The following is a 229,094-nucleotide window of genomic DNA, read 5'->3' as shown; positions in this document are numbered from 1 at the left end:
TCGCCGAGAACCGGCTCACCGGTCTGCGCGCCGACCTCGACGTCTACGTGACGTTCGAGGGCGACAACACGATCCTACTGCAGCTCGTCGGCAAGCGCCTGCTCACGGACTTCCGCGCGAAGGCCCCGCGGGACGCGGCCTCGACCGCGAGGTTCGTCGCAGCACAGGCGGCCACCAAGCTCGCCGACGCGTCGGGACTCCGTCGCCTCGGTCAGGCGGTCGCCGACCGCGGGTCCCTCGCTGCGAGCGTCACCGACCTGCAGGACCCGCGCACCCAACGCGACCTGCTCGCCGGCCGTGTCGACACCATGGTGACCGAGATCGGCATGCGGCTCGCCTCCGCCGGGAAGGACCGCGCCCGCGCCGCCCGGCTGCTCAACCGCTCCCAGCACGAGCTCATCGAGGCCGCGAAGGCGCACGCCGAGCTCATGCAGTGGGACGCCTTCACGGATGCGATCGAGGCCGTCGCTCCCGGTGACACACGTCGCGTGCTCGTCTGGCTGCGCGACCTGTTCGCCCTCGGGCTGCTCGAGCAGCACCTCGACTGGTACCTGGTGCACGGGCGGCTGACGGCGCAGCGCGCTCGAGCGGTGTCGGCGTACGTCGACCGGCTCGTGGCGCGCATCCGTCCGGTCGTGCCGCAGCTGCTCGAGTCGTTCGGGTACGCGCCGGAGCACGTCCGCGCCCCGATCGCCCTCGGGGAGGAACAGGCCCGTCAGGAGGAGGCAGCCGCGTGGTTCGCCGCCGAGGCGGCTGCGGGGCGTCTGCCCGAGCAGGAGAAGAAGCCGAAGCCGTGACCGACCCCGCAGGGTCGGTGTCCGCGGTGTCGCCGTCGTGGGGGTGACGGTCGGTTCCTGCTGGTCCAGACCCTGCGGGCCCGGCAGCGGCGGCGTCGACCTCCGGGGCATCGCCGCGTGGGCCGCGTCCGGACTACCCCGGTGACCACGAGCGGCGGTCGGACGGTCAGCCCTGGTCGGACGCGCGCCCGCCGTCGCGGTGGCCGAGCGCAGCACGCAGCCGCGCCTCGGCGTCGTCGGTGCCCTCGGTCCCCGCTGCGGCTGCGGCCTCGGCGTTCGCCTCGATCACGGCGCGCACGACCTCTTCACGCTGGATCTTCACACCGCGCGGCGCGTCGATGCCGATCCGGACGCCGTCGCCGCGGCTGTCGAGCACCGTGATGACGACGTCGTCACCGACGAGGATCCGCTCGCCGACCTTCCGCGTGAGTACCAGCACCCCGTCAGCCTAGCGACACCACCGGCAGCCCCAGCTGGTGGACCGACTCCGGCGTGGCGGTCTCGCCGACCCCGATCGCCACCAGCCCGGCGACGGACACCCGTCCGGCGACCGCGACGACCATGGCACGGACGTCCTCGGTCTTCCGCCCGACGTCCACCACGACCCACACCTGGTCGGCGGCGAGCCCCTCGGCCGTCGCGGCGTCGTCCCAGGCCGCGACCCCGAGCAACGCGTACCCGTTCCGGACACCCTCGGCGCGCGCGAGGATGCCCGACCGACGGTCGGCGGCGTCGGTCGGCCGCAAGGCGTACCGGCCCGCGAACACGCCCGCGGCTGCGTCCACGTCCGTCGGACGTCCGACCAGCAGCACGAGGTCGCCGTCGGCCGACCGCACGGCGGGAGGCGTCGGCAGCACGGGGACAGCAGCCGCGGGAGCGGCGGCCAGCACGGGTGCGGGAGGGAGCGAGGTGACCAGCGGTACGACGGGGGCCGGTCCGGTCACGGGCTCCGTGCCTCCCGTCCGGTCCGGCTCGTCCTGGAGGCGCGACCCACCGCCGTCCACGCGACCCGCGTCCGTCACGGGCCGGCCAGGAGGCGGAGCGCTCGTCGCGATCCCGTCCGCCACGAAGCCGTCCAGCACCGACGCGAACGCGTCGGCTCGCGTCGACGCGGTGCCGTCGCCAGCGGCGATCCGCGCCTCGACCGCCTCGGCGTCGGCGAGCAGCGCCGCGATGCCGACCCGGGTGACGGGACCGTCGGCGATCGCGACCCGGGCGGTCGGGGGGTCGGAGGGGTCCGGCACCTCGACGACCGCCTCGACGTGTGCGCGGCGGAACAACCCGCCGACGCCCGGTGAGGTCACGCGCTCGGCGGAGACGATGCGCGCACCGGTCCCGAACTCGGCTCGCACGGCATCGCGGACCGCCTCGAGCGTGGGCCCCTTACGCAGCGATCGGGTCGGCGGCACGGACCACTCCCACGGTCTCGATGGTGGAGCCCGCGGCGGTGGCCTCCTGGTAGGACAGCACGGGCAGGCCGTTCGCCTGCGCGGACACCATGCGGTGCACGGCCGGCCGGAGCTGCGGGGCGCAGACGAGCACCGCGGAGAGGCCCTGCTCCTCGACGCTGCGCACGGCGTCGCGCAGGGATCCGAGGACCTGCTCGATGCGGTGCGCGTCGAGCACGATCTGGGTGCCCTGCTCGGACGGCCGGAGTCCCTCGAGCATCGACTGCTCGAGCAGCGGGTCGATCATGATGACGCGGAGCGTACCGGCCTCGGCGTACCGGGCGGGCAGCGCCGGCCCCAGTGCGGCACGCGCGGCCTCGACGAGTCCCTCGGGGTCCGTCGACACCTTCGCGCGGAGCGTGAGTGCCTCGCAGATGCGGCCGAGGTCGTTGATCGGCACACGCTCGGCGAGCAGCCCCTGGAGCACGCGCTGCACCTCGGCCAGGGACAGCATGCCGGGCACGAGTTCCTCGACCGCGGCGGGGTTGACCTGCTTGACCCCCTCGGTGAGCACCTTGACGTCCTCGCGCGTGAGCAGCCGGGCGGCGTTGTCGCCGATGACGGCCTGCAGGTGGGTCACGAGCACCGAGACGCGATCGATGACGGTCGCGCCGGTCATCTCGGCGGCGTGCCGGAGCTCGGCGGGCACCCACTTGCCGGCCAGGCCGAAGACCGGCTCGACCGTCACGGCGCCGGGCAGCCCGTCGAGCTGGTCGCCGAGGGCCAGCACGCTCCGGGACGGTGCCGTCCCGCGACCGGCCTCGACACCGGCGATGCGGATCGCGTACGTCGACGGCGGGAGCTCGATGCTGTCCCGCGTCCGGACCGGCGGCACGACGATGCCCATGTCGACGGCGACCTTCCGTCGGAGCGCGCGGACCCGTCCGAGCAGGTCGTCGGAGGAGCCGGAGACCATGTCGACCAGGTCCGGGGCGAGCAGGATCTCGAGGGCGTGGACGCGCATCTGCTCGAGCAGGTCCTCCGGCGTGTCCGCCGTCGTGGCCGATGCCTCGAGTGCCTGCTGCTGGGCCGCGGCGGCCTCCTGCTCCTTGGCCTGCCGCGCGAGCCGCCAGCCGGCGAACAGGAGCCCGGCGCCGATGAGCAGGAACGGCACGATCGGCATGTCCGGGATGAAGCCCATCGCGACGGCCGCGGCCCCCGCGATCATCAGCGCGTTCCGCGACTGCGTCAGCTGCTGCGTGGCGGAGGCACCGATCTCGGTCTCCGCGCCGGACCGCGTCACGATCATGCCCGTGGAGACCGCCATGAGCAGCGCGGGGATCTGGGACACGAGCCCGTCGCCGATCGTCAGGATGCCGTACTTCGACAGCGCGTCGGTGACCGACAACCCGTTCTGCAGCATCCCGATCGCGACGCCGCCGACCAGGTTGATGACGAGGATCAGGATGCCCGCGATGGCGTCGCCCTTGACGAACTTCGAGGCACCGTCCATCGCGCCGTAGAAGTCGGCCTCGGCGGAGACGGCGGCGCGGCGCTCCTTGGCCTCGGCGTCGGTGATGAGCCCGGCGTTGAGGTCGGCGTCGATCGCCATCTGCTTGCCGGGCATGGCGTCGAGGGTGAACCGCGCCCCGACCTCGGCGACGCGCTCGGCGCCCTTCGTCACCACGACGAACTGGATGACGACCAGGATGAGGAACACGACGGAGCCGATGATGATCGACCCGGAGACGGCGACGTGGCCGAACGCCTGGATGACGTCGCCGGCGAAGCCCTCGCCGAGCACCAGGCGGGTCGACGCCACGTTGAGGCCGAGGCGGAACAGCGTCGCGACGAGGAGCAGCGACGGGAACACCGAGAAGTCGAGCGGCTTCTTCACGAACAGCGTCGTGAGCAGGATCACCAGCGCCAGCAGGATGTTGCAGATGATGAGCACGTCGAGCAGGAACGACGGCACCGGCAGGATCAGCAGCAGGACGATGCCGACGATGAAGACGGGGACGGCGAGCTTGGGGAGGTCCTTGCGGTTCATGCTGGTGCCCCTTCGGTGGGCGGGTCGGTGGGGCGCGGGGTCCGGAGCCGCCGTGGTCGGGCGTCCCCGGTGAGGGTGGTGGGGTCGAGGACGGTCGCGACCTCGGCGGGGGTGGTCGGGCTGGGCGCCGCGTGCGTGCCGGCCGCCGCGCCACGGGCCTTGAGCGCCATGACGAACGACAGCACGCGGGCGACCGGCGTGTAGAGGTCGACCGGGACCTCCTGCCCGAGCTCGCACGCGGCGTGCAGCGCGCGGGTGAGCGGGACGTCGCGGACGATCGGAACCCGGGTCTCCTCGGCCTTCGCGCGGATCGCGTCGGCGACGGGGCCGGCGCCCTTCGCCACCACGCGGGGCGCGGACTTCCCCGGCTCGTACCGGAGCGCGACCGCGTAGTGGGTCGGGTTCGTCATGACGACGTCGGCGTCCCCGATCGCGGCGATCATCCGGTTGCGGCTCATCGCGAGCTGGCGGGAGCGGCGCTGGGACTTCACGAGCGGATCGCCCTCGCTGTGCTTCGACTCGTCCTTGACCTCCTGCTTCGTCATCATGGTGCGCTTGCGGTTGCGGCGCACGACGACGAGCACGTCGACCGCGGCGAGCAGCAGGCCGGCGGCGACCGCCGCGCGGAGGAGGGTGCCGGTTCCCTCCTGGGCCGCGTCGAGCACGGAGGAGAGCGGGAGCGACCCGCTCGTCATGAGGACGGGCACGAGGGACTGCACGGCGAACCAGAGCACGAGCCCGACGACGGCCGTCTTGAGCAGTGCTTTCACGCCGTTCCACAGGGCCTGCACGCCGAACACCCGCTTGAAGCCGGCGACGGGGTCGAAGTGGTCGGGCTGCGGTGCCATCCGGCGGAAGTGCACGCCGCCCTGCGCGACGGACACCGCAGCGACGGCGACCGCGACGACGGCGAGCATCGGGCCGACGGTCGCTCCGATCGAGCCGAGTGCGTCCGTCAGGGCCTGCCGTGCGGCGGGGACCGTCGGGTCCGCGATGACCCGCTGCACGACGTGGAGTTGCTGCTCCCCGGCACCCGCGGCGCTGCCGATCGCCGCGGGCATCACGAGCGCGGCCATGGCGATGCCGATCCAGGCGCCGAGGTCCTGCGACCGGCCGAGCTGCCCCTTGCGGTGCACCTCCTGCATGCGCTTCTGTGTGGCCTTCTCGGACCGCTCGCCGCTCCCTCCGTCGGACACGTCGCGTCACCCCCGCCCGGTGATCGCGGCGACGGCGTCGCCCGTGAGCGACGACACGACGGCCGGCAGGGCCATGAAGAGCGCGCCGGCGAACACGACGGTCAGCCCGATCTTGATCGGGAACCCCATCTGGAACGCGTTGAGCGCCGGGGCGACGCGGGTGAGCAGCCCGAGGCCGACGTCGGCGAGGAAGAGCACGACGACGAGCGGCCCGGCGATCTGCAGGGCGGCGAGGAACATCTGCCCGGCTGCGGCGACGAGGACCGAGGCGAAGCCCCCGATCGCGAACGTGCCCGGCGACCCGTCGGCCGCGACGAGCGGTACCGCGTCGAACGAGCGCACCAGGCCGGCGACGATGAGCTGGTAGCCACCGCTGGCGAAGAGGAGCGCGAGCGACGCCATCTGGAACAGCCGGGTGAACTGCGCGCCGTTCACCTGCGACTGCGGGTCGTAGGCCTGGGCGAGGGTGAAGCCGCCGAACAGGTCGATGAGCGCACCGGCGGACTGCACGGCCGCGAAGACCAGGTACACGAGGAACCCGAGCCCGAGCCCGACGACGAGCTGGGTGAGCAGGGCGAGCAGGAACCCGCCCGTGTCGAGCGAGGTGTACCCGAGTCCGACCCGCGGCGCGACGCCGATCGCCAGGCCGAGCCCGAGGATCACCTTCACCGTTCCCGGGAACGCCCGGTAGGCGAACGGTGGTGCGATCACGAAGAACGCGACGAGCCGCACCCCGGCGAGCATCGTGGCCTCGAGGCGGTCGGCGTCGATGACGAGGTCCACGGGTTACGTCCCGAGGAGCTTCGGGATCATGTCGAACGCGACGTGGGTGAACGCGACCATCTCGGCGATCATCCAGTTGCCGCAGACGACCAGGGCGATCGCGACGGCGACGGCCTTCGGCACGAACGAGAGCGTGACCTCCTGGATCTGCGTGACCGACTGGAACAGCGAGATCGCGAACCCGACGACGAGCGACGTGACGAGCACCGGCGCGGCGAGCTTCGCCGACACCAGGAGCGCCTGGAGCGTGAGGTCGATGACCGCCTGCTGGTTCATCAGCGCACCACCTGGTAGCTCTCGATGAGGGACGTGATGATGAGCCCCCACCCGTCGACGAGGACGAACAGCAGGATCTTGAACGGCAGCGAGATCATCACCGGCGGGAGCATCATCATGCCCATCGACATGAGCGCCGCCGAGACGACGAGGTCGATGACGAGGAACGGGATGAAGATGACGAACCCGATGATGAACGCGCTCCGCAGCTCGGAGATGACGAACGCCGGGATGACGGTGGTCATCGGGACGGCGTCGAGGTCCTCCGGGTTCGCCTGCCCGGCCGCGCGGGTGATGAGCGCGACGTCCTCCTCGCGCGTCTGGTGCAGCATGAAGGTCCGCAGCGGTTTCGTGCCGATCTCGACCGCCTTCGCGAAGTCGATCTGGCCGGCGAGGTAGGGCTGCAGTGCGTCGTCGTTGATGTGGCCGAGGACCGGCGCCATCACGAACAGCGACAGGAACAGCGCGAGTCCGGCGAGCACCTGGTTCGGCGGGATGCCCTGCAGGCCGAGCGCGTTCCGCGTCATCGCGAGCACCACGAAGATCTTCGTGAACGACGTCATCATGAGCAGGAGCGCCGGCGCGACGCTGAGCAGCGTGATGCCGAGCAGCGTGACGATCGCCGACGACGGCGTGCCGTCGGGCCCGTTCACGCTCACGCTGAAGTCACCGCTGGCCGGCGGCGTCGGGCTCGCCGGCGCGGTGGGCTCGGTGACGCCGGCCGCGTGCGCACCGCCGGAGGTGAGGAGCAGGAACCCGGCGACCATCGCCAGCCCCAGGACGACGAGGGTGACGGTGCGGCCGGTCCGCAGCGCGGCCGTCACCCGGCCCGCCTGCTGCGGAGCGCGGCGGCGGCCTGCCGCCACGTGTCCACGGAGAGGACGGAGCCCTGCAGCTGCTGCGCGGTCGGCACGACGGTGCGCTCCGGGCGACGGGCGCGCCCGCGGGGGCGCATCGGGAGCGGCGTCGCGGTGCCCGCCGTGGTGTCGGTCGGGAGGGCCGTGGCCGCGTGGTCCTGCCGCTCCAGCTCCGCGCGGAACCGGTCGGCGCTCGTGGTCGGCGCCGACGTCCGCGGCTCGGTCGGCAGGACGACGGGTCCGGTGACGATGCTCAGTTCGGGAACCGGGGTCGGTCCGCTGCGGAGCAACGACACGCTCTGCTCGGAGACCCCCAGCACCAGGCGCTCCCCCTCGACGTCGACGACGACCACGCTCGCCTTGCCGCCGATGCCCTGACGGCCGACGACCTCCACCGTGGCGGACCGGCGACCGCGGCCCTTCGCCGCGGCACCGAGTCCGCCCTTCGTCGCACGGCGGTGCAGCACCCACATGAGCGCGAGCACGACGCCGAGCGACACGGCGACCCGGAGGGCCATCCAGAGGGTGTCCACCCGTCAGACCGCTTCGGCGACGTCGAGGATCTTCGTGATGCGCACCGCGTAGTCCTGGTCGACGACGACGACCTCGCCGTGGGCGATGAGCCGACCGTTGAGCAGCACGTCGGCCGGCGAGCCGGCGCTGCGGTCGAGCTCGACGACGGCGCCCGGCTCCATGCCGAGCACGTCGCGCACCGACATCCGGGTCCGACCGATCTCGACGGTGAGGGTCATCTCGACGTTGTTGATGCGGCCGAGGTTCCCCGTGGGCACGGACCCGGCGGTGACCGGAGCGGAGACGGTGCCGTTCTCACGGACCCGGATGCCGAACCAGCCCCCGGCCACACCGCCCGCGGTCAGCTCGAAGACCACGGTCTCGGGATCGGCGAGGAGCGACGCGGCGGACTCGCGTCGGGCGTCCCCGAGCACGCCGACGCCGAGCACCGTGGCGGCCGCCTCGAGCGACGGACGGAGCACGTCGGTGACGTCGACCAGGCCCGCGTCTGCCCCGCCCGCGGCGACGACGGCGCCGAGGTCGGTCAGGACCAGCGCGAGGTCCGCGGAGAGACCGCCGACGAACGAGGCGACCACACCGTCGACGGCGGCTGCGAGGACGTCGGGGGTCGCGCCTCCCGGCAGCGGGACGGCGGTCAGGGGCGCGGCCGTCGGCAGCTGCGCCGCGAGCGACTCGGCCGCGGTGGCGTGGAGGGTGGTGGTGGCGCTCATGCGTGCTGCTCCGGGTCGGTGGTGGTGACGACGATGCCGGCGAGGCGCGAACCGTTCGCGCCGACGGCCGCGGTGCCGACGGGTTCGCCGTCGACCGCGATGGTGAGGGGACGGTGCTGCGGGTGGGGCAGCGGCAGGACGTCACCGACGGCGAGCCGCAGGACCTGCGTCGGCAGGACCGCGGCTGGTGCGAAGTGCAGGCTCACGCCGACCGGCACGTTGGCCAGCTGTGCGTCGAGGAGGGCCTTGGCGTCGGCGGCACTCACGCTGCTGGCGTCCTCCCCGAGCTGCGGGAGGACGGCCTCGGCGGGGAGCGCGAGCGTGCCCGGCGCGACGCGGTCGCCGACCCGGATCGAGAACGAGGCGACGATCATCAGGTCGCCCTTCTGCGCGGCCTGGGCGAACTGGCTGTTGAACTGGAACCCGCCGGTCGTGACCTCGTGCGCGAGCAACCCGCCGAACGAGTAGCGGAGGTCGTCGAGTGCGTCCTCGACGATCTTCCGGACGAGCGCCTGCTCGATGGGCGTGAACGTCCGCTCCGGCGTGGGGAGCGGCTTCGACGCCCCGAGGGCGTGCGAGACCCACGTCAGGGCGGCGTCGAGCGGGACCTGCAGCACGCCCTTCGGCGCGAGGTCCCCGATCGGGAGCAGCACCATGCCGGTCAGGGCGGGCAGGGACGCGGCGTACTCGTCGTACGTCGTCATCTGCACCTGCTCGCAGGTGACCTGGCTCACGGCACGCACCTTGGCGGTGAGCTGCGTGCCCCACTGCCGCGCGAACGTCTCGAAGGCGAGTTCGAGCACCCGGGCGTGCTCGCGGGCGAGCGTCGACGGGCGCGCGAAGTCGTACACCTCGGGCGCGGGCAGGGTCTCGGTCACGGCTGCGTCTATCGGTCCGCTGGGTGTCCGCCGTCAGCGCTGTACCCCGTTCTGGGGCGACGGGCCACCGTCCGGGCGCGGGGTGCTGCGGGCCCTGCCCGCGTCGGTCTAGCCCTGGCGAGCTCCGTCCTGCGCCTTCGCCAGCGCCGGCATCAGGGCGCTGACGTCCTGGTCCTGGTTCGACAGCACCACGATGTCGACCCGCCGGTTCAGCGTGTTGTCCGCGTCCGTCGCCCCCTTCGCGAGCGGGCGGCTCGACCCGAAGCCGACGCTCTGGACGTGGTCCGCCGGCATCCCGCCACGCTCGACCAGGTCACGGAGCACCCCGGTGGCACGCGCCGCGCTCAGCTCCCAGTTCGTCGCGTACGGCGCGGTCGAGTTCCGTTGGTCGGCGTGGCCCTCGACGCTGACGTCGTGCGCGCTGGTCCGCAGGACCGGTGCGATGGCGTCCATGATCCGGCGGGCCTGGTCGGACAGGTCGGCGCTGTTCGTCGCGAAGTACGTCTCGCTGCCGACGAGCCGCACGGTCAGACCGCGGTCGTCCACGGCGAACTGCACCTTGGACGTCTCCCCCGCCTTCCGCAGGTTGCCCTGGATCGCCGCCTCGATGGCCCTGAGGTCGTCGAGCTCGCGTCGCGCAGCGGCGAGGTCGGCCTTCGTCGTCACCGGGGGGACGTCCGTGGAGGCCGGGTCGACGTTCGTGTCCTCCGCTCCGGAGGCCGCGGTCGAGTGGTCGGCGTCGGTCTCGTCGGTCGCGTACCCCTCGCCGTCCTCGGTGACCTCCGCCTTGGACACGACGGTGCCGGAGGCGGTGTCGATCTTGCCCGACTCCACCTCCCCGAAGCCGGTCGCGAGCGACTCCTTCAACGCCATGTACTTCTCCTGGTCGACCGACGACATCGCGAACAGCACCAGGAACATGCACATGAGGACCGTGATCATGTCCATGTACGACGCCATCCAGCGCTCGTCCGGGTGCTCGGCCTCGTCGTGGCCGCCCCGCTTCCGACCGCGTCCACGCCCACGGGGGTTCGCGCTCACGGTCAGGCCGCCAGCTGCTGGTCGTCGACGGCCGTCCCCGCGCCCTTGCCGCTCTTCCCGGTGACCCCACGGGCCGCGGGCGGGACCATCGCGGTGAGCCGCTCGCCGAGGAGTCGGGGCTGGCTGCCGGCCTGCACGGCGAGCAGGCCCTCCATGAGGAGTGTCTGGCGGTCGGCCTCGAGCTGCGCGAGCTTCCGGAGCTTGCCGCCGAACGGCAGCCAGAGGAAGTTCGCGGTGAGCAGGCCCCACAGGGTGGCGACGAAGGCGCTGGCGATGAGCGGGCCGAGCTCGTCCGGCTTGCCGAGGTTCGCGAGCACGTGGGTGAGCGAGACGACGGTCCCGATGATGCCGATCGTCGGGGCGAAGCCGCCGAGGCCCATGAAGAACGCGCTCGCGCTGCGCATCGGGGCGGCGTTCGACTCGATCTCGTCCTCGAGCAGGATCCGGAGCTCGTCGCCGTCGGTGCCGTCGGCGATGTTCTGCAGCGCCTTCTTCATGAACGGGTCGTCGTGCTTGTCGGCCTCCTGCTCGAGGGCGAGCAGGCCGTTCGCCCGGGCCGTCTCGGCGAGGGCGACGACGTCGTCGATGACGGTCTGCGGCGGGGTGACCTTGCCCGTGAACGCCTTCGGCACGGTCCGGAAGGCCGCGATGGCGTCCTTCATGGTGGTGCTCGCGACGCCGCAGCCGATGGTGGCGACGAACACGAGCAGCATCGGCGCGGGGAGGAACAGGCCCGCGATCTCGACGTGCTCCATCTGCGCCATGCCGAACAGGGCGCCGAAGGCGAGCAGGATCCCGATGATCGTCGCGATGTCCACGGTCAGCGCCCCCCGTCCTGGGTCCGGACCGGGTCACGGCGGCCGCTCGTGACCAGCGGGGCAACGGGAGCGAGGGTCGGCTGCGGGCCGGTGCTGTTCGTCGCGACGTCGGTGCCGTAGGCCATGCCGACGATCCGTGCGCGGTACGCGGCGACGGCGTCGATGACCTCGGCCATGGACTCGCGGACGATGTACTTCGCGCCGTCGACCATGATGAGCGTCGTGTCCGGCGTCTCCTGGATGCGCTCCACGAGGTCGGGGTTGACAGCGAAAGCGCTGCCGTTGAGTCGTGTGACGACGATCATGGCCCGTCCTGGTTCTCGATCGTCCCGCCACCGTCCGTGGGGCGGGATGCAGACCCGTCCGTGGGGCTGCACCGGTGCCTATCGGCCCTGGTGGCACCCCCGTTAGCCTGGTGGCGTGCCCATCGCCGAGGACCTGCTCGCCGGACCGCGGGGTCGGCGCTTCTGCTGGGAGCTCGTGCGGGCCACCGTCCGGGAGCAGCCCGACGACGACACCCTGTTCTGGGCGTCCTACTGGACCTCCGTCCGTCGAGGCGAGGGCGTGTCGCTCTTCGGACCCGGGGCGTCGGAACCGCGACCGGCGCCATCGGACGACCGCGTGGTGGCCGCGTACGAGGCACTGCTCGACGCTGCGGACCCCGGGTCGGCCACGCTCGACCAGGCGCTCGCGGCGCTCGGCCGGACGGCCGGATCGGCGATGTGGTGGCAGGCGCCGGACACCGAGGACGCCCTGCTCGACACGGTCGTGCCGACATCGCTGCTCGAGCGCACGGCGGCCAGCGTCGCGGCAGCGTCCGGTGTCGAGCGGCTCCTCACGGCGGACGGGCCGGACCGACAGTGGTGCGTGACGCCGGAAGCGCCCGGGTACGGCGGCCCCGCACGCCCCGCTCCGGAACTGCTCGCGGAGTGGCGACGGGAGACGGTGGCGGAGCGGTCCCACGGTCGCCGTGCCGCCGTGACCGCGCCGATCAGTGGCACGTGGTGGACCACCCCGCCCGGCGGACTCCTCGAGACGACCCCGGAACGCGGCGGTCGCGGGCCGCTCGGTCTCTGGGCGGTGGAGGACCACACCGGATGGGAGCGCGCCGAGGTCGCACCCGCGCTGGTCGGTCCGTCCGCCAACACCGCCGTCGTCGACGACGCCGGCGACTGGGCGGCGCTCTGCCGCAGGTTCCCCCTCGACGTCACGGCCACGGCCCGACGCCACGACTGGTACCGGGCGACTGGACGCGACGGCGACTGGGTCGTGCCGGACTGGGCCGCGGTCGCTCAGCTGTACGACGCGGTCCGCCTGACCCTGCGGGGGTGGCTCCGAGCCTCCGGCACCGCGATCCCCGTCGACGGCTCCACGGCGAGCGTCATCGCTGGGTGGACCCCAGGCACGACCGCCTGGCTGCGTGACCCGCGACCCGCGCTCGGCCCGGCCGAGACGTGGCGGTGGAGCGACGACCGCGAAAGCTGGTTCCGGGACTGACTTCTCATGGACGAGTTATTCCCGATCTGATCCTGCGAGATCGCCGGAGATCGTGCCCTGTTTTATCTCACGAGCGTGTTAGCGTGGCGCCCATGTCCGACACCACCACCGTCGTCACGCCCGCCGATCCGGCAACCGCCGCACCGGCCGCCGCGCCCCTGCGCGAGGTCGGCGCCCTCATCCGGGGTGCCCGCAAGGGCCGCAGCATGACCCAGTCCCAGCTCGCCGAACGCGTCGGCACCAGCCAGAGCGCGATCAACCGCATCGAGCAGGGCGGACAGAACCTCTCCCTTGAGATGCTCACCCGCATCAGCGATGCACTCGACCAGCAGATCGTCTCGATCGGCGGCGCGCCGCAGCGTTCGCACCTGCGGGTGCAGGGCGGTCGGAAGCTCAGCGGCTCCATCGCGGTGAACTCGAGCAAGAACGCCGCCGTCGCGCTGCTGTGCGCCTCGCTGCTCAACCGCGGCGTGACCCGCCTGCACAAGGTGGCCCGGATCGTCGAGGTCGACCGCATCATCGACGTGCTCCGCAGCCTCGGCGCCACCGTCACGTGGTCCGAGGACGGCGAGGTGCTCGAGATCGTCGCACCGTCCGATCTGCGCCTCGACGCGATCGACGCCGACGCCGCCCGTCGCACCCGCAGCGTCCTCATGTTCCTCGGTCCGCTGAGCGGTCGGTACGGCTCGTTCCGCCTCCCCTACGCAGGCGGCTGTGACCTCGGCACCCGCACCGTCGAGCCGCACCTCATCGCGCTGCGCCCGTTCGGCGTCGACGTCGAGGCGACGTCCGGCTGGTACGAGGTCGACGTGGCGAACACCGAGGTGCCGACGAAGTCCGTCGTGCTCACCGAACGCGGAGACACCGTCACCGAGAACGCCATCCTCGCCGCGGCCGCACGCGACGGCGTGACGACCATCCGGAACGCCAGCCCGAACTACATGGTGCAGGACCTCTGCTTCTTCCTCGAGCTGCTCGGGGTGCAGGTCGAGGGCATCGGGACGACGACGCTCCGCATCACCGGCAAGAGCCGCATCGACGAGGTCGTCGACTACTGGCCGAGCGAGGACCCGGTTGAGGCGATGAGTCTGCTGACCGCCGGCATCGTCACGGAGTCGACGCTCACGGTGACCCGGGCCCCGATCGAGTTCCTCGAGATCGAGCTCGCCACCCTCGCCGAGATGGGCCTGCGCTTCGACGTCAGCGAGGAGTACGCCGCCGCGAACGGCCGCACCCGACTGGTCGACATCACCGTCCACCCGTCCGAGCTGCACGCACCGATCGACAAGATCCACGCGATGCCGTTCCCCGGGCTGAACATCGACAACCTGCCGTTCTTCGTCGTCATCGCGGCGATGGCCGAGGGCACCACGCTCGTGCACGACTGGGTCTACGAGGGTCGCGCCATCCACCTGCTCGACCTCACCCGACTCGGCGCGAGCGTCACCCTGCGCGACCCGCACCGACTCGACGTCACCGGTCCGACGCACTTCTCCGGCGCCGAGGTCAGCTGCCCGCCGGCCCTGCGCCCCGCGGTCGTCATCCTGCTGGCGATGCTCGCCGCGAAGGGCGAGAGCGTCCTCCGCAACGTCGGCATCATCGCCCGTGGCTACGAGCAGCTGCAGGAGCGCCTCAACTCGCTCGGCGCATCGATCGAGACGTTCCACGACTGAGCCTTCCTTCCCGCAACACACGACGTGGGCGGCTCCTGGTAGCGGTACTCCGCTGCGAGGAGCCGCCCGTGTCGTGTTCCGCGAGGGCAGGACACAGGACGCGGATCGGGAAGGACTCGCAGTACCCGCGGCGTTGACTGACGCGTCCGACGAACCCTGAGGAGACACGTGCTCGGTCCTGAACTGGTGGTCGCGCTCGGCCTCGCCATCGCCGTGACGGCTGCCGTCGCCGACCGCATCCGCGTCGCGCCGCCCGTGCTCCTGCTCGTCATCGGTGCGCTGCTCGCCCTCATCCCGACCTTCGGACGCGTCGAGCTCCCCGCCGAGGCCGTCCTGCTGCTGTTCCTGCCGGCGCTGCTCTACTGGGAGAGCCTGACCACCTCCCTGCGCGAGATCCGGAAGAACCTCCGCGGCATCGTCCTCATGGGCACCCTGCTCGTCGTCGTGACCGCGGGGGTCGTCGCCACGCTCCTGCACCTGCTCGGCATGCCGTGGGGTCCGGCGTGGGTGCTCGGAGCGGCGGTCGCACCGACGGACGCCACCGCGGTCGGGGTGCTGACGAAGATGCTGCCGCGCCGCAACGTCACGGTGCTCCGCGCGGAGAGCCTCGTGAACGACGGCACGACCCTGGTGGTCTACGGCATCGCGGTCGCCGTCACCGTCGGGACGCAGGAGCTCACGTTCTGGAGCGTGTCCGGCATGCTCGTCCTGTCCTACGTCGGCGGTGTGGCAGCCGGTCTCCTCGCCGCGTGGCTCGGCACGCTCGTGCTCCGGCGGGTCGACACCGTCGTGCTCGAGAACCTCGTGACGCTGCTCGTGCCGTTCGCGGCCTTCCTCGGCGCCGAGGCGATCGGGGCGTCCGGCGTGCTCGCCGTCGTCGCCGCGGGCATCGTCGTGAGCCAGGTGGCGCCGAAGCTGGACCGGGCGGAGACCCGGCAGCAGGTGCGGGCGTTCTGGTCCTTCCTGACCTACCTGCTCAACGGCGCGCTCTTCGTGCTCGTCGGCATCGAGGCGATGGTCGCGGCGCGCGAGCTCGACGCCGGTGAACTGTGGAGCGGGGTCGGGCTCGTCCTCGCCGTGTCCGTCGTGCTCGTCCTCGTCCGGTTCGCCTTCGAGGGGACGATCGGGGGGACCGTCTGGCTCGTCACCCGGCGCTTCGGCGGCGAGCCGCGCGAGGGGCGCCGAGACCGGCTCGTCAGCGGCTTCGCCGGGTTCCGCGGCGCGGTGTCCCTGGCGATGGCCGTGGCGGTCCCCCGCACGCTGGAGTCCGGCGGGGCGTTCCCGGACCGCGACCTCATCGTGTTCGTCACCGCCGGCGTCGTCGTCGTGACCATCGTCGGCCAGGCGCTCGTGCTCCCCGCCGTCCTGCGCCGGGCCGCACTCCCCGAGGACGAGTCGGTCGGCGAGGAACGCCGGTTCGCCGAGCGGACGGCGGTCGAGGAAGCGCTCGACGCGCTCCCCCGCCTGGCGCGCAAGGCCGGGGCCGACCGTGCGACGGTCGACCGGGTGCGGAAGGACCTCGAGGCCCACCTCGACGTCATCGAGGCGCGTGCGGAGGACGACGAGGACCACCCGGCACTGCAGCGGCACGACGCGACGGTCGCCCTCGAGCTCGCCCTGGTGCGGCACAAGGCGGCGACCCTCCTGCGGCTCCGCGACGAGGACGAGATCGACGACCTCGTCCTCCGCCAGGTCCGTGCCGGCTACGACGCCGAGGAGGCGCGGCTCGAGGGCTCGACGCCGGCCTGACCTCGCCCGTGGCCGGGTGCGTCCGCCCGCGCTCAGGCGGTCGGCACCTGCCCGGCCCGCAGCATCGCCTGCTCGAGCAGTTCGAGGTCGATGCCCACGTGCCGCCGGGCGAGCACCCCGGCGTCGACCGCTCGGCCCTCGCACACCGCCTCGACGAGTGCCTCGTGCTCGCGCAGCGCCCGCGCCTCCATCTCCGCCATGCCCTCGGCGGTGCCCCAGAGGTGCGCCGGTGCCGCGATGGACACCTGGGACTCGAGCCCGGCCAGCGTGGCGGCGAGCACGTCGTTGCCCGCCGCGGCGATGATCGTCCGGTGCAGGACCGCATCCGCCTGCTGCTTCTCGAGGCCTGACCCCGCGGCACGGAAGTCCTCGAGCCGCTCGCGCAGCACTGCCCGCTCGTCGTCGCCGATGCGCTCGGCGGCCGCGGTCGCGAGCGCCCCGTGCAGCAGGGCGATCGCGTCGGCGGTGTCGCGGATGCCGGCCCACCGGGCGAGGAGCGTGCGGCCGACCGCGTCGGAGGACGAGTCCGGCCACTGCGCGCGGACGAAGGTCCCGCCGCCGCGTCCGCGACGGGTCTCGAGCAGCCCGCGCTCGACGAGCCGGGCGAGGGCCGCGCGCACCGTGACCCGCCCCACCCCGAGGAGCACGGCGAGCTCACGCTCCGGGGGCAACCGCGACGCGGGCAGGTACTCACCCACGGCCACGGCCGTGACGAGGCGGTCCTCGACCTCGTCGACCCGGGTCTCCGTCGCGCGATCTGGCACTCGTGCCCCTCCCCTGCGTTTCGTCCACGTTAAAGGACGAGAAAAGGTATTGCAGGGAACCTTTGCTGGGTCCATGCTGTGCGTCATGTCCCGCATCACCGAAGGCACCATGCCGTTCCAGGACGGCGAGACCTGGTACCGCGTCACCGAACCCGACGCCCCGACGCCCGGAGCACTCCCGCTCGTGGTCCTGCACGGCGGCCCCGGCATGGCGCACGACTACCTCCGGAACCTCGCGGCGCTCGCCGACGAGACCGGGCGCACCGTCCTGCACCACGACCAGTTCGGGTGCGGTCGGAGCTCCCACCGCCCGGACGCCCCGTCCGAGTACTGGACCCCGCAACTGTTCGTCGACGAGTACACCGCGCTGGTGGCGCACCTCGACCTCGGCGACCACCACGTGCTCGGGCAGTCGTGGGGCGGGATGCTCGGGTCCGAGATCGCCGTCCGGCAGCCGAGGGGGCTCCGCTCCCTGGCGATCTGCAACTCGCCCGCGTCGATGCAGCTCTGGGTCGACGGGGCCGCCGAGCTCCGCGCGCAGCTGCCGCAGGACGTGCAGGACGCGCTCTCCCGGCACGAGGACGCCGGCACCGTCGACGATCCCGAGTACGTCGCCGCCACACAGGTCTTCTACGAGCGTCACGTCTGCCGCGTGGTGCCCAGCCCTGCGGACTTCGTCGACTCCGAGACCCAGATGGAACAGGAGCCGACGGTCTACCACACGATGAACGGGCCGAACGAGTTCCACGTCATCGGCACGATGCGCGACTGGACCATCATCGACCGGCTCGACCGCGTCGCCGTCCCGACGCTCGTCGTCGCCGGTGAGCACGACGAGGCGACCCCCGCCACCTGGCAGCCCTTCGTCGAGCGCATCGCCGACGTCCGCCAGCACGTCTTCCCCGGGGCGAGCCACTGCTCGCACCTGGAGCAGCCCGAGGAGTTCCGCCGCGTGGTCGCGGCGTTCCTCGCCGAGCACGACGACCCCGCGCACGACGACCAGCCCACGGGCTGACCCCGCCGCACCGGCCCACAGGCCGACCACCCGTCGGTCGGGAGGCGCACGCCCACCCCGCCACGTGCCTCCCGTCCGTCGCCACCGGACCCGACCAGCGCACCCACCCCGCCGTGCGCCCGGCGTCCGTTCCCCTCCCACGCACCGTCTCCCCGAACGGAACCCCATGTCGCAGCAGCACAGCGAGCTCTCCGCACAGCAGCAGCTCGAGGCCTACGGCTACAAGCAGGAGCTCAAGCGCTCCGTGTCCACCACCGACCTGCTCGTCTACGGGCTCGTCTTCATGGTGCCCATCGCCCCGTGGGCGATCTTCGGCACCGTCTACAACGCCTCGAGCGGCATGGTGCCGCTCGTCTACCTGGTCGGCCTCGTCGCGATGATCTTCACCGCGCTCGCGTACGCGCAGATGGCGAAGTCGATCCCCCTCGCCGGCAGCGTGTTCTCCTACGTCGGTCGCGGCATCCACCCGACCGCCGGGTTCTTCGCGGGCTGGGCGATCCTGCTCGACTACCTGCTCGTCCCGACGCTGCTCTACGTGTTCGCGGCGGAGAGCATGGTCGGCATCTTCCCCGGCACGCCCCGCTGGCTGTGGGCGCTCGTGTTCGTCGCGATCAACACCGTCATCAACCTGCTCGGCGTGTCGTCGCTCAAGCTCGCGAACCGCGTCTTCCTGCTCATCGAGCTCGTGTTCGTGGCGGTCTTCGTCGTCATCGCGATCGTCGCGCTCACCGGCGGGACCGTCCCCGGCGCCTCGTTCAGCACCGATCAGGTGTGGGACCCGTCGAAGGTGTCCGCTCCGCTCATCGCCTCGGCGCTGTCGATCGCGGTGCTGAGCTTCCTCGGCTTCGACGGCATCTCCACCCTGTCCGAGGAGTCCACCGGCCGCCGTGGCGGCGCCGGGCTCGCGATGGTGCTCGCGCTCGTCATCGTCGCGTTCCTGTTCGTGCTGCAGACCTGGCTCGCCTCGGCGCTCGCCGCCGGTCGGGACGCCTTCCCGGACGACGAGGTGGGCAACGCCTTCTTCTCGATCGTCGAGCAGGCGTCGTCGAGCGGCTGGGCGACCGCGTTCTTCGCCGTCAACGTCCTCGCCGTCGGCATCGCGAACGCGATGGCGGCGCAGGCCGCGACCAGCCGCCTGCTCTTCTCGATGAGCCGCGACCGCCAGCTGCCGGCGTTCCTGCACAAGCTGAACGGCCGGCAGGTCCCGCAGAACGCGATCATCGTCGTCTCGGTGCTCTCGGCGATCCTCGTGCTGTTCTTCGTCGGGCAGATCGACACGATCTCGTCCCTCGTGAACTTCGGCGCACTGTTCGGCTTCATGCTCCTGCACGTGTCGGTGTTCGTGCACCACGTCGTCAAGGGGAGGTCGCGGAACTGGCTGCTGCACCTCGTCGTGCCGCTCGTCGGGTTCCTCATCATCGGGTACGTCCTGCTCAACGCCGCCGTCGAGGCGAAGGTCGGCGGCATCGTCTGGCTCCTCGTCGGCGCCGCGGTCTTCCTGTACTACCGGTCGACCGGCCGCTCGACCGAGGTCGGGTCGGAGGAGCCCGGCACACTGGGCGAGGGGTCCGTCGGCGGCCCCACCACGACCCCGACGACCAGCAGCTCGACGACCAGCACCTCGACGACCAGCACCGAGAAGGGCCAGCGATGACCACCCCCGACCACCTCCTGCCGAACACCCTGGGGCGCCCCGGGTTCTCCGCCGACCGGGACCCCGTGCTCCGCATCACCCCGGGCACCGGCGAGACGATCGGCTTCGAGACGACCGACGCCGTCTACGCCGAGCTCGACGAGCACCACGACCTCGCGCAGCTGCAGGCACCGATCAACCCGGTCACCGGGCCGGTCTGGGTCGAGGGCGCGGAGCCCGGGGACACCCTCGCCGTGCACATCCACGACATCGAGCTCACGACCCACGGCTGGTCGGTGTCGCTCCCCGGGTCGGGCGCGCTCCAGCACGTCATGCCCGAGGGCGTCTTCGCCCGCCGCTGCCCGATCGAGGACGGCGTCGTGCACGTCACGGACCGGCACGCGTTCCCGGTGCGGCCCATGGTCGGATGCATCGGTGTCGCACCGGCGACGGGCACGAACTCGACGATCATGCCGGCACACGCCGAGGGCGGGAACATGGACGTGACCGAGGCCCGCCCCGGCTCGACGGTGTACCTGCCGGTCCGGGTACCGGGCGCCCTGCTGTCGATCGGGGACATCCACGCGATCATGGCCGAGGGCGAGTCGTCCTTCGTCGCGATCGAGGCGCAGGGCACGGCGATCGTGTCGGTGGACCTCGTGCGGGGCAGCCGCCCACTCCGAGCCCCGCGCATCGAGACCGCCGAGGAGTGGCTCTTCGTCGGCCTCGGCGACCCCGTGCAGGAGAGTGTGCGGCGCGGGTACGAGGACGCCTTCGCGTTCCTCGTCGACGAACACGGGTGGACGGCGGAGGACGCGTACGCGGTGCTCAGCGCGGTCGGCGACTCGAAGCTCGGCGGACCGACGGGTTCGGGCGACCCGGATCCGCTGCACCCGTTCGCCGCGGTCGGCGCCGTGACACTGCACCGGGTGCCGAAGGCGGTGCTGTAGCGGACGACGGACGGGAGGCCCGTGGCGGGACCGCCACGGGCCTCCCGTCCGTCACGCCTGGCGTCCGGTGGTCCCGGCGCATCGCCCGGGCCCGTGTGAACGGGACAGCACGCTCAGTCGTAGCCGAGCACGACCGACGGGTCGTCGCCCTCGGCGTCGGGCCGCGACGCCACCGCACTCGGCGCCGATGGCGCCGTCGGGCCGGTCACCGGTGCATCCCACGACGCTGCGCGCCCGCGCCGGACCGCGATCGGCCGACGGCCCGCACCGCAGGCTCGGGCATCGCCAGCCACACCTGACCCCAGACGTGCTCGTACTCGACGCGGGACACCCGCCCCCGTCGGACGGCGGCCTCGGCCAGGCACATCAGGTCGAGCGAGGCCTCGAGGAGCCGGACGTCGCCGTGCACCTCCGGCCGCCCGTTGCCGTGGAACACCGTGACCGTGAGGGTCCTGACCCCGGGTCGCACGCGGCGGGTCGCCCTGGCGAGCAGGACGAAGCCCGCGACGTACACCAGGACGCCGACCCCGACGCCGATCGCCGGCGCGTGGTGCAGGGCCAGGACGGCGCCCACCGCCACGAGTGCACCGCCGACACCCCACACCTGCAGCGTCCGGAGCAACAGGAGCTCACCGGCGGTCGTCCCCGGGGCGTGCACCTCGAGCGTGCGCCCGCTCCACAGCGCCCGGGTGACGGGCTGCACGGTGCACCGGCCCCAGGGGTGCCACCCGATGCGTCGGGTCCGGTGCGGGTGTCGGTCTCGGTGCGTGTCCACGTCGTCCAGCCTGGGACGGTCGAGCCGCGGTCGAGCCGGTCCTGACGGTGTCCTGACGCCTCGTACCGGATCCCGTACGCCGTCCTGATGCTGCAGCGTCGGTCCCGCGTCGAGCGGTCCTGCGCCCGCTAGCGTGGGCGGATGGACGACCACGCCCTCGCCGCCGCCCTCGTGACCGACGCCGCCCGGCTCGCGGCCGACATGCGACGGGACGGGACCGACGCGGAGCGGAAGACCTCGGCCGCCGACTGCGCTGCGTGGGACTGGCTCCCGGGACGGGCGCTCGTCGAGGGTGCCGGTGGCGTCGCGACCATCGTCCGGGCACACGGCCACGACTGGCACCTCGCCGGGGCCCCGACCGCAGTGCGGCAGGCGGCCGAGCTGCTCGGCGCAGGATGAGGGGACCGGAGCGCCGACGCGTCGTCACGGAGACCGCTGCGGCCGGCCCGTCCGCCAGACTGGAGCGGTGACCACTGCGCACCAGCCGCCCGCCCGTGGCCTCGCTCCCCTGTACCTGGCCGGCTTCACGACGGCGTTCGGCGCGCACGGGGTCGCCAGCGTCCTCGGCGCGGAGACGGACGACATCGGGCTCTCGCTCGTCACCCTCGGTGCCGTGCTCGCCCTGTACGACGTCGCCGAGGTCGTCCTCAAGCCGCTGTTCGGCGCGCTGAGCGACCGGATCGGCGCGAAGCCCGTGATAGTCGGCGGCCTGGTCGGGTTCGCCGTGGCATCGGTGCTGGCGATCGTCCACCCGAGCGTGCTCGTCCTCGCGTTCGCCCGGCTCGGCCAGGGGGCGGCCGCGTCCGCGTTCTCCCCCGCGTCGTCCGCGGCCGTCGCACGCCTCGCCGGCCGGGAACGTCTCGGCCGGTACTTCGGCCGCTACGGCGCATGGAAGAGCCTGGGCTACGTGCTCGGCCCGGTGCTCGGCATCCTGCTCGTCGAGGGCATCAACCTCCGCGCCCTCTACGTCGCACTGGCCGTCCTCGCCGTCGTCGCGGCCCTCTGGGTCGCGCTCGCGATGCCGCCACTGCCCGTGCAGCCCCGTCGTCGCACCACCCTGGCCGACCTGGTCCGGCAGACGACCGACCCGACCTTCCTCGTGCCGACGGCGCTCCTGGCGACCACGACCGGCGTGCTCGGCGTCGCGGTCGGTTTCCTCCCGCTCCTCGCCGTCCGCCTCGACCTGCCCGCCGTGGTGGGCGCGGTCGCCATCGCCGTCATCGCCCTCGTCTCGACGGTGGTGCAGCCGTCGGCGGGCCGGCTGCGCGACCAGGGGCGCCTCGACACCCGCGCCGGCAGCACCGGCGGGCTCGTCCTCGCGGCCGCCGGGCTCGGTCTCCTGGCAGCGGCTCCGGGGCCCGTCACCCTCTTCGTCGCCGCGGTGGCCGTCGGCAGCATGCTCGGCACGGTCACACCGCTCGCCTTCGCGCACCTCGCCGCGTCGACCCCGGACGACCGGATGGGCCGGACGATGGGCAACGCCGAGCTCGGGCGCGAGGTCGGTGACGCCGGCGGCCCGCTCCTGGTCGGCGCGGTGGCCGCGGCGTGGACCCTGCCCGGCGCGCTCGCACTCGTCGCCGTCGCGACGGCAGGGGCGGGCGTCCTGAGCTGGCGCGCACTCGGTGCCCGCGCGGCGCACGACGCGGCGCTCCGGACAGGGGACCACTGAGCCCTCGCGCCGCCCTCGGTGCGGTGCCGTCGTGGGCCGACGGGCACGTCGACATCGACTGGATCTCGATCTGGGACCGACCGCGGTGCCCTCGTGCCGGTGACGGCGGCACCCGCTGCTCGCCTGCGGGTCCCTCCGTCCCGGTACGATCGTGCTCACCTGCCCGTCCAGAGCGGCGCAGGAGCGTGTCGCGGTCGTGCGGGTGCACGGTGTGCAGGTCCGAGGGGTGGAGCACTGTGGTACGGAAGAAGTGGGATCTGCGTGGGCGGTCCGGAGTGACTGCGCCTGCGCCTGCACCTCGTCGCGTGCGGCGCGCCGTCGCCGTCGGTCTCGCGATCGCGACGTCCGCAGCGGCCCTGGTCGGTGTCGATGCGATCGCAGGACCAACGGGGTCGTCAGGACCGACCGTGTCCGCTGCCAGTGCCGCCGTCGGGCCGGGAGCGCCGGAGCTGACGGTCACCGGGGTCTCGGCGAGGAGCACCACGACGTCGACACGCACCGCCGTGCGCACCACGGTGCGGGTCAGGAACAGTTCCTCGGTGCGGAAGCCGGCATCCCACGCCTGGCTCTACCTGACCGCCGGCAGCAGGAGGTACGCCCTCGGTCACGTCTCGGTGAGGTCGCTCGCACCGGGTGCGAGCACGACGGTCCGCTCGACGTACACGGCACCTCGCCGCGCACCGGCCGGGAAGTACTCCGTCCGGGCCTGCGCGGGAGGGTACTCCGGGCAGCGGTGCCGCACGTCGTCCGGGGTCGTCGGGACCAAGGCGTGGACCCGCCCACGACCGGAGACCGGTGTGATGCTCGACGTCGCCCGCGCGTACTACCCGGTGGCGTTGATCGAGCGGTACATCGACCTCCTCGCCGACAACGGCGGCACCTTCCTGCACCTGCACCTCACCGACGACCAGAACGTCGGGATCGAGAGCGACGTCCTCGGCCAGACCCTCGCCGGTGCCGATCTCGAGGACGGCGTCTGGACGAGTCGCGTCACCGGGCGTCCGTTCCTGAGCGCCGCACAGGCCCGTCGGATCGCCCACCACGCGGCGCAGCGAGGCATCGCCATCGTGCCCGAGATGGACACCCCCGGCCACATGGCGGCCGCGTTCGACCTGCTCGAGGCGCGACACGGCGAGGAGTGGGTCGATCGCATCCGGGCGGGTGCGAGCGAACTCGACACCTCGGCGCCCGAGAGTGCCGCGCTGGCAGCCCGGCTCTCGGCGGAGGTGACGCGGACCTTCCCGTCCAGCCGCACCGTGCACATCGGCGGCGACGAGTGGGGAGGCGACGTCACCGCCCGCGGACGTGTCGCGTGGCTGAACGCGATCGCGGCCGCGCTCGGCGACCGCGAGGTGTGGGCCTGGAACGACGGGATCGACCGGGCCGCGGTCGGACGACTGGACCCGCGCATCCACGTCACGTACTGGAGCTTCGACGGCGACACGGAGGACGCCGCAGAGCGCCGCGAACGCCGGGCGCACCGGGCGGGGGCGGACGACCTGTACGCGGCGGGGGTCGACCTGCTCAACTACGACTCGTACTACCTCTACGAGGTCCCGACCGACCTCGACGAGGCCGACAGCGAGTACACCGTCGCCGACCTCCGCGAGAACTGGTCACTCCGCGCATGGGACGGCGACTCCGGTGCGCGCCTGGCAGGCCCGATGTCGGGCGCGGCCGTCGCGATCTGGGGCGAGGACCTGGAAGACCCGCCCGGGGACGCGCTCCTGCGCTGGAGCGCTCCGCACGTGGTCGCGATGATCGAGACCGCGACCTCGTGATTCCCGTGGAGCACGGTGTCCGCGCCGGGCTCCACGAGAGAGCACCCCGCGCCACGGACTCCCGTGGTGCGGGGTGCTCCCCGACCTGCGTGCGAGCGCGAGCGGTCGGCCCGGCGCCCGTCCCCTAGCGCTTCAGGTTCGTCAGCTCCTGCAGGACCTCGTCCGACGTCGTGATGATGCGTGCGTTCGCCTGGAAGCCCCGCTGCGCCACGATGAGGTTCGTGAACTCCTGCGACAGGTCCACGTTCGACATCTCGAGCGTGCCGGACGCGAGCTGCCCGACGCCCGGTTCACCCGGGGCGCCGACGGCCGCCTGACCGGAGTTCGCGGTGGCACGGTAGCCGGACGCACCGGTCTTCTCGAGACCCGCCGGGTTCGCGAAGGTCGCGAGGGCGATCCGGCCGATGGCGAGGGAGGCCCCGTTCGAGAACGTCCCGGTGACGGTGCCGTCCTTCGCGATCGAGTAGCCCTGCAGCGACCCGGCGGCGGACCCGTCCTGCGACGCGATCGAGGCGGTGTCGAGCGCGGCGAACCCGGTCAGCTGCGTCATGTCGACCGTGATGCCGTTGACCGTCATCGAACCACCCGCGGTGAGTCGACCACTGGCGTTGAAGGTCAGGGTGCCCGTACCGGTGCCACCCTGGCCGTCGTTCCCGGCGACGGTCCATCCGGTGGCGGTGCGGGTGTAGGTCAGGGTCAGCTCGTGCTCCGCGCCGGCGGCGTCGTACACCGTCGCCTCGCGGACGCGGGTGCCGCCCACGGCGGTCTCGGACGGCAGGTTCCCCGTGACGGTGGCCGACCGCGTGCGGACCGCGGGCGCCGCTGCGTCCAGGGGCAGGACGATGTCGCCGAGCTGCCCTCCCGCGTTGACGACGCCGTTCGTCGCGGAGTAGCCCTGCACGATCTTGCCGTCGGTGGTCACGAGCCGGCCGTCGGCGTCGAAGTCGAAGGCGCCGGCGCGCGAGTACACGGTGTCGTTGCCGAGTCGGGTGACGAAGAAGCCGTCGCCGGAGATCATGAGGTCGGTGGCCTTGCCGGTGGCCTGCGCGGAGCCCTGGGCGAAGTTCGTCGAGACCCCGGCGACCTGCACGCCCAGCCCGATCTGGGCGGGGTTCGTGCCGCCGATGCCGGTCTGCGGGCCACCGGCACCCTGGGTCATCTGCGACAGGGTGTCCTGGAAGACGGTGGACGACGACTTGAAGCCCACGGTGTTGACGTTGGCGATGTTGTTGCCGGTGACGTCGAGCATCTGCTGGTGCGAACGGAGACCGGAGATGCCGGAGTAGAGCGAGCGGAGCATGGTGCGTCCTTTCGTTGAAGGAAGACGGAGGGGAAGGAGGAGGGTCAGGCGGACTCGATACCGGAGATCACGTCGAGGTCCACCTCCTTCCCGTTCACGGTCACGGTCGGCACGCTCTGCGCGTACGACACGGCGGTGGCGGTCCCCGAGACCGCGGTCCCGGTGGCGGCGTCGGTGTAGCTGACCTGCTTCCCGACGAGGTTCGCGGCGGCGATGCGCATCTGCAGCGAGAAGTTCTCGTTCGCCGTCGTGGTCTGGTTGGTGACCTGCTCCATCATCGCGAGTTGCGTCTGCTGGCTGATCATCTGGTTGGTGTCCATGGGCGAGGACGGGTCCTGGTTGCGGAGCTGCGTCACGAGCAGCTTCATGAACACCTCGGAGTCCATCGTCTGGGACTTCTTCGTGCTGGCGTTCTGTGCGAGCGCGGCAGCCTGCGTCGCTGCGTCGACCGAGCCGGTGATGCCGTCGAGGGGCATGGTGTGGTCTCTCTCCTCAGGTCCGCGTCAGGCGAGGACGTCGAGTCCGACGGATCGGACGGTGGTGGGTCGGGTGGTGACCGGTGCGGTCAGGGCGGGACGCGCCTCCCGGGCGGTGTCCGGTCGCAGGGCGGACGTCGCCGGACGGCCGTCGCGTCCGGACTCGGCGCCCGGGTGGTTCTGGGACGACAGGTCGAGCGTCGTGCTGGTCCCGCTGCCGGCGGCGTCCCGCCGCAGGTCGGGCAGCACCTGCCGGACGGCGTCGCGTGCGGCGTCCGACGACGCGAACAACTCGACGTGCATGCCGTGCGCGGTGACGTGGGCGCGGACCGTGACGGGTCCGAGCGAGTCGGGCGTCACCTGGACGGTGACGACGTGCTCGCCGGGGCCGGCCTGGGCGAGCGAGAACAGTGGTCGGACGAGCTGGTGCGCGAGCGGCGCCGGGGTGTTCGCCGTCGCCGCACCGGCCGGTGCGGTCGAGGCGGTGGTCGTGGTGGTGACGAGGAACGGCGTCTCGCCACCGCGCCCGGCGGCGACGGGCGGGAGGCCCGACTCACCGTGACCGTCCGGCCTGCCGTCCGCAGCGTGCACGGCTCCACCGTCGGTGGCTCCGTCGGTGCGGACCACCGGCGCGGGGACCGCGCTGCCGGTGGTCGGGGTGCCCGTGGCCGTCGCGGCGCCCGCGTCCTGGGTACCGGGCAGCGCGGCAGCTGTGGTCCGGGCTGCGTCGGTGGTCGTCGCCGTCGCGCTGGTGCCCACTCCGGGGACGGCCGAGCTCGTGGTCGCGCCGGGTGCCGGCGGCGAACCGAGCGCGCTCACGCGGTGCGGGGCGACGGTGGCCACCGCTGCGGTGGCGTCGGGCGCGACGGCACCCGACGCCGCGCTCGTCGTGGAGGCCGTGGCGGATGCGGGCGCGACGCCGGTGGACGTCGTCGCCGGAGCGGCGCTCGCGGTGCCGAGCGTCTGGCCGACGTCGTGTTGTCGCTCGCCGGCCACCCCAGCAGCAGCGGTCGTCGTGGCGTCCCCCGGCGTCGTGGAGACCCGGGGCGTTGCTCCAGCGGTCAGGGCCACCGGCGTCTCCGCAGCCGTCTCCGCGGTCGTCTCCCCGGTCGTTCCCGCAGCCGCAACGGAGGGTGCGACGAGCGGTGCTCCGAGGTGCGGCACGGCGGTCGGTGCCGGGAGCACGCCGAGCAGGGCGGGATCGACGACCGTCGTCGTGGTCCCCGTGTCCGTCGCCGTCGTCGACCCGGACGGTGCGCTCGACGGCACCGTGGTCGTGGCCGTGCCCGCACCTGCCGCCCCGCCCGACGACTGCGGAGACCGGTCGCCGGTCCCGTCGCCGGAGCCGTCGCCTGCGCCGGGACGAGCGCCGTCCGCGCTGACGGCCGCGAGTGCTGCGCCGAACGGCACCGCCGAGGCGCCGGCGGTCGACGACCCGCCCGGAGCGGCCGCCCCGGCGCCCCCCGACGCTCGCGCCGACGCGACGGGAACGCCCGCCGTGGTCATGGTGCTCATGCCGCGCTCCCCACCCGCATCGCGGACAGCAGGGCCGCGGTCTGCAGGTCGGTCACGGACTGCGCCGACGCAGCGGAGGCCACGGTCGGGGTCGCGGCAGGGGCGGTGGCCTCGCTCGGAACGATGCGGCGGATCGTCGCGATGTCCGAGTCCTTGTACCAGTTGTCCACGATCCGGACGTCCTTGCCGGGACGCGGGGCGTGCAGGACCTTGCCCTCGCCGACGTAGATCACGATGTGCTGCTCACCCTTGGGGATGATCAGGTCGCCCGGCTTCGCGTCCTGGAGCGAGCCGACCGGCACGCCCATGTCGGCCTGGTCGGGCACGACGCGCGGCATCGTGACGCCGAGGTCCTTGAACACCGTCTGCACCAGTCCCGAGCAGTCCATGCCGGAGCGGCTCTCGCCGCCGAAGACGTACGGCACGCCGAGGTACTTCTCCGCCGCGGCGACGACGTCGGACCCGGTGGCACCGCTGCCGGTCGCCAGGGTGCCCCGTCCGGCGTCGACCGAGGTCGCGGGCGCCGCGGTCGCACCGGCCGTCGACGCGGCGCCGGCGGAGGTGGTGGTCGCCGCCGTACCGGTCCCGGTCGCCGTGGCGAGGGCGTCGGCGAAGGCTCCGGACGACGCCGCGCCCGAAGCGGTCGACCCGCTCGCGGCGGCGGTCGTCGGGGTGCCGCGCAGGGCGTCGATCTGCGTGCGGATCTCCGCGATCCGGGAGAGCACGGCGTCCACGCTCATCGGGCACCACCTTCCGTGCGGCGCCGGGCCGCGATCTCGTCGAGGGCGTTCTGTTCGGTCCGCAGGTCCTCGGCGGCCTGCTCCCGGTCGTGCTGGCCCTCGAGCTTCTCGAGCCCGAGTGCCGCGCGCCGTGCGGAGTCGTACGCGGCCTGCGCGCCGTCGACCTCGGCGCGACGGGACCGGGCGACGGCTTCGAGCTCCTCGAGCATCCCGCGGGTCGAGGCACGGGCGGCGGCGAGGGCGCTCAGCGTCGCCGCGTCCGTGACCGGCTGCGTGTCCTCGCGGTCCGCGAGGCTCCGCCGTGCGGCGATCCGGGCGTCTGCGACGTCACGGACCCGGTCGTTCGCGGCGGCCAGGGCGGCGGCGGCACGGTCCTGCTCGGCGTGCCGGAGGCGCAGCAGTCCGGCGAGGGGGAAGCGTCGGGCCATCAGGCAGCCACCCCCAGTCGTGCGACGAGGGCGTCGAGGGCACGCCACGAGGTGACGGCGTCCGCCCGGTCGTCCATGCCCTGGCGGAGGAACGCGTCGATGGCGTCCTGGTGGTCCACGGCGGCGTCGACGAGGGGGTTCGAGCCGCGCTGGTAGGCGCCGACGTCGAGCAGGTCCTGCGCGTTCCGCCGGGCCGCCATCACCTTGCGGAGCGCGGTCGCGGCGGCGCGCTGCCACGGCTCCGTGACCTTCGATGCGACGCGGGAGACGGACCCGAGCGCGTCGACGGACGGGAAGTGCCCGGTCACGGCCAGCCGCCGGTCGAGCACGACGTGTCCGTCGAGGATGCTGCGGGCGCTGTCGGCGACCGGCTCGTTGTGGTCGTCGCCGTCGACGAGCACCGTGTAGAGCCCGGTGATGCTCCCCACGCGGTCGGTCCCGGCCCGTTCGAGCAGCGCGGCGAGGACGGAGAACGTCGACGGCGGGTAGCCCCGGGTCGCGGGCGGCTCCCCCACGGACAACCCGATCTCGCGCTGTGCCATCGCGACGCGGGTCAGCGAGTCCATCATGAGCACGACGTCCTGTCCGGCGTCACGGAAGGACTCGGCGATGCGGGTGGCCACGAACGCGGCGCGCAGGCGCATGAGCGCGGGCTCGTCCGAGGTCGACACGACGACGATCGAACGGGCGAGTCCCTCGGGTCCGAGGTCGTCCTCGAGGAACTCCCGGACCTCGCGACCGCGCTCCCCCACGAGGGCGATGACGTTGACGGCGGCGTCACTGCCGCGGGCGATCATCGACAGCAGCGACGACTTGCCGACGCCGGACCCCGCGAACAGGCCCATGCGCTGCCCACGGCCGACCGTGGTCAGGGTGTCGAGCACCCGCACCCCGAGTTGCATCGGGGCGTCGATGCGGGTGCGGGCCATGGCGTTCGGCGTGGGGTGGTCGAGCGGCACCCACCCGTCGGAGTCGAGCGGCCCGCGGTCGTCGATCGGCCGTCCGAGTCCGTCGAGCACGCGCCCGAACAGTCCGGCGCCGGTCGGGACGCGCACGGGCCGGCCGGTGGGACGCACCGGCGTGCCCGCGGTCACGCCGACGAGACGCCCGAGCGGCATGCAGCGGACACCCGTGGCGTCGGTGGCGACGACCTCGACGGCGGTCTGCTGGCCGCCCTCCGCACCGACCGTGACCACGTCGCCGATCCGGGCGTCGAGTCCGGCGACGGTCAGCCCGAGGCCGACCGCACTCGTCACGACACCGACGCGCTGCGGCGCGGCCTGGGCGATCGCGTCGTCGAGCCCACGCGGACGGAGGAGCGTCGCCGTCACCGGGACACCCCGAGCGCGGTGCGGGCACGGCCGAGCGCGGCGTCGATGCGGGCGTCGAGCAGGCCGTCCGGCAGGTCGACCACGGCGTCGCCGTCGCGGAGCGACGGGTCGCCGACGACCGGGACCGCGAGGTCGAGGTCGGCGACGCGCGCCGCGTCGGCGGGGCTGACCCGGACCGCGAGCGCGACGGTGGGGTCGACCGAGGCGAGTGCGCGCCGGACCGTGGCCTCCGCGCCGGGGGCGGGCCGTGCCTCCCGGCCGCCCGTGGCGACACCGGCGGCACTGGCGGCACTGGCGGCACTGGCGACCGCATCGTCGTCGGACCGTGTGGTGCGGACCGAGTACCCGACGACGGCTTCCGCCAGCTCGAGGGAGGCCGCGACGAGCGACTCCTCGGCGTCCCGCAGGACGGGGACGAGCTGTGACAGCAGCGCGTTGGCGGCGGCGTCGAGCACCTGGACGCGGCGGACCGTGTCGGCCTGCAGCGACGCGAGCCGTGCGGTGTGCTCGGCTTCGAGCCGGGCGCGGAGCGCATCCGTCTCGGCCTGCGCCGCTCGCAGCCCGGCCGCGTACCCGGCGGCGTGGCCGCGGACGTCGGCAGCAGCGGCGAGGTCGCGCGTGGTCGCGCTCCCGAGCACCGGGAACGCGACGCGCTGTACGAGGGGCTCAGTCAACGAGCTCGTCCTCCTCGGCGCGGTGGACGGTGATCGTGCCCAGTGCCTCGAGCTCGCGGACGGACCGGACGACCTCGGCACGAGCCTCCTCGACCTGCGAGACGCGCACCGGTCCCATGGCCTGCAGCTCGTCGTCGAGGACCTCGCGGTTGCGCTCGGAGACGTTGGCACGGATGGTCTCGACGACGGGTCCCGGGGCGCCCTTCATCGCGGTTGCGAGGAGCTTCGAGTCGATGCCGCGGAGCACCTGCTGGATGTCCCGCGCCTCGAGCTTGACGATGTCCTCGAACGTGAGCATGCGGGAGCGGATGTCCTCGGCGAGCTCCGGGTCGCGGGCCTCGAGCCCGTCGAGCACCGCCTTCTCGGTGGCGACGTCCGAGCGGTTGATGATCTCGACCAGGGGCGCGATGCCACCGACGACCTCGACGCTCTCGCGCGGGGAGACCACGGCACCCGCGCGCTGGCGGAGCACCCCGGCGACGATCCCGACGGCCTCCGGCGTGGCGGTGCCCATCGTGGCGAAGGCCTGCGCGACGTCGGTGCGCACGCGCTCGTCGACACCGGCGAGCACGGCGCTCGCCTGACCCGGCCCGAGGTGCGCCAGCACGAGCGCGATCGTCTGCGGCAGCTCCCCCTCGAGCAGGCTGACGACCTGGCCGGGCTCGGCGTCGTCGAGGAAGTCGAAGGACTGGCCCGCGAGGTTCGAGGCGAGTCGGTCCATCACGCCAGCGGCGCGCTCGGAGCCGAACGAGGCCTCGAGCAGCCCGAGCGCGGCGTCCTTGCCGCCGCGCTTCTGCACCCGGCCGCGCTGCGTGATGCGGTGGAACTCGCTCATCGTGCGGTCCACGACGCTGTCGTCGACCCGGCGCATCCGGACGATCTCGGCGGAGATCTCCTCGGTCTCCAGCTCCGTGAACTGCTTCATCACCTCGGCCGCGCGCTCGGTGTCCATCTGCATGAGGATGAGCGCGACCTTCTGCGCACCGGTCAGGGCACGCTCGGTCACCCCGCCGCTCGCAGGGACCGGGACGACGCCGCTCACACCGGTGCCCGGTCGTCGAGGAGCCCTCGGAGGAGCTCGGCCGTGCGCTTCGGGTCGCGTTCGGCCAGGGCGGAGATCTCCTGACGGCGACGCTCGGCGCTGATCTCGTCCGTGGTCAGCACCTCGGTCGGGGCGTCGTCGTGCGGCAGGGTCGGCAGGGCGACGGTCTGCGGGTCGACGGCCGGCAGCGTGGTGAGCTCGTCGTCGACGCCGAGCGGGAGCTCGAAGGTCTCGCCGGCGAAGGCGTCGAGCTCGCCGACGTCGACCGCCTCGCGGGACTGCCGTCGCCCACGCCGGGCCAGCACGATCGCGAGCACGATCGCGGCGGCGAGCACCGCGACGACGATCCCCGCGGTGCGGATCACCGACCACATGGCCTGCTGCTGCTCGGCCTGCTGCTGCTCCTCGAGCGCCTTCGCGGCGTCCTTGGCGGCGGTGTCGTCGAAGTCCATCATCGCGACGCGGACCTGGTCGCCGCGCGCGTTGTCGGCACCGGCCGCAGCGGACACGAGGTCGTTGATGCTCTGCAGGTTCGCGTTCTGCACCGACACGGCTCGGGAGTTCAGCGCGACCGAGATGGTCTGGCGCTCGACGCCCCCCGCGGGGATCTGCGTCGTCTCGGTCGTCTTGTCGACGGCGTTGTTCTTCGTCGCCGACTCGTTCGTGTAGCCGTCGTCGCCGTTCGCGTCCGTGCCGTTCGGCACGGCGATGTTGTCCGGACCGAGGACACCGGTCGCTCCGGCGCCCGCGCCGGAACCTGCGCCGTACTCCTCGGTCGAACTCGACTCGTTGAGGGCGACCGGCCCGCTCTTCGGCTGCGCGAAGCTCTCGGACGTGCGGGTGCCCGACTCCTGGTTCATCGTGGCGGAGACGACGACGCTGGCGTTGCCCGGCCCGAGCGTGGTGTCGAGCAGGTCCTGGATCTTCTTCCGGGTCGTCGCGTCGTAGTCGGCCGCCTGGTCCGCACCGCTGCCGGTCGCGCCCGTGCCGACCGCCGAGAGCGTCTGGCCCTTCTGGTCGACGACCGAGACGTCGGTGGGCTGCATCCCCTCGACGGCCGCGCTCGTCAGGTGCACGATCGACTGCACCTGGTCGGTGGTGAGCTGCGCACCGTTCTCGGTCGAGACGAACACCGAAGCCGTCGGGTCCTTCTCCTCGGAGACGAACACGGTCTTCTCGGGGATCGCGAGCTGCACGGTCGCGGCCTTCACCCCGTCCATGGACGAGATGGTCTTCGCGAGCTCGCCCTCGATCGCGCGCTTGTACGTGACGTCCTGCTGGAACTCGGAGCTCGTCACGCCCATCTCGTCGAGCAGCGAGTACCCGCCCTCGTTCGACGACGGCAGGTTGTTCGACGCCGCCTTGAGCCGCTCGGAGTAGACCTTGTCCTGCGGCACGAGGATCGTCGCGCCGCCGTCGGTCAGCTGGTAGGGCACGCCGTCCGTCTGCAGCTGGTCGGTGATCGAGCTCGCGTCGGCCGCGGCCAGTCCGGTGAACAGCGGCGCGTAGGAGGCCTTGCCGAGCCAGCTCGCGAGTGCGATCCCGCCGAGCACGAGCGCGGCGATGCCGATCACGGCGATCGTGCGCTGCGCGGCGGAGAACCCCTGCACGTAGCCCGCGAGGCGCGCCCACGTGTTCTTCATCGCGGCGGGCATCAGGCCTGCATCCGCATGATCTCGTTGAACGCGTCGACGCCCTTGTTGCGGACCGCGGCGACGAGTTCGAGGGTGACCTGGGCACGGGTGGACGCGATGGTGGCGTCGTGGATGTCGTCGAGGTTGCCCGTGACGGCCTTGAGCGCGAGCGTCTTCGACGTGCTCTGCAGCTGCTGGAGCCCGTCGACGGCGTTCGTCAGGCTGCTCGCGAAGCCGTCACCGGACGCACCCGTGGTACCGGTGCCGGCCACGCCGGTGGTGGCGGCGGTACCGGTGACGTCGGTCGTCCCGCCGAAGGCGCGGGTCATCGCGTTGGTGGTCACACCGTTCAGGGCGTCGATGGGCATCAGTTCTTCCCGATCTGCAGTGCCGCCTCGTAGGCGGTCTTGGCGCGGTCGACGACGGCGGCGTTCGCCTGGTAGCCGCGCTGGGCCATGATGAGGTCCGCCATCTGCGTACCGAGGTCGATGTCCGGCATGCGGACGTAGCCCTCCGCGTTCGCGAGCGGGTGGTCCGGGTCGTAGGTCACACGGCCGGCAGCACTGCCGAACGCGGCCCCCTTGACGTAGGCGCCGGACGTCCCTGCACCCTCCTGGACCTCGACGTAGCGGGCCTGGAACGCGGTGTCGTCCATCGACCTGACGGTGTTCGCGTTCGCGAGGTTGTCCGAGATCGCGTCGAGCCACTTCCGGTGCACGGTGAGACCGGTGCTCGCGATGCCGATCGCGTCGAACGTCGTCACGAGGAGGTCCGCATCGCGGTGCGCATGCTCGTGGCCTCGCCGCCGACGGCCTGGGTCGCGAACTGGTAGCGCAGGACCGTGTCGACGTTCGACAGGGTCTCCTGGTCGAGGTTCACGTTGTTGCCGTTGGTGTTCGTCGGTTCGAGGCTGCGCGCGGTGGTCGCCGTGGCGTGGCCGTCGCCGTGCACGATCGAGTCCGCGAGCGCGTCCTCGAAGCGGACCTTCTCGGCGTGGTAGTCCGGCGTGTTGATGTTCGCGATGTTGTTCGCGATGGTGCGCTGTCGCAGCGACAGCCCGTCGAGCGCACTCTGCAGCGCGACGCTCGTCACGGAATCGAACACGGGTGGCCCGTCCCCTCGGTGTGCGACGTCGCGTGCGACGTCGCCGAATGGCGGTGGCCGATCCATGGCCGAACAGGTGAGCGATCCGTGCTCGTGGGGCGCTATCGACGCGGGAGGGTCGCCGCGTTAGCGCTCGCCCCGAACGGGGGGCGGGCCTCAGGCGGAGGCGTCGAGGTAGACCGATCCGCGCGGCTCGTCGGTCGCGGCGACCTGCCGCAGCGCACCGAGGTGCTCCAGCGTCTGGCGCCGCTCGGTCTCGAGCTCGGCCAGCCGGTCACGCTGCGCGGCCAACAGTCGGGAGGCGCGACCCACCAGCTCGCGCGGCACCGGCCCCAGCACGGTCGGCTGGGTCCACGTGGTGGCCGCCTCGGTCGCGGAGGTGACGGTCAGCTCGTGCTCGAGCGCGTCGAGCAGCGTCGTCCAGTCGTCGAGTGCACGGGTGTCGGCGGGACGCCCGGCGTCAGGCGACACCGAGCGCTCCCCCGGCACCCGTCTGCGGGGCCCGGGCCGCGGGCAGCGCCGCGGCGGCCTCGTGCCACGACTGCCGCAGGGGCTCGAGGATCCGGATGCAGTCCCGCGTCGCCTGCACGTCGCGGTGCACGTTCGCCGTGATGAGGGAGGTCGACGCGTAGTTGTAGATCGCGAGCAGGCCCTCGCCGCCGTCCCACACGTCGATCCGGAGCGTGCTCGACAGCTCCCCGACGATGGCCTGGGCGTGCAGCAGCTGCTCGCGGGCGGCGTCCCAGTCGGCGTTCGTCTGTGCAGCCTCGGCGCGGTGCAGGTCGAGGAGCAGCCGGTCGTAGAGCATCGTCACCAGCTGCGCCGGCGTGGCCGAGAGCACGGCCTCGTTCGTGTACTGGGCGCGGCGCTGGTCGGTCACGGTGCGCGGCTGCGCGGCTTGACGGAAGGCGGCGGACTGCAGGTCGAAGGCGTTCATGGTCGTTCCCGTCAACTCGTCGACGTCGATGCCAGCTGGCTGGAGAGCCACGCCGACTGGGACTGGAGCTTGCTGAGGCTGGTCTCGAGCGCGGAGTACTGCGCCTGCAGCGTTGCGCGGCGCTGCGTCAGCCGGTCGGTCCAGTTGTCGATCTGGGTCGTCAGGTCCTTCGCGACGGACTGCTGGCCGGTGATCGAGGTCGTGATCGACCCGGTGTACTTGTCCGACGCGGCCGTCGCGGCGGCGCCGACGTTCGTCGCGATGCCGGAGAGCATGGCCTGTGTGCCCTGCGGGTCGTCCGCCAGGGCCTTCTGGAACACCGCGGCGTCGAAGCTGAACGTGCCGTCCTTCTGGATGACGATGCCGATGGAGGACGGCGACTTCCCGTTCACCGGCGTCGACATCGTCGTGGTGAGCCGCTGCACCGCGTCGCGGGTCGTGCCGTCGCCGGTCAGGACCCCGGCCTTGGTCGACGTCGTGCCGGTGGTCGGGCTGGTGGTGCTCGTCACCGCTGTGTTGGTCGCGTAGTAGGACGTGATCGCGTTGAACGCGTCGACGAGGCCGGACGCAACCGCCTGGGCCTTCGTGGTGTCCTGGGCGACCGTGACGGTGATCGGGTCGGTCGTGGTCTGGCTGACGGTGACGTCGAGGCCCGGCAGCAGGTCGTCGAACGTGTTCGTGGCGCTCGTGACCGTCTGCGCGGCAGCGGTCCCCGCCCAGAGGGTGACGCTGGCGTCCCTGCCCTGGGTGACGACGGCGGCCCCTGGCTGGGTGAAGACGTTCGTCGCGGTGCCGGCGGTCACGTCGTCGGACGTGCCGCGGTGGAGCTCGAACGCCGCCGCAGCGCCGGTTTTCGTCGCGCTGAGCTGCAGGCGGTAGAGCTTGGTGCCGTCGGTGTCGGTCCCGGCGGCGACCTTCGTCGCGGTGACCCCGGCGCCGGCCTTGTTGATCGCGGTGACAGCGTCGTCGAGCGAGCCCGAGGCGGGCGTGACGGTGGTCTTCTTCCCGTCCGCGCCGACGAGGGTGAGCGGCTCCGCGGCGGCGGACCACGTGGACATCGCCGCGGTGACGCCGACGTGTGCGGCCGCGGTCGAGCCGACCTGGAAGCTGACGGAGCCGGCGGAGGCCGTCGAGTCGGTGGCGACGGTCACGCCGGACGACGAGCTCTTCGCGCCGTACACGTCGAGCGACGTGGCCTTGGCGGCGTCGCCGGCCTTCGTCGCGAGGGTCTGCACCAGCGAGTTGATCGTCTGCAGCGACGACACGAACGAGTTGGTGTCGGTGAGCTTGCTCTTGAGCAGGGTCTGCGGGACCTGCTCGATCGTCATCAGCGAGTTGATGAGGTCGGTGGTCTTGAGACCGCTGACCAGACCGTCGATCGCGAGACTGTTGCCCGACACGGACGACGTCGACATCGCGGGGCTCCCTGCCGTCGGAGGTGGTGGTGGTCGAGGATGTGGTGACGCCGCCGTCCGGAGGACTCGAACTCCTCCGGACGACGGCGTCGATGGTGCTAGCGGAGGAGCGAGAGCACGCCCTGGGTGCTCTGGTTCGCCTGCGCGAGCATCGAGGTGCCGGCCTGGCTCAGGATGTTGTCGCGGGTGTACTTGACCATCTCCTGCGCCATGTCGACGTCGGTGATGCGCGAACCAGCGGCGGTCAGGTTCTCCTTGGCCACGTTCGTCACGTTGATGGCGTGGTCGAGGCGGTTCTGCACCGCACCGATGTTCGAACGAGCGGCGGAGACGTACTTGATCTCCGTGTCGATCGCCGTGATCGCCGCCTGAGCGTTCGTGGCGGAGTCGAAGGTGAGGGCGCCGACGTTCGTCGCGACGGTGCCGACGTTCGCCTTCGACAGGTCGATCGAGATCTGGCTCGAGGCGTTGCCGTCCGCGCCGACCTGGAAGGTCAGCGAGCCGTTGCCGGTGCCGTCGGTGCTCGCGGTCCCCTCAAGCAGCTTGATGCCGTTGAAGTTGGTGGACTGCGAGATGCGGGTGAGCTCGTCCTTCAGCTGCCCGACCTCGGTGGAGATCGCCGTGCGCGACTCCGCGTTGTTCGAGTCGTTGCCGGCCTGGACGGCGAGGTCGCGCATGCGCTGGAGGATCGAGTGGGTCTCGGTGAGGCCACCTTCAGCGGTCTGCACGACGGAGATGCCGTCCTGTGCGTTGCGGGCGGCGACCGTGAGGCCACCTGCCTGCGACTTGAGTCCCTCGGAGATCGACAGACCGGCAGCGTCGTCGGCAGCACGGTTGATGCGGAGACCCGTCGAGAGCTTCTCGAGGGACTTCGACAGGTCGTTCTGCGTCGCGTTGAGGTTCCGGTACGTGTTGAGTGCCGAGAGGTTGGTGTTGATGGACATACCCATGGTGGTTTCCTCCGTGAATCCTTGGGTGGTGGTGCCTGCCCGTCCGTGGGCTGACATCCGTGACTCTCGGCAGGGACGCCGAGGTCGTTAGGTGTCGGCGAGGAAATCTCCTCGCCGAGGCGTTAGCCCGCCGCCACGGCGGTCGGCGCGGACGCGTCCTGCACGGCGCGCGCGACACCGGCGGCGGCGTTGGCGGCGACACGCGCCAGGTAGGCGCTGCGCCGCGCGGCGGTGGTCCGGGAGACCGGCTCGACCGCGGTGCCGTCGCCGTAGTGCTCCGCGAGGCCGTCGCGCAGCAGCCGCATCGCCTCGGACCGCTGCTGCGACACCGCGGAGTGCGTGATGCCGAGCTCGGCGGCGACGTCGGTCACCGAGCGGTCCCCGAAGTACACGTTCTCGACGACGAACCGCATGCGGTCGGGCAGCGCGGCGACGGCGGCGCGCAGGTACCGGCGCTTCTCGGCCTCGAGCAGGTCCTCGCCGGGGAGCGGCAGGTCGGCGGCGATCGCATCGTGCACGGTCTCGTCGATCGGGCCGACGGTCCGGCCGGCGTCGGCCATCGCGTCGGCCGCGGTCTGTCGGTCGACGCCCATCGCGTCGGCGATCTCCTGCACGCCCACCGAGCGGCCGAGCCGGGCGGACAGCGCCTCCTGCGTGGCCAGCGTCTCGCGGATCCGCTTCCGGGTGCCCCGCGACGCCCAGTCCGAGGAGCGCATGTCGTCGGCGATCGCCCCGGCGATGCGGGTACGGGCGTACGCCCCGAACGGCACGCCGAGGTCGGGGTCGAACGCCTCTGCGGCCGCGACGAGCGCGAGGGAACCGACGGCGGCCAGGTCGTCACGGTCGAGGTGGGTGGCACGAGCACGGACGTCCGCGACGATGTAGCCGACGAGCGGCAGGTGCTCCACGATCATCGCGTTGCGTGCGTTCCGGTCCATTGTCTTCCCCTGGTCGACGTGCTGGCTGACCCGTCCGTGGGCACGACGGACACCGGCCCTCGGCAGGCCGGTGCGTTCGTCGAAGAGACCCCCCGGGTCCGTCCGGGCGGTGCATCCGCGTCCCTGCGACGCGGTGCGGGGGCGTCCCCCGCGGTGCGTTCCGAATGTATCGGCTGACAAGGCCCTGGGTCAGGCTGTGAACGTCCCCAGTGCGGGGGGACGAAGCCAGTCCTGCGGTCGGCATTTGCGGGGACACCGGGTGGGGAACGCCCGTTCTTGTCCCCCGATCAGGGTGACAACGACCCTCGGTCGGGAGCCACGGTCCGACTCCGTCGCCAACCCCGGCCACGTCGGCCGCCCACGCTGACTCACGACGTCCACTTACGCCCTCCCACTCGGGGTCGATAGTCCCGGCTGTCCACCGGATGGCGGACCGGGACGACCCGAACGTCGCCGACCAGACCCACACCGGGAGGAGCCATGAGCGTGAACGACCTGTCCGCCGTCCTCTGGCGCGAGCGTGAACTGCTCGAACTGCTCACGTTCAAACTCGAGGAGGAGCAGCTCCTGCTCGCCGCCGGGCGCTCCCGCTGGGTGTCGCACGCCAGCCGCGAGGTCGAGCAGGTCCTCGAACGGCTCCGCAGCACCGGACTCGAGCGCGCCGCGTCGAGCGCCGCCGTCGCCGAGGAGTGGGGCGTCGACCCGGACGCACCGCTGCGCGACGTGGTCGCCGCCGCCCCGAGCGGTCCCTGGGGCGAGATCCTCGCCGCACACCTGACCGCCATGGTCGAGCTGACGACGCAGATCGGCGCACTCCGCGACGAGAACGACCGGTCTCTCCGCACCGCCGCGCAGGCGACCGAGGAGACGCTCGCCGGCAGCGTCACCGGCGCCGCGACCTACGACGCCTCGGGGAGCTCCGGCTCCGGCTCCGACGGCGCACGCCTCTTCGAAGGGACCCTGTAGCACCGTGGCGAGCACCTTCGGATCCCTCGCGACCGCCGCCTCCGGCCTGGCCGCGGCCCGCGCCGGCATCGACGTCACCGGGCAGAACATCGCGAACGCCGGCACGACGGGCTACACCCGACAGCGCGTCACGCAGTCGTCCGTGCCCGCCGTGCAGACCGGGTTCGTGCGCGGCACCGCGGCCCTCGCCGGACAGGGCGTCTCCGTCGACGGCATCGCCCGCCTCGGCTCGCTGACGCTCGACGCCGGCCTCCGCGCGGCGACGGGTGCCTCGTCCTGGGCGCAGACCCGCGCGACCGCACTGTCCACCCTCGAGGGAGGCCTGCAGGAGCCCGGGAAGAACGGCCTGTCCGCGAAGCTCGATGCCTTCTGGTCCTCGTGGGGCGACCTCGCCGCGCACCCCGACGACCCCGGTGCGGCGTCGTCCGTCATCGCCGCTGCGTCGACCGTCGCGAGCACCCTCGCCAGTGGGTCGAAGGCGGTCGACGACCAGTGGTTCACCGTGCGCGGCACCGCGGCGACGCAGGTCGGGCAGCTCAACGACGCCGCCGCGCAGGTCGCCGACCTGAACGGCCGCATCCGCTCGACCCTCGCCTCGGGTGGGAACGCCAACGAGCTCCTGGACCAGCGGGACCAGCTGACGCAACAGATCGCCGGACTCGCCGGCGGCACCGTGCGGACGAACGGCGACGGCACGGTCGACGTGCTCCTCGGCGGCAATCCGCTCGTGCAGGGCACGACCGCACGCAGCGTCGCCCTCGACGGCGGCGCCCGCCTGGCCGACGGGCAGCCGGTGACCCTGCGCTGGACGTCCGGCAGCGAGTCGACGGTGACGCTCGACGGCGGGTCCATCGGCGGTGCACTGTCGCTCCTCGCCCCGGCGTCCGGAGGTACCGGTGGTCCCCTCGCCGAGGCATCGGCCGCGTACGACCGGGTCGCGACCCGGCTCGCCGCGACCGTGAACGCCGAGCACGCGAAGGGCACGACGGCCTCGGGGACGACCGGCGCGCCGTTCTTCGCGGTCGGAGCCGGCGCCGGGGCCGCGCAGGCGCTGTCGGTCGTCCCGACCGACGGCAGCGGTCTCGCGACGCGGAACGCGACGGGCCAGCTCGACGACTCGTTCGCCGACGCGCTCTCGCGACTCGGCACGGTCGCCGGGGGTGCGGACAGCGCCTGGGCGACGTTCGTCGGCGGGGTGGGCAGTGCCTCCCGGACGGCCGCATCCGAGTCGACGCTCACCGGCCTGGCGCTCACCAGCGCACGGACGCAGCAGCAGTCCGGCGCGGGCGTCGACCTCGACGAGGAGAACGTCAACCTGCTGAGCTACCAGCACGCCTACCAGGGCGCGGCGCGCGTCCTCACCGCGGTCGACGAGATGCTCGACACGCTCATCAACCGCGTCGGACTCGTCGGGAGGGGCTGACCGTGATCACCCGTGTGACCACCCAGATGTCGATCGCGTCGGCGACGGAGCGGCTGCAGGCGAACGCCGCTCGCGTCGCCGAGGCCACGCAGCGCGCCACGACGCTGCAGGCGATCGCGAAGCCGTCCGACGACCCGGTCGGGACCGGCTCGTCCATGCAGGTCCGGAAGGAGCAGGCCGCAACGGCGCAGTACACGCGCAACGCGAACGATGCGGTGGGGTGGCTCGCGACGACCGACAGCACGCTCTCGAGCGCGTACTCGGTGCTCGGCAAGGTGCGCGACCTCACGGTGCAGGCGGCCAACTCGGGCACGATGGGCGACACCGACCGCGACGCGTTCATCACGCAGTTCCGCGCGCTCAAGGCGGACCTCGAAGCGGCGGCCAACGCGAAGTACGGCACGCGCTCGGTGTTCGCCGGGTCCGCCACCGATGCCGTGGCCTACGTGCCGGGCACCGGGTTCGTGACCGCCACCACCGCGGTCTCCCGACGCGTCGGCGACGGCCAGGTCCTGCGCGTCGACACCTCCGGCGCGGCGGTCTTCGGCACCGGCGCGGCCTCGGCCTTCGCCGTGATCGACGACATCGTCGCGGACCTGCAGAACGGCGTGAACGTGAACCCGAAGCTGAACGACGTCGACGCCGCGATCAACGCGGTCCGCTCCGCGCAGGCGGACGTCGGTGTGCGTCACGCCGAGGCCCTCACCGCCCAGGACGCCCTGACGAGCGCCGGCGTCGCGCTCGAGAACCGCCGCGCGGGCATCGAGGACCTCGACCTCGCCGGCGCCGTCCTCGACCTGCAGGTGCAGCAGACCACGTACCAGGCAGCCCTCGCCGTCACCGCGAAGGTCCTGCAGCCGACCCTGATGGACTACCTCCGATGAGCATCGACCTGACCTTCCCCGTGCCGCCGTTCGGACTCTCCCCGGCGCCCGTGTTCACGCTCGCCCCCGTCGACGGCGCCGACGGGCTCTTCGCGCTCAGCGGTGGCGACGCCCGGCTGTACCTGCTCGACGCGGCCGTGCACCTGCCCGACTACGCGCCGGAGCTCACCGACGAGCAGGCGGCGACGATCGGACTCACCGACCCCGCGGAGGCGATGCTGCTCGTCGTCGCGAACCCGGGCGATACCGGCACGACCGTGAACCTGCTCGCGCCCGTCGTCGTGCACGCCCGCACCGCCGTCGGTGCCCAGTTCATCCTCGAGGACCAGGACCTCCCGCTCCGCGCGGAGCTCGCGCGGCGCTAGCCGACCAGGGCGCGCGCAGCGTCCACACCCGGCGAGAGCTCCCACCACGCTGGCGTACGGTCACCGGTATGGCCCGACAGCACAACGACGGGGCGATCGTGCCGATGCCGAGCGCCCCGGTCCAGCCCGACACCCGCGACGACCAGACCCTCACGACCGACGGGCCCGGCGGGTGGACGAAGATCCTCGACCGTGTCATCGCCGTGCAGCGGCCCGTGGTCGTCGCCCACGTGAACGCCGTGCGCCGCCGCCACCCGGACGCGAGCCCGGCCGAGATCATCCAGATCCTCGAGCGGCAGTACCTCGCAGCCGTCACCACCGGTGGGGCGGCGGTCGGGGCGAGTGCCGTGGTCCCGGGCGTCGGCATGGTGGCGGCGCTCGGCCTGAGCGGCGCCGAGACCGTCGGGTTCCTCGAGGCGACGGCCCTGTTCGCGCAGTCGGTGACCGAGGTCCACGGCATCGCCCTCGAGGACCCGGAGCGCTCCCGCACGCTGGTGATGGCCCTCATCCTCGGCGCCCCCGGCACCCAACTCGTCAAGCAGCTCGCCGGACAGGCCGCAGGCGGACCGGGACGCTCGGCGTTCTGGGGCGAGATGGTCACGTCGTCGCTGCCGAAGCAGGTCGTGAGCGGGATCGGCGGCAAGGTGCGCGATCAGTTCATCAAGCGGTTCGCCGCGCGCCAGGGGGCCTCCGTGCTCGGCCGTGCGCTGCCGTTCGGCATCGGCGCCGCGGTCGGAGGACTCGGCAACCACGCGCTCGGCAGGAAGGTCGTCCAGGCGTCCCGCGAAGGGTTCGGCCTGCCGCCGCGTCACTTCACGGTCGTGCTCGAGGCGAAGCCGACGAAGGACCGCGGCCGGACCGCGAAGGCGGACACGGCGTCGCAGGAGCGCCGTGCGCTGCCCTGGCGGCGGGGGACCCGCGGCGACGAGGACCTGTGGGCCGACACACCGCGCCGCGAGGACCGCGGCTGACGGACCCTGCCCTGCGTGGGCGCGACCGGCTGTCGTCGCCCACGGACGGGAGGCACGGTGCCAGCCGGCACCGTGCCTCCCGTCCGTCAGTGGTCCACCACGTCAGGCGCGACGCTTCGGTGTCCGCACCACCTGCCCGGCGTGCGCGAACCCGCCGCCGAACCCGAAGAGCAGGGTGAGCGCGTCCTCCGGCAGCTCGCCCCGGTGCCACGCCTTCGACAGTCCGAGCGGCACGCTCGCGGCCGAGGTGTTCCCCGACTCGACGACGTCGCGCACGACGTACTTGTCCGCGCCACCGAGCGCCTCGGCCAACGGCTCGATGATCCGCAGGTTCGCCTGGTGGAAGGCGAACACCTCGATGTCGTCCAGCGTGAGCCCGGCGGCCTCGACGACGGCACGCGCGTGACCCTCGGCCTCGGTGATCGCCCACCGGTAGATCGATCGCCCCTGCTGCGTGAAGTACTCCGGGTCCCGTGTGACGAGGACGGCCTCGTTGAGGTGCGGCACGCTCCCCCACGACACCGGACCGATCTCCGGGGCCTCCGAGACGCCGAGCACGGCCGCTCCTGCGCCGTCACCGACGAGCACGCAGGTCGAACGGTCCGTCCAGTCGGCGATGCTCGTCAGCGTCTCCGAACCGATCACGAGCGCGGTGTCCGAGGCGCCGACCCGGATCGACTGGTCGGCGAGTGCCATCGCGTACTCGAAGCCGCTGCACGCGGTGTTGATGTCGATCGGCGCCGGGCCGTTCGTCATGCCGAGTGCCGCGGCGACCCGACCGGCGGTGTAGGGCGACCGCTCGCGGTGCGTCGTCGAGGCGACGATGACCAGGCCGATGTCCGACGCTTCGAGACCGGCGTCGGCGATCGCGTTGCGGCCGGCCTCGATCGCCATCGACACGACGCCGTCGTCCGGCCCCGCGATCCGGCGGGTCTTGATGCCGGTGCGGGTGGTGATCCACTCATCGTTCGTGTCGACCATCGTCGACAGTTCGTCGTTCGTCAGGACTCGGGAGGGCTGGTGGTGGCCGAACCCGAGGATCCGGCTGCCACGGAGTGCTGGGGTGTTCACCAGCGGCACGCTACTCCCCCGTCACCGCGGCCCATGCCGGACAGGGCATGAGCCGCGGCCACGCCCTCACTTCCGCGCTGCCGCCGTCGCCCGGTCGTTGGCGTGCTGGATCGCGCGGACGAGCTCGTCCTTGTCCATCTTCGAGCGCCCGCTGATGTCGAGTCGTTTCGCCACCTCCATCAGGTGCGCCTTCGACGCGTTCGCGTCGACGCCGCCCTGCGTCTCGCCGTCGCCGCGGCTGCCGGCGGCGCCCTCGTCGGACGGGCCGGAGGACTCCTTCTCCTCCCAGTGGTCGCCGACCTTCTCGTACTCGTGCTTCACGGCCGCGTAGGCCGTCCGGTGTGCCCGCTCCCCGGGGCCGTACGTCTCGTTCGCCGAGTCCAGGGTCTTCTCGAAGATCTCCTGGGCGTGCTCCGGCGACCGCTGCAGGGTGCTCGGGATCTCGTCCTTGGCCGGCATCGCGTCTCCTCTCGTCGGTCCGTCCCTTCTACCCGCCGATCGTGTCCGGCACCCGCAGGGTCTGGTGCACGCAGCGCGGGGCGCGTAGACCAGACGCATGGACTACACACACCTCGGACGGACAGGGCTGTCGGTGTCACGAGCGGTGCTCGGCACGATGAACTTCGGACCGGAGACCAGCGAGGGCGACTCCCACGCGATCATGGACCGGGCGCACGAGCTCGGAGTGAACTTCTTCGACACGGCCAACGGCTACGGCGGCTCGGTGGGCAAGGGGGCCACCGAGGAGATCATCGGCCGGTGGTTCGCCACGGGCGGTGGGCGGCGTGAGAAGACCGTCCTGGCGACGAAGGTCTACGGCGAGATGACGGACTGGCCGAACGGCGGCAGGCTCAGCGCGTTGAACATCCGGCAGTCGCTCGACGCCAGCCTCCGACGCCTGCAGACGGACCACGTCGACCTGTACCAGTTCCACCACGTCGACCGGGCGACCCCGTGGGACGAGATCTGGCAGGCGATCGACGTCGCCGTGCAGCAGGGCAAGGTGCTCTACGTCGGCTCGTCGAACTTCGCCGGGTGGCACATCGCCCAGGCGCAGGAGGCCGCGGCACGCCGGGGATCGCTCGGCCTGGTCAGCGAGCAGTCCATCTACAACCTGGTGGTCCGCGACGTCGAGCGCGAGGTCCTGCCGGCCGCCCGCGAGTACGGTCTCGGCGTCATCCCGTGGTCGCCGCTGCAGGGCGGGCTGCTCGGTGGCGTCATCGAGAAGACCGAGAACGGCTCCCGCCGGCTCTCGGGCCGGAGTGCGGAGTACGTCGAGGGACACCGTGACCAGCTCACCGCGTACGAGTCGTTCGCGAAGGAGCTCGGCCACACCCCGGGCGAACTCGCCCTGGCGTGGTTGCTGCACCAACCCGGTGTCACCGCGCCGATCACGGGCCCGCGCACGATGGAGCAGTGGGAGTCCGCCGTCCGCGCCGTCGACATCCGGCTCGACGGGGCGGCGTTGGCGCGCCTCGACGAGATCTTCCCGGGGCACGACACGGCTCCGGAGGACTACGCCTGGTGATCCGCTGACACGGCGACGGACGCCGACCCGGACGCGGGTCGCGACCGCGCGTCGCGACGACGAGCGACAGACGACCACCAGCAGACGACCACCAGCAGACGACGAGCAGCAGGAGGAGACATGGTGAACGACCACGGCGGCGGGGGCGGCAACACCGAACTCGGCGAGGAACTGCAGCACGAGGCGGCGACCACCGGCGACGACCAGCGTGCGCACCGGGCACCCCGGGCCGACGACGACCGATCCGGGCTCGACCTCGAGGACCGCGGCGACGAGGAGCGCACGGCCCTCGCCGACCTCGGCAACGACACCCGCGGCGGCGACGCGCTCGTCGGCGGGGGCGACGACGTCGGCGACACGGCCAGCGGGACGCAGACGGACGACCAGGCAGCACCGGGTGGCGACCGCGAGGACGGCGCCGACACGGTCTGACCGCGCACACGACGACGGGCCCCGCGCCTGCTGTGTGCGCGGGGCCCGTCGTGCGGGTGGAGTCGGTGCTAGCGGACCGAGACCGGGGTCTCGTCGGCCTGCTCGTAGAGGACGTAGCCCTCCTCGCCGTGGACCGCCGTGTCGATGCCGGCGACCTCGTCCTCGGTCTTCACGCGGAAGCCGATGGTCTTCTCGATGGCGAAGCCGATGACGAAGGCCAGGACGAAGGAGTAGACGCCGACGATGAGGGCCGCGGCGGCCTGCTTGCCGAGCTGCTCGAACGAGCCCGAGTAGATCAGGCCGGTGTCGTTGGCGAAGAAGCCGAGGAACAGCGTGCCGAAGATGCCGCCGACCAGGTGCACGCCGACCACGTCGAGGGAGTCGTCGAAGCCGAGGCGGTACTTCCAGTCAATCGCGAAGCAGCAGACCACGCCGGCGAGGAAGCCGAGGACGATGCCCCAGCCCGGGGTGAGCGCGGCGCACGCCGGGGTGATGGCGACGAGACCGCTGACCGCGCCCGAGGCGGCGCCGACCGAGGTGGCCTTGCCGTCCTTGAGCTTCTCGATGAGCAGCCAGCCGAGGATCGCGGCGGCCGGGGCGGCGAGGGTGTTCACCCAGGCGATCGCGGCGATGCCGTCGGCAGCACCCTCGGAGCCCGCGTTGAACCCGAACCACCCGAACCAGAGGATGGCCGCGCCGAGGAGGACGAAGGGCGGGTTGTGCGGCTTGTGCGCACCCTTGGCGAACCCGACGCGCTTGCCGAGGACGATCGCCAGGGCGAGACCCGCCGCACCGGCGTTGATGTGCACCGCGGTGCCACCGGCGAAGTCGATGACGCCCCAGGTCGCGGCCCAGCCCGAGGTGAGGTTGAACACCCACGAGGCGACCGGGAAGTACACGACGGTGACCCAGATGCCCGCGAAGAGCATCCACGCGCCGAACTTCGCGCGGTCGGCGATGGCGCCGGAGATCAGGGCGACGGTGATGATCGCGAACGTGGCCTGGAAGCCGACGAACGCCATCGACGGGTAGGCCGCGTCGATCGTGGAGGCCTGGGCCTCCTCGAACGCCTGGCCGAGGCCGAGCAGGTTCCAGTCGATGCTGAAGAACCCGACGACGCCCGTCACCGCGGTGTCGTCGCCGTGGTTGGCGAACGCGATCGCGTAGCCGTAGAGCACCCAGAGGACGCTCACCAGCGCGATCGCTCCGAAGGACATCATCATCATGCTGATGACGGACTTGGCCTTCACCAGACCGCCGTAGAAGAAGGCCAGGCCGGGTGTCATGAACAACACCAGCGCCGCCATGACCAACACGAACGTCGTGTTGCCCTGATCAAGCATCTGTTCACCTCTCGCGATTGCAGTGCGGCTCTCGGGTCCGCCCTCGGGTGATCAGAGTCTGGCGAGGTGACGTTTCGCGAGGGAGCACGAAGTGTTTCGCGGGTGTAACGCGGCGGGCGCGCATGTAAACGTCGTGTTTCGACGGCCCGGACGGCAGGTCCGGTACGGCTGACGGATCGCCGGGTGCGCCGGACGGGAGGCCCGTGGCGGGACCGCCACGGGCCTCCCGTCCGTCGGATGGTTCAGTCGGCGGCGCGCGACAGCGCGACGACGCGGGACGCGGCGCGCAGGTACTTCTTGCGGTAGCCGCCGTCGAGCATCGTCTGCGGGTACACCTGGTCGAGCGGCGTCCCCGAGGCGACGATGCGGACCTGTGCGTCGTAGAGCCGGTCGACCAGGGCGACCCACCGCAGCGCGTCGGTCTGGTCGGTGAAGGCCTGCACGTCGGTCAGCCCGACCGCGTCCAGCCCGTCGACCAGCGAGACGTACTTCGACGGGTGCACGCTCGCCAGGTGGGCAACGACCTCGCGGAAGTCGTCGACCGTCGTCGTCCCCTCCGGCAGGCCTCCGGCCACGTCGTCGACGGTGCGGGCTGACTCGTCCACGGCGCGACGGCGGTAGTCGAGCCCGTCGATGCGCATCGTCTCGAACCGGTCGGACATCGCCTGGATCTCACGCAGGAAGTCCTGTGCGGCGAAGCGCCCCTCGCCGAGCGCCCCCGGCGGGGTGTTCGACGTCGCCGCGAACCGCGTGCCGGTCTCGGACAGCTCCTTGATGAGCCGGGTCATCACCATGGTGTCGCCCGGGTCGTCGAGCTCGAACTCGTCGATGCACACGAGCGCCGTCCCACGGAGCAGGTCGACGGTGCCCTGGAACCCGAGCGCGCCGACGAGGGCGGTGTACTCGATGAACGTGCCGAAGGTCTTCCGCGACGGCTCCGCGTGGTACGCGGCGGCGAGCAGGTGGGTCTTGCCGACGCCGAACCCGCCGTCCAGGTAGACGCCGGAGCGCGCCGGGGCCTCGGCGGGCTTCCTGCGACCGAACAACCCGCGCTTCGCCGGTTCGGGCCGTGCCGCCACGAACGCCTCGACCGCGTCGCGCACCGCTGCCTGCGACGGGTACTCCGGGTCCGGCCGGTAGCTGACGAACGACGCATCGGCGAACTGCGGCGGCGGCACGAGGGCCGCGGCCATCTGCTGCGGCGTCACCTGCGGGTCACGATCGACGAGGTGTGCAGGCAATGGGGCCCCTCCGGGAAGCATGTCGTGCGGTGTCACGTTGCAGGTGGCGGTCGGTACGTCCGCGTACCGTTGCCCGCGGGCACCGAGGACCGATCCTATGCCTCGACCGCCCCGCTCGTCCCGCAGCCTGGAGGTACCCCGATGACCGCACCGGTCGACCCGTCCGAGAAGTTCGCCGCCTACGCCCACCCCGAGCGCCTGGTGTCGACCGAGTGGCTGCAGGAGCAGCTCGACGCCGGTGCCGGCTCCCCCGACCTGGTCGTCGTCGAGTCCGACGAGGACGTCCTGCTCTACGAGACCGGACACGTGCCCGGAGCGGTGAAGATCGACTGGCACACCGACCTCAACGACCCCGTGCAGCGCGACTACATCGACGGCGAGGCCTTCGCCGCACTCGTGGGCGGCAAGGGCATCGGGCGCGACACCACCGTGGTCGTCTACGGCGACAAGAACAACTGGTGGGCCGCCTACGCCCTCTGGGTCTTCACCCTGTTCGGGCACGAGGACGTCCGCCTGCTCGACGGTGGCCGGGGGAAGTGGATCGCCGAGGACCGCACGCTCACCACCGACCGCACCGAGGTCACGCCCGTCGAGTACCCCGTCGTCGCGCGCCGCGACGAACAGGTCCGCGCGTTCAAGGAGGACGTGCTCGACCACCTCGGCAAGCCGCTGATCGACGTCCGCAGCGCCCCGGAGTACTCGGGTGAGCGCACCACCGCGCCGGACTACCCGCAAGAGGGCGCTCTGCGCGCCGGACACGTCCCGACCGCCGTGAACATCCCGTGGGCCACCGCGGCCGCCGCCGACGGCACGTTCAAGAGCCGCGAGGAGCTCGACGCCGTCTACCGCGACGGCGCCGGGATCGGCGACGCCGACGAGGTCATCGCCTACTGCCGGATCGGCGAGCGGTCGAGCCACACGTGGTTCGTGCTCCAGCACCTGCTCGGTGTCGAGAACGTCCGCAACTACGACGGCTCGTGGACCGAGTGGGGCAGCGCGGTGCGCGTCCCGATCGCCACCGGCACCGAACCGGGTACGGTTCCCGGACGATGAGCGACGCACTCCCCCAGCCCCTCGCCGAGATCCGCGACGACTTCCTCGAGCTGTCCCAGCAGGACCGGCTCCAGCTGCTCCTCGAGTTCTCCGACGAGCTCCCCGCGCTGCCCGAGCGACTGCAGGGGCACGAGGACGAACTCGAGCGCGTCGAGGAGTGCCAGTCCCCCGTGTTCATCACCGTGACGGTGGGGGCCGACGGCGACGGCCCGGACGTGGTGCGGATGCACGCGACGGCGCCGCGCGAGGCGCCGACCACCCGTGGCTTCGCCTCGATCCTGGCGCAGGGACTGTCCGGGCTGACGGCTCCGGAGGTCCTGGCGGTCCCGGTGGACTACCCGCTGACACTCGGGCTCACCGAGGCGGTCAGCCCGCTGCGGATCCGGGGCATGGTCGGCATGCTCGGTCGGGTGCAGCGGCAGGTGCAGGCGGCGGTCGCGGCCACCTGATCTGCGTCGCCTGGTGGCTGTGTACGACACTTCTCCGCCTGGACGCTCCGCTTGACGCTGTGACAGGATCAAGGAGTCATCGCGGGGAGACATCATGGCGAAGGTCCACGGCAACGATCCGACGGGGTACTCGTACGGAGACGCCGACGCGCTGAAGTCGGCGGCGCAGAGTCTCGCGTCGGCGATCGACGGACAGACTGCGACGCGGTCCGCGGCGGCGTCGAACGCGGGGCGCGAGTTCCGCGGGTACTTCTCGCAGGTGTTCGCCGACAACGCCGGCATCGCTTCACGGAGCGCGGGCAAGCTCTCGGATGCGCTCTCCTCCCTCGTCGGGTTCGTCGACGAGCTGCGCGAGGCAGCGAAGCAAGAGGACCGACGACGGGTCCACCCGAATCCGCATTACCACACCTACGAGCCGAACGAGACCGGCGGCACTCGGAGGCGGGCCAAACCAGCTCGGCCGCTCCCCTGACGGGAGAAAGTCCAATGCTGCGATTGTTCACTCTCGACCTGAGCCGAGATGCGAGTTCAAACATCGAGTTCCGGGATGTTCTTGCTGCCCTCGTCCTCCCAGAGTTGTCGTGGACAGCCGAAGACATCTCCGTCGTCGTCGTCGGACACTCCGACCTACCGATTGCCGAGATCGAAGAAGCGTCGAGCACTCCTGGCGTTGCAAATCCCGTATTGGACAGCGAGACATTCGCGGCCTTCAATCGCGCGATCCTGCAACTGATCGACGGCGAGATGATCGGCTATGAGACCAAACATCTTCAGCAACTCGAGAAGGCTGCCATCCGGCTGGACGTCGTGGACGGGACGTTCTGGACCGTCATCCTTGATCCTGATCGCGTGGGGGTCCGGAGTGATTTCACGGCCATGTTCGGGGATGGGACACCAATCTCAGCCATGAGCAGCCGAGCTACTCAGTCGAGCAGATCAGACGACACGTGAGCGATGCCCTCCGAGGTCCAGCGAAGAACACCGATGACACCAGGAAGGTCTTCTTCCTCTCATCCATGGACGACACTCGATTTTCGGCCGTGTTCCGGTGCGAGGTCGAACGAACGATCGAGCTTCCGAACGGTCACCATGCGCTGATGGTCAGCTGCGATCCACCCGTGAACGGACAGGAACTCGGTCACCCGCTCGGTATCACTGAGCTGTTGCTGTGGAGTCGATTCGAAGACGAAGACCTGTGGGCGTTCCCCGCCTTCCCGCACTTCGTGCAGATCTGTCTGCCTGACGTCGATCTGCCTGCCCATGCCATGCCCGCGAGCATCGCATGGGGCGAGATCTACAAGACCGAGGCGGACGCGCACGCTCATGAAATGAGCGCTCGTCCTACCGCGGAAGCAGTGAGCGCTCGTCCGTTCACGGAAGCAGGTCGAGACGTCGGGTCGCCGCGAGGAGCGCGCACGATGAACGAACTGGCCGTCGAGGACGTCCCCCTGCTCCTCGTCGGAGAGACGGTCGACGCCGTCTGGGTCGACTACGCGCTCCGGCTCCTGTTCTCGAACGGCGCGCGCGTCATCCTGGAGTGCCTGTTCTCCCTCGGACGGTCACCCGACACCGCCACGACGATCGACCCGGAGGGTGACAAGTCGGGACTGGTACCGGCTCTCCGTCTGCACACGCTCGAGGTCACTGCCGCTCGGGTGACGGGGTCGACCTTGACGATGACGTTCTCGGACGGGTCTCGGCTCGTCGCCGGACCGCACCCGGAGTTCGAGTCGTGGCACTACTTCGGACCGGAGACCCCTCCGACGATCATCGTCATGATGCCAGGCGGGGGCGCTGCAATCTGGCTCCACCACGAGGAGACGGAGCAGGACTTCGTGTCCTTCCGGACGCAGCCGTCGGACGAAGTGCTGTCACCAGCCTTCCGAGACGCGCCCTCGATCGGCAGTCGAGACGCCGACCTCGCGGCGGAACGGGTCCGGTCGCTCCTGCTCGCATTCCTCGACACGCTCCCCGGGCAGGGAACGGCGGAGCTCCGACAGCAGGCCGAGGCGGTGCGTGCCGTCCACGAGACAGCTCCGCGGAACTGGGACGTCGTGCTCGCGGCGACACCTCGAGCGGACTTCGCCGACGGTCCCTTCCCGGGGTCACTGGCCTACCGCACCGACGAGTCGCCACTTGCGGGCGAGATCCTCGTCCGGATGCTCGACGGCCGGATCGACTCCGTCGAGCTCCCGTGGTTCACGACGGAGATGCCGGCCGGACTCCCACGACCGGAGCAACTCATCCGCACCGCGATCGAAGGCGACGGAGGCCACGGTGTTCGGTAGACGGAAGAACGCCGAGCGGTCGGCGCAGCAGCTCCATCAGGCCGACAGCCGCGAGCAGCTGTTCGCGGAGCTCTCCGCCGAGACCCGCGCCGACCCCGAGGCGTTGTTCACGATCGAGGTCGTCGACCACGCGCAGCCAGGGCCGGCCCTCGACGAGCGCGCGCAGCGACTGCGCCGGACCGGGGTGGCACCGACACCGTTGGCAACGCCGGACCCGACCGTAGCCCCTGCATCCGCCGCGACCGCCGACGCGTTCCACCCGCTGAGCCGACCGCCGTTCTCGGCGGCAGCCGGTGACGTCTTCCTGATCCCGGACAGGACCGGTGACGCCCTGCTCGGGCACGTGATCGCCGAGGTCTTCGACGCCGTCTACGTCACCGTCTTCCGGCGCCCGGAGGACGTCCCGCCGCCGGCGGACCCGCTCGTGGTGCTCGCCACACAGCCCGTCGTCGCCGGACTCACCCTGCCCGCTCGGTTCCGGCCGGGCATGTGGGAGATCGTCGGCACGGCCACGCCCGACGCGGGGCGACTGCTCCCCGCGTACTCGTGGGGCACCGCCGCCGACGGTGTGCAGGTCACGGACTTCTCGGGCAGCAGGTCACGGCCCGCGAGTGTGATCGAGGCCGAGACCGTTCCGCGACAGGTGGTCGTGTCCCCGTTCTTCGTCGACATCGCCGTCCGGGCGGTGGCCGGCATGGTCGACTGGCACCCGGACTTCGAGCACCTCCGCTACCGGGCGTCACCGCGATCCGCTGATCTCTTCCCCGAGGCCTGACGTGACGTCCTCCGGCACGAGCGTGCCACTGCTCTGTCTGACCCTCCCCAGACACCCCGACGTCCCCGACCGTGCCCACGAGATCCTGGCCGCTGTCCCGCTCGACGCCGAGGTGCTCGCGTACGACGCCCCCGCCGCCGCGCTCGCCCGGGCGCTCCGCCGGAGCAGAAGTGCGGGGCAGCCCGGCTACGGTGCCCTCGTGGCGTCACTCGATGCGCTCGGGGACGAACCGGTCCTGGTCCGGCAGGTCGACCTCGGCGACGAGCTCCTCACGGTCCTGCTCCGGGCGTCGGACGGAACGTTCCTGTCCGCCGCGGTCGTCGACCGTGCCGCCGGGGTCGAGACCATCAGCGCCGCTGAACTCACGGTGCTGCTCGGCGCCTCCGCGGCACCCGGTGCGGACCGGGCGCTCGAACTCGTCCGACTCCTCGCGCCCGACGACCGCATCAGGCTCTTCGAGCAGGGCGCCCGATCGACCGCGCGGACGTTCGCGACCAAGTACGGCCTCGCGGCCGAACGCGGGTTCACGGTCCACGACCTCGGGTCCTTCGTGGACGCGGTGTCCGCCTTCGGCGCAGTCGACCTCCCCTTCTGCGCCCTCGACGGACCAGGGGTGGTCGCCACCGTCGCGTTCACACCGGACCGCACTGCGGTCCTCGCGACGACGAGCGCGAGACGGACCGCGGACGTCTCCGACGAAGGTCGGACCTGACCTGCGTCGGACGGGAGGCGCGGTGCCCGCTGGCATCGTGCCTCCAGTCCGTCTGCCAGTCGCGTCTACTGGGCGCTGGTCGCGTCCGTCGGCTGCACCACCTCGGTCAGCCACGCGAGGATCCGCGCGTCGAACCAGTCCGCGTCGTGGTTCCAGAGCTTGGTGTGCCGCGCGGTCGTCTGCACCTCGAGCCGGACGATGTCCGGCCGTACCCGCGCCAGCTCGTGCGACGCCGATGACGGCACGAACCCGTCGTCGTCGCTGTGCAGGATGAGGATCGGCACGTCGAGCTCGTCGGCCCGGGCGACCATGTCGAGCTCCCGCAGGTCCACCGGGTGGCGCAGCCCGGCGACGTGGTGCAGGACGGGCGTGCGGAGGATGCGCTGGGCGATCTTCCTGACCGGCCGCGGGAGCTTGAGGACCCGGCTCTGTGACTTGAGCACGGCGTGCCAGTCCACGACCGGGGACTCGAGCACGATCCCGTCGACGAGCCCGGCGAACCGCGATCGGACGAGCGTCTGCAGGACGACCGCGCCGCCCATCGACCAGCCCATGAGCACGACGCTCCGGGCGTGCTGCGTGGTGAGCCAGCGGAGGACGCCGTCGACGTCCTCCCACTCGGTGCTGCCGAGGCCGTACCGACCGTCCTCGCTGCGCGGGGCGACACCGTCGTTCCGCCACGAGGCGAGGACCACGGAGTAGCCCGCGGCGCGGAAGACCGGGACGGCGCGGATCGTCTCGGCGCGCGTGACCCCGCGGCCGTGGACGAGCACGGCCCAGGGCGCGTCCGGGGCGTCGGCGCGCACGACCCAGGCCGGAGACGGGCCGTTCGGGGTCGGGATGTCGACGTCCTCGACGGGCACGTCGAGTTCGCCGGGGTTCAGGTAGAACCAGCCACCCCATCGCCCGCGCCGGGCGGCGGTGGGGTCGCCGGCGTCGATCGCGATGATCCGCCGGGTGACGGTGGTGTCGGTGGTGCCGAGCACCTCGCCGACCCGCATGTGCCCGGTGCCCGCTCCGAACCACAGGCTGTACCGGCCCTGGAGCTCGGTGTCGGCCGTCCGCTCGAGCGTCACGGTCATCCGCCCGGTGTCGACCGCGTGGATCGGGACGCGCTCGGTGCGCTTCCGGTCGGGTGTGACGACGGCCCGGGCGACCGCGGCGACGAAGCCGCCGACCACGGCGGTGGCGACGGCGGCCGCGGCGACACCCGCCCCGAGAGCGACGAACCCGACCGACCGAGCGGCCTCCTGGGCGACGTCCTCGGCGGGTCGCGCGGATCGGGACATGGTGCGGAGCCTAGTCTGCATGCGTGTCCGAATCCCGAGAGCCCGAGGCCTTCGAGCGCCTCCGTGCGTTCGTCGCGTCGGGCGGGACCCGCACCGAGACGACCGTCACCGAGATCCCCTCGCCCTCGCGGATCGCGCCCCACTCGATCGCGCTGGCCGCAGACGTCTCCGGCGCCGTGCACGGCATCGACTCCGACCTCGGGACCGGTCGGTTCATCGCCCTGTACGACCCCGCAGAACCCGAGGGGTGGGGCGGCGCGTTCCGCGTCGTGACCTTCGCCCAGGCGCCGCTCGAACCCGAGATCGGCGTCGACGAGTTCGTCGCGGACGTCACGTGGAGCTGGCTGGTGGACGCACTCGCCGCCCACGGAGCGACCTACGACCGAGCGTCGGGCACCGCGACCAAGATCATCTCGCGCGGCTACGGCGACCTCGCGGCCCAGGGCGACGGCGCGCAGCTCGAGCTCCGGGCGTCGTGGACCCCCCGCGACGAGGACCTGACCGCGCACGTCGAGGCCTGGGAGGAGATCGTCGCGATGCTCGCGGGACTCCCCCCGGCCTCCGACGGCGTGACCCTGCTGGCCCCGAGGAGGACCACGAAGTGACCGACCCCGCCGGCCCGGCCGACCCCGCCTTCGAGGACGCGCACGCCGCCGTCCACGTGATCGAGGACCGCGACGAGTACCTGCAGGCCGTCGCCGCGATCGCCGCCGGACACGGACCGGTCGCGGTCGACGCCGAACGCGCGAGCGGCTACCGGTACTCGCAGCGGGCCTACCTGATCCAGGTCTTCCGTCGCGGTGCCGGAGCCTTCCTGTTCGACCCGATCGCGATCGGCGACTTCACCGCGCTGCAGCAGGCGATCGTCGACGAGGAGTGGCTGTTCCACGCCGCGTCGCAGGACCTGCCGTGCCTGCAGGAGGTCGGTCTCGTCCCGACCCGGATCTTCGACACCGAGCTCGGCGCCCGCATCGCGGGGTTCCCCCGCGTCGGCCTCGGCGCGGTCGTCGAGCAGCTGCTCGGCATCACGCTCGCGAAGGCACACTCCGCCGCCGACTGGTCGACGCGTCCGCTGCCCCAGGCATGGCTCGTGTACGCGGCGCTCGACGTCGAACTCCTGCCGGACCTGCGCGACGCCCTGGCCGCCGTGCTCGACGCCGCAGGCAAGTCCCGGATCGCCGCCGAGGAGTTCGCCGCCGTCCTGACGCGGGCACCGAAACCGCCCAAGGCCGAGCCGTGGCGCCGCCTGTCCGGCATGCACGCGCTCCGCGGCGCCCGCGCACTGGCGATCGCACGGTCGCTCTGGCTCGCCCGCGACGCCTACGCCCGCGAGGTCGACACCGCACCCGGCCGCGTCATCCCGGACTCCGCGATCGTCGCCGCAGCGGCCGCCAACCCGACGTCGAAGGCCGAGCTGAGCGCGGTCAAGGCGTTCACCGGGCGGGCCAGCCGGTCCGAACTCGACCGGTGGTGGGCCGCCGTCGAGGAAGGCCGCACGACCGAGGACCTGCCGAGACTCCGCGGCACCGGCGAGGCCACGCTGCCGCCGCCCCGCGCCTGGGCGGACCGGAACCCGGAGGCCGACCGGCGCTACAAGGCCGCTCGGGCCGCCGTGGTCACCCGCGCCGAGGAGCTCGACCTGCCCGTCGAGAACCTGCTCACGCCGGACACCCTGCGGGTCGTCTCCTGGGAGCCGCCGACGCCGATCGCGACCGAGACCGTCGGTGCGGCGCTCGCCTCGCACGACGCCCGCCCGTGGCAGGTCGAGGAGACTGCGTCGATCATCGCGCACGCCTTTGTCGAGGCCGCACAGCAGCCTGCTGCCGAGAGCAACACCGGCTCGTAGGAACACCCCAACCGGCATGCGTCCGCCCAGGCTGCGGGCATAGCGTCGGTACCGTCGCCGGGCTCGGCCCGGCCGGTCGGGGCGGAACGTGCCCCGGCTCGATCGAAGAGGATCTGGAGGCCCGGATTGCCCAAGGCATCAGACGTCGTGTTCGTGGACGGGGTGCGCACCCCGTTCGGACGAGCCGGTGAGAAGGGGGTGTTCTGGAAGACCCGTGCGGACGACCTCGCGGTCCACGCCATGCGCGGCCTGCTCGACCGGAACAGCCAGCTCGACGGCGCGGCGGTCGACGACGTCGCCGTGGCCGCCACCACCCAGCAGGGCGACCAGGGCCTGACCCTCGGCCGCACGGTCGGCATGCTCGCCGGCCTGCCGAAGTCGGTCCCCGGCTACGCCATCGACCGCATGTGCGCCGGCGCGATGACGAGCGTCACGACCCTCGCAGGCGCCATCGCCTTCGGCGCCGCTGACGTCGCGATCGCCGGTGGTGTCGAGCACATGGGGCGCCACCCGATGGGCTTCAACGCCGACCCGAACCCGCGGTTCATCGCCGAGCGCATGGTCTCGAGCGACGCACTCGTCATGGGCAGCACGGCCGAGCGCCTGCACGACCGCTTCCCGGCGATCACGAAGGACCGCACCGACGCCTTCGCCGTCCAGTCGCAGCAGCGCTACGCCGCCGCGTGGGCGGCAGGCAAGCTGCAGCCAGACGTCATCCCCGTCGAGGTGAACACCGGGGAGGGCTGGGACATCGTCACGAAGGACGAGCCGCCGCGTCCGGGCACCACCCTGGAGGCGCTGGCCGCGTTGAAGACGCCGTTCCGGCCCCACGGCCGGGTCACCGCCGGCAACGCCGCCGGCCTGAACGACGGCGCGACGATGAGCCTCATCGCGTCCGAGGAGGGCGCGAAGCAGCACGGGCTGACGACGAAGATGCGCATGGTCTCGTTCGCCTTCGCGGGCGTCGAGCCCGAGGTGATGGGGGTCGGCCCCGTCCCGGCCACCGACAAGGCCCTCCGCAAGGCGGGGCTGTCGATCGACGACATCGGCCTGTTCGAGATCAACGAGGCGTTCGCCGTGCAGGTGCTCGCGTTCCTCGACAACTACGGCATCGCGCAGGACTCCCCGAACGTCAACGCCTGGGGTGGCGCGATCGCCGTCGGGCACCCCCTCGCGTCGAGCGGTGTCCGACTGATGAACCAGCTCGCGACGCAGTTCGCCGAGCGCCCGGACGTCCGGTACGGAATCACCACGATGTGCATCGGCCTCGGCCAGGGTGGCACCGTCATCTGGGAGAACCCGAACTTCAGCAAGAGCGCGGCACGGAAGGCGGCCTGACGATGACCACCACCCCGATCGACCAGCTGACGGAGCTCAGCGCCGACGAGGTCGTCACCCACTCGTACGTCAAGCACGTCGGGCTGCCGTCCGGTGGCACGCTCGCACTCGTCACGCTCGACAACGGCAAGGACTACAAGCGCCCGTCGACCCTCGGCCCGCGCAGCATGCGCGAGCTGTCCGACGTGCTCGACACCCTGCGTGCCGAGGCCGCCGCCGGCAGCATCCAGGCCGTGGCGATCACCGGCAAGGAGTACTGCTTCGCCGCCGGGGCGGACCTGTCGCAGGCGGCGGCGCTCCCCTCGCGCGAGGTCGCCCACGAGCTCGGCGTGCTCGGTCACGCGACGCTCCGCAAACTGTCCGACCTCGGCGTGCCGTCGTTCGCCTTCGTGAACGGCATCGCGCTCGGCGGCGGACTCGAGATCGCACTGCACTGCACCTACCGCGTCTTCTCGTCGGCAGCGCAGGGCATCGGGCTGCCCGAGGTCTTCCTCGGCATCATCCCCGGCTGGGGTGGTGCCACGCTGCTCCCCCGCCTGATCGGCCCGGAGAAGGCGCTCCGCGTCATCGTGGAGAACCCGCTCAAGAACAACCGGCTCATGGACGGGAAGGCCGCCGTCGAACTCGGCATCGGCGACGCGCTCATCCCGTCGGTGACGTTCCTGCCCTCTGCCGTCGCCTGGGCCGACGGCGTCGTCGCCGGCCGCACCAAGGTCCTCCGCAAGAACGAGCCGGGCATGCTCGAGAAGGCCGCGTGGGGCACGGTCGTCAAGGTGGCCCGTCAGCAGGTCGCGTCGAAGATCGGCACCGTCCCGAAGTCGCCCTTCCGGGCACTCGACCTGGTGGCCGCCGCGAAGTCGGGTTCGCTCGACGAGCGCTTCGCCGGCGAGGACGACGCCCTGGCCGACCTGCTCGCGGGCGACCAGTTCGCGGCGTCGATGTACGCGTTCGACCTGGTGCAGAAGCGCGCCAAGAAGCCCGTCGGTGCTCCCGAGGGCGTCGAGGCGAGGAAGATCACGAAGGTCGGCGTCCTCGGCGCCGGGCTCATGGCGTCGCAGTTCGCGCTGCTGTTCGCGCGACGCCTCGGCGTGCCGGTCGTGATCACCGACGTCGACCAGGCCCGGGTGGACGCCGGCGTCGCGCGCATCGCCGGCGAGGTCGAGAAGCTCCGCGAGAAGGGCCGGCTCTCCCCCGACGACGCCAACCGCATCACGGCGCTCGTCAGCGGATCCGTCTCCTACGACGCGTTCGCGGACGCCGACTGGGTGATCGAGGCCGTGTTCGAGGAGATGAGCGTCAAGCAGGACGTCCTCCGCAAGATCGAGCAGGTCATCGCCCCGGACGCGATCCTCGCGACGAACACGTCGTCGCTCTCCGTGACCGAGATGGGTTCCGTGCTGTCCGACCCGTCGCGCCTCGTCGGGTTCCACTTCTTCAACCCGGTCGCGGTGATGCCGCTGCTCGAGGTGGTCCGCACCGAGCAGACCTCGGACGAGACGGTCGCGACCGCCCTCGCCGTCGCGAAGACGCTGAAGAAGACCGCGATCGTCACCGCCGACCAGCCGGGCTTCGTCGTCAACCGCGTGCTCGCGCGGGTGCTCGGCGAGGCGATGCGCGGTGTCGAGCAGGGCACCTCGTTCGAGACGGTCGCCGAGGGCGCGGCACCGCTCGGCCTGCCGATGTCCCCGTTCGAGCTGCTCGAGCTCGTCGGTCTGCCGGTCGGTGCCCACGTCCTCGATTCGCACCACGCTGCGTGGCCGGAGCGCTTCTACCCCGGCGACGGGCTGAAGCGCCTCGCGGAGCACGGGAAGATCCTGACCCGCGACAAGAAGGGCAACGCGACCGGCTACGACCCGGCCGCCGTGAAGCTCGTCGCGCCGTCGAAGAAGGACGCCGCACCGGTGGACGCGGCGACGATGCAGCAGCGGTTCGAGGACGCACTGGCCGACGAGGTGCACCGGATGCTCGAGGACCGCGTGGTCGAGCACGTCGAGGAGATCGATCTCGGTCTGATCCTCGGCGCGGGGTACCCGTTCCAGGCCGGCGGCATCAGCCCGTACCTCGACCGCAGCGGCGCGTCCGAGCGCGTCTTCGGCCGCACCTTCCACGAGCCGAGGATCGTCGGCCCCGCCTCGCGCTAGGCGCGGCGATGCCGCCAGCGGCATCGCGCCCCGTAGCGAACAACGCACCCTGGTGTACCGGGGTGCGTTGTTCGCTACGGGGCGCGTCCCTCCGGGCCGCGGACGCGGCGGCGCGACCGCCCGCCGCGCACAGCAGGGGCGTGGAGCACCGGCCGCAGCACCAGCGTCAGCGGTCCACCGACTCCGACTCGCGGGCGCGGGCGGGCTTCGCCTGCGGCAGCTTCGTGCCGACGACCTGGTCGATGACGTCGCGCGCGATCGCTTGCGCCGTGAGCCCGACGTCGTCCAGGATCTCGGAGCGCGACGCGTGGTCGATGAACTGGTCGGGCAGCCCGAGCTCGTTCACGCCGGTGTCGACGCCCGCGGCGCGGAGGTCCTGCCGCAGCCGCGTCCCGACCCCGCCGACGCGCACGCCGTCCTCGATCGTGATGACGAGCCGGTGGTCGCGTGACAGGTCGATGAGCGAGGCCGGGATCGGGACGACCCACCGCGGGTCGACGACCGTGACGCCGATCCCCTGCGCCTCGAGCAGCGACGCCGCCTCCAGGGCGACCGGCACCATCGACCCGACGGCCACGAACAGGACGTCGGGCTCCTGGTCGGACGACGGGGAACGGAGGACGTCCACCCCGTCGACCAGTCGCCGCTCCGCCGCGATGTCCGGGCCCACCGACCCCTTCGACCACCGCAGCACGGTCGGCGCGTCGTCGACTGCCACGGCCTCGCGGAACTCCTCGCGCAGTGTGGACGCATCCCGCGGCGCGGCGATCCGGATGCCCGGCACGACCTGCAGCAGCGCGAGGTCCCACATGCCGTGGTGCGAGGGACCGTCGGGCCCGGTGATGCCCGCTCGGTCGAGGACGAACGTCACGCCCGCCCGGTGCAGCGCCACGTCCATGAGCACCTGGTCGAACGCGCGGTTGAGGAACGTGGCGTACAGGGCGACCACCGGGTGCAGCCCGCCGTACGCGAGCCCCGCTGCGGTCGTCACGGCGTGCTGCTCGGCGATCCCGACGTCGATCACCCGCTCGGGGTGCTGCTCCTGGAACAGGTGCAGCCCCGTCGGACGGAGCATCGCCGCCGTGATCGCCACGATCCGCTCGTCCTCGGAGCCCACCGACGCGAGCTCCGAGGCGAACACCGACGTCCACGACGGCCCCGCCGACACGTCGAGCGACTCCCCGGTCTCGGGGTCGATGTGCCCGACGGCGTGGAACTGGTCCGCCTGGTCCCGGAGCGCCGGCTCGAACCCGTGACCCTTCTCGGTGATCGCGTGCACGATCGTCGGAGCGCCGTAGGCCTTCGCCTGACGGAGCGCCGCCTCCATCGCCCGCTGGTCGTGCCCGTTGACCGGTCCGATGTACTTGATGTCGAGGTTCGAGTACAGCGCCTCGTTGTTCGTGAAGCGCGACAGGAACCCGTGCAACCCGCCCCGCACCCCGCGGTAGAAGGCGCGCCCCGGCGCTCCGAACCGCGACGCCACGGCCTGCGACTTCTCGAACAACGCACGGTACTCACGACGGGTCCGGACCGAGCTGAGGAAGCGTGCCATGCCCCCGATCGTCGGCGCGTACGAGCGACCGTTGTCGTTGACGACGATCACGAGCCGGCGGTCGTTGGTGTCCGAGATGTTGTTGAGCGCCTCCCACGTCATACCGCCGGTAAGGGCGCCGTCGCCCACCACGGCGACGACCGTGCGGTCGTCCTGCCCCGTCCGACGGAAGGCGCGGGAGATCCCGTCCGCCCAGGACAGCGACGAGGATGCGTGCGAGGACTCGACGATGTCGTGCTCCGACTCGCTCCGTTGCGGGTAGCCGGCGAGGCCCCCGCGCTCGCGCAGTCGCGAGAAGTCCTGCCGCCCCGTGACGAGCTTGTGCACGTAGGACTGGTGCCCCGTGTCGAACACGAACGGGTCGTGCGGGGAGTCGAAGACCCGGTGCATGGCGAGCGTCAGCTCGACGACACCGAGGTTGGGGCCCAGGTGCCCACCGGTCTTCGCGACCTCGGCGACCAGGAACCGACGGATCTCGGCGGCGAGGTCCGTCATCTGCGCGTCCGACAGACGCCTGAGGTCGCGCGGCGACGTGATGCTGCTGAGCAGGCTCACGGGCGCTCCTTTCGTGGGGCAGGCCCCCACACTATCCGCGCGACCGGACGACGGACTGGAGGCCCGTGGCGGTGTCGCCACGGGCCTCCAGTCCGTCAGGCGGTCGCGTCAGCGACCCGTGTCCACGTCGATCAGACGAGCGAACGGAGCACGTACTGCAGGATGCCGCCGTTGCGGTAGTAGTCGGCCTCCCCGGGGGTGTCGATGCGGACGACCGCGTCGAACTCGACCGTCTGCTTGCCCGCCGGCGAGTGCTCGCTCGGCTCGGCCGTGACGTGCACGGTCCTCGGCGTGCGGCCCTCGTTGAGCTCGGTCAGGCCGGAGATCGAGACGACCTCGGTACCGTCGAGCCCGAGCGACTCGACCGTCTCGCCCGCCGGGAACTGCAGGGGGACGACGCCCATGCCGATGAGGTTCGAGCGGTGGATGCGCTCGAAGCTCTCGGTGATGACCGCCTTGACGCCGAGCAGGTTCGTGCCCTTCGCCGCCCAGTCACGCGACGATCCGGAGCCGTACTCCTTGCCGCCGAAGATGACGAGCGGGATGCCCTGCTCCTGGTAGTGCTGCGACGCGTCGTAGATGAACGACTGCTCGCCGTCGGGCGTCGTGAAGTCACGGGTGTACCCGCCCTCGACGCCGTCGAGGAGCTGGTTGCGCAGGCGGATGTTCGCGAACGTGCCGCGGATCATGACCTCGTGGTTGCCGCGACGCGAGCCGTAGGAGTTGAAGTCCTTGCGGTCCACGCCGTGCTCGGCCAGGTAGCGGCCCGCGGGGCTGTCCGCCTTGATCGAACCGGCCGGCGAGATGTGGTCGGTGGTGACCGAGTCGCCGAGCTTCGCGAGGACACGAGCACCGGAGATGTCCGACACGGCGTCCGGCTGCATGGTCATGCCCTCGAAGTACGGGGGCTTCCGGACGTACGTCGACTCCTGGTCCCACTCGAAGGTGTCGCCCGTCGGGGTCGGCAGGTTCTTCCAGCGGTCGTCGCCCTCGAAAACGGAGCCGTACTCGTGGGTGAACATCTCGGTGTCGATCGACGAGTCGATGACGTCCTGCACCTCGGCTGCGTCGGGCCAGATGTCCTGCAGGAAGACGTCGTTCCCGTCCTGGTCCGTGCCCAGGGCGTCGGAGTCGAAGTCGAAGTGCATCGAGCCGGCGAGGGCGTACGCGATGACCAGCGGCGGGGACGCCAGGTAGTTCATCTTCACGTCGGGGTTGATGCGACCCTCGAAGTTGCGGTTGCCCGAGAGCACCGCGGTCACGGCGAGGTCGTTGTCCTGCACGGCCTGCGAGATCTCCTCGGGGAGCGGACCCGAGTTGCCGATGCAGGTGGTGCAGCCGTAGCCGACCGTGTAGAAGCCGAGGTCCTCGAGGTAGCTGGTCAGCCCGGCCTTCTCGTAGTAGTCGGTGACGACCTTCGAGCCCGGCGCGAGGGTGGTCTTGACCCACGGCTTGGCCTTGAGGCCCTTCTTCGCGGCGTTCCGCGCGAGGATGCCGGCGGCCATCATGACCGAGGGGTTCGACGTGTTCGTGCACGAGGTGATCGCGGCGATCGCGACGGCGCCGTGGTCGATGGTGAAGGTGTCGCCGTCGGCCACCGACACCGAGGTGGGCTTCGAGACCGTGCCGGGTGCGCTGGACGCGTGCACGGGGACCTCGGATCGCGGGGCGTCCTGCAGGTCGTCGACGGCGTGCTCGTCACCGGGTGCCGCGGCGACCGGGTCGGACGCGGGGAAGGTGTCCGCGACGGCCTTGTCCTCTTCCGAGTGGTCGATGCTCGCGTAGTTGGCGAGGTCCACCTCGAACTGGTCCTTGGCCTTGGACAGCTCGATGCGGTCCTGGGGACGCTTCGGGCCGGAGATCGACGGCACGACCGTGGACAGGTCGAGCTCCATGTACTCCGAGTAGGCGGGCTCCACCGACGGGTCGTGCCAGAGACCCTGGGCCTTCGAGTAGGCCTCGACCAGGGCGATCTGGTCCTCGGAACGACCGGTCAGGCGGAGGTAGTCGAGCGTGACGGCGTCGACCGGGAAGATCGCGGCCGTCGAACCGAACTCCGGCGACATGTTGCCGATCGTCGCGCGGTTCGCGAGCGGGACCTCGGAGACACCCTCGCCGTAGAACTCGACGAACTTGCCGACCACACCGTGCTTGCGGAGCTCCTGGGTGATGGTCAGGACGACGTCGGTGGCGGTGACGCCTGCCGGGATCGAACCGGACAGCTTGAACCCGACGACCTTCGGGATGAGCATCGACACCGGCTGGCCGAGCATCGCTGCCTCGGCCTCGATGCCGCCGACGCCCCATCCGAGCACGCCGAGACCGTTGACCATCGTCGTGTGCGAGTCGGTGCCGACCAGGGTGTCCGGGTACGCGTAGAGCTCGCCGTCGAACTCGCGCGTGTACGTGACCTTCGCCAGGTACTCGATGTTCACCTGGTGGACGATGCCGGTGCCCGGCGGGACGACCTTGAAGTCCTCGAACGCGGTCTGCCCCCACCGGAGGAACTGGTAACGCTCACCGTTGCGCTCGTACTCGAGGTCGGTGTTGCGCTGCAGCGCGTCCTCGCGGCCGAAGAGGTCGGCCACGACGGAGTGGTCGATGACCATCTCGGCCGGCGACAGCGGGTTGATCTTGTTCGGGTCGCCGCCGATCTGCGCCATCGCCTCGCGCATGGTGGCGAGGTCGACGATGCACGGCACGCCCGTGAAGTCCTGCATGACGACGCGAGCCGGCGAGAACTGGATCTCGGTGTCCGGCTCGGCCTCGGGCTTCCAGGAGCCCAGCGCACGGATCTGCTCCTCGGTGACGTTCGCACCGTCCTCGGTGCGGAGGAGGTTCTCGAGCAGCACCTTCAGGCTGTAGGGGAGCTTCTCGTGCCCGGGCACCGTGTCGATCCGGTGGAACGCGTAGTCGACACCCCCAACCGAGAGCGTGTCCTTCGAGCCGAAGCTGTTGACTGCAGCCACTGTGCCGCCTCCTGAGTTGATCGGTGTGCCCTCATCCTCGCGGGCCGTGGACCGTCCCACCAGCAAGGCAAACCTAAACCCGGAACGTCGGGGACGCGTCCGGGAAACTGTCTCGATGTCGAGACAACCCTACACCGCGGCGCCGTCCTCCCGGCGCACGAACACCGTGCGCACGAGCAGCCACGTGACCCAGAGCACGGCGGCGTAGAGCGGCACGCCGAGCACGAGCTTCACGGCGGCGAGCAGCTCGATCTGCGCGGTCAGGTACAGCGGGACCTCGACGGCCAGGCGGAGTGCGAAGAGCCCGACCCAGACCCACGTCGCGACCGTGAGCACGCGGCGCTTCGCCGGGTCGGCGCGCCAGTCGACGTGCGAGCCGTCGTCGTCCGGCGGGAGCAGGAAGCCCACGACGACACCGATGAGCGGCCAGCGGACCGCCAGGGTCACCAGGAGGCCGACGAGCCAGACGGAGTTGATGACGATGCCCGGGATGAAGTTCGTCTCGGCCCGACCGGTGAGCAGGGCGAGGGCGGCGGAGACGACGACCCCGGCGATGCCCGCGAAGGACATCGTGAGGGACTGCCGCTGCAGCAGGCGCAGCACGACGAACACCAGGCCGACGACGACCGGGATCACGACGCTCGGCACGAGCTCCTTCGTGATCGCGTAGACGACCAGGAAGGCGAACCCGGGCAGGACCGACTCGGACAGGCCACGGACCCCGCCCACCGCGCCGAGCAGGGCACGACCCGACGGCGTCTCCCCCGGCGCGACCCGGGCGATGCCGGCGTTCTGCACGGCGGCGCGGAACTGCGCGGAGAACGACGGAGCGGGGTCGTCCGGGCCCGCGGCCGCCGACGGACGCGAGGGCGTCCCGCCGGACTGCGCCGCGGTCTCCCCGTGCGGGTCCGCGGGACGCGGGGTGTCGTCGTGGTCCGGCACCGTGCCTCCAGGCCGTGTCGAGTGGGTGGTCGTCGGGCCTGTGTCAGACGGCGGACTGCGTCGACTTCGGCATGTGCAGCGGGATGAGGTCGCGCGGCGGCATCGGCGTGTTGCCGCGCACGACCACCACGCTGCGGAACAGCTCCTCGATCTCGGCGGCGTCGTCCGGGCGCTCGGCGGCCTTGCCGGCGATCACGCCGCGCAGGAACCAGCGCGGTCCGTCCACGCCGATGAAGCGCGCGGCGCGGGCGCCGTCGGTCGAACCGGAGCCGTCGGTGACGACCGGGACCAGCGCGCGGAGCTCGGGGCCGAAGGGCCCGTCGACCTCGTCCACCCGACCGCCCTGGCGCTCGATCTGGTCCGCGATCTGCGCACGGATCTCGTGCCAGAGGCCGGTCGAACGCGGTGCCGCGAACGGCTGGACCTGCAGCGTCGACTCGTCGTAGTCGAGCCCGACGGCGACGACGCGCTGCGAGCCCTCCTCGACCTCGAGGCGCAGGTGCAGGCCCTCACGGGGCAGGACCTTCACGCCGCCCAGGTCGACGTACGGCCGGACGAGGTTCGCCTCGGTCTCGTCGTGCGGGCCGTTGTCGGCGCGGTCGGCCGGTGCCGACTTGTCCGTGGGTGCGACCGCGTCCACCTCGTCGAGGTCGGCGTCGGCGTCGGTCGCGATGTCGACCTCCGGCGTCGTCTCCGCGACGACGGCGTCGTCGGCGACGGCGGCCGCCACCTCGACCTCGTCACGCTTGCGTCGACCGAACTTCATGCGTTCCGTCCTTCCTGGAAGTCGTCGGCAGCGCCGTACAGGGCGCTGCCCCGGTCACCGTAGCCCGAGGAGCCGAACCCGCCCTCACCGCGGACGCTCTCCGGCAGTGCGTCGACGCGGGTGTACGACACGCGCGGCACGGGCATGACGACCACCTGCGCGATGCGGTCGCCCACGTGGACCTCGTACGGCTCGGACGCGTCCGTGTTGAGCAGGGCGACCTTCACCTCGCCGCGGTAGCCCGAGTCGACGGTGCCGGGCGCGTTCACGATGGTGATGCCGTGCTTCGCCGCGAGACCGCTCCGCGGCACGACGAACGCCACGTGCCCCTCGGGGAGGGCGATCCGCAGGCCGGTGCCCACGAGGCGGCGTTCCCCGGGCTGCAGCACGAACGCCTCCGTCGAGACGAGGTCGGCACCGGCATCGCCGGGGTGGGCGTGGACGGGAGCGTTCTCCCCGGTCCAGAGCACGTCGACTGGTTCGGTCACGAGACGAGGGTAGTGCACGACCGTGACCGTTCCGTGACCTCTTCCGAATCGTGGTGGGATGGAGGGGTGACCGTGTACCGCGAACGACTCTGGGCTCCGCCCGCCCTCTACCTGGCGACGGCGCTCGTCATCCCCGCGAGCCTGCTCGTGTTCCTGCCGATCAGCGTCCTGGCCGGCGTGCTCGTGGCGATCGGCATGTACCTCGGTGTGGTCGTGCTGCTCTGGGCGCTCGCCCCGACGGTCGAGGTCACCGACACCGAGTTCCGCGCCGGCAAGGCGCACCTGCCCCGGTCGCTCGTCGGCGAGGTCGTGGCCTACCAGGGCGCCGAGGCGACGACGCAGCGCGGTCCGGCGCTCGACGCTCGCGCCTGGACGCTCTTCCGCGGGTACGTGCGCGGCGTCGTGCGCGTGGAGGTCGCCGACCCGGCGGACCCCACGCCCTACTGGCTCGTGAGCGCGCGGGACCCCCAGGCCGTGGTGGACGCCCTGCGCTCCTGACGCCGGGTCGCGTGGTCGCGGCTGCGCGGCCGGGAGGCGCGACTCGCCTCCCGGCCCCGCCGTTCCTTCCCAGAACGGCTGCGGTGCAAGGCACTTCCGGGCGTACCTGGTCGTCCTGGGACACCAGGTACGCCCGATCCCGCCGGGTACGCCCGATCCCGCCCGGCACGCGAGCACCCGCCGCACGCGCCGCACGCGTCGCGCACGAAGAACGGCCCGCCACCCGCGAGGGGTGACGGGCCGTTCGTGGCACGTGCTCAGAGCGCGGCGCACTCCGCGCACACGGGGCCGAGCTTCGACTCGTGGTCGAGCTGCGAGCGGTGCTTCACCAGGAAGCACTCGACGCAGGTGAACTCGTCGACCTGCGGCGGCAGCACGACGACGTCGAGGTCGACGTCGCTGAGGTCCTGTCCGGCGAGCTCGAAGCTGCCGGGGTTGTCGGAATCATCGTCGACGACCCCCGACATCTTGTCGGGCACGCGCTCCTTGAGGGCCTCGATCGACTCCGAGTCAGAGGAGTCGTCGGTCTTCCTGGGGGCGTCGTAATCGGTGGCCATGCCCATCCGTTTCTCGTGTCGAGAGGTCGTCGCCGGTGATCGGCGGCGACAGTTTGCACCACGACCCGCGAGAGCGCAAACCGAACGCCGTGCGGGATCGTCAGGCCCTGCAACCGGCCACCGGACCCGGACATTCCCGGGGTGCGGGAGTGCGCGGCACGCCCGTGTGCCTCCGCCGGTTCGGGCGCACACGGCTGCATACTCCTGAAGGTACGAGCACGACCGTACGCAACGCTCGGGAGGCGCAACCATGCAAGACGTGAGAGTCATCGGAGTCGAGTCCGGGGCGCTCCTGCTCGCGACCGACGGCGGCACCGAGTTCCGGTTGCCGGTCACCGCGTCGCTGTCGAGCCAGGTGCGCCAGGCCAACCCCGACGCCGGCCCGCAGAAGCGCGTGTCGCCGAAGGACGTCCAGGCGCGCATCCGCGGCGGTGCCGACGCCGCCGACGTGGCCGCCGCGCTCGACGTCGACGTCGAGTACGTCCGCCGCTTCGAGGGACCGGTGCTCGCCGAACGGGCGTTCGTCCTCGACGCCGCCCGCCGCGTCCCGGTGACCCCGACCGACGCCGAGGCCCCCGACACGTTCGGTGCGGCCATCGAGGCCAAGCTCGAGTCCGGCGAGGCCACCTCGGTCGCGTGGGCCTCGTGGAAGAACGCCGAGCAGGGCTGGCAGGTCCGCGTCCGCTACACGGCGTCGGAGGTCGAGCACGACGCCCAGTGGCTGTTCGACCCGAAGACGTCGACGCTGACGCCGGACAACGGCGATGCGCACCGGCTCTCCCACACCGACGACGAGGGCATCGCTCCTCGGCTTCGGGCGGTCGAGAACGACCACCAGGACACCGACGGCACCCGCTTCGACTCGGGGGCGTTCCGCGTCGAGCAGCCCGCCGAGGACGCGGAGGAGCCCGAGGTCCCGGAGCGCCCGCTCCGGGCACCGCTCCCCCGCATCGGCGCGGCACCGGTCGAGGAACGTGCCCCCGGCAACGAGACCGCGGACCTGCTCGAGGCCCTCCGCCGTCGCCGCGGTGAGCGCGAGGCCGCGTCCTTCACCGAGCAGCAGGACGAGCCACGCGGCACCTCGATCAGCGTCGTGGACGTCCCGCTGCAGGGCTACGACGCCTCGCCGGCCTCCGCCCCGGAGCGCGACGGCCGCCCGGCATCGGCACCCGAGTCCGAGGGGCGTGCGGACCGGAAGAAGCGCAACCGCCGGTCGATGCCGAGCTGGGACGAGATCGTCTTCGGCACGCGCCCGGAGGACCCCGCCTGACCCCTCCTCCACAACGGCTCCCCGTTCGGGAGGCCCGGTGCAGCCCCGCCACGCCCGTCGCGTCGCGGGGCTGCTCCCGTCGTGGCGGAGGTCAGCTCGCGAAGGCGCCGGCGAGCCGGAGTGGCACGAAGACCTCGTCGTCGGTCATGGCGCCGTGCTGGCCGATCATCCGCCGCGGCTCCTTGCGGGGGTCGAGGTCACGGTCGTCGTTGAACGCCCACGAACCCCGCGCCACGACGACGACGTCCCCGATGCGGGGCAGCACGCGCGCGTCGACGGCACCGAACCAGCCGGCCGCGACGGCCTCGTCGCGGCTGGCCACGTACGCCTTCTTGCCGTAGCGGGCGCGCCAGGCCTCGACGAGCGCCGGCACGTCCGTGCCCGGGCGGACGGCGAGCTGCCGGCAGCGCGGGTCACCGGCGATCCCCACGACGTCGACCAGCAACGCCGGGTCCATCGCGATGTTCGCATCGGCGGGCACGTCGAGCACGCCGTGGTCGGCGGTCACGAGGACCCCCACGTCCGGCGCGCTCCGGTCCGCGAGCCGTGCGAGCTCGCCGTCGAGCAGCTCGAGCGCCGCGGTCCAGCGGTCGGACTCCCACCCGTGCTTGTGCCCGATCGAGTCGAGCTCCGGGACGTAGAGGTAGACGAGCGAGCGGCCGGCGGCGGTCGCGGCCAGCGCCGCGTCGACCCGCTGCGGGATGGTGTCGGCGGAGGCGTACCGCGCACCGCCGAGCACGTTCGCGGTCATGCCCGACGACGCGTACCGCGCGGGGCCGACGACGACGGGGTCGACGCCGAGCGCGGTCGCCTCGGTGAACACGGTGCTCGCGAGCAGCCAGCCGGTGGGCACCTCGGAGTCCCACCCGCTCAGCAGGTTGACGACCCGCTCGCCGTCGGGCTCCCAACCGCTGTACCCGACCACGCCGTGCGTGCCCGGGGCACGGCCGGTCGTCAGGGTGCTCAGCGCGGCGGCGGTCGTCGTCGGGAAGCCGCTCCGCAGGCGCTTGAGCGTGCCGCCGCCCTTGGCGGCGGTGAGCCATCGCGCGTGCCCGGCCCGGGCGGCCAGCGCGGACGAGCCCAGGCCGTCGACCAGCACGACGACCACCGAGCGCGCGGGACGGAGGGTGATCCGCGCCTCCCGTCCGGTGGCGCGGAGCCACGTGTCGTCGGCGGCGCCGAGCGCGACGAGGCAACTGGGCAGCACGTCGGCGAGGTTCGCGGTGGCGTCGGGGGCGCTCGGTACGCTGGGGGGCACCCCACGATCCTCCCAGAAAGGTCCCATGGCACGCACGGAAGCAGTCGGCCTGCCCGACGGTGAGCGCATCGAGGACGTCGACGTCTCCGAGGAGATGCAGGGCTCGTTCCTCGAGTACGCCTACTCCGTCATCTACTCGCGGGCACTGCCGGACGCGCGCGACGGTCTCAAGCCGGTGCAGCGACGCATCCTGTACCAGATGGCCGAGATGGGGCTGCGGCCGGACCGCGGGCACGTGAAGAGCGCCCGCGTCACGGGCGAGGTCATGGGCAAGCTGCACCCGCACGGCGACGGGGCGATCTACGACGCCCTCGTGCGCATGGCGCAGCCGTTCACGATGCGTGTGCCGCTGGTCGACGGCCACGGGAACTTCGGCTCGCTCGACGACGGCCCCGCGGCCGCCCGGTACACCGAGGCCCGGCTCGCCGAGCCCTCGATGGCCATGACCGAGGGCCTGAACGAGGACGTCGTCGACTTCGTCCCGAACTACGACAACCAGATCATGCAGCCGGGCGTGCTGCCGGCGGCGTTCCCGAACCTGCTCGTCAACGGCGCGTCCGGCATCGCCGTCGGCATGGCGACGAACATGGCGCCGCATAACCTCGGCGAGGTCGTCGAGGCCGCGAAGCACCTGCTCCTCCACCCCGGGGCCTCGCTCGAGGAGCTCATGGAGTTCGTGCCGGGGCCGGACCTGCCGTCCGGCGGCACGATCGTCGGGCTCTCCGGCGTGCGCGACGCCTACGCCACCGGCCGCGGGTCGTTCCGCACGCGGGCGAAGGTGAGCGTCGAGAACCTCACGCCGCGCAAGGTCGGTCTCGTCGTCACCGAGCTGCCGTACCTGGTCGGACCCGAACGCGTGATCGAGAAGATCAAGGACGGCGTCCAGTCGAAGAAGCTCGTCGGCATCTCCGACGTCAACGACCTCACCGACCGGAACCACGGCCTGCGGCTCGTGATCGGCATCAAGTCCGGCTTCAACCCCACCGCCGTGCTCGAACAGCTCTACAAGCACACCCCGCTCGAGGACGGCTTCGGCATCAACAACGTCGCGCTCGTCGACGGCTCCCCGCGGACCCTCGGTCTGCGTGAGCTGCTCGACGTGTACGTGCGGCACCGTCTCTCCGTCGTCACCCGTCGGTCCGAGTACCGGCTCGCCCGCCGTCGTGAGCGGCTGCACCTGGTCGAGGGGCTGCTCATCGCCATCCTCGACATCGACGAGGTCATCGAGGTCATCCGGTCCTCCGACGACTCCGAAGCCGCGCGCACCCGCTTGCAGGACGTGTTCGACCTGTCCGAGGTGCAGGCCGAGTACATCCTCGAGCTGCGACTGCGCCGCCTGACGAAGTTCTCGCGCCTGGAGCTCGAGGGCGAGCGCGACCAGCTCCTCGCGGACATCGCCGCGCTCGAGGAGCTCCTGGCCTCCGACGCGCGGCTCCGCGCCCAGGTCGCGCAGGAGCTCACCGAGGTGTCCGACCGCTTCGCGACGCCGCGCCGCACGCTGCTCACCGAGGCCGATGCTCCTGTGCGCGGCGGCCGTAAGGCCGCGGTCGACCCCGAGTCGCTGCAGATCGCCGACGCCCCGTGCCGTGTGCTGCTGTCGACCACTGGACGGCTCGTGCGGGTGGACATCCCGGACACCGACCTCGGCATCGTCCGGGTGCCGAAGCGGTCCAAGCACGACGCCGTCCGCTCGACCGTCGTGTCGACCGTCCGGGGCCAGGTCGGGGCACTCACCTCGACCGGTCGGGTGCTGCGGTTCTCCCCCGTCGACGTGCCCGCCGTGCCGCCCGCGTCGGTGCGTCTCGACGCCGGTGTCCGTGTGTCGGACTACCTCGGCATCGCGCGGACGGAGAGCGTCGTGGCCCTCGTCGACCTGTCGCCGACCGCACCCGACTCGCTCGCGATCGGCACCGCCCAGGGCACCGTCAAGCGCGTGACCACCGGGGCGTGGCCCGACAAGGACGAGTTCGTCGCGATCGGGCTCAAGCCGAAGGACACCGTCGTCGGTGCGGCCCAGGCGCCCGAGTCGGACGACCTGGTGTTCATCACCTCGAACGCGCAGCTGCTGCGGTTCCCGGCGTCCGGCGTGCGCCCCCAGGGGCTTCCCGCCGGCGGCGTCGCGGGCGTCTCCCTGTCGTCGGGCTCGACCGTGATCTGGTTCGGGTCGGTCGCCCGGTCGGACGACGCCGTGGTCGCCACCGTGTCGACGTCCTCGGGCGCGCTGCCCGGGACGGACGCCGGGCGGGCCAAGGTGTCGGCACTGTCGGAGTTCCCGGCGAAGGGCCGGGCGACGCAGGGCGTCCGCGCGCACGCGTTCCTGAAGGGTGAGGACGGGCTGACCGTGGCGTGGGCCGGCATCGCGCCGCCGCACGCCGTCGGGTCCGACGGTGCCGCGAGGACGCTGCCGGACTGGCTGTCCAAGCGTGATGGGTCGGGTGCACCGCTCGAGGCCGTCATCGGCTCAATCGGCGGGAGCGCGGCAGCGCTGGACGGGACCGCGGGCGAGGCGTAGCGCAAAGCGTTCTCGCTGCTATAACTCGAGCGTTGGATAGACCGAAGCAGCAACGCGAAGACCGTGGAAGACGTCCGGCGAGCTTGACGCGTATGCGATAGCGAGCGGTGTTGCTATCCGAAGAGTTGTGATTTAATCGAGAACGTGACCGACGATGCGCTCGTTTCCCCGAATTCGATAGCAGCTAAGGGAGCAGAAGGGCCGCGTGAGGACCAACGTCCCATCGGCGCGGACAGCGTGCCCGCAATGCCTCAACGGCAATTCGCCGTTGGCTGCCTGCCGATTGAGTTCAGCACTCCTCGGCCAGCTACAGAGTGGCCGAAAGTGGTTGAACGCGAGTTGTACGCGATTTCGGCAGTATCGAACGTAAGCGTCACTGGGCAGTTCGATTGGCTGTCACCAGGCCAACCCCCATCGGCGCTCGCGGAAGAATTGAGCAAGCGCGACAACGAGAGAGAAGAGTTCTGGCCCGAGCCGATGTTTGGGCGCGTTGCCTTCGACGTGGTAGTACCGCTGAGGCTGCAATCCGATCTAACCTGGGATGGAACCACTGCGGAGCATGAGTCTTTCCGCGTGGTCACGATGTATGGCTATGAGGGCCCCTGCACCTTCATCAGCCTCTTGAATACAGATGGTGAAATAACGACGGCTGACTCGACAAATTCCGTCGCCGTCGTTCATTCGTTCATTTCAAAGGAGCTTGAGAAGAATAAATCAGGTCTCCGCATGGCCCGCGTGGGTCCGAGCCCGTTCCACATCGACGCCACGCTCACGGCGATGGAGCTCGATAAACCATTCCACGTAGAGGAACTCGGCCGTCGCGGTTACCGACGACTCGACTTCCGCTACGACCGCTCAACATTCGACTCCATCGATGATGCCGAGCGCGCCCTACAACGTAGCATTGCAGGCGAACTCGCGCTCTTCTACTTCCTGATCCGGGTTCGTAATCGACGAACGGATCGCGCTCATTCTCTGCTCGACGCAACCAACGAACTTGTCGCCGCACAACAGCGCACCGGCATCGTCGCTTGGCTCAAGCGGGTCTTCTTCAGTGCAAGTAAGACGCGGCGCCTTGGCCTCGAAGTGCTAAGCGCCAAACTCCTTGCAACATCTGAAGCAGACACCGCAGCCCGCCGAATTGAGCAGGAGCAGGCTCAGACCGTGAGTCTGAGTGCCTTTACTTCCGAGCTTGCGGAAGCGTCTGCGGACGACACCTCTCCGGTAGTTGAAAACGCTGAACAAGTTGTGGCATTTTCGGAGAAATTCCGCTCCGCAGAATTCGAGGTGTCAGTAGTGGCTACATCCACGATACTTGGCGCAGTTGCGGGGGCCATCGTAGCCCTGGTCGTCCCCAACTAGGGACGACGGACGGAGCCAGTACACCGCCCCGGACATCGACCTAGCTGTCACGACGCGCGATCTCTGTGTGAGAACAACGAGTCAGCCCACAATGCCAATGTAGGGGTGAAGGCGGCCCGGACAACAATAAGTGGCGCGCCGTGCCATGGTGTGCACGCGCCGCGCGGGGCGGCGGCTACGCGTCGATGCGGTCGCGGTCCAGGCCCTCGCCCGCCAGGATGAACTCCTTGCGCGGCGCGACGTCGTTGCCCATGAGCAGTTCGAACACCTTCGCGGCGCTCTCGGCGTCCGTGACGTTCACCCGCCGCAGTGTGCGGTGCGCCCGGTCCATCGTGGTCTCGGCGAGCTGGTCCGCGTCCATCTCCCCCAGGCCCTTGTACCGCTGGATCGGCTCCTGGTACTTCTTGCCCTGCTTCGCGAGCTTCTTCAGCACCGCCTGCAGTTCGGCCTCGGAGTAGGTGTAGAGCGTGTCGTTCGGTTTGCCGCGGTTCACCACGACGACGCGGTGCAGCGGCGGCACGGCGGCGAACACCCGGCCCTGCTCGATCATGGGTCGCATGTACCGGAAGAACAGCGTGAGCAGCAGCGTGCGGATGTGCGCGCCGTCGACGTCGGCGTCAGACATGATGATGACCTTGCCGTAGCGGGCCTGGTCGATCTCGAACGAGCGACCCGAGCCGGCGCCGATGACCTGGATGATCGAGGCGCACTCGGCGTTGGACAGCATGTCCGACACCGAGGCCTTCTGGACGTTGAGGATCTTGCCGCGGATCGGCAGCAGCGCCTGGTACTCGCTGTTCCGCGCGAGCTTCGCGGTGCCGAGCGCCGAGTCACCCTCGACGATGAAGAGTTCGGTGCCCTCGGCGTCCTGCTTGCGGCAGTCGGCGAGCTTCGTCGGGAGGGAGGAGTTCTCGAGCGCGTTCTTCCGGCGCTGGGTCTCCTTGTGCGCACGGGCCGAGATGCGCGTCTTCATCTCGGCGACGACCTTCTCGAGCAACGTCGCGGCCTGGGCCTTCTCGGTGCGCTGGGTCGACGTCAGGATCTCGGTGAGGCGCTTGGAGACCACCTGGTCGACGATCTTCCGGACGGCGGGCGTGCCCAGGACCTCCTTCGTCTGACCCTCGAACTGCGGCTCGGGCAGGCGGACGGTGAGCACGGCCGTCAGGCCGGCGAGCACGTCGTCCTTCTCGAGCTTGTCCTGCCCGACCTTGAGCTTGCGGGCGTTCGCCTCGACCTGGGTGCGGACGGCCTTCACGAGCCCGGCCTCGAAGCCGGTCAGGTGCGTTCCGCCCTTCGGCGTCGCGATGATGTTCACGAAGCTGCGCTCGACGGTCTCGTACCCGCTGCCCCAGCGGAGCGCGATGTCGACCTGGCACTCGCGCTCGACCGACGTGGACACCATGTGCCCCTTGTCGTCGAGCATCGGCACCGTCTCGGTGAACGTCCCCGTGCCCTCGATGCGCCAGACGTCGGTGACGGCGGTGTCGACCGCCAGGTGCTCGACGAACTCGCTGATGCCGCCCTCGTACCGGAAGCGCTCCACGACGGGACCGGTGGCGACGGTGGTGCCCGTCGCCTCGGCTCGCTGGGCCGCGGCCTCGATCGACGAGGGGCGGGCGTCGGTGATCGTGATGCCGAGCCCCGGCACCAGGAACGCGGTCTGCCGCGCACGACTCACCAGGTCGCTCGTGCTGAACTTCGCGTCCGAGGTGAAGATCTGCCGGTCCGCCCAGTACCGGATGCGCGAACCGGTCACGCCGCGCTTCACCTTGCCGACGACGCGGAGCTCGCTGCCGGACGTGAACGGCGTGAAGGGAGCGTCGGGGCCGTCTCCGGCGAACGTCCCCGGCTCGCCGCGGCGGAAGGACATGGCGTAGGTCTTGCCGCCGCGGTCGACCTCGACGTCGAGGCGCTCGGACAGCGCGTTGACCACCGAGGCGCCGACGCCGTGCAGTCCACCGGATGCCGCGTACGACCCGGAGCCGAACTTGCCGCCGGCGTGCAGCTTGGTGAAGACGACCTCGACCCCGGTCAGCCCGGTCTTCGGCTCGACGTCGACGGGGATGCCGCGGGCGGTGTCACGGACCTCGACGGAACCGTCCTCGTGCAGGACCACACCGATCTCGTCACCGTGTCCGGCCAGGGCTTCGTCGACGGAGTTGTCGATGATCTCCCACAGGCAGTGCATGAGCCCGCGGGAGTCCGTGGAGCCGATGTACATGCCCGGTCGCTTCCGGACCGCCTCGAGTCCCTCGAGGACGGAGAGATGGCGTGCGGAGTAGTCGGAGCTCACCTGCCGATGGTACCGACGGGCACCGACACCCCGACCCCGCAGGAGCGGCGCGCCTCGGACTGGGGACAGCCGCTCCGCGCTCAGCGAAACAGGCCGCCCGCGATGCACGACTCCCAGCCACCTCGTGTTCAAATGGGTGTCCACCCGCACCACCTGCGATCCGTGAGGAGCACAGCAATGACCCAGACCGTGCACGACCTCTCCATCGACGAAACCAGCAGCCACCAGCTCACCGCTGCTGACCGCTGCGACAGCTGCGGAGCGCAGGCGTACATCCGCGCCACCATGGCGAGCGGGGAGCTCTACTTCTGCGCCCACCACGGCGCCGAGTTCAAGGACAAGCTCGCCGCCACCGCGCTCGAGTGGCACGACGAGAGCAGCCGACTCCACGAGTCGAAGTAGTCGTCACCGACAGACGGACGGGAGGCGCGGTGCCAGCTGGTACCGCGCCTCCCGTCCGTCTGTCGCTTGCGCTAGGCGATGCGCTTGAACGCCTTGTCGACGTACCGGTCGATGGTCGCGCGCGCCTCGCGCGCGTACCGGTCGATGGTCGCCGTGCGCTCGGTGTCCGGCGCGTAGTCGCGGCCGAGCCGAGCGGTGGACGCTGCGAGCACCGCGTCCGTGAGCTGCGGGTTGAGGGGCAGGATCGGTCCCTGCGTGTGCGTCCCGAAGGACGTGCCGTCGACCGCGCCCTCGACCGGGGCGCCTGCCTGGTTGCCACCACCGGACACGACGTCGCCGAAGGGCTCGACGCCCGGGCCCAGCTCGATCCGGGTGGCGTGGTCCTCGAAACCGGCGACGCGTGTCGGCGCACCGGGGAGCAACGGGTAGCGGGTGTCGAGCACGAAGTAGTTGACCCGGCGCTCGGCACCGCGGACGGCCCGGGCGTCGAACACGCCGAAGCCCGCCACCGGCGACCCCTCGGTGGGCACGACCTCGTTCGTGGCGAGGTCGAAGCCGCCGCCGACCGCCAGCACCGGCACACCGGCGGTGGCGAGGTCACGGAGCGCCGACCCGACACGGGTGACGTCCGCACCGAGCGAGCGCATCGCGCTGAGCGGCCCGTTGCCGACGACGACCACGTCGGCCGTGGTGGGCAGGGGGTCGCCCGGGGCGTACTCGACCACCTCGGTCGCGATGTCCGCGGCCTCGGCGCGACGCACCAGGGCCACGACGTTGCCCCGGTCGCCCGAGACACCCATCTGACGCGGGTAGACGTGCAGGATGGTCAGCCGGTCGGCCGTCATGCGGTCTTCTCCATGTCCCCGTGGCCGAGGGCCTTGCGGGCGATCATCATGATCTCGTAGTTGACGATGAAGTTCTTCGTCCCCGACGTCGTCGCGCCGAGCTGCTCCATGTGCCTGATCGCGGCCTCGACGTCGGGCTCGACACGTCCGATGCGGACACCGGCGTGCTCAAGCGCGATCGCGATCTGCCACGCCTTGTCACCCGACACGACGTCCACGTGGTCGAGCTTGGAGAAGTCGATGTCGTACATCCACGAGATGTCCGGCGTGCCCTCGTCGATCGCCATGAGGACCTGCTCGGGGTGGTCCGGCAGGGCGTCGAGGTTGAGCTGCAGGCTGGCGGCGTTCTTGAACATCGTGAACTCCGCGGACTCGCCGGCGATGGGCAGTCGCTCACCGCGGCCGTACGCCGGCTTCATCGTGCCGAAGGCCTTCGTCACGGCGTCCGTGCGGAACTGGGCACCGAGCGCGGCGCTGGCCGTGGCCGTCGCAGCCGCGGCGTCGACGGCGTAGTGCAGGCCGCGCGCCGGCAGGCGCACGGGGACGTCCACGCCGTCGAAGCGGATCGTCGCACCGTCACCGGTGTTCGCGACGACCTCGGACTCGGCCGCGTTCGGTTCGCCGGCGCTCCGGTCGAAGTCGTCGGCGTTCTGCAGCCCGTTCGGCGCAGCGGCGACGACCTCGGCGCTCGCGCCGAAGCGGAGCACCCGCTGGCCCGGGCGGGCCGTGTACGCGTCGAGGAACTGGTCGTCACGGTTCGTGATGACGTTCGCCGTGGACAGCGCCGCGGTGTCGAGCATCATCGTCGCCACGCGCTCGGTCTCGAAGAACCGGTACAGCTGGTCGACCTGCACGTTGAGCATCGTCACCGTGGACGGCGACAGGATGCCGGCGAGCTCGACTGCGAAGGCCTCGTCGACCTCGAGGATGCCGATGTCCGCCTTGAGCTTGCCGGTCAGCGACACCTCGGACAGGAGCGCCGACGCGATGCCCTGCGGCAGGTTCGCACCGGAGGGGTTCGTGAAGACGCGGAGCCCGTGCGCCCGGACGATGTCCGAGATCATGTGCGTCGTCGTCGACTTGCCGTTCGAGCCGAGCACGAAGACGACACCGTTCGGGAACTGCTTCGTCACGTGCTGCAGGAAGTCCGGCACGAGCTTGAGGACGATGTAGCCCGGGTAGGCGGACCCACCGCCCCGCGCGCGGGCGAGGACGCGGAGGATCCGCCCGACCAGGATCGGGATGAGGAAGCGCATCGGCCTACTCGAGGTAGTCGCGGAGCGACTGCGACCGGGACGGGTGGCGGAGCTTCGCCATCGTCTTCGACTCGATCTGGCGGATGCGCTCACGCGTCACGCCGAACGTGTCACCGATCTGGTCGAGGGTCTTCGGCTGGCCGTCACCGAGACCGAACCGCATGCGGATCACGCCCGCCTCGCGCTCGGACAGGGAGTCGAGCAGGCTCTCGAGCTGCTTCTGCAGCATCGTGAAGCCCACCGCGTCGGCCGGCACGACCGCCTCGGTGTCCTCGATCAGGTCGCCGAACTCGGAGTCGCCGTCCTCGCCCAGGGGGGTGTGGAGGGAGATCGGCTCGCGACCGTACTTCTGCACCTCGACGACCTTCTCCGGCGTCATGTCGAGCTCGCGGGCGAGCTCTTCCGGAGTGGGCTCGCGCCCGAGGTCCTGCAGCATCTGCCGCTGCACGCGGGCCAGCTTGTTGATGACCTCGACCATGTGCACCGGGATGCGGATGGTGCGCGCCTGGTCGGCCATCGCGCGGGTGATCGCCTGACGGATCCACCACGTGGCGTACGTCGAGAACTTGAAGCCCTTGGTGTAGTCGAACTTCTCGACCGCACGGATGAGACCGAGGTTGCCCTCCTGGATCAGGTCCAGGAACTGCATGCCGCGGCCGGTGTAGCGCTTGGCGAGCGAGACGACGAGACGGAGGTTCGCGCCGAGCAGGTGCGACTTCGCGCGCTGACCGTCACGGGCCACCCAGCGGAGCTCGCGCTCCTCGGGCTTCGACAGGCCCGTCGAGTGCTGCAGCTTGTCCTCGGCGAACAGGCCGGCCTCGATCCGCATCGCGAGCTCGACCTCCTGCTCGGCGTTGAGGAGCGCGACCTTGCCGATCTGCTTCAGGTAGTCCTTGACCGGGTCGGCGGTGGCGCCGGTGATCGTCGTCGAGTAGACCGGCGCCTCGTCGTCGTCCGACTGCGAGATGACGAGCGCACCAGCGGCGACCGCAGCGGCGGCGGCGGGCTTGGCGTCCTTGTCCTCGGCCTCGGTCTCCTCGGCGTCGCCGTCGGCATCGTCGGCGGTGTCGACCGCGTCGTCCGTGGGCTCGACGACCTCGTCGTCTTCCTCGTCGTCGTCGGCGGCCTTCTTCTTCGCGCGCGTGGCCGTCTTCTTCGGTGCGGCCTTCGCAGCGGCCTTCTTCGTGGCGGTGGTCTTGGTGGCGCGCTTCTTCGGCGCGGCCTTCCCCTCGGCCGCGTCGGCGTCGTCCGCCGCGACGGCCTCGGGCTCGGTGTCCTTCGTGGGATCGATCGTCGTGCTCCGGGCAGCCATGCGATCACCTCTCTCGTCGTGCCACGTTCGTGGGGTCGTGGCCTCCCTCGCCGCCCAGGGCCAGCGCCGCAGTCCCCCGCGTCGTCAGGTCCTACCGTTCCGGGCAGCATGAGGACCCATGTCAAGTCCCCCGACTTCCGCGACGCATCGAGGCGACGTGGACGTGAGGGGCCCGAACGGGTCCGTCCTCCATTATTGCACGGCCTTCTTCCGCAGGCGCGCAACCAGTGCAACCCACAGCGGGCCCACCCGTATTCCGTCCTGCGTGTGCATCTCACGACGGGTCCGGCGGCGCGCGAGCAGCAGCATCACCACACCGAACCCGACCACCACGTACTGCACGGTGAGCGCGATGCGGAAGTTCTCCCATGCGAAGACCGTGCGTCCGGTCGCTCCGGAGACCGCGTCGAGCAGCGTGCCGATGAGGAACATCATCACGAAGGCGGCCAGGAACCCACCCACGTTCACCACGCCGTTCGCCGAGCCGAGCGATCCGACGGGGTTGAAGCTGCGGGCGAAGTCGAAGCCGATGAGCGAGCCCGGTCCGCCGACGCCCATCGCGAGCACGAGCAGGACGAGCAGCCACGTCGGCGGGTACCCCGGCCAGAGCAGCACCGCCGTCCAGACCACGCCGAGGGCGAGGACGATCCCGAGCACGAGGTTCGAGCGGCGGAGCGGGAAGCGCGCGCAGAGCACGCCGAGCACCGGACCGACCACGAAGCCGGTGACGACGATGACGGTGAGGAACGCGGCGGCCTCGGACGGGCTGTACCCGAGCCCGCGGAGCATCGGTACGCCCCAGAGGAGCGAGAACACGGTGCCGGAGGACTGGGTGACGTAGTGCGACCAGAAGCCCAGCTGGGTCCCCGGACGGCGCAGTGCGTGCCCGAAGGTGTGGAACGCGCCGCGCCACGAGTGCGGGAGCGGCAGCGGGATGGTGTCCGTGCGGACCGCGACCGGACCGTTCCGGACGAACACGACGGCGAGCACGAGGCCCACCAGGCTCGCGGCCGCTGCCGCACCGAAGGCCGGGGTCCACCCGGCGGTGTGCAGCAGCACGGCGAACGGGAAGGCCGAGAGGATCTGGCCGACCTGGCCGAGGTTGCCCGTCCACTGCGAGATCTGCGGCAGGATCCGCCCGCTGAACCACATGGGCACGAGGCGGATCACCGAGATGAAGGTCATCGCGTCGCCGGCTCCGACGAGCACCCGGCCCGCGATCGCCGGCCCGATCGTCGGCGAGGAGGCCACCACGGCCTGACCGACCACGAGCAGTGCGGCGCCGAGCAACACGAGCTTCCGCGGGCCGACGCGGTCGAGCGCGATCCCGACCGGGATCTGCAGCCCGGCGTAGACGGCGATCTGCACCACGGCGAGCGTCGACAGGACCGCCGCGGAGACCGCGAAGCGGTCCTGCGCGTCGACCCCGGAGACGCCGAGCGACGAGCGCTGCACCACGGCGAGGACGTAGGCGAGCACCGCGACGCCCCAGACGAGGAAGGCACGGCGGGAGTTCACCCGACCAGGCTAGCGACGCGCACCCCGTGCCCGTGGCGGGCCGTGGAGGACGCTCGGTCCGTGACGGCCTGTGGAGGAGCCTCCGAGCCGGTACCGGCTGCGGTCAGTCCGTCGGCGCGTCGCCGTCGGACCGGCGGTCCGCCAGGAAGCGCTCGAGCTCGGCGGCGATGGCGTCCGCGGTCGGGACCTCGCCGTCGACCCCGGTCAGCGGTGACGCGACCGGGTTGCCCTCCATGTACGTGTCGTGGCGTTCCTCGAGCACGGAGACCAGCCGCTGCAGCTCCGCGTTGCCCGCGACCTGCTCCTCGACCCGGGTGCGGAACTCGCGGTCCGACTCGCGCAGCACGTCGGTCGGGAAGATCAGTCCGGTCGCGGCCGAGATGCTCGAGAGCGCCGTGACCGCTGCGTCGGGGAACTCCGTGTCACCCAGGTAGTGCGGGACCAGCAGGACGAGCCCCGTGACCTGCTCGCCGAGCTGGGTCAGTCGGTGCTCGACCAGGTGCAGGACGTTCGCCGGGGCCTGCGTCTCGGGCTTCCACACGCTCATCTGCTCGACCAGGTCGGCGCGGGTCCCCGACACGGTGAGGCTGATCGGCCGCGTGTGCGGCACGGGCATCGGGATCGACTGCACCCAGGTCGTGTCGGCCACCCGCAGACGCGCGGCGAGCCCCGTGACGGCGTCGACGAACCGGTTCCACTGGAAGTCCGGCTCGTAGCCGGAGAGGAACAGGAACGGTTGGCCGAGCTCGTCGCGCACGAGGTGCAGGGCGAGGCGGGGCGGCTCGACGGCCGCGATGTGGTCGTGCTCGAACGTGATCACCGGACGGCGCGCACGCCAGTCCAGCAGGACGTCCGGGTCGAACTCGGCGACGAGCTCGTGGTCGAGACCGTCGAGGACCGACGTCGTCACCTGCGCGACTGCGGAGCCCGCGTCGACGAAGCCGGTCAGGCCCGCGACCAGGTGCAGCCCGGCCGGGACGGTCGGTGCGCCTTCGGCGACGGAGTACAGGTCCTCGGGGTGGTTCACCGTGCCCATGCTAGGCGGAACCCCGGCAGCCCCCCGCGACGTCCCGACGCTCTCGGCGAACACGCGCTGGATAGGCTTGGCGCATGGTCCGACCGACGCTCTCCACCACCACCTCGACCCCCTCCGACGTCGACGCCGACGTCCTCGTGCTCGGTGTCCGCTCCGGCACCGACGGCGGCGCCCCCACGATCGCGCCGAGCGCCGCCGGCCCGCTCGAGGCACTCGCAGACCTCGACCTCGGCACGATCGGCGTGACCGGCGCGAAGGACCAGCTCGTCCGACTGCCGGGGACCGGCACCGCCGCCGCGGGCATCGCGCTCGTCGGACTCGGCTCCGCCGTCGACGCCGCCTCGGTGCGCGCTGCGGCCGGCAGCGCCGTCCGTCAGCTCCCGCAGGTGTCGTCGATCGCCCTCGCGCTGCCGACCGACTCCGCCGAACTCGTCGACGCCGCGCTCGAGGGCGCAGCGCTCGGCGCGTACGCCTTCACCCGCCACAAGGGCACCGGCACGACCGCCCCGACCCGCGGCGACCAGCGCATCGAGGTGGTCGCCCCCGCCGAAACCGCCGCCGACGCCACGGTCCGCCCGGCGATCGTCGCCGACGCCGCCGCGCTCGTGCGCGACCTGGTCAACACCGCCGCCGGTGACCTCGGTCCCGCGGACGTCGCCGACGTCGCGGTCGCCCAGGCCGAAGGGCTGCCGCTCACCGTCGAGGTCCTCGACGAGCACCAGCTCCAGGAGCAGGGCTTCGGCGGCATCGTCGGCGTCGGCCGCGGTTCGGAGCGTCCGCCGCGCCTGGTCGTCGTCCGCTACGAGCCGTCGTCCGCGAGCAAGCACCTCGCGCTCGTCGGCAAGGGCATCACCTTCGACTCGGGGGGCCTCTCGCTGAAGCCCGCCGCGTCGATGCTCGGCATGAAGACGGACATGACCGGTGCCGCCACGGTCCTCGCCGCGACGATCGCCGCGGCGCGACTCGGCCTCGACACGCGCGTGACCGCGTGGCTCTGCCTCGCCGAGAACATGCCGTCCGGTTCCGCCACCCGTCCCGGCGACGTGCTCACGCTGAAGAACGGCAACACCGTCGAGGTCACGAACACCGACGCCGAGGGCCGACTCGTGCTCGGCGACGGCATGGCCGCGGCGTCGCTCGAACAGCCCGACGCGCTCGTCGACGTCGCGACCCTCACCGGCGCGCAGGTCGTCGCCCTCGGGGACCGGACCACGGGTCTGATGGGCAGCGACGACCTCGTCGCCCGGGTCCGCGCGGTCGCCGACGCCGCCGCGGAGCCGATCTGGCCGATGCCCCTCCCCGAGGAGCTCGACGCCCGGCTCGCCAGCGACGTCGCCGACATGGTCAACGCGACCGTCGGCAACCCGGCCGGCGGGATGCTCCTGGCCGGCAAGTTCCTCGAGCGCTTCGTCGGCGAGGGCGTCCCGTGGGCGCACCTCGACATCGCCGGTCCGTCCGAGCACAAGGGCGGCGGCTACGGCTGGCTCGGCAAGGGTGCGACCGGCGTGATGGTCCGAACGCTCATCGGGCTCGCAGAAGAGCTCCAGTCCAAGTAGTAGGTTGGGACCCGGCGGGCTGCGCACCGACGCGCGCCCGCCGGAACCAGCGGGACGGGACCGGAACCATGCGGTCCGACCGTCGGACGCCGCCGCCGCGGTGTCCAGTGGGGTCCGGACCGGGCCCCGACACGCACGAGGGAGTTGCACCAGGTGACGGAACAGACTTACGACGTCGTGGTCCTCGGTGGCGGCAGTGGTGGCTACGCCGCTGCGCTCCGGGCCGCTGAGCTCGGCATGAGCGTCGCGCTCGTCGAGGGAGACAAGCTCGGAGGGACCTGCCTGCACCGCGGCTGCATCCCGACCAAGGCGCTGCTCCACGCCGCCGAGGTCGCCGACGCCACGCGCGACGCGGAGAAGTACGGCGTCATCGCCGAGTACGCCGGCGTCGAGGTGCCCAAGGTCATCGACTACCAGCAGGGCGTCATCAACTCGAAGTACAAGGGCCTGCAGGGGCTCATCAAGGCCCGCGGCATCACCGTCGTCGAGGGCTGGGGCCGCCTGACCTCGCAGAACACCGTGCAGGTCGGCGACCAGACCGTCACCGGCAAGAACGTCGTGCTGGCCACCGGTTCCTACTCGAAGTCCCTGCCGGGCCTCGAGATCGGCGGCCGCGTGATCACGTCCGAGACCGCGCTGAAGATGGACTACGTGCCGAACAAGGTCGTCATCCTCGGTGGTGGCGTCATCGGCGTCGAGTTCGCCAGCGTCTGGAAGTCGTTCGGCGCCGAGGTCACGATCGTGGAGGGCCTGCCCCACCTGATCCCGGCCGAGGACGAGTCGATGTCGAAGCAGCTCGAGCGCGCGTTCCGCAAGCGCGGCATCGAGTTCTCGCTCGGCGTCCGCTTCCAGGGCGTCGAGCAACACGAGAACGGCGTCGTCGTCACCCTCGAGGACGGCAAGACCTACGACGGCGACGTCCTCCTCGTCGCGGTCGGCCGTGGCCCGCTGACGCAGAACATGGGCTTCGACGAGGTCGGCGTGGCGATGGACCGCGGGTTCGTCACCACGAACGAGCGCCTCGCCACGAACCTGCCGAACGTCTACGCCGTCGGCGACATCGTCCCCGGCCTGCAGCTCGCCCACCGCGGCTTCCAGCAGGGCATCTTCGTCGCCGAGGAGATCGCGGGCCTCAACCCCGTCGTCATCTCCGACACGAACATCCCGAAGGTCACCTACTCCGACCCGGAGGTCGCCTCCGTCGGGCTCTCGCAGGCCAAGGCCGAGGAGCAGTACGGCGCCGACAAGGTCGACACGTACGAGTACAACCTCGCGGGGAACGGCCGCAGCCACATCATCGGCACCTCGGGCGCCGTCAAGGTGGTCCGCGTCGTCGACGGCCCCGTGGTCGGCGTGAGCATGATCGGCGCGCGCGTCGGCGAGCTCATCGGCGAGGCGCAGCTCGCGGTCAACTGGGAAGCACACCCGGAGGACGTCGCGCCCCTCGTCCACGCCCACCCGACGCAGAACGAAGCGCTGGGCGAGGCCTTCCTCCACCTCGCGGGCAAGCCGCTCCACGCACTGTGACGACCACGTCCGCCGTGCGCACCGTGACAATGACAACCACCACCACAGCAACCCGCGAACAGGAGCCCACCCGATGAGCGAATCCGTCAACCTCCCGGCGCTCGGCGAGAGCGTCACCGAGGGCACGGTCACCCGATGGCTGAAGAACGTCGGTGACCGGGTCGAGGTCGACGAGCCGCTGCTCGAGGTCTCGACCGACAAGGTCGACACCGAGATCCCGTCGCCGATCGCCGGCGTCGTCGAGGAGATCCTCGTCCAGGAGGACGAGACGGTCGAGGTCGGCACCGCGCTGGTGAAGATCGGCGACGGCTCCGGTTCCGGTTCGGACTCCGGTTCCTCGGACGGCCAGAACGCGGACCAGGGCGCTGACGAGACCGCTGCCGACGCGACCGAGCCCGAGACGGCCCCGAGCACCGAGCAGGGCGAGGAGCAGAAGGCGCCGGAGCCCCAGCAGGCCGAGCCGGCGCCGGGCGGTCAGACGCAGCCCGCGGCCCCGCAGGCGCCCTCGGCTCCCCCGGTCCCGCAGGCCGCCCCGGTGCCGCCGCCCGCCGCCGTGCCCGCCGCGGTCCCCGCGCCGGCAGCTGCTCCCGCCGCTGCTCCGGCCCCCGCGGCAGCTCCTGCCCCTGCTGCGTCGGGCGCGACCGCCTCGGCGTCCGTCCCGAACCCGACGCAGGACGCCTCGGCCTCCGGCTACGTGACCCCGCTCGTGCGCAAGCTCGCGAACGAGCAGGGCGTGGACCTGTCGACCGTCACCGGCTCCGGTGTGGGTGGGCGCATCCGCAAGGAGGACGTCCTCGCCGCCGCCGAGCAGGCCAAGACCGCAGGTGCCCCGGCACAGGCAGCCGCTCCGACGGGCCCGTTCGTGGCCGAGACCTCGCCGCTCCGCGGCACCCGCGAGAAGATGTCGCGTCTCCGCAAGGTCGTCGCCGAGCGAGCCGTGCAGTCGATGACGTCGACGGCGCAGCTCACCAGTGTCGTCGAGGTCGACGTGACGAAGGTCGCGCAGTTCCGCGACGCGAACAAGGCCGAGTTCCTCGAGAAGACCGGTTCGAAGCTCAGCTTCATGCCGTTCTTCGCCCTCGCGGCGTCCGAGGCGCTCAAGGCTCACCCGAAGATCAACTCGACGGTCGAGGGCGACGAGATCGTCTACCCGGACCACGAGAACGTCTCGATCGCGGTCGACACCGAGCGCGGTCTGCTCACCCCGGTGATCAAGGACGCCTCGAGCCTGTCGCTGGCCGACTTCTCGAAGTCGATCGCGGACCTCGCCGAGCGCACGCGCAACAACCAGCTCAAGCCGGACGAGCTCGCCGGCGGGACCTTCACGCTGACGAACACCGGTTCGCGCGGGGCGCTGTTCGACACCCCCGTGGTGTTCCTGCCGCAGTCGGCGATCCTCGGCACGGGCATCGTGACGAAGCGTCCGGCGGTCGTGAAGGTCGACGGCCAGGAGGCCATCGCGATCCGTTCGTTCGTCTACCTCGCGCTGTCGTACGACCACCGGATCATCGACGGCGCCGACGCGTCGCGGTACCTCGTCGCGGTGAAGACCCGCCTCGAGGAAGGCAACTTCGGCCCGAACCTCGGCTACTGAGCCGACGGTCCGCTCCACACCGGACGGCCCCGGTCCCGCACAGGGACCGGGGCCGTCCGGCGTTCCGGCGCTGCACCGGGTGGCGGTCAGAGGACGCTCGTCGCCGCCGTCGCGAGTCCGCCGGCCAGGACCACCCCGACCACCGCGTGCCGGAGCGGCAGCCGACGTGCGGCTCCCAGCGGGATGCCCCGCTCGACGACGTCGCGCACCGAGCGCACGAGCAGGACGCCGACGTCACCGGGAGCGGGATCGCGGGGTGGCAGTCCGGCCGGACGTCCGTCGAACAGGTCCGACACCGGACGGGTCCAGCGCACCGGCCGGGGTGGTGCCGCCGCCGTGACGAGGTCGAGCGCCTCGGCCACCAGGGCCGCGTCGCCGTCCTTCGCGGCGTCGAGCACCGGGTCGAGGGCTCGCCGTGCCGGTGCTCGAGCGTCGACCCGGTCCCACACCATCCGGGCCGCCAGGACGAGCTGCCGTGGCCCGTCCGGGTCATCACGCAGCGGCGCCCGCACCGGCTGTCGGCCGGGTTCCGTGCAGGTGCGATCGGAGCGGGGACCCGTCGCGCAGGTGTCCTGACGCGGGAGGTCTGCGGCGCAGGCGCCGTCAGCGTGGATCGGGACGGCGCCGGGCGGCACGTCAGCGACCAGCACGGCACCGGACTCGTCGACCCCGACCCCGTCCTGCGGGACCGTGCCGACCTCGACCGCACCGGCGCGCGCTCGGACGGCGACCTGCAGGAGCGGCACGGTCAGGGTGACGGCGACGCCCTCGGTCGGGGCGCCGAGGACGTCGAGGGCCTCGCCGAGGGGCCGCACCGCCGGCCGCAGGACCTCGGCTGCCAGGTGCCCGTCCGGACACCGGCCGACACGGACCACCGGCACGAGGTGCGCGCCGCACCCCGCCGACCGGTCCGCCACCCACCGCGCGAAGGCGGAGGGGTCCAGCGCCCCGCACCACCGCTCGCGTCGTTCCGCCGTCGTCATGGTGACGAGCGTGGCGGAGGCGGGTCGGGCCTCCCGTCCGTCGAACCAGACCTGTGGACAGCGGCGTTCGCCCACAGCCTGGCCGACGACGGTCCGCGACCGGGAGCCGAGGCCGTATCCTGGTCGCATGGCACGCAGCACTCCCCAAGCATTGACGGCGAAGGAGCCGGGTCGTCTCAAGCAGATGTACCAGGTCTTCACCATGACCCGTCGGGCCGACCCGAAGTCCGTCTGGTGGTTCCTGCTGGCGTTCGTCGGCCCCGTCGTCGCTGGCGTCCTGCTCGCGCTGCTGCTCCCCGGGCAGAACTGGCTCGCGATCACGCTGTGGATCCTCGCCGGCGTTCTGCTCGGCGTACTGCTGTTCCTCATCGTCCTCGGTCGCCTCGCCGAGCGTGCCGCCTACTCGCAGATCGCCGGGCAGCCAGGCGCCGTCGGTGCGGTCCTGTCGAACTCGCTGCGCCGCCAGTGGCGCTCCAGCGAGATGCCCGTCGCGGTGCACGGGCGTTCGCAGGCTGCGGTCTACCGCGCGGTCGGCACGCCGGGCGTCGTCCTCATCACCGAGGGTCAGCGTGGCAACCTCAAGCGCCAGGTGGACGAGGAACGCCGGAAGGTCCAGCGCATCGTCCCGAACGTCCCGGTGCACGTGGTGCACGTGGACGACGACGAGGACGGCGTGACGCTGCACAGGCTCCCCCGCGCGATGAACAAGTACAAGAAGGCGCTCAACCGCAACGAGGTCCTCGCGGTCGCGAACCGTCTCGACTCCCTGACGCACAGCCCGGCCTCGGCGATCCCGAAGGGCATGGACCCGATGAGGGCTCGCGCCGGGCGTCCGCGCTGACCGTCGCCCTCCCTCGTCGCACCGACGCCCCCGACCGTGCCAGGTCGGGGGCGTCGTCGTCTGCGGCGACGCTGTTCCGCTGGCACCCCGGCGCGTTCGCGGAGCCGTGTCGCCGCTCGGCGAGGACGCTCCCGCTCGTCCGTGGTGCAGGAACCGTCGGGTGCTGGCTGTCCGCTCGACGTCTTCTGCTCCATGGATGGCAGACGCGGTCCCCAGCGCAGCGCGGGGCACGCGGCGCGCGTGCACCCGGGGCGCGCGTGCACGCGGAGCGCGGGGCGCGCGGGGCGCGGGCAGCGTCAGCGCCGGACGAGCACCGTCCCCGCGATGCGGTCGTGCGCACCACGGCTGTCCCGGTCGATGATCAGCGCCGGGACCACCAGGCAGAGCAGCACGGTGCGGACCACGGGCCGCCACACCCCGACGTAGCCGCCACGGATCGGCACGACGCGCAGACCGACACAGATGTGCCCGAACGAGCCGGACAGCGTGCAGATGAACAGGATCTGCAGGGCCGCGAAGATCGCGAGCTGGATCCACGTGTGGGTGATGTCGGCCGACCCCGCGAGCGGCGACCACACGCCGGTGACGAACGCGACGAGGTCGGCGAGGACGCCGTCGATGAGGAGCGCGACGACACGTCGTCCGATGTGCCCGACGCTCCGCGGCCCCGCTTCCGGCAGACCCAGGTCCTTGCCCGGCCACCCGTCCGGGTGCTCGCCGCCGGGGTGTGCTGGGGACGCGGAGGGCGGGGTGGTGCTGCGGGCCATGGCTCCAAGGGTAGGCGACCGTGCCGACGTAACACGCACGAAACAATGCAGTCATGTCCGGGAAACCCGGTGTGCATAGCCTCGTCGGAGGGTGCACCTGCGGCACCTCCGACTTCACCTACCCCCCAGGAGATCGACACACATGTTCAGCGATTCCTCCGAGGTGCTCGCCTTCATCAAGGACACGGACGTCAAGTTCCTCGACATCCGCTTCACGGACCTGCCCGGTGTCCAGCAGCACTTCAACATCCCGGCGTCGACGGTCGACGAGGACTTCTTCTCGGTCGGACAGCTCTTCGACGGCTCCTCGATCCGCGGCTTCGCGTCGATCCACGAGTCGGACATGCAGCTCATCCCGGACGTGACGACGGCCTACATCGACCAGTTCCGCGCCGAGCGCACGCTGATCATGATCTTCGACATCTACAACCCGCGGAACGGCGAGATCTACGGCCGCGACCCGCGCCAGGTGGCGAAGAAGGCGGAGAAGTACCTCGCCTCGACGGGCATCGCGGACACCGCGTTCTTCGCCCCGGAGGCCGAGTTCTACATCTTCGACGACGTCCGCTACTCGGTCACGCAGAACAAGTCGTTCTACTCGGTCGACTCGGAAGAGGGCGCCTGGAACACCGGCCGCGAGGAAGAGGGCGGCAACCTCGCCAACAAGACGCCGTACAAGGGTGGCTACTTCCCGGTCTCCCCCGTCGACAAGACGGCGGACCTCCGTGACGACATCACCCTCAAGCTGATCGAGGCGGGCTTCGAGCTCGAGCGCTCGCACCACGAGGTGGGCACCGGCGGCCAGCAGGAGATCAACTACAAGTTCGACACGATGGTCCACGCCGCGGACGACATCCTGAAGTTCAAGTACATCGTCAAGAACACGGCCGACCAGTGGGGCAAGGTCGCCACGTTCATGCCGAAGCCGCTGTTCGGTGACAACGGCTCGGGCATGCACACGCACCAGTCGCTCTGGTCCGACGGCAAGCCGCTGTTCTACGACGAGAACGGCTACGGCGGTCTGTCCGACGTCGCCCGTTGGTACATCGGCGGCATCCTCAAGCACGCTCCAGCGCTGCTCGCCTTCACGAACCCGTCGATCAACTCGTACCACCGTCTGGTGAAGGGCTTCGAGGCACCGGTCAACCTGGTCTACTCGGCCGGCAACCGCTCCGCCGCGATCCGCATCCCGATCACGGGCACGAACCCGAAGGCCAAGCGCATCGAGTTCCGCGCGCCGGATGCCTCGGGCAACCCGTACCTCGCCTTCGCCGCGCAGCTGATGGCGGGCCTCGACGGCATCCAGAACCGCATCGAGCCGCACGAGCCGGTCGACAAGGACCTCTACGAGCTCCCGCCGGAGGAGGCCAAGGGCATCCCGCAGGTGCCGGGCTCCCTCGACGAGGCCCTCGACGCGCTCGAGGCGGACCACGAGTTCCTCACGAAGGGCAACGTCTTCACCGAGGACCTCATCCAGACCTGGATCGACTACAAGCGCGAGAACGAGATCCTCCCGCTGGCCCAGCGCCCGCACCCGTTCGAGTACGAGCTGTACTTCGGCGTCTGATCACCGCTGACCACGCAGGCCCCCGCACCGGTTCCGGTGCGGGGGCCTGCTGCGTGTGGTGCGCGTGCGCGCCGTGGTGGTGACGGTCTGGAGGCCCGGTGCCGGTCCGGCGGGCCGGTACCGGGCCTCCAGTCGGTCGCGCCGGCACGCTCCTTCCGCGCACGACGGAGCGGGGCCCGTGCCGCCTCCCGGCACGGACCCCGCTCGGCGGGATGTGGGACTACCGGGCCGTGGCCAGCACGTCGTTCGTCCCCGCCGCCACGCTCACGGGTGCACCCGTGACCGGCGTGGGCCGTCCCAGGGAGCGGACGGACCACCCCGCCTCGACCCAGTCGGCGACCGGCAGGCAGTTGCGGGCGTCGATGACGGTGCGACGGCCGACGATCGCACCGAGCGACACCGGCGACGCCTGCACGATCTCGTCCCACTCCGTCAGGACGAGCACGACGTCGGCACCCTCGACCGCGTCCTCCTTCGTCGCCGCGTAGGACAGGGTCGGGAAGGACCGTCGTGCGGTCTCGTTCGCCTCCGGGTCCCACAGCGTCACCTGCGCCCCGCGGAGGTGCAGCGCCGCGGCGACGTTGAGCGCGGGCGAGTCGCGCACGTCGTCCGTGAGCGGCTTGAAGGCGGCACCGATCACGGCCACGCGGCGGTTGAGCACGGACCCGCCGAGCGCCTCGATCGTCATGTCGATGACCCGCTCGCGCTGCCCCATGTTGATCTCGTCGACCTGCTGCATGAGCCCGACGACCCGACCGGCCCCGATCTCGTTCGCACGGTGCATGAGCGCCCGGATGTCCTTCGGCAGGCAACCCCCGCCGAACCCGAGCCCGGCGTTCAGGAACTTCCGCCCGATGCGCACGTCGTGCCCGAGGGCGTCGGCGAGCGTGGTGACGTCGGCACCGGTGATGGCGCACATCTCGGAGATCGCGTTGATGAACGAGATCTTCGTGGCGAGGAAGGCGTTGGCGCTCACCTTGACGAGCTCGGCGGTCGCGAGGTCGGTGGTGATGACCAGCGTGCCCTCGGCGATGGGTGCGGCGTAGACCTCGCGGATGACGGCGTCGGCCACGGGGGACGCTCCACCCCAGACCAGGCGGTCCGGGTGCAGGGTGTCGTCGACGGCCTTGCCCTCGCGGAGGAACTCGGGGTTCCAGACGAGTTCGGCGTCGATCCCGATCGGGGTGAACTCGCGGACGATGCCGCGCAGCCGCGCGGCGGTTCCGACCGGCACGGTCGACTTGCCGATGATCAGGCCGGGGTGGGTGAGGTGCTCGGCGACCCCGCGGGTGGCGGCCTCGACGAAGGTGAGGTCCGCGGCGTGCGAGCCGGCCTTCTGCGGCGTCCCGACGCACACGAAGTGGACGTCCGCCGCGGCCACGGCCTCCGCGAGGTCGGCGGTGAAGCGCAGCTTGCCGGTGGCGACGTGCTTCGTGATGAGCTCCGGCAGGCCGGGCTCGTAGAACGGCACCTCGCCGGCGGACAGCGCGGCGAGCTTCGCCGGGTCGACGTCCACGCCGATGGTGTCGAAGCCCATCTCGGCCATCGCGGCCGCGTGCGTGGCGCCGAGGTAGCCGGTGCCGATGACGCTGATGACGGGTGCGGGGCGGGTGTCGGCCGCTGCGGCCGACTGCTTCGGTGCGGTCACTGCTGGACCTCCTGCAGGTCGTAGTCGGTGTCGTTGCGTGCGATGCCCTCGGCGAAGGTCGCCAGGCTGTCGGCACGGGAGTCGAGACGCCAGTCGTTGGTGGTCCGGGCGCCGTCGACGATGGTGGTGGCCACCTGGCTGAAGTACGCGAAGCCGATGACGTCACGGTTCGTCGGATCGGCCAGGGCGTCGAAGAGCGAGTCGATCCACTGCGACTTCTGGCTGTCCGAGACGGTGCCGCCGGTCTCGGTCGCACCGATCTCGTTGAGCAGGATGTGCTTGCCCGGGGCCACCTGCCGGAGCTGCGCGAGCGTGGCGCCGAACGTGTTCTGGAACGTGGGCTGCTCCGCGGCCGTGCGGTAGTACCCGCTCATGCCGACCCAGTCGACGTAGTCGGCGCCCGGGTAGTACTGCCGTAGGTAGTCGAGCGTCTGGTACTTCGGGTTGCCGAGCTTGTCGATGCGCGACGGCGACCAGTTCCAGATGACGTAGTCGTTCGCCCCGTTGGCCTGGAAGACGTCGTGCACGTGCTGCCACATCGCGACGTACGACCCCGGCGCGTTCTGCTGCTTCGACCCCTCGGACCAGTTGTACCACTGGCCGTTCATCTCGTGGTCGAGGCGGATGACGACGGGCATCCCGTTCGCCTTCAGCGCCTTGGCGTACGACGCCAGGTAGTCGTCGAACTTCCCGGAGACGACGTCCTGGTTCGTGTAGCCCGCCACGTAGGGCTGGTCGTTCCCGGTCTTCGCGGGGACGGTCTCCCACGTCATCATCGGCAGACGGCCGTTGGCCCACGACCGCTGGACGGCGCTGGCGTTGAAGTCCTGGTCGAAGCCCTGGAAGTAGCCGACCATGTTCGTGGCCCGACCGACCTCCTGCGAGACACGGTCGTACTCGGCCCAGTTGAACGGGGACTGCGTCGTGTAGAGCCCGTACCAGCGGGACTGCTGCCCGAGGATCTGTGCCTTGCTGGGCGTGCGGATCGGCTCAGTGCCGACCGGGTCCTTCGACGGGCCGGTATTCGGCCCGGTGCCGCCGGGAGCGGCGTCGCCGGACGAACCGTTTGCGGAGCCAGTCGACCCCGATCCGCCGGACGCCGAACCCCCGGAACCGCCGGAGGACGTTCCCGAGGCCGAGCCGCCGGAACCGGACGCTCCGGCCGCGGGACCGGAGTCCGCCGCGGACGACCCGCCGCCGCTCCTCGCCGCTCCCAGATCGGACTGCAGCGACGCGATCTGCGCCTTGAGCCGAGCGATCTCCTCGCCCCGCGAGCCGGCCTGGGCGCTCGACGAGTCGAGCTTGCCCTCGAGCTTCCAGATGGTCTCCTGCGCGGCGTCGAGCTTCGCGGTCAGCTCGGCGGCGCTGGGCTGCTTCGCCTTCGGCGGGGTGACCCCGAGGGCGGAGTGGACCGCGGTCGACACCGGACCCGCGGGCGACACCCAAACGGTCCAGGTGATGAGGCCGAGGACGAGGACGATGGCCGTCGTGCCGACGGCGGTGCGGCGGGCGTGCTTGCTGGACTGTGCCCACCACGTACTGGTGGACCGGATGAGGTCAGACAATGAGGAACGCCTCCAGGGCGAGGATCGCGACCCCGATGCCGTACGGGATCGCCGCGTAGGGGTTGACCCGGCGGGTCTTCGAGGGTGCCGGACGGCCGGTCGACGCAGCCGCAGCCGCGGTCGCGGCCGAGCGGCGGGTGGCGAGGACCGTCGCGGTCGAGTTGGTCGTGGCATCGGCCCCGAAGAGCTCGTCGAACGCTCGATCGGCCGCGGCCTGGTCGCCGACGTCCACCCGGGACTGCGCGAGGTCGGTACGGTCCACCGGCGGCAGACCGGCGTCGACGGGGCTGACGGGCGGGGTACCGAGCGCGGTCGGCTGGACGGCGTCCGCAGGGTCCTGCTCCACCGGACCGCCGGCGTACGCACCGGCGCGCGTCCCCCAACCGGACGCGTGCGCCAGGCGGAAGAACCCGACGAGCCGGATCGGCATGAGGAAGAACGTCGACACGATGATGAACATCGGCAGGCGGAAGAAGTCGCTCGGCTTCTCCGCCAGGTGCCGCATCTGCCGGATCGCCATGCTCAGCACGCTCGACACGACCATCAGGCCGGCGACGTAGACGAAGCCCGTCGAGAAGCCGTACTGCGACAGGATGCCCTGGTACAGGTTCTCGCCCTGCCCGGTGAGCGCCCGGTAGATCCAACCGGCGATCACGCCGAACAGCATGAACGGCAGGATGATGTCGGTGAGGAAGAACACGGCCAGGATCGGCGCGTGCCCGAGCATCCACGGGAGCATCCGCAGTGTGTTGTACTGCGAGCCGCGGGCCCAGCGGAGCTGCTGCTTGAACAGCTTCTTCACCTGCAGCGGGGCGTCCGTGTAGACCAGCGACGTGTACTGGTAGACGGTCCGGTACCCCTCCTTGAGCGTCAGGTTCGTCAGCGTCCGGTCGTCGGACACCTCGAGGAACACCCCCATGAACTCCTCGTGCATGAAGCGGTCCATGACACGCACCAGGATGCTGCGGCGGAACGCGATCGTCCGTCCGGGCAGGCACCCGATCTGCCCGAGCACGCTCTGTGCCGGCATCGAGTAGAGCGCGCGGGAGTTCTCGAGCCAGTCCGCCCAGCGGGTGATCCACGAGCGGGTCGGCTCGAGGATGCGCTGGCGGGTGGTGACGCCGCCGACGGACTCGTCGGCGAACGGCTTGAGCAGCTCGGAGAGCGTGCCGGGGGTCCAGACCGTGTCCGAGTCGACGAGCACCGTGATGTCACCGGTCGACATCTCGGTACCGACCTTGACGGCGTTGCGCTTGCCCGGGATGGTGGTGTGGGTCCAGCGGACGAGCGGGGCGAACTCGTCGCAGATCTGCTCGAGCGCCTCGTTCCGCGCGCCGTTGATGACGACGATGATCTCGCCGGGACCCTGTTCGACCATGCGGCCGATCACGTCACGGAAGAGGTCGATCGGCTCGTCGACGACGGGGACGACCACGCTGGTCGTCCCGACGAAGGTGCCGGTGTAGGGGCGGTAGCGGGCCGACAGGATGACCTTGAGCAGCCAGAGCAACCAGATCACCGCGGAGTACACGGCGAACAGGTAGAACTCGGGGTGCCCTTCGACCATCTGCCGGATCTGCAGAATGAAGGTGAACATCGATCCCTGCTTCAACGTTCGAGGTGGGGATTCCGCTTCATCGGGGAACCATGGCCGGTTCGGGTGAGGCCATTGATGCAGAACCGGCGCTGCCGCGCAACGCGACCCCCGTCCGGGGGCATTGCGAGCGTGTTACGGGGTACACACCTGTCCGCCTCGCGGCACACCTCCTGTGTCCGCAGTGCTGCTGACAGCACCACGGCGGACCGGGCGGGAGCGCTCACACTCCGTGCGCACCGGCACCGCCGACCGGGATGCTCGGCCCGCGCATCGGAGGAAAGCCCCGTTCACGGTTTGGTTCGCGCGCTCGGCGTGCCGCACCGCACGCGGGCAGGAACCGGGCGCTCGGAACCTGATCCCCAGCTGCGAGGAGTGGTTCCGGGGCGGACAGGACGGGGTACACCCCATGGGCAGTCGGGGGACACCCCTCGTCACGAGGAATTCACCCTTGACGACATGTCACCTTCACGCGAGATACGTTCATCCGGGCGTGTCGTCGCCCGACGGGCCCACCACCGGGCCTCGGTCAGGCGCCGTAGAACTCGCGCTCGAACACCTGCCGCGCTCGTCGGGTCACACCCAGGTAGTCGTCCTCGAGCTGCGACGCGGACCCCGGCGGGTACTCCATCAGGCGGGCGATGCCCTCGAGCTGCACGCGGTCGACCGGCAGCACGTCGGTCGTCTTCCCCGACCAGAGCACGAGCGCGCTTCGGGTCCGCGACGCGAACCGCCAGGCCGCCCCGAGCCGCTCGGCGTCCGCTGCGGCGACGAGCCCGGCCGCCGTCGCGGCGTCGAGGGCCTCGAGCGTCGAGGTCGTGCGGAGTCCCGGTACGTTCGTCGCGTGCTGCAGCTGTAGCAACTGCACGAACCACTCGACGTCGCTGAGCGACCCGCGGCCGAGCTTGAGGTGTCGGGCGGGGTCGGCGCCGCGCGGCAGCCGTTCGGACTCCACGCGCGCCTTGATGCGGCGCACCTCGCGGACCTCCCGGTCGTCGATCTGGTCCGGGTAGCGGGTCCGGTCGGCCAGGTGCTCGAAGTCACGGAGGAGCGCGTCGTCGCCGACCGCCCCCCGGGCCCGCAGCAGCGCCTGCGCCTCCCAGGTCAGCGACCAGCGGGCGTAGTACGCGCCGTAGGAGTCGAGCGTGCGCACCACCGGGCCGTTCTTGCCCTCGGGCCGCAGGTCGGTGTCGAGCTCGAACGGGTGGATGGCGTCGTCCGTCAGGCGCGAGAGCTCGCGGACGATCGTCTGTGCGGCGCGTGAGGCCCGCTCGGGCGCCAGGTCATCCGGGGCTCGGTAGACGTACAGCACGTCGGCGTCGGAGCCGAACCCGAGTTCCCGACCCCCGAACCGCCCCATCGCGACGATGCCGAATGCGAGCTCGGGCGGGGCGTCGCGGCGCGCGAGGGCGAGTGCGCCCGCGAGCGTCGCCTCGGTGACGTCGGACAGTGCCGGTCCGAGCGCGTCGACGTCGAGGTACCCGAGCACGGCGGCCATGCCGAGTCGGAGCGTCTCGCGTCGTCGGGCCGACCGCACGAGCGCGGCAGCACCGTCGACGTCCTGGCCGTGTCGCGCGGTCGTCGCGGCGTGCTCGGCGAGGAGCGACTCGAGCGGGCGGGGTCGGAGGAGGGCCTCGGGCTCGTCCAGCCAGGCGACTGCCTCGGGGAAGCGCTCGAGCAGCCCGGCGAGGAACGCCGACTCGGACAACACCGTCGTCAGCGAGTGCGCGGCCCCGGACGAGTCGCGGAGCATCCTGAGGAACCAGCTCGACTCCCCCAGCGTGTCGCTCAGCCGCCGGAACGCGAGCAGGGCCCGGTCCGGCGCCGGTCCCTCGGCCATCCACCTCAGGAGCACGGGCAACAGGTTCCGCTGGATCGCGGCTCGCCGGCTCGTGCCCTGCGTGAGCGCCCGGATGTGCCCGAGTGCGCCGGCCGGGTCCGCGAAGCCGATGGCGCCGAGGCGGTCGGCGGCCTGGTCGCTCGTGAGCACGATCTCGCCGTCGGTCGCCGCCACCGCCGACAGCAGCGGCCGGTAGAACAGGCGCTCGTGCAGCCCACGGACCTCGAGCTTCACGCCGCGCCAGCGCTGCTCCAGCGCGGCCGCCGAGGTGGCGAGTCCGGTCGAGCGGGCGAGCACCCGGAGCTCGTCCTCGTCACTCGGCATGAGGTGGGTGCGTTGCAGCCGCCGGAGCTGGATCCGGTGCTCGAGCAGGCGCAGCAGGGCGTAGTCGGGGCCGAAGCGAGCCGCCTCCGCACGACCGACGTAGCCCGCCGCCGCCAGGGCGTCCATGGCCTCGAGCGTCGACCGCACCCGGACGGTCTCGTCGTCACGCCCGTGCACGAGCTGGAGCAGCTGCACGGTGAACTCCACGTCGCGCAGGCCGCCCGGCCCGAGCTTGAGCTGCCGGTCGACCTCGTCGTCCGGGATGTGCTCGGTCACCCGCTCCCGCATCCGCTGCACGGACTCGACGAACCCGGGCCGCCCGGCCGAGGTCCACACGAACGGGGCCACCGCGGCCGCGTAGCGCTCCCCCAGGTCGCGGCTGCCGGCGATGGGCCGGGCCTTGAGCAGCGCCTGGAACTCCCACCCCTTGGCCCACCGCTCGTAGTACGCCACGTGCGAGTCGAGCGTCCGGACGAGCGCACCGTCCTTGCCCTCCGGCCGGAGGTTCGCGTCGACCTCCCAGAGCGCCGGCTCGGCGGCGAGGTCGGTGATCGCGTGCGTCGCGGCGATCGCCAAACGCGTGGCGACGAGCACGGCGCGGTCGGTGCCGACGCCGGTGTCCGCGTCGTCGTCCCGCGTGGGCTCGGTGACGAAGATGACGTCGACGTCGCTGACGTAGTTGAGCTCGCGGGCACCGGCCTTGCCCATCGCGATGACCGCGAGCGGGGTCGCGTCGACGTCGGCCGCGGGGAACGGGACCTCGCGCCGGGCGACGGCCACCGCGGCCTCGAGTGCGGCGCCCGCGAGGTCGGCGAGACCCGCGGCGACGACGGGGAACGCCTCGGTCGGTGCGGGGTGCAGCACGTCGAACAGCGCGATCTGTGCCAGGTGCCGGCGGTAGCGGACGCGGAGCCGCACGCGGGCATCCTCGCCCGAGGCGCCGTCGACGGCCTCGGCCAGGGACGCGCTGTACGCCTCCTGCGACCACGGCGGCGTGACCGGTTCGAGCAGCAGCGCGATCTCGGCCGGTCGGCGGTGCAGGAACTCCCCGAGCCCGACCGACGCGCCGAGCAGGCGGACGAGCCGCTCCGTGGCGTCCGCGTCCGCCAGCACCGGTCGCAGCTCGTCGGGTGCCCGTTCGAGCAGCCGCTCCAGCAGCCGCAGCGCGCCGTCCGGATCGGCCGTCGACTCCCACACGGCGGGGGCATCCGTGACCGGCACCCGCATCTCGGGGCCGAACCGTGCCTCCAGTCCGGCGATCCGCTCCAGGCTCTCCGACAGCTCCGCGAAGCCCAGGCGGGCCATCTCGGAACGGGACGTCCTCGTCCGACCGGTCATGCGTGGTTGCTCCGGGCGACTGCTAGAGCGCGCCGAGGTTCGTGCGGAGCTCGAACGGCGTGACCTGGTCGCGGTAGGCCTTCCACTCCTGCCGCTTGTTGAGCAGCACGTAGTTGAAGACCTGCTCGCCCAGCGTCTCGGCGACGAGTTCCGAGTCCTCCATCAGCCCGAGGGCGTGGTCGAGGCTCGCCGGGAGCTGCTTGTAGCCGAGGGCCTTGCGCTCGGCGTCCGACAGGCTCCAGACGTTGTCCTCGGCCTCCGGCGGGAGCTCGTAGCCCTCGTCGATGCCCTTGAGGCCCGCCGCGAGGAGCAGCGAGTACGCCAGGTACGGGTTGGCCGCCGAGTCGATGCCGCGGTACTCGACGCGCGCTGACTGGCCCTTGTTCGGCTTGTACAGCGGGACGCGCACGAGGGCCGAGCGGTTGTTGTGGCCCCAGGTCACGAAGGACGGGGCCTCGTCGCCGCCCCAGAGGCGCTTGTACGAGTTGACGAACTGGTTCGTGACGGCGGTGATCTCCGGCGCGTGGCGCAGCACGCCCGCGATGAAGTGCTTCGCGGTCTGCGACAGCTGGTACTCGCCGCCGGCCTCGTAGAAGGCGTTCTGGTCGCCCTCGAAGAGCGACACGTGCGTGTGCATGCCCGAGCCCGGCTGCCCGGACAGCGGCTTCGGCATGAACGTGGCGTAGACGCCCTGCTCGATCGCGACCTCCTTCACCACCGTGCGGAAGGTCATGATGTTGTCCGCCATCGTCAGCGCGTCCGCGTAGCGGAGGTCGATCTCGTTCTGACCGGGGCCGGCCTCGTGGTGGGAGAACTCCACCGAGATGCCGAGGTCCTCGAGCATCCGGACGGAGCGGCGGCGGAAGTCGTGGGCGCTGCCGCCGGGGACGTTGTCGAAGTAGCCGGCCTGGTCGACGGGCTGCGGCCCGCCGTCCGCCCAGTCGCGGCTCTTCAGCAGGTAGAACTCGATCTCGGGGTGCGTGTAGAAGGTGAAGCCCCGGTCGCTCGCCTTGGCCAGCGTCCGCTTCAGCACGTTGCGCGGGTCGGCCACGGCGGGCTGGCCGTCCGGCGTTGTGATGTCGCAGAACATGCGCGCGGTCGGGTCGACCTCGCCCCGCCACGGCAGGATCTGGAACGTCGAGGGGTCCGGGTGCGCCAGGACGTCGGCCTCGTAGCTGCGCGTCAGCCCCTCGATCGCGGAACCGTCGAACCCGATGCCCTCCGCGAAGGCGCCCTCGACCTCGGCCGGGGCGATCGCGACGGACTTCAGCGTGCCGATGACGTCGGTGAACCAGAGTCGGATGAACTTGATGCCCCGCTCCTCGATGGTGCGGAGCACGAAGTCCGTCTGCTTGTCCATGGACGCCCTTTCCGTGGTGCTGCTGGGGGCCCCAGCCTATTGGTCCTCGTCGTCCCAGCGCTCGTTGTTCGCCCTGATGCGGTCCAGGGCGTGTTGCGCCTCGTCACGGGTGGCGAAGGGGCCGATCCGGTCGCGCTGGGGCGACTGCGGCCCCTGCTCCACCTCGTGCGTCCTGTCGTTGAACCACCACTGGGACTCGATGCGTTCGTCGCTCATGGCGCCACCGTACCCACGTCACAGCCGGGAGGCCCGGTGCCGGCCCGGCAGACCGGCGACGGGCCTCCAGCGTGCGTGCGTGGGCGGTGCGCCGGACGGCTGGATCCCCTGGCTGTCGAAGGCACCGGTGGCGCCGACGTGCGCACGGGACGCCGGTGTCGCCGCGGGACCCCGCGCAGCCGGGCGACGGCGGGCCGCGGCACCCGGTTAGAGTGGACGGCATGCCCCGGGACGCACACGGACACCTGACCGCCGGCCGGATCTCTCCGCAGCGACCCGTCCCGAAGGACATCGAACGGCCCGAGTACGTCGGACGCGCCGAACCCGACGAGCACGGCCACGGCGACACCTACACCGCCGAGGAGGTCGAGCGGATCCGCACGGCCGGGCGCATCGCCTCGCAGGCGATCGACGCCGTCGGTGCGGCCATCCGCCCCGGCGTCACCACCGACGAGCTCGACCGGATCGGCCACGAGTTCGTCGTGTCCCACGGCGCGTACCCCTCGACGCTCGGGTACCGCGGGTACCCGAAGTCCCTCTGCTCGAGCCTGAACGAGGTCATCTGCCACGGCATCCCGGACGACACCGTGCTGCAGGAGGGCGACCTCGTCAACATCGACATCACCGCCTACAAGGACGGGATGCACGGGGACACGAACCGCACCTTCGTCGTGGGCGAGGCCGCCCCGGCGGTGCAGGACCTCGTCACCCGCACCGAGGAGGCGCTGCGTCGCGGCATCAAGGCCGTGGCTCCCGGCCGCCAGGTCAACGTCATCGGCCGCGCGATCGAGGCGTACGCGAAGCGCTTCGGCTACGGCGTCGTCCGCGACTACACCGGACACGGCGTCGGCCGGGCCTTCCACTCCGGGCTCATCATCCCCCACTACGACGCGCCCCAGTACGACACCGTCATCGAGCCCGGGATGGTGTTCACGATCGAGCCCATGCTCACGCTCGGCGGGATCGACGCGGACATCTGGTCGGACGACTGGACCGTCAGCACCCGCGACAAGTCGTGGACCGCGCAGTTCGAACACACCCTCGTCGTCACCGAGCGCGGCGCGGAACTCCTCACCGTCTCCTGACGGAACCCCTCCCCAGAAAGGCACACCCATGACCTCCCTCGCAGTCGGCGTCGACATCGGCGGTACGGGCATCAAGGGCGCGATCGTCGACGTCGACACCGGCGAACCGCAGACCGACCGGATCAAGAAGGCGACGCCGGAGGGCGGCAGGCCGAACGACATCGTCGCCGTCGCGAAGTCCATCCTCGACGAGCTGGCACCGGCTGCCGACGTGCCGGTGGGCGTGTGCTTCCCCGCGATCGTCCGCGGCGGCAAGACCATGTCCGCCGCCAACGTGTCGAAGAAGTGGATCGGGTTCGAGGCCGAGGCGCTGTTCGAGAAGGAGCTCGGCCGGTCCATCCACTTCGTCAACGACGCCGACGCCGCCGGGTTCGCCGAGCAGCAGTTCGGCGCCGCGAAGGGCAAGGAGGGGCTCGTCGTCGTCACGACGCTCGGCACCGGGATCGGCACCGCGCTCATCAACGACGGCGTGCTCATCGTCAACTCGGAGCTCGGGCACCTGGAGATCGACGGGCACGACGCCGAGACCCGCGCGTCCTTCGCTGCGAAGGAGCGGGACGAGCTGTCCTGGAAGCACTGGGCGAAGCGACTGCAGAAGTACTACTCGACGCTCGAGGCGCTGCTCTCCCCCGAGCTCTTCGTCGTGGGCGGCGGCGTGTCGAAGCACCACGAGGAGTTCCTGCCGCTGCTCGACCTGCAAGCGGCCATCATCCCCGCGACCCTCCGCAACAACGCCGGCATCATCGGTGCGGCGACGCTGGCGGCACGCTCGCGCTGAGCGGGGGTCTCCCCGGCCCGCCGAGCCGCGGTCGCACAACACGCCGCTCGCGTGCGTTCCGGTCGCGCGGCACGCCGCGGCGCCTCGACGCAGGCGGCGCGTCGTGCGACCGGAACGCGCCAGCCTGCGCGCGCCGGGCGCCGAAGCGGTGCCGCCCGAGGAAGCGCGGCGGACGGTGGTCGAGCGCGGCACCGGTAGACTCGGGCGTGCGAATGGGTCGGTGAGACGGTCGCGTCACTCCCCCGGGAGTGCCGAGGAACGTCCGGGCTCCACAGAGCAGGGCGGTGGGTAACACCCACCCGGAGCAATCCGCGAGACAGTGCCACAGAAAGCAGACCGCCGGCGGCGACGTCGGTAAGGGTGAAACGGCGGTGTAAGAGACCACCAGGGGTCCGGGTGACCGGACCTGCTCGGTAAACCTCGCCCGGAGCAAGGTCAGACAGAGGACGACGAGGCTGCTCGCTGAGTCCTCGGGTGGACCGCTGGAGGCCGGCGGCAACGTCGGTCCGAGAGAGATGGCCGTCACCGCGAGAGCGGGACAGAACCCGGCGTACGGCCGGCCCATTCGCACCACCGGCCCACGGAGCGCCGGGCACACGAGGCCCGGACGCACGGAGCGCCGGGCACACGGAGGCCCGGGCACACGGAGCGCGCGCACCGGCGGGACGCACCGAGCGCCGGACGGGAGGCGCGTCGCGTCGCCGCCCCGCGCCTCCCCTCCGGCGGTCCCTCCGACTACAGGCCGGACTCGGCGGTCCGCACCAGGATCGCGTCGCTGTCGGGGCAGAGCACGACGTCGTCGGGCGCAGCCTGGCGGATCCTCTGGAGGTCCGACGCAGTGAGCGTCACGCCCGACGCCGTGGAGACGCCGCCCTGCAGCAGCGACGCGCCGAAGCCGTACCGGGCCCGCTGCCGGTCGTAGAGGGCGAGCAGGTCGGCGGGCACCTTGGCCGCGACGGCGGCACGGCTCTGCACGGCGGACTCCCGATCGGCCTCGACACGGGCGATCTCGGCGTCACGCTCCCCCACCAGGGCCGCACGGTCGGCCTCGACCTGCGCCAGCTGCGCCTCGAGGTCACCGACCCGGCCGCGGTGGACGTCGAGCTGCTCCATGACCTCCAGCTCGGCGGTCTCGAGGTCGCCGACGCGCCGGTCGAGCGACTCCATCTCGCTCTGCAGCCCGGCGGCGTCCTTCGCGTTCGACACGTTCTGCAGCATGGTGGTGTCGCGCTGGATGCGGGCCTGCGCGGTCGCGATGTCGGACTCCAGGCGAGCGAGGTCGCGCTCGGCGTCCTCGGCCTTGCCGGTCGCGGCGACGAGCTCGGCGCGGAGTGACGCAGCAGTGGCGCCGAGTTCGGTGAGCCGGTCGCCCTTCTGCAGCGAGGTGATGCGGTGCGACAGACGGGTCACGTCGTTGTCGAGGCGCTGGAGGTCGAGGAGGACGACCTGGTCCTCGGGTGCTGCCTTCACGGTCGGTCTCCTTCGTGGGCGGGTTCGGGGGCGGGCTCGGCCGCCGGCAGGACGGCGAAGTCCCAGGGATCGGTGCGCAGGTCGCTCACGGTCACGCGGACACCGGCGGCACGGCGCAGCTGCTCCGCGGCGACGTCGAGCCACAGCCACTCGGTGGCCCAGTGCGACGTGTCGACGAGTGCGGGTCCGTCGCCGAGCGCCGCCTGCTCGCGGAACTCCGATGCCGGGTGGTGCCGCAGGTCGCTCGTCACGTAGACGTCGGCCGCGCGGACGGCGGCGTTCCCGAGGTAGGCGTCGCCGGCTCCGGCGCAGAGCGCGACGGTCCGGACCGGGCGGTCGGGGTCGCCGGAGACGCGGACACCGGTCGCGGTCGGGGGCAGGAGGTCGGCGAGGTGCCGGGCGAGCGTGATCAACGTGGTCGGCTCCGGCAGGACTCCGACGCGTCCGATGCCCGTCGCGGGGTCGGCACCGGTCTCGAGCGGCTGCTGCTCGGTGAGCCCCAACCGGTCGGCGAGCACGGCGGACGTGCCGGTGGTCACGACGTCGGCGTTCGTGTGGGCCGCGAGCAGCCCGACCCCGCCGCGGACGAGGGTCGCGAGCACGCGGCCCTTGTAGGTGGTCTCGTCGATGGTCGTCACGCCGCGCAGCAGGAGCGGGTGGTGGGTGAGCAGCAGGTCGGCGCCGAGCTCGACCGCCTCGTCCGCGGTGGCCGGGACGGCGTCGACGGCGAGGTGGACGTGGTCGACCCGCTGGTCGGGGTGGCCGGAGACGAGCCCCACGGCGTCCCAGGACTCGGCGCCGGCGGCGGGCCACAGGTCCTCGATGACGGCCTGGAGTTCGCGGAGCGTCGGCATCCCGTCAGTCTACCGAGCCGCCGGAGTCGGTCGTCGCCTCAGCGACGGCCGAACAGGGCACGGAGGCGGGTGACCAGCCGCGTCCACCAGCCGTCGTCGGCACCGCCCTCGACGGTCGTCGCGGACGTGGACGCGTCGTCGACGGTGCTCGGGACCGAGAGCGCTTCCGGCAGGACCACCGGCGTGCTCGCCGTGGTGCCGACGTGGGCGGTCAGCGCGGCGGCGAAGGCGGCACGGTCGATGACGGTCGGACCGGTCGCCGGCTGGACGAGCGGCGTCGGACGCGTGTTCGCCGAGACCGGGGTGCGGGCCTGGAGGGACAGGACCGGACGGACCGGCTCGTCGCGTCCGTCGGTGGTCGCCGTGGCGCCGGCGACGGTCACGCTCTCGACCGCCGGCATCGTGGCGACGTCGACGTGGCGGGAGCGGAGGGCGGGAGCAGGTCCCGCCGTGGTGCTCGCGGACCGCGGGGCAACGGCCTGCCGCACGGACGTGGGCACGGACGCGGTGGCCGCACGTCGTGCGGCGGCGCGGTCGCGTCGCTCGGCCTCGTCCGCGGCGTCGGCGAGCAGGTCGGCGAAGACGGCGCTGGCGAAGGCACGCGCTGCCTCGACCTCAGCGTCGTCGAGGTCGGCGACGGCGACCTCCCACGCGGCGAGACGGGCGAGGTCCTCGTCGCGACGACGGACCTCGTCCTCGAGCAGCTCGATGCGCTCGACGGTCGTGCGGCCGCTCGACGCGGACACCTCGACGGCGAGGTCCTCGATGCGGAGGGCGAGGCGTGCCGGGGGTTCCGGGAACGACGGGGCGCAGGCCGCGACGTGACGGGCACGGTCGCGACGGCGGAACGACGTGGGCGCCTCGGCCTGGTCGACGACGGGCTGCTCGGACACCTGCGGCACGGCGGGCGACTGCTCGGTCGCGGCGGGCGATTGCTCGGTTGCGGCGGGCGATTGCTCGGTCGCGGCGGGCACGGGCGTGGAGCGGACCGGGGCATCCGTCGCCGTGACCGGGCGCTGCACGGGACCCGTGACCGGCGGCACCACGAGGTCCGCCAGGTACGGGGTGCGCGGGACCGGGACGTCTCGGAGCCACTGCTCGAGCTCGCGACCGAACGGGTCGACGAGGGGGGTGCGTGCACCGGGCTTGGTCTCCATGTGACGCAGGATAGATATCACGGGTGACCGGAGCGGGGAGATCCGCGGAGTGTCGCGCATCCCGGCGCTGGACACGTGACGTGTCGGCGTGGACGTGAGCGGCGTGTCACGCTTCCGGGACCGCCCCCACGAAGGCGTCCAGCAGCCTCCGCCCCTCGTCCCAGGCACCGACCCCGCTCGCGACGTTGACGTGCTGGCGCGCACCCACCCGCAGCGTCCGGGCGCCGAGCACCGTGGCGAAGTGCTCGGCACGGTCCACCGAGCAGTACGGGTCGTCGTCGCTCACCACGAGGGCCGTCGGCGACGCCACCGGGCGGGACGGGGCGCGGAACCCCCGGGCCGCCTCCGGGAACGCCGGCGCATCGGGGTCCGGCGGCGCGACGAGGAAGGCGGCGACGACGCTGCTGCCGTCGTGGGCGGCGAGCCAGTGCGCGGCGGCCAGGACACCGAGGCTGTGCGCCACGAGCACCGGCGGGCGACCGCAGGCGGCGACGGCGTCGGAGATCGCGCGGTCCCAGTCGCCGGGCTCCGGCTCCGACCACGAGGTCGGCGCGATCCGGACGGCCGCGGCGCCCCGCGTGTCCTGCCAGCGGGACTGCCAGTGTTCGGGGTCGGACCCCCAGATGCCCGGCACGACGACCCACGGGTGCCGGTCGGCGGGCCGCGGGTGCTCGTTCATCCGGGCATCGTAGCGGGACCACCGGGCGTCACGCCCGCAGGGTGTCGCGGGGGTACTCGCCGAAGCGCTCGGCGTAGGCGGCGGAGAACCGCCCGAGGTGCGCGAACCCCCAGCGCACGGCGACCGACGCCACGGTGAGCTGCCCGGGCGCGGCACGACGGAGCTCGTCGCGCACCCGGTCCATGCGGATGCCGCGGAGCATCGCGTTCGGGGCGGTCCCGACCTGCCGTTGGAAGGCCTGCTGCAGACCGCGGACGCTCAGTCCGACGTGCTCGGCGACGTCGGTCGTCGTGATCGGCGTGTGGGCGTGTGCGTGCATGTACTCGAGCGCCGCGCGGACACGACTCGTGGCACCCTGCGGCACCGGGGACTCGGGTGCGACCTGTTCGTGCGGGAAGGTGTGCAGCATCGCCGACGCCGTCTCGTGCGCGGCCGTCGCGAGCGCCAGGGCCGACACGGGGGCCCTGGAGAAGAGGACCTCGGCCGCGCGGTGCACCTGGCGGTTCCACTCGGCCAGGTCCTCACGACGCGGACGCCGGGCCTGGTCGAAGACGAGCGGACGGCCGGTGGTGCCGTGCACCTCGGCGGCGACGCGCTCGAGGAAGCCCCGGTCGAAGTGGACGAGGCTCTGGCGCACGTCCCGCAGGTCGAACGCGAAGGGACCGTCCGTCGGGAACACCACGGGCGTCGCGGGACCGTAGTGCACCTGCGCCTCACCGGAGCCGACGGCGCCGGTGCCCTCCGAGGTCCACACGACGACGTACTCGTCACCGCTCGACGCGTGCCCCGTCGCCCGGGCGTCGAAGGACGTCGAGCGGAACGTCATCGCCTCGTCCCCGACCACACGGAACCGGTAGGAGAAGTCACGCTCGGTGCGGGCGCCGGCGAAACCTGCTCCCTCGTAGGCCTGCCCGAACATGTCGAGCGCCGCTCCGAGGTCCGTGCCGGCCGACTCGAAGCGCGTCCGGGCGTCCACGGGTGTCTCGGTGCTCACCGGACGGAGCGTCCCACCACGAGGGGTGGATCTCCCGCTCGGCACGACGGTCTGCGGGGACCGGCTGCGCACGTGCGCAGATCGGCCGACGCGTCACCCCCTGACGAGGGCCGCCGGCCCGGCGACCGCTCAGTGCCGCCCGCGGCGGACCACCCAGCGGTTCCGGTCGTCGACGCGGTCGTAGCGCAGGTCGTCCACGACCATCTGTACGAGGGCGAGCCCGCGACCTCCCTCGGCGAGGGCATCGGGCAGGTGTGCCGCCGATGGGTCGACGAGCACCGGGACGCCGTCGTCGGTCAGGGAGACGAGCACCTCGTCCGGGCCGACGCCGACCCGGAGCGAGCAGGTCACCCGGCGACCGTCTGCCCCGTGCTCGATGACGTTCGAGGCGAGTTCCACCAGCGCGAGCTCGAGCGCCATCCGGTCCTCGAGGGACAGCTCGGGCTCGTTGTCCCACACCGAGGACAGGAACGTGTGCACCGCCGTGACGTCGTCGGGCGGGCAGGCGAGGTCGAGGACGTGGTCGCCCATGGCCACGGTCATCCCCAGGTCGTCACTGCGGCGTCCCCGTCCGGGTACGTCCGCAGGATCTTGTCGATGTTCGAGAGCTTCAGCACCATCTGCACCTGCTCCGACGGTGCGGCGATCCGGAGGTCTCCCCCCGCCTGTCGCGCGGTCTTGAGGCAGCCGACGAGCGCACCGAGCCCGGACGAGTCCATGAACTCGACGCCCGACAGTTCGACGACCAGCCGGGCGCGGCCACCCTCGACGACCTTGGCCACGGTCTCGCGGAACGCGCCCGCGCTGACCATGTTCAGGCGTCCACTGCACTCGAGGACGGCGGTGTCGTCCGTTGCCTCGTGTACGACGATGTCCATGCAGGTGTCTCCTCGGTTCGGAACGGGTGCACCCTGCAACCTACCTGGTGCAGGCCGTCGAGCGGTACGGCCTCGCCGCTTCCGCGACCACCGGCACGACGACCGCGGCCGCCACGAACCACCGCGTGACCGTCCTCGGTCGCTGCGCCGTGCCGCCCTCGACGCCGGGGAGGTGCGTGCCGGGTCCGTCGCCCCGCCCGCGTGTGCGGGAGGACGGCAGGACGGACGGGAGGCGCGGCGCCCGCCGGCACCGCGCCTCCCGTCCGACGGGTCGACCGGTCCGTCACCCCGTGTTCTGCAGGCCTGCCGCGATCCCGTTGACGGTGAGCAGGAGCAGCCGGTGGTCGCCGTCCGTCGGATCCGTGCTGCCGGACGTGCGGATGGCGCGGAGGGCGCGGAGCTGCAGGTGCGAGAGCGCGTCGACGTACGGGCTGCGCAGACGGACGGCACGGGCGAGCACGGGACGGTCCTCGAGCACGTCGCTCCCGCCGGAGACGCGGAGCACCCAGTCGCGCGTCCGGAGCATCTCGTCGAGCACCTTCGCCGCGAGGTCGTCGCGGTCGGCCAGCTCGAGGTACCGGCGGGCGATCTGCTCGTCGGTCTTGGCGAGCGACATCTCGACGTTCTTGATCATCGCGCCGAACAGCGGCCACTCGGCGTACGCGGCACGGAGCACGTCGACGTCGCCGATCGCCTCGAGCGCGGAGCCGAGGCCGTACCAGCCGGCCAGGTTGATGCGCGCCTGCGTCCACGAGAACACCCAGGGGATCGCGCGGAGGTCCTCGAGCGACTCGACACTCAGACCGCGCCGGGCGGGGCGGGAGCCGAGCGGCAGGAGGCCGATCTCCTCCATCGGGGTGACCCGGGCGAACCACGGCGCGAACCCGTCCGCCTTCACCAGGTCGTAGAACGCCTGCCGGGAGACGTCGTCGAGCTGCTGGGCCAGGTCGGCGAAGCGCGTGGCGGCCGCGGCCGTCCGTTCCTCGTTCGACGGCGACGACGCGAACAGCGTGGCCGACGCCATCTGCTCGAGGTGGCGCGCGGCGATGTCCTGGTCGCCGTACTGGGCGAAGATGACCTCACCCTGCTCGGTGAGCTTGAGCCGGCCGTCGATCGAGCCCGGCGGCTGCGCGAGGACGGCCTCGTTCGCCGGTCCGCCGCCGCGGCCGAGCGAACCGCCGCGGCCGTGGAACAGCGTCAGTTCGACGTCGTTGTCCCGCGCCCAGTCGGCGATCCGGGCCTGGGCGTCGTACAGCGCGAGGTTCGCCGACACCGGACCGACGTCCTTCGACGAGTCGGAGTACCCGAGCATGACCTCGAGCCTGCGCCCGGTCGCCGCGAGCCGACGCTGGAACGGCTCGGTGCGCACGGCCTCGTCGAGGATGTCGACGCTCGCGTGCAGGTCCGCGAAGGTCTCGAACAGCGGGATGACGTCGAGCACCGGGGCGGCGTCACCGCAGGCGGCGACGGCGAGCTCGTGCACGTTCGCCAGGTCCGCGGCGGACTGCGTGAAGGAGACGATGTAGCGGTGCGCGGCGCGCACGCCGTACCGCTGCTGCAGGTCGGCGACGGTCCGGAAGACGGCGAGGACCTCCTCCGTGGTCTCGCTGAGCGCGCCACCCGCGCGGATCTCGGCCAGGGCGTTGCGGTGCACCTGGGAGTGCTGGCGCACCTCGAGCTCGGCGAGGTGGAACCCGAAGGTCTCGACCTGCCACACGAGGTTCTGGAGCTCTCCGTTAGCCGTGCGGACCGCCCCGGCGGCGACGAGCGACGACTGGATGACGCGGAGGTCGGCGAGGAGTTCCTCGGGACCGCCGTAGGCCAGGCCGTCCTGCCCGCGACGCGTGGCCCGGATCCTTGCCGCGACGAAGAGCAGCGCGCGCCGGTGGGTCTCGTTCGGGGCACGGACCCCGATGCGCTCGGCGATGCTCGGGTCGAGGGACTCCTGCGCGGCGACGAGCGCCTGCAGGCCGGGGTCGGCCGGGGTCTCGGCGGCGTCGAGCGTCAGCGCCGAGCCGATGCGGGTCGCGGCACGCGCGAGTCCGAGCAGGATGTGCTCCGCCGCGATGTCGGCCGCCTGCCGCGTGACCGCCGCGGTGACGTGCGGGTTGCCGTCGCGGTCACCGCCGATCCAGGTGCCGAAGCGCACGAACGCGGGCGCGGTCACGGGCACGCGACCCGCGTCGTCGCCGAGGAGCCGGTCGTCGAGCAGGCGGTAGACCTGCGGCACGATCTCGAACAGCGTCTGGTCGAACACGCTCATCGCGGTGCGGACCTCGTCGAGCGGGGTCGGGCGGGTGGTCCGCAGCGGCGATGTGCGGAGGAGCGTGGTGATCTCCTCGAGCAGGCGACGCTCGTTCTCGGCCCGGGCGGTGGCGTTGCGGGCACGGTCGCGCTCGTCGATGAGGTCGGTGATCCGCCGCACCGCCGTGGTGACCGCGCGTCGGCGGGCCTCGGTCGGGTGGGCGGTGAGCACCGGGTGGAACCGCAGGTCGGCGAGGCGCGACGCTGCTTCGTCGGCACCGACCTGCTCGACGAGCGAGGCGTAGGTCGCCGGGAACGAGTCGCCGGCCAGTCCACCGTCGTCACCACGGGCGCGGAGGACCCGCACGCGGTGGTGCTCCTCGGCCAGGTTCGTCAGGTGGAAGTAGGTCGTGAACGCCTGCGCCACGGCCTCGGCCCGCTCGGCGGACATGCCTGCCACGACGGCCTCGGCCCGGGCGGCGCCCTCGGCGTCGGAGCCCTCGTACGCGTCGATGACCGCGGCACGCAGGCTCTCGACGTCGTGGAGCAGGTCGTCGCCGCCGGTCTCCCGCAGCACCCGCCCGAGCAGGTTGCCGAGGTACCGGACGTCCGCGCGCAGGTCACTGTCGACCGCACCGCTGACGTCGTCCCGTGCGCGCCCGTGGCGCGTCGATCCGTCGATCGCCGTCATGGGTTCCTCTCACGTTGCGCCGGGACCGCGTCCCGGGTCCCCAGCACTGTACCGGCGCACGCACGCACGTGACGACGACCGTCCGGACGGACCGACCGCCTCGTCCGTGGTCACCGGGGCCACGACGCGGCGCGGGAGCACCCCTGCGCTCGCGTCGCACGTCGCCCCCGCCGGGTCGGTGCCCTGCTCAGGCGGGCACGGGGTGCACGGTGCGTCCGGCGGCGGTCGTGCCGACGGGCGCCGGGCCGCGCAGCGACGCCACGAGCGCCCGGTCCAGGCCTGCGGCGAGGTCGACCTCGGCGAGCACCGCCTCGCGCTCGGCGGCGGACCACGGCGCGGCGTCCAGCTGTGCCCGGTAGGTGTCCTCGAACGCAGCGGGGTCGGCGACCTGGTCGAAGATCGTGAACAGCACGCCGTTGGTGTCGAAACCGAAGCGTTCCTCGAGCAGCCGGGCGAGCGTGGGGCCGCCGGACAGGTCGCCGAGGTACCGCGTGTAGTGGTGCGCGACGAAGCCGCCCGGTGAGGTCGCCGCGACCTCGTTGAGCCGACGGACGTAGGCCGTGGTCGCCGCGGTCGGACAGCAGAGCTCGGACCAGTCCGGCCCGACCAGGTACTCGAGGTCGGCGCGGATCGCCGGCATCCGCGTCAGCTGCGCGGTGACGAACGGCGCGGCGACGGGGTGGTCCGCCATCCGCTCGGCGGCGCGTTCGAGCGCGTCGTACACGACCGCGTACTGTCCGAGCAGGTCGGCGTAGTCGGCGACGTCGCACTCGCCTGCCAGCAGGTCGTGCGCACCGCCCGTCCACGCGACGGTGCCGGCACCCACGTCCGTGCGGGACCGTCGGCGCAGCAGCTCGGAGAACGGCGTCACGGTCGGACTCATGAGGTAAGGCTAACCTCAGTGGCTGCAAGGTCAAGTACCGGAACAGCAGGAAGTCCCACCATGAGCCCGAACCCCAAGCGCACCCAGCACGTCTTCGTCGTCGACCGGACGGAGCGCCTCAGCCCGCACATGGTGCGCGTGCACCTGGGCGGCCCCGCCTTCCGGGACTTCGTCGACGGCGCCGACCCCGAGCGGCTCGCCGCCACCGACAAGTACGTCAAGCTCCTGCTCGCGCCGCCGTCGAGCGGCCTCACCCCGCCCTACGACCTCGAGGCGCTGCGCGAGACCCTGCCGAAGCACCTGCGCCCGGCGCGGCGCACGTACACCGTACGGTCCGTCGACCACGCTGCCGGAACGATCGCGATCGACTTCGTGGTGCACGGCGACGAGGGCCTCGCGGGGCCGTGGGCCTCCGCGGCACGACCGGGTGACCTGCTCGCCCTGTCCGGTCCCGGCGGCGGGTACTCCCCCTCGACGGACCCGGCCGTCACGCACGTCCTCCTCGGCGACGACAGCGCCCTGCCCGCGATCGGCGCGGCCCTGGGGGCGATGCCCGCCGACGCGACGGGCTTCGCGCTCGTGGAGGTCGCCGGCGCCGCGGACGAGCAGCGGCTCGCGCACCCGGCCGGTGTCGACCTGCGGTGGCTGCACCGCGACGCCGCCGGCGCCGAGCCGGGCACGCTCCTGGTCGAGGCGGCGCGTGCACTGCCCCGTGTCTCCCGGCCGGTGCAGGTCTTCGCGCACGGCGAGCGGACGGCGATGCAGGCGATCCGGCGGGTCCTGCAGGACGGGTGGGGGCTCGAGAAGGCGGACCTGTCACTCTCCGCCTACTGGGCGCTCGGCCGGGCGGAGGACCGCTTCCAGGAGGAGAAGCGCGAACCGGTCGGCGTCATCTTCGCGGAGTGACCACCGGGCGCCGGTCCGCCAGGCGCGTCGCGCGTCGGTGGTGCCCGGTAGCGTCCGCCGCGTGGTCTCCCCTCCCGCCGTCCCGGCCTGTTGCATCCCGGGCTGCGGTGTCGCCTCCGCCGCCGCCTTCGCGGCGGTGCTGCCCATCTGTCCCGGACACGTCGCCCTCGTCGCCGACACGGCGGCGGAGCACACCGGCGTCGAGGACGCGCTGCCCGGCCCCTGCCCCGTGTGCGGATCGAGGACGGGTGTCCGGTGGCCCCGCGCGACGCTCTGCGGGACCTGCGAATGGCCCTGGGGCGACGTGCCGGACGGTGACCTGCCGCCACCGCGCGTCGACGTCGTGTACTACCTGCGGCAGCGCGACGACTTCGGTGACCGGGTGAAGATCGGCACGACCGCGAACCCGCGCCAGCGGCTCGCCGCGGTGCCCCACCAGGAGCTCCTGGCGTTCGAACGCGGCGACCGGCGACTCGAGCGACGGCGGCACACCACCTTCGCCGCGGACCGCTACCCGGGTACGGAGTGGTTCCGGACGACCCCGGCGCTGCTCGACCACGTCGCGGCCGTCGCCGCCGGCGTCGACGATCCCTGGGCGCTGCACGCCCGTTGGACGAGCGAGGCACTGGCACTGCGCGGCTGAGTCCGCGGCGCCCGGCGTCACGCGGAGGCCGCCACCTGGGGCAGTCGGTCGGCAGCCGGGTCGTCGCGGAGGAACCGGTCGGCCGTCCGGAGCGACAACGCCATGATCGTGAGTGCCGGGTTGGCGATGACGGCGCTCGGGAACACCGAGTTGTCGCAGACCCAGAGGTTCGGGACGTCCCACGACCGGCCGGCGGGGTCGACGACCGACGAGCCGGCGTCCGAGCCCATCCGCGCGGTGCCGATGGTGTGCGCGGTGCGCTCGAGCACGCGCACGTCGGTGCCGCCGGCAGCCTCGACGATCGCGGTCATCGTGCGGACGGCGTGGGCACGGATCGCGTCCTCGTTGGCGCCGGTGGAGAACGTGACACGGGCCCGCGGAACCCCGTGCTCGTCGAGCTCGTCGGACAGCACGAGGCGGTTGTCGTCGTACGGCAGGCACTCGGCGTTGATGCCCACACCGGCCGTCCGCGGGTAGTCGCGCATCGCCCGGACGAGCTCCGCGCCGCGCAGTCCCCCGCCGCGCACGAGCGAGGTGGCGAAGGTCAGCGGCTGCACCCCGAGGCTCTGGACGAGGTAGCCGCCCGCGAAGTCGGCGTCGGCCGGACGCACGAAGTCCTCGGTGATGATCGAGGACGGGTACCCGCGGTACGAGCGCATCGACTCGTCGAACGTCGCCCACACCTGGGTCGCGCCGTGCGCGGTGAAGTTCCGGCCAACCTGCCCGCTGCTGTTCGCGAGGCCGGTGTGCAGCAGCAGGCGCGGCGTCTCCACCCCGCCCGCGGCGAGGACGAGCGATCGGCACCGCTGTCGGCGCTCGCGACCGTCGCGGGTGTAGAGGACCGCACAGACCGCGCCGGCCGCGTCGAGCTCGATGCCGTGCACGAAGGACTCCGGGCGGATCTCCGCGCCGAAGGCGACCGCTGCCGGCAGGTACGTGGTGTCCATGGACACCTTCGAACCGTTGCGGCAGCCCTGGTGGCACGAGCCGCACGAGACGCAGGCCTGGCGGAGACCGTGGTGCTCCTGCACCCGGTCCTCGGTGGTCAGTGCGACGGGTGCGTCGGTGGCGGTGATGCCGAGGGCAGCGGTGCCGCGCATCATCATGTCCGAGGAGGCGTTCCGCGCGGGCGGCGCCATCCGGTACCGGCGGTCCGGGTCCCACGGGTAGTGCTCGGGACCGGCGACGCCGACCTCGTGCTCGACGCGCTCGATGTACGCCGTCAGTTCGGCGTGGTCGACCGGCCAGTCCTCGCCCCGGCCGCTCTCGGTGCGCAGGCGCAGGTCGTGGACGCTCGGTCGCGGCGTGAACGCCCCCCAGTGCAGCGTCGAACCGCCGACGCCGGTGCCGCTGTTGTTCGGGCCGAACGCGGTCGGAGCCGAACCGCCGCTGATCCGCTCGTCCATCCAGTTGATGTCGGTCGGGGCCTCGACCTCGTCGGGCAGGTGGTCGCCGGGTCCGGTGTTCCGCCCGGCTTCGAAGGCCACCGCGCTGAGGCCCGCGCGGGCGAGGCGGGCGAGGAGCGGGGCGCCGCCGGCACCCGTCCCGACCACGACCACGTCGACGACCTCGTCGTCCTGGTACCGCCGCTGTCCGTCGAGTCTCATCGTCCTGCTCCCTCGGGTTCCCACGCTTCCCGTTGCCCGGCACCGAGCAGCTGGAAGCCCTGCTTCCGGACGCCGTCGCCGCCGTTGGCGAAGCCGTCGTAGTCGATCTCGGACATGGTCGCGGGGTGCGCGAGCCAGTGCTTCACCAGGTCCACGCTCGCGTCCTCGGACCAGGCACGGAGCTGGTCGGCGTCGAGCCGACCGTCCGCCCGGTACCGGCCCGCGGCGACGTCCTCGAGCACTGCGGGCAGGTCGGCGTCGGCCACCCGGCCGAGCACGTCGAGGGCACCGCGGTACGCCTCGAGGTCGGTCGGCATGCCGTCGGCGCGCCACCCGTCGCCCTGACCGGCCGCGAGCTGCGCGTCGACCCGCAGGGCGAGGTCGACCTCGTGCTCCCCGGGCTGGGGCACGACGATCCGGGCGACCGCCCGCAGGGTCTCGAGTTGGCGCTGGGTCAGGGCGTCCGGGGTGGCCGCGGGGTCGTCGGGCAGCGAGCGGACCGCGAGCACCCCGCGGGTCCTCGCGCTCACGCGCGGCGAGGCGATGACGCGGACGTTGTCGGCGGGCACGACGGGTGCGTGCGCGATGCGACGGGCCCAGAAGTCGCGGACGAGCGCGGCGACCTCGACCGGGCGCTCCCACGGCAGCAGGTGCGCGGCGCCCACGACCTCGTGCAGTTCGCCCGCCGGCCAGTGCGGCAGGGTGAGGCGTCGCTGCGCGTCCGCGGCGAGGTCGCCGTCCTCGGCACCGGCGAGCACCAGCGCGGGGACGGGGTTCGGCTCGGCCGTGGTGGACCAGTCCTCGCGGCTGCCGCGGAGCAGCCAGTCACGCCACGCGCGGGGGTCGGTGCGCCGCACGTCCTGCACGGCCTGCTCGTGACGGTCGGGCGGCAGCACGTCGGCGGTGTTCGCGTCGACGAACTCCGCAGCGTGGTCCGGCTCGACGGGCCCGTCCGCCGCCCAGGAGAGCATCGACCCGCGGCGCGCTTCGTCCATCGGCTCGGGAGCGAGGGGCGAAGCGGCGAGGAGGACGACCGCGCGGAGTCCGAACAGGCCGTTCGCGCCGGAGATCGTCCGGTCGGCGACGACGGTGGCCACCTTGCCCCCCATGGAGTGCCCGACGAGCGCCCACTCGGTGGCGCCGCTCGCGCCGATCGCGCGCTCGACGAGCACGACCATCTCCTCGACGGTCGTGCCGCCGGACGCGGGGCTCCGACCGAAGCCCGGCAGGTCGATGCCGACCAGGTCGAGGTCACCGGCGAGTTCCGAACGGAGCAGCGCGAACTCCTCCGAGCTCGAGCCGAGCGCGTGGAGGCAGAACGCGGTCGCTGTCATCCTTCGTTCCTACCGTCCGGATCGCGCGGGACCCAGGGTCGTGTACCCCACTCCTGTACCCCGGATGCTCATCGCCCGTAGGCGTCGACGAACAGCGCGCCACGCAGGTCCCGCAGGGTGTCGACGAGCCGCCCGATCGCCCGCCCGGACAGGCTCGCCACCTCGAGGTCGTACGGCCCGAGCGCCGGCAGGCGACCGGTCCGGATCCGGACGACCTCCCACCCGACCGCGCGCACCGCGCGGTCCTTACGGCGGTCGGTCTCCTGCCGGGGACCGACGTGCTCCAGCCCGTGTCGTCCGGTGCTGTCGTACTCGATCGCGACACGGAGCTCGGGGAGGACGACGTCCGGCCAGGCCTCGACGTGGTCGAAGAACGGACGATCGAGCCGGATCGCGGTGTGGTCGAACGTGAACGCGAACCGCTCCCGCAGCGCCTGGCGCAGGTCGGCCTCGACCGCCGACGCCGTCGCCGGTGCGCACGCACTCGTGAACGACTCCCCCGACGGCAGCCGTGGGGTCTTCGGGCAGATCGACCGCGCAACCGGCTGTCGGACGCGTCCGGTCCGCGGCCGACCCGACCCCGCACGGGACGACGCGACCGCACCGGTGGGCACCGTTCCGACCGTCACCGGGGCGACGGCACGGGCGGGCGCGGCCGGGAGCGTCTGCCGCCCGCGCACCCGTTCGACCCGCTGCGGCGGCGGGACCGCCGCAGGCCAGTCCCCGGGCAGCACCGGCCACCGCCGCGGCGTCGCCTGCAGCTGGCACTCCGGGCACCAGACGGACCGGCGCCGCTCGCGGCCCGGGCGCGAGCGCTGCTCCGCCGGGGTCGCGACGAACACGTGCCCCACGTCGCACTCCCACGTCAACAGGACCTCGGCCGCCGGCGGGACCTGGGTGAGCACGACGCCGTGGTTCCACTCCGGGTGGTACTGCCGGATCAGCACCGGGTACGACGCCCAGGCCGACCGGAACTCGCCGACGGCGTAGGGCACGGCCGAACCGCGCGACCACTGTCGCCGCCGCCACCACGCATCGACCGGTTCGACCACGCCGTCACGGTATGGACGACCACCGACACCGGCGTCAGTCGGTGGGCGGGCTCGCGAACGTGAAACGCTCGGGACCGGCCTCCGAACCGTCCTCGAGCACGCGGATGCCGGCCTCGCGGCACGCGGTGACACCGTCGCGGTGCACCCGCTCGGGACGGGGCCGTCGCGGGACGCCCGCCGTCCCGAAGACCGCCCAGGCGTTCGCGGCCGAGCCGCTCGTGAAGCGGGTGCTGTAGCGGACCCCGGCAAACCCGGCCGCGTCGAACGCTCGCGCCCACGCCTGCGGCACACGGTAGTCCCCCATGGTCTGGAGCTCGGCACCGATCCCCCACCGCACCGCTGCCGGGTGCGTGACGTCGGCGAACCGGCGGCCGCGGGACGCCCGTGCCGCGACGACGACCATCTCGCGGGCGCGTGCGGCGAACACCGTGTTCGTGGTCAGCACGTGGTGCGCCAGGCGTTCCCGCACGGCCACCTCGACCGCGTCGGCCCAGTAGCAGGTGCCACGGGGGACCGCGAGGTCGAAGCGCCCACCGTCCACCCCGTCCGCGTCGGGCGCCGTGCTCGCGAACCACCAAGCGCCGCGGTCGTGCCGCTTGGCGCGGTAGAAGGTCGTTCCACGCGACTCCTCGGCGGGGAAGTCGGTCAGGTCGAGGTCCTCGCGCGGGCGCTGCTGTGCGACGTCGTTCCGGCTCGGCGTCACGCGTCCGCCGCCCACGCGGTCGCCGCGCGCCGGGCCGCCGCGAGCACCTGTTCCTCGCGCCCGTCGCGGAGCGCCTGGGCCGCCGTGGTGCCGCCGAACTCCTCGGCCTCGGTGTTCAGCCAGAGCGCCGCACCCCAGGGGTCGATCCGGTCCGGGTCGACGAGCGCGAGGACCTGCCGCAGGTGTGGGAGCGGGCTGCCGGAGACCCCGAACTGGAACGACGGGAACACCAGGCTGCCGTCACCGATCTTCAGGCCGATGAGGTCGCGTTTCGCGGTCGCCTTGCTGAGCGCCTGCCGCGTCACCCCCCGCCAGGCGGCGAGCGTCGGGGTGTCGTAGAAGGGGCCGATCAGCGCGTCGGCCTCGTGCTTCACCGAGGGCAACGCGGCGACCATCCGGTCGGCCAGGAGCTCGACGTCCGCACCCGCGTCGAGGGCGCCCGCGGCGCGGCCGTCGAGGATCCGCCGACGGAGGGCGTCGAGGAGTGCTTCCTCGTCCGGGCTCGGCGTCGTCGCCGGCTCGCCGTGCCGAGCGTGGATCGTCGGTCCCATCGTGCGCCTCCTGTCAACCGCGTCAACCCGACAGTACGCGTTCGCCGACAACGCCGTCAACCGCTCCGGCGTTCTCGGCTCGCCGGGGTCCAGGGTCCGGGAGGGCCGCACACGTCTGCGACGGCTGCGGTGGCCCGGGGCGGGTCAGACGACCCGGGTCGCGCCGGTCACCGGGCCCGGGGTCGCGTCCTGGTCGTCGGCGACGTGCAGGACCTGCTCGGCCTGACCGAGGAGATGGTGCACGGCGAGGCCGATCGACCGGGCTCCGACGACGGCGACGAGGACGCTGAGCAGGGCCGTCACCGCGGCGACCGTGATCCGTGCCCCCGGCAGGTCGAGCACCCGGACCCACTCGACCGTGGCGGTGGCGGCCGCTGCGGCCGGGAACACGAACGACCAGAACCCGAGCGAGAACCGCAGCCGGACGTACCGCGGGAGCAGGGCGACCTGCACGAACACCATGAGTCCGCCGAGCCCGGCGACCGCCTGCACGGGCAGGGTGACCGCGTCATCGGTGAGGGCGAACAACGCGACGGTGGCCACGGCCGGGGGCGCGACCAGGATCGTCATGGTCGGCACGAGCGGTCCGGGCAACGCGGGCCGGAACGCGAGCCGGATGAGCAGGAGCCCGGTCATCACGCCCCAGAAGAACACCCCGACGCCGAAGCACGCCCAGGACAGCCACCCCGCTCCGACCTCGTGCGTCGAGACCGCGGCGACGAGTGCGGCGGCGACCGTCGGCAGGAGGTACCCGCCGTGCACCGACTCGAGCGCGAGCCGTCCCTCGAACCACGTGCTGAGGAGCCACCCGGCGAAGCCGGCCGCGACCGCCACGGCCGCGAGCACGACGACCTCTCCGGCGAGGGGCGCGTACCGAGCGAGGTCGACGCCGAGCAGCATCGCGCTGGCGGGGACGAGTGCGGCGAGGGGGCCCTGCGCGGGGTGCCGGAGCTGGTCGACGAGCCGCTCCCGCACGCGGACCCCGCGGACCACGTGTGCGCCGACGAGCCACAGCCAGGCCAGTGCGGCCACGGCCCAGAGAGCCTGCGGTACGGCTTGGGGCAGGCGCAGGACAGGGGCGGCGACGGTCCAGGCCTCGGCGAAGCCGGCGAGGCCGAACGGGACGGCGAGAGTGTTCAGCGGGACGCGCGAGGTGGGACGTGGCATGGCCCCCCATTGTCCCGCCCCGGTGACAGGACGACGGACGGGAGGCGCGGCGCCGACCAGCACCGCGCCTCCCGTCCGTCAGGTGGGTGCGTCAGCGACGCGGGCGGCCGAGCACGACCGTGCCGACGACCGCGACGATGCCCGCCCACACGAGCGGGCGCGTGACCCGGCGACGCTTCGCGACCCAGCCGCCGTCGGTGGCGTTGTGGGCGTCGGCGGGCTCGTACAGGTTGCCGTCGCTCGGGGCGCCCGTGCCGCGCAGCGCGAAGGTCTCGACCATCGGCTTCGTGATCTTGTGGAACAGCCCCGGGAACACGTACTGCAGGGGCACGAGCGACGCCTGGACGCGCCCCACGAACCGGTAGCGCTTCGGGTGCAGGGCCGCCCGCACGACGGCCCTGCCGGCGCGTTCGACCGAGACCGTGGGCGGCAGCGGGTGCGAGGTCTTGCCGGTGTAGTTGGCGCCGTTCTGGTAGATCGGCGTGTCGATCGTCGACGGCAGCAGGGCGGTGAAGTGGATGCCGGTGCCGGCGTACTCGTCGCCGAGCACGTCGACCAGGCCGAGCGCGGCGTGCTTGCTCGTCACGTAGGCCGACTGGTACGGCGCCGACAGCAGCGACTGGATCGACCCGACGAGCACGTAGGTGCCCTTCCCGCGTTGCTCCCAGTGCGGCAGCAGCGCGGTGACGGCGTTCACGTGCCCGTACAGGTTGGTGTCGACCACGCGCTTGAACGCCTTCGTGGGGGTCTGCTCGAAGAGTCCGTAGACGAACAGGGCCGCGTTGCCGACGAAGACGTCGATGCGGCCGAAGCGCGTGGTCGTGGTGGCGACGAGGTCCTTGACCGCGTGCTCGTCGGCAACGTCGGTCGGGATCGCGACGGCCTCGGCGCCGAGCTCCCGGCACTCGGCCGCCGCCGCCTCGAGCGACCCGTGCCCGCGTGCGGCGAGCACGAGGGTGGCTCCCTGACGGGCGAACTCGTGCGCCGCTGCCCTCCCGATGCCGCTCGATGCTCCGGTGACGACGACGATCTTCCCGCGGAACCGTTTGGTCATGCCTGTGTTCGTACCCGGGTGCCGCTGCGGCCCCGTCCAGGCCCATGTCCCCCTCAGCGCGCCCGGCGTGGCCACACCGTGTAGCTGATCGCCCAGAGCAACTCGATCCCGAGCAGGACGCCGAGCACCGGGAACCACCCGACCAGCGCCGCAGTGCGCGTCCCCGTGCCGAACGCCAGCAGGAACACGCCGACGACGGCTCCGGCGATCACGACGGCGAGGAGGGTCCGCACCACGTCCGCCCAGCAGGCCCGGGTGTGGGCCCACCCGGTCGGCCGGGGCGGGAGCGGCCGGCCCTGCCGCCAGTGCGCGAAGCGGGCGTCGGCCCAGGCGACCATCCGTCGCCCGTACGCGAGCGAGACGCCGATGTAGAGGGCGGCGAGGCCGTGCATCCAGTCGGCTCGACCGCCTCGGGCGAGGTCGAGGGCCGTGACGGCGAGCAGGACCGCGTCGATGACGGGTGCGAGCGCGAGCACGACGGCCCCGGCGCGTCGCTGCCCGGCGAGGTACCGGAGTGCCAGGCCCCCGGCCACGGCGACCCAGAACCCCACCTCGCAGGCGACGATGACGACGATCAGCACGGGAACCTCCGTTTGGGTACGAGTGTGTTCACAACGGCTATGGTAGTACGACTGTGTACGCTGAGGCGGTGCCCCGGCTCATCGACCACGACGAACGTGACCGCGAGATCGGCGAGGCCGCCTGGCGCGTCCTCACCCGTGACGGTCTCGCGGCGTTCTCCGTCCGGAACGTGGCGGAGGAGGCCGGGATCGCGACGGCCTCGCTGCGACGCGCCTACCCGACGCAGGACGCGCTGCGGGTGGCGTGCCTCCGACGGGTCTTCGAGCACGTGCAGCGCCGGCTCGACGCCCTGGACGCGGCTCGCACACCGGACGACGACCCCGCGGACTTCGCCGTCCGCTGCCTGCAGGAACTGCTCCCGCTCGACCACGAGCGTCGGACCGAGGCCGAGGTCTGGACCACGCTCGGCTCGCTCGCCCTGACCGACGACGGGGTCCGTGCGGCGCACGACGAGGCGCACGCACTGCTCCGGGACGCGTGTGGCGCCCTCGTCGGACTCGCGCGCGGTGCCGCCACCACCCGGGACGACGGCGACACCGCACGCCTGCACGCCCTGGTCGACGGTCTGGCGCTCCACCTCGTGCACCAGCCCGTCGACGCGGACACCTCGTGGGCGGTCGACGTCCTCACCGCCGAGGTCCGACGCCTCGCCGGGTCCCGGTCGGCGTGACGGAGCGCCCCACGCCCTTCCGGTGCGTGGGACCGAGGTGCGACGATGGACGCATGCCGAAGGACGACCTGACCGTCGAGGAAGCGACGGCGATCGCCGAGCACGCCCGCTCCGGGTCGCTGCCGCTCGAGGACCCCGAGGTCCGGAGGATGGTCGAGCAGGCGAACCGGACGCTCGTCCGGGCGCAGATGTGGGGCGAGGACCGCAGCCCGAAGCTCCGCCGTCGTCGTCGGTGGTTGGCCGCGGGAGCGCTCGTGATGGTGCTCGTCTGGGTGGCCGGCCTGCTCGTCCCGCTGGCGTTGCGCCTCGGACCCTGACCCCGGACCGGAACGGCGGGACGCGCATGCGTCGAGGAAGGACTCGCTGCGCCGCTGAGTGCTGCTCAACACGCCCGGCCCCCGGAGTGGGGTTGCCCGAGCGACCGCTCCGGGGTTGACTCGACACCGTGACGAGCACCGCCGACCGCCCGTCGTCGGCGAACACGTGGACGACCAGCGTCCGAGACGACACCGGACCGATCGTGCTCGCCGGGCTCCGCACCTCGTGGGCACCGCTCGCGAAGCAGACGATCATCGTAGGCCTGATCGTCGGGGCCGCCGTGGCCAGCACGTTCTCGCCGTGGCTGATCGTCAGCGATGCACCCGCGATGTGGACGGGCGTCGCGATCGCCGTGGTCTGCCTGGCCTTCGCGGCGGTCGCCGCCCGGTGGCCCGGTGCCATGCGCGTCGAGCTCCTCGTGCCGGCGCTCGACTTCTTCGCGGTCGGGTTCCTCCGCTTCGGCACCGGTGACGCGGCCTCGGTCTTCACCGCCATCGTCGTGCTCCCGGTGGTCTGGGTCGCCGCGAACCCCGGACGTCGACACGTGGTCTGGCCGATCCTCGGCACGACCGGCACCCTGTTGCTCTCGTACCTCATCGCACCCACTGAGCCGCGACCGAGCGAGCTCGTCCGACTGTTCATCGTCGTGTTCGTGTTCGGTGCGACCGCCGCCGTGACCAACGAGCTCGCGCGGCAGGCCGGCCTGCAGCTCGCCGACGTGCAGCGGCGCCGTCGGGTGGCCGAGAGCGAGATCGACCGCGCCGCCCTCGTGCAGCAGTCACTCCTGCCCGTGACCACGAACGGGCTCCCCCGGGAACTCCGGGCGGTGGGCGTCTGCATCCCTGCCCGGACCGTCGGCGGGGACTTCTACGACTGGTTCGCCACCCCCGACGGCGCCGGGTTCACCCTCGGCGACGTGATGGGCAAGGGCGTCGGTGCGGGCATGATCGCCGCGGCCGTGCGCTCCCTGATCCGAAGCGCGGTCGACGAGACCGACCCCGCCGTCGCGGTGCGCCGCGCTGCCACCGGCCTGGCCACGGGTGAGTCCGACCTGACGGGCGGACAGTTCACCACGTGCTTCCACCTGCGCGTGGACCGCGACGGTCGGGCCCGCTGGGTGGACGCCGGCCACGGCTTGACGGTCCTGCGGAGCACCGACGGCAGCGTCCGCCCCCTGCGGTCCGGGCATCTCCCGATCGGGGTCGGCACGAGCTGGACGGCGGAGGACACGGTCCTCGAGCCCGGTGACGTCGTCGTGGCGGTCAGCGACGGCGTGCTCGACCTGTTCGGCGGCGACCTCGACTCACTCGACCGGTTCGAGGCATGGGTCGCCGAGCGCCCCGACCCGCAGCAGCTCGTCGACGGGATCTCCGAGCTCGCGCACACCGACGAGCACCCCGACGACGTCACGGTGCTCTGCGTCGCCTACCTGCCCTGACCCCGGCCCTGACATCGGCCCTGACCGGCCGGTCCGCGACACCGGGGCTGCTGCTTGTCCCACGAACGGTGGACTGGTGGTGACGCCCCGCACGGGTGAAGATCGCTTGTCCCGTCCGTCGTCGGGACTCCCCCGCGCAGGAAGACCACCATGGCTCACCACCACGAAGCCCAGCACCCGCTCGACCGCCGCCGGTTCCTGACGCTCGGTGTCGGCGGTGCTGCCGCCGCCGCGGTCGCGGTCGGCAGCGCGCTGGACAGCACCGCGGCCAGCGCCGCCACGTCGGGTGCCGTGCTGCTCGCCGCCGACGAGTTCGACGGCGCCGCGGGCAGCGCGCCGAACCCCGGCATCTGGCGCTTCGACACGGGCGCCGGCGGGTGGGGCAACGCCGAGCTGCAGACGTACACGGACTCCCGCCGGAACAGCGCGCTGGACGGTGCCGGCAACCTCGTCATCACCGCACGACGTGAGGCCGACGGCTCGTACACGTCCGCCCGGCTGAAGACCGAGGGGACCTTCACCGCGCAGTACGGCCGCATCGAGGCGCGCATCCGGGTCCCCCGCGGCCAGGGGCTGTGGCCCGCCTTCTGGATGCTCGGCGCCGACATCGGGCAGGTGGGCTGGCCCGCGTGCGGCGAGATCGACGTCATGGAGAACGTCGGTCACGAACCGGGCATCGTGCACGGCACGGTGCACGGGCCGGGTTACTCCGGCGCTCAGGGGCTGTCCGCCGCGGCGTCCCTGCCGAACGGCGCCGCCTTCGCCGACGACTTCCACGTCTTCGGCGTCGACTGGCGACCCGGATCCGTCACCTGGTTCGTCGACGGCGTCGCGCAGCGGACCGTCACCCGTGCCGACATCGGTTCGTCACCGTGGGTCTTCGACAAGCCGTTCTTCGTGGTGCTCAACGTCGCGGTCGGCGGCACCTGGCCAGGGTCCCCGGACGCGACCACGCGGTTCCCGCAGCAGATGCTCGTCGACTGGGTGCGCGTCTGGCAGCAGGCCTGACGGCGGACGGGAGGCGCGTGGCGGCGCCGCGCTGCGCCTCCCGTCCGCATCGTGGCAGCCCGCCGTCCGCAGGGCGACCACGCAGCGAGGTGCGCGGGCGACGGCGCTCAGCGACGCGCGCGGGCGAGCAGCCACAGGTAGGTGGCGTGGCCGACCAGCGCCACCCCGAAGAAGACCGCGGCGACCGCGTAGACGCGGTCGAGCTCCCCCTGTCCGACGACGAGCATCACCACGCAGAACACCACCGCGGCGGCGAGCACGCCCACCTGGATCGTCGACCAGATGCGGCGGAATCGAGGCATGCCGGAGTCGTCCACGTTCCCATTCTGCCCGACGGCGGTCGACGTCACTCCGCTGCTGTCCGCTGCGGTCACTTCTCGGGGTCGTGGCCCCAGTTCATGAGGGAGTACCGCCACCTCGAGTCGTGCGAGTCGCCCTTCGGCTCCTGCTTCGAGTGCCGTGCGACGTAACCGACGACCTTCCGCATGTGTGCGTAGTCGTCCGCGGTGTACTCGCCCTGCTTCTTCCGCAGGATCGACACGATGTGCCGCCCGCTCTCGTGCCCGGTGGACTCGCCGCCGCCGTCCGGCTTCTGTCCGACCGCCTTCGACTCGTCCGTGTCGAGCCACCGCTCCAGTTCGGACGCGGTCATGTTGACGGCGTCCGCGAAGTCGTCGCGCGTCTGCTTGTCGTCGTGCTGGTCGTCACTCATGCGCGCCAGCGAACGCGTGCGACCTGGACGTCGCCGCAGGGCCGCACGTCCCCCGTTCCGGCGCGCACCGTGGATGCCACTGCACGGGCGTCCAGCGCCCGGCGGGTTGAGTGTCCCCCGAACACCCCACGACAGGAAGCGAGAGCGACATGCGCGCAGTGGTCTGGCACGGCATCGGGGACATCCGTCTCGACGAGGTCCCGGAGCCCACCATCCAGCACCCGGAGGACGCGATCGTCCGGGTCACCCGCAGTGCGATCTGCGGCACCGACCTGCACTTCGTGCGCGGCACGATGGCACCGATGCAGGAGGGCACGATCCTCGGGCACGAGGCCGTCGGCGTCGTCACCGAGGTCGGCGACGCCGTCCGTGGCTTCAGCCCCGGGGACCGCGTCGTCATCAACTCGACGATGTCGTGCGGCGCGTGCCGCTACTGCCGCATGGGCAAGACCGCCCAGTGCGACGTCGCGAACCCGAACGGTCCGCAGGCGGGCACGAGCTTCTTCGGCGGCCCGGAGTCGACGGGCCCGGTGAACGGGCTGCAGGCCGAGTACGTCCGGATCCCGTGGGCCCGCAACACCATGCACCCGCTGCCGGACAACGTCAGCGACGAACAGGCGATCCTGCTCTCCGACATCTTCCCCACCGGCTGGTTCGGTGCCGAGCTCGCCGGGGTCACCCGCGGCGACGTCGTGGTCGTGTTCGGTGCGGGCATCGTCGGTCAGTTCGCCGCCGCGTCCGCCTACAAGCTCGGCGCCGCCCGGGTCATCGTCGTCGACGGCGAGGAGACCCGGCTGGCCGCGGCACTCGCACAGCACTGCGAGGTCGTGGACTACAACCGCGAGGACCCGGTGGAGGCGATCATGGACCTGACGAACGGCATCGGCGCGGACGCCGTCATCGACGCCGTCGGCGTCGACGCCGAGCGCCCGAAGCAGGGCCCGGCCGCCGTCTCCGACGAGGAAGCCGCCGCGTTCGACGCCGAGGTGCAGCAGGTCGCCCCGGACGCCTCGCCCGACGGGTTCGGCGAGCAGCAGCAGTGGAAGCCCGGCGACGGCCCCTCGCAGGTCGCGCAGTGGGCGGTCGCATCGGTCGCGAAGTACGGACGGATCGGCATCATCGGCGTCTACGGCCCGACCGCCGAGCGCTACCCGATCGGCCAGGCGATGAACAAGAACCTGACGGTCCGGATGGGCAACTGCGACCACCACTCGGTGACGCCTCCGCTCATCGACCTCGTCGCGTCGGGCCAGTTCGACCCGACGGCGCTCATCACCGAGCACGAGCCGATCGGCTCCGCGATCGAAGCGTACGAGGCCTTCGACCGCCGCGAGCCCGGCTGGGTCAAGGTGGAGCTGGAGCCGGCGGAGTGAGCGTGCGGGACGACGCCGCTCCGGCCGACCAGTACACCTTCGGCGACCCGCGCAGCCGCTACCCGGACGTCTCCCCCGAACCGCAGACCCAGGACGAGCCGGGCCTGCAGTCGCGGATGACCCCGGTCCCGGACCTCGGCGAGTCGACCTACCGCGGCACCGGGCGCCTCGAGGGCCGGAGAGCCGTCGTCACCGGTGCCGACTCGGGCATCGGTGCAGCGGTCGCGATCGCCTTCGCCCGCGAGGGCGCCGACGTCGTGCTCGCCTACCTGCCCGAGGAGCAGTCCGACGCCGACCACGTCATCGAGCAGATCGAGGCGGCCGGGCGGAAGGCCGTCGCCGTCCCCGGAGACCTGCGCGACAGGGCGTACGCCGGGCAGCTCGTCGAGCGTGCAGTCGCCGATCTCGGCGGCATCGACGCGCTCGTCAGCGTCGCCGGCAAGCAGCACTGGCAGCCCGACCTGCTCGACATCACCGACGACCAGTTCGAGGCGACGTTCGACGTCAACGTGTTCGGGCTCTTCCGTCTCGTGAAGGCAGCCCTACCGCACCTGGAGCCGGGGGCCACGATCACCACCACCGCGTCGATGGAGGCCTACCAGCCGGCCCCGGACCGGCTCGACTACGCGGCCTCGAAGGGTGCGATCAACAACCTGTCGAAGGGGCTCTCGCAGCTCCTGGTCGAGCGCGGCATCCGCGTCAACGTGGTCGCTCCCGGGCCCACCTGGACCGTCCTGCAGCCGAGCGGCGGTGTCGATCCGGAGTCGCTGCCGGAGTTCGGCAGCAGCGAGTCACCCATGGGTCGCGCCGCCCAACCCGCGGAGCTCGCGCCCGCGTACGTCTTCCTGGCCTCGCAGGAGTCCAGCTACGTCGCCGGCGAGACGCTCAACGTGAACGGCGGCATGGTCACGCCCTGACCACCACCGTGCCGGAGCGCGGATCGGACACGCCGCGTCCCCGTCGGGAATGCCGGACCGCGCCCCGGTGTCGGAGCATCCACACACCTGCGAAGGAGCACACCATGAGCCTCGACCTCCACGAGGGGAACGGCGCCGACACCGAGCGTCGCTGCGTCCCGACCACCACCCTGCGCGCGCTGCACGACGACCAGCAGGAGCCCGGGTTCGGGCGCTGGCTGGGCCAGATCAACGGACAGCGCTGACCTGACAGCGCGCGTCACGTGGTCGGCGTGACGACGGACGGGAGGCGCGGTGCCGGCTGGCACCGCGCCTCCCGTCCGTCGCGGCTCAGGCGGGGGCGCCGCTGATGTCCACGAGCCAGGTGACGCCGAACCGATCGGTCAGCATCCCGAACGTGTCACCCCACGGAGCCCTGGTGAGCGGCTCGATCACGGTCGCCCCGTCGGCGAGCCCGTTCCAGTAGCCCGTCAGGAGCTCCTCGTCATCGCCGCTGAGCGAGACCGAGATGTTGCTCTCGGTCGGTGTCGGCATGGACGCCGGCGAGTCCGACGCCATGAGCAGCAACCCGCCCGGCGTCCGGACCTGCCCGTGCATGAGCTTGTCCGCGTCCGCCGGGTCGTGGGTCATGCCGCCCTCGGCGAAGGTCATCGTCGTGAGTTCACCCCCGAGCACCCCGTGGTAGAACTCCAACGCGTCACGCGCCTGGTCGCGGAAGCCGAGGTAGGGGTTGAGGAAGACGGACACGGTTGCTCCTTCGGGTCGCGCGGACTCCCGCCTCCGCGTCGGCACGATGATCGCAGACCCGCTCCGTCGGCGGAAGGGTCCGCTTGCGGACCGGCCTGTCCCGCCCGCACGCTGACCGTGCCCCGCAGCTGGGCGGTCTGGGCGCTCCTACTCGACACGATCGACCGCGCCAGTACGGGTCCGCTACATCGCTTCCTTGACACCGCGGCGGACGAGCCACCAGTTGACGGGGTACGAGCAGACGAACCCGGCAGCCATCGCGAGCTGCATGAGGACCCAGAACTCGGGGGTGAGGACCGACGCACGACCGCCGAGCAGCGCGGGGAGCACCGCGAACTGACCGATCGCCATCAGCCCGTACATGCCGACCTGCCACGCGGCGATCGACAGCGTGTCCGCCTTGAGCGCAGCCACGAGCCCCTCGCGGAGGTTCAACCCGCGCATCGGCGCGATCGAGAAGTACTGGAAGAGGATCCCGACGGCGAAGGCGATCACGAGATCGATGATCCACGCGGCGAACATCCGCTCCTGGTAGAGCGTGCCGAGGCCGACGACCGCTCCGAGTGTCGGGACCGCGACGAGCGTGAACTCACCGACGAGGTCACCGACCGCGCAGCCGGCGCCGCAGTGGCTCGTCCCGGTGGCGACGCTCGCCCACCGCCCGTGGTCCCGGCCGGAGGTGTCTGCGCCTCGGCGGGGTGCCCGACCGACGCGGAGGTAGAACACCAGCCACACGACGCTGCCGAACAGCATCGTCAGCGGCCACACCGCGTTCATGACCGCCATCCGCTGCGGCCGTCGGACCAGGTCACCGACGACGAACACGGCGCACGCGGCGGCGAGTGCCAGCAGCGCGACGCAGGTCGCCGTCAGTGCCGGCGGGAAGTCGCCGGCCGCGAGCTCTTCCGCGTGCATCAGTGCAGTCAACCAGCACCCTCGGGGCACGCTGCTCAGCGAGGACCGGGTGAGCGGCGGATGCGACCCGTGAGGGTCGGCAGGTGGTGCATCGCTCCGGTGGGCCCTGCCGGGATCGAACCGACGACATCCACGGTGTAAACGTGGCGCTCTACCAGCTGAGCTAAAGGCCCCTCGACTCGATCCTAGACGGTCAGCGCAGCGTTCCCCCGCCACCGAACCGGTCCACGAGCTCGCGCTTGAGGACCTTCCCGCTCGGGCCCAGGGGCAACGCGTCGACCACGTGCACGATGCGCGGGTACTTGTAGACCGCGATCTCGTCCGCCACGAAGCGGACCAGCTCGTCCGGCGTCACCTCGGCGCCCTGCCGCAGCACGACCGCCGCCGCGACCTCCTGCCCGTGCACGTCGTGCGGGACGCCGAAGACGGCCGCCATGGTCACGTCGGGGTGGGCGGCGAGGACCTCCTCGACCTGCCGGGGGTACACGTTGTAGCCGTTGCGGATGATCATGTCCTTCGTGCGGTCCACGATCCGCAGGTGACCGTCGTCGTCCTTCGTGCCGAGGTCCCCGGTACGGAACCAGCCGTCGACGATCGCCGCCGCGGTGGCGTCGGGTCGGTTGAGGTACCCGTTCATCAGGTTGTGACCGCGGATCACCAGCTCGCCGACCTCGCCTCGGGGCAGCAGCACGGTGCGGTCGGTGACCCCGGGGTCGGCGATCTCGATGTCCACGCCCCAGATCGGCGTGCCGACGGTGCCGGGCCGCGGTTCCGCGCCGACGTGGTTGAAGGACGCGACGGGCGAGGTCTCCGTGAGCCCGTAGCCCTCGTGCACGGGTGCGTCGAACTCCTGCTGGAAGCGTTCGAGCACGGCGAGCGGCAAGGAGGCTCCTCCGGAGATCGCGTACCGCAGGTGCGGGCGGGCGTCGGAGCGGCGGGCGGCGTCGAGGAGTGCGACGTACATCGTCGGCACGCCCATGAAGATCGCCGTGTCGTGCTCGACCATCGCTGCGAGGGCGGCGTCGCCGTCGAACTTCGGCAGCATGACGATGGTCGCGCCGGCGCGGAACCCGGTGTTCATGGTGCAGGTCTGCCCGAAGGTGTGGAACAGCGGCAGCGCGCCGAGCAGGACGTCACCGCGGCGCATGTCGAACGTGGTGAGCAGGCAGGTGTTGACCTGCTCGAGCAGGGCGAAGTGCGAGCCCTCGGCTCCCTTCGGCTGCCCGGTGGTGCCGCTGGTGTAGAGGATCGTCGCCGTGTCGAACGGGTGGCGCGGCACGTAGGTGTCGAGCGGCTCGTTGGTCGCGGACAGTGCCTCCAGGCGGTCGGGACCGTCGGCGCTGTCGGCGGGAGCCAGCACCGTGAGCACGTCCACGCCCGCGAGCTCGGCCCCGGCGGCCCCCTCGCCGAGGAGCGGGGCGGCGCAGACCAGGACGCGGGCGTCGCTGTCCTGCAGCACGAACTCGATCTCGCGGCGCTTGAGGAGCGCGTGCACGGGGACGACCACGGCACCGAGCGCGAGGATCGCGTAGTAGACGCGGGCGAAGTCGGTCACGTTCGGCACGAGCATGGCCACCCGGTCGCCGGCGCGGACGCCGCGTGCGCGCAGGGCACCGGCGTAGGCGAGCGTCTCGCGCCACAGCTCGGAGTAGGTGGTCCGCTGGTCCCCGACGACGACCGCGACGTCGTCGGGGAAGCGTGCGGCGGACTCGGCGAGGATCGCGGCGACCGATGCGGTGGCCTGTGTGGTCCTGGCGCCGTCGGCGGCGCCGGCTGCGGGGTGGCTGCTGGTGGTGGTGCTGGTCATGCCGGCCTTCCGTCTCCCGTGACGAGTTCTCCTCGAGGAGCCTACGGCGCGCGGCGGTGCGGGGTCCGGCAGGGACGCCGGACGGGCTCGACCGGGGCTACCCGGCTCCCCCACGCCCCCGTTCCACTGCGCCTCCCGCTGCTCTTCCGCCGCGCCTCCGGCTCGTCCGTCGCGCTCCCAGCGGGCTCGTGTTCAATCGGGAGCGTCGTGACGCGGGTCAGGCGTCACGACCCGGGCGGCCGGTCTGTGTTCGGGTCACGGATCGGCCGCCGACGGCCCCGTCCGGCGCGGGACCGGGTGGGGTGGGGTCGCCGTGACGCACGGCGCGCTGCGGGCCCGCACCGCGCCTCCCGTCCGGACGTGCCGTCGCGGGGAGCGCCACCTGTACCCCGGTCCGCCCCGTGCCGCGAGGGGTGGTCGGTACTGTCTGCCGCACAGCAGGAGGAGGTGTGCGATGACCGAGGACGACACGCACGGAGCGTCGGGGTACTGGTACCCCGACCGGCAGGAGAAGGCCGGCGTCGAACTGCTCACCCTGATGCGGCGGTACCGCGCGGCCGAGGTGGCGATGCGTGAACGGAAACGTCGCTCGATGCGGATGAACGCCACCGACATGGAGGCCGTGCGGTTCCTGCTGCGCGCCGGCGAGCAGGGGCAGCCGGTGCGGCCGGGCGACCTCGCCGCCCACCTCGGGATCACGTCCGCGTCGACGACCGCGGTGGTGAAGCGGTTGGTGGCGACCGGGCACGTCGAACGCCGGGCGGACCCCTCCGACGGCCGCGGTGCCCTGCTCGTGGCCACCGGTCACAGCGACGACGAGGTCCGCACCGAGCTCACCGACGTGCATGCCCGGATGATCGCGGCCGCCGACCGGCTCTCGCCGCAGACCGTCGCCGAGATGGGCGCGTTCTTCGCCGAGGTGATCGACGCCATGGGAGCGGACGCGCCCCTGGTCGAGGCGGACGGAGTCGGGCGGCCGGCGCTGATGTCCAAGATGCGTACGCCTCCAATTCGGTAGTTAGACAAACTAGAGAAACCGGAGCAAGCTGGTCCGTGTCACCGAGCGGTGACGATCACGCACGGGAAGGGCCGGCCATGAGCACGATCGACGCGACACAATCGCAGTTCTCCGAGGTCCGCGAAGCAGCCCGCGGCCGTGTGCTGGCAGCCGTCGCCACGAGCCTCGGCATCGTCGCCGTCACGGTCGCGACCGCAGCGGTCACCGTCGTCACCCTGGGGGCGTGACCACGATGGCGGACCACCGCGACCTGCGTGAGCTCCAGCGCCACCCGCACGAGTGGCACCGCCGCGGCATGCGGCACCCGGACGAGATCGACGCCCTCGTGCACCACCGCACGCACGGCGACGTCCCGCCCGAGCCGACCTACGGCGACTTCTTCCGTCTCACCTGACGGGCGCCTTCCGTCCCACCTGACCGGGCACCCGGTCCGTCCCGTGGGTCGCGCACGACCGGTGCCGGTCGTGGCCGTCGACGGGTAGGACCGAGCCCGACCGGCCGCGCTCAGTCCTGGCGGCCCGGACGTCGGCGGTCGTCGGCGCGACGTCCCACGGAACGGAGCTCCGGGAACTGCTCCTCGCGCCACTCCCCCTCCGCTGGCGCACCGGCGGCGGCTCGTTCCTCCCGCTCGCGGAGCTCGACCCGTCGGATCTTGCCCGAGATCGTCTTCGGGAGCGACCCGAACTCGACCCTCCGGACACGGGCGTAGGCGGGCAGCGCCACCCGGGCGTGCTCGAGCACGGTGCGTGCCGTCTCGGCCGTCGGTTCCCACCCGGCGGCCAGCGTCACGTACGCCTTCACGACGTTGAGCCGCGCCTCGTCGGGTGCCGGCACGACCGCGCTCTCCGCGACGGCGGCGTGCTGCAGCAGGGCGCTCTCGACCTCGAACGGCGACACCTTGTAGTCGGACGACTTGAAGACATCGTCGGTCCGGCCGATGAACGTCAGCTGGCCGTCGGCGTCACGGCTCGCGATGTCGCCGGTGTGGAAGAAGCCGTCGCGCATCGCGTCCGCCGTCCGGTCCGGGTCCCCGAGGTACCCGGCCATCAGGTTGGTCGGCCGCTCGGCCAGGTCGAGGCACACCTCGCCCTCGTCGCCGGGGCGACCGGTCAGCGGGTCGAGCAGGGTCACGGCGACCCCGGGCAACGGGCGCCCCATCGCGCCGGGCGTCACGGGGGCACCGGGGACGTTGCCGATGATCGCCGTCGTCTCGGTCTGGCCGTAGCCGTCGCGGATGGTGAGCCCCCAGGCCGCCTGGACGCGGGCGATGACCTCGGGGTTGAGCGGCTCCCCTGCCGACACGACCTCGCGCAGGGCCCGGGGCTTCGGACCGAGGTCCGACTGCAGCAGCATGCGCCACGCGGTCGGCGGCGCGCAGAACGTGTCCACACCCGCGTCCTCGAGCTGCGCGAGGAGGCCCGCCGGGTCGAAGCGGGGCGTGTCGTACACGAACACCGTCGCCTCGGCGATCCACGGCGCGAAGAAGCAGCTCCAGGCGTGCTTGCCCCAACCGGGTGAGCTGATGGCCAGGTGCACGTCGCCGGGGCGCAGGCCGAGCCAGTGCATCGTGCTCAGGTGACCGAGGGGGTACGACGCCTGCGTGTGCACGACCATCTTCGGCCGCGAGGTGGTGCCGGACGTGAAGTACACCAGGCACGGGTCGCTGGTGCTGGTGGTGACGGTCGGTCGGACCTCGCCGGCGGGGGCGGGCCGGCCGAGGTCGTCCGGGTACGGGGTCCAGCCGTCCGCCGCTCCCCCGACGACGATGCGCGAGGGCGCACCGGTCACCCCCTGGAACTTCGGCGTCTCGCCGTGGTTCGTCACGACGTGGGCCACGCCACCCCGGTCGATGCGGTCCTGGAGGTCCGCGGTGTCGAGCATCGTCGAGGTCGGCAGGATCACCGCACCGAGCTTCATCACCGCGAGCATGGTCTCCCAGAGCTCGAGCTGGTTGCCGAGCATGAGGAGCACGTGGTCGCCCTTCCGGACGCCGAGCCGGTCGAGGTGCACGGCGAGCCGGTCGGACCGGGCCGCCATCTCTGCGTACGTGGTGCGGGAGCCCCCGTCCTCGTCGACGATCCAGAGCGCGACGCGGTCGTTGTCGCGGGCGACGACGTCGAACCAGTCGGTCGCCCAGTTGAAGTCCGCACCGAGGTCCGGCCACCGGAAGGCGCGCCTGGCGGCCTCGGCGCGCTCGGTGTCGTGTTCGTCGAGGACCGCGAGCAGCTCGTCACGGGCGGCGCGGTAGGCCGTTGTCGGGTTCGAGGAGGGCACCGGTCGATCATGCCCCACCGCAGCCGAGCGTGCAGCGAGCGGTCGACCGGTGCGGGTAGCGTCCGGTCCCGTGGACGGTGTCGGCGTGGTGGACGAGGGCGGGCGCCTGCGACTGCTCGGCAGCGCGGGTGCCGGGGCGGCCTTCGGTGTGGTCCTCGTCGTGCTCGTCGCGTCGTCGTGGACCGCGACGACCACGGGCCTGCTCGTCGGGCTCGGCGTCCCGGCCGGACTCGTCGGTGCCGGCGCGGGGGTGTGGACGCAGCTGCGGTCCTGGCGCGCGGGAGGCGGTTACGAGCGATCGGTGGCCGTGCAGCGGTGGGTCGCCGAGGGCCACGTCCCGGCGACGGTCCCCGCCGAGGAGTGGGTGCCGGCACTGCAGGCCCAGGCGGACCGCGAGGGCGCCGGCTGGGGGAAGGTCGTGCTCTGCGTGCTGTGGACAGCGATGACCCTGTCGATGGCCGACCAGCACGGACCGCTCCTCACCGCCCTGCTCGTCGCGCTCTGGCTCGGCATCGGCCTGTGGTCGGTCCTGTGGGTCATCCCCCGTGCCCGCGCGGCCCGTGCGCTCCTCCGCCGCGGCGTGTCGACCGGTCCCCACCCGACCGGTCCCCACCCGGCCGGTCCCCACCCGCCCGGTCCCCACCCGCCCGGTCCCCACCCGCCCGGTCCCGACCCCGAGGAGCCGCACCCGACCGGCCCCTGACCGCCGTCGTGACGAGGCGCGCGACCAGGCCGACCCCGAGCACGACGACCCCGGCGAGCACCGACGCCGGCGGCAGGGTGACCACGAGCAGGACGCACCCGGCGACGCCCGCGACGGCGAGGGCCCTCGGGTACCGCCGGTGCTCGCGGTCCTGCGACCAGGCCGCGGCGTTCGCCACCGCGTAGTACAGCAGGACCCCGAACGCCGACGCGCCGATCGCGCCCCGCAGGTCCGTGACGAGCACCAGGACGCAGACCACGGCTCCGAGCAGCAGCTGTACCCGGTGCGGCACCCCGGTCCGCGGGTGCACCGCGGCGAGCGCGTGCGGCAGGTCTCGCTCCCGCGCCATCGCGAACGCGGTCCGGCCGATGCCGGTCACCACGGCGAGCAGCGCGCCGAGCGAGGCCGCCGCCGCGCCGGTGCGCACGACGACGGACCAGGGTCCCCCGGCCAGGTCTGCGACGGCGCTGAGCGGAGCCGGGGTGGCCGCGGTGCCGGCGGGACCGAGGGCGTGCAGCAGCACCAGGGCGACGACGGCGTAGACGACCAGCGCACCGGCGAGCGCCGTGGTGACGGCACGCGGGATCGTGCGGGCGGGGTCGACGACCTCCTCGCCGAGCGTGGCGATCCGGGCGTAGCCGGCGAACGCGAAGAACAGGAGCCCCGCCGACTGCAGGACCCCGAGCGGTGTCGCGACGGGCTCGGCGGTCACGGGCGTCGGCGCTCCCGCGGTGTGCGTCGCCCCGATCACCACGACCACGGCGAGCGCGAGCAGCGCGACGACGACGAGCACCCGGGTGACGAGCGCGGTCCTCGTGATGCCGGCGAGGGCGACAGCCGTCAGGGCGATCACCACCGCGACCGCGACGGGTTTCACCCAGGCCTCCGGCGCGACGGCGGTCGCGAAGGTCAGGGCCATGGCCGCCGCACTGGCGGTCTTGCCCACGACGAAGCACCACCCCGCGGCGAAACCGGCCCAGTGTCCGAGCCGCTCGCGGCCGTACACGTACGTCCCACCGGAGGTCGGGTACTGCGCGGCGAGCTGCGCCGAGGACGTCGCGTTGCAGAAGGCGACGGCTCCGGCGAGCGCCAGCCCGACGAGCAGCCACCCGCCGGCCGCCGCGGCCGCCGGGGCGAAGGCGGAGAAGACGCCGGCACCGATCATCGAGCCGAGGCCGATGACCACGGCGTCGCGGAGGGTCAGTCGTCGGAGGAGTGCGCCGCCGTGGTGCGGGCGGTCGGGTCCGGTCACGCCCGCCATCATGCACGACGGCGGGCGGCGGCGTGCGGACAGTCCGCCGGACGCCTGCGGGCACCGTGACTACGCTCGGCACCATGCAGAGTCGCTCCCTCGGCCGCACCGGCCGCTCCGTGTCCGTCGTCGGTCTCGGCACCTGGCAGTTCGGCGGTGACTGGGGTCCCGTCAGCGAGCAGGACGCCAACGCCGTGATGGACGCGTCGGTCGAGTCCGGCGTCACCCTCTTCGACACCGCCGACGTCTACGGCGACGGTCGCAGCGAGCAGCTCATCGGGGCGTGGCGGCAGGCCAACCCGGAGGTGCCGCTCACCGTGACGACGAAGATGGGCCGCCGCGTCGAGCAGGTCCCCGCCAACTACGTCGCGGCGAACTTCCGCGAGTGGGTCGACCGCTCCCGCCGCAACCTGCAGCAGGACACCCTCGACCTCGTGCAGCTGCACTGCCCGCCGACGCCCGTCTTCGCGGACGACGCGGTGTACGACGCACTCGACGCGCTCGTCGACGACGGTTCGATCGCCGCGTACGGCGTCTCGGTCGAGACCGCCGACCAGGCGCTCACCGCGATCGCCCGACCGCACGTCGCGAGCGTGCAGGTGATCCTGAACGCCTTCCGCCTCAAGCCCCTGGACCGCGTGCTGCCGGCCGCACGGGAGGCGGGGGTCGGCATCCTCGCGCGCGTCCCGCTGGCATCGGGGCTGCTCTCAGGCAAGTACACGACGGAGACGACGTTCAGCGAGGGCGACCACCGCAACTACAACCGGCACGGCGAGGCCTTCGACCAGGGCGAGACCTTCAGCGGCGTCGACTTCGAGGACGGTGTGCGGGCGGCGCAGGCCTTCGCGTCCGCGCTCCCCGAGGGCGTCTCGGTGCCGCAGGCAGCGCTGGCGTGGATCGTCGCCCAGGAGGGCGTCACCGCGGCCATCCCGGGAGCGCGCAACCCGGAGCAGGCGCGCTCGAACGCCGGCGCGGCGGACCTCGGCGAGGTCCCCGGTCTCGACGAGACCGTGCACGAGCTCTACGACCGGTGGTTCCGCGCGGCGGTGCACGACAGGTGGTGACGGTGGGCCGGGGCTGACCGGCCGGCGGCGCCCGCGGTCGAGCTCACCCGACGCTCCGCGGAACTCGCCGTCGCGGTCGGCTGCGGTGCCGTCGCGGTGTCCCTGGCACACGGACGGGGTCGGCTCCGGCCGGCGCGGTGGCCCCTGTCGGAGCGCTGATCCGCCCGTCCCGCGCTCCCCGCGGTGCACGTGCGGGATCACGCACCCGCACGGCGGTTTTCCGGGCCCCTGCGCTCCGTACGGTTGCGACATGCACCTGGACCCGACCTCCGCAGCGACCCCCGTCACACTCGCCGCGCCGACCCCCGAGCGGGCGGTCCGACGCGCCCTCGCCGCCCACGTCGACCGGTGACCACCCACCACGGCTGGGCCGGCAGCCCGGCGCTGCGCGTCGCGGTCCAGCTCCCGGAGGCGGCTCGCGCCGGCGTCGTCATCTGCCCGCCCCTCGGCCAGGAGGGCGCCGTCGCGTACCGGACGCTGCGCCTGCTCGCGGACCGCCTGGAGGCCCGTGGCGTGGCCGCGGTGCGCTACGACCCGTCCGGACGGGGGGACGCCGCCGACGACGACGGGCCCGACGCGCAGCTCCGGTCGGCACGGCACGCCGCGACGCTCCTGCGCCGTTCGGGCGTCCACCACGTCGCGTTCGTCGGGCTCGCCTCGGCCGCGCTCGTCGCCGCCGCCGCGGCCGGCGACGAGGACGCGCTCGTCGTCTGGGATCCGCCGGCATCGGGGCGGGCGTGGTTGCGGGGACAGCGGGCGCTCGCGTCCACCGCCACCGGCGCGCAGCGGGGCGTCGTCGGTGCCGAGACGCTGGTCGGCATCGACGTGTCCCCCGCCGAGTCCGCCGAGCTCGCGGCGCTCGCGCTGCTGCCCCGCACCGGCCCGACGGTCGTCTTCGTCCGCCCGGGTGCGGCGGCCCCGCGGACGCTCGGCGCGGTCGACACCGTGCAGGCCGCCGGCACCGCGGAGCTGCTCGACGGCACGAGCACGCACGCGCGCATCCCCGGCGCCACGGTCGACCGCCTGGTCGAGTGGCTCGACGGCTGGGCCCCGACGGCAGCGCGCGTCACGGTGCCACCCGTGCTCACCGAGGTGCTCGACGTCGACGAGCGGGTCTCCGAGCGGATCCTCCGCATCGGCTCGGAGGCGCTGTTCGCCGTCGAGACGGTGTCGTCCGCGCAGGACGAGGACGCCCCCGTCGTCGTGCTGCACGATGGTGCCGCGGAGCACCGGGTGGGCGCAGCGGACTACCAGGTCGGGCTCGCACGGGCGCTGGCCCGCGACGGTGCACGCGTGGTGCGCGTCGACCGGCGGGGCACGGGCGAGAGCACACCCGTGCGCGAGGACGAACGGTCCTTCCTGTTCGCGCAGGAGTGGATCGCCGACCAGCGCGCCGTCGTCGACGCCGTGCGTGCTCCGTCCGAGCGGCTCGTGCTCGTCGGGACGTGTGCGGGCGCTTGGCTGGCCGGCCGGTCCGCCGAGGAGCACCCCCGGCTCGTCGTGGAGATCGGGCCGAACGACCACCGGCGCCGTGCGGCCGCACCCGGCAGCGACGCCGACGGGCTCCGGCCGGTCGACGCACCGTCGCCCCTGCGGCGGTGGGTGCGTGCGTGCTGCGGCGCCGTCGTCCCCGAGCGGCTGCGCGGGTGGATAGCACGTCGCCACCGTGCCGGCGGTGTCGTCGGGCACGGCCGACCGCTCGTCGAGCACGGGACCGACGTCGTCGTGGTCGCGGCGCCCGAGGACGTCGCACTGTTCGAACGGCTCGGCGGTCGTCGTGCCGTGCGGCGCTGGGGCGCGCGGCTGTCGGTCGTCGAGGTCGCCGACGGGGACCACGCGCTGTTCTCACCGGTGATGCGCGAGGCGGTCGTCACCGAGGTGCGCACACGGGTCGCCGCGACCTTCCCGTCCCGGTCGGTCCGCGCCTAGCGGCACGACCGGGAGACGTCAGGCGAGTCCGAGCAGGGACGCGACGGCGTCGGGGTGCTCGACGTGCGCGAAGTGGCCGCAGTCCTCGAGCACCGCTGTGCGGACGTCGGGCAGCAGTCGTCGCAGGTCGTCGAGGTCGGACACGCGGGCGAACACGTCGGCGCGACCGACCACGGCGGTGACGGGGCAGGCGACCGCACGCCATCGGCCGACGTCGTACGTCGCCGCGGTCCGGGCCGCGGCGACGAACAGCTCCGGTCGGAACTCGTCGACGAAGGCGTCGAGCACGCTCCGGTCGAGTCGACGCACGTGCGTGAACACCGGTGCGGCCACGAGCGGCAGCAGTCCGGCGCGTGCGATCCCCCGGAGCAGCCCGCGGGCGGCGTCGCCGGTCACGAGGAGCCCCGCGCGGAGGAGCGTGAAGGCGGGCAGGGTTCCCAACGCGCGCCACGGGTGCCGCGCAGCGCGGGCGGTCGTCGTGGTCGTGCCCGACACCGACGCGAGCGACCGGACCCGGCCGGGCGCGACGACGGCCAGGTGCAGCGCGACGAACGCCCCCATCGAGTGGCCCACGACGTCGACCGCCGGGAGCCCGAGCGCGTCGAGGACGTCCACGAGGACCCGTGCGCCGTGGTCGACGTCGAACGGGCCCTCCGGCGCCGGGGACGCGCCCCAGCCGGGCAGGTCGACGAGGACCAGGCCGCGGTCGCCGGCGCCGTCCGCGGCGGCGAGCAACGGCGTCCACGTGGTCCACGAGCCGGCGACGCCGTGCACGAGGAGGACCGGGTCGGGCCCGGCGCGGTGGTGGACGACGACGGGGCCGGACCCCGTCGTGACCGTGCTGCGCTCCAGGGACCACGTGGCGGGCGCGTCCACGATCGGCCACGGCGCGTACGGGTCGTCCGTCACCACCCCCCGCCACCACGACCGCGGCGGTGGCGGTGTCAGCCGACGGAGACCGGCGCGGTGCACGCGGCGAGACGGTCCAGCGCCGCGCGGTACTCGGCGACGTCGCGCTGCAGCCCCGGCTCGGTGATGATCGACGCCTTGATCCGGCCCTGCACGTCGATGACGAAGGTCGCCCGGGTGGCGAAGCCCTTCTGCTCGAGGAACACGCCGTACTCCTTCGACACCGCGCCGTGCGGCCAGAAGTCCGCGAGCATCTCGAAGTCGTAGCCGTGCGCCTCGGCGAACGAGCGGAGCGTCGCCTTCGAGTCGACGGAGATGCCGATGAGCTCGACGCGCTGGTCCTCGAACATCGCGATGTTGTCCTGCAGCGTGCACAGCTCGTTCGTGCAGCCGGACGAGAACGCCAGCGGGAAGAAGACGAGGGCGACCGGGCGGACGCCGCGGAAATCGCTGAGGCGGACGTGCTCACCGAACTGGTTCGGGAGTTCGAAGTCCGGCGCGAGTGAACCGATCTCCAGGGCCATCGGTGCGTTGCTTCTTCCTCGGGCGTGGGGTGTGCCCGTGTCGCGTGCGCACGTGCGGGTCGCGCGTGCACGATCGGCAATCGTACGCCGACGTCACCAGGATGCAAGCACCCGTCCACGTGCACGTCACCATCAGCCAGTGGGTCGGTCGAGGGGCCTAAGGTGGTGTGGGCCCCATCCGGTCGTGACCCGACCACCGGTGGCCCCCATGTCCACCACCACGAGAACGAACGAGGTCAAGGGTGACGGTGAACGACCAGGACCCGCGCAGCACCGCAGGGACCGACCAGGACCCGGAGGAGACCGCAGAGTGGCGTGAGTCGCTCGACGGGCTCGTCGCGACGCACGGCCACCAGCGGGCCCGCGAGATCATGCAGAGCCTGCTGAAGCGCTCGAACGAGCTGCACCTCGGCGTGCCGATGGTCCCGACGACCGACTACGTCAACACGATCGCGCCCGAGGACGAGCCGGAGTTCCCCGGCGACGAGGAACTCGAGCGCCGGTACCGCCGGTGGATCCGGTGGAACGCCGCGATCACGGTGCACCGCGCCCAGCGTCCCGGCGTCGCGGTGGGCGGCCACATCTCGACGTACGCCTCGAGCGCCGCCATGTACGAGGTCGGCTACAACCACTTCTTCCGTGCGCAGGACCACCCGTCCGGCGGCGACCAGGTGTTCTTCCAGGGCCACGCCTCCCCCGGCATGTACGCGCGTGCCTACATGGAGGGTCGCCTCAGCGAGGACCAGCTCGACGGCTTCCGCCAGGAGAAGTCGCACGCCGGTGGCGGTCTGTCGTCGTACCCGCACCCGCGCCTCATGCCGCACTTCTGGCAGTTCCCGACCGTGTCGATGGGCATCGGCCCGATCAACGCGATCTACCAGGCGCAGCAGGCCAAGTACCTGTCGAACCGCGGGATCAAGGACGCCGCCGACCAGCAGGTCTGGGCGTTCCTGGGCGACGGCGAGATGGACGAGGTCGAGTCGCGCGGGCAGCTGCAGGTCGCGGCGAACGACGGGCTCGACAACCTGAACTTCGTCATCAACTGCAACCTGCAGCGCCTCGACGGACCGGTGCGCGGCAACGGCAAGATCATCCAGGAGCTCGAGGCGTTCTTCCGCGGAGCGGGCTGGAACGTCATCAAGGTCGTCTGGGGCCGCGAGTGGGACGACCTGCTCGCCCGCGACACCGAGGGCGCGCTCCTCAACCTGATGAACGCGACGCCGGACGGCGACTACCAGACGTACAAGGCCGAGAACGGCGCCTACGTCCGCGAGAACTTCTTCGGCCGCGACCCGAAGGCGCTCCAGCTGGTCGAGGGCTACTCGGACGACCAGATCTGGAACCTCAAGCGCGGTGGCCACGACTACCGCAAGGTCTACGCCGCGTTCAAGGCCGCGACCGAGCACAAGGGCCAGCCGACCGTCATCCTGGCGAAGACCGTCAAGGGCTACGGCCTCGGCCCGAGCTTCGAGGGCCGCAACGCGACCCACCAGATGAAGAAGCTCACGCTCGACAACCTCAAGCAGTTCCGCGACGAGATGCGCATCCCGATCTCGGACGCGCAGCTCGAGGAGAACCCCTACACGCCGCCGTACTACCACCCGGGCAACGACGACGAGGCGATCCAGTACATGCACGAGCGTCGTCGCGCGCTCGGCGGGTACGTGCCGGAGCGTCGGACGAAGTACACCCAGCTCACGCTGCCGGACGAGTCGAAGTACCAGGTCGTCAAGAAGGGCTCCGGCAAGCAGGAGGTCGCCACGACGATGGCGTTCGCCCGTCTGCTGAAGGACCTGCTCCGCTCGCCCGACTTCGGCGACCGCGTGGTCCCGATCATCCCGGACGAGGCGCGCACGTTCGGCATGGACGCGTACTTCCCGACGGCGAAGATCTACAACCCGAACGGCCAGCACTACACCTCGGTCGACCGCGAGCTGCTCCTGGCGTACAAGGAGAGCCCGCAGGGCCAGATCGTCCACGTCGGCATCAACGAGGCGGGCGCCCTCGCGGCGTTCACCGCGATCGGCACCTCGTACTCGACGCAGGGCGAGCCGCTCATCCCGGTCTACGTCTTCTACTCGATGTTCGGGTTCCAGCGCACCGGCGACGCGATCTGGGCCGCCGGCGACCAGATGGCACGTGGCTTCATGATCGGTGCCACCGCCGGTCGGACCACCCTGACCGGTGAGGGCCTGCAGCACGCCGACGGCCACTCGCCCCTCCTGGCGGCGACGAACCCGGCGGTCGTCTCCTACGACCCGGCCTACGGCTACGAGATCGGCCACATCGTCAAGTCCGGCCTCGACCGCATGTACGGCACGAACGAGGACGGCTCGCCGAAGCACGCCGACCCGAACGTCATGTACTACCTGACGGTCTACAACGAGCCGATCGTCCAGCCCGCCGAGCCCGAGGGCGTCGACGTCGACGGCATCGTCAAGGGCATGTACCTGCTCAAGCCGAGCGAGCACGACGGCCCGAAGGCCCAGCTGCTCGCGTCCGGTGTCGCGGTGCCGTGGATCCTCGAGGCGCAGCAGCTCCTCGCCGAGGACTGGGGCGTGTCCGCCGACGTCTGGAGCGTCACGAGCTGGGGCGAGCTCACCCGTGACGGTCTCGACGCCGAGCAGCAGGCGTTCCTGAACCCGAACGAGCAGCCGCGCACCCCGTACGTGACCGAGCGCCTGCTCGGCACCGAGGGCCCGGTCGTGGCGGTGAGCGACTTCATGCACGCCGTGCAGGAGCAGATCCGCCCGTTCGTCCCGACCGACTACGCCACGCTCGGCGCCGACGGCTTCGGCTTCTCGGACACGCGTCCCGCGGCCCGCCGCTTCTTCCACATCGACGGCCCCTCGGTCGTCGTGCGGACGCTGCAGCAGCTCGCGAAGCAGGGCAAGGTCGACCACGCACTCGTCCAGCAGGCGATCGACAAGTACCGCCTGCACGACGTGAACGCCGGCACCACCGGCAGCGCGGGCGGAGAGGCCTGATCCGCTGGTGAGCACACCCCGCACCGTCCCTGCCGTGGGCCGGGAGAACGACCGCGAACGCGCGCTCTCCTGGCTCCGGCAGGTGTCGGGCGAACTCTCCACCGCGACGATCAAGCGCCTGGAGGACACCCTCCCCTGGTACAGCGAGATGCCGCCGGGGCGCCGCTCGGCGGTGGGCCTCGTGGCCCAGGCGGGCATCACCTCGTTCATCTCGTGGCTCGAGGGCACCGCGTCGACGCCGTGGATCGCGGCAGCCGACGTGTTCGGCTCCGCGCCCCGTGAGCTCCTGCGCTCGGTGAGCCTGCAGCAGACGCTGCAGCTCATCCGGGTCGTCGTGACCGTCGTCGAGGAACGCGCGAAGGACGACGAGATGCTGCAGGAGGCGATCCTCAAGTACTCGCGGGACATCGCCTTCGCCGCCGCCGACGTGTACGCCCGTGCCGCCGAGGCCCGCGGGCTCTGGGACGCCCGGCTCGAGGCCCTCGTCGTCGACTCGATCCTGTCGGGCGAGTACGACGACGAGCTCCCCTCCCGCATCGCGGCGCTCGGGTGGCACGGCCACGGCGAGGTCGCGGTGCTCGTGGGCAACGCGCCGAAGCAGCTCGAGGTCGACCAGATCCGCCGCACCGCACGTCACATGGACGCCGACGTGCTCATCGGCGTCCAGGGCTCGCGGCTCGTGGTCGTCATCGGGCGGGCCACCCCGCGCGACGACGTGCCCGAGGGCGAGGAGCCCGTCTCCTTCACCGCGATCGCGCAGGCCCTCGAACCGTCGTTCGGCGAAGGACACCTGGTGCTCGGCAACGAGGTCCCCGGGGTGGTCGACGCGTCCACGAGCGCGAAGGGCGCCCTGGCCGGGTTCGCCGTCGCACGGGCCTGGCGCGGCGCTCCCCGACCGGCCCTCGCGGACGACCTGCTGCCCGAGCGCGCTCTGGCCGGCGACCCGCTCGCCCGCTCCGCCCTCGTGCAGCGGATCTACGTCCCGCTCAAGGACCAGTCGACCGAGTTGCTGCAGACCCTCTGGTGCTACCTCGACACCGGGCGGTCGCTCGAGGCGACGGCACGGGAGCTCTTCGTGCACCCGAACACCGTCCGCTACCGCCTCCGTCGTGTCGCCGACGTCATCGGGTGGGACGCCACGCACGCGCGTGACGCCCTGATCGTGCAGTCGGCGCTCATCCTCGGCGCGATGTCCGAGTCGAACGCCGGTCGCCGACGCCTCCCGCCGCGCCGCTGAGCGCGCCCGCTGGGACGGGCGGCGTACTGCCGGCCGCACTCCGGTGGGGTTCGCACAATGTCCCGGCCGGATCGCTGTCGGAAGTCCACACGGACCGATCCGACCGTGACGGCGAGGATTGACCGGTGATCGTCGTCGTCGCGCCCGGACAGGGCTCCCAGACCCCCGGCTTCCTCGCCCCCTGGCTCGAGGACGCCGCCGTCCGTGACCGCGTGGGAGCGTGGTCCGAGGCGATCGGTGTCGACCTCGCCCACCACGGCACCGAGTCGGACGCGGACACCATCAAGGACACCGCGCTCGCGCAACCGCTCATCGTCGCCGCAGGCCTCGTGACCGCCGACGCGCTCCTCGCCGACGGACGCCGCGACCTCGTGGGCGGCGTCGCCGGCCACTCGGTCGGCGAGTTCACCGCCGCAGCCGTCGCCGGCGTCCTCGCCCCCACCGACGCCGTCTCGCTCGTCGCCGAGCGCGGACGCGCCATGGCGGACGCCGCAGCGCTCGAGCCCACCTCCATGGCAGCCGTCCTGGGCGGCGACCCGGAGGCGGTCGCCGCGGCGCTGGAACAGCACGGGCTGGTCCCCGCGAACCACAACGGCGGCGGGCAGACCGTCGTCGCCGGTCCGGCCGACGGCATCGCCGCGCTGGCCGCCGAGCCGCCTGCGAAGGCCCGGGTCGTCCCGCTCGCCGTCGCCGGGGCGTTCCACACGCGGTACATGGCCCCCGCGGTCGACCGGGTCGCCCCGGTCGCGGCAGCCATCACCGTGCAGGACCCGACGCTGCCGATCTGGACGAACGCCGACGGCTCCCGCGTGGAGGACGGCCGCCGCTTCGTCGACCTCATGGTGCGGCAGATCGCGAGCCCCGTGCACTGGGACGCCGTCATGGAGTCGTTCTCCGCCGCCGGCGTCACCGGCATCATCGAGCTCGCTCCGGCCGGCGCCCTGACCGGACTCGCCAAGCGCGGGCTCCGCGGCACCCCGGCCGTCGCCGTCAAGACCCCCGACGACCTGCCCGCCGCGATCGAGCTCCTGCAGCGCGACGCCGAGGCGGCTGGCCAGGAAGCAGACGCAACCGCATGACCGACGCCACCACGCCGTCCCCCGCAGCCGACGGGACGGACGGCTCCCGCGCCTCCCGTCCGATACTGCAGCAGCGTCGCGGACACGAGTTCACCCGCATCCTGGCGTTCGGCGCCGCCCGTGGCGAGAACGTCGTGCCGAACGACGACCTCGTCGGTCCGATCGACTCGTCCGACGAGTGGATCCGCCAGCGCACCGGCATCGTCACGCGCAAGCGCGCCGGCGCCGACGTCGAAGCGGTCGACCTGGCCGAGACGGCCGCGCGCGAAGCGATCGAGAAGGCCGGCATCACGCCGGACCAGATCGGTGTGGTGCTCGTGAGCACCGTCACGCACACCGTCGCCACCCCGTCGATGGCCTCGCTCCTCGCCGAACGCATCGGCGCGACGCCCGCGGCCGCGTACGACGTCAGCGCGGCCTGCGCCGGCTACGCGTACGGCATCGCCCAGGCGGACTCGTTCATCAAGTCCGGCCTGGCCGACCACGTCCTGGTCGTCGGCGCCGAGAAGCTCAGCGACGTCGTCGACCCGACCGACCGCTCGATCTCGTTCCTGCTCGGCGACGGCGCGGGCGCCGCGGTGGTGGGCCCGAGCGACTTCCCCGGCATCGCCCCGACCATCTGGGGCTCGGACGGCTCGAAGTGGGACGCGATCGGCATGACCGCGACCTACAACGAGTGGGCCGCCGGCGCTCCCCGACCGACCATGCGCCAGGCCGGCCAGACGGTCTTCCGCTGGGCAGTGTGGGAGATGGTCAAGGTCGCCCGTGAAGCGCTCGAGACCGCCGGCGTCCGCCCCGAGGACCTCGCCGCCTTCGTGCCGCACCAGGCGAACATCCGCATCATCGACGAGTTCGCCAAGCAGCTCGGCCTGCCCGACACCGTGACGATCGCGCGCGACATCACCACGACGGGCAACACCTCCGCCGCGAGCATCCCGCTCGCCACACACCGCCTGCTCGAGGAGCACCCCGAACTGTCGGGCGGCCTCGCCCTGCAGATCGGGTTCGGCGCCGGACTCGTGTTCGGCGCGCAGGTGGTCGTCCTCCCCTAGCCCCACGCGCCTCCGCGCGCGGGCAGTGCCCGTGCCCTAGGCTGTCCCACGGTCAAACGACACCCCCCTCAAGGAGAACACCCATGGCCCTGTCCAACGAAGAAGTCCTCGCCGGCCTGGCCGAGCTGATCAACGACGAGACCGGCATCGCGACCGACACCGTCGCCGCCGACAAGTCGTTCACCGACGACCTCGACATCGACTCGATCTCGATGATGACCATCGTCGTGAACGCCGAGGAGAAGTTCGACGTGAAGATCCCGGACGAAGAGGTCAAGAACCTCAAGACCGTGGGCGACGCCGTCGACTACATCGTCAAGGCCCAGGCCTGACGCGAGCTTCCTGAGCGCCGCGGCCGCGGACACACCGCGGTCCGCGGCGCTCGACTCGTTCACCCAGCGGGCGAGCGCCCACCGGCGCCCGGCCACATCGGACGGGTGTCCACCGGCACCCGACCAGTCCACACGAAAGAACACGTCGTTCCATGACCAACAAGACCGTCGTCGTCACCGGGATCGGTGCGATCACACCCCTCGCCGCGACCGCCCCGGAGACGTGGGAGGCGCTGCTCGCCGGCAAGTCCGGCATCACCCGCATCGAGGACCCCCGCTACGCCGAGCTCGAGCTCCCCGTCGAGTTCGCCGGCCAGGCGCGCCGGTTCCTCACCGACCAGCTCACCCGCCCGGAGACGAAGCGCCTCGACCCGTCGTCGCAGCTGTCGCTCGTCGCCGCGCGCGAGGCCTGGGCCGACGCCGGCATCGACGCCGAGTCCGTCGTCCCCGAACGTCTCATCGTCGACTGGGCGACCGGCATCGGCGGCGTGAACACGCTGCTCGACGCCTGGGACACCCTGCGCGAGAAGGGGCCGCGTCGCGTCATGCCGATGACGGTCCCGATGCTCATGGCGAACGGTCCGGCCGCCGCCATCGAGATGGAGTTCGGTGCCCGTGGCGGTGCCCGCACGTACCTGTCCGCCTGCGCGTCCTCCACCGAGTCCCTGGCCGAGGCGTACCGCCACGTCGCCAGCGGCGAGGCGGACATCGTCATCACCGGTGGCGCCGAGGCCGCGCTGCACCCGCTGCCCCTGGCCGCGTTCGCGGCGATGCAGGCCCTGTCGCGCCGGAACGACTCCCCCGAGACCGCCTCGCGCCCGTACGACGTCACGCGTGACGGCTTCGTGCTCGGTGACGGCGCAGCAGCGCTCATCCTGGAGACCAAGGAGCACGCCGAGGCCCGCGGCGCGAGGATCTACGCCGAGGTCGCCGGCGCCGGCATCACCTCCGACGCCTTCCACATCACCGCACCGGACCCCGAGGGCAGCGCCGCCGCCCGGGCCGTCATCACCGCCCTCGAGCACGCGGGTGCCGCCCGCGAGGACGTGGTCCACGTCAACGCGCACGCCACCTCGACCCCGGTCGGCGACGTCGCCGAGTACCACGCCATGCGTCGCGTCTTCGGCGACCACCTCGACAGCATCGTCGTGTCCGCGACCAAGGCGTCGACCGGTCACCTCCTCGGTGGCGCGGGTGCGATCGAGGCCGCGTTCACGGTCAAGGCGCTGCACGAGCGTGTCGCGCCGCCGACGATCAACCTGACCGAGCAGGACCCGGAGATCGTGATGGACGTCGCGACCGCGCCCCGCGAGCTGCCGGCGGGCGACCTGGTCGCCGTCAGCAACTCGTTCGGCTTCGGCGGGCACAACGCCGTGGTCGCGTTCCGCTCGGCCTGACCCCGTCCTGCCGGCCCCGCGTCGGCCTGGAGGCCCGTCCTGCGTCCGCAGGGCGGGCCTCCCGTCGTTCCCGGGGCCGGTCCCGGCCGCACGCGCTTCGGGCCCCTTCTGGTCGCACGACCCGCCGCTCAGGTCCGGCATCGACGGCATGTCGTGCGACCGCAACGGTCGCCGACGGCGCGTCGTGCGACCGGAAAACCGAGAGAACGGGAGACCGGGAGACCGGGGACGTCGAACGCCGCCGGCTCCGGAGGGAGCGGGCGGCGTCCGAGGATGGCGCGAGGAGCGGAGGAGCTGAGGAGGTCAGCCGACGCGGTGGAGCCACACGACCGGGTTGCCCTCGGCGGCGTGGCGGAACGGCTCGAGCTCGTCGTCCCAGGCCTGGCCGAGGGCGAGACGCAGTTCGCGGTGCAGTTCGAGGGCGTTGCTGGCGGCGACCTCCATCGCGTAGCGCACCCGGTCCTCGGGCACGACCATGTTCCCCGACACGTCGGTCTGCGCGAAGAACACGCCGAGGTCGGGCGTGTGCATCCACCGACCGCCGTCGGACACGGCCGTCGGCTCCTCGGTGACCTCGTACCGCAGGTGCTCCCACCCGCGCAGGGCAGAGGCGATCGCCGCGCCGGTACCGACCTGCCCCGTCCAGGTGAACTCCGTCCGACGGGATCCGTCGAGCGCGGGCTGGTCGAGCCACGAGAAGTTCACGGCGCGGCTCATGGCGCGTCCTGCCGCCCATTCGACGTGCGGGCAGAGCGCGCGTGGTGAGGAGTGCACGTAGAGCACTCCTGTCGTCGTTCCGTTCACGATTCCTCCGCTTCGTCAGGTGCGACTTCCCCATCGACCTGTGGTGCGGAGTGTCCCGGTACCGGAACCATCGATATCCGATTGTGATGTCCTCGCGGACACGCCCATTATGCATGCGCTCGGCTGCGAACGCCACACCTCGGCGGACGGCGGTGCGGCCGACCTCGGTGCAGACCGTTCCCGGTGCACGCCGACCTCAGTGCAGCACGGCGCCGCCCGCGTCGACCGGGTGCCGCTCCCCCGCCGTGACCGCCACCGGGAGCCGGTTCTCCTCCGGTGGGATCGGACAGGCGAACTGGTACGAGAAGGCGCACGGCGGGAGCACGAGCCGCTCCCAGTCGAGGGTCACCTCCGCCGGCCCGTCCGGCTCGTCGAGGTACAGGAAGCGCCCCATCGCGTACGAGCTGCCCGGGTCGTCCTCCGGCAGGGCGCTCGTGGCGTCCTGCACGATGAGCTGCAGGCGGGGCCGACCGTGGAACGGCGCGGACCGGACCGCGGTCATCCGCACCGTGGCCCCGTCGACGGTGGTCTCGATCGTGCCGGCCACCGGGAGCGGATCGCCGGCGGCGTCGGTGAGGTGAGGTGGCGCCTCCCGGCCGGTCCGGGGTTCGTACCTGCCGGACGTGACCCAGCCCTCCGGGCGCGGGACGAAGCGATCGATGCGCGCGAAGCGGGCGATCGCGTCGGACGCGGGGTCCCAGACCCGCAGCGTGGCCCCGTGCACGCTGCCGGCGCGGCCGTCGGGGAAGCCGACCGTCGACGGGACGACGGCGGTGTCCCCCGCCACCAGTACCGTGCCGTCCACCGGGACGCCGTCGACCACGACGCCGTCCGCGCCCACGGCGGTGACGACGAGACCGCCGACCGCCGGTGCCCACTGCCCGGGCACCGGCCACACGGGCTGCGGCCGGTCGACGACCTGCGCGTTGACCAGGGCGAGCGGCCCCCGGGCGCTGCGGGCCCAGGCGTCACGAGCGGCGACGTGCTCGGCGAGGTCCGGGTCGGCGGTGGTCACGCCTGCTCCTGACGGGGGTAGATGACCTTCTGCACGATGATGATCACCGACGCGGCGGCGGGCACCGCGACGAGCGCGCCGAGCACCCCGCCGATGGTGCCGCCCGCGACGGCGGCGATGACCACCAGCGCGCCCGGCACCTGGACGGCCCGCGACATGATGCGCGGCGAGATGACGTACGCCTCGACCTGCATGTACACGAGGTAGTAGACCGCCGCCGCGAGGGCCGTCGCCGGCGAGGCGAACAGGCACAGCAGCGAGATCACCACGGCCGCCGCGAGGGTGCCGACGAGCGGGATGAGCGACCCGAGGAACGCGAAGGTCGCGAGCAGCACCGGCAGGGGTGCGCCGATGATGAGCAGGAACACCAGGCTGAGGACGCCGTTGATGAGCGCCTGACTGATCTGCCCGACGACGTAGCGGCCGACCGCCTGGGTGATCTGCTCGCTGACGTCGATGAAGTTCTCGCGCCGCGAGGCCGGCACGAACCGGTACGCCATCGACTTCAGGCCGCGCATCGAGGCGAGGAAGTACAGCATCAGGATGATGACGATGACCGCGCCGGTCAGCCCCGACAGGATGCCGCCGCCGACCGCCAGGATGCCGCCGCCGAGGCTGAGCAGGTTGCCCGGGTCCTCGACGAACGACTGCAGGGACTCGAGCGAGTGGTTGATGTCGAACGAGCCGGCGAACTGCTGCGACAGGTCCTGCACCCACTGCTGCTGCGCGATGTCCTGGACGATCTCCGGGAAGTTCTGGATGAGGTTGGTCGCCTGTCGGATGAGGATCGGGACGACGGCGAAGACCACACCCGCGAACGCGGACAGGACGCCCACGACGACGATGGTGATCGCGGCCCACCGCGGGATGAGCCGCTCGAGGAACGACACGAGCGGGTCGACGCCGAGGGCGAGGAACAGGGCCACGCCGATGTAGACGAGGACCGTGCTGAGCTGGTGGACGATCGAGCCGGCGAGCAGCGCGATGAGCACACCGAGCGCGCCCATGAACCCGATCCGGAACGCGTTGACGCGCACGCCGGTGCCGGCCCGCGTCGTCTCGAACGTGACGTTCGGGGTTGGGGCGTGGTCGTCGGGGGTGTCGCGTCGTCGGGGCAGGTGCACGGACGGGCCAGCCTTTCTGGACGGCTTGGTAGGGCGGGCGGGACTTGAACCCGCGATCGTTCGGTTATGAGCCGAGTGCCTTGACCAGCTTGGCTACCGCCCCTCGTCGGGGACCGTCAGGCCACCGGCTCCCCACGATACAGCGACTCGAACGTGGCGAGCGTGCGGTTGATGTCGTGTGCCTCGATCATGGCGAGGCTGCGCTCCCGCATCGCCCGGTAGTCCTGGTCGGGAGCCTGCATCACCTGCGTCAGCTTGGCGGCGAGGTCCTGGACGTCGCCCGGAGCGAACAGGTACCCGTTGCCGTCGATGAGGTGCGGCAGCGCCATCGAGTCCGCCGCGACCACGGGCAGCCCGGACGCCATCGCCTCGAGCGAGGAGATGCTCTGCAGCTCCGCCGTCGACGGCATCGCGAACACGGTGCCGTTCGTCAGCGCGGCGCGCTTCGCCTCGTCGGAGACGAAGCCTGCGAACCGCACGCGGTCCTCGAGGCCGAGCTCCTGCACCAGGGCGGTGAGCTTCGGGATCATCTCCCCGCCGCCGACGATCGTCAGCGTGGCGTGGAGTTCCGGCGGCAGCAGCGGGAGCGCCCGGACGAGCACGTCGAGGTTCTTCTCCGGCGCGACCCGGCCGACGAACACGATGTCGTTGTCCGCAGGTCGACCGCTGCCGGCCACGTACCGCGAGGCGTCGAGGCCGCAGGAGATCGCGAGCACGCGCTGCCCGGCGATCGCCTGCCGGAGGTAGTCCGCGGCGAGGACGGTCGGCGTCGTGATCGCGTCGGCCAGCCGGTAGGTCTTGGCGGCGTCGTTCCACGCGATCCGCAGCGCGATCGGCAGGGTCCGTCGTCCGAAGGGCACGTACTCGAGCAGGTTCTCGGGCATGAAGTGGTTCGTCGCGACGATGCGTATCCCGCGGTCGTGGGCCTCGTGCACGATGCCGCGACCGATGACGATGTGCGACTGGATGTGGACCACGTCCGGCTGCACGGCGTCGAGGATCGGCGCCGTCCACTTGCGGACGCTCCACGGCCACACGAAGCGGAGCCAGGCGTGCCACGGCCACCGGTACGACCTGAGCCGGTGCACCGTGAGCGTGACGCCGCAGTGCTCCTCGTCGAAGGTGCCGTGGTGGGAGCTCGTCGCCGGGGCGACGACGTGGACCTCGTGTCCGCGTTCGGCGAGCCCGACGGCCAGCTGCTCGGCGAACGTCGCGGCGCCGTTGACGTCCGGCGGGAACGTGTCGGCCGCGATCATGACGCGCAGCGGCCGGGACCCGCCCGTCGCACCCGTCGGCCCGGCGGTGGTGGCGTCCTCTGACACGGCTGGCGTCGTCCTCTCGTGGGCGATTGCTGGTCGGGCCTCGACGGTACCGCACCGTCGCGAGGGCCCGCGTCAGCCTCGCGGGTGATCCCCCGGCCCGACTCCCACGGCCCCCGGTCTGCTCAGCGCCGGGTCTCCGGGTGGTGCTTCGCGAGCAGGAACACCCCGGCGATGGCGACCACCGCTGCCACGAGGAACCCGACCACGGCGATCCACGGGGCCCCGGCGGCCTCGCCGAGCACGATGACGCCGATGCCCACCGCCACGATCGGGTCGATCACGGTCAGCCCCGCGATCACCAGGTCGGCGGACCCGCTCGAGTACGCGTTCTGCACGAAGTACCCGCCGAGTGCTGCCGCCACGACGACCCCGGCGATGGCGATCGCGGTCAGCCAGTCGACGGTGCCGTGCAGGAAGCGGTTGAGCACGACCTTCGCGAGCGTCGCCACGAACCCGTAGAGGACGCCGGCGCCGACGATGTAGTACAGCGCGCTCGCCCGCCTCGCCGCGAGCCGGAAGGAGACGAGGACGATCACGAGGACCACCGCCAGGACGAGCAGGATCGTGACGAGCTGCTCGCGGGTGATCGCGTTCTCGCGACCGACGAACGCCGCGATGGCGACGAAGATCCCGACGCCGATGATGCACGTCCACACCGCCCGTCGGGCCTGCTGCCCGAGCGGCACACCGCTGGAGCGGGACGAGAACCACGTCGTGATCACCAGGGCGACGGCGCCGAGGGGCTGCACGACGATGAGCGGGGCGTTCGTGATGCTGATGAGCTGCAGCACGACGGCCAACCCGAGCATGAGCGTGCCGAGCACCCACCAGCCGCTCGTGAGGAGCGCGACCACGTGCCGGACCGACAGCCCCTTCGACTGCCGTCCGAGTCGCGCCTCGACCCGCTGCACGCCGCGGCTCTGGTACTGCGCCCCGAGTGACAGGAAGACCGCGCCGACGAGTGCGACGGGGATCATCAGGGCTTGGAACGGGGTCAGGTTGACCGCTTCCGGGATCGGGAGGTCGGTCGTCACGGGTCGAGGCTACCGGTCTGCGCCGGATAACCTGGGTGAATGGCCGTGCTCCCGATCCGCATCACCGGCGAACCCGTCCTGCACGAGCGTGCATCGGAGGTCACCGCGTTCGACGACGACCTCCGTGCCCTGGTGCGGGACATGTACGAGACGATGGACCTGGCTCCCGGGGTCGGGCTCGCCGGCCCGCAGGTCGGGATCGGCAAGCGGCTCTTCGTCTACTCCTGGACGGACGACGAGGACGTGCTGCACCGCGGCGTCGCCGTGAACCCCGTGCTGTGGACGACCCCGCCCGTCCCCGAGTCCGTCGAGGAGCTCGACGAGGACGACGAGTCCGAGGGCTGCCTCTCGATCCCGGGTGAGCGTTTCCCGCTGCGCCGCGCCGAGGGCGTCCTGCTCCGTGCGGTGGACGAGCACGGCGATCCGTTCGAGGTCGAGGCCCACGGCTGGCTCGCCCGCATCTTCCAGCACGAGTACGACCACCTCGACGGCTACCTGTACGCCGACCGGCTCGCACACCCGTACGGCAAGCAGGTCGCCAAGGCGATCCGCAGGAGCAGCTGGGGCGGACCCGGCAAGTCCTGGCTGCCCGGACGCGACCACCCCGAGGGCTGACGGCCGGGAGGCCCGGCTCAGCCCCGGTGGGCCGCGAGCGCGTCCCGCAGGCGGTGGTGGTCCGGATGACCGGGGCAGTACTCGAGGAGTCCGGCGGCGAGGTCCGCCTGCGCGGTGGTCTCGACGGAGGACCGCCACGGCGCCACCCCGCGCTCCGCGCAGGTCGCGGCGAGCTCCTCGAGCGATGCGCGGCCGTCGGTCGCCCGCACGGCCGCGCGCTGCTGCGCGGACATCTCCGTCCCGGTGATGCGTTCGGCTCGGCAGTCGGTGTGATCCGCCTCCCACACGGCGGCGTACGTCGTGTACGTCTCGGACGCGTCCTCGCCGCCGCTGTCCACACCGCCGTCGTCGCAGACGAACGCGAAGACGATCGGCGCGCTGCCCGACGACGTCACCTCGGAGGTCGAGTCCTGGTCGACCGGGTCGTCCCGCTCCGGATCCGCGCCCGCCGTGCAGCCCACGAACCCGAGGGCACCCACGACGACGAGCGCCGCTGCGAGGGTCCGGCGCACGATGGTCACCTGTGAACGCTAACAGCTTCCGGTGGGTCGCCGCTGACCGGCATTGACGCGCACGCCGCGCTCGGCGTCCCTCCCCTGCCGTCCCCTGCCGTCCCCGGTCCGGCCGACGCACAGGCGCACGCGACGGTCACGGCCTGTCGCGCCCTCCTCGGCACCCACGGTCGTGCGCGCCGTGACTCAGCGGGACGACCCCGTGACGGTGATCGTCGCTCGCTGGTCGAGGCGGCCCTCGCGCGCCTCGGTGCTCATCCGGCACCTGACCTCGGTCGTGCCGACGTCGGCACGCACGACCTGCCCGACGCAGCTGCGTGACGACACGCCCCGCGGGAGCTCGAGTTGGATGCGCACGCTGACGCGCTCGCCGTCCGGGCTGCGGACCGTACGGTCGGCGAGCTCCATCGGCGTGCCGCGCACCGTCAGCCCGGCGATCTTCGCGTCCGTCAGGTCGACGCCGTCGATGTGGGCGTCGGTGATGTCGGCACCGACGAGGTTCGCGCCGACGAGACTCGCCTGCCGCAGGTCCGCCCCGGTGAGGTCGGCAGCGTACAGATCGACGCCTTGCAGGTCGGCACCGCGCAGATCGGCCCCGCGCAGGTCCGCACCGAAGAGCACCGCCTGCCGCAGGTCGGCGCCACGCAGGGAGGCTCCGTGGAGGTCGGCCAGTCGGAGGTCCTGGGTGGCGAGGTCGGCGTCCGTGAGGTCCAGGCGCGCGCACGTCGTGACCGACCCGGGCTGCGGGACCGTCTGCACCACACAGGAGCCGACCCGGCGCTCGCCGGCACCGGTGCCGCCCGTGCGGGCGAACGCGGCCACGCCGATGACCACGAAGAACAGGACCGTCAACACCACGACGAGGACGGTCCGGGTGCGCGGCGCCGCGGTCACGAGCGCACCCCGGTCACCCAGTGCGGCAGGACGCCCTGCGCCCAGCCGGAGTACCACGCCGGTGACGACGCGTAGGGGAAGAAGGCACTGACCGGGTTGTAGAGCGCGAACAGCACGACGCCGACGACGGCGACGACGACCCACGCGGTCGTCGCAGCCCGCCCCTGCAGTCGGTACAGCCACGAGGTCACGCCGAGCAGGACCACCGCGGCGATCATCGGCAGCACCGGCAGCAGGTATCGTCCGGAGAAGGCGAACTCCTGTCGCAGGTTGACCGCGGTCGCGGCGTTGAAGCACAGCACGGCGAGCGTGTAGGCGACCGGGACGGCCACCAGCCACCAGAGGGATGCGGAGCGCAGCACGCGCCGGAGCTGCGTGACCGTGACCACGACCGCGGCGACGAGCACGGTCCCGCCGAACAGGACCACGCCGGTGTTCGGCCGCCACGACAGCGTCGGACCCCAGAAGAAGAACAGCGACCGGAAGTAGGTCGTGACCCACGTCCAGAGGAACGCGATCGGGTGGAACGGCTCGAGGGTGCCGGCGGCGGCGGCCAGGTCGTGCGCCCGGGACGCGTTGTAGTTGCGCCGGAAGATGTCGAAGTCCATGCAGGCCGCACGGCTGTGGATCTCGGCGCAGTCCGGGTTCAGCGCCCGGTGGACGAGCAGGTTCACGCCGAACCGCTCGAGCACGAGGGCGAGGAGCACGGCGCCGACCACGACGAGCACGACGGACCGCCCCGGGCGCTCCCGGAAGCCCGTCACCGCGCGGCGCACCGGGTGCCGGAGCCACGAGAACCCGTCGACCCGGTACCGGAACAGGATCGCGAAGAACGCGCCGGCCAGGAGCAGCGGCACCTGCGAGTACTTCAGCATGACCGCCAGCATCGCGGTCACGACCAGCCAGGCCAGGGTCCGGAGTCCCCCACCGCGCGCGACCTTGACCGCCACCGCAGCGAACAGGAAGAAGGCCGCCATCGACGGGGCGTCGTAGCTGATCGTCGCGGCCTGCCAGACGTACCGCCCGGTGAAGGCGGTCGTCACGATGGCGAGCAGCCCGATCGCGGTCGGGACGCCGGCGTTCCGGAACATCACCCGGAGGGCGTACAGACCGGCACCGGCCGCGAGCACGTCGATCCCGCGCAGGACCATCACGGTGCGCTCCTGGTCGAGGCCGACCGCCAGGGCCGCCTTCGCCGGGAACGACATCACGTAGTAGTAGAGGTACGCCGGGAAGCGCGTCACCTCGCCGAGCCGGAGCGTCGACTCCGGGGCGTCGTGGACGAAGGGTCCGGCCGTCCAGGGGCGCGCCGCGTAGAACATGATGTTGCCGATGTGCCGGACCTCGTCCGGAGCGGCCGATGCCGGCACGTGGATCGTGATCGCGAAGAAGAACCCGAGGAGCAGGAACGCGACCAGCACCACGACGAACGCGGTGCGGGAGGACAGGGCACGGGCCACGTGTCCGAGGACCACATCACGTCGCGCACCGGTGGTGTGCCCGGTGACGGACTCCTGGGTCAACGACATCGAACGATGGCCTTCCGTGGATCTGGGTGCGCTGGCTCAGGCTAGCAGCGGGGAAGGACGGCCCCGGGGAGGCGGATGGACCTCGTGGAACGCAGAAGGTCCCCACCCAGAGGGTGAGGACCTGATGCTCCCCGAGTTGGACTCGAACCAACAACCTGCCGGTTAACAGCCGGCTGCTCTGCCAATTGAGCTATCGAGGATCACTGTCCGCTGGCGAATGTCTCGCGAACAACGGGTAACAGCATAGCAGCACCGGAGGCCCGGTCCGCGCATCGGCGCCGCATCCCGGGCGCGCCGCCCACGAGGACGGCGCCCGCCGCGGCGCTCAGTACCCCGCAGCGGGGTCGACGACGCCCACGAACCCCGAGCCCGAGCCGGCCAGGAACGCCTCGCTGTTCGCCCGGACCCGCTCGGCGAGCAGGGGCGCCACCATGTCCGGTGTGTCCGCCTGGTGGGGCGTGATGATCGCGCCCGGCTCGTCCCACAGCGGGTGCCCGTCCGGGAGCGGCTCCGGGTCGGTGACGTCGAGTGCCGCGGCCGCGATCGTGCCCTCGCGCAGCGCCGTGACGAGCGCGTCGGTGTCCACCAGTCCCCCGCGGGCGATGTTGACGAGACGGGCCGACGGTTTCATGAGCCCGATCCGACGGGCGTCGAACAGCTTCGCCGTACCCGAGGTCATCGCCGCCGCGACCACGACGACGTCGGCGTCCGGCAGGACCTCGTCGAGCGCGTCGGTCGTCACCGTGCGGTCGGCACCGGGCACGGGATCGGCCGATCGTCGCACCACCGTCACCGAGACCTCGAACGGCGCCACGAGCCGGATGTACTCCAACGCGATGCCGCCCGCACCGATCACGACGACGTTCCGCCCGTACAACGAGACGCCCTCGGGCTCGGTCGCCCACGACGTGGCACGGGCACGCTTCTGCAGCACCCGCAGCGTGGCGAGCGTCAGCGCGAGCGCGTGCTCGGCGACGGGTTCGGCGTAGGCACCCTTCGCCGAGGTGAAGAGCACGCGGTCGCCGTGCGACTCGATCAGGTGGGCGAAGGCGTCGACGCCGGCGAAGGGGAGCTGCACCCAACCGACGGCGGGGGCCTGCGCGAGCGCGGCCTCGAGCCCGTCGGGGTCGCGGGCGTCGAGCCACACGATGCCCCGCGTGTCGTCGCCGAGTTCCCCGACCGTGCCGCCGGCCTGACGCACGGCGTCGGCGTGCAGGTCCGCTGCCGACGGCAGGATCGCGACCGGTCCGGCCACGGGCGGGTCGACGGGCAGCGGTGCTCCGGCGTCCGTGACGACGGCGCGGTGCCCGCGGGCGCCGGCTGCGGTCGTGGTGCTCATGCGTTCTCCTGACGCTCGACGCGCGGCCCGGTCCCGGCGCCGACCGGACGGCGGGGCGCCGACGACCGACGGGGTGCCGTCGGGGTTCCCGGCCGGCGCTTCACCGGCCGTGCGGCGGTCGCGGCGAGGGTCCGCACGTAGGGGTCGACCGGGTTGTCGAGGACCTCGTCGAAGGTGCCGAGGCCGACCAGACGCCCCTCGGCCATGACGGCGACGCGGTCCGCGAGCGCTCGGGCCTCGCGGAGGTCGCTCGACACGACGACGGCGGAGAAACGGCGTCCGACCTGCAGGTTCGCGAGCGCTTCGAGGACCGACTGACGGACGAGGACGTCGACGCCGCGCGCCGGTTCGTCCGCGACGAGCAGCTGCGGCTCGAGCACCAGGGCGCGGGCGAGGGCCACCCGCTGCCGCTGACCGCTCGACAGCTCCCAGGTGTTCAGCCGCATCACCCCGAGCGGGAGGTGCACGGCGTCGACCAGGCGGGCGACGATGAGCCCGGCCTCCTTGCGGTCGAACCGCCGGTCGCGGACGTAGATGGGTTCGGCGATCGCCTCGCCGACGGTCAGGTCAGGGCTCAGCCGGTCCGCCGCGTCCTGCGGCAGGTAGCCGATGCGTCCGGTGAGGCGCTGCGCCTTCCGCGAGCTGGGGCGGAGTCCGCGCACCCGCTGTCCGAGCACCGTGAGCTCGCCGCCGGCGATGTGTCGCCGGTGCGCGCCCTCACCCTCGCCCGTGGCACCGAGCTGCCCGGCGACCGCGGCGGCGAAGGTGGACTTGCCGGACCCGGACTCGCCGAGCAGCGCGAGGATCTCGCCCTGCCGCACGGTGAGGCTGACGCCGTCCACCGCCCGGATGGGGGCCGCGCCGCGCACGCCCCGGTACTCGATCGAGACGTCGTCTGCGACGACCGCCGGGCCGTTCACCGCGATCATGGATCCCCTTCCGCGCCGCCCCCTGGCGGCGGTTCGCGACGGACCGGGGTGAGCGGCACCGTCGTGTGTGGTGCGGTGGAGGTGACGGCCTGGAGGCGCGGCGTGCGCCGACGACGCACGCCGCGCCTCCAGGCCGGTCACGTCGGGTCAGGACCCGGCGTTCTCCAGTTCCACCAGCGTACGCCGTCGCTCCGCCTGTTCCGCCGGGTCCGGCACCGGCAGCGACGCCAGGAGACGCTGCGTGTAAGGGTGCTGCGGCGCGCCGAGGACCTCGGCGGTCGTACCCGTCTCGACCAGGTCGCCGCGGTAGAGCACCGCGATCCGGTCGGACAGCGCGCCGACGACGGCGAGGTCGTGACTGATGAACAGCGACGCGAAGCCCAGGTCCTGCTGCAGCTCCAGGAAGAGCTCCAGGACGCGGGCCTGCACGGACACGTCGAGCGCACTCGTCGGCTCGTCCGCGATGAGCAGCTTCGGCCGGAGCGCGATCGACCGCGCGAGCGAGGCACGCTGCCGCTGCCCGCCGGAGAGCTCGTGCGGGTACCGGTCGCCGTACGACGCCGGCAGCTGCACCATCTCGAGCAGTTCCCCGACACGCTGCCGCGCGGCCCGCGGGTTCGCGACCTCGCCGTGCACGACGAGCGGCTCGGCGACGCACTCGGCGATGGTCAGCAGCGGGTTGAACGACGTCGCCGGGTCCTGGAAGACGAACCCGATGTCCTTCCGGTGGCGCTTGAAGTCACGCTCGCGGTACCCGAGCATCTCCGTGCCGAGGACCTCCAGCGAGCCGCCGGTGATCCTCGTCAGGCCGGCGATCGCCCGCCCGATGGTGGTCTTGCCGGAGCCGGACTCCCCCACCAGGCCGAGGACCTCGCCGGGACGGACGTCGAGGTCGACGCCCTTCACCGCCTTGAACGCCGGTGCGCCCAGGCGGCCCGGGTACTCGATCTCGAGTCCACGCGCCCGGACGAGCGGCTCGACGTCCGTGGCGATGGCGGCGCGCCGAGCGGCGCCCGTGGACGCCTCGAGGCGCGGCACCGCGGCGAGCAGGCGCTTCGTGTAGTCGGCCTTCGGGCTCGCGAAGAGCTCGCGGACCGGCGCCTCCTCGACGACCTCGCCCTGGTACATCACGGCGACGCGGTCGGCCAGGTCGGCGACGACGCCCATGTTGTGCGTGATGATGACGATCGCCGCGCCGAACTCGTCACGGCAGCGCCGGAGCAGGTCGAGGATCTCCGCCTGCACCGTGACGTCGAGGGCCGTGGTCGGCTCGTCGGCGATGATGACGCTCGGCTCGAGGGCGAGGGCGGACGCGATGACGACGCGCTGCTTCTGTCCGCCCGAGAACTGGTGCGGGTAGTGATCGACGCGCTCTTCCGGGTCGGGGATGCCGACGCGGCGCAGGTAGTCGATCGCCTTGGCGCGGGCTTCCTTCTTGGACACACCGCCGTGCGCCCGGAGGCCCTCGGCGATCTGCCAGCCGACCGTGAACACCGGGTTCAGGGCGGTCGACGGCTCCTGGAACACCATGGCACCGGCGGTGCCGCGGAGCTCGCGGAGCTTCTGCGCGCCGACACTGACCACGTCGGTGCCGTCGAGGTACACCGCGCCGCCGAGCGTCGCGGTCTCCGGCATGAGCCGGAGCATGCTCCGCGCCGTGACCGACTTGCCCGAGCCCGACTCGCCGACCAGGGCGAGGACCTCGCCGGGGCGGACGTCGAGGCTCACGCCCTTCACCGCGTCGACGGCGCCGTTGTCGGTGGCGAAGGTGACGGTCAGGTCGTCGACGACGGCGACCGGAGCGGTGGAGGTGTCGCCTGCCTGGAGGCGCGTCGATGCGCCCGGCTGGCCCGTTGCGTCCGTCATGCGGCCGCCCCTTCCGTGTTGCTCGCCCGGCGCTTCGTCGACACCAGCTGTGAGAGCCGGCGACGGGCGCGCAGACGCGGGTCGGAGATGTCGTTGAGGCTCTCGCCGATGAAGGTCACGCCGAGCACGAGCACGACGATCGCGACGCCCGGGAAGACACCGGTCCACCAGACGCCGGACGCGACGTCGGACAGCGCGCGGCTGAGGTCGTACCCCCACTCGGCACCGGCCGTCGGGCCGATGCCGAAGCCGAGGAAGCCGAGGCCGGCGAGCGTCAGGATCGCGTCGCTCGCGTTGAGCGTCAGGATCAGCGGCAGCGACCGGGTCGAGTTGCGGAGCACGTGACGGGTCATGATGCGCCACGGGTTCGTGCCGATCACCCGGGCGGACTCGACGAACGCCTCGTTCTTCAGGCGCACGGCCTCGGCGCGGACGACGCGGAAGTACTGCGGGACGTAGACCACGGTGATCGAGATGGCCGCTGCGACGATGCCGCCGGCGTAGCTCGAGTTGCCGCCCGAGATGACGATCGACACGACGATCGCCAGGAGCAGCGACGGGAACGCGTAGATCGCGTCGGCGACCACGACGAGGATCCGGTCGAGCCAGCCGCCGATGTAGCCGGAGACCATGCCGAGGACCACCCCGATGGTGATCGAGACGACGACCGCGACGATCACGACCAGGACCGCGGTGCGGGCGCCGAAGACGACGCGGCTGAACACGTCGAAGCCACCGACGGTCGTGCCCCAGACGTGCTCGGCGCTCGGGGCACCGGTGCGCGGGAAGCTCTGTCCGTCGGCGTCCTGGAGCTGACCGAACCCGTAGGGCGCGATGAGCGGGGCGGCGACCGCGATCACGAGGTACAGCGCGCAGATGACCACACCGGTGATGAGCATGCCGCGCTGCCAGCCGGTGCTCTTGCGGAGCTGGACCACCACGGGCAGCCGCTTCCAGAGCGGCTCGTGGCGGTCGACGAGCGAGGTGTCGGCCATCGCTAGAACCTCACTCTCGGGTCGATGAGCGCCGCGACGACGTCGACGACGAAGTTCGTCACCGCGACGATCACCGCGAGCATCGCGACGATGCCCTGGACGGCGACGAAGTCGCGAGCGGACAGGTACTGGTTGAGCTCGAAGCCGAGTCCCCGCCATCCGAAGGTGGTCTCGGTGAGCACCGAACCGCCCAGCAGCATGGCGATCTGCAGACCCATCACGGTGATGATCGGGACCAGGGCCGGACGGAACGCGTGGGTGCGGACGAGCCGCGCCTCCCGGACGCCGCGCGAGCGGGCCGCGTCGACGTACTCGGAGCCGAGCGAGCCGATCATGTTGGCGCGCACCAGGCGCAGGAAGATGCCGGCGGTGAGCAGCCCGAGCGTCAGGGCCGGCAGGACCGCGTGCGACAACACGTCGCCGATGATCTGCGCGTTCCCCGTGCGGAGCGCGTCGATGATGTAGATGCCCGACGCGCCGGGGATGTTGTCGAGGATGAGCGAGACCCGGGTCGACGCCCGGTCGCCCAGCGGGAGCCAGTCGAGCCAGACCGAGAAGACGAGCTTCAGCAGCAGGCCGCCGAAGAACACCGGCGTCGCGTAGGTGAGGATCGCCAGCGCCCGGAACAGCACGTCGGGCCACTTGTCGCGCACGTAGGCGGCGAACATGCCGAGCGGGATGCCGAGCAGCAGGGCGACGATCAGCGCGTAGAACACGAGCTCGGCGGTCGCACCGCCGTAGGTGACGATGATCTCGGTGATCGGCCGGTTGTCCGTCGACGTCGTGCCGAAGTCGCCGCGGACGATGTTGCCGAGGTACTCCAGGTACTGCACGAACACCGGACGGTCGTACCCCGCCGCGTGCAGACGCTCCTGCAGCTGGTCGGGCGTGAGCCGACCGCCGACCGACGCCGTGATCGGGTTCCCGATGACGCGCATCAGGAAGAAGACCAACGTCACCAGGATGAAGACGGTCGGGAAGATGAGGAGGAAGCGGACGAGGATGTACCGGCCGAGCCCGCCACCCTGCCCGCGGGCACGTCGCTGTGCCTGCGGTTTGGTGGGGTCTGTCGCCAGCTCCGAAGTCGCCTCGGGGGTGCTGAGGGTCACGGGGACGCGTGCCTTTCGGTGCCGTTCGGGACGCGGCCACGGGGGCGTTCCTCGTGGGAACGCCCCCGTGGGCCGACGCCGGTGTTACTTGGAGAGGGTGGCGTAGCGGAACTTGTACGAGGAGTCGAGGGTCAGGCCCTTGACGTCCTTCGACGCGACCGCGACGGACTTGCCCTGCAGGAGCGGCAGCGTCGAGATCTGCGTGGCCTCGCGCTCCTGCGCCTGCTCGATCAGGTCCGCGCGCTTCGACGGGTCGGACTCCTGCTGCTCCTGGGCGATGAGGTCCTGGATCTCGGCGTCGTCGTAGTGGTTCTGCACGAAGTTGTCCTTCGAGAAGAACGGCGACAGGTAGTTGTCCGCGTCCGAGAAGTCCGGGAACCAACCGAGCTGGTAGACCGGGTACGCGTCGTTCACGCGCTCCTGCGAGTACGTCGTCCAGACGGTCGACTGCAGGTTGACGGTGAAGAGGCCCGAGTTCTCGAGCTGGGTCTTGATCGCCGCGTACTCGTCGTCGGAGGTCGAGCCGTAGTGGTCGGGCGAGTACTGCAGGTCGATCTGCACCTTGCCCGTGACACCGGCCTCCTCGAGCGTCTCCTTGGCCTTGTCGACGTCCGGGCCGCCGTCGCCGTCGCCGTAGAGCTCCTCGAACGGCTTCGCCGCACCCGTCAGACCGTCCGGCACCATCGAGTACAGGGGCGAGTAGGTGTCGTTGTAGACCTCCTCGGCGATCGCCGCACGGTCGACGACGTCCGCCACGGCCTGCCGCACCGCGAGGGCCTTCGCCTCGTCCGCGTCGGACTGGTCGGCACCGAAGGGCTGGGTGTTGAGGTTGAAGACCATGTAGCGGATCTCCCCGCCGGGGCCGTCGGTGACCGTGAGCGAGTCGTCCTTGCGGAGGTCCGCGATGTCGGTCGGCGTCAGCGAGCGGTACGCCACGTCGACGTCGCCCTTCTCCACGGCGAGCTTGAGGTCGGTCTCCTTGGTGTAGTAGCTGGCGGTGACCTCGTCGGTCTTCGCCTTGCCGAGGAGCCCGTCGTACTCCGGGTTCGCCGTGTACTGGATCGTGTCGTTCTCCTTGTACGAGGAGATCTCGTACTGCCCGGCGAACGCCTTGCCCTCCACGATGTCGTCGGCGCTGGTCAGCTCGTCCGGCGAGAAGACCTCTTCGTCGACGATCGGGCCGGCGGGGCTGGAGAGCACCTGCGGCCACGTCTGGTCGGCGTGGTCGAGGGTGAAGACGACGGTGGTGTCGTCCGGGGTGTCGATGCTCTTGAGGTTGGCGAGCAGGGACTGCGGGCCGTTCTCGTTGTTGATCTTCAGCTCGCGCTCGAACGAGAACTTCACGTCGCTCGAGGTCAGTTCGTTCCCGTTCGCGAACGTCAGCCCGCTCTTGAGCTTCACCGTGTAGGTGGTGTCGTCCGTGAACTCCGCGCTCTCGGCGATGTCCGGCTCGACGTCGGGGCTACCGACCGGGGTGTTCATGAGGAACGGGAACACCTGGTTCTGCACGGCGAAGGAGCCGTTGTCGTAGGAACCGGCCGGGTCGAGGGACGTGATCTTGTCCGTCGTCCCGATGCTCAGGCCGTTCAGTTCGGTGTCGGAGACGCTGCTGCTCGCGCAGCCGGTCAGCACCAGCGCCGTCGCTGCTGCGCCGGCGCCGAGCGCGATGCCGCGCTTGCCCCACTTGGTCACGGATGCCATGTCCGCTCTCTCTCTTGGTGATGGTCCACAAGGGGTCCTCGGCGGGCGGTGGAACGACTGTGGAGCCCGCCGGGAACGCTCATTGGTACCACCCTGACACGGAACTCCACGATTCGAGGGACATTTGTTTACACCCTTGTAATGCACGAGCGTGCCGCCTGGCGCATGATGCGCGCGTGGTCACACGGCGTGTCACGCAGGAAAGTTGCGTCGTGCAACCGGGGCGCTCGCGCGCCGTCCTGGGCCTCGATCGCGCTCGCACCCGGTTCGCTCTTGGTTCGCCGAGCGGGCGACATCCATCACGCTCGACGTCGCCGGCCGACGCGGGACAGGGCTCGGGTTGTGGTCGCACGACATGCCGCTCAGTTCCGGTCGCTACGGCAAGTCCCGCGACCAGGTCGACCGCGCGCGGCAAGTCGTGCGACCGGAACGACCGCAGCGACCGGAAGGGCCGCGACACCCGGAAGGGCCGCAACGCCAGAGCGACCGGAAGGACCGGAAGGACCGGAACGGCCGCGGGAGGGCCTGCTCCGGGTCGACGGCCGGCCGGAGGGACTCAGCCCTGCGCAGCGGCCTCGGCGTCGGCGCGGAGCCGCATCCGCTGCGCGTCGATGTCGACGAGCTGGCGCTGGATCTCCGCGCGCCGGTCGGACTGCTCGTGCGGGTCCGCCCGCTGCAGCTGCCCGAGCAACGAGGCCTTGCGTGCGAGCAGGTCCCGCTCGACCAGCGCCACGACGATGCTGCGGGCGTAGAGCGCGAGGTCCTCGTCCGTCCGGGCGGGGATCGGCGCGAGCGCGAGCTCCTGCACGAGCGCACGGAACGGCGCCGGGACGTCCTGCAGCAACCGGTCGAGCCAGTCCCCCGCGCCGATGGACTCGACGTTGGCGACGACGGCGTCCCGCACGACCGACAGCATCGGCGCCGAGAACGTGGCACCGGCAGCGAGCCAGATGAGCGGCGCCCCGACGTACGCCGGCTGCTGCACCATCGCCATCACGGCGTCGCGCTCCATCCGGGTGATCGGGTCGTTCGGCAGCAGGCGCAACCCGGCCACGGGTTCCTCGGGCGGGGCGACCAGCTCGCCGCCGGGGCCCGCCTGACCGACCGGCACCGTGCCTCCCGTCCGGTCGTTCCGGGCGGCTGTCGCACGCTGTCGGGCCGAGTCGACGGCACGCCGCACCTCGGGGATGTCCATGCCGAGCCACCCGGCGAGCTCGCGGACGTAGCCCTGTGTCAGTGACCGGTCACGGATGCCCGCGAGGACGGGTGCGGCCGCCCGCAGGGCGCTCACGCGTCCCTCGACCGTCTCGAGGTCGTGGCCGTCGAGGGTCCGCCGGATCATGAACTCGAACATCGGACGCTTCGCACCGACCAGTCGGCGGATCGCGTCGTCGCCGCGCGCGAGGCGCAGGTCGCACGGATCGAGCCCACCGGGCGCCACCGCGACGAACGTCTGCGCAGCGAAGCGCTGCTCCTCGGCGAACGCCCGGGAAGCAGCGCGCTGACCGGCCTCGTCCGGGTCGAAGGTGAAGACGACCTCGCCGTTCGCGTTCGGGTCGGCACCGCTGACGTCGCCGAGCATCGGGCGGAGGACCTTGATGTGGTCGACGCCGAACGACGTCCCACACGTCGCGACGGCGGTCGTCACACCGGCGAGGTGGCACGCCATGACGTCCGTGTAGCCCTCGACGATGACGACCTGCTTGCCCTTGGAGATGTCCCGTCGCGCCAGGTCCAGCCCGTAGAGCACCTGGCTCTTGTGGTAGATCGGCGTCTCGGGGGTGTTGAGGTACTTCGGGCCCTTGTCGTCGTCGAGCAGGCGCCGGGCGCCGAAGCCGATCGTCGCGCCGGTGACGTCGCGGATCGGCCACATGAGCCGCCCGCGGAACCGGTCGTAGGGCGAGCGGTCGCCCTGCCCGGCGAGGCCCGCGGCGAGGATCTCGTCCATCGAGAAGCCGCGGCTGCGCAGGTGCTCACGCGTGGCGTCGTACGACTGCGGAGCGAACCCGACGCCGAAGTGCTGCGCCGCCGCCGGGTCGAACCCGCGCTCCCCGAGGAACCGCCGGGCCGGCTCGGCGGCCGCGGAGGTGAGCTGTGACTGGAAGAACTCGAGCGCCGCCTCGTTCGCGGCGATCAGCCGTGCGCGCTGGTTGTAGTCGGTGCGCGGGCCGTCACCCTCTTCGTAGTGGAGCGTGAAGCCGATCTTCGCGGCCATCCGCTCGACCGCTTCCTGGAACGTGGTGTGGTCCATCTTGATGATGAACTCGAAGACGTCGCCGTCCTCACCGCACCCGAAGCAGTGGTACCGCCCCACCTGCGGGCGCACGTGGAAGGACGGGGAACGCTCGTCGTGGAAGGGACAGAGACCCTTGAGCGAGCCGACACCCGCCGACTTCAGCGTCACGTGGTCGCCGACGACGTCGGCGATGTTGACACGCGAGCGGACCTCGTCGATGTCGTTCCGCGCGATCCTGCCAGCCACCCCTCGATCCTAGTTCGTGTGGACGATCGCGGCGGACGATCGCGGCGGCTGTGGACGGGCCGGACGGAATGATCGGGCCGGACGGAATGATCGGGCCGGACGGAATGATCGGGTCGATCCCCCAGACGGGAGGCGCGGTGCGGGTCGGGCGGGCGGCCGCCGCTCGCACCTGGTGGCGTCGAGACGCCGGCGTCGTGGCGAGACGCCCGCACGTCGCCGAGACGGCCCGAGATCCGGCGGCGTCCCGCCCGCACGGCGGCGTCTCGGCGGTCCCCCGGGTGTCGGGGCCGCACGGCGGCGTCTCAGCGGGACGGCGGCGTCTCAGCGGTACGGCGGCGTCTCGGCCGCATCGTGACGTCCTGCCGGGCCGGCGCTCGCGGGTGTCCTCAGACCGGGATGTGCGTCGTCTCACGGTCGCCGACGACCAGCCGCTTGTGCCACGCGAGCGCGCCCTGGTCGGTCAGGCTCGCGACCTGGTCCACCACCGCGCGCAGTCGCCCGGTGTCGTCCGGCGCCGCACGCCAGTCCGCCGCGAACCCCGGCTCGAGGTCCGCGCTGCCCGTCGCCGCCAGCGCGTCGAGGAGCTCGGTGAGCACCCGACGCTGGTCCTCGTACACCGGCTGTCGGTCGCCGTGGGTCATCACGAACGCCGCGACGATCCCCTTGAGCACCGCGATCTCGCCGATGATCTCCGGCGGCGTGACGACCGACGCCGCGAACCGCACCAGGGAGCCGGACGCGTAGGACTCCCGCGTCGCCGCGGTCGCCGTGCGCGCGAACCGGCCGATCAGCTGCGACGTCAGGTTCTTGAGCCGCGCCATGTCCCGGCGGGACCCGTCGTACGACGTCATCCAGAGCGGCATCGACCGCAGTCGGTCGAACGCCTCGAGCAGTTCGTCTCGGCTGAGGTCGGACCCGACCCAGGCGTGCATGGCGGTCACGATGTCGTTCTCGCCCACCCGGTCGCCGAGCGCCGCGACGTCGATGAAGCCCGCCACGACCGCGTCCTCGAAGTCGTGCACCGAGTACGCGATGTCGTCCGACAGGTCCATGACCTGCGCCTCGATGCACCGCTGCCGACGCGGAGCGCCCTTGCGGAGCCACGCGAACGCGTCGTGGTCGTCGTCGTAGAACCCGAACTTCGTCCGCCCCGAGGACGCCTCGGCCACGCCCTGCGCCGCCGGCCACGGGTACTTGCAGCTCGCGTCGAGCGACGCCCGGGTCAGGTTGAGCCCGTACGGCCGGTCGTCGTCCGGTCCGTCGCCGTAGACCTTCGGCTCGAGCCGGGTGAGCAGTCGCAACGTCTGCGCGTTCCCCTCGAAGCCGCCGATGTCGACCGCCCAGGCGTTCACGGCGGTCTCGCCGTTGTGGCCGAACGGCGGGTGCCCGATGTCGTGCGCCAGGCAGGCGGTGTCCACGACGTCCGGGTCGAGCCCCAGCGAGTCGGCGAGCTCACGCCCGACCTGCGCGACCTCGAGCGAGTGCGTCAGGCGGTTGCGGGCGAAGTCGAGTCCGGTGGTCGGGCTGAGCACCTGGGTCTTCGCAGCGAGGCGTCGGAGCGCGCTCGAGTGCAGCAGACGAGCACGGTCACGGGCGAAGTCGGAGCGGCGGTTGCCGTGGGTCTCGGGCAGCCAGCGCTCCGCGTCGGCTGGCCCGTACGAGGCGGTGGCGCTCATCCGCCGCTGTGGTGCAGCTCGGCGGCGGCGAGGACCTTGCGGAACTCGGCGTCGACGTCGCGCGACTCGAGCCAGCGGTCCGGCAGCGCCGTCCGCTTCGGGTGTCCGGCGCGGCCACGCGGTCCCTCGACGTCGGCACCCGGGTACGGAGCCGACCAGTCGAGCTGTCCGAGCAGGTCGTCGATCTCCTGCAGGCTCGAGGCCATCGAGAGCGCCGAGCGGACGTCGCCGCCGATCGGGTACCCCTTGAAGTACCAGGACACGTGCTTCCGGGCGTCGCGGCACCCGTGGTCCTCGGACCCGAAGAACTCGACGAGCAGCTCGGCGTGCCGACGGAACGCGGTCGCGACGTCGCCCAGGGACGGCATCGCCCGGACGTCCTCACCCCGGAACGCCGCCGCGAGGTCGCCGAACAGCCAGGGCCGCCCGAGACACCCGCGGCCGACCACGACGCCGTCGCAGCCGGTCTCGTCGACCATGCGGAGGGCGTCGGCAGCGGACCAGATGTCGCCGTTGCCGAGGACCGGGATGTCCGTGATCGCTTCCTTCAGCGTGGCGATCGCGGACCAGTCCGCGTGCCCCGAGTAGTGCTCGTTCGCGGTGCGGGCGTGCAGCGAGATCGCGGCGACACCGGCATCGCGGGCGATCCGCGCCGCATCGAGGTAGGTCAGGTGGTCGGCGTCGATCCCCTTGCGCATCTTCACCGTGACCGGGACGTCACCCGCGGCCTTGACCGTCTTCGTGACGAGGTCCTGGAACAGGTCGAGCTTCCACGGCAGGGCCGCTCCCCCGCCCTTCCGCGTGACCTTCGGCACCGGGCACCCGAAGTTGAGGTCGATGTGGTCGGCGCGGTCCTCGCCCACCAGGATCGTCGCGGCCTCGGCCACGGTGTTCGGCTCGACGCCGTACAGCTGGATGGACCGCGGCGTCTCCGACTCGTGGTGCTGGATGAGCTGCATCGACACCGGCGTGCGTTCGACCAGCGCGCGCGAGGTGATCATCTCGCAGACGTAGAGACCGGCGCCGTACTCGCGGCAGAGCCGGCGGTAGGCCATGTTCGTGATGCCCGCCATCGGTGCGAGCACGACCGGCGCTTCGACCTCGATGGGGCCGATGCGCAGGGGCTTCGCTGTGCGGGGCGCCGTGCTGGGCGCGTCGGTGATCGTCATACGTCCTTCATTCTCCCACGCGTGTCCGCGCCGGTAGCGTTCTCCACATGACCGACTCCGCCATCGCCCGGTTCGACGCCGACGCCGCCGCGCGAGGGCTCTCGGTGGACGTCGTCGAGCGTCCCGCCGCCGACTCGCTCGAGGGCGCCGCCAGCCTGCTCGGCATCGAGCCCGCCGACATCGTGAAGACCCTCGTCGTGAAGCGGCACGACGGCGGGTTCCTGCTCGCGCTCGTGCCGGGCGGCCGCAGCATCGCCTGGAAGAAGCTCCGCACCGTCGTCGGCGTGAACAAGCTCTCGATGCCCGACGCCGCCACCGCACTCGAGGCCTCGGGCTACGAGCGTGGCACCATCACCCCGATCGGTGCGACCGGCGGCCTGCCGGTCTACGCCGACGAGCGGGTGCTCGGCCGCCGCATCGCACTCGGTGCGGGTCGCCACGGCGCGAGCGCCTTCGTCGACGGTGACGCGCTCGTGGCGGCGTACGACGCGACCGTCGCGGACATCACCGACGAGGAGCCCGTCCGCTAGGACGGACGCCCTCAGTCGGGGACCTCGCTCCAGTCCCCCTCGGCACCCGGGACGAAGCAGCTGTCGCCCTCGCAGACGGGCGCCGCACCGGGCGTGACGAGCGTCAGGAGGGCGGGGCGCGCCTCCCGACCGTCGGCCTGGAGGCCCGGGTCGACCGGTCCGGTCGTCGCGCCCGTCACCGGGTCGCCTCCGCGTCCGCTGCCGCGTCGTCCGCGGCGCGCTGCTGCCGTTCCGCGAGCTCCTCGGGAGTGGTGTCGCGCAGCGCGACGACCTGGCGGAGCACCTGCTCGAAGGCCGTCGGGTCCTGCGCACCGGAGACGCCGTACTTGCCGTCGATGACGAAGAACGGCACCCCGTTGACACCGAACGCCTGCGCCTGCGCCTGGTCGGCACGGACGGCGGCGAGCTGCGCGTCGTCGCGCAGCGTCGCGAGGACTTCGTCGCGGTCCAACCCGACCGACGCGCCGAGGTCCGCCAGCGACTCGTCCTGCCCGACGTGCTCCCCACGCTCGAAGTAGGCGGTGAACAGCCGCTCGACCATCTCGAGCTGCTTGCCGTGCTGCTTGGCGAGGTGGATGACCTGGTGCGCCTTGACGGTGTTCGTGTGACGCAGGGCGTCGTAGTCGTAGCGCAGGCCCACGGTCGCGGCGATGCCGGCGACCAGGTCGATCATCTGCTGGGCTTGCTGCACGGGCAGTCCCTTGTGCTGCGAGAGGAACTCGGCCTCGGTGCCCTCGAAGTCGACGGGGGTGTCCGGGCTCAGCTCGAAGGAGTGGTACTCGACCTCCACCGGCTGCGCCTCGGGGGACGCCGCGAAGGCGGCGACGCCGGCCTCGAACTTCCGCTTGCCGATGTAGCACCAGGGACACGCGATGTCCGACCAGACATCGACCTTCACGGAATCGTTCATGTCGGGTGGAAGCCGGACCGCGCCGACCCTATTCCACGCCGCGCCGCAGCTGCGCGGCCCCGCGGTGGGACAGGTGACGAAGGCACCGGTGTCCACGTGTCGAACACCCGGATACGCGGGTGTCTCCCGTGAACACCGGTGTCTTCCGGGGACACCGGTGTTCGGCGCTTCTGGCCGAGCGGCGGGCGCGCTAGGCGCCGAGCAGCCGCTGTGCCAGGTAGCCCTGCAGCTGGTCGAGCGAGACGCGCTCCTGCGACATGGTGTCGCGCTCGCGCACCGTCACGGCCTTGTCGTCGAGGGTGTCGAAGTCGACCGTGATGCAGAACGGGGTGCCGATCTCGTCGTGGCGACGGTAGCGGCGCCCGATCGCACCGGCGTCGTCGAAGTCCACGTTCCAGTACTTCCGCAGGTCGTCGGCGAGGCCGCGGGCGACGGGCGACAGCTGCTCGTTGCGGGACAGCGGCAGCACCGCGGCCTTGACGGGCGCCAGACGCGGGTCGAGGCGCAGGACCGTGCGCTTGTCGACGCCGCCCTTCGCGTTCGGTGCCTCGTCCTCGTGGTACGCGTCGAGCAGGAACGCCATGAGCGCCCGGGTGAGACCGAACGACGGCTCGATGACGTACGGCACGTACTTCTCGTTGGCGGCCTGGTCGAAGAACCGCAGGTCCTTGCCGGACGCCTCGATGTGGTTCGACAGGTCGAAGTCGGTGCGGTTCGCGACGCCCATGAGCTCGCCCCACTCGGAGCCGGCGAAGCCGAAGCGGTACTCGATGTCGGCCGTGGCGTCGGAGTAGTGCGCGCGCTCGCCGTCGGGCACGTCGAAACGGCGCAGGTTCTCCGGGTCGATGCCGAGGTCGGTGAAGAACGCGACCGAGTCGGCGATCCACCGCTCGTAGTGCTCGTCGACGTCCGCCGGCGGCACGAAGTACTCGATCTCCATCTGCTCGAACTCGCGGGTCCGGAAGATGAAGTTGCCGGGCGTGATCTCGTTGCGGAACGCCTTGCCGACCTGACCGATGCCGAACGGGGGCTTCATGCGGCTCGTCGTCACGACCTGCGCGAAGTCGACGAAGATGCCCTGCGCCGTCTCGGGGCGGAGGAAGTTCAGGCCCTCTTCGGACTCGACCGGGCCGAGGTAGGTCTTGAGCATGCCGGAGAACTCACGGGGCTCGGTCCACTCACCGCGGGTACCGCAGTTCGGGCACGGGACCTCGGTCAGCCCACCCTCGGGCTTCCGGCCCTTCTTCGCCTCGAACGCCTCCTCCAGGTGGTCGGCACGGAAGCGGTGGTGGCAGTGGAGGCACTCGACGAGCGGGTCGGTGAAGGTCGCGACGTGCCCGGAGGCCTCCCACACCTTGCGCGGCAGGATGACGGCGGAGTCGAGGCCGACCATGTCGCCGCGGCCACGGACGAACCGCTGCCACCACTGGCGCTTGATGTTCTCCTTGAGCTCGACGCCCAGGGGCCCGTAGTCCCAGGCGGAGCGGGATCCACCGTAGATCTCCCCCGACTGGAAGACGAAGCCACGGCCCTTGGCCAGGGCGATGACGCTGTCGAGACGGGAGGACTGTGCCAAGGGGGACTCCTGTGGTCGCCGGACTGGGTGCCCGGTGCGGGAACGGTACCGGGCAAGCGTACCGGCCCGCCCGACGCGGTCGGCACGGGTGTCCGGACCTGTGAACGCCGGATCAGTCCACCGGTCGGAACGCGGTCGTGTCCCCCAGTACCTCGACCACCCGGTCCACGTCGGCGTCCTCGTTCCAGAGGTGGAACGCCAGCCGCAGCCGGCCGGCACGACCGCTCGCCGTCACCCCGGCTGCCGAGAGCGCGCGCAGCGCGGCACCGTCCGGGTCCGGGAAGGTCGTGATCGCCTGCCCGCTCCGCGCTGTACCGAGCGCATCGGCGAGCCGGTCCGTGAGTCGGGTGGCGTGCCTCCAGGCCGACCCCGCATCGACGGACGCCACGTGTCGCAGTGCGGCGACCGCCCCGGGCCACGCCTGCCAGGCCGGGGAGACGTCGAAGCGTCGGGCGTCGGCGGCGAGCCGCATGTCGGGGCCGTAGCAGGAGGACCAGACGTTCTCGCCCGCGTACCAGCCCGCCTGCACGGGGCGGAGCCGCTCGAGCGCCGCGTCGGAGAAGGTCGCGAAGGCGACCCCGCGTGGAGCGCACAGCCACTTGTACGCGTGGGTGACGGTCACGTCGAAGGGTGCCGCGGACACCGGGAGCACGCCCGCCGCCTGGGTGAGGTCGCAGAGGGTGGCGGCGCCGACCGCGCGGGCCGCGTCGAGGACGTCCGAGGGGTCGGTGACCACGCCCGTCGCGGACTGCACCGCCGACCAGGCGACGAGCGCGGTGCCGGGGCGGACCGCGTCGGCCAAGCGGTCGAGCGGGACGCTCCGCACGGTGACGCCCCGGTGGGCCTGGGCGAGGAAGGGGAAGACGACCGAGCTGAAGTCGCCGTCCGGCACGACGACCTCGGCGCCGTCCGGGAGCGAGGCGGCGACGACCGCCACCATCGCCGAGGTCTGCGACCCGGTGGCCACCCGCGCGGGATCGACGTCGACGATCCCGGCGAACAGGGACCGCCCCTCCTCGACCAGGGCGCCGTACGTCGCCGGTGAGCTCTCGGCACGCGACCACGCGTCGAGGTCTGCACGCTGCGCCGCGAGCGTGCGCTGCGTGGGGAGGCCGGCGGTGCACGCCGCGAGGTAGCCCGAGCCGTCGACGAAGGAGTCCATGCCCCCAGCGTCGGCTGCCAGCGGGCATCACACCAGGCCAGACTTCTTCTCGGTCCCATAACATCGCGTTGTGGAGACGATCGAACCGCAGCTGCTCCGGGTCCTGCTCGCCGTCCGGGACGGCGGGTCGATCAGCCGTGCGGCCGCGGCGCTCGGGTACAGCCAGCCCGCCGTCAGCCAGCTGCTGGCGCGGGCGGAGCAGCGGCTCGGGCACGACCTGGTGCTCCGCGGCGGCCGCGGTGCGACGCTGACGGAGTCGGGACGGGTGCTCGCGGACCACGCCCTGCACGTCGAGGCCGCCCTCGCCGCCGCGCGTGAGGACCTCGACGCCGTGGGCGGCCTCGCCCGCGGACGGGTGCGCCTCGCGGGGTTCCCGAGTGCGTCGTCGACGCTCGTCCCACCGGTGCTCGCCGCGATGGCGGAGAGCAGTCCGGGCGTCGTGACCTCCTACGTCGAGGCCGAACCACCCGAGGCGATCGACCTCGTCCGCCGCGGTGAGGCCGACGTGGCGCTGACGTTCTCGCACGCCTTCACGCAGGACGACTCGGCGGCCGACCAGACCCTGTCGATCCGGGTGCTGGGACGCGATCCGCTGGCGCTCGTGACGGCGTCGCGACCGGAGCTCCCCGGTGGCGTGGCCGACCTCGCCGCCTTCCGCGAGGCGCGGTGGATCGGCGGGTGTCCGCGCTGCCGGGGGCACCTCCTCGCGTCGTGCGCGGCCTCCGGGTTCACGCCCGAGATCGTGCTCGAGACGGACAACGCCGCGGCGGTCGTCGGGCTCGTGGCCGCCGGCCTCGGTGTCGCACTGCTCCCCCGGCTCGCGCTCACCGCCACCGTCATCCCGCCCGGGGTCGTGGTGACGCCCGCCGACGATGCGCTCGCACGGCGGGTCGAGGTGGTCGTCGCCCGTGGAGCGGACCGGGTACCGAGCGTGCGTGCAGCGCTCGACGCGGTGCGAGGGGTCTCCCACCTGCTCGGCTGACGGGTCGGTGCTGACGAGCCGGTCTGGAGGCGCGCCGGCCGCCCGGTACGCCCCCTCGCCTCAGGCGGTCGGCGCGTCCACCGCCCCGCCGTAGCGTCGGTCGCGGCGCGCGTACTCCTCGATCGCCGCCCACAGGTCGGTGCGCCGGAAGTCCGGCCAGAGCCGGTCGAGGAACACCATCTCGGCGTACGCCGACTGCCACAGCATGAAGTTCGACGTCCGCTGCTCCCCAGAACTGCGGAGGAACAGGTCGACGTCGGGCAGCTCGGGCACGTAGAGCCGCTTCGCGAGGGCCTTCTCCGTCACCTGGCTCGGCCTCAGGCGACCGGCCGCGACGTCCTCGGCCATCCCGCGCACGGCGTCGACGATCTCGTTCCGCCCGCCGTAGTTCACGCACATCGTCAGCGTGCAGACGTCGTTGTCCGCGGTCATCCGCTCCGCGGTCTGCAGCTCGTCGATCACGCTCCGCCAGAGCTTCGGCCGTCGACCGGCCCACCGCACCCGCACACCCCACTCGTGGAGCTGGTCCCGACGCCGGTGGATGACCTCGCGGTTGAAACCCATCAGGAAGCGGACCTCGTCCGGGGAGCGCTTCCAGTTCTCGGTCGAGAACGCGTACGCCGAGACGTGCTTGACGCCGATCTGGATCGCGCCCGCGACGACGTCGAGCAGCGAGGCCTCGCCGGCCTTGTGCCCCTCGACCCGGGTGAGACCGCGCTGGTTCGCCCACCGGCCGTTGCCGTCCATCACGATCGCGACGTGCTCCGGCACGAACTGCGCCGGGATCGCGGGCGGCTGCTCCCCCGTCCAGTCGACGGGCTTCAGCGCCTCGGACTCGGCGGACCGGCGTGGGCTCATGCAGGGGTTCCTTCGTGGTCGGACGGGACGGGCACCGCGGGTGCCGGGGTGGCGGCCACGGCTGCCGGCACCCCTCCCGGGGCCGGGGCGACCGGCGCGGGGTGTTCGCTGCGGTCGACGTGCGGCAGTGACCGGAGCGATCGTTCCAGGTGCCACTGGGCGTACGCCGCCACCACGCCGGACGCGCGCGACCGCGTCCGCTCGTCCGAGGCGTCGACCGTCGCCCAGTCGCCCGCGAGGAGCGCGCCGAGCAGCCCGAGCGTGTCGGTGTCGAGCCGCGGCGTGCCGGGAGGGGCCGCCCGGTCGGTCACCACCCCGCCGAGCTGCACGACGAAGGCGGTGTGCGGGCCGGGCTCACCCGTCACCGCGCAGTCGCCGAACGACGGCGCCCAGCCCGCGATGCTCATCGCCCGGAGCAGGTACGAGTCGAGGGTGGCGCTGACGACGTGCTCACGCCGGGACAGCGAGCGCAGGGCGCCGACGAGCAGCAGGTACTGCTGGAGCCCGGCGTCGGCCTCGCTCAGGCGGTCGGCGGTCTCGACCATCGCACTCGCCGCCGTGTACGCCCCGTAGTCGGTGACGATCTGGGCGCCGTACGACCCGAGGCTCTCGGCCTGCGTGACGATGTCGAGCGACCGGCCCTCGTAGAACTGGGCGTCGACGACCATGAAGGGCTCCAGCCGCGACCCGAACTTCGAGGCCGTGCGCCGGACCCCCTTGGCGACCGCCCGGATCTTGCCGTGCTGCCGGGAGAGCATCGTGACGATGCGGTCCGCCTCGCCGAGCTTGTGGGTGCGCAACACGACGCACTCGTCCCGGTACAGCGGCATGCCCTCAGTATCCCCCGCTCCGCCGACACCGCCCGTCGAGCGGCGGTCCTGTCGGCCGGACGGGCTCGTCCGCCCCGGCCCGGTGCCCGGCGCCCGGCGCCCGGGCTGGAGGTACCAGCCGGTGCGGAGGCGCACGACACGCCGCGTGTCGATCCTTCCGGTCGCACGGACGGTCGCTCTCGCCGTGCCCCGACGGCACGTCGCGCGACCCCAGCGGACATGAGCGGCAAGTCGCGCGACCAAGGCAAGCCGGACGGTGCACGCCACACGGGCCCACAACACGCCGCGCGCCGACCGTTCCAGTCGCACGAACGATCGCTCTCGCGGTGCCCCGACGGCACGTCGCGCGACCCCAGCGGACATGAGCGGCAAGTCGCGCGACCAAGGCAAGCCGGACGGTGCACGCCACACGGGCGCACGACACGCCGCGCGCCGACCGTTCCGGTCGCACGAACGATCGCTCTCGCGGTGCCCCGACGGCGCGTCGCGCAACCTCAACGGACATGAGCGGCAAGTCGCGCGACCAAGGCAAGACGGACGGGGCGCGCCACGAGTGCGCACAACACGCCGCGCGCCGGTCGTTCCGGTCGCACGAACGGTCGCTCTCGCGGTGTCCCGACGGCGCGTCGTGCGACCTCAGCGCACGTGAGCGGCGCGTCACGCGACCGCCGCGGACGCGATCGGCGCGTCGCGCGACCCGGCCGACGGGACGACGGGCGCGCGGAACGCACGCACGGACGGGAGGCGCGGTGCGGGTCGGACCCGCGCCGCGCCTCCCGTACGACGGTCGGCTCCTACGCCGTGACCAGCTCCGGCGCGCCGGACGCGGCCCCGGCACGCACCGCGCGGTTGACCGCGGAGACGATCGCCTTGAGCGACGCCGTCGCGATGTCGGCATCGATGCCGACGCCCCACAGGCGCGTGCCGTCGACGTCGAGCTCGACGTAGGCGGCCGCCTTGGCGTCCCCGGAGGCGCTCATCGTGTGCTCCGAGTAGTCGTACAGCGTGACCGCGACGCCCTGCTCCCGCATGATCGTGAGGAACGCGTCGACCGGGCCGGTGCCCACGGCGTCCGCGGTGACCGCGCCGTCGTCGACGCGCATCGCGACGCTGAGCTTCGTCGTGCCGCCGAAGTCGCTCGACGTCGCCGTCTTCGTGATCTCGTAGCGGCCCCACTTGTCCTCGTCCGACGACGCCGGCAGGTACTCGTCGCGGAACAGGTCCCAGATCCGCTCGGACGAGAACTCGCCGCCCTCGGTGTCGGTGCGCTGCTGCACGACGCCGGAGAACTCGATCTGCAGCTTGCGCGGCAGGTCGATGGCGTGGTCGGTCTTGAGCAGGTAGGCGACACCGCCCTTGCCGGACTGCGAGTTGACCCGGATGACGGCTTCGTACGAGCGGCCGATGTCCTTCGGGTCGACGGGCAGGTAGGGCACCGCCCAGGCGATCTCGTCAACGGGCTTCCCCGCCGCCTGCGCCTTGGCGTGCATGGCGTCGAAGCCCTTGTTGATGGCGTCCTGGTGGGAACCGCTGAACGCCGTGTAGACGAGGTCGCCGGCCCACGGCTGCCGCTCGGGCACCGGCAGCTGGTTGCAGTACTCGACGGTGCGCTTGACCTGGTCGATGTCGGAGAAGTCGATCTCGGGGTCGACGCCCTGGGTGAACAGGTTCATGCCGAGGGCGACGAGGTCGACGTTGCCCGTGCGCTCCCCGTTGCCGAACAGGCAGCCCTCGATGCGGTCGGCGCCGGCCATGTACCCGAGCTCGGCAGCGGCGACGGCGGTCCCGCGGTCGTTGTGCGGGTGCAGCGAGAGGATGACGTCCTCGCGGTGGTCGAGGTTGCGCGACATCCACTCGATCGAGTCGGCGTACACGTTCGGTGTCGCCATCTCGACGGTGGCGGGCAGGTTGATGATGACCTTGCGCTCGGGTGTCGGTTCGAAGACCTCGAGCACGGCGTTGCAGATGCGCGCCGCGACCTCGAGCTCGGTGCCCGTGTAGGACTCGGGCGAGTACTCGTAGTACACCTGCGTGCGGTGCTGCAGGCGCGCCTCGGCCGCCTTGCACATCTGCGCACCGGCGACGGCGATGTCGACGACGCCCTGGACGTCGGTACGGAAGACGACCTCGCGCTGGACGATCGACGTCGAGTTGTAGAGGTGCACGATGGCCTGCTTGGCGCCGTCGATCGCCTCGTACGTGCGGTCGATCAGGTGCTCGCGCGCCTGGGTCAGCACCTGGATCGTGACGTCGTCGGGGATCGCGCCGTCGTCGATGAGGGACCGCACGAAGTCGAAGTCGGTCTGCGACGCGCTCGGGAACCCGACCTCAATCTCCTTGTAGCCCATCCGGACGAGCAGGTCGAACATCGCGCGCTTGCGTTCGGAGTCCATCGGGTCGATCAGGGCCTGGTTGCCGTCGCGCAGGTCGACGGCGCACCAGCGCGGCGCGCGGTCGATGTGCTTCGTCGGCCAGGTCCGGTCCGGCAGGTCCACGCGGATCTGCTCGTGGAAGGGGACGTACTTGTGGATCGGCATCCCGGAGGGGCGCTGCGTGTTCTGCATGGTCGTCGCTTTCGTCGTCTCGCCGGCATCGGCGCTGGTGGGGGCCACGACGGACTCCGCGACGAGGTGGGCCGTGTGTCAGGCCTCGTCGCGGCAGCGAAGGAGGAGGAGCGCCGAGTACATCGCTGCCACCGTAGCACTGGTACACCAGCGTCGTGCAAGCAGATGACGCTCGGCGCCCATCCTGTCGGGAGGCGGTCAGTCGACGGCGAGCGCCTCGGTCGGGGGCACCCGCATCGCACGTCGGACCGGAGCCACCGTGGCCACGACCGCGAGCACGAGGGCCCCGACGACCACGATGCCGACGGTCGACAACGGCAGCACGGGCGTCACGACGGTGCCGAGCGACCCGAGCATGGTCTGCCCGCCGACCCAGCCGTAGACCGTGCCGAGGACCAGCCCGGTCACGACGGCCGCGACGACCATCTGCACGGCCTCGGTCACGATCATCCGACGGACCTGGGCCCCGGTCAGGCCGAGCACCCGCAGGAGTCCGAGTTCGCGCCGCCGCTGGAGCACTCCGAGGGCGAGGGCGTTGACCACGCCGACGGCCGCGATCACGGCGGAGAACCCGACGATGACGCTGATGACGGCGTTGACCTGCACGAAGAAGTCGCGCTGCGCCTCGATCATGTCCGGGGTCATCGAGCCGTCGCCCATCGCGGTGAGCTGCGTCTCGAGCACGTGCTGCATGATGCCGAGCGCCACCGCGAAGGTGACGAGGAGCGTCACGCCGATGACGAGACCGATCGTCGCTCGCGAGGACCGACCCGGCGCCCGCATCGCGTTCCGTCCGGCGAGGAGCACCACCGGGTCCCGTGCACCGAGACGACCGATGAGCTGCAGCACCGGGGGCATCACGATGGTCGCTCCGACGGCGACGCCGGCGAAGGAGACGAACCCCCCGAGGGCAGCGGGCAGCACCGCCACCGGCGAGGCCGGGCTGAGCACGAGGCCGAGCAGCATGAGCAGCGCGCCCGCGCCCATGAGCACGAGCGCCCAGACGCGACGGCCCCGGCCGGAGCGGAGGTCGTCGTGGCTCGGCTCGACCGTCGACGACAGCGCCTCGAGCGGCGTGACCGTGAGGACGCGGCGTGACCCGGCCGCGAACGCGCCCCACGTCGCGACGACGACGGCGACGAGCGGCAGGACGAGCTCCCACGGCACGAGCGTGTACGAGGTGTCGGGCAGGAACCCGGTGCTCCGCAGCACCGCGATGAACAGCGCGGACAGCGCCGTCCCGGCGATCGTGCCGAGCACGCCGCCCACGAGCCCGACGAGCAGACCGGTGCGGGTGATCCTCGACCGGAGGGTGGCGCCCGTGGCCCCGATCAAGCGCTGCAGGGCGATGATCCGGGTCTGTCCGGCGATGAGGGTGGCGCAGGTGTTGGCCGTGACGATCGCGCCCACGTAGAGCGCGATGCCGAGGAACAGCCAGCCGAGCACGGAGAGGATCGCCTTGATCGGCGCGAGGTCGTCGAGCCCGGCGGCGCCGAGGGCCTCGGCCACGATGCCGGGAGCGATGACGAGCGCCGAACCGAACGTGGTGCCGAGGGCGGCGACGAGCACGGTCGGGGCGAAGGCACGCAGGCCGTTCACGCTGCCGCCTCCATCCCCAGCATCGTCGCCGAGATGTCGGCTGCGATCATCGCCGGACGGTCGTCGACGATCCGACCGTCGGCGAGGAACAGGATGCGGTCCGCGTTCGCCGCGGCCGTCGGGTCGTGCGTCACCATCACGACGCTCTGCCCCCACTCCTGCACGGCGCCGCGCAGGATCGCGAGGACGTCGCGGCCGGTGCGGGAGTCGAGCGCACCGGTCGGCTCGTCGGCGACGACGACCGCGGGACGCGAGGCGAGGGCCCGGGCGATCGCGACCCGCTGCTGCTGCCCGCCCGAGAGCTGGTGCGGTCGGTGTGCCAGCCGGTCGCCGAGCCCGAGCATTCCGACGAGCCGGTCGATCCACTCGGACTCGTCGCTGGTGGGCTGCTTGCCACCGAGGAGGAACGGCAGCCGGATGTTCTCGCGGACGTCGAGCGTCGGCACCAGGTTGAACGACTGGAAGACGAACCCGAGCCGGCGACGGCGGAGTTCGGTGAGCTCGCGGTCCCCGAGCGCGGTCACCTCGACGCCGTCGATGCTGATCCGGCCGGAGCTGACCGCGTCGAGCCCGGCGGCGACGTGCATGAGCGTCGACTTGCCCGATCCGGACGGACCCATCACGGCGGTGAACTCCCCCGCCCCGATGTCGACGCTGACGTCGTCGAGGGCGGTGACACGACGGGCCGCGTCGCCGTAGTGCTTCGAGACGTGGTCGAGCCGGATGATCGGGGTCTGGTTGGTGGTCATGTGTCCACCCTGACGGCCGGGAGGCGCGCCTCGCGTCGGTCGCGCGGCTCGTGTGGATGGTCCGCCTGGCTCGGTCTCCTGTGCAGGGGTCATCCTGTCGGATGACCCGGGGTCAGCCCGCAAAAACGGCGTCCCTGCGGATGGCCCGGGGACGGCCCGCAGGAACCGCGGCGATGGGGGTCAGTCGGCCTTCTGGACGAGCCCGTGCTCGTGGGCGAACACGACGAGGCGGACCCGGTCGCGGAGGTCGAGCTTGGTGAGCACCCGTGAGATGTGCGTCTTCACGGTCGCCTCGCTGACGTACTCGTGCTGCGCGATCTCGCTGTTGCTGTACCCGCGGGCGGCCAGGTCGAAGATCTCCCGCTCACGCGGGGTCAGCTCGGCGAACGCCGGCGGCACCGCGGCGGCCTGTGCGGCGCCGTCGTCGTACCGGCGCAGCAGCTCGCGGGTGGCCGAGGCGGCGAAGACGGCGGTGCCGGCGTGCACCGTCCGGACGGCGGCGAGCAGGAACTCCGGGTCGGCGTCCTTGAGCACGAAGCCGCTCGCGCCCGCTCGGATCGCCTTCGCCGCGGCCTCGTCGAAGTCGAAGGTGGTGAGCACGAGGACCTTCGCCGCGTCCGCGCCGCCCTGCTCGACGATCCTGGCGGTCGCGGTGATCCCGTCCATCACCGGCATCCGGACGTCCATGAGCACCACGTCGGCCCGGGTGCGTCGCACGAGTTCGGCGCCCTCGGCCCCGTCGCCCGCCTCGCCGACGAACTGCAGGTCGGGCTGTGAGTCGATGAGCATGCGGATGCCGGTCCGGAACAGCGCCTGGTCGTCGACCAGGGCGACCCGGATCGGGCTGCCGGTCGGCTGGGTGGTGGTCATCGGGTGCGCTCCTGCTCCATCTGGGTGATGCGGCCTCGGGGGAACTGGCCGCTCGCGGCGACCGCCGGCATCCGCACGGCGACCGCGAAGTCGTCCCCGCGCGGTCCCGCCGTCATCGACCCCCCGGTCATCGTGACGCGCTCACGCATGCCCACGAGACCGTGACCGGTGCCCGGCCCCCGTGTCCCGTCGTCCGCGCGCCGGTTGACGACCGTGATCTCGACCGTGTCCGGGCGGTAGGTCAGCGACGCGTGCACCGGGGTGCCGGACTCACCGTGCTTCCACGCGTTCGTCAGGCTCTCCTGCACGATCCGGTAGACGGCGAGCTGCGTGGTGGTCGGCAGTCCGGACGGGTCGCCCTCGCGGTCCACACGGACGTCGAGCCCGACCTCCCGCATGTCGGCGACGAGCTCTTCGAGGTCGGCCGCCTCGGGCGTCGGTGCGGTCCCCTGCTCGTGCCGCAGGGCGCCGAGGAGCTCGCGGACGTCGCCGAGGGCGCTGCGGGCGGTGCTCGAGATCGTGGCGAGCGCCTGGTCGGCCACCGCCGGGTCGGCCTTCGCGGCGTAGCGGGCGCCGTCGGCCTGGGCGATCACGACCGCGAGCGAGTGCGCGACGATGTCGTGCATGTCCCGGGCGATGCGGACGCGCTCCTGCTCGACGGCGACCGCGCGGTCGGCGCGGGCCGCGTCGCGCTCCGCGACCAGCTGGGCCTCACGGCTCATGCTCGCGGAGCGTCGGGCCCGGCGGACGAGTCCCGCGAGCCACGGGAGGAGCAACAGGAGCAGGACGGCCGCGAAGGACCCCGCCATCGTCTGCAGCGTCTGTCCCTGCAACGCCGATGCACCGACCACGTCGACGCGGCGTTGGTAGTCGTACAGGCCGAGGTACCCCGCGGCGACCGCCGAGCCGCCGATGGCCGACACGAGCCCCGCGATGCGCACCCGCCGACTGCCGTAGGCGCTCGTCGTGAAGAGCACGCCCGCCAGCAGGACGTTCGACGTGTCCGGGGTCTGCCACGTCACCATCTGGAAGACGGCGATCACCCACGAGAGGGCGAGGGCCAGTCCGGGCGAGAGCCGCCGGATCGCGAGTGCAGCGCTGAGCCCGATCACGGTGACGAGCCACAGCAGCGAGTCGTCGACCGCCACGCGCAGCAGCACCAGGAGGCCACCGAGCAGCACGGCAGCCGTGACGTCGGTGACGATCTGCGCGCGCAGCATGGGACGGAACACCACCCCACGGTACGACCAGCGCGGCCGCCGCGCGTCCGTCGCGGGGATGACGCCCGTCAGAACCCGAGGCGACCGAGCTGCTTCGGGTCGCGCTGCCACTCCTTGGCCACCTTGACCCGGATGTTCAGGTAGACGTGGCGACCGCCGAGCAGGGACTCGATCTCCGCACGCGCCCGCGAACCGACGTCCTTGAGTCGTTCACCCCCGCGCCCGATCACGATCGCCTTCTGGCTGTCGCGCTCGACGAACAGGTTGGCGAAGATGCGCAGGGGCCCGTCGGGGTCGTCCTCGTCGTCGGGCTCGACGACGTCCTCGACGACCACCGCGAGCGAGTGCGGCAGCTCGTCGCGCACGCCCTCGAGCGCCGCTTCGCGGATGAGTTCGGCGATGCGGTCCTCGTCCGTCTCCTCGGTCACCGTGTCGGCGTCGTACAGCTGCGGCGACTCGGGCAGGAGCTTCGTGATCTCGCCGAGCAGTGCCTCGAGCTGCAGGCCCTTCGTGCCGGACGTCGGCACGATCGCGTCCCAGTCGCGCAGCTGCGACACCGCGAGGAGCTGCTCGCCGACCCGGTCCTTCGGGGTCCGGTCGATCTTCGTGACGATCGCGACCTTCCTGGCCCGCGGGTACTGGTCGAGCGACTCGTTGATGAACCTGTCGCCGGGACCGATCGGCTCGTTCGCCGGCACGCAGAAGCCGATCACGTCGACGTCCCCCAGCGTGGACTGCACGAGGTCGTTGAGCCGCTCGCCGAGCAGGGTGCGCGGACGGTGGACACCCGGGGTGTCCACGATGATGACCTGCCCGTCGGGGCGGTGGACGACGCCGCGGATCGCCCGACGCGTGGTCTGCGGCTTCGAGGAGGTGATCGCCACCTTCTCGCCGACGAGGGCGTTGGTCAGGGTCGACTTGCCGACGTTCGGACGGCCGACGAAGGAGACGAAACCGGCGCGGTACGGACCTCCTGTGGGGCCCGGTGCGTCAGGGGTCTGGTCGGTGTCGTGCTCGGTCATGCGTTCGGTGTTCCCGTCGTGCTCGGTGTCGTCTCGCCGAGGGCGTCCTCGGCGTCCTGCAGGGCGGCGCTCCGCTCGGCCAGGACGGTGATCAGGTGGCGGCGCTTGCCCTCGACGCGGTCGGCCGTCAGTTCCAGCCCGGACACGGTGACCTGCTCGCCGCGCACCGGGAGCCGGCCGAGCTCCTTCGTCAGCAGGCCGCCGGCGGTGTCGACGTCGTCGTCCTCGAGCTCGATGCCGAACAGGTCGCCGAGCTCGTCGATCGGCAGTCGTGCGGAGATGCGCCACACGCCCGGCGAGACCTCGGTCCGGTCGACGACGGTGCGGTCGTACTCGTCGGAGATGTCGCCGACGAGCTCCTCGATGAGGTCCTCCATGGTGACCAGACCGGCGACGCCGCCGTACTCGTCGACCACGAGCACCAGGTGGTTCTTGGCGACCTGCATGTGGCGCAGCGTGTCGTCGGCGTGCTTGGACTCAGGCACGAACTCGGCCGGCCGGAGCAACGTCGTGACCGGCTCCTGCGCACTGCCGGGCTGTTCGTAGAGCGCGCGCGAGACGTCCCGCAGGTAGAGCACGCCGAGCACGTCGTCGCTGTCCTTGCCCGTGACGGGCATGCGGGAGACGCCGGCGACCAGGAACCGCTCCATCCCTGCCGCCAGTGTCGCTTCGCCGTCGACGGTGAGCATGTCGGTGCGGGGCACCATGACTTCGCGCACCAGGGTGTCGCTGAACTCGAAGACCGAGTGGATGAGCTCGCGGTCGTCCTGCTCGAGCACGTTGCTCTCCGTCGCCTCGTCGACGAGCGACAGCAGCTGCTCCTCGCTCGACACCGTCGAGGCGCTGCGGCCGCGGCCCGGCGTCACACGGTCGCCGATCGCGACGAGGAGCCCGGCGAGCGGACCGAGGACGATGCGGACCGCGCGGACGAGCCCGCCGGTGGCGCCGATGAGACGCTCGGCGTGGGCACGACCGACGCTGCGCGGGCTGGAGCCGACGAGCACGAACGACACCGCGGTCATGATCGCCGCGGACACGACGAGCGCCACCCACCAGGTGTCGAACACCGTGACGAGCGCGATCGTGACGAGCACCGCGGCGGCCGTCTCGGCGAGCACGCGGAAGAAGTTGAGGGCGTTGACGTGCGCGCCGACGTCGTCGGCCACTGCCTCGATCGCGCGTCGCCGCGCGCTGCCCCGGGCGATCTCGTCGAGGTCGGCGCGGGACAGCACGGTCAGGGCGGCGTCCGAGGCGGCGAGCAGCCCGCCGAGGAGCACGAGCACGAACGCCGCCACGAGCAGGACGGCGACGAGCACCATCAGCTCACCGCCCGCGTCGCTGCGCGGCGAAGGCGGAGAGGATCTCCCCCTGCAGCCCGAACATCTCGGCCTTCTCCTCCGGTTCGGCGTGGTCGAACCCGAGCAGGTGCAGGATGCCGTGGCAGGTGAGCAGGAGCATCTCGTCCGTGGTGGTGTGCCCGGCCGTCTTCGCCTGTTCGGCGGCAACCTGCGGGCACACGACGATGTCGCCGAGCAGCCCGGCCGGCGTCGGCTCGTCCTCGGTACCCGGTCGGAGTTCGTCCATCGGGAAGCTCAGGACGTCGGTCGGGCCCGGCTCGTCCATCCACCGGACGTGGAGCTGCTCCATGGCGCCCTCGTCGACCAGCACGATCGCGAGCTCCGCGTCCGCGTGGACGTGCAGCGCGTCGAGCGCGAAGGCGGCGAGCTGCTGGACGGCCTGCTCGTCGACCTCGACACCGGACTCGTTGTTGAGCTCGATGCTCACCGGTTGCCTCCTCGGGCGTCGTTCTGGGGGTACGGGGACTGCCGGCGGTCCTGCGGTGGACGACCACGGCGCTCGGCGCGGTTCGCCCCCGCGGGGTTGCCGGCGGGGCGGTGCCCGGCCTGCTCGGCCAGTCGCTCCTCGTCGTAGACGGTGTACGCGTCGACGATCCGTCCGACCAGCGTGTGGCGGACGACGTCCTCGCTGCCGAGCCGAGCGAAGTGGATGTCCTCGACGTCGCCGAGGATCCGCGTCACCAGCCGGAGGCCGGACAGGTTCCCGGGCAGGTCGACCTGGGTGATGTCACCCGTCACGACCATCTTCGAGCCGAAGCCGAGACGCGTCAGGAACATCTTCATCTGCTCGGGCGTGGTGTTCTGCGCCTCGTCGAGGATCACGAACGAGTCGTTGAGCGTCCGGCCACGCATGTACGCCAGCGGCGCGACCTCGACCGTGCCGGCCGCGAGCAGCTTCGGGACGAGCTCGGGGTCCATCATCTCGTTGAGCGCGTCGTACAGCGGCCGCAGGTACGGGTCGATCTTGTCGGTGAGCGTGCCGGGCAGGAACCCGAGGCGTTCGCCGGCCTCGACCGCGGGCCGGGTCAGGATGATGCGGGTGACCTCGCGCCGCTGCAGCGCCTGGACGGCCTTCGCCATCGCGAGGTAGGTCTTGCCGGTGCCGGCCGGACCGATCCCGAACGTGATGGTGTGCTGGTCGATGGCGTCGACGTAGGCACGCTGGCCGTCGGTCTTCGGGCGCACCGACTTGCCGCGGCTCGACACGATCGGGGTCCCGAACGTGTCCGACGGCCGGCGGTCCTCGTCGAGGATCCGCGCCGAAGTCGGGATGTCCGCCTGGCCGATGTCCTGCCCGCGCTTGACCATGCCGACGAGCTCGTCGACGAGCGCGTGGGCCCTGGCGACGTCGCGCTCCGCACCCGTCAGGGACACCTCGTTGCCCCGGACGAGCACCCGGACGCTCGGGTACTGGCGTTCGACCGTCTTGAGCAGGCGGTCCTGCGGGCCCAGGAGCTGGACCATCGCGATGCCGTCGACCTGGATGTCGACGGTGACGTCCGTCGGGTCGGACACAGGCCGCGCGGTGGGACGGGAGGGGTCGGAGTGGACTGGTTCGTCAGCCGGCAAGGAGATTCCCTTCGTGCAGTTCACCTGCGAGGACGTGCGCGTGCACGTGGAACACGGTCTGACCGGCGGCTTCGCCGGTGTTGAAGACGAGTCGGAACTGGCCGTCGGCCCGCTCGTCGGCGATGCGACGGGCGGTGGCGACCACGTGGGCGAGCAGGTCGGGGTCGCCGGCGGCGAGCTCGGTGACGTCCCGGTACTGCTCGGTCTTGGGGATCACGAGCACGTGCACCGGGGCCTTGGGGGCGATGTCCTCGATGGCGATCACCCGGTCGTCCTCGGCGACGACGGTCGCGGGGACCTCACGGGCGATGATCTTCGAGAAGACGCTCGGCTCGTTGCTGCTCATGCGTCCATCGTAGGACCCGGCACCGACGCAGCACCGGTGTGGTCCGCCCGCAGCGGAACCGCACCGCGCACCGTGTCCACCCGCGTCGTGTCCACGCGTCCGGGCACTACCAGCGACCGAGCCGCGTCTGCAGGACGGCGAGCGCCGCCGGTCCCGCGGTCGACGTGCGGAGCACGGTGTCGCCGAGCCGGACGCGGACCGCGCCCGCGGCCTCGAGCCGGTCGAACTCCGCCCCGTCGATGCCGCCCTCCGGCCCGACCACGAGGACGATCTCGTCGACGTCCGCCGGCGGCTCCCACGCCGAGAGCCGCACCGCGCCCACCGGGTCGAGCACGACCAGCGCCCGCCGCGCCTCCCAGCCACTCGCCGGGCCACCGTCCGCCGCGAGCTGCGCCGTCGTGACCGGCGCGTCCACCGACGGGACCCGCGACCGGACGGCCTGCTTCGCCGCCTCGTGCGCGATCGCGCTCCACCTGGCGCGGCCCTTGTCGACCTTCGCGCCCTCCCAGCGGGACACGCTGCGTGCGGCCGACCACGGGACGATGCGGTCGACACCGATCTCGGTCGCCGCCTGCACGGCCATCTCGTCGCGCCCGCCCTTCGCCAGCGCCTGCACGAGCACGAGCGCCGGACGCGGCTCCGCCTCGACGGCGACGTCGTCGACCGTCAGCGTCAGCGCGTCCTTGCCGGTCGACGCGACCGGGCCCGTGACGACCGTCCCGCGACCGTCGGAGATGCGCAGCGTCTCGCCCGCCCGGACCCGCGCGACCGACACCGCGTGCCGCCCCTCGGCACCGTCGAGCGACACCGGGTCGCCGACCCCGACGCCGTCGAGGGCGCCGGGACCGACGAGGTAGAGCGACGCCATCAGAAGTTGAAGAACCGGTCGCGGAGCTTGCCGAACATGCCCTGCTGGAACCGCGCGAGCTGCGGCTTCCCGGCCTTGTGCGACTTCGCGAGCTGCTCGACGAGCTGACGCTCCTTGTGCGAGAGCTTGGTCGGGGTCACGACCTGCACGCCGACGCGCAGGTCACCACGTCCGGCCCCGCGCAGCTTGGTCACGCCGCGGTCCTTGATCACCAGGACGTCGGCACTCTGCACGCCGGGCCGGATCTCGAGCTCGACCGGCCCGTCGAGCCCGTCGATGGTCGTCTGCGTGCCGAGGATCGCGTCGGTCATCTGGACCTCGAGCGTCGCGAGCAGGTCGTCGCCGTCGCGGCTGTACACGTCGTGGTGGCGCACCTTGACCTCGAGGTACAGGTCGCCCGAGGGGCCACCGGCCGGACCGACCTCGCCCTGCCCGGGCATCTGCAGGCGCAGCCCCGTCTCGACGCCCGCGGGGACGTCGACCGGGATCGTGCGTCGGGCACGGACGCGACCCTGCCCCTGGCAGGTCGGGCACGGGTTCGGGATGACGGTGCCGTAGCCGCGGCAGGTACCGCACGGAGCGCTGGTCACGACGTTGCCGAGCAGCGAGCGCACCTGGCGCTGGATGTGGCCGGAGCCGCCGCAGATGTCGCACGTGCGCGGGCTGGTGCCGGGTGCGCAGCAGGACCCGTTGCAGGTCTCGCAGACCACGGCGGTGTCGACCTCGACGTCCTTGTGGGTACCGAAGACGACCTCGTCCAGGTCGACCTCGATGCGGAGCAGGGCGTCCTGGCCGCGCTCGGCGCGGCTCCGGGGACCGTTGCCGCGTCCTGCCCCGCCACCGCCGCCGCCGAAGAAGGCGTCGAAGATGTCGCTGAAGCCGCCGGCGCCACCGCCGAAGGGGCTGTCGGCCTGCGGTCCCGCGTCGTAGCGACGACGCTGCTCGGGGTCGCTCAGCACGTCGTAGGCGTGCGTCACGTCCTTGAAGCGCTCGGCTGCGTCCGGGCTCGGGTTGACGTCCGGGTGCAACTCGCGCGCCAGGCGTCGGTAGGCCTTCTTGATGTCGGCATCGGAGGCGTCCGGCTGGACGCCGAGGACGTCGTAGTGGTCTGCCACGTATCCCTCAGTCGGTTTCGGTTCGGTCGGTGGGTCGCGGCGGTCGCCGCGGTTCGGTCTGGAGGCGCGGACCACGTCCGCAGGGCACCGCGCGTCGGACGCGGCGACCGGTCAATGTTCGCCCAGCAGCTTGGACAGGTACCGTGCGACGGCGCGGACCGCCGCCATGTTCGTGCCGTAGTCCATGCGCGTGGGGCCGAGGACGCCCAGGCGGGCGACCGCTCCCCCGCCGGCGAGGTAGCCTCCGGCGACGATGCTCGTCGCGTCGAGGCCGTACTCGGCGTTCTCGACGCCGATCCGTGCCGCCACGGCGACGTCGTCCACCTGCATCTCGCCGAACAGCCGGAGCAGGGTCACCTGTTCCTCGATGGCCTCGAGCACCGTGAACAACCCGCCGGAGAAGTCCCGCTCGCTCTTGGCGAGGTTCGCCGCACCGGCCATCACCAGGCGGTCCTGCCGGTTGGCCGCGACCTGCTCGATGAGCGTCGCGACGACCACCCCGCCGAGCGTCTGGGCGTCCGGGCGGAGCTGCTGCGGGACCTCCCGCAGGGCGCGCGGCACGTCCTGCAACAGGAGACCGACGGAGGCGCCGTTGACGACGGTCCGGAGTTCGGACAGGGCGGTCTCGTCGAGGGGGACGTCCGTCTCGACCACACGCTGCTCGACCCGGGCGGTGTCGGTGATGAGGACCACCATGAGCCGCGTGTCGCCGAGCCGGACGAGCTCGACGTGCTGCACGCGGGCGCGCACCATCGAGGGGTACTGCACGAGGGCGACCTGGTTCGTGAGCTGGCTGAGCAGGCGCACCGTACGACCGAGGACCTCGTCCAGGTCGTTCGGCGTGCCGAGGAACGTCTCGATCGCGTGCCGCTGGGCGCTCGACAGCGGCCGGGCGGCGGAGAGGTGGTCGACGAAGACGCGGTAGCCCTTGTCGGTGGGCACCCGGCCGGACGACGTGTGCGGTGCCGCGATGAGCTGCTCGTCCTCGAGCTGCGCCATGTCGTTGCGGATCGTGGCGGCGCTCACCCCGAAGGCGTGGCGCTCGACGATCGTCTTCGAGCCGACGGGCTCACGCGATGCGACGTAGTCCCGCACGATCGCCTTGAGGACCTCGAGTGAGCGTTCGCTGACCATCCGGACCCCTTCCGTTCGATGCTGGCACTCGGACGTGTCGACTGCTGATCCTACGCCCGACCGCCGACCGTCCGGCACCGCGGCTGCCCGTCCCGGTACGCTCACCGCATGAGCTACGGACAGCAACCAGGCGGCCCGCAGGACGGCCCCTACGGCCAGCAGCCGGGGGGACCCCAGAACCCGCAGGGACCGCAGTACCCGGCCGGCTACACGCCGCCCCGGCCGATGTCCCCGGAGGACCAGCGCCTCTGGGCCACCCTGACCCACGTCGGCGGCATCTTCTTCAGCCTCGTCGTGCCGGTCATCGCCTACCTCGTGCTGCGCGACCGCGGCCAGTTCATCAAGGAGCACACGCGCCAGGCGCTGAACTTCCACATCACGATGGCCATCGCGTACCTGGTCGCCGGCCTGCTCTGCATCGTCCTGATCGGCTTCGTGCTGCTGCCGATCATCGGCGTGCTCGTGATCGTGTTCTCGATCATCGCGGCCGTCGCGGCGAACCGCGGCGACTTCTACCGCTACCCGCTCACGATCGAGTTCATCAAGCAGTAGGTCAGTCGAGCAGCTCGCGGACGACCGCGTCCGCGAGCAGCCGACCCTGCAGGGTCAGGTCGATCCGGCCCCGCACCGCGGCCGAGCCGTCCACGAGCCCGCGTGCGATGAGGCCGGCGACGCGGCCACGGGCCTCCTGGCCGAGCTCCGAGGTGGCGAGCTCGCCGCGGACCCGCGCCGCGAGCAGCACGCGCTCGACGTACCGGGTGTCGGCGTCGAGGGTCTCGCGCCCGGCGGCCGGTGACCCCCCGGACAGCACCCGGTTCGCGTACGCGGCCGGGTGCTTCACGTTCCACCAGCGGGTGCCGGCGACCGCGGAGTGCGCGCCGGGGCCGACCCCCCACCAGTCGTGTCCCTTCCAGTAGGACAGGTTGTGGCGGCTCGCGTGCTCGTCGCCGCGCGCCCAGTTCGAGACCTCGTACCAGGAGTACCCGGCGTCCGCGAGGGTCCGGTCGGCGAGCTCGTACATGTCCGCCGCGAGGTCGTCGTCCGGGGCCGGGAGCTCGCCGCGGGCGACCATCCGACCCATCGCCGTGCCCTCCTCCACGATGAGCGAGTACGCCGACACGTGGTCCGGCTCGCACGCCAGGGCCGCCTCGAGCGAGGTGCGCCAGTCGTCGAGGGACTCCCCCGGCGTCGAGTAGATGAGGTCGAGGCTCACGTCGAGGCCCTGCTGCTTCGCGAGGTCGACCACCATCGGCACGCGCTCTGGGTCGTGCGTGCGGTCGAGGGTGGCGAGGACGTGCGGCACCGCCGACTGCATGCCGTAGCTCATGCGCGTGAAGCCACCCCGCCGCAGGGTGGCGATGGACTCGGCGTCGACGGAGTCCGGGTTCGCCTCGGTCGTGACCTCGGCGCCGGGGAGGAGCCCCCAGGTGTCGTCGATCGCGCGGAGGATCATCACGAGGTCGTCCGCCGGCAGCATGGTCGGCGTGCCCCCGCCGAAGAACACCGTGGAGACGGGACGGCGCGGCACCCCGGAGCGGTCGAGCACCTCGGCCGCCCAGCGGATCTCCTGCACGGCGTGCCCGGCGTAGTCGTCACGGCGCACGCCGCGCAGTTCCGACGCCGTGTACGTGTTGAAGTCGCAGTAGCCGCAGCGCACCCGGCAGAACGGCACGTGGACGTACACCCCGAACGGGACGGCCCCCGCGCCGGGACCGGGGGTGATGAGGCCGTCCGCGGGCGCGGGGTCGGCGAGCGGGAGAGCACTCGGCATGGACTCCATTCTCGGCCATGATGGAGGGATGGAGCACCACACCGTCCCCACCACGGTGCTGTGGGACATCGACGGCACCCTCGTCCTGAACGCCGCGTCGCCGGGCAACCTCTACCACCTGGCGCTCGAACGCGCCGTCGGGCGCGACCTCGTGCTGAAGGTCGGGCACCAGCACGGCCGGACCGACGCCGGACTCATCGCCGAGCACGTGCGGGCGCACGACCTCGACGACGCCCTCATCCCCACCGTGAGCCGGCACCTGCGCGACCTCACCGACGAACGGTACGGCCGCGGGGAACGGCGGTCCCCGGCCCCGGGTGCGATCGCGCTCGTCCGACGGTTCGCCGAGCTCGGCTGGCGGAACGCCCTGCTCACCGGGAACTCCGCGCACCGCGCACGGGTCAAGCTCGCCGGCGCGGGGTTCGACGTCGACGCGTTCGACTGGGAGCACTCGTACTTCGGCGACGAGGAGGTCGAGCGCACCGGCGTCACCTCGCGCGCTGCGGCCGCGCTGACGGGGACGCGGGCCGTCGTCCTCGGCGACACCCCTCGCGACGGTGCGGCGGCCGGTGCCGTGGGCATCCCGTTCGTGGCCGTGGCGACGGGCGTCTACGACGTCGACGCGCTGCGGGCGACGGGGGCGGTCGCCGTGGCCCGCGACTGCGTTCAGGACGCCGGGCTGCTCGAGGAGGCGATCGCCGGGCTGGCGCCCCTGCGCTGAGCAGGCCGACGCCGCTGCGCCGAGCAGGCCGACGACGTCGGGCCGTTCCTCGGTCAGTCGCCGCGTAGCGCCGTCAGGTACCTCGCCGCCATCACGCGCTGCTGGCGCCGGAGGAGCGGCGCCACGAACGCCCACTTCCGGCTCGCCGGCTGCGAGAACTGGCGCACCTGCAGCCACACCGAGCCGTCGCTCGTGCGCTCGACCACGAACGACTCCTCACCCGAGAGCGGGTGTCCCTCGAGCGTGCCGTACGCGAAGCCCTTGCGATCGGTCTCGTCGATGATCGACACCACGCGGACCGGGGCGTGCACCGTCTGCCCGAAGGCGTGCATCTCGAGCGTCGCCGTGGTGCCCGCGGTGAGCAGCGGCGTGCCGTCGGCAGCGAACTTCTCGACGCGCGGCGTCCCGATCGACGCGGGAGCGATCGGCACGCCGTGCTCGTCGAACGTCACCGGGTTGTACCGGACCTCGTCGTCGTCGGGCTGGTCCTCGACGCGGACGCGGATGCCGCTGCGCTCCTGGATCTGCCAGGTGAGGGCCTGCGTGACCGCGGTCTCGAACCGTTGGTCGCCGTGGCCGATGCGCGCACGCGACTCCGCCGGGCTGAAGCCCTCGGGCGGGTAGGTCATGAGGTCCGCCGCCTGGGTCGCACCGACGGCGCCGTAGGTCAGGGCGGTCCGGTACGTGCCGCGGGAACTCATGCGGCCCATCGTACCGGCGGCGCCGGCCGCGCCGTGCCGAGCACCGCCGGCGGACCGACGACAGCGCCCCGCTCGGTGCGGGGCGCTGCTGCTACTTCTTCTTCTCCTCGACGTCACCCGAGAGCGCCGCGATGAAGGCCTCCTGCGGGACCTCGACCCGACCCACCATCTTCATGCGCTTCTTGCCCTCCTTCTGCTTCTCGAGGAGCTTGCGCTTGCGGGTGATGTCACCGCCGTAGCACTTCGCGAGGACGTCCTTGCGCATCGCGCGGATGTTCTCGCGCGCGATGATGCGGGCGCCGATCGCTGCCTGGATCGGGACCTCGAACTGCTGGCGCGGGATGAGCTTGCGCAGCCGCTCCGCCATCATCGTGCCGTAGGCGTAGGCCTTGTCGCGGTGCACGATCGCACTGAACGCGTCGACCTGGTCCCCCTGCAGCAGGATGTCGACCTTCACCAGGTCGGCCGCCTGGTCGCCCATCGGCTCGTAGTCGAGGCTCGCGTACCCCTGCGTCTTGCTCTTCAGCTGGTCGAAGAAGTCGAAGACGATCTCGCCGAGCGGAATCTGGTACCGCAGCTCGACGCGGTCCTCACCCAGGTACTCCATCCCGAGGAGCGACCCGCGACGTGACTGGCAGAGCTCCATGATCGCGCCGACGTAGTCCTTCGGCGCGAGGATGGCCGCGCGGACCATCGGCTCACGGACCTCGACGATGCGTCCGGTCGGGAACTCGGACGGGTTCGTCACCTGCACGGTGGCGTTGTCCTCGGTCGTGACGTCGTAGACGACGCTCGGCGCGGTCGTGATGAGGTCGAGACCGAACTCACGCGAGAGCCGCTCCGTGATGATCTCGAGGTGCAGCAGGCCGAGGAAGCCGCACCGGAAGCCGAAGCCGAGTGCGACGGAGGTCTCGGGCTCGTACACGAGCGCCGCGTCCGACAGCTTGAGCTTGTCGAGCGCCTCGCGCAGGTCGGGGTAGTCGGAGCCGTCGATCGGGTACAGGCCCGAGAACACCATGGGCTTGGGGTCCGTGTAGCCGGGGAGGGCGTCGGTCGCGGGCTTCTGCGCGTTCGTGACCGTGTCGCCGACCTTCGACTGCCGGACGTCCTTCACGCCGGTGATGAGGTACCCGACCTCGCCGACGCTGAGGCCCTTCGTGGGCTTCGGCTCCGGCGACGACACCCCGATCTCGAGGATCTCGTGCGTCGTCTTCGTCGACATCATCTGGACCTTATCGCGCGGCTTGATGGTGCCGTCCACCATCCGCACGTAGGTCACGACGCCGCGGTAGCTGTCGTACACCGAGTCGAAGATCATCGCGCGGGGCTCGGCGTCGACCCGGCCGACCGGTGCGGGCACGGTCCGGACCACGCGGTCGAGGAGCTCCGGGACACCGACGCCCGTCTTGCCGGACACCCGGAGCACGTCGTCGGGTGATCCGCCGATGAGCTGCGCGAGCTCGGCCGCGTACTTCTCCGGCTCGGCCGCGGGCAGGTCGATCTTGTTGAGGACCGGGATGATCTCGAGGTCGTTCTCGAGCGCCAGGTAGAGGTTCGCGAGCGTCTGCGCCTCGATGCCCTGTGCCGCGTCCACGAGCAGGATCGCGCCCTCGCACGCGGCGAGGGACCGGGAGACCTCGTACGAGAAGTCGACGTGCCCGGGGGTGTCGATCATGTTGAGCGCGAAGGTCTCACCCTCGAGCTCCCACGGCATGCGCACCGCCTGGGACTTGATCGTGATGCCACGCTCGCGCTCGATGTCCATGCGGTCGAGGTACTGCGCACGCATCGCCCGCTCCTCGACGATGCCGGTGATCTGCAGCATGCGGTCGGCCAGCGTGGACTTGCCGTGGTCGATGTGCGCGATGATGCAGAAGTTGCGGATCGCCTCGGCCGGGGTCGCGGCGGGCTCGAGCGGCGCGGATGCTTGTGGGCTCACGGTTCCTCAGGGGTCGGGACGGTCGAACGATTGTCCCACGCCCGCGCATGGGCGGCGCGCACCGCGCGCCGCCCTGTGGAGACGGCACCGGCCGTGACCCCCTGTGCAGGGCGGACGGCAGGCGCGGGCTGCACCGGCACCGCGCCTCCCCCATCGGCACGGCCGGCGCGCCGTCGCCGCGTCGGCCCGGAACCGGCGGCGTGGGCCCGCTGCGTCAGACGGTCACGGTCACGGGTGCGGGCAGCGCGCCCAGACCGCGGCGCAGGTCGTCCGGGGTGGCGGCGAGGCAGACGCGGATCCACCCCTCTCCCGATCGGCCGAACGCGCTGCCGGGCGCGACGGCGACGTGCTCGCGGTGCAGGAGGGCGAGCGCCCACCCGGCGACGTCGCCCTGCGTGGCGTGCGACACGTCCACCCACAGGTAGAAGGCGCCGCGCGGGTCGAGGTAGCGGATGCCCGCGGCGTCGAGGACCCCCTTCGCGACCGCGAGGTTCGCGCGGTAGTGCTCCCGGGCGTCCTGCACCGCCTGGTGGTCGCCGACGATCGCCGCGAGGGCCGCCCACTGGTCGGGTTCGGCGACACAGCTGATCATCGCCTCCTGCACGGTGCGCATCGTCGGCCCGAGGCCCTTCGGCGTCACGAGGTAGCCGACACGGACGCCCGTCATCGCGTACGTCTTGCTCAACGAGAACGCGGTGAAGACCCGGTCGTCCTCGTCGAGCGAGGCGATGCTCACGTGCCGGGTGCCGTACGTGAAGTACTCGTAGACCTCGTCGCTGATGACCCAGAGGTCGTGCCGCTTCGCCAACGCGAGGAGTGCACGGAGGGTGTCCTCACCGAACACCGAACCGAGCGGGTTCGACGGGGAGTTCACCACGATCGCACGGGTGTGCTCGGTGATGCTCGCCTCGAGCGCCTCGAGGTCCGGCTCGAAGCCGTGCTGCGGCTCGAGCCGGTACGGCACCGGGGACGCCCCGATGATGTGCGCGTTCATCGTGAAGGTCGTGTAGCCGGGATCGGGCACCAGGACCTCGTCACCGGGACCGAGCACGAGGTTCATCGCCTGGAACAGCGCCTGCGTCGCACCGATCGTGAGCCAGACCTGCTCGAGGTCGACGTCGATGCGGTTCTCGCGGAGGAGCTTGTCGCGGATCGCCGTCCGGAGCGGCGCGATCCCGCCGTTCGGCGTGTAGTCGGTGCGGTCCTCGCTCCACGCCCGGCGGGCGGCCTCGCCGATGTGCGGTGCGACGGGGACGTCCGGCTCGCCGATGACGAGCATCGCGACGTCGGTGCCGTCTGCCCGCAGCAGGGCGGCCTGCTCGAACACACGGCGGATGCCGGATGCGGGGACGGTGTCGATTCGTGGCGCGAGGGAGGGCACGGAGGTCACCGTAGCCGTTCCGTGTTGCGGCGTGGTTGCGGGGCCGAACCACCCCACCGGCCCCGATCGCGCGGCACGTGCGGCGGCGCGTCGGTGCGTTGTCGGTGCGGGCTCGTGCTGGTAATGTTGGTGGCTGGCTTCCGCGTTCCCCGCCCACGGGTGGAACGCGATGCGACCGAGGGCCCCTCTACCCAGAGGTCGCGACCACCCGTAGACGACGAACAAGGAGCAACACGCATGGCGAACATCAAGTCGCAGATGAAGCGCATCAAGACCAACCTCAAGGCCCAGGAGCGCAACAAGGCCTACCGCTCGGAGCTCAAGACGGTCATCCGTCACACGAACGAGGCCGTTGCCGCCGGCGACAAGGACAAGGCCACCGCGGCGCTGGCCCTCGCGTCGAAGAAGCTCGACAAGGCCGTGAGCAAGGGCGTCATCCACAAGAACCAGGCGGCGAACCGCAAGTCGGCCATCGCCAAGAAGGTCTCCGCGCTCTGAGTCGCTGACCACTGACGAGAGCCCCGCACCGTTGGTGCGGGGCTCTCGTCGTTCGTGGGGTGCGCTGTTGGCCGCAGGGCGGCCGGCGGCCGAGTGCGCAGCGCGCAGCGCGGCCGAGTGCACAGCGGGTACGGACGGGAGGCGCGACCCGCGTCAGCGGTCCTCGCCGCGTCGGGCGATGGTCCTGACCATCACCTCGAGCGCGTAGTGCGCGTCGCGCGAGCCGCCCTTCACCGCGGTGTCCGCCGCAGCGATGCTCGTGATCGCGTTGGCGAGTCCGGCTTCGCTCCAGCCCGCGACGTCGCGCTGCGCCCGCTGCACCTGCCACGGTGCCATGCCCAGCGCCGACGCCGCCTGCCCGCTCGGGCCGCGGAAGGCACTCACCTTCGCCATCGTGCGGATCTTGCTCGCGAACGCTGCGACGATCGGCACCGGGGCCTCGCCGGTCGCCAGCGCGTGGCGGAGCTCGACGATCGCCGGCGCCGACCGTCCCGCGAGCGCGATGTCGGCGACCTTGAACGCGTTCGTCTCGACGCGCCCGCCGTGGTACTTGTCGACGACGCGGTCGGTGATCTCCTCGGCCTCGTCCGCGAGCAGCTGTCGGCACGCGGCGGCGAGCTCGGCCAGGTCGTCGGAGAACGCCGCGACGAGCGTCCGGACCGCCGACGGTGCGATCTTCCGCCTGGCCGCCCGGAACTCGGCGTTCACGAAGTCGATCTTGTCGGTGTCGCGCTTGAGCTCGTCGCACTGCACCTCGACGCCGCCGCCGACCCCGCTCCGGATCGTGTCGAGGAGCTTCTTGCCCCGGACACCGCCGCCGTGCCGCAGCACGAGCGTGACGTCGTCCGCCGGTGCCTGCAGGTAGGTGATGGTCTCGGTGATGAAGGCGTCCGTGCACTTCTCGACGTTCGTGACACGGACCAGCCGCGGCTCGCCGAACAGCGACGGGCTCGCGAGCGTCGCGAGGAGCCCGGGCGCGTACTGGTCGGCTTCGAGGTCGTGCACCTCGAGCGCCGGGTCCTCGCCCACGAGCAGGTCGCGGAGGACGCTGCTCGCCCGGTCCGCCAGGAACGACTCTGGGCCGGTGATGAGCACGACCGGTGCGGGCCGGACGCCGGACCACGGCACCTGGTCGATCTTGGCGGCGGCGCGCGTGGGCTTCTTGGCGGGCATGCGTTCCTTCCGTCGGCGCCGGGGCGAGCGGGTCCGGGCCTGGTCCGATCCTACGGGCCAGCGCCGACGGTCCCGCCGTCGCGCGCTCGGTCCACACGTGCAGCGCTCCCCCGCGTTCCCTCGACACGACGATCGTGCCCTGCGTGTCCGTCCGGAACGCCGTCGTGCCGGCCGCGTGCAGCATCTCGAGTGCAGACCGCGTGGGGTGGCCGTAGGTGTTGCCGGCGCCGACCCCGATGAGCCCGACCGGTGCGCCGAGCTGCCGGTAGAGCGCCGGGTCCTGGTCGGCGGAGCCGTGGTGCGCGACCTTGACCACCTCAGGGTGTGCCTCGACGAGCGGGCGCAGGTGGCGCTGCGCACGCTCCCCGAGGTCGCCGAGGAACACCCCGGACACGCACGCGCCGCAGGACGGGTCCGCCGTGGTCTCGAGCACCACGCTCGCGTCGTTCCCCGAGGCCGACGAACCGGCGAGCGGCCACACCACGCGCCAGCGCAGGGACCCGAGCGTGCCGGAGGTCCCGTCGTCGGCGGTGTGGACCTCGACGCCCGCCCGCTCGAGCACCTCGACCACGCGGTCGTCCTCGGGCCGGCCGGCGGGGCCGACGAGCGCCCGTGCGGCGCGGTCCGCCACCGCGTCCACCGCGCCGACGTGGTCGCGGTCGAAGTGCGTGAGCACGAGCAGGTCGATCCGAGCAACGTCGAGCAGGTCGAGGCACCGCAGGAGCAGTTCCTCGTCGTCCCCGGTGTCGATCAACGCGACCGGACCCGAGCCGTCGCGGACGAGGACCGCGTCGCCCTGACCGACGTCGCACGCAGCGACCGACCATGCGTCCGGTACCGTGCTCCGGACGACGAGCCGTGGGACGGCGACGACACCGAGCCCGAGCACGACGACCGCACCCGACGCGGCGAGCCACCGCCGGCGAGCGGTCCCGCGCGCGAGCACCGCCGCGGCCACGGTGCCGCTCACGACCGCGGCCGCCGCGGCACCGACGGCACCGGCGGGCCAGTCGAGGGAAGCCGCCGGCAGCGCGGCCACGCCGTGCGCGACGACTCCGATCGCCGCGGCCGGCACCCAGGCGACGTGGGCCACGACCGATGCTCCCCACGGCCACACCGGCGCGAGCAGGCACGCGGCGAGACCGGTGACGGTGACGACCGGGGCGAGCGGCTCGGTGAGCAGGTTCGCCGGGACCGCGTAGGTCGGCAGGGTCGGGGCGAGGACGACCGTGACGGGCCAGCAGGCGAGCTGCGCTGCGACCGGGACGGCCACGGCGGCCGCGACGGGCGTCCACAGCCGTCGCCCGAGGAGCTCGGTGGCCCTCGGGGCCAGGACGAGGATGCCCCCCGTCGCGAGCACGGACAGCGCGAACGCGGGCGCCCGCGCGTACCAGGGGACTGCGGTCAGCATGCCGAGCACCGTGAGCGCCAGGAGCGGGACCCCGCGCAGGGGCCGACCGGACAGTCGGACGAGCAGGACGACCACCGCCATGACGGCGGCACGGACGATCGAGGGGTCCGGGCGCACGAGCACCACGAAGGTGACGAGGAACCCGACGGCCCCGATCGCGCGGAGCAGCCGGGACAGCCCGAGCGCCCGCCCGACCGCCACCACCAGGGCGACGACGACCGCACAGTTCGACCCGGACACGGCGGTCAGGTGGGTCAGCCCGGTCGTCTCCATCGCTGCCTCGGTCGCCGGGTCGAGCCCGCTGCGGTCCCCGATCGCGAGCCCGCGCAGGAGCGCCCCGCCCGGTTCCGGCAGGTCGTCGGTGACCGCGACGAAGGCGCGGCGGACCCGGTCCGTCGCGGCGAGCAGCCCGGTCGGCGCTTCGGACGTCGGGGTGCCGCGGAGGAACACCACGGCAGCGGTCGGGGAGCCGTCGCCGTCCGTCTCGACCGTGGCGCGACCGACGAGCAGCGTGCCCGCCGCGGCGGACCACGGCGGCGTCCCGGACGTGGCGGGCACGACCCGCACCGGAACCCGGAGTCCGCCGTGACCGTCCAGTCGGCGCAGCGTGCCGGTGGTCGACCGGTCGGTGACGGTCAGGTCCCGGGTGAGCACGACCTCGACCGCGACCGTCCGACCGACCCGGTCGTCGAGCCCCTCGGGTGCCCGAACGGGTGCACGCACGCCGACCGAGAGCGCGACCAGGGTGCAGCACGCGGCGACCACCACCAGGGAGCCGAGCACCGCAGGCAGCGCCGTCGGCGCGCGGCGCGGCCGCACCGCGAGCAGGACGACGGCCACGACACCCGCGACCGCGGTGCTCGCGGCGCACCACCACGCGGCGTCGGGTGCACCCACGAGCAGGACGGCCTCGACCCACGCCACGGCGACGGGACCGGCCAGGCGCAGGTCCGCCGTGCTCGGCTGCAGTCCCACGGCGTCAGACCCGGACCCGGTCGCGCAGCTCGGCGAACCGCCCGTCCCCGATGCCGCTGACCTCGAGCAGGTCCTCGACCGACGAGAAGCCCCCGTGCTCCTCCCGCCACGCCAGGATGCGGGCCGCCAGTGCGGGTCCGATCCCGGGCAGCGTCTCGAGCGTCACCTGGTCGGCTGCGTTCAGATCGACGACGGAGTCGGCGCTGTCCGCGCCCGCAGCAGGAGACCCGGTTCCGGATCCGGCCGGCGACCCGCTCCCGGTCGCGCCACCGACGTCCGGGCCGAGCGCCTCGGGCACCTCCGGCTCGTCGACGCGCGGCACGTAGAGCCGTTCCCCGTCCACGACGGGACGCGCGAGGTTCAACCGCGCGAGGTCGGCGTCCGCCGTCGCTCCCCCGGCACGCTCCAGCACCGCGTCGACCCGGGTGCCGTCCGGCACGTCGACCACGCCGGCCCGCGCGACGGCCCCGAGCACGTACACCGCGACCACCGACGGCGACGACGAGGCCGAGGCCGACGCGCCCGGCCCGTCCGACGCGGCGCGTCCGTCGGCACCGTCCCGGGACCTGCCCGCAGCCGGCCCGGTCGCCGCGGCACCGGGCGTCCCGGCGACCGACGGCCCGCTCGTCACCGTCACGCCGCCGGAGGACCGAGCGCCGAGTGTGCCGACGGCGACGACCACGAGTGCGACCGTGACGACCACCGCGGCGAGCACCACGGCCGCCCGCGGTGTCAGCGCCCAGCGCGACCACCGGGGGTCGGGCTCCGGCGACGGGGACGACCGGTCCGACCGGGACGGACCGGGTGACGACGAGGAGGTGACGACCGGTGGTTCGACGTGGGACATGGCCGGAACGGTAGGTCGTGCCCGCGGACGACGAAGGCCCGGCGACTCCTCCTGTGGAGGAGCCCGCCGGGCCGGTCGGCTGAGGAGGAGTCTCCTCAGCCCTTGATCGCGATGTTCACGAGCTTCGGCGCCCGGACGATCACCTTCACGATCTCGCGGTCACCGATGTAGCGCTGCACGTTCGCCGAGGACCGCGCGAGTTGCTCGAGCTCGTCCGCCTCGATCGACTTCGAGACCTCGAAGGAGTCACGGACCTTGCCGTTCACCTGCACGACCGCCGTCAGCGTGTCCTGGACGAGCAGCGTCGGATCGGCCTTGCGCCACCCGTGCGTCGCGACGGTCGCCTCGTGGCCCAGCTTCTCCCACATCTCCTCGCCGGTGTACGGGGCGAAGACGCTCAGGCCGAGCGCGACGGTCTCGACCGCCTCGCGCACGGCTGGGTCGCCCGCGCCGGGACCGTTGTCGATGGCCTTGCGCGTGACGTTCACCAGGTCCATGAGCCGCGCGATGACGACGTTGAACTTGAACGCCTCCATGAGCCCCGGAGCGTCGGCGAGGAACCGGTGCGTCACCTGACGCAGCGCCCGGTCACCGTCGGCCCACACGGCGTCCTTCGGGCTCGTCACGTCGAGCGCCAGACGGTAGGCACGGGCCAGGAAGCGCGCCGACGCCGACGGCGACACGTCCTCCCAGTTGATGTCGTCCTCCGGCGGACCGGCGAAGCCCATCACGAGACGGATCGCGTCGACGCCGTTCGCGTCGAGCTCGTCGCCGAGCGAGACGCCGCCCTTCGACTTCGACATCTTCGAGCCGCCGGACAGCACCATGCCCTGGTTGAGCAGCGCCGAGAACGGCTCGGTGAAGTCGAGGTAGCCGAGGTCGAACAGGACCTTCGTGACGAAACGGGCGTAGAGCAGGTGCAGGATGGCGTGCTCGATGCCGCCGATGTACTGGTCGACCGGTGCCCACTTGCGCGCGGTCCCCGGGTCGAACGCCTGCGTGTCGTCGTTAGCGGACAGGAAGCGCAGGAAGTACCACGACGAGTCGACGAACGTGTCCATCGTGTCGGTGTCGCGCATCGCGGGCGAGCCGTCGACGGGGTTCGGCACGTTCACCCAGTCCGTCGCGCCGCCGAGGGGCGAGGTCCCCTTCGGCTTGAGGTCGAGTCCCTCGGTCGACGGCAGGGTGATCGGCAACTGGTCCTCGGGCACCGGGTACTCGGTGCCGTCCTCGCCGTGGATGATCGGGATCGGGGTGCCCCAGAAGCGCTGGCGCGAGATGAGCCAGTCGCGCAGGCGGTAGGTCTTCGCCGCCCGGCCCGTGCCACGCTCCTCGAGCAGCGAGATCGCCGCCGTGATCGCGTGCTGCTTCGACATGCCGTCGAGCGGACCCGAGTTGATCATCCGGCCCTGGCCGGTCAGGGCCTCACCGGTCGACACCGGGTCGAGCGCGGGCAGGTCCTCGAGGGTCGCGCCCTCGGGGATGACCGGGATCGCGCCGGTCACGGGTTGGTTCGTGTCGACGACGACCTTCACCGGCAGGTCGAACGCACGGGCGAAGTCGAGGTCGCGCTGGTCGTGCGCCGGCACGGCCATGACCGCGCCGTGGCCGTAGTCGGCGAGCACGTAGTCGGCGGCCCAGATCGGCAGGCGCTCCCCCGTCAGCGGGTGGATCGCGGAGCGGCCGAGCGGGACGCCGGTCTTCGGGCGGTCGGCGTTCTGGCGGTCGATCTCCGAGGTCTTCTGCGTCGCGGTCAGGTAGTCGGCGAAGGCCGAACGGACGGACTCGTCAGTCGACTCCACCAGCTCGGCCGCCAGGTCGGAGTCGGGTGCGACGACCAGGAACGTCACGCCGTGGATGGTGTCCGGTCGCGTCGTGAACACGGTGACCGGCTCGTCGCGGCCCTCGATGACGAAGTCGACGTCGGCGCCGACCGAGCGGCCGATCCAGTTGCGCTGCTGCGCGATGACCTTCGCCGGCCACCGACCCTCGAGCTGGTTGAGGTCGTCGAGCAGGCGGTCGGCGTACTTCGTGATCGCGAAGTACCACTGCGTCAGCTTCTTCTTGACGACGACCGCACCGGAGCGGTCGGACGTGCCGTCGGGCAGCACCTGCTCGTTCGCGAGCACGGTCTGGTCCACCGGGTCCCAGTTGACCCAGCTGTCCTTCCGGTACGCCAGGCCCTTCTCGTACATCTTGAGGAACAGCCACTGGTTCCACTTGTAGTACTCGGGGTCCGAGGTGTGGATCTCGGTCGTCCAGTCGAAGGACGGCGCGTACCGCTTGAACGAGGCCTTCTGCTGCTCGATGTTCGCGTACGTCCACTCCCGGGGGTCGACCCCGCGCTTGATCGCCGCGTTCTCGGCCGGCAGGCCGAAGGAGTCCCACCCGATGGGGTGCAGGACGTTGAAGCCCTGCTGCCGCCAGTACCGCGCCACGAAGTCGCCGAGCGCCCAGTTCTCGGCGTGCCCCATGTGCAGGTCGCCGGACGGGTAGGGGAACATCTCGAGGATGTACTTGCGCGGACGGTTGTCGTCGAGGTCCGTCGTGAAGAGCCCGAGTTCCTCCCAGCGGGGCTGCCACTTCTCCTGGATGCGGCGGAAGTCGTAGGCGTCGGCGTCAACGGCTGCGTGCTCGGTGGGGTGCTCGGTGGTCACGATCACCAAGGGTACAAGGCCTGGAGGCCCGTCCCGGCCCCGACGGCGGACCGCACCGCCGCCGCGTGGTGCGGTGGCGTCGGCCCCGGATCAGGCCGTCACGAGCCGTCCGTCCCGCATCCGGACCGTGCGGTCGACGAGGTCCGCCGGCACCGGCACGTGCGACACGACGAGGACGGTGCGCCCGACCTGACGCGCTGCCCCGACGAGGTCGCGCAGCACGGCGTCACCCAGGTCGGGATCGACGTCGGCGGTGGGCTCGTCGAGCACGAGCACGGGGAACGCGTGCAGGAGGGCGCGGGCGAGGGCGAGACGGTGCGCCTGCCCACCGGACAACAGCACGCCGCGTTCCCCCACGGGGGCGTCGAGCCCCCCACGGCGCTCGACCCACGCCCCGAGACCGACGCGATCGAGCACGTCGGTGAGCTCCTCGTCCGAGGCGGTGTCCCGGGCGAAGAGCAGGTTCTGGCGCACGGACCGGTCGAACACGAACGGGTCCTGCTCGACGAGCCCGACCCGGGCGCGGACCGCGTCCGGGTGGATCGTGCGCGCCTCCACCCCGTCGAGCGTGTAGGAGCCCTCGTGGTCGACGAACCGCACCAGGGCGTCCACGAGGGTCGACTTGCCGGCACCGCTCGGCCCCTCGAGCACGACGACCTCGCCGGGGAGCAGGTCGAGCGACACCCGGTCGACCGCCGGCGCCGACGCTCCCGGCCACCGCACGGTCAGGTCGCGGAGCGAGACGGTGACCGGACCGTCGACGACGAGGTCGACGGGATCGGCCGGCTGCTCGGGCTCGGGCACGATCCCGGACGGCGCGACGGCGGGGACCACCCGCTCCACGCGCTCCGCGGCCGCACGCACCCGGCGCAGGGTGAGGACCGCGAGCGGGACCCCGGCGACGACCTCGAAGAGCGCGAGCGGCACGAAGACCACGAGCGCCCACAGCGGCCCGTCGAGCGCCCCGGTCACGACCGCCGGCGCCCCGACCGCGAGCACCCCGACGACGGCTCCCCCACCGACCAGGCCGACGAGGGCCCCGACGAGCGACTCGACGGTGGCACGGCGACGGACGGCGCGGGTGACGCGGTCGTCGAGGGCGGCGATGGTCGCGAGGCGGTCGGACAGCGTGCCGTACGCGACGAAGACGTCGAGCGTCCGGACGGTGTCGAGCACGAGGTCGGCGACGCGCCCGCGCTCGGCCGCGGTCTCGCGGTCCGAGCGCCGGGCGACGGACAGGGTCGTGACGGTCCCGAGCAGCGCCGCCACGGCGAGGGCGACGACGAGCACGAGTGCCGCGGGCAACCACACGACCGCCACCGCGACGACAGAGAGCACGGCGACGGTCCCGGCGGACACGAGCGGCCCGACGACCCGGATGGGCAGGTCCTGCAGCCGGTCGGTGTCGGTGACGAGCCGTGTGAGCAGGTCGCCGCGTCCGGTCGAGCCCAGCCCGGCCGGCGCCACCGATGCGAGCCGCCGGTACATCTCGGTCCGCACCACGGCGAGCTGCCGGAAGGACGCGTCGTGCCCGGCGAGCCGGTCGACGTAGCGCAGGGCCGCGCGTCCGAGGGCGAAGGCGCGCACCCCGACCATGACGAGCGTCAGGTACAGGATCGGCGGCTGCTCGGCGGCCCGGGTGATGAGGTACCCGCTCGCGGCGAGGAGCGCCACGGCGCAGACGGCACTGAGCGTGCCGGCGGCCACCGCCTTCGCCCACCCGGCCCCGTGCGGCATCGCGAGCCGGAGGACGGACGACGGTCGTGCCTCCCGGCTCATGCCCGTGCCCCCTGCGGGTCGGTCACGGCGACGGAACCACCCGGCTGCACGTCGAAGCGGACGTCGGCCGCGGCGAGCACCGCTGGCCGGTGGCTCGCGACCACGACCACCGCCCCGTCCGCGGCGAGCGCCCGCACGGCGCGCACGACGATCTGCTCCGCGTCCGCGTCGAGCGCGGACGTCGGCTCGTCGAGCAGCACGAGCGGGGTCCGCGCCCGTCGGGCGCGGTAGAGGGCCCGTGCGACCGACACACGCTGCGCCTGGCCGCCGGACAGACCGCTCCCGCCGGACCCGATCGGGAGGCTCGGCTCGACCGGCAGACCGGCCTCGGCCAGGGCGCGGCGGACGTCGCCCTCGTCGGGTTCGGTGGTGAGGGCCACGTTCTCGGCGACCGTGCCGCGCACCAGGCGCGGCCGCTGGTCGGCCCACGTGACGCGCTCCTCACGGGTCGTCCCGGCCGGCCCGGGGACCGTGACGGTGCCGTCGTGGGGCAGGACGCCGCGGATCGCGGCGATCAGACTCGACTTGCCGGACCCGCTCGGTCCGGCGAGCGCGACGACGGTGCCCGGCGCGGCGCGGAGGTCGAACGGACCGATCACGACGTCCGGTCGGCGGACGACGAGTCCCTCGACGACCAGGTCCGCCGGAGCGGTGGTGACCGCGGCGGCCTCGCCTGCGGGGTCGCGTCGGGGGTCGCGGTCAAGCGACCCGGGCGCGCGGTCGTCGAGGACGTCGAGGACCGCGGCCGAGGCCTCGACGCCGTCCTGCGCGGCGTGGAAGTCGGCGCCGACCTGGCGGACGGGCGCGAACGCCTCCGGTGCCAGGACGAGGACGAACATCGCGACGCCGAGGCCGAGCGAGCCGTCGACGAGTCGCACGCCGATCGACACGGCGACGAGTGCGACGGACAGGCTCGCCGCGAGCTCGAGGGCGAAGCCGCTCACGAACGACAGGCGCAGGACCCCGATGGTGCCGCGCCGGTACTCGTCGGTCACCGTGCCGATGCGACCGACCTGGCGCCGGGCACGACCGAACGCCTTCAGGGTGGACAGGCCCTCGACCGCCTCGGTGAACGCGCCACCGAGCCGTGCGAGCGCGTCCGACTGCTTCCGCTGGAGGGCCTGGGTCGCGAGGCCGATGAGCACCATGAACACCGGGATGACCGGCATGGCGAACAGGATGACCAGCGCGCTGGTCAGGTCGGCGTACGCGATGGCGACGAGCAGCACCGGCGTCGCGACGGCCGTGAGCGCGAGCTGCGGCACGTACCGGCCGAAGTAGGCGTCGAGGGCGTCGAGACCCGGGCCGAGGGTCGTCGCGAAGCCGGCGGACGACCGCTCGGCGAGCCAGGACGGCCCGCGGTCCGCCGCCCGCGCGAGCACCGTGGTCCGCAGCTCGCTCTTGACGGTCGCCCCGGCCCGCGCCGCCAGGTCGTCGGTCGCCCACGCGGCGACCGCTCGGACCACGAACGCAGCGGCGAGGAGCGCGAGCGTCGGTGTGAGGGCCGCCGGCACCCGGCCGTCCGGGACGGCGTCGACGCCGAGGGTGACCGCGGCGGCGATCCCCCACGCGATACCGATCGTCGCGAGCGTGCGCACGAGTCCCGTCGCAGCGGACGCGACGACGGAACCGCGCGCGGCGCGGGAGAGGCGGAGCAGACGCGGGTCGAGCGGCTTCACCCCGGGCCGCCTAGTGTGCGGCCTGGGTGATGTGTGCCCGCGAGACGCGTTTGCGGAACACCCAGTACGTCCAGGCCTGGTAGGCGAGCACGAGCGGCACGAAGATCAGCGCCACCCAGCTCATCACCGTCAGCGTGTAGGCGCCGCTCGAGGCGTTGACCACGGTCAGGCTGTTTGCCGGGTCGTTCGAGGCGGGCATCACGTCCGGGAAGATCGCCGTGAACATCGCCAGCACCACCGCCGCGATCGTGACGGCCATGAGCGTGAACGCCCGACCCTCCTTGCCCCACGCGTTGCAGAGCACCGCCAGGACGAGCGCCAACGCGGCCACGACCGACAGCACCAGGGACGCCGGGGTGGCCCGGACGAACGCCATCGCGACCAGGAACGCGGCGCCGACGACGATCGTCAGCACACCCGCGCGGGTCGCGAGCCGCTTGGCTCGCTCGCGGATCTCACCCTCGGTCTTCAGCGCGACGAACACGACGCCGTGCGTGAAGAACACCACGAGGGTCGCGAGCCCGGTCAGCAGGGCGAACGGGTTGAGCAGGTCGAACAGGGTGCCGGTGTAGTTGTGGTCGGCGTCCATCGGGATGCCCCGGACGACGTTGCCGAACGCCACACCCCACAGGAACGACGGCACGGCGCTGCCGACGACGATCATGAGGTCGAACCGGCGCTTCCACTCCGGGTGCTTGCCCTGGTGCCGGTACTCGAAGGACACGCCGCGGGCGATGAGCGCCGCGAGGATGAGCAGCAGCGCCAGGTAGAAGCCCGAGAACATCGTGGCGTACCACTCCGGGAAGGCCGCGAACAGGCAGGCGCCGGCGACGATCACCCACGTCTCGTTGAGGTCCCACACCGGGCCGATCGTGTTGATCAGGACACGGCGGTCGGTGTCGTCCTTGCCGAGGAACGGCAGGGACATGCCGACGCCGAAGTCGAACCCGTCGAGCACGAAGTACCCGACGAAGAACAGTCCGACGATCGCGAACCACAGAACAGGGAGATCCATCAGGCAGCGTCCACTTCTAGTACACCGTCACTTCGTGCTTGACCTCGCCCGAGGCCTCGTCGACCTGCGCAGGTGCGGCGGGACCCTCCTGGGCGACCTTCTTGATGAGCTTGAACTCGACGACCGCGAGTGCGCCGTAGATGAGCGTGAACACGACCAGCGAGATGAGGACCTCGAGCCCGGTGACGTTCGGCGAGACACCGTCGGCCGTACGGAGCAGTCCGAAGACGAGCCACGGCTGCCGGCCCATCTCCGTGAAGATCCAACCCATGATCATCGCGGCCATCGGCAGGGGCACCGACCACGTCGCCACGCGCCACACCCACCGCTGCGTCGGGAAGCGGCCCTTGCGGGTCAGCCACAGACCGACGAGGGACACGAGCACCGCGCCGACGCCGAGGGCGATCATCCAGCGGAACGACCAGTAGGTCACCCAGATGATCGGCTTGTAGTCACCTGGGCCGTACACCTGTGCGTACTGCGCCTGCAGGTCGTTGATGCCCTCGACCGTCCCGTTGAACGTGTGCGTCGACAGGAACGAGAGCAGGTACGGGATGCGGATGGAGAACAGCTCGTGGACCCCGTCCGGGGTGCCGAGCGTGAAGATCGAGAACGACGCGTCCCTGCCCGTCGAGGTGTTGTAGAGCGCCTCGGCCGCGGCCATCTTCATCGGCTGGGTGTCGACCATCGTCAGGCCGAGCTGGTCGCCCGAGAGCACCGTCAGCGCGCCCGACGCGAGCATCGTCCACATGCCGAACTTGAGCGCCGGCATCATCGTCTCGAGGTTCTGGTTCCGGGCCAGGTGGTACGCGGCGACCGCGACGATGACCGAGGCCGCCACCATGAACGCGCCGAACAGCGTGTGCGGGAACGCGGCCAGGGCGACCTTGTTCGTCAGCACCGCCCAGATGTCGGTGAGCTCCGCGCGGCCCTTGGTCTCGTTGATCGCGAAACCGACCGGGTGCTGCATGAAGGCGTTGGCCGCGAGGATGAAGTAGGCCGACAGCATGGTGCCGACGCTCACGCACCAGATGCTCGCCAGGTGCACCGCCTTCGGCAGCCGGTCCCACCCGAAGATCCAGACGCCGATGAACGCCGCCTCGAAGAAGAACGCCAGGATGCCCTCGAGCGCGAGCGGAGCGCCGAACACGTCACCGACGAAGCGGGAGTAGTTCGACCAGTTCATGCCGAACTGGAACTCCTGCACGATGCCGGTGACGACCCCCATCGCGAAGTTGATGAGGAAGATGCGCCCGAAGAACCGGGTCAGCTGCAGGTAGTGCGCTCGCCCCGTGCGGACCCAGGCCGTCTGGAACACCGCGACGACGACGGCCATGCCGATCGTCAGCGGGACGAAGAGGAAGTGGTAGATCGTCGTGAGACCGAACTGCCACCGCGACAGGATGAGCGGATCGAGGATGTCGTTCATGCGGCGTGTCCGAGCCGGTTCGCCGCGCGCTGTTCGTGCACGAGAGTTGCTTCCTCTGGGAAGTGGGACTGGTGTGTGTCACCCCGTCGGGACACCTCCACGCTACCGGCCGGTCACCTGCCTCGACAAGTTGTAGAGCGCGCTGCTGCACGAATGTGCACACCCCGTGATCGGCACACCCGTGCGGAACACACGTGCTCTGGTGCCTGCGCGCACTCCTCTCCCACGAACGACGACAGGTGCCGGGCCGAAGCCCGACACCTGTCGTTCGATCCGCGGCGGCGCCGGAGCGCCGACCGGCTACAGCAGCCCCTGGTCCTGCAGGAACTCCTTCGCGATCTGCGAGGCCTTCTCCTTGTCGACCGTGCTCTTCGTGTTGAGGTCGATCAGCGCCTCCGGGGTGAGCTTCTCGTTCACCTGGTCGATCGCGTCCGCGGCCTTCTCGTCCACCTTGTCCGACACCACCGGGATGACGTTCTGCGGGAGGATGAGGTTCTCCGGGTCCTCGAGCGAGACGAAGTCGTTCGCCTTGATGCTCGGGTCGGAGGTGTAGATGTTCGCGAGCTGGACCGTGTCGTCCTTCAGGGCCTTCACGGTGAGGGCACCACCGGAGTCCTCGATCGACTTGAAGTCGACGTCGACGCCGTAGACGGACTGCAGGCCCTCGGGGCCGTACGGACGGGTCTGGAACTCGGAGTTCGCGCCGACGGTCAGCTTCTCGTCGACGTTCTCCAGGTCGGCCAGGCTCGTGACGTCGTACTCCTCGGAGAACTGCTTCGTGACGGTGTAGCTGTCCTGGTCCGTCGCCTCGGCCTCGTCGAGGACACGCAGACCCTTCGGCAGGGCCGCCTCGAGGCCCTCGTCGATCTCGTCGGCCGTCTTCGCCTCCGAGTCCTTGTCGAAGTACTGCAGCAGGTTGCCGCTGTACTCCGGCATGACGTCGATCGCACCCTTCTCGAGCTGCGGGATGTAGACCTCGCGCTGCCCGATGTTGAAGTTGCGCTCGACGGTGAAGCCGTCCTCCTCGAGGATCTGCGCGTAGAGCTCGGCGATGATCTCGTTCGAGTAGTACTGCTGCGAGCCGACGACGATCGTCCCCGAGTCGGAGGAGGCGCTGGGGTCGCTGCTGAGCGGGTCGCCGGACGCACAGCCGGTGAGGGCTGCTGCGACGCCGAGTGCCGTCGCGGCGGCGAGGCCGACGCGGATCCTTGCTGTGGTCACGATGGGTTTCCTTCCGGGATGGGGTTGCGGGTTCGCTCGCGCGATCCCTGGCGCGGCCGGGCCGACGGGCCGGCGATGCCCCTGGGCACCACGGCACGCTGCAGCGCGGCGAACACGATCTCGAACGCGATCGCGAGGGCGATCACGAGCACGGAGGCACCGAGCATCTCGGCGTAGTCCTGGGTCTTCAGGCCGAGGAAGACGTACCCGCCGAGTCCCCCGGATCCGACGTACGCGGCCAACGTGGCGGTCGCGACGACCTGCAGCACCGCGGAGCGGACGCCACCGACGAGCAGCGGGAGCCCGAGCGGCACCTCCACCTTCCACAGGACCTGCCAGCCGGTCATGCCCTGGGCGCGGGCCGCGTCGACGGTACCGGGGTCGACCGACTCGATGCCGGCGTAGGCGCCGGCCAGCACCGAGGGGATCGCCAGGATCACGAGCGCGAGCAGCGGTGCCTGCAGTCCGACGCCGGCGAGGAGTCCGAAGAGCGTCAGCACGCCGAGCGTCGGCAGCGCGCGGATCCCGCCGGACAGTGCGATGGCGAACCCGCGTGCGCGGCCGGTGTGTCCGATCGCGTAGCCGACCGGGACGGCGAGGACCGACGCGAGGAGCACCGCCAGGAGCGTGATCCAGACGTGCTCCCAGAGCCGACCGGGGATGGCGTTGGAGCCCGTGTGGTTGGCGGGGTCGAACACCCACGCGATCGCCTGACCGATGATCACGAGCCGACCTCCGCTGTCTGCAGCACCCTGCGGGTGCGCCGTCGGGCGGTCCGGCTCCGCCGGGTCCACGGCATGACGAGTCGGCCGACCAGCACCAGCAGCCCGTCGAGGGCGAAGGCCAACAGCAGGACGACGACGATGCCGGAGACGATCTCCTCCTGGATGCCGCGCGCGATCCCGTCGGTGAAGAGCGAGCCGAGGCTCTGGATGCCGAGCACGGCGCCGACGGTCGTCAGCGAGATGGTGGACACCGTGACGACCCGCAGCCCCGCGAGCAGCACCGGGCCGGCGAGCGGCAGCTCGACGCGGAAGAACCGCTGCGCGGGCGAGTAGCCCATCGCCGACGCAGCCGACGTGGTCGCGGCATCGACCGAGGAGAGCCCGTCGACGGTCGACCGCACCATCAGCGCGAGCCCGTACAGCGTCAGGCCGATGACCACGTTGACCGGGTCCTGCAGCCCCGTGCCGATGATGCCGGGCAGGGCGATGAAGAGCGACAACGACGGGATCGCGTAGAGCAGCCCGGCGACGGTCACGATGCCCGTCCCGACTCCGGCGCCGAACCGACCGGCACCGGGTCGCTGGAGCTTGACGACGAGCCAACCGATCGGGATGGACAGCACGAAGCTGATGATGATCGGCGGGATCGCGATCGCGAGGTGGGAGACCGTGTCCTCCCCGATCGTGTCGAGGTTGGACAGCACCCAGTTCACGTGGTGCTCCCACCCTGCGCCGGAGCACCCGTGGCGGTGTCACGCGCCCCGGCCTCGGTCACCTGCGGCACCGCGGCTGCGGCGTCGACCACCTGCACCGGACCGGTGAGCACGCCGGCTGCGCGGCCCTCACCGTCCACGACGATCGGCCCGGTCGGGGTCTGCTCGACCCGCAGGGCACGACGGCCCCGTCCGGCACCGATGAAGTTCGCGACGAAGTCGTCGGCCGGCTCCGCCAGGATCTCGGCGGGCGTGCCGAGCTGGGCGATCTCGCCGCCCTTCTTGAGGATGACGACCTGGTCGCCGAGCTTGAAGGCCTCGTCGATGTCGTGGGTCACGAAGACGACGGTCTTGCCGAGCTCGCGCTGCAGGCGGATGAGCTCGTCCTGCAGATCGGCGCGCACGAGCGGGTCGACCGCACCGAACGGCTCGTCCATGAGCAGGATGTTCGGGTCCACCGCGAGCCCGCGGGCGACGCCCACGCGCTGCTGCTGTCCGCCGGAGAGCTGGGACGGGTAGCGGTCCGCCAGCGCACGGTCGAGACCCACCGTGTCCATGAGCTCGAGGGCCCGCGCGCGGGCCTCGCCCTTGGACACCCCGGTCAGGAGCGGCACGGTCGCGATGTTCTCGGCGACCCTCCGGTGCGGCAGCAGCCCTGCGCTCTGCATGACGTAGCCGATGCGGCGGCGGAGCTGCACGGGGTCCACACCCGCGACGTCCTCGCCGTCGATCTCGACCGCACCGGAGGACGGGTCGACCATCCGGTTGATCATGCGCAGCAGGGTGGTCTTGCCGCACCCGCTCGACCCGACGAACACCGTCGTGGTCCGCGACGGGATGACGAGGCTGAACTCGTCGACCGCCGTGGTGCCGTCCGGGTACGTCTTGCGCACCGAGCGGAACTCGATCATGGGTGCCCTTCTGTTCGGAGGTAGCCCGACTCCGTGCGAGCGTACCCGCGCAGAACGGATGTCGTTGCGCGTGACGGCGCATGACGGTCCGCGGACAGCCGATCCGACACCCACCGCCCCTGGAGCACGTGGGTGCGCGACGCACGACGCCCGCGTTCCTGTTCGGAACGCGGGCGTCGTGGGGTCGGTCCGACAGTCAGCCGGGCGCGTCGGCGCTGCGACCGCTGCCGGCCGTCGATCAGGAGGCGGCGACCACCGCTTCGAGATGGGCGCGGCTCATCGTGCGGTACTCCTCGATGAGCGCGACGTCGGGAGCAGATCGGTCGCGCGTCGCGCGAGCGATGACGGCGTGGGCCGACTCGGCGAGGACGACCCAGGTGCGCTGGACGCGCTCGGTGGTCGGGAAGCCGAACCGGTCGTGCAGCACCTGCGACACGGCTGCCCCGAGTGCCGCCATGCGGTCCTCGGCGTCGCGCGTGCCGGTGTCGGCGGCGTCACCGAAGCGGATGGCCCGGAAGCCCGGCTCGGTCCGGTACATCTCGACGGTCGCGTCGATGAGTGCGTCGCAGGCGTCCTGCCACGTGGCGGCGTCGCTCTCGTCGATCGCCGTGAGGAAGCGCTCAGCCAGCCGCTGCGTGCTGCGGATCGCGAGGGCCTCGACCACCGCGATGCGGTCCGGGAAGTACCGGTAGACCGTGCCGATGGACGCCCCCGCCCGCTCGGCCACCATGGCGGTGGTCAGACGCTCGAACCCGATCTCGTCGATCACCGCGGCCGCGGCGTCCAGGAGTCCCGCGAGGCGCGCCGAACTGCGGGCTTGGACCGGCTCGTTCCTGAGCAGTGATGATCCCCCCGGCAGTGCGTTCGGTACCTCGGTGACGAGCACGTGTTCTCCTCTTGCGCTCCCGGCGGAGCGCGGTCATGTGGGATGTTGCGGGAGCAACTCTCGCAGAGACCGGCTGGAACATCGCTGCGACTCACCAGGTGCACGGGTGCGCCGGACGCCGCCCGGAGCGTTCCCGTGGAAGGATGAGGGCCATGCCCGACTCGACGCCCCACGAGCCGTCGTTGGCCGAGCCGATCCTGCACCGGGCCGCTCGCATCGAGGACGCCGTGCAGGAGTTCCGTGAGCACCGAGCCCGGCGCCGCGGGCTCGTCCCGACCGTCGTCCCGTACACGGGCTACGGTGCTCCCGGCTGGATCCGCGTGCTCTGCCGCGTGCTGCTCACCCGACGGGGGCTGGCGTCCGATGCCTCCTACTACGGCGTCCGGGGGTGGCGGAGCTTCACGAGCGTCGCGGTCGACGACGCCGAGGTGACCGTGACGGCCGGCGGCACCACCCACGTGGTGCAGTCCGACCGCGGTGGCGTGGTCGACGCGAAGGTCCCGATCGACCTCGAACCGGGGTGGCAGACCGTGCGCCTTTCGGCTGGTGGGATGCGGGACGTCGAGGCGGACGTCTTCATCGTGGACCCCGACACGCGCTTCGGGCTGGTCTCCGACGTCGACGACACGGTCATGGTGACCTCGCTCCCCCGGCCGATGCTCGCCGCCTGGAACTCGTTCGTCCTCACGGAGCACGCGCGGCGCCCCGTGCCGGGGATGTCGGTGCTGTACGAACGTGTGCTGGCCCAGCACCCCGGAGCACCGACGGTCTACCTGTCGACCGGCGCGTGGAACGTCGCGCCCACGCTGCAGCGGTTCCTGACGCGCAACATGTACCCGTCCGGCACCATGCTGCTCACGGACTGGGGTCCCACGCACGACCGGTTCTTCCGGAGCGGGCAGCTGCACAAGCAGCAGAGCCTGCGGCGACTGGCCGAGGACTTCCCCGACGTGCGGTGGCTCCTGGTCGGTGACGACGGCCAGCACGACGAGACGCTCTACGGCGACTTCGCCAAGGAGCACCCCGAGAACGTCGCCGCCGTCGCGATCCGTCAGCTGTCGACGAGCGAGGCCGTGCTGGCCGGTGGGCGCTCGCGCGCGCAGGAACGCTCGCGGGACTCGGCGGCGCCCTGGGTGTACGCGCCGGACGGTGCCGGGCTGTGGACGGAGCTCGCGCGGGTGGGCATCACCGACGCCGACCCGTCGGCACCGCTGTAGGGCTCGACCGTCGGCGGACCGGACACGGTCGGTGCGTCCTCCGGGACCACTGAGCGGATCCTCATCCCGGGCGGCGCCCTCCGACCACGGTGGTTGGATCGGCCCATGAGCACCGGAACCCCGCCGAACCGCATCGAGGACCACGCCCTCGTCGGTGACACGCACACCGCCGCCCTCGTCGGACGTGACGGCACCATCGACTGGGCGTGCCTCCCCCGCTTCGACAGCCCGTCCGCCTTCGCGTCCCTGCTCGGCACCGAGGAACACGGTCACTGGTCGCTCCGCCCGACCGACCCGGAGGCGACGAGCACCTGGCGACACCGCCGCGACACGCTCGTCCTCTCGACCGTGTGGGTCACCGCCACCGGGACCGTCGAGGTCACCGACTTCATGCCGGTCGACCCGCACCACGCGACGATCGTCCGGCGCGTCCGGGGCCTGCAGGGGTCGGTGCAGGTCGAGCAGACGCTCCGGATCCGGTTCGACTACGCCCGCGCACTCCCCTGGGTCCGACAGGTCGGCGGCGACGAGGCCCCGGCCCTGCTCGCGACCGCCGGTCCGGGCTCCGTCATCGTCCGCGGGGTGCGGTTCCGCGCCGACGGTCACCGCCACACCGCCACCGTGACCGTCGAGGAGGGCGACGTCGTGGACACCGTCCTCACCTGGTACCCCTCGCACCGGGAACCTCCGGAGCCCCTCGACGTCGACGCGGCGCTGGACCGCACCGAGCGGTGGTGGCTGGACTGGATGTCGACGGCGCACACCGAGGGCCCGTACGCCGAGGCGAGTCGACGATCCCTGCTGCTCCTGCGGGCCATGACGCACGGCGCGACCGGCGGCGTCGTGGCGGCCGCGACCACGAGCCTCCCGGAGGACCCCGGGGGCGAACGCAACTGGGACTACCGCTTCGTGTGGCTGCGCGACGCGTCGCTCGCGCTCGCCGAGCTCATCGCGCACGGCTACCGCGAGGAGGCAGCAGCATGGCGACGGTGGCTCCTGCGGGCGGTCGCCGGTGATCCCGCGGACGTCCAGATCATGTACGGCGTCGCCGGCGAACGCGAGTTGCCGGAGCGGACGATCGACGAGCTGCCGGGGTACCTGGGCTCGACACCCGTCCGCGTGGGCAACGGTGCCTCGACGCAGTACCAGGGCGACGTGTTCGGCGAGGTGCTCGCAGCGCTCCACGACGCCCGCGAACTCGGCGTCGAGGAGAACGCCGACTCGTGGGCGCTGCAGCGCGCCCTGCTCCGGTACGTGGAGGAGCACTGGCAGGAGCCGGACAACGGCATCTGGGAGATGCGCGGTCCCCGGCGGCACTTCACCCACTCGCGAGCGATGATCTGGGCGGCGTTCGACCGCGGTGTCGCCGCCGTGGAGGACTTCGGCCTCGAGGGACCCGTCGACCGCTGGCGGGCGCTCCGCGACGACGTCCGAGCAGAGATCGAGGAACACGGCTGGAACGCCGAGCGCGGCAGCTACCGGCAGCACTACGACACCGACGAGGTGGACGCGAGCCTGCTGGTCCTGCCGCAGATCGGCTACCTCGCAGCGGACGACCCGCGCATGACGGGGACCGTCGCGGCGATCGAGCAGGACCTGCGGGTCGGTGACCACGGCCTCGTCCTGCGGTACCGCACGACCTCGGGGTTCGACGGACTCTCCGGCAGCGAGCACCCGTTCCTCGCGTGCTCGTTCTGGCTGGTGGAGCAGTACGCCGGCTCCGGACGCATCGAGGACGCCGAACGGCTGATGGACGTGCTCGTCGGCTACGCGAACGACGTCGGCATGCTCTCCGAGGAGGTCGACGTCGCGAGCGGCCACCACATCGGCAACACCCCGCAGGTGCTGTCCCACCTCACCCTGGTGTCGGCCGCCGACGCGATCGCCCGCGCGCGCGGCACCGCCGCCGGCCACCACACGCGGGTCGCCGGGCACGACGGTGGGACACGGTCGGCGGCCAGGGACGCGGGCGCGGGTCCGGTGACCTGAGCGGCCACCGGTCGACGGACGGGAGGCGCGGTGCCGACCGGCACCGCGCCTCCCGTCCGTCAGGGCGTGACGTCCCTCAGGACGACGACTCCCAGTCCGCCGGACCGCGCGAGCCCGCGCGGTACTCCTCGAGCGGGACCTCGCCCGACTTCCAGGCGTCCACGACCGGCTCGACGATCTCCCAGCAGCGCTCCGCGACGTCACCGCGGATCGAGAGCAGCGGGTCGTCGTGGAAGATCCCGTTGAGGACCTCGCCGTAGGGGGTGAGCTCGCCGCCGTCGAACGACGACGACAGCGTGACCTGGCCCATCTCGAAGGGGTTGCCGCCGCCGTTGGCCGACACGCTCAGCTCGATCTCGTCCGGATTGAGGACGATGCGCAGCGTGTCCGCCTTCGGGCGGCCGGACAGCCCGGAGGGCAGACGGGGCACGGGCTTGAAGGTGATGAGGACCTCCTTGCGGCTGGCGCCGAGCGCCTTGCCGGAGCGGAGGGTGAAGGGCACGCCCTTCCAACGGGCCGTGTCCACCTCGACCTCGATCTCGGCCAGGGTCTCGGTGCCGCGCGACCGGTCGACGCCGTCCTCGTCCTGGTACGAGGGCAGCTCCTTGCCGTCGATCGTGCCCGCCGTGTAGACCGCACGGCGGGAGGCCACCTTCGGGTCGTCGCCCTTGAGACGGGTCGAGCGGAGGACGCGGGCGAGCGACGAGCGGAACTCCACCGAGTCGATCGCGGCCGGGGCGTCCATCGTGACGAGACCGAGGATCTGGAGCAGGTGCGACTGGATCATGTCGACCAGGGCGCCCGCCTCGTCGTAGTACTGCGCGCGGTTCTCGAGACCGAGGGTCTCGTCGTAGAAGACGTCGACCTTCTCGATGTTGTCCGCGTTCCAGATGGGCTCGAACAGGCGGTTGGCGAAGCGCAGACCGATGATGTTGAGGACCGTGGTGCGACCGAGGAAGTGGTCGGTGCGGTGGACGCGCTCCTCGGGGACGAGCTCGAGCACCGTCTTGTTGAGTGCCTCGGCGCTGGCGACGTCGGTGCCGAACGGCTTCTCGAACGCCAGGGTCGTGCCCTCGGGGAGCTCGACGCCCTGCAGTGCCTCGCAGATGTCCGAGGCGATCTGCGGCGGGAGCGCGAAGTACAGGATCGGCTCCGCCTCGGCCGCGTCGAGCAGCGCTTTGAGGTGCTCGGGGTCGGTCGGGTCGCCCTGGATGAACGTGGTCGACTCGAGGGTCGCGTCGACCTCCGGGCCCGCGACGTCCTGCGACGCGAACGACTTCGTGACCACGTCCTTCCACTGTTCCGCGCTCCGGGCGCTCCGGCCCGTGCCGATCAGCTGGACGGGGACCGCTCGTCCGCTCTGCAGGAACGTGCCGAGCCCCGGGAGCAGCAGGCGGGAGGCGAGGTCGCCCGTCGCGCCGAAGATGATGAGGGTGCGCTTGTCGGTCACCGGAGGTGAGTCCTTTCGCTGAGGTTGCGGGGTCCGCACGGGTCAAGCCACGTGCGGGCCGGTTGATTCCCGGTCGGTTCGCCGGCGCTGTCGGCCGAGCGGGGCCGGGAGGTCGGTGCGGATGCGTGCCGCCCCGGACGCACTTCGGGCGGCACCGGATGTGGTGCCGCCCGAGGTGTCAGGTGCGTCGCGACGGACGGATCAGTGCCCGAAGTTCCCGCGGTAGTACTCGTAGACCCAGCCCACGAGGGTGACCGTCACGAGCGCGAGCCCGATCGGGACGATCCAGAGGCCGGCCGCGAGACCGAGGAAGCAGATACCCGTCGAGGCCGCGAGCAGGATCGGCCACCACGACCACGGGCTGAAGTGCCCGAGCTCGGCGTCGCCGTCCTCGATGTTCGCGTCGGCGCGGTCCTCGGGGAGGACACCACCCTGCGAGGACATGACCTTGCCGAGGTAGAACGCGATGAACGCGGACATGATCCCGGTGAGACCGATCGCCACGGTGCCGACCCACTCGGGACGTCCGTAGTAGATGAGGGCCCAGATGGTGTACGCGGCGTCCGCGAGGATGAAGAACCCGAAGAGGATCCAGAACAGGTTGACGTTGGCGCGCATCGCCTTACTTCACCTCGCCCTTCGCGGCGTCGTAGGTCGGAGCATCCGGAGCGTCCTTCGCAGGACCCACACCGATCGGCACACCGGCCTCCGGGTGGTTCAGGTCGAACGCCGGGGACTCGGAACGGATCCGCGGGATCGACGTGAAGTTGTGCCGCGGCGGCGGGCAGCTGGTCGCCCACTCGAGCGAGCGGCCGTAGCCCCACGGGTCGTTCACGGCGACCTTCGGAGCGTTCCGCGCCGTCACGTAGACGTTGAAGATGAAGGGCAGGAACGAGATCGCGAGGATCATCGAGCCGACCGTCGACAGCTGGTTCATCCAGGTGAAGCCGTCGTTCGGCAGGTAGGTCGCGTAGCGACGCGGCATACCGATGACGCCCAGCCAGTGCTGGATGAGGAACGTCGTGTGGAAGCCGATGAACAGCAGCCAGAAGTGGATCTTGCCGAGGCGCTCGTTGAGCATCTTGCCCGTCCACTTCGGCCACCAGAAGTAGAAGCCGGAGAACATCGCGAACACGACGGTGCCGAAGACCACGTAGTGGAAGTGCGCCACGACGAAGTACGAGTCGGACACGTGGAAGTCGAGCGGCGGCGACGCCAGGATCACACCGGTGAGACCACCGAAGGTGAAGGTGATGAGGAAGCCGAGCGCCCAGAGCAGCGGGGTCTCGAAGGTGACCGAACCGCGCCACATCGTGCCGACCCAGTTGAAGATCTTCACGCCGGTCGGGACCGCGATGAGCATCGTCATGAGCGAGAACCACGGGAGCAGGACGCCACCGGTCACGTACATGTGGTGCGCCCACACGGTGACCGAGAGGGCCGCGATGGAGATGGTCGCGTAGACGAGGGTCTTGTACCCGAAGATCGGCTTGCGGCTGAACACCGGGAAGACCTCGGAGACGATGCCGAAGAACGGCAGCGCGATGATGTACACCTCGGGGTGCCCGAAGAACCAGAAGAGGTGCTGCCAGAGCAGGGCACCGCCGTTGGCCGGGTTGTAGATCTGCGCGTCGAACACGCGGTCGAGACCGAGACCGAACAGCGCGGCGGCGAGGACCGGGAAGGCCATGAGCACGAGGAGCGACGTCACGAGGGTGTTCCACGTGAAGATCGACATGCGGAACATGGTCATGCCCGGTGCACGCATCGTGATGATCGTCGTGATGAAGTTCACCGCGCCGAGGATCGTCGAGAAGCCGGTCATGCCGAGGCCGAAGACCCAGAGCGTCCCACCGAGGCCCGGTGTGAACGTCGTGTCACTGAGAGGCGCGTAGGCGAACCAACCGAACGAGGCCGCACCCTGCGGGGTGAGGAAGCCGCCGACCGCGATGAGCGAGCCGAACAGGTAGAGCCAGAAGGCGAAGCCGTTGAGACGCGGGAAGGCGACGTCCGGCGCACCGATCTGCAGCGGCATGATCGCGTTCGCGAAGCCCGAGAAGAGCGGCGTCGCGAACATCAGCAGCATGATCGTGCCGTGCATCGTGAAGAGCTGGTTGTACTGCTCCTTCGTCGCGACCACCTGCAGGCCGGGCTCGAAGAGCTGGGCACGGATCACGAGCGCCATCACACCTGCGAGCAGGAAGAAGATGAACGAGGCGATCAGGTACATGAACCCGATGGTCTTGTGGTCGGTGGAGGTGATCCACCGGACGATGATGTTGCCCTTCCGACCGACCTTCGACGCCTGGAAGTCCGGCGTCGTCGGCGCTGTCGGCTGGCCGACGAGTGACGTTGTCATCTGACGAGCCCCTACTTGTTCTCGCTCGACGCCTCGACCGGCGCCTCGTTGTTCGGTTCGTTCGTGTTGGTGTCGTACTCGTTGCCGAGGAGGCCGACCTTGCCCTGCTCGCGCAGCGTGTCGAGGTACTGCTCGTACTCCGTCTCGGACACGACCTTGACCTGGAAGAGCATCAGGGAGTGGTACTCACCGCAGAGTTCGGCGCACTTGCCCTGGTACGTGCCCTCCTTCTGCGGGATGAAGTACTCGTAGTTGGTCTTGCCCGGGAGCATGTCCTTCTTGTAGAGGAAGTCGATGACCCAGAAGGAGTGGTCGACGTCGCGCGAGGAGAGCTCGATCTCGACCTTCTTGCCGACCGGCAGGTACAGCGTGGGCAGCTGCGACTCGTCGATGGCGCCCGTGCCGTCCTCTTCTTCCTGGGCCTGGATGCCCTGGTAGTAGACGCTGTCCTGCGGATTGTCCTTGTCGATGTAGTTGAAGTCCCACGCCCAGCGCTTGCCGTACACGTGGATCGTCGCGTCCGGGTCGTCGAACGGCTTCTCGATCGCCGACTGGTCCTTCGCGGTGAAGGCGAAGAAGCCGAGCACCAGGATGAGCGGCACGATCGTGTAGAAGATCTCGAGCGGCATGTTGTACCGCATCTGCACCGGCAGGCCCGTCTGGCCCTTGCGGCGGCGGTAGACGATCGCGGCCCAGATCACGAGGCCCCACACGATGAGACCGACCGCCAGGAGCACGACCCAGCTGGTGGTCCACAGGCCGACGATGCGGCTCGTGTGGTTCGTGACGTCCTTCGTCTCCTCGGTGCCCGGGAGCCACCCGTTCATCTGCTGCTGCGTGCAGCCAGCCAGTGCGATGACCAGACCGACGGCCACCGGGACGGCCGCCCAACGTATACGGCGATTCGAACGCACTGTTACCTCTCGGAAGACATGCCACGGGAGCCGGCGACACCAAGGCCGCACGATGCTGGCTCCCAGCTTGGTTGGAACACTCCTAGCTTACTCGCAGCTGGTGACGTCGCGCGCACACACGACACGGTGCGGGGTTCGATCGGCGGGCACTCGAGGCCGCTTTCCCCCGGTCGCGACGGGCGTGCACCCCGCCACGGACGACGAGCGGGGAGCGACCAGATCGGTCGCTCCCCGCTCGCGTGTCGGTCCGGTCGGCGGCCAGGTGACCGCCGGGGCGTCAGTGGAAGCTGTCGCCGCACGCGCAGCTGCCCTGCGCGTTGGGGTTGTCGATGGTGAAGCCCTGCTTCTGGATGGTGTCCTCGAAGTCGATGGTCGCGCCGTCGAGGTAGGGGACGCTCATCTTGTCGACGACGACCTCGACCCCGCTGCCGAACTCGGCCGTGGCGTCGCCGTCGAGCAGGCGCTCGTCGAAGTACAGCTGGTAGATCAGACCCGAGCAGCCGCCGGGCTGGACCGCGAGGCGCAGACGGAGGTCGTCGCGGCCCTCCTGCTCGAGGAGGCTCGCCACCTTCGCGGCCGCTGCGTCGCTGAGCGCGACGCCGTGCGCGCGTGCGTCCGTCGCCGGTGCGTTGTCGATGATGGTGTCGCTCATCCGCGCGTCTCCCTCCGGGCGGTGTCGGTCACCGCGCCTCCGACGATTGTAAGCACGCGAGCCGACAGGACGGATGATCCGTCGGCGAGCCCGCGGGGGGGGGGCTGCCTCTTAAACACATCTGCGAGCCCACCAGGGCCCTGCCCACCTGGTATGCCGTTTTTTTCTTGAAAAAAAAAATATCTT

General features: G+C 71.9%; 210 protein-coding genes, 3 tRNA genes, 1 other RNA gene and 1 pseudogene (1 of these 215 running past the window's edge). 69 read left to right on the top strand and 146 right to left on the bottom strand.

All coding sequences use genetic code 11. The annotated features are described in order from the left end of the window. Window positions 1-797 carry the 3' end of an acyl-CoA dehydrogenase gene (locus DEJ23_RS01060; protein WP_111238422.1) on the top strand. The gene continues 1,312 nt to the left of window position 1, outside the view, so 797 of the gene's 2,109 nt are visible here — the last part of the coding sequence; the start codon falls outside the window, past its left edge; the stop codon is at window positions 795-797. 166 nt (window positions 798-963) lie between these two features. On the opposite strand, the gene csrA is transcribed toward DEJ23_RS01060, so the two are convergent. From csrA to DEJ23_RS00995, 13 genes are all read right to left on the bottom strand, one after another. Continuing rightward, complete coding sequence (csrA, locus tag DEJ23_RS01055) at window positions 964-1,236, bottom strand: carbon storage regulator CsrA (RefSeq protein ID WP_111238421.1); 273 nt, start codon at window positions 1,234-1,236, stop codon at window positions 964-966. A gap of 4 nt (window positions 1,237-1,240) precedes the next feature. Beyond that, window positions 1,241-2,206, bottom strand: a complete 966-nt coding sequence (locus tag DEJ23_RS01050; RefSeq protein ID WP_111238420.1) for a hypothetical protein — start codon at window positions 2,204-2,206, stop codon at window positions 1,241-1,243. Then, the gene (locus tag DEJ23_RS01045) at window positions 2,181-4,235 is read right to left on the bottom strand and encodes a flagellar biosynthesis protein FlhA (protein WP_111238419.1); all 2,055 of its coding nucleotides are present in this window, start codon (window positions 4,233-4,235) and stop codon (window positions 2,181-2,183) included. Before DEJ23_RS01045 ends, DEJ23_RS01050 begins: the two co-directional genes overlap by 26 nt. Continuing rightward, window positions 4,232-5,431 (bottom strand): flagellar biosynthesis protein FlhB, encoded by a 1,200-nt coding sequence (locus tag DEJ23_RS01040; RefSeq protein ID WP_111238418.1) that lies wholly within the window; start codon window positions 5,429-5,431, stop codon window positions 4,232-4,234. Before DEJ23_RS01040 ends, DEJ23_RS01045 begins: the two co-directional genes overlap by 4 nt. 6 nt (window positions 5,432-5,437) lie before the next feature. After that, window positions 5,438-6,214, bottom strand: a complete 777-nt coding sequence (locus DEJ23_RS01035; RefSeq protein ID WP_258375195.1) for a flagellar biosynthetic protein FliR — start codon at window positions 6,212-6,214, stop codon at window positions 5,438-5,440. Window positions 6,215-6,217: 3 nt separating this feature from the next. Next, on the bottom strand, window positions 6,218-6,490 hold the full coding sequence (locus DEJ23_RS01030; protein WP_069710948.1) for a flagellar biosynthetic protein FliQ: 273 nt from the start codon (window positions 6,488-6,490) through the stop codon (window positions 6,218-6,220). Further along, complete coding sequence (gene fliP / locus DEJ23_RS01025) at window positions 6,490-7,257, bottom strand: flagellar type III secretion system pore protein FliP (protein ID WP_111238710.1); 768 nt, start codon at window positions 7,255-7,257, stop codon at window positions 6,490-6,492. The genes DEJ23_RS01030 and fliP overlap by 1 nt, the downstream gene beginning before the upstream one ends. A 53-nt stretch (window positions 7,258-7,310) precedes the next feature. Beyond that, window positions 7,311-7,880, bottom strand: a complete 570-nt coding sequence (locus tag DEJ23_RS01020) for a flagellar biosynthetic protein FliO (protein WP_111238417.1) — start codon at window positions 7,878-7,880, stop codon at window positions 7,311-7,313. A gap of 3 nt (window positions 7,881-7,883) precedes the next feature. Next, a complete protein-coding gene (gene fliN / locus DEJ23_RS01015) occupies window positions 7,884-8,591 on the bottom strand; it encodes a flagellar motor switch protein FliN (protein ID WP_111238416.1) in 708 nt (235 codons plus the stop codon). Then, window positions 8,588-9,469, bottom strand: a complete 882-nt coding sequence (locus DEJ23_RS01010) for a flagellar motor switch protein FliM (RefSeq protein WP_111238415.1) — start codon at window positions 9,467-9,469, stop codon at window positions 8,588-8,590. The genes fliN and DEJ23_RS01010 overlap by 4 nt, the downstream gene beginning before the upstream one ends. 108 nt (window positions 9,470-9,577) lie before the next feature. Continuing rightward, window positions 9,578-10,510, bottom strand: coding sequence for a flagellar motor protein MotB (locus DEJ23_RS01005; RefSeq protein WP_111238414.1), 933 nt, complete (start codon window positions 10,508-10,510; stop codon window positions 9,578-9,580). A gap of 2 nt (window positions 10,511-10,512) precedes the next feature. Next, window positions 10,513-11,328 carry a motility protein A gene (locus tag DEJ23_RS01000; protein WP_111238413.1) on the bottom strand — a complete coding sequence of 272 codons (816 nt, stop codon included), beginning with the start codon at window positions 11,326-11,328 and terminating at the stop codon, window positions 10,513-10,515. Between the two features lie 2 nt (window positions 11,329-11,330). Then, window positions 11,331-11,633 carry a flagellar FlbD family protein gene (locus DEJ23_RS00995; RefSeq protein WP_111238412.1) on the bottom strand — a complete coding sequence of 101 codons (303 nt, stop codon included), beginning with the start codon at window positions 11,631-11,633 and terminating at the stop codon, window positions 11,331-11,333. Between the two features lie 115 nt (window positions 11,634-11,748). Here DEJ23_RS00995 and DEJ23_RS00990 point away from each other — a divergent pair, with 115 nt between their 5' ends. From DEJ23_RS00990 to DEJ23_RS00980, 3 genes are all read left to right on the top strand, one after another. After that, entirely contained in the window at window positions 11,749-12,825 is a 1,077-nt protein-coding gene (locus tag DEJ23_RS00990) for a hypothetical protein (RefSeq protein WP_111238411.1), read from the top strand. A gap of 92 nt (window positions 12,826-12,917) precedes the next feature. Next, window positions 12,918-14,498: a UDP-N-acetylglucosamine 1-carboxyvinyltransferase gene (locus DEJ23_RS00985; protein ID WP_258375194.1), complete on the top strand. Its 1,581-nt coding sequence runs from the start codon at window positions 12,918-12,920 to the stop codon at window positions 14,496-14,498. Between the two features lie 168 nt (window positions 14,499-14,666). Then, a complete protein-coding gene (locus DEJ23_RS00980; protein ID WP_111238410.1) occupies window positions 14,667-16,247 on the top strand; it encodes a Na+/H+ antiporter in 1,581 nt (526 codons plus the stop codon). Between the two features lie 32 nt (window positions 16,248-16,279). Here DEJ23_RS00980 and DEJ23_RS00975 read toward each other — a convergent pair whose 3' ends face one another. Beyond that, window positions 16,280-17,011: a FadR/GntR family transcriptional regulator gene (locus tag DEJ23_RS00975; RefSeq protein WP_111238409.1), complete on the bottom strand. Its 732-nt coding sequence runs from the start codon at window positions 17,009-17,011 to the stop codon at window positions 16,280-16,282. Window positions 17,012-17,096: 85 nt separating this feature from the next. Between DEJ23_RS00975 and DEJ23_RS00970 the strand changes: the two genes are divergently transcribed. The 3 genes from DEJ23_RS00970 (at window position 17,097) to DEJ23_RS00960 (ending at window position 20,609) form a co-directional block, all read left to right on the top strand. Further along, on the top strand, window positions 17,097-18,026 hold the full coding sequence (locus DEJ23_RS00970; RefSeq protein ID WP_258375193.1) for a proline iminopeptidase-family hydrolase: 930 nt from the start codon (window positions 17,097-17,099) through the stop codon (window positions 18,024-18,026). 166 nt (window positions 18,027-18,192) lie between these two features. Then, window positions 18,193-19,680, top strand: a complete 1,488-nt coding sequence (locus DEJ23_RS00965; RefSeq protein ID WP_258375192.1) for an APC family permease — start codon at window positions 18,193-18,195, stop codon at window positions 19,678-19,680. Continuing rightward, window positions 19,677-20,609 carry an acetamidase/formamidase family protein gene (locus DEJ23_RS00960; protein WP_111238407.1) on the top strand — a complete coding sequence of 311 codons (933 nt, stop codon included), beginning with the start codon at window positions 19,677-19,679 and terminating at the stop codon, window positions 20,607-20,609. Before DEJ23_RS00965 ends, DEJ23_RS00960 begins: the two co-directional genes overlap by 4 nt. Window positions 20,610-20,814: 205 nt before the next feature. Here the strand turns inward: DEJ23_RS00960 and DEJ23_RS00955 are convergent, their stop codons facing one another. After that, complete coding sequence (locus tag DEJ23_RS00955) at window positions 20,815-21,384, bottom strand: DUF6611 family protein (protein ID WP_111238406.1); 570 nt, start codon at window positions 21,382-21,384, stop codon at window positions 20,815-20,817. Window positions 21,385-21,525: 141 nt separating this feature from the next. Between DEJ23_RS00955 and DEJ23_RS15570 the strand changes: the two genes are divergently transcribed. From DEJ23_RS15570 to DEJ23_RS00940, 3 genes are all read left to right on the top strand, one after another. Continuing rightward, window positions 21,526-21,783 carry a hypothetical protein gene (locus DEJ23_RS15570; RefSeq protein WP_181429057.1) on the top strand — a complete coding sequence of 86 codons (258 nt, stop codon included), beginning with the start codon at window positions 21,526-21,528 and terminating at the stop codon, window positions 21,781-21,783. Window positions 21,784-21,850: 67 nt separating this feature from the next. Beyond that, the gene (locus DEJ23_RS00945) at window positions 21,851-23,053 is read left to right on the top strand and encodes an MFS transporter (protein WP_111238405.1); all 1,203 of its coding nucleotides are present in this window, start codon (window positions 21,851-21,853) and stop codon (window positions 23,051-23,053) included. 407 nt (window positions 23,054-23,460) lie between these two features. Continuing rightward, window positions 23,461-24,834 (top strand): family 20 glycosylhydrolase, encoded by a 1,374-nt coding sequence (locus tag DEJ23_RS00940; RefSeq protein WP_181429056.1) that lies wholly within the window; start codon window positions 23,461-23,463, stop codon window positions 24,832-24,834. Between the two features lie 124 nt (window positions 24,835-24,958). Here DEJ23_RS00940 and DEJ23_RS00935 read toward each other — a convergent pair whose 3' ends face one another. The 17 genes from DEJ23_RS00935 to DEJ23_RS00855 form a co-directional block, all read right to left on the bottom strand. After that, on the bottom strand, window positions 24,959-26,134 hold the full coding sequence (locus tag DEJ23_RS00935; protein ID WP_111238403.1) for a flagellar hook protein FlgE: 1,176 nt from the start codon (window positions 26,132-26,134) through the stop codon (window positions 24,959-24,961). Window positions 26,135-26,178: 44 nt separating this feature from the next. Beyond that, window positions 26,179-26,610 carry a flagellar hook assembly protein FlgD gene (locus DEJ23_RS00930; protein WP_111238402.1) on the bottom strand — a complete coding sequence of 144 codons (432 nt, stop codon included), beginning with the start codon at window positions 26,608-26,610 and terminating at the stop codon, window positions 26,179-26,181. 27 nt (window positions 26,611-26,637) lie between these two features. After that, on the bottom strand, window positions 26,638-28,125 hold the full coding sequence (locus DEJ23_RS00925; protein ID WP_111238401.1) for a flagellar hook-length control protein FliK: 1,488 nt from the start codon (window positions 28,123-28,125) through the stop codon (window positions 26,638-26,640). After that, on the bottom strand, window positions 28,122-28,865 hold the full coding sequence (locus DEJ23_RS00920) for a C40 family peptidase (RefSeq protein WP_111238400.1): 744 nt from the start codon (window positions 28,863-28,865) through the stop codon (window positions 28,122-28,124). The genes DEJ23_RS00925 and DEJ23_RS00920 overlap by 4 nt, the downstream gene beginning before the upstream one ends. Further along, the gene (locus tag DEJ23_RS00915) at window positions 28,862-29,293 is read right to left on the bottom strand and encodes a flagellar FliJ family protein (RefSeq protein ID WP_111238399.1); all 432 of its coding nucleotides are present in this window, start codon (window positions 29,291-29,293) and stop codon (window positions 28,862-28,864) included. The genes DEJ23_RS00920 and DEJ23_RS00915 overlap by 4 nt, the downstream gene beginning before the upstream one ends. Next, on the bottom strand, window positions 29,293-30,624 hold the full coding sequence (locus tag DEJ23_RS00910; protein ID WP_111238398.1) for a FliI/YscN family ATPase: 1,332 nt from the start codon (window positions 30,622-30,624) through the stop codon (window positions 29,293-29,295). Before DEJ23_RS00910 ends, DEJ23_RS00915 begins: the two co-directional genes overlap by 1 nt. Beyond that, complete coding sequence (locus DEJ23_RS00905) at window positions 30,621-31,298, bottom strand: hypothetical protein (RefSeq protein ID WP_146240164.1); 678 nt, start codon at window positions 31,296-31,298, stop codon at window positions 30,621-30,623. Before DEJ23_RS00905 ends, DEJ23_RS00910 begins: the two co-directional genes overlap by 4 nt. Further along, entirely contained in the window at window positions 31,291-32,304 is a 1,014-nt protein-coding gene (fliG, locus tag DEJ23_RS00900; protein ID WP_258375189.1) for a flagellar motor switch protein FliG, read from the bottom strand. The genes DEJ23_RS00905 and fliG overlap by 8 nt, the downstream gene beginning before the upstream one ends. Window positions 32,305-32,336: 32 nt before the next feature. After that, window positions 32,337-33,995: a flagellar basal-body MS-ring/collar protein FliF gene (fliF, locus tag DEJ23_RS00895; protein ID WP_111238395.1), complete on the bottom strand. Its 1,659-nt coding sequence runs from the start codon at window positions 33,993-33,995 to the stop codon at window positions 32,337-32,339. Then, the gene (fliE, locus tag DEJ23_RS00890) at window positions 33,995-34,342 is read right to left on the bottom strand and encodes a flagellar hook-basal body complex protein FliE (protein WP_181429055.1); all 348 of its coding nucleotides are present in this window, start codon (window positions 34,340-34,342) and stop codon (window positions 33,995-33,997) included. Before fliE ends, fliF begins: the two co-directional genes overlap by 1 nt. Then, window positions 34,342-34,737, bottom strand: a complete 396-nt coding sequence (locus DEJ23_RS00885) for a flagellar basal body rod protein FlgC (RefSeq protein ID WP_111238394.1) — start codon at window positions 34,735-34,737, stop codon at window positions 34,342-34,344. The genes fliE and DEJ23_RS00885 overlap by 1 nt, the downstream gene beginning before the upstream one ends. Then, window positions 34,734-35,078, bottom strand: coding sequence for a flagellar basal body protein (locus DEJ23_RS00880; protein ID WP_111238393.1), 345 nt, complete (start codon window positions 35,076-35,078; stop codon window positions 34,734-34,736). Before DEJ23_RS00880 ends, DEJ23_RS00885 begins: the two co-directional genes overlap by 4 nt. Window positions 35,079-35,234: 156 nt before the next feature. Next, window positions 35,235-35,549: a hypothetical protein gene (locus DEJ23_RS00875; RefSeq protein ID WP_111238392.1), complete on the bottom strand. Its 315-nt coding sequence runs from the start codon at window positions 35,547-35,549 to the stop codon at window positions 35,235-35,237. Further along, entirely contained in the window at window positions 35,539-36,015 is a 477-nt protein-coding gene (gene fliS, locus DEJ23_RS00870; protein ID WP_258375187.1) for a flagellar export chaperone FliS, read from the bottom strand. The genes DEJ23_RS00875 and fliS overlap by 11 nt, the downstream gene beginning before the upstream one ends. 11 nt (window positions 36,016-36,026) lie before the next feature. Beyond that, on the bottom strand, window positions 36,027-37,430 hold the full coding sequence (fliD, locus tag DEJ23_RS00865; protein ID WP_111238391.1) for a flagellar filament capping protein FliD: 1,404 nt from the start codon (window positions 37,428-37,430) through the stop codon (window positions 36,027-36,029). 98 nt (window positions 37,431-37,528) lie between these two features. After that, on the bottom strand, window positions 37,529-38,380 hold the full coding sequence (locus tag DEJ23_RS00860; RefSeq protein ID WP_220034168.1) for a flagellin: 852 nt from the start codon (window positions 38,378-38,380) through the stop codon (window positions 37,529-37,531). Window positions 38,381-38,502: 122 nt separating this feature from the next. Continuing rightward, window positions 38,503-39,318: a sigma-70 family RNA polymerase sigma factor gene (locus DEJ23_RS00855; protein WP_111238389.1), complete on the bottom strand. Its 816-nt coding sequence runs from the start codon at window positions 39,316-39,318 to the stop codon at window positions 38,503-38,505. Window positions 39,319-39,798: 480 nt separating this feature from the next. Here DEJ23_RS00855 and flgN point away from each other — a divergent pair, with 480 nt between their 5' ends. The 5 genes from flgN to DEJ23_RS00830 all read left to right on the top strand — a co-directional run bounded on the left by flgN (window position 39,799) and on the right by DEJ23_RS00830 (window position 43,927). After that, window positions 39,799-40,284: a flagellar export chaperone FlgN gene (gene flgN, locus DEJ23_RS00850; RefSeq protein ID WP_111238388.1), complete on the top strand. Its 486-nt coding sequence runs from the start codon at window positions 39,799-39,801 to the stop codon at window positions 40,282-40,284. Between the two features lie 4 nt (window positions 40,285-40,288). Then, complete coding sequence (gene flgK / locus DEJ23_RS00845; protein WP_111238387.1) at window positions 40,289-41,707, top strand: flagellar hook-associated protein FlgK; 1,419 nt, start codon at window positions 40,289-40,291, stop codon at window positions 41,705-41,707. Between the two features lie 2 nt (window positions 41,708-41,709). Then, complete coding sequence (locus DEJ23_RS00840) at window positions 41,710-42,591, top strand: flagellin (RefSeq protein WP_111238386.1); 882 nt, start codon at window positions 41,710-41,712, stop codon at window positions 42,589-42,591. Next, window positions 42,588-42,956 (top strand): flagellar assembly protein FliW, encoded by a 369-nt coding sequence (locus tag DEJ23_RS00835; RefSeq protein ID WP_111238385.1) that lies wholly within the window; start codon window positions 42,588-42,590, stop codon window positions 42,954-42,956. The genes DEJ23_RS00840 and DEJ23_RS00835 overlap by 4 nt, the downstream gene beginning before the upstream one ends. 68 nt (window positions 42,957-43,024) lie before the next feature. Beyond that, window positions 43,025-43,927, top strand: a complete 903-nt coding sequence (locus DEJ23_RS00830; RefSeq protein ID WP_181429054.1) for a hypothetical protein — start codon at window positions 43,025-43,027, stop codon at window positions 43,925-43,927. Window positions 43,928-44,029: 102 nt separating this feature from the next. On the opposite strand, the gene DEJ23_RS00825 is transcribed toward DEJ23_RS00830, so the two are convergent. Both DEJ23_RS00825 and DEJ23_RS00820 read right to left on the bottom strand, forming a co-directional pair. Beyond that, window positions 44,030-44,998, bottom strand: coding sequence for a beta-ketoacyl-ACP synthase III (locus tag DEJ23_RS00825; protein ID WP_111238705.1), 969 nt, complete (start codon window positions 44,996-44,998; stop codon window positions 44,030-44,032). Window positions 44,999-45,064: 66 nt separating this feature from the next. Next, window positions 45,065-45,457, bottom strand: a complete 393-nt coding sequence (locus DEJ23_RS00820; protein ID WP_111238384.1) for a ChaB family protein — start codon at window positions 45,455-45,457, stop codon at window positions 45,065-45,067. Window positions 45,458-45,554: 97 nt separating this feature from the next. On the opposite strand from DEJ23_RS00820, the gene DEJ23_RS00815 reads away from it, so the two are divergent. Then, on the top strand, window positions 45,555-46,526 hold the full coding sequence (locus DEJ23_RS00815) for an aldo/keto reductase (protein WP_111238383.1): 972 nt from the start codon (window positions 45,555-45,557) through the stop codon (window positions 46,524-46,526). 120 nt (window positions 46,527-46,646) lie between these two features. After that, window positions 46,647-46,958, top strand: a complete 312-nt coding sequence (locus DEJ23_RS00810) for a hypothetical protein (protein WP_111238382.1) — start codon at window positions 46,647-46,649, stop codon at window positions 46,956-46,958. A 68-nt stretch (window positions 46,959-47,026) separates the two neighbouring features. On the opposite strand, the gene DEJ23_RS00805 is transcribed toward DEJ23_RS00810, so the two are convergent. Together DEJ23_RS00805 and zapE are read right to left on the bottom strand one after the other, a co-directional pair. Next, a complete protein-coding gene (locus DEJ23_RS00805) occupies window positions 47,027-48,301 on the bottom strand; it encodes an ammonium transporter (protein ID WP_111238381.1) in 1,275 nt (424 codons plus the stop codon). 242 nt (window positions 48,302-48,543) lie between these two features. Then, complete coding sequence (gene zapE, locus DEJ23_RS00800) at window positions 48,544-49,494, bottom strand: cell division protein ZapE (RefSeq protein WP_181429072.1); 951 nt, start codon at window positions 49,492-49,494, stop codon at window positions 48,544-48,546. A 189-nt stretch (window positions 49,495-49,683) separates the two neighbouring features. On the opposite strand from zapE, the gene DEJ23_RS00795 reads away from it, so the two are divergent. The 4 genes from DEJ23_RS00795 (at window position 49,684) to DEJ23_RS00780 (ending at window position 51,995) form a co-directional block, all read left to right on the top strand. After that, window positions 49,684-50,595 carry a sulfurtransferase gene (locus DEJ23_RS00795; protein WP_111238379.1) on the top strand — a complete coding sequence of 304 codons (912 nt, stop codon included), beginning with the start codon at window positions 49,684-49,686 and terminating at the stop codon, window positions 50,593-50,595. Then, window positions 50,592-51,044 carry a SufE family protein gene (locus tag DEJ23_RS00790; protein WP_111238378.1) on the top strand — a complete coding sequence of 151 codons (453 nt, stop codon included), beginning with the start codon at window positions 50,592-50,594 and terminating at the stop codon, window positions 51,042-51,044. The genes DEJ23_RS00795 and DEJ23_RS00790 overlap by 4 nt, the downstream gene beginning before the upstream one ends. Before the next feature lie 94 nt (window positions 51,045-51,138). Beyond that, entirely contained in the window at window positions 51,139-51,516 is a 378-nt protein-coding gene (locus tag DEJ23_RS00785; RefSeq protein WP_111238377.1) for a hypothetical protein, read from the top strand. A 23-nt stretch (window positions 51,517-51,539) separates the two neighbouring features. Continuing rightward, window positions 51,540-51,995: a hypothetical protein gene (locus tag DEJ23_RS00780; protein ID WP_146240163.1), complete on the top strand. Its 456-nt coding sequence runs from the start codon at window positions 51,540-51,542 to the stop codon at window positions 51,993-51,995. 59 nt (window positions 51,996-52,054) lie between these two features. On the opposite strand, the gene DEJ23_RS15325 is transcribed toward DEJ23_RS00780, so the two are convergent. Next, window positions 52,055-52,369, bottom strand: a complete 315-nt coding sequence (locus DEJ23_RS15325; protein WP_146240162.1) for a hypothetical protein — start codon at window positions 52,367-52,369, stop codon at window positions 52,055-52,057. A 93-nt stretch (window positions 52,370-52,462) separates the two neighbouring features. On the opposite strand from DEJ23_RS15325, the gene DEJ23_RS00775 reads away from it, so the two are divergent. The 3 genes from DEJ23_RS00775 to DEJ23_RS00765 are packed head-to-tail and all read left to right on the top strand — an operon-like array spanning window position 52,463 to window position 54,819. Continuing rightward, window positions 52,463-53,332, top strand: coding sequence for a DUF6188 family protein (locus DEJ23_RS00775; RefSeq protein ID WP_111238375.1), 870 nt, complete (start codon window positions 52,463-52,465; stop codon window positions 53,330-53,332). Continuing rightward, entirely contained in the window at window positions 53,322-54,107 is a 786-nt protein-coding gene (locus DEJ23_RS00770) for a hypothetical protein (RefSeq protein ID WP_111238374.1), read from the top strand. Before DEJ23_RS00775 ends, DEJ23_RS00770 begins: the two co-directional genes overlap by 11 nt. 22 nt (window positions 54,108-54,129) lie before the next feature. Then, entirely contained in the window at window positions 54,130-54,819 is a 690-nt protein-coding gene (locus DEJ23_RS00765; RefSeq protein WP_146240161.1) for a hypothetical protein, read from the top strand. Between the two features lie 65 nt (window positions 54,820-54,884). Here DEJ23_RS00765 and DEJ23_RS00760 read toward each other — a convergent pair whose 3' ends face one another. Beyond that, the gene (locus DEJ23_RS00760; RefSeq protein WP_111238372.1) at window positions 54,885-56,108 is read right to left on the bottom strand and encodes a S9 family peptidase; all 1,224 of its coding nucleotides are present in this window, start codon (window positions 56,106-56,108) and stop codon (window positions 54,885-54,887) included. Between the two features lie 23 nt (window positions 56,109-56,131). On the opposite strand from DEJ23_RS00760, the gene DEJ23_RS00755 reads away from it, so the two are divergent. From DEJ23_RS00755 to DEJ23_RS00740, 4 genes are all read left to right on the top strand, one after another. After that, window positions 56,132-56,713, top strand: coding sequence for a DUF3000 domain-containing protein (locus DEJ23_RS00755; protein ID WP_111238371.1), 582 nt, complete (start codon window positions 56,132-56,134; stop codon window positions 56,711-56,713). Next, window positions 56,710-57,954, top strand: coding sequence for an HRDC domain-containing protein (locus DEJ23_RS00750; RefSeq protein ID WP_111238370.1), 1,245 nt, complete (start codon window positions 56,710-56,712; stop codon window positions 57,952-57,954). The genes DEJ23_RS00755 and DEJ23_RS00750 overlap by 4 nt, the downstream gene beginning before the upstream one ends. Window positions 57,955-58,080: 126 nt before the next feature. Next, on the top strand, window positions 58,081-59,292 hold the full coding sequence (locus DEJ23_RS00745) for a thiolase family protein (RefSeq protein ID WP_111238369.1): 1,212 nt from the start codon (window positions 58,081-58,083) through the stop codon (window positions 59,290-59,292). 2 nt (window positions 59,293-59,294) lie between these two features. After that, window positions 59,295-61,433: a 3-hydroxyacyl-CoA dehydrogenase NAD-binding domain-containing protein gene (locus tag DEJ23_RS00740; protein WP_111238368.1), complete on the top strand. Its 2,139-nt coding sequence runs from the start codon at window positions 59,295-59,297 to the stop codon at window positions 61,431-61,433. Between the two features lie 166 nt (window positions 61,434-61,599). On the opposite strand, the gene dxs is transcribed toward DEJ23_RS00740, so the two are convergent. The 5 genes from dxs to dut form a co-directional block, all read right to left on the bottom strand. Next, window positions 61,600-63,540 carry a 1-deoxy-D-xylulose-5-phosphate synthase gene (gene dxs / locus DEJ23_RS00735; RefSeq protein ID WP_111238367.1) on the bottom strand — a complete coding sequence of 647 codons (1,941 nt, stop codon included), beginning with the start codon at window positions 63,538-63,540 and terminating at the stop codon, window positions 61,600-61,602. 131 nt (window positions 63,541-63,671) lie between these two features. Then, entirely contained in the window at window positions 63,672-66,509 is a 2,838-nt protein-coding gene (locus DEJ23_RS00730) for an aconitate hydratase (protein WP_111238366.1), read from the bottom strand. Window positions 66,510-66,638: 129 nt separating this feature from the next. Beyond that, window positions 66,639-67,451, bottom strand: coding sequence for a DUF3159 domain-containing protein (locus DEJ23_RS00725; RefSeq protein WP_111238365.1), 813 nt, complete (start codon window positions 67,449-67,451; stop codon window positions 66,639-66,641). A 43-nt stretch (window positions 67,452-67,494) separates the two neighbouring features. Further along, window positions 67,495-68,217 carry a DUF3710 domain-containing protein gene (locus DEJ23_RS00720; protein WP_111238364.1) on the bottom strand — a complete coding sequence of 241 codons (723 nt, stop codon included), beginning with the start codon at window positions 68,215-68,217 and terminating at the stop codon, window positions 67,495-67,497. Continuing rightward, window positions 68,214-68,705 (bottom strand): dUTP diphosphatase, encoded by a 492-nt coding sequence (gene dut / locus DEJ23_RS00715; protein WP_111238363.1) that lies wholly within the window; start codon window positions 68,703-68,705, stop codon window positions 68,214-68,216. Before dut ends, DEJ23_RS00720 begins: the two co-directional genes overlap by 4 nt. Window positions 68,706-68,771: 66 nt before the next feature. Here dut and DEJ23_RS00710 point away from each other — a divergent pair, with 66 nt between their 5' ends. Continuing rightward, complete coding sequence (locus DEJ23_RS00710; RefSeq protein WP_111238362.1) at window positions 68,772-69,203, top strand: DUF3093 domain-containing protein; 432 nt, start codon at window positions 68,772-68,774, stop codon at window positions 69,201-69,203. Window positions 69,204-69,460: 257 nt separating this feature from the next. Here the strand turns inward: DEJ23_RS00710 and DEJ23_RS00705 are convergent, their stop codons facing one another. Continuing rightward, window positions 69,461-69,760 carry a DUF4193 domain-containing protein gene (locus tag DEJ23_RS00705; RefSeq protein WP_031272446.1) on the bottom strand — a complete coding sequence of 100 codons (300 nt, stop codon included), beginning with the start codon at window positions 69,758-69,760 and terminating at the stop codon, window positions 69,461-69,463. Window positions 69,761-70,019: 259 nt separating this feature from the next. Between DEJ23_RS00705 and sepH the strand changes: the two genes are divergently transcribed. Continuing rightward, window positions 70,020-71,030: a septation protein SepH gene (sepH, locus tag DEJ23_RS00700; protein ID WP_220034167.1), complete on the top strand. Its 1,011-nt coding sequence runs from the start codon at window positions 70,020-70,022 to the stop codon at window positions 71,028-71,030. 91 nt (window positions 71,031-71,121) lie between these two features. Here sepH and DEJ23_RS00695 read toward each other — a convergent pair whose 3' ends face one another. Continuing rightward, complete coding sequence (locus DEJ23_RS00695; protein ID WP_181429053.1) at window positions 71,122-72,288, bottom strand: alkaline phosphatase family protein; 1,167 nt, start codon at window positions 72,286-72,288, stop codon at window positions 71,122-71,124. 25 nt (window positions 72,289-72,313) lie between these two features. Between DEJ23_RS00695 and DEJ23_RS00690 the strand changes: the two genes are divergently transcribed. Beyond that, window positions 72,314-74,800, top strand: a complete 2,487-nt coding sequence (locus tag DEJ23_RS00690) for a DNA topoisomerase (ATP-hydrolyzing) subunit A (RefSeq protein WP_111238703.1) — start codon at window positions 72,314-72,316, stop codon at window positions 74,798-74,800. A 144-nt stretch (window positions 74,801-74,944) separates the two neighbouring features. Then, window positions 74,945-76,162 (top strand): hypothetical protein, encoded by a 1,218-nt coding sequence (locus DEJ23_RS15320; protein ID WP_146240160.1) that lies wholly within the window; start codon window positions 74,945-74,947, stop codon window positions 76,160-76,162. Between the two features lie 175 nt (window positions 76,163-76,337). On the opposite strand, the gene DEJ23_RS00685 is transcribed toward DEJ23_RS15320, so the two are convergent. After that, entirely contained in the window at window positions 76,338-78,455 is a 2,118-nt protein-coding gene (locus DEJ23_RS00685) for a type IIA DNA topoisomerase subunit B (RefSeq protein WP_111238360.1), read from the bottom strand. Between the two features lie 177 nt (window positions 78,456-78,632). On the opposite strand from DEJ23_RS00685, the gene DEJ23_RS00680 reads away from it, so the two are divergent. Further along, a complete protein-coding gene (locus DEJ23_RS00680) occupies window positions 78,633-78,857 on the top strand; it encodes a hypothetical protein (RefSeq protein WP_111238359.1) in 225 nt (74 codons plus the stop codon). Window positions 78,858-78,928: 71 nt separating this feature from the next. On the opposite strand, the gene DEJ23_RS00675 is transcribed toward DEJ23_RS00680, so the two are convergent. The 5 genes from DEJ23_RS00675 to DEJ23_RS00655 form a co-directional block, all read right to left on the bottom strand. Continuing rightward, window positions 78,929-79,702 (bottom strand): type 1 glutamine amidotransferase, encoded by a 774-nt coding sequence (locus DEJ23_RS00675; protein ID WP_111238358.1) that lies wholly within the window; start codon window positions 79,700-79,702, stop codon window positions 78,929-78,931. Further along, a complete protein-coding gene (locus tag DEJ23_RS00670; protein WP_111238357.1) occupies window positions 79,699-80,958 on the bottom strand; it encodes a MurT ligase domain-containing protein in 1,260 nt (419 codons plus the stop codon). The genes DEJ23_RS00675 and DEJ23_RS00670 overlap by 4 nt, the downstream gene beginning before the upstream one ends. A gap of 4 nt (window positions 80,959-80,962) precedes the next feature. After that, on the bottom strand, window positions 80,963-82,270 hold the full coding sequence (locus tag DEJ23_RS00665) for an RNA polymerase sigma factor (RefSeq protein ID WP_111238356.1): 1,308 nt from the start codon (window positions 82,268-82,270) through the stop codon (window positions 80,963-80,965). A gap of 192 nt (window positions 82,271-82,462) precedes the next feature. After that, a complete protein-coding gene (locus DEJ23_RS00660; protein WP_111238355.1) occupies window positions 82,463-83,788 on the bottom strand; it encodes a nitrate/nitrite transporter in 1,326 nt (441 codons plus the stop codon). A 103-nt stretch (window positions 83,789-83,891) separates the two neighbouring features. Then, window positions 83,892-84,824: a proteasome assembly chaperone family protein gene (locus DEJ23_RS00655; protein ID WP_111238354.1), complete on the bottom strand. Its 933-nt coding sequence runs from the start codon at window positions 84,822-84,824 to the stop codon at window positions 83,892-83,894. A gap of 74 nt (window positions 84,825-84,898) precedes the next feature. Between DEJ23_RS00655 and DEJ23_RS00650 the strand changes: the two genes are divergently transcribed. From DEJ23_RS00650 to sucB, 3 genes are all read left to right on the top strand, one after another. Next, window positions 84,899-86,380 (top strand): leucyl aminopeptidase, encoded by a 1,482-nt coding sequence (locus DEJ23_RS00650; protein WP_111238353.1) that lies wholly within the window; start codon window positions 84,899-84,901, stop codon window positions 86,378-86,380. A 153-nt stretch (window positions 86,381-86,533) separates the two neighbouring features. Further along, the gene (lpdA, locus tag DEJ23_RS00645; RefSeq protein WP_111238352.1) at window positions 86,534-87,907 is read left to right on the top strand and encodes a dihydrolipoyl dehydrogenase; all 1,374 of its coding nucleotides are present in this window, start codon (window positions 86,534-86,536) and stop codon (window positions 87,905-87,907) included. A gap of 73 nt (window positions 87,908-87,980) precedes the next feature. Next, window positions 87,981-89,501, top strand: coding sequence for a 2-oxoglutarate dehydrogenase, E2 component, dihydrolipoamide succinyltransferase (sucB, locus tag DEJ23_RS00640; RefSeq protein ID WP_111238351.1), 1,521 nt, complete (start codon window positions 87,981-87,983; stop codon window positions 89,499-89,501). Between the two features lie 86 nt (window positions 89,502-89,587). On the opposite strand, the gene DEJ23_RS00635 is transcribed toward sucB, so the two are convergent. After that, complete coding sequence (locus DEJ23_RS00635) at window positions 89,588-90,484, bottom strand: hypothetical protein (protein ID WP_146240159.1); 897 nt, start codon at window positions 90,482-90,484, stop codon at window positions 89,588-89,590. Window positions 90,485-90,611: 127 nt separating this feature from the next. Between DEJ23_RS00635 and DEJ23_RS00630 the strand changes: the two genes are divergently transcribed. Then, entirely contained in the window at window positions 90,612-91,325 is a 714-nt protein-coding gene (locus tag DEJ23_RS00630; RefSeq protein WP_111238349.1) for a DUF4191 family protein, read from the top strand. A gap of 296 nt (window positions 91,326-91,621) precedes the next feature. On the opposite strand, the gene DEJ23_RS00625 is transcribed toward DEJ23_RS00630, so the two are convergent. Continuing rightward, entirely contained in the window at window positions 91,622-92,092 is a 471-nt protein-coding gene (locus DEJ23_RS00625) for an RDD family protein (protein WP_111238348.1), read from the bottom strand. 142 nt (window positions 92,093-92,234) lie between these two features. Between DEJ23_RS00625 and glnA (DEJ23_RS00620) the strand changes: the two genes are divergently transcribed. After that, on the top strand, window positions 92,235-93,659 hold the full coding sequence (gene glnA / locus DEJ23_RS00620; RefSeq protein ID WP_111238347.1) for a type I glutamate--ammonia ligase: 1,425 nt from the start codon (window positions 92,235-92,237) through the stop codon (window positions 93,657-93,659). 220 nt (window positions 93,660-93,879) lie between these two features. Here glnA (DEJ23_RS00620) and DEJ23_RS00615 read toward each other — a convergent pair whose 3' ends face one another. From DEJ23_RS00615 to DEJ23_RS00590, 6 genes are all read right to left on the bottom strand, one after another. Further along, a complete protein-coding gene (locus DEJ23_RS00615) occupies window positions 93,880-95,307 on the bottom strand; it encodes a UDP-glucose/GDP-mannose dehydrogenase family protein (RefSeq protein WP_111238346.1) in 1,428 nt (475 codons plus the stop codon). Continuing rightward, entirely contained in the window at window positions 95,304-96,872 is a 1,569-nt protein-coding gene (locus DEJ23_RS00610; protein WP_111238345.1) for a glycoside hydrolase family 26 protein, read from the bottom strand. The genes DEJ23_RS00615 and DEJ23_RS00610 overlap by 4 nt, the downstream gene beginning before the upstream one ends. Further along, window positions 96,865-98,469, bottom strand: coding sequence for a glycosyltransferase family 2 protein (locus tag DEJ23_RS00605; protein ID WP_111238344.1), 1,605 nt, complete (start codon window positions 98,467-98,469; stop codon window positions 96,865-96,867). The genes DEJ23_RS00610 and DEJ23_RS00605 overlap by 8 nt, the downstream gene beginning before the upstream one ends. Before the next feature lie 526 nt (window positions 98,470-98,995). Next, window positions 98,996-101,968: a bifunctional [glutamine synthetase] adenylyltransferase/[glutamine synthetase]-adenylyl-L-tyrosine phosphorylase gene (locus DEJ23_RS00600; protein WP_111238343.1), complete on the bottom strand. Its 2,973-nt coding sequence runs from the start codon at window positions 101,966-101,968 to the stop codon at window positions 98,996-98,998. 22 nt (window positions 101,969-101,990) lie between these two features. After that, window positions 101,991-103,328 (bottom strand): type I glutamate--ammonia ligase, encoded by a 1,338-nt coding sequence (gene glnA / locus DEJ23_RS00595; protein ID WP_111238342.1) that lies wholly within the window; start codon window positions 103,326-103,328, stop codon window positions 101,991-101,993. A gap of 36 nt (window positions 103,329-103,364) precedes the next feature. After that, window positions 103,365-103,544: an SPOR domain-containing protein gene (locus DEJ23_RS00590; protein WP_111238341.1), complete on the bottom strand. Its 180-nt coding sequence runs from the start codon at window positions 103,542-103,544 to the stop codon at window positions 103,365-103,367. 221 nt (window positions 103,545-103,765) lie between these two features. Between DEJ23_RS00590 and map the strand changes: the two genes are divergently transcribed. The 3 genes from map to rnpB all read left to right on the top strand — a co-directional run bounded on the left by map (window position 103,766) and on the right by rnpB (window position 105,976). Then, window positions 103,766-104,629, top strand: a complete 864-nt coding sequence (gene map / locus DEJ23_RS00585; RefSeq protein WP_111238702.1) for a type I methionyl aminopeptidase — start codon at window positions 103,766-103,768, stop codon at window positions 104,627-104,629. A 28-nt stretch (window positions 104,630-104,657) separates the two neighbouring features. Further along, window positions 104,658-105,407, top strand: a complete 750-nt coding sequence (gene ppgK / locus DEJ23_RS00580) for a polyphosphate--glucose phosphotransferase (protein ID WP_111238340.1) — start codon at window positions 104,658-104,660, stop codon at window positions 105,405-105,407. A 212-nt stretch (window positions 105,408-105,619) separates the two neighbouring features. Then, window positions 105,620-105,976, top strand: an RNA gene (gene rnpB, locus DEJ23_RS00575) — RNase P RNA component class A. Between the two features lie 166 nt (window positions 105,977-106,142). Here the strand turns inward: rnpB and DEJ23_RS00570 are convergent. From DEJ23_RS00570 to DEJ23_RS00530, 9 genes are all read right to left on the bottom strand, one after another. Then, on the bottom strand, window positions 106,143-106,877 hold the full coding sequence (locus DEJ23_RS00570; RefSeq protein WP_111238339.1) for a zinc ribbon domain-containing protein: 735 nt from the start codon (window positions 106,875-106,877) through the stop codon (window positions 106,143-106,145). Beyond that, a complete protein-coding gene (locus tag DEJ23_RS00565) occupies window positions 106,874-107,731 on the bottom strand; it encodes a Nif3-like dinuclear metal center hexameric protein (protein ID WP_111238338.1) in 858 nt (285 codons plus the stop codon). Before DEJ23_RS00565 ends, DEJ23_RS00570 begins: the two co-directional genes overlap by 4 nt. 38 nt (window positions 107,732-107,769) lie before the next feature. After that, window positions 107,770-108,888 carry a hypothetical protein gene (locus tag DEJ23_RS00560; RefSeq protein WP_111238337.1) on the bottom strand — a complete coding sequence of 373 codons (1,119 nt, stop codon included), beginning with the start codon at window positions 108,886-108,888 and terminating at the stop codon, window positions 107,770-107,772. A 106-nt stretch (window positions 108,889-108,994) separates the two neighbouring features. Beyond that, a complete protein-coding gene (locus DEJ23_RS00555; RefSeq protein WP_111238336.1) occupies window positions 108,995-109,567 on the bottom strand; it encodes an alpha/beta hydrolase in 573 nt (190 codons plus the stop codon). A 28-nt stretch (window positions 109,568-109,595) separates the two neighbouring features. Further along, a complete protein-coding gene (locus DEJ23_RS00550; protein WP_220034166.1) occupies window positions 109,596-110,561 on the bottom strand; it encodes an AraC family transcriptional regulator in 966 nt (321 codons plus the stop codon). Between the two features lie 129 nt (window positions 110,562-110,690). Next, a complete protein-coding gene (locus DEJ23_RS00545; protein ID WP_111238335.1) occupies window positions 110,691-111,104 on the bottom strand; it encodes an ATP-binding protein in 414 nt (137 codons plus the stop codon). Next, window positions 111,101-111,439 carry an STAS domain-containing protein gene (locus DEJ23_RS00540; protein WP_111238334.1) on the bottom strand — a complete coding sequence of 113 codons (339 nt, stop codon included), beginning with the start codon at window positions 111,437-111,439 and terminating at the stop codon, window positions 111,101-111,103. The genes DEJ23_RS00545 and DEJ23_RS00540 overlap by 4 nt, the downstream gene beginning before the upstream one ends. Before the next feature lie 283 nt (window positions 111,440-111,722). After that, window positions 111,723-114,374 carry a phosphoenolpyruvate carboxylase gene (locus DEJ23_RS00535; RefSeq protein ID WP_111238333.1) on the bottom strand — a complete coding sequence of 884 codons (2,652 nt, stop codon included), beginning with the start codon at window positions 114,372-114,374 and terminating at the stop codon, window positions 111,723-111,725. 187 nt (window positions 114,375-114,561) lie between these two features. After that, complete coding sequence (locus DEJ23_RS00530) at window positions 114,562-115,257, bottom strand: heme oxygenase (biliverdin-producing) (RefSeq protein WP_111238332.1); 696 nt, start codon at window positions 115,255-115,257, stop codon at window positions 114,562-114,564. A gap of 60 nt (window positions 115,258-115,317) precedes the next feature. Between DEJ23_RS00530 and DEJ23_RS00525 the strand changes: the two genes are divergently transcribed. After that, window positions 115,318-116,163 carry a siderophore-interacting protein gene (locus DEJ23_RS00525; protein WP_111238331.1) on the top strand — a complete coding sequence of 282 codons (846 nt, stop codon included), beginning with the start codon at window positions 115,318-115,320 and terminating at the stop codon, window positions 116,161-116,163. Between the two features lie 61 nt (window positions 116,164-116,224). Continuing rightward, the gene (locus tag DEJ23_RS00520) at window positions 116,225-116,806 is read left to right on the top strand and encodes a GIY-YIG nuclease family protein (protein ID WP_375342250.1); all 582 of its coding nucleotides are present in this window, start codon (window positions 116,225-116,227) and stop codon (window positions 116,804-116,806) included. A 17-nt stretch (window positions 116,807-116,823) separates the two neighbouring features. Here the strand turns inward: DEJ23_RS00520 and DEJ23_RS00515 are convergent, their stop codons facing one another. The 8 genes from DEJ23_RS00515 to DEJ23_RS00480 all read right to left on the bottom strand — a co-directional run bounded on the left by DEJ23_RS00515 (window position 116,824) and on the right by DEJ23_RS00480 (window position 124,855). After that, window positions 116,824-118,413: a GMC family oxidoreductase gene (locus DEJ23_RS00515; RefSeq protein WP_111238330.1), complete on the bottom strand. Its 1,590-nt coding sequence runs from the start codon at window positions 118,411-118,413 to the stop codon at window positions 116,824-116,826. Continuing rightward, entirely contained in the window at window positions 118,410-119,747 is a 1,338-nt protein-coding gene (locus DEJ23_RS00510) for an alpha/beta fold hydrolase (RefSeq protein WP_111238329.1), read from the bottom strand. The genes DEJ23_RS00515 and DEJ23_RS00510 overlap by 4 nt, the downstream gene beginning before the upstream one ends. A 68-nt stretch (window positions 119,748-119,815) precedes the next feature. Further along, window positions 119,816-120,799: a hypothetical protein gene (locus DEJ23_RS00505; protein ID WP_111238328.1), complete on the bottom strand. Its 984-nt coding sequence runs from the start codon at window positions 120,797-120,799 to the stop codon at window positions 119,816-119,818. A gap of 34 nt (window positions 120,800-120,833) precedes the next feature. Continuing rightward, entirely contained in the window at window positions 120,834-121,502 is a 669-nt protein-coding gene (locus tag DEJ23_RS00500; protein WP_181429052.1) for an RES family NAD+ phosphorylase, read from the bottom strand. After that, window positions 121,499-122,053 carry a hypothetical protein gene (locus DEJ23_RS00495; RefSeq protein ID WP_111238327.1) on the bottom strand — a complete coding sequence of 185 codons (555 nt, stop codon included), beginning with the start codon at window positions 122,051-122,053 and terminating at the stop codon, window positions 121,499-121,501. Before DEJ23_RS00495 ends, DEJ23_RS00500 begins: the two co-directional genes overlap by 4 nt. A 144-nt stretch (window positions 122,054-122,197) precedes the next feature. Beyond that, entirely contained in the window at window positions 122,198-123,220 is a 1,023-nt protein-coding gene (locus tag DEJ23_RS00490; protein WP_111238326.1) for a transporter, read from the bottom strand. Between the two features lie 91 nt (window positions 123,221-123,311). Then, window positions 123,312-124,274 (bottom strand): SDR family NAD(P)-dependent oxidoreductase, encoded by a 963-nt coding sequence (locus DEJ23_RS00485; RefSeq protein WP_111238325.1) that lies wholly within the window; start codon window positions 124,272-124,274, stop codon window positions 123,312-123,314. Window positions 124,275-124,327: 53 nt separating this feature from the next. Further along, the gene (locus tag DEJ23_RS00480) at window positions 124,328-124,855 is read right to left on the bottom strand and encodes a hypothetical protein (protein ID WP_111238324.1); all 528 of its coding nucleotides are present in this window, start codon (window positions 124,853-124,855) and stop codon (window positions 124,328-124,330) included. Between the two features lie 68 nt (window positions 124,856-124,923). On the opposite strand from DEJ23_RS00480, the gene DEJ23_RS00475 reads away from it, so the two are divergent. From DEJ23_RS00475 to DEJ23_RS00460, 4 genes are all read left to right on the top strand, one after another. Continuing rightward, window positions 124,924-125,526, top strand: coding sequence for a TetR/AcrR family transcriptional regulator (locus DEJ23_RS00475; protein ID WP_111238698.1), 603 nt, complete (start codon window positions 124,924-124,926; stop codon window positions 125,524-125,526). 53 nt (window positions 125,527-125,579) lie between these two features. Further along, the gene (locus tag DEJ23_RS00470; protein ID WP_111238323.1) at window positions 125,580-125,843 is read left to right on the top strand and encodes a hypothetical protein; all 264 of its coding nucleotides are present in this window, start codon (window positions 125,580-125,582) and stop codon (window positions 125,841-125,843) included. Between the two features lie 128 nt (window positions 125,844-125,971). After that, a complete protein-coding gene (locus DEJ23_RS00465; protein WP_111238322.1) occupies window positions 125,972-127,282 on the top strand; it encodes a PP2C family protein-serine/threonine phosphatase in 1,311 nt (436 codons plus the stop codon). A gap of 150 nt (window positions 127,283-127,432) precedes the next feature. After that, a complete protein-coding gene (locus tag DEJ23_RS00460; protein WP_111238321.1) occupies window positions 127,433-128,290 on the top strand; it encodes a family 16 glycosylhydrolase in 858 nt (285 codons plus the stop codon). Window positions 128,291-128,397: 107 nt separating this feature from the next. Here DEJ23_RS00460 and DEJ23_RS00455 read toward each other — a convergent pair whose 3' ends face one another. Then, the gene (locus tag DEJ23_RS00455; protein ID WP_146240157.1) at window positions 128,398-128,592 is read right to left on the bottom strand and encodes a hypothetical protein; all 195 of its coding nucleotides are present in this window, start codon (window positions 128,590-128,592) and stop codon (window positions 128,398-128,400) included. Window positions 128,593-128,660: 68 nt separating this feature from the next. Then, window positions 128,661-129,002: a DUF3140 domain-containing protein gene (locus DEJ23_RS00450; protein WP_111238319.1), complete on the bottom strand. Its 342-nt coding sequence runs from the start codon at window positions 129,000-129,002 to the stop codon at window positions 128,661-128,663. Between the two features lie 149 nt (window positions 129,003-129,151). Here DEJ23_RS00450 and DEJ23_RS00445 point away from each other — a divergent pair, with 149 nt between their 5' ends. From DEJ23_RS00445 to DEJ23_RS15565, 3 genes are all read left to right on the top strand, one after another. Beyond that, window positions 129,152-130,375, top strand: coding sequence for a zinc-dependent alcohol dehydrogenase (locus DEJ23_RS00445; RefSeq protein WP_111238318.1), 1,224 nt, complete (start codon window positions 129,152-129,154; stop codon window positions 130,373-130,375). A 2-nt stretch (window positions 130,376-130,377) separates the two neighbouring features. Beyond that, the gene (locus DEJ23_RS00440; RefSeq protein ID WP_258375177.1) at window positions 130,378-131,292 is read left to right on the top strand and encodes an SDR family oxidoreductase; all 915 of its coding nucleotides are present in this window, start codon (window positions 130,378-130,380) and stop codon (window positions 131,290-131,292) included. A 104-nt stretch (window positions 131,293-131,396) separates the two neighbouring features. Then, on the top strand, window positions 131,397-131,537 hold the full coding sequence (locus DEJ23_RS15565; protein ID WP_181429051.1) for a hypothetical protein: 141 nt from the start codon (window positions 131,397-131,399) through the stop codon (window positions 131,535-131,537). Between the two features lie 85 nt (window positions 131,538-131,622). Here DEJ23_RS15565 and DEJ23_RS00435 read toward each other — a convergent pair whose 3' ends face one another. From DEJ23_RS00435 to DEJ23_RS00420, 4 genes are all read right to left on the bottom strand, one after another. Further along, window positions 131,623-132,039, bottom strand: a complete 417-nt coding sequence (locus tag DEJ23_RS00435; RefSeq protein ID WP_111238317.1) for a VOC family protein — start codon at window positions 132,037-132,039, stop codon at window positions 131,623-131,625. Between the two features lie 183 nt (window positions 132,040-132,222). Further along, window positions 132,223-132,954: a DUF4396 domain-containing protein gene (locus DEJ23_RS00430; RefSeq protein WP_111238316.1), complete on the bottom strand. Its 732-nt coding sequence runs from the start codon at window positions 132,952-132,954 to the stop codon at window positions 132,223-132,225. Window positions 132,955-133,054: 100 nt separating this feature from the next. Beyond that, window positions 133,055-133,127: transfer RNA gene (locus DEJ23_RS00425), tRNA-Val, on the bottom strand. Window positions 133,128-133,147: 20 nt separating this feature from the next. Next, window positions 133,148-134,761, bottom strand: coding sequence for a long-chain fatty acid--CoA ligase (locus DEJ23_RS00420; RefSeq protein ID WP_111238315.1), 1,614 nt, complete (start codon window positions 134,759-134,761; stop codon window positions 133,148-133,150). Window positions 134,762-135,215: 454 nt separating this feature from the next. Between DEJ23_RS00420 and DEJ23_RS00415 the strand changes: the two genes are divergently transcribed. The 3 genes from DEJ23_RS00415 (at window position 135,216) to DEJ23_RS15555 (ending at window position 136,173) form a co-directional block, all read left to right on the top strand. Continuing rightward, complete coding sequence (locus DEJ23_RS00415) at window positions 135,216-135,779, top strand: MarR family winged helix-turn-helix transcriptional regulator (protein ID WP_111238314.1); 564 nt, start codon at window positions 135,216-135,218, stop codon at window positions 135,777-135,779. A 77-nt stretch (window positions 135,780-135,856) separates the two neighbouring features. Next, window positions 135,857-136,006, top strand: a complete 150-nt coding sequence (locus DEJ23_RS15560; protein ID WP_181429050.1) for a hypothetical protein — start codon at window positions 135,857-135,859, stop codon at window positions 136,004-136,006. After that, window positions 136,003-136,173, top strand: a complete 171-nt coding sequence (locus DEJ23_RS15555) for a hypothetical protein (protein ID WP_181429049.1) — start codon at window positions 136,003-136,005, stop codon at window positions 136,171-136,173. The genes DEJ23_RS15560 and DEJ23_RS15555 overlap by 4 nt, the downstream gene beginning before the upstream one ends. Window positions 136,174-136,283: 110 nt before the next feature. Here DEJ23_RS15555 and DEJ23_RS00410 read toward each other — a convergent pair whose 3' ends face one another. Together DEJ23_RS00410 and DEJ23_RS00395 are read right to left on the bottom strand one after the other, a co-directional pair. Beyond that, window positions 136,284-138,053 carry an AMP-binding protein gene (locus tag DEJ23_RS00410; protein ID WP_111238313.1) on the bottom strand — a complete coding sequence of 590 codons (1,770 nt, stop codon included), beginning with the start codon at window positions 138,051-138,053 and terminating at the stop codon, window positions 136,284-136,286. A gap of 536 nt (window positions 138,054-138,589) precedes the next feature. Next, complete coding sequence (locus DEJ23_RS00395) at window positions 138,590-140,017, bottom strand: APC family permease (RefSeq protein WP_111238310.1); 1,428 nt, start codon at window positions 140,015-140,017, stop codon at window positions 138,590-138,592. A gap of 74 nt (window positions 140,018-140,091) precedes the next feature. Between DEJ23_RS00395 and DEJ23_RS00390 the strand changes: the two genes are divergently transcribed. Together DEJ23_RS00390 and DEJ23_RS00385 are read left to right on the top strand one after the other, a co-directional pair. Next, window positions 140,092-141,072 carry an aldo/keto reductase gene (locus DEJ23_RS00390; protein ID WP_111238309.1) on the top strand — a complete coding sequence of 327 codons (981 nt, stop codon included), beginning with the start codon at window positions 140,092-140,094 and terminating at the stop codon, window positions 141,070-141,072. A gap of 348 nt (window positions 141,073-141,420) precedes the next feature. Next, on the top strand, window positions 141,421-143,001 hold the full coding sequence (locus DEJ23_RS00385) for an alpha/beta hydrolase (RefSeq protein WP_111238308.1): 1,581 nt from the start codon (window positions 141,421-141,423) through the stop codon (window positions 142,999-143,001). Window positions 143,002-143,019: 18 nt separating this feature from the next. Here the strand turns inward: DEJ23_RS00385 and DEJ23_RS00380 are convergent, their stop codons facing one another. Together DEJ23_RS00380 and DEJ23_RS00375 are read right to left on the bottom strand one after the other, a co-directional pair. Continuing rightward, window positions 143,020-143,910, bottom strand: coding sequence for an alpha/beta fold hydrolase (locus DEJ23_RS00380; protein WP_181429048.1), 891 nt, complete (start codon window positions 143,908-143,910; stop codon window positions 143,020-143,022). Window positions 143,911-143,945: 35 nt separating this feature from the next. Next, window positions 143,946-144,434 (bottom strand): peroxiredoxin, encoded by a 489-nt coding sequence (locus DEJ23_RS00375; protein WP_111238306.1) that lies wholly within the window; start codon window positions 144,432-144,434, stop codon window positions 143,946-143,948. Between the two features lie 242 nt (window positions 144,435-144,676). On the opposite strand from DEJ23_RS00375, the gene aceE reads away from it, so the two are divergent. The 6 genes from aceE to DEJ23_RS00345 all read left to right on the top strand — a co-directional run bounded on the left by aceE (window position 144,677) and on the right by DEJ23_RS00345 (window position 152,518). Continuing rightward, a complete protein-coding gene (gene aceE, locus DEJ23_RS00370; protein WP_111238305.1) occupies window positions 144,677-147,421 on the top strand; it encodes a pyruvate dehydrogenase (acetyl-transferring), homodimeric type in 2,745 nt (914 codons plus the stop codon). A gap of 34 nt (window positions 147,422-147,455) precedes the next feature. Beyond that, on the top strand, window positions 147,456-148,658 hold the full coding sequence (locus DEJ23_RS00365; protein WP_181429047.1) for a CdaR family transcriptional regulator: 1,203 nt from the start codon (window positions 147,456-147,458) through the stop codon (window positions 148,656-148,658). Window positions 148,659-148,783: 125 nt separating this feature from the next. Then, window positions 148,784-149,737, top strand: coding sequence for an ACP S-malonyltransferase (locus DEJ23_RS00360; protein WP_111238303.1), 954 nt, complete (start codon window positions 148,784-148,786; stop codon window positions 149,735-149,737). Further along, complete coding sequence (locus DEJ23_RS00355) at window positions 149,734-150,789, top strand: beta-ketoacyl-ACP synthase III (protein ID WP_258375173.1); 1,056 nt, start codon at window positions 149,734-149,736, stop codon at window positions 150,787-150,789. Before DEJ23_RS00360 ends, DEJ23_RS00355 begins: the two co-directional genes overlap by 4 nt. Before the next feature lie 83 nt (window positions 150,790-150,872). Beyond that, complete coding sequence (locus DEJ23_RS00350; RefSeq protein WP_022903951.1) at window positions 150,873-151,121, top strand: acyl carrier protein; 249 nt, start codon at window positions 150,873-150,875, stop codon at window positions 151,119-151,121. Window positions 151,122-151,273: 152 nt separating this feature from the next. Continuing rightward, entirely contained in the window at window positions 151,274-152,518 is a 1,245-nt protein-coding gene (locus DEJ23_RS00345; protein WP_111238302.1) for a beta-ketoacyl synthase, read from the top strand. 303 nt (window positions 152,519-152,821) lie between these two features. Here DEJ23_RS00345 and DEJ23_RS00340 read toward each other — a convergent pair whose 3' ends face one another. The 6 genes from DEJ23_RS00340 to DEJ23_RS00315 form a co-directional block, all read right to left on the bottom strand. After that, window positions 152,822-153,301: a DUF3145 domain-containing protein gene (locus DEJ23_RS00340; RefSeq protein WP_111238301.1), complete on the bottom strand. Its 480-nt coding sequence runs from the start codon at window positions 153,299-153,301 to the stop codon at window positions 152,822-152,824. Window positions 153,302-153,518: 217 nt separating this feature from the next. Further along, the gene (locus tag DEJ23_RS00335) at window positions 153,519-154,337 is read right to left on the bottom strand and encodes a DUF1684 domain-containing protein (RefSeq protein WP_111238300.1); all 819 of its coding nucleotides are present in this window, start codon (window positions 154,335-154,337) and stop codon (window positions 153,519-153,521) included. After that, window positions 154,334-155,461 (bottom strand): AI-2E family transporter, encoded by a 1,128-nt coding sequence (locus DEJ23_RS00330; protein ID WP_309147069.1) that lies wholly within the window; start codon window positions 155,459-155,461, stop codon window positions 154,334-154,336. The genes DEJ23_RS00335 and DEJ23_RS00330 overlap by 4 nt, the downstream gene beginning before the upstream one ends. A 26-nt stretch (window positions 155,462-155,487) precedes the next feature. Further along, window positions 155,488-155,564 (bottom strand) — tRNA-Ile (locus tag DEJ23_RS00325). A 13-nt stretch (window positions 155,565-155,577) separates the two neighbouring features. Then, entirely contained in the window at window positions 155,578-156,783 is a 1,206-nt protein-coding gene (locus DEJ23_RS00320) for a glycosyltransferase (protein WP_111238299.1), read from the bottom strand. A 122-nt stretch (window positions 156,784-156,905) separates the two neighbouring features. Beyond that, window positions 156,906-157,817: a DMT family transporter gene (locus DEJ23_RS00315; RefSeq protein WP_181429046.1), complete on the bottom strand. Its 912-nt coding sequence runs from the start codon at window positions 157,815-157,817 to the stop codon at window positions 156,906-156,908. A 39-nt stretch (window positions 157,818-157,856) separates the two neighbouring features. On the opposite strand from DEJ23_RS00315, the gene def reads away from it, so the two are divergent. Continuing rightward, window positions 157,857-158,432 carry a peptide deformylase gene (gene def / locus DEJ23_RS00310; RefSeq protein WP_111238298.1) on the top strand — a complete coding sequence of 192 codons (576 nt, stop codon included), beginning with the start codon at window positions 157,857-157,859 and terminating at the stop codon, window positions 158,430-158,432. A 17-nt stretch (window positions 158,433-158,449) separates the two neighbouring features. Here the strand turns inward: def and DEJ23_RS00305 are convergent, their stop codons facing one another. From DEJ23_RS00305 to dusB, 13 genes are all read right to left on the bottom strand, one after another. Continuing rightward, on the bottom strand, window positions 158,450-158,953 hold the full coding sequence (locus DEJ23_RS00305) for a hypothetical protein (protein WP_111238297.1): 504 nt from the start codon (window positions 158,951-158,953) through the stop codon (window positions 158,450-158,452). Between the two features lie 177 nt (window positions 158,954-159,130). Beyond that, a complete protein-coding gene (locus tag DEJ23_RS15990) occupies window positions 159,131-159,802 on the bottom strand; it encodes a pentapeptide repeat-containing protein (protein WP_111238693.1) in 672 nt (223 codons plus the stop codon). Window positions 159,803-159,834: 32 nt separating this feature from the next. Next, complete coding sequence (locus DEJ23_RS15860; RefSeq protein ID WP_111238296.1) at window positions 159,835-161,367, bottom strand: hypothetical protein; 1,533 nt, start codon at window positions 161,365-161,367, stop codon at window positions 159,835-159,837. 127 nt (window positions 161,368-161,494) lie between these two features. Beyond that, a tRNA-Asn gene (locus tag DEJ23_RS00290) sits at window positions 161,495-161,567 on the bottom strand. Between the two features lie 125 nt (window positions 161,568-161,692). Continuing rightward, window positions 161,693-162,706: a D-isomer specific 2-hydroxyacid dehydrogenase family protein gene (locus DEJ23_RS00285; protein WP_111238295.1), complete on the bottom strand. Its 1,014-nt coding sequence runs from the start codon at window positions 162,704-162,706 to the stop codon at window positions 161,693-161,695. Further along, a complete protein-coding gene (locus DEJ23_RS00280; protein ID WP_111238294.1) occupies window positions 162,703-163,635 on the bottom strand; it encodes an ATP-binding cassette domain-containing protein in 933 nt (310 codons plus the stop codon). The genes DEJ23_RS00285 and DEJ23_RS00280 overlap by 4 nt, the downstream gene beginning before the upstream one ends. Window positions 163,636-163,782: 147 nt before the next feature. Next, on the bottom strand, window positions 163,783-165,501 hold the full coding sequence (locus DEJ23_RS00275; protein ID WP_258375172.1) for an ABC transporter ATP-binding protein: 1,719 nt from the start codon (window positions 165,499-165,501) through the stop codon (window positions 163,783-163,785). Then, window positions 165,498-166,496 carry an ABC transporter permease gene (locus DEJ23_RS00270; protein WP_111238293.1) on the bottom strand — a complete coding sequence of 333 codons (999 nt, stop codon included), beginning with the start codon at window positions 166,494-166,496 and terminating at the stop codon, window positions 165,498-165,500. The genes DEJ23_RS00275 and DEJ23_RS00270 overlap by 4 nt, the downstream gene beginning before the upstream one ends. 2 nt (window positions 166,497-166,498) lie before the next feature. Next, complete coding sequence (locus tag DEJ23_RS00265) at window positions 166,499-167,605, bottom strand: ABC transporter permease (protein ID WP_181429045.1); 1,107 nt, start codon at window positions 167,603-167,605, stop codon at window positions 166,499-166,501. 84 nt (window positions 167,606-167,689) lie between these two features. Further along, window positions 167,690-169,306, bottom strand: a complete 1,617-nt coding sequence (locus tag DEJ23_RS00260; RefSeq protein WP_111238292.1) for an ABC transporter substrate-binding protein — start codon at window positions 169,304-169,306, stop codon at window positions 167,690-167,692. Window positions 169,307-169,862: 556 nt separating this feature from the next. Then, entirely contained in the window at window positions 169,863-171,788 is a 1,926-nt protein-coding gene (gene dnaG, locus DEJ23_RS00255; RefSeq protein ID WP_111238291.1) for a DNA primase, read from the bottom strand. A gap of 386 nt (window positions 171,789-172,174) precedes the next feature. Beyond that, complete coding sequence (locus tag DEJ23_RS00250) at window positions 172,175-173,464, bottom strand: deoxyguanosinetriphosphate triphosphohydrolase (protein ID WP_111238290.1); 1,290 nt, start codon at window positions 173,462-173,464, stop codon at window positions 172,175-172,177. After that, entirely contained in the window at window positions 173,461-174,633 is a 1,173-nt protein-coding gene (gene dusB, locus DEJ23_RS00245) for a tRNA dihydrouridine synthase DusB (protein ID WP_111238289.1), read from the bottom strand. Before dusB ends, DEJ23_RS00250 begins: the two co-directional genes overlap by 4 nt. Before the next feature lie 47 nt (window positions 174,634-174,680). Between dusB and DEJ23_RS00240 the strand changes: the two genes are divergently transcribed. Continuing rightward, complete coding sequence (locus DEJ23_RS00240) at window positions 174,681-175,163, top strand: aminoacyl-tRNA deacylase (protein ID WP_111238288.1); 483 nt, start codon at window positions 174,681-174,683, stop codon at window positions 175,161-175,163. Between the two features lie 11 nt (window positions 175,164-175,174). Here the strand turns inward: DEJ23_RS00240 and DEJ23_RS15550 are convergent, their stop codons facing one another. The 4 genes from DEJ23_RS15550 to DEJ23_RS00225 form a co-directional block, all read right to left on the bottom strand. Further along, window positions 175,175-175,342, bottom strand: a complete 168-nt coding sequence (locus DEJ23_RS15550; RefSeq protein WP_181429044.1) for a hypothetical protein — start codon at window positions 175,340-175,342, stop codon at window positions 175,175-175,177. Next, window positions 175,339-176,073: a DsbA family protein gene (locus DEJ23_RS00235; protein WP_111238287.1), complete on the bottom strand. Its 735-nt coding sequence runs from the start codon at window positions 176,071-176,073 to the stop codon at window positions 175,339-175,341. The genes DEJ23_RS15550 and DEJ23_RS00235 overlap by 4 nt, the downstream gene beginning before the upstream one ends. Window positions 176,074-176,263: 190 nt before the next feature. Continuing rightward, window positions 176,264-177,649 carry a glycine--tRNA ligase gene (locus DEJ23_RS00230; protein WP_111238286.1) on the bottom strand — a complete coding sequence of 462 codons (1,386 nt, stop codon included), beginning with the start codon at window positions 177,647-177,649 and terminating at the stop codon, window positions 176,264-176,266. A 112-nt stretch (window positions 177,650-177,761) separates the two neighbouring features. After that, the gene (locus DEJ23_RS00225) at window positions 177,762-178,811 is read right to left on the bottom strand and encodes an aminotransferase class V-fold PLP-dependent enzyme (RefSeq protein ID WP_111238285.1); all 1,050 of its coding nucleotides are present in this window, start codon (window positions 178,809-178,811) and stop codon (window positions 177,762-177,764) included. Window positions 178,812-178,881: 70 nt separating this feature from the next. Between DEJ23_RS00225 and DEJ23_RS00220 the strand changes: the two genes are divergently transcribed. Then, window positions 178,882-179,793, top strand: coding sequence for a LysR family transcriptional regulator (locus DEJ23_RS00220; RefSeq protein WP_111238284.1), 912 nt, complete (start codon window positions 178,882-178,884; stop codon window positions 179,791-179,793). A 60-nt stretch (window positions 179,794-179,853) separates the two neighbouring features. Here DEJ23_RS00220 and DEJ23_RS00215 read toward each other — a convergent pair whose 3' ends face one another. From DEJ23_RS00215 to hrcA, 15 genes are all read right to left on the bottom strand, one after another. Beyond that, window positions 179,854-180,651, bottom strand: a complete 798-nt coding sequence (locus DEJ23_RS00215) for an isoprenyl transferase (protein ID WP_111238283.1) — start codon at window positions 180,649-180,651, stop codon at window positions 179,854-179,856. Next, window positions 180,648-181,481, bottom strand: a complete 834-nt coding sequence (gene recO / locus DEJ23_RS00210; protein ID WP_111238282.1) for a DNA repair protein RecO — start codon at window positions 181,479-181,481, stop codon at window positions 180,648-180,650. The genes DEJ23_RS00215 and recO overlap by 4 nt, the downstream gene beginning before the upstream one ends. Window positions 181,482-182,275: 794 nt before the next feature. Beyond that, entirely contained in the window at window positions 182,276-184,045 is a 1,770-nt protein-coding gene (gene leuA / locus DEJ23_RS00205) for a 2-isopropylmalate synthase (RefSeq protein WP_111238690.1), read from the bottom strand. A 198-nt stretch (window positions 184,046-184,243) separates the two neighbouring features. Further along, complete coding sequence (locus DEJ23_RS00200) at window positions 184,244-185,644, bottom strand: ABC transporter permease (RefSeq protein WP_111238281.1); 1,401 nt, start codon at window positions 185,642-185,644, stop codon at window positions 184,244-184,246. Continuing rightward, window positions 185,641-186,393: an ABC transporter ATP-binding protein gene (locus tag DEJ23_RS00195; RefSeq protein WP_111238280.1), complete on the bottom strand. Its 753-nt coding sequence runs from the start codon at window positions 186,391-186,393 to the stop codon at window positions 185,641-185,643. The genes DEJ23_RS00200 and DEJ23_RS00195 overlap by 4 nt, the downstream gene beginning before the upstream one ends. A 180-nt stretch (window positions 186,394-186,573) precedes the next feature. Then, window positions 186,574-187,263 carry a response regulator transcription factor gene (locus tag DEJ23_RS00190; RefSeq protein WP_111238279.1) on the bottom strand — a complete coding sequence of 230 codons (690 nt, stop codon included), beginning with the start codon at window positions 187,261-187,263 and terminating at the stop codon, window positions 186,574-186,576. After that, window positions 187,260-188,495, bottom strand: a complete 1,236-nt coding sequence (locus tag DEJ23_RS00185; protein WP_258375171.1) for a sensor histidine kinase — start codon at window positions 188,493-188,495, stop codon at window positions 187,260-187,262. The genes DEJ23_RS00190 and DEJ23_RS00185 overlap by 4 nt, the downstream gene beginning before the upstream one ends. A gap of 56 nt (window positions 188,496-188,551) precedes the next feature. Continuing rightward, a complete protein-coding gene (era, locus tag DEJ23_RS00180) occupies window positions 188,552-189,505 on the bottom strand; it encodes a GTPase Era (RefSeq protein WP_111238278.1) in 954 nt (317 codons plus the stop codon). Continuing rightward, window positions 189,502-190,824 (bottom strand): hemolysin family protein, encoded by a 1,323-nt coding sequence (locus tag DEJ23_RS00175; RefSeq protein WP_111238277.1) that lies wholly within the window; start codon window positions 190,822-190,824, stop codon window positions 189,502-189,504. Before DEJ23_RS00175 ends, era begins: the two co-directional genes overlap by 4 nt. 4 nt (window positions 190,825-190,828) lie before the next feature. Beyond that, window positions 190,829-191,290 (bottom strand): rRNA maturation RNase YbeY, encoded by a 462-nt coding sequence (ybeY, locus tag DEJ23_RS00170; RefSeq protein ID WP_111225841.1) that lies wholly within the window; start codon window positions 191,288-191,290, stop codon window positions 190,829-190,831. Beyond that, complete coding sequence (locus DEJ23_RS00165) at window positions 191,287-192,327, bottom strand: PhoH family protein (protein WP_258375219.1); 1,041 nt, start codon at window positions 192,325-192,327, stop codon at window positions 191,287-191,289. Before DEJ23_RS00165 ends, ybeY begins: the two co-directional genes overlap by 4 nt. A 94-nt stretch (window positions 192,328-192,421) precedes the next feature. Beyond that, window positions 192,422-192,778, bottom strand: a complete 357-nt coding sequence (locus DEJ23_RS00160; RefSeq protein WP_111238275.1) for a histidine triad nucleotide-binding protein — start codon at window positions 192,776-192,778, stop codon at window positions 192,422-192,424. 106 nt (window positions 192,779-192,884) lie between these two features. Next, window positions 192,885-193,646: a 16S rRNA (uracil(1498)-N(3))-methyltransferase gene (locus DEJ23_RS00155; protein WP_111238274.1), complete on the bottom strand. Its 762-nt coding sequence runs from the start codon at window positions 193,644-193,646 to the stop codon at window positions 192,885-192,887. Further along, window positions 193,646-194,761 carry a molecular chaperone DnaJ gene (dnaJ, locus tag DEJ23_RS00150; RefSeq protein ID WP_111238273.1) on the bottom strand — a complete coding sequence of 372 codons (1,116 nt, stop codon included), beginning with the start codon at window positions 194,759-194,761 and terminating at the stop codon, window positions 193,646-193,648. Before dnaJ ends, DEJ23_RS00155 begins: the two co-directional genes overlap by 1 nt. A 111-nt stretch (window positions 194,762-194,872) precedes the next feature. Further along, complete coding sequence (gene hrcA, locus DEJ23_RS00145; protein WP_111238272.1) at window positions 194,873-195,895, bottom strand: heat-inducible transcriptional repressor HrcA; 1,023 nt, start codon at window positions 195,893-195,895, stop codon at window positions 194,873-194,875. Window positions 195,896-196,003: 108 nt separating this feature from the next. On the opposite strand from hrcA, the gene DEJ23_RS00140 reads away from it, so the two are divergent. Further along, on the top strand, window positions 196,004-196,447 hold the full coding sequence (locus DEJ23_RS00140) for a DUF4870 domain-containing protein (protein WP_258375170.1): 444 nt from the start codon (window positions 196,004-196,006) through the stop codon (window positions 196,445-196,447). Between the two features lies 1 nt (window position 196,448). On the opposite strand, the gene hemW is transcribed toward DEJ23_RS00140, so the two are convergent. Next, the gene (hemW, locus tag DEJ23_RS00135) at window positions 196,449-197,666 is read right to left on the bottom strand and encodes a radical SAM family heme chaperone HemW (RefSeq protein ID WP_111238271.1); all 1,218 of its coding nucleotides are present in this window, start codon (window positions 197,664-197,666) and stop codon (window positions 196,449-196,451) included. 28 nt (window positions 197,667-197,694) lie between these two features. Between hemW and DEJ23_RS00130 the strand changes: the two genes are divergently transcribed. Next, a complete protein-coding gene (locus tag DEJ23_RS00130) occupies window positions 197,695-198,387 on the top strand; it encodes an HAD family hydrolase (RefSeq protein ID WP_111238270.1) in 693 nt (230 codons plus the stop codon). A 53-nt stretch (window positions 198,388-198,440) separates the two neighbouring features. On the opposite strand, the gene DEJ23_RS00125 is transcribed toward DEJ23_RS00130, so the two are convergent. The 3 genes from DEJ23_RS00125 to DEJ23_RS00115 all read right to left on the bottom strand — a co-directional run bounded on the left by DEJ23_RS00125 (window position 198,441) and on the right by DEJ23_RS00115 (window position 202,408). Next, window positions 198,441-199,088, bottom strand: coding sequence for a DUF1990 family protein (locus DEJ23_RS00125; protein WP_111238269.1), 648 nt, complete (start codon window positions 199,086-199,088; stop codon window positions 198,441-198,443). Between the two features lie 91 nt (window positions 199,089-199,179). Further along, window positions 199,180-201,027 (bottom strand): translation elongation factor 4, encoded by a 1,848-nt coding sequence (lepA, locus tag DEJ23_RS00120; RefSeq protein WP_111238268.1) that lies wholly within the window; start codon window positions 201,025-201,027, stop codon window positions 199,180-199,182. Window positions 201,028-201,241: 214 nt separating this feature from the next. After that, a complete protein-coding gene (locus DEJ23_RS00115; RefSeq protein WP_111238687.1) occupies window positions 201,242-202,408 on the bottom strand; it encodes a pyridoxal phosphate-dependent aminotransferase in 1,167 nt (388 codons plus the stop codon). Window positions 202,409-202,645: 237 nt separating this feature from the next. Here DEJ23_RS00115 and rpsT point away from each other — a divergent pair, with 237 nt between their 5' ends. After that, window positions 202,646-202,906, top strand: coding sequence for a 30S ribosomal protein S20 (rpsT, locus tag DEJ23_RS00110; protein ID WP_111238267.1), 261 nt, complete (start codon window positions 202,646-202,648; stop codon window positions 202,904-202,906). 153 nt (window positions 202,907-203,059) lie between these two features. On the opposite strand, the gene holA is transcribed toward rpsT, so the two are convergent. The 13 genes and pseudogenes from holA to DEJ23_RS00040 all read right to left on the bottom strand — a co-directional run bounded on the left by holA (window position 203,060) and on the right by DEJ23_RS00040 (window position 220,327). Then, entirely contained in the window at window positions 203,060-204,079 is a 1,020-nt protein-coding gene (gene holA / locus DEJ23_RS00105; RefSeq protein WP_111238266.1) for a DNA polymerase III subunit delta, read from the bottom strand. 628 nt (window positions 204,080-204,707) lie between these two features. Further along, window positions 204,708-205,763 (bottom strand): annotated as a pseudogene (locus DEJ23_RS16050) (ComEC/Rec2 family competence protein); the annotation flags it as partial. A 706-nt stretch (window positions 205,764-206,469) separates the two neighbouring features. Further along, window positions 206,470-207,312, bottom strand: coding sequence for a ComEA family DNA-binding protein (locus DEJ23_RS00090; protein ID WP_111238265.1), 843 nt, complete (start codon window positions 207,310-207,312; stop codon window positions 206,470-206,472). A gap of 95 nt (window positions 207,313-207,407) precedes the next feature. After that, on the bottom strand, window positions 207,408-209,969 hold the full coding sequence (gene leuS, locus DEJ23_RS00085; RefSeq protein WP_111238686.1) for a leucine--tRNA ligase: 2,562 nt from the start codon (window positions 209,967-209,969) through the stop codon (window positions 207,408-207,410). Window positions 209,970-210,059: 90 nt separating this feature from the next. Then, a complete protein-coding gene (gene cydC / locus DEJ23_RS00080; RefSeq protein ID WP_111238264.1) occupies window positions 210,060-211,748 on the bottom strand; it encodes a thiol reductant ABC exporter subunit CydC in 1,689 nt (562 codons plus the stop codon). Continuing rightward, a complete protein-coding gene (gene cydD / locus DEJ23_RS00075) occupies window positions 211,745-213,427 on the bottom strand; it encodes a thiol reductant ABC exporter subunit CydD (RefSeq protein WP_111238263.1) in 1,683 nt (560 codons plus the stop codon). The genes cydC and cydD overlap by 4 nt, the downstream gene beginning before the upstream one ends. A 10-nt stretch (window positions 213,428-213,437) precedes the next feature. After that, window positions 213,438-214,442 carry a cytochrome d ubiquinol oxidase subunit II gene (cydB, locus tag DEJ23_RS00070; protein ID WP_111238262.1) on the bottom strand — a complete coding sequence of 335 codons (1,005 nt, stop codon included), beginning with the start codon at window positions 214,440-214,442 and terminating at the stop codon, window positions 213,438-213,440. Window positions 214,443-214,458: 16 nt separating this feature from the next. Beyond that, window positions 214,459-215,871, bottom strand: coding sequence for a cytochrome ubiquinol oxidase subunit I (locus DEJ23_RS00065; protein WP_111238261.1), 1,413 nt, complete (start codon window positions 215,869-215,871; stop codon window positions 214,459-214,461). Between the two features lie 300 nt (window positions 215,872-216,171). Further along, window positions 216,172-217,092: an ABC transporter substrate-binding protein gene (locus DEJ23_RS00060; protein ID WP_309147068.1), complete on the bottom strand. Its 921-nt coding sequence runs from the start codon at window positions 217,090-217,092 to the stop codon at window positions 216,172-216,174. Beyond that, window positions 217,089-217,817 carry an ABC transporter permease gene (locus tag DEJ23_RS00055; protein WP_111238684.1) on the bottom strand — a complete coding sequence of 243 codons (729 nt, stop codon included), beginning with the start codon at window positions 217,815-217,817 and terminating at the stop codon, window positions 217,089-217,091. The genes DEJ23_RS00060 and DEJ23_RS00055 overlap by 4 nt, the downstream gene beginning before the upstream one ends. After that, the gene (locus tag DEJ23_RS00050; RefSeq protein WP_111238260.1) at window positions 217,814-218,530 is read right to left on the bottom strand and encodes an ABC transporter permease; all 717 of its coding nucleotides are present in this window, start codon (window positions 218,528-218,530) and stop codon (window positions 217,814-217,816) included. The genes DEJ23_RS00055 and DEJ23_RS00050 overlap by 4 nt, the downstream gene beginning before the upstream one ends. After that, a complete protein-coding gene (locus DEJ23_RS00045; RefSeq protein WP_111238259.1) occupies window positions 218,527-219,441 on the bottom strand; it encodes an ABC transporter ATP-binding protein in 915 nt (304 codons plus the stop codon). The genes DEJ23_RS00050 and DEJ23_RS00045 overlap by 4 nt, the downstream gene beginning before the upstream one ends. A gap of 238 nt (window positions 219,442-219,679) precedes the next feature. Continuing rightward, window positions 219,680-220,327 (bottom strand): TetR/AcrR family transcriptional regulator, encoded by a 648-nt coding sequence (locus tag DEJ23_RS00040; protein WP_111238258.1) that lies wholly within the window; start codon window positions 220,325-220,327, stop codon window positions 219,680-219,682. 152 nt (window positions 220,328-220,479) lie between these two features. Between DEJ23_RS00040 and DEJ23_RS00035 the strand changes: the two genes are divergently transcribed. Next, window positions 220,480-221,544 (top strand): App1 family protein, encoded by a 1,065-nt coding sequence (locus tag DEJ23_RS00035; protein ID WP_111238257.1) that lies wholly within the window; start codon window positions 220,480-220,482, stop codon window positions 221,542-221,544. A 105-nt stretch (window positions 221,545-221,649) separates the two neighbouring features. Then, window positions 221,650-223,533 (top strand): glycoside hydrolase family 15 protein, encoded by a 1,884-nt coding sequence (locus tag DEJ23_RS00030; RefSeq protein ID WP_111238256.1) that lies wholly within the window; start codon window positions 221,650-221,652, stop codon window positions 223,531-223,533. 76 nt (window positions 223,534-223,609) lie between these two features. Here the strand turns inward: DEJ23_RS00030 and DEJ23_RS00025 are convergent, their stop codons facing one another. From DEJ23_RS00025 to DEJ23_RS00005, 5 genes are all read right to left on the bottom strand, one after another. Next, window positions 223,610-224,983, bottom strand: coding sequence for a glucose-6-phosphate dehydrogenase (locus tag DEJ23_RS00025; protein ID WP_111238255.1), 1,374 nt, complete (start codon window positions 224,981-224,983; stop codon window positions 223,610-223,612). Between the two features lie 201 nt (window positions 224,984-225,184). After that, entirely contained in the window at window positions 225,185-225,601 is a 417-nt protein-coding gene (locus DEJ23_RS00020; RefSeq protein ID WP_111238254.1) for a cytochrome c oxidase subunit 4, read from the bottom strand. Window positions 225,602-225,605: 4 nt separating this feature from the next. After that, window positions 225,606-227,342: a cytochrome c oxidase subunit I gene (gene ctaD, locus DEJ23_RS00015; protein ID WP_111238253.1), complete on the bottom strand. Its 1,737-nt coding sequence runs from the start codon at window positions 227,340-227,342 to the stop codon at window positions 225,606-225,608. A gap of 11 nt (window positions 227,343-227,353) precedes the next feature. Then, entirely contained in the window at window positions 227,354-228,256 is a 903-nt protein-coding gene (gene coxB, locus DEJ23_RS00010; protein ID WP_111238252.1) for a cytochrome c oxidase subunit II, read from the bottom strand. A gap of 277 nt (window positions 228,257-228,533) precedes the next feature. Next, window positions 228,534-228,908: an iron-sulfur cluster assembly accessory protein gene (locus tag DEJ23_RS00005; RefSeq protein WP_111225812.1), complete on the bottom strand. Its 375-nt coding sequence runs from the start codon at window positions 228,906-228,908 to the stop codon at window positions 228,534-228,536. Window positions 228,909-229,094 lie beyond the last annotated feature (186 nt).

Origin of the sequence: Curtobacterium sp. MCSS17_008, assembly GCF_003234185.1 — a bacterium.
Taxonomy (GTDB): Bacteria; Actinomycetota; Actinomycetes; order Actinomycetales; family Microbacteriaceae; genus Curtobacterium.
Note: the sequence above shows the minus strand (reverse complement) of the source record. Positions and strands in the feature narration are given on the sequence as shown.

What these genes read in the sequence shown, in the direction of transcription:
- era (WP_111238278.1), bottom strand. Translation starts at nt 189,505, where the DNA reads ATGACCGAGCACGACACCGACCAGACCCCTGACGCACCGGGCCCCACA.
- DEJ23_RS00065 (WP_111238261.1), bottom strand. Translation starts at nt 215,871, where the DNA reads ATGAACGACATCCTCGATCCGCTCATCCTGTCGCGGTGGCAGTTCGGT.
- DEJ23_RS00690 (WP_111238703.1), top strand. Translation starts at nt 72,314, where the DNA reads ATGGCACGCACGGAAGCAGTCGGCCTGCCCGACGGTGAGCGCATCGAG.
- DEJ23_RS00490 (WP_111238326.1), bottom strand. Translation starts at nt 123,220, where the DNA reads ATGCCACGTCCCACCTCGCGCGTCCCGCTGAACACTCTCGCCGTCCCG.
- ppgK (WP_111238340.1), top strand. Translation starts at nt 104,658, where the DNA reads ATGACCTCCCTCGCAGTCGGCGTCGACATCGGCGGTACGGGCATCAAG.
- DEJ23_RS00635 (WP_146240159.1), bottom strand. Translation starts at nt 90,484, where the DNA reads ATGACGACGGCGGAACGACGCGAGCGGTGGTGCGGGGCGCTGGACCCC.
- DEJ23_RS00235 (WP_111238287.1), bottom strand. Translation starts at nt 176,073, where the DNA reads ATGAACGATTCCGTGAAGGTCGATGTCTGGTCGGACATCGCGTGTCCC.
- DEJ23_RS00090 (WP_111238265.1), bottom strand. Translation starts at nt 207,312, where the DNA reads ATGTCCCACGTCGAACCACCGGTCGTCACCTCCTCGTCGTCACCCGGT.
- DEJ23_RS00540 (WP_111238334.1), bottom strand. Translation starts at nt 111,439, where the DNA reads ATGGACATCGTCGTACACGAGGCAACGGACGACACCGCCGTCCTCGAG.
- DEJ23_RS00285 (WP_111238295.1), bottom strand. Translation starts at nt 162,706, where the DNA reads ATGAGCACCACGACCGCAGCCGGCGCCCGCGGGCACCGCGCCGTCGTC.
- flgN (WP_111238388.1), top strand. Translation starts at nt 39,799, where the DNA reads ATGAGCGTGAACGACCTGTCCGCCGTCCTCTGGCGCGAGCGTGAACTG.
- DEJ23_RS00395 (WP_111238310.1), bottom strand. Translation starts at nt 140,017, where the DNA reads ATGGCGGGCGTGACCGGACCCGACCGCCCGCACCACGGCGGCGCACTC.
- DEJ23_RS00445 (WP_111238318.1), top strand. Translation starts at nt 129,152, where the DNA reads ATGCGCGCAGTGGTCTGGCACGGCATCGGGGACATCCGTCTCGACGAG.
- fliP (WP_111238710.1), bottom strand. Translation starts at nt 7,257, where the DNA reads ATGGTCGCCGGGTTCCTGCTCCTCACCTCCGGCGGTGCGCACGCGGCC.
- DEJ23_RS00775 (WP_111238375.1), top strand. Translation starts at nt 52,463, where the DNA reads ATGAACGAACTGGCCGTCGAGGACGTCCCCCTGCTCCTCGTCGGAGAG.
- DEJ23_RS00720 (WP_111238364.1), bottom strand. Translation starts at nt 68,217, where the DNA reads ATGAAGTTCGGTCGACGCAAGCGTGACGAGGTCGAGGTGGCGGCCGCC.
- leuA (WP_111238690.1), bottom strand. Translation starts at nt 184,045, where the DNA reads ATGCAGAACACGCAGCGCCCCTCCGGGATGCCGATCCACAAGTACGTC.
- fliD (WP_111238391.1), bottom strand. Translation starts at nt 37,430, where the DNA reads ATGTCGACGTCGTCCGTGTCGGGCAACAGTCTCGCGATCGACGGTCTG.
- DEJ23_RS00655 (WP_111238354.1), bottom strand. Translation starts at nt 84,824, where the DNA reads ATGGGCACGGTGAACCACCCCGAGGACCTGTACTCCGTCGCCGAAGGC.
- DEJ23_RS00275 (WP_258375172.1), bottom strand. Translation starts at nt 165,501, where the DNA reads ATGACGGACGCAACGGGCCAGCCGGGCGCATCGACGCGCCTCCAGGCA.
- DEJ23_RS00450 (WP_111238319.1), bottom strand. Translation starts at nt 129,002, where the DNA reads ATGAGTGACGACCAGCACGACGACAAGCAGACGCGCGACGACTTCGCG.
- DEJ23_RS00270 (WP_111238293.1), bottom strand. Translation starts at nt 166,496, where the DNA reads ATGGCCGACACCTCGCTCGTCGACCGCCACGAGCCGCTCTGGAAGCGG.
- map (WP_111238702.1), top strand. Translation starts at nt 103,766, where the DNA reads ATGCCCCGGGACGCACACGGACACCTGACCGCCGGCCGGATCTCTCCG.
- DEJ23_RS00815 (WP_111238383.1), top strand. Translation starts at nt 45,555, where the DNA reads ATGGACTACACACACCTCGGACGGACAGGGCTGTCGGTGTCACGAGCG.
- DEJ23_RS00280 (WP_111238294.1), bottom strand. Translation starts at nt 163,635, where the DNA reads ATGATCGCGGTGAACGGCCCGGCGGTCGTCGCAGACGACGTCTCGATC.
- DEJ23_RS00920 (WP_111238400.1), bottom strand. Translation starts at nt 28,865, where the DNA reads ATGAGCGTGGACGCCGTGCTCTCCCGGATCGCGGAGATCCGCACGCAG.
- holA (WP_111238266.1), bottom strand. Translation starts at nt 204,079, where the DNA reads ATGCCCGCCAAGAAGCCCACGCGCGCCGCCGCCAAGATCGACCAGGTG.
- DEJ23_RS00225 (WP_111238285.1), bottom strand. Translation starts at nt 178,811, where the DNA reads ATGGACTCCTTCGTCGACGGCTCGGGCTACCTCGCGGCGTGCACCGCC.
- DEJ23_RS00430 (WP_111238316.1), bottom strand. Translation starts at nt 132,954, where the DNA reads ATGCACGCGGAAGAGCTCGCGGCCGGCGACTTCCCGCCGGCACTGACG.
- DEJ23_RS00810 (WP_111238382.1), top strand. Translation starts at nt 46,647, where the DNA reads ATGGTGAACGACCACGGCGGCGGGGGCGGCAACACCGAACTCGGCGAG.
- DEJ23_RS00795 (WP_111238379.1), top strand. Translation starts at nt 49,684, where the DNA reads ATGACCGCACCGGTCGACCCGTCCGAGAAGTTCGCCGCCTACGCCCAC.
- DEJ23_RS00195 (WP_111238280.1), bottom strand. Translation starts at nt 186,393, where the DNA reads ATGACCACCAACCAGACCCCGATCATCCGGCTCGACCACGTCTCGAAG.
- DEJ23_RS00835 (WP_111238385.1), top strand. Translation starts at nt 42,588, where the DNA reads ATGAGCATCGACCTGACCTTCCCCGTGCCGCCGTTCGGACTCTCCCCG.
- DEJ23_RS00525 (WP_111238331.1), top strand. Translation starts at nt 115,318, where the DNA reads ATGAGCCCGAACCCCAAGCGCACCCAGCACGTCTTCGTCGTCGACCGG.
- DEJ23_RS00470 (WP_111238323.1), top strand. Translation starts at nt 125,580, where the DNA reads ATGCCGAAGGACGACCTGACCGTCGAGGAAGCGACGGCGATCGCCGAG.
- DEJ23_RS00190 (WP_111238279.1), bottom strand. Translation starts at nt 187,263, where the DNA reads ATGACCACCACCCAGCCGACCGGCAGCCCGATCCGGGTCGCCCTGGTC.
- DEJ23_RS00250 (WP_111238290.1), bottom strand. Translation starts at nt 173,464, where the DNA reads ATGAGCGCCACCGCCTCGTACGGGCCAGCCGACGCGGAGCGCTGGCTG.
- DEJ23_RS00600 (WP_111238343.1), bottom strand. Translation starts at nt 101,968, where the DNA reads ATGACCGGTCGGACGAGGACGTCCCGTTCCGAGATGGCCCGCCTGGGC.
- DEJ23_RS00705 (WP_031272446.1), bottom strand. Translation starts at nt 69,760, where the DNA reads ATGGCCACCGATTACGACGCCCCCAGGAAGACCGACGACTCCTCTGAC.
- hemW (WP_111238271.1), bottom strand. Translation starts at nt 197,666, where the DNA reads ATGCCGAGTGCTCTCCCGCTCGCCGACCCCGCGCCCGCGGACGGCCTC.
- recO (WP_111238282.1), bottom strand. Translation starts at nt 181,481, where the DNA reads ATGCCGCTGTACCGGGACGAGTGCGTCGTGTTGCGCACCCACAAGCTC.
- DEJ23_RS00995 (WP_111238412.1), bottom strand. Translation starts at nt 11,633, where the DNA reads ATGATCGTCGTCACACGACTCAACGGCAGCGCTTTCGCTGTCAACCCC.
- DEJ23_RS00785 (WP_111238377.1), top strand. Translation starts at nt 51,139, where the DNA reads ATGGCGAAGGTCCACGGCAACGATCCGACGGGGTACTCGTACGGAGAC.
- DEJ23_RS00420 (WP_111238315.1), bottom strand. Translation starts at nt 134,761, where the DNA reads ATGACCAGCACCACCACCAGCAGCCACCCCGCAGCCGGCGCCGCCGAC.
- cydB (WP_111238262.1), bottom strand. Translation starts at nt 214,442, where the DNA reads ATGGATCTCCCTGTTCTGTGGTTCGCGATCGTCGGACTGTTCTTCGTC.
- sucB (WP_111238351.1), top strand. Translation starts at nt 87,981, where the DNA reads ATGAGCGAATCCGTCAACCTCCCGGCGCTCGGCGAGAGCGTCACCGAG.
- DEJ23_RS00670 (WP_111238357.1), bottom strand. Translation starts at nt 80,958, where the DNA reads ATGCGCTTCCTCATCCCGATCCTGGTCGGGCGGATCCTCCGCGTCCTC.
- rpsT (WP_111238267.1), top strand. Translation starts at nt 202,646, where the DNA reads ATGGCGAACATCAAGTCGCAGATGAAGCGCATCAAGACCAACCTCAAG.
- DEJ23_RS00515 (WP_111238330.1), bottom strand. Translation starts at nt 118,413, where the DNA reads ATGAGACTCGACGGACAGCGGCGGTACCAGGACGACGAGGTCGTCGAC.
- DEJ23_RS00240 (WP_111238288.1), top strand. Translation starts at nt 174,681, where the DNA reads ATGACCGACTCCGCCATCGCCCGGTTCGACGCCGACGCCGCCGCGCGA.
- DEJ23_RS00625 (WP_111238348.1), bottom strand. Translation starts at nt 92,092, where the DNA reads ATGGCCCGCAGCACCACCCCGCCCTCCGCGTCCCCAGCACACCCCGGC.
- DEJ23_RS15860 (WP_111238296.1), bottom strand. Translation starts at nt 161,367, where the DNA reads ATGTCGTTGACCCAGGAGTCCGTCACCGGGCACACCACCGGTGCGCGA.
- hrcA (WP_111238272.1), bottom strand. Translation starts at nt 195,895, where the DNA reads ATGGTCAGCGAACGCTCACTCGAGGTCCTCAAGGCGATCGTGCGGGAC.
- DEJ23_RS00650 (WP_111238353.1), top strand. Translation starts at nt 84,899, where the DNA reads ATGGTCCGACCGACGCTCTCCACCACCACCTCGACCCCCTCCGACGTC.
- DEJ23_RS00740 (WP_111238368.1), top strand. Translation starts at nt 59,295, where the DNA reads ATGACCACCACCCCGATCGACCAGCTGACGGAGCTCAGCGCCGACGAG.
- DEJ23_RS00155 (WP_111238274.1), bottom strand. Translation starts at nt 193,646, where the DNA reads ATGGCGTCGCTCTACCTCGTCGGTCCCGGCGCCCTCGACGGCGTCGGG.
- DEJ23_RS00960 (WP_111238407.1), top strand. Translation starts at nt 19,677, where the DNA reads ATGACCACCCCCGACCACCTCCTGCCGAACACCCTGGGGCGCCCCGGG.
- DEJ23_RS00160 (WP_111238275.1), bottom strand. Translation starts at nt 192,778, where the DNA reads ATGAGCAGCAACGAGCCGAGCGTCTTCTCGAAGATCATCGCCCGTGAG.
- fliS (WP_258375187.1), bottom strand. Translation starts at nt 36,015, where the DNA reads ATGAACGCCTTCGACCTGCAGTCCGCCGCCTTCCGTCAAGCCGCGCAG.
- DEJ23_RS00565 (WP_111238338.1), bottom strand. Translation starts at nt 107,731, where the DNA reads ATGCCGACGCTCCGCGAACTCCAGGCCGTCATCGAGGACCTGTGGCCC.
- DEJ23_RS00355 (WP_258375173.1), top strand. Translation starts at nt 149,734, where the DNA reads ATGACCGACGCCACCACGCCGTCCCCCGCAGCCGACGGGACGGACGGC.
- DEJ23_RS00760 (WP_111238372.1), bottom strand. Translation starts at nt 56,108, where the DNA reads ATGTCCCGATCCGCGCGACCCGCCGAGGACGTCGCCCAGGAGGCCGCT.
- DEJ23_RS00175 (WP_111238277.1), bottom strand. Translation starts at nt 190,824, where the DNA reads ATGGTGCTCGTCGCCGTCCTGCTCGTGGCGGCGTTCGTGCTCGTGCTC.
- def (WP_111238298.1), top strand. Translation starts at nt 157,857, where the DNA reads ATGGCCGTGCTCCCGATCCGCATCACCGGCGAACCCGTCCTGCACGAG.
- fliE (WP_181429055.1), bottom strand. Translation starts at nt 34,342, where the DNA reads ATGCCCATCGACGCCCTGAACGGTGTGACCACCAACGCGATGACCCGC.
- ctaD (WP_111238253.1), bottom strand. Translation starts at nt 227,342, where the DNA reads ATGACAACGTCACTCGTCGGCCAGCCGACAGCGCCGACGACGCCGGAC.
- DEJ23_RS00495 (WP_111238327.1), bottom strand. Translation starts at nt 122,053, where the DNA reads ATGGGACCGACGATCCACGCTCGGCACGGCGAGCCGGCGACGACGCCG.
- DEJ23_RS00560 (WP_111238337.1), bottom strand. Translation starts at nt 108,888, where the DNA reads ATGGAGACCAAGCCCGGTGCACGCACCCCCCTCGTCGACCCGTTCGGT.
- DEJ23_RS00935 (WP_111238403.1), bottom strand. Translation starts at nt 26,134, where the DNA reads ATGCTCCGCTCGCTCTACTCCGGCATCTCCGGTCTCCGTTCGCACCAG.
- DEJ23_RS00915 (WP_111238399.1), bottom strand. Translation starts at nt 29,293, where the DNA reads ATGGCCCGACGCTTCCCCCTCGCCGGACTGCTGCGCCTCCGGCACGCC.
- glnA (WP_111238347.1), top strand. Translation starts at nt 92,235, where the DNA reads ATGTTCAGCGATTCCTCCGAGGTGCTCGCCTTCATCAAGGACACGGAC.
- DEJ23_RS00970 (WP_258375193.1), top strand. Translation starts at nt 17,097, where the DNA reads ATGTCCCGCATCACCGAAGGCACCATGCCGTTCCAGGACGGCGAGACC.
- DEJ23_RS00375 (WP_111238306.1), bottom strand. Translation starts at nt 144,434, where the DNA reads ATGGCCCTGGAGATCGGTTCACTCGCGCCGGACTTCGAACTCCCGAAC.
- DEJ23_RS00680 (WP_111238359.1), top strand. Translation starts at nt 78,633, where the DNA reads ATGACCCAGACCGTGCACGACCTCTCCATCGACGAAACCAGCAGCCAC.
- DEJ23_RS00020 (WP_111238254.1), bottom strand. Translation starts at nt 225,601, where the DNA reads ATGCGCGCCAACGTCAACCTGTTCTGGATCCTCTTCGGGTTCTTCATC.
- DEJ23_RS00855 (WP_111238389.1), bottom strand. Translation starts at nt 39,318, where the DNA reads ATGGACCGGAACGCACGCAACGCGATGATCGTGGAGCACCTGCCGCTC.
- DEJ23_RS00590 (WP_111238341.1), bottom strand. Translation starts at nt 103,544, where the DNA reads ATGAGCGACGAACGCATCGAGTCCCAGTGGTGGTTCAACGACAGGACG.
- DEJ23_RS00030 (WP_111238256.1), top strand. Translation starts at nt 221,650, where the DNA reads ATGAGCACCGGAACCCCGCCGAACCGCATCGAGGACCACGCCCTCGTC.
- DEJ23_RS15565 (WP_181429051.1), top strand. Translation starts at nt 131,397, where the DNA reads ATGAGCCTCGACCTCCACGAGGGGAACGGCGCCGACACCGAGCGTCGC.
- DEJ23_RS00350 (WP_022903951.1), top strand. Translation starts at nt 150,873, where the DNA reads ATGGCCCTGTCCAACGAAGAAGTCCTCGCCGGCCTGGCCGAGCTGATC.
- DEJ23_RS00260 (WP_111238292.1), bottom strand. Translation starts at nt 169,306, where the DNA reads ATGGCATCCGTGACCAAGTGGGGCAAGCGCGGCATCGCGCTCGGCGCC.
- DEJ23_RS00985 (WP_258375194.1), top strand. Translation starts at nt 12,918, where the DNA reads ATGTCCGACACCACCACCGTCGTCACGCCCGCCGATCCGGCAACCGCC.
- DEJ23_RS00860 (WP_220034168.1), bottom strand. Translation starts at nt 38,380, where the DNA reads ATGGGTATGTCCATCAACACCAACCTCTCGGCACTCAACACGTACCGG.
- DEJ23_RS00455 (WP_146240157.1), bottom strand. Translation starts at nt 128,592, where the DNA reads ATGCCTCGATTCCGCCGCATCTGGTCGACGATCCAGGTGGGCGTGCTC.
- DEJ23_RS00125 (WP_111238269.1), bottom strand. Translation starts at nt 199,088, where the DNA reads ATGAGTTCCCGCGGCACGTACCGGACCGCCCTGACCTACGGCGCCGTC.
- DEJ23_RS00665 (WP_111238356.1), bottom strand. Translation starts at nt 82,270, where the DNA reads ATGGCTGCCCGGAGCACGACGATCGATCCCACGAAGGACACCGAGCCC.
- DEJ23_RS00345 (WP_111238302.1), top strand. Translation starts at nt 151,274, where the DNA reads ATGACCAACAAGACCGTCGTCGTCACCGGGATCGGTGCGATCACACCC.
- DEJ23_RS00830 (WP_181429054.1), top strand. Translation starts at nt 43,025, where the DNA reads ATGGCCCGACAGCACAACGACGGGGCGATCGTGCCGATGCCGAGCGCC.
- DEJ23_RS00630 (WP_111238349.1), top strand. Translation starts at nt 90,612, where the DNA reads ATGGCACGCAGCACTCCCCAAGCATTGACGGCGAAGGAGCCGGGTCGT.
- DEJ23_RS00930 (WP_111238402.1), bottom strand. Translation starts at nt 26,610, where the DNA reads ATGCCCCTCGACGGCATCACCGGCTCGGTCGACGCAGCGACGCAGGCT.
- DEJ23_RS00820 (WP_111238384.1), bottom strand. Translation starts at nt 45,457, where the DNA reads ATGCCGGCCAAGGACGAGATCCCGAGCACCCTGCAGCGGTCGCCGGAG.
- DEJ23_RS00605 (WP_111238344.1), bottom strand. Translation starts at nt 98,469, where the DNA reads ATGTTCACCTTCATTCTGCAGATCCGGCAGATGGTCGAAGGGCACCCC.
- DEJ23_RS00805 (WP_111238381.1), bottom strand. Translation starts at nt 48,301, where the DNA reads ATGCTTGATCAGGGCAACACGACGTTCGTGTTGGTCATGGCGGCGCTG.
- DEJ23_RS00415 (WP_111238314.1), top strand. Translation starts at nt 135,216, where the DNA reads ATGACCGAGGACGACACGCACGGAGCGTCGGGGTACTGGTACCCCGAC.
- DEJ23_RS00140 (WP_258375170.1), top strand. Translation starts at nt 196,004, where the DNA reads ATGAGCTACGGACAGCAACCAGGCGGCCCGCAGGACGGCCCCTACGGC.
- DEJ23_RS00045 (WP_111238259.1), bottom strand. Translation starts at nt 219,441, where the DNA reads ATGATCGAGTTCCGCTCGGTGCGCAAGACGTACCCGGACGGCACCACG.
- cydC (WP_111238264.1), bottom strand. Translation starts at nt 211,748, where the DNA reads ATGAGCCGGGAGGCACGACCGTCGTCCGTCCTCCGGCTCGCGATGCCG.
- DEJ23_RS00925 (WP_111238401.1), bottom strand. Translation starts at nt 28,125, where the DNA reads ATGAGCACCATGACCACGGCGGGCGTTCCCGTCGCGTCGGCGCGAGCG.
- dusB (WP_111238289.1), bottom strand. Translation starts at nt 174,633, where the DNA reads ATGACGATCACCGACGCGCCCAGCACGGCGCCCCGCACAGCGAAGCCC.
- DEJ23_RS01030 (WP_069710948.1), bottom strand. Translation starts at nt 6,490, where the DNA reads ATGAACCAGCAGGCGGTCATCGACCTCACGCTCCAGGCGCTCCTGGTG.
- DEJ23_RS00390 (WP_111238309.1), top strand. Translation starts at nt 140,092, where the DNA reads ATGCAGAGTCGCTCCCTCGGCCGCACCGGCCGCTCCGTGTCCGTCGTC.
- DEJ23_RS00530 (WP_111238332.1), bottom strand. Translation starts at nt 115,257, where the DNA reads ATGAGTCCGACCGTGACGCCGTTCTCCGAGCTGCTGCGCCGACGGTCC.
- DEJ23_RS00130 (WP_111238270.1), top strand. Translation starts at nt 197,695, where the DNA reads ATGGAGCACCACACCGTCCCCACCACGGTGCTGTGGGACATCGACGGC.
- DEJ23_RS00035 (WP_111238257.1), top strand. Translation starts at nt 220,480, where the DNA reads ATGCCCGACTCGACGCCCCACGAGCCGTCGTTGGCCGAGCCGATCCTG.
- DEJ23_RS15560 (WP_181429050.1), top strand. Translation starts at nt 135,857, where the DNA reads ATGAGCACGATCGACGCGACACAATCGCAGTTCTCCGAGGTCCGCGAA.
- DEJ23_RS00215 (WP_111238283.1), bottom strand. Translation starts at nt 180,651, where the DNA reads ATGAGCCCACGCCGGTCCGCCGAGTCCGAGGCGCTGAAGCCCGTCGAC.
- zapE (WP_181429072.1), bottom strand. Translation starts at nt 49,494, where the DNA reads ATGGCCGCGGCCCTCGTGCCGCCGCCGCAGTTCGCCGATGCGTCGTTC.
- DEJ23_RS00485 (WP_111238325.1), bottom strand. Translation starts at nt 124,274, where the DNA reads ATGACCAAACGGTTCCGCGGGAAGATCGTCGTCGTCACCGGAGCATCG.
- DEJ23_RS00460 (WP_111238321.1), top strand. Translation starts at nt 127,433, where the DNA reads ATGGCTCACCACCACGAAGCCCAGCACCCGCTCGACCGCCGCCGGTTC.
- DEJ23_RS00965 (WP_258375192.1), top strand. Translation starts at nt 18,193, where the DNA reads ATGTCGCAGCAGCACAGCGAGCTCTCCGCACAGCAGCAGCTCGAGGCC.
- DEJ23_RS01045 (WP_111238419.1), bottom strand. Translation starts at nt 4,235, where the DNA reads ATGAACCGCAAGGACCTCCCCAAGCTCGCCGTCCCCGTCTTCATCGTC.
- DEJ23_RS00790 (WP_111238378.1), top strand. Translation starts at nt 50,592, where the DNA reads ATGAGCGACGCACTCCCCCAGCCCCTCGCCGAGATCCGCGACGACTTC.
- DEJ23_RS00675 (WP_111238358.1), bottom strand. Translation starts at nt 79,702, where the DNA reads ATGACGGCCGACCGGCTGACCATCCTGCACGTCTACCCGCGTCAGATG.
- DEJ23_RS15570 (WP_181429057.1), top strand. Translation starts at nt 21,526, where the DNA reads ATGGACGACCACGCCCTCGCCGCCGCCCTCGTGACCGACGCCGCCCGG.
- DEJ23_RS00005 (WP_111225812.1), bottom strand. Translation starts at nt 228,908, where the DNA reads ATGAGCGACACCATCATCGACAACGCACCGGCGACGGACGCACGCGCG.
- DEJ23_RS00555 (WP_111238336.1), bottom strand. Translation starts at nt 109,567, where the DNA reads ATGAACGAGCACCCGCGGCCCGCCGACCGGCACCCGTGGGTCGTCGTG.
- DEJ23_RS00535 (WP_111238333.1), bottom strand. Translation starts at nt 114,374, where the DNA reads ATGACGGCGATCGACGGATCGACGCGCCACGGGCGCGCACGGGACGAC.
- DEJ23_RS00165 (WP_258375219.1), bottom strand. Translation starts at nt 192,327, where the DNA reads ATGGTCCAGCTCCTGGGCCCGCAGGACCGCCTGCTCAAGACGGTCGAA.
- glnA (WP_111238342.1), bottom strand. Translation starts at nt 103,328, where the DNA reads ATGGACAAGCAGACGGACTTCGTGCTCCGCACCATCGAGGAGCGGGGC.
- fliF (WP_111238395.1), bottom strand. Translation starts at nt 33,995, where the DNA reads ATGCCCGCCGCGATGAAGAACACGTGGGCGCGCCTCGCGGGCTACGTG.
- fliN (WP_111238416.1), bottom strand. Translation starts at nt 8,591, where the DNA reads ATGAGCGCCACCACCACCCTCCACGCCACCGCGGCCGAGTCGCTCGCG.
- DEJ23_RS00510 (WP_111238329.1), bottom strand. Translation starts at nt 119,747, where the DNA reads ATGACAGCGACCGCGTTCTGCCTCCACGCGCTCGGCTCGAGCTCGGAG.
- DEJ23_RS00545 (WP_111238335.1), bottom strand. Translation starts at nt 111,104, where the DNA reads ATGACCGTGGCCATGGGCGACCACGTCCTCGACCTCGCCTGCCCGCCC.
- DEJ23_RS15325 (WP_146240162.1), bottom strand. Translation starts at nt 52,369, where the DNA reads ATGAGCGTGCGCGTCCGCCTCGGTCTTGTAGATCTCGCCCCATGCGAT.